A 225103-nucleotide genomic window follows, 5' to 3' on the forward strand; every position below is an offset into this window, starting at 1 on the left:
GAGGTCCGCCGTATCGAGGGTCACGGCATCCCCGGCGGCGCCCTGTTCACGATGCTGTTCCAGGGCACTGGCACGGTGGTCGTCAAGACCCACGGCATTCCGGTGGTCCTCCCGGTGACCCCCACCACGTTCGCCGACTCCAATGCCATCGTGGCGTGGTCGGCCGCGTCCCAGGTGATCCTCTCCAGCCAGGTGCGGCTGCGCCGCAACGCCTACCCGGGCCACAGCGGAGAGACCGTGAACCTCCAGTTCCGGGGTGCCCCCGGCAACTTCATCGTCGTCCAGCCCTACGAGGTCTGAGGGAGCCCGGAGAATGAACCAGCAGCTCGCGGGCTACGCCCCGACCCCCGTCGTGGCCCGGATGGAGAACCACGGCCGCACCATGCTCAAGGTCGCCATGGCCTCGGGCCAGGACCTGTTCGCCCGGGCCGGCTCGATGGTCGCCTACGAGGGCTTCATCCAGTACGAGCCCAATCCGCCCGCCGTCCGCCAGATCGCCGGCCAGTGGATCACCGGCGAGGGCGCGCCCATCATGAAGTGCTCCGGTGACGGCTTGCTCTACCTGGCCGACTACGGCGCCGACGTCGTCGTGATCAATCTCAACAATGACTCTCTCGCGGTCAACGGCACCAACCTCCTCGCGTTCGACGCCCATCTCCAGTGGGGCGTGGAACGCGTCAAGGGCCTCGCCAAGTTCGCCGGCCAGGGGCTGTGGAACGTCACCGTGGCCGGCACCGGCTGGGTCGCCCTGACCTCGCGCGGTACGCCGATCGTGGTGGACTGCGGGCGCGGCGAGGACGAGACCTACGTCGACCCGGACGCCCTCGTGGCCTGGTCGCCGAATCTGAAGGTGAAGGGCAAGCGCAGCTTCAAGGCCTCCTCCCTGATCGGGCGGGGCAGTGGAGAGGCGTACCAGATGGCCTTCTCCGGCCAGGGCATCGTCGTCGTACAGCCGAGTGAGGACAGCACCGACCGCCTGCGGGCCCGGGGCTGAGGGGGAGCGAGAACACATCATGCAGAGCCCGCTTTTCAGCCACACGGAACAGCAGTCCCAGGAGCGGTACGTCGTCCAGAACCCGCAGCTCTTGCGTGTCGCGCTCACCGGACACGACGACGTCCTCGCCCGCAAGGGCGCCATGGTCGCCTACCAGGGGCTGATCGACTTCGACGGCGAATACCAGTCACAGGGCCAGCGGCGCGCCCGGGCGAACACCGGAGAGGGCCTCGACCTGATGCGCTGCTCAGGGCAGGGCACGGTCTACTTCGCCAATCTCGCGCAGTACATCCATGTCGTGGACGTCGACCAGGAGGGCATGACCGTCGACAGCGCCTATGTGCTGGCGCTCGACTCCGGTCTGCACACCGAGGTCATCGCCGTGGACAGTCAGTACGGCATCTCCGGCTCCGGCAAGTACCAGCTCAACATCTCGGGGCGGGGCAAGGTCGCTCTGATGACGTCCGGTCAGCCGCTGATGATGCAGGTCACCCCGGACAAGTACGTCAACGTGGACGCCGACGCCATCGTCGCCTGGTCGTCGTCGCTGCGGGTCCAGATGCAGGCCCAGACCCACTCCACGGGCGTCTGGCGCCGCCGCGGCAACACCGGAGAGGGCTGGGAGCTGAGCTTCCTCGGTCAGGGCTTCGCCCTGGTCCAGCCCAGCGAGCTGCTGCCGCCGCAGAACACCCAGATCGGGCAGGGCGTGCGAGCCCAGTTCGGCATGGGCCAGCAAGGCTCCCACGCCCAGAACCAGAACAACGTCTGGAGCTGACATCCGCGGGAGGGGCGGGCCGCACCAAGCGGTCCGCCCCTCCCGGGCCCACCGCTACAGCCGGGCCCGGGTGCACTCCAGCAGCCGTACGACCGATTCGTCGGCGACGTCGGCGATCTCGTCGTAGGGGAACCAGCGCAGATCCAGCGACTCGTCGCTGATCTGCGCCACCGCGTCCGCCGGCGCGAGCGCGGCGTACTGCACATCGAGATGCCAGTGGCAGGGCGCGGGAATCGGATGCCTGTCCAGCCGCACCGGTCCGCCGGGCAGCAGTCCGAGCCCCGCGATACCGGACTCCTCCGCCGCCTCGCGAAGCGCCGCGTCCGCGAGCGTGGCATCTCCCGGCTCGCAGTGGCCGCCCATCTGCAGCCACATGCCCAGCTTCTTGTGCAGGGTCAGCAGCACCCGGCCGCGCGACGGGTCGACCACCAGCGCGCTGGCCGTCAGATGCCCCGCCCCGCAGGCCTTCCACATTCCGTCCGGGTGCGCCGCCAGATGGTCGAGATAGTCCTGGCGGAGCGGCTCCTGGTCCGCATAGTCCTTCAGCACGCGGACGGCGTCGTCGTACAGGCTCACTTGTCCGTCTCGTCCTTGCCGTCGCTGCCGTCGCTGCCGTGGCTCGTGCCATCACCGTCCGCGGAGCCGTGCCTGCGGCCTTCGGCGGCCTCGCCGAGCATCTTGTCCAGCTCGGAGAAGTCGAGCTGCTCGCGGTGGACGAAGCCGTCCGGGTCGTCCAGGTCGGACGCCGTCGGCAGCATGTCGGGGTGCTCCCACAGTCCGTCGCGGCCGTCGAGCCCGCGCGCGTCGGTCAGCGACGCCCACAGCCGGGAGGCGTCCCGCAGCCGTCGCGGCCGCAGTTGCAGACCGATCAGCGTGGCGAAGGTCTGCTCGGCCGGGCCGCCGGAAGCACGGCGCCGGCGCAGCGTCTCGCGCAGGGCGTCCGCCGACGTCAGCCTGTTCTTGGCGGCGTCGTGCACGACGGCGTCCACCCAGCCCTCGACCAAGGCGAGTGCCGTCTCCAGCCGGGCCAGGGCCGCCTTCTGCTCGGCGGTGTCCTCGGGCTGGAACATGCCCTGCTGGAGCGCCTCCTGCAGCTGCTCCGGATGCGTCGGGTCGAACTGGCCGACCACATCCTCCAGCTTGGTGGTGTCGACCTTGATCCCCCGCGCATAGCCCTCGACCGCGCCGAACAGATGCGAGCGCAGCCACGGCACATGGGCGAAGAGCCGCTGGTGGGCGGCCTCGCGCAGAGCCAGATAGAGCCGGACCTCGTCCTTGGGGACACCCAGGTCCTTGCCGAACGCCTCCACGTTCAACGGGAGGAGCGCGGCCTTGCCGACCGGCCCCAGCGGCAGCCCGATGTCCGTCGAGCCGACGACCTCGCCCGCCAGCACGCCGATGGCCTGACCGATCTGCTGGCCGAACATGGCGCCGCCCATGGAGCGCATCATGCCGATCAGCGGGCCCGCCATCGCCTGCATCTCCTCGGGGAGCACATCACCCATGGCGAGCCCGACCCGCTCGGCGACCGGGTCGACGAGCTGCTGCCACGCGGGAAGGGTCGCCTCGACCCACTCGGCGCGGCTCCACGCCACAGCGCCCGCAGCGCCCGACGGCAGCGACGTCGCACCGTCCAGCCACAGGTCCGCCAGCCGCACCGCCTCCTCGACGGCCGAACGCTCCGCGGGGCCCACACTGGCGTCCTTCGTGCCGTCCTGGGTGCCCTGGGAAACCGTCTGGCGGGCGATCTGCTTGGCCATGTCCCAGTTCACCGGGCCGCCCTCGTAGCTCAGCATCTGGCCGAGCTGCTGGAAGGCCGCGCCGAGGTCGGTGGGGTTCAGCGAGCCGAACATCGCGGCGAACGGGTTCTCGGCGCCGCCGGCACCGGCGCCCGGGAACCCGAACCCGAAGGGGTTCGCCGGACCGCCCTGGCCGCCGCCGGAACCCTGCCCACCTCCGGCAGGGTCCTTCTTCTTGCCCTCGTCGCCGTGCTCCGGCTCCTCCGGCGGAAGGCCGAATCCGAATGGGGTGTCACTCACGGGTTTCCTCGGCTCGTAGGGCCGCCGGCTCCGGCCGGCGGCGAATGCCCGACAACACCACCAGCCTAAGCGGGGCCCGGCCGGCAGCGGTGGCGTCCGTGGCCGACCCACGTCGCATGGCCGCGGTGTCGTCGGGCCGCGGGCTCTCCCCCTACCCGTCGGGGAGGGACGGATGCCCTCTACCGCGCCGACTCTTCCTCTGCCATGCCGGACCGGCCTTCCACCCCTTCTTCCCCGCCCCGGCCGGCCTTGTGTCGGGAGACATCCGGGCCGGACATGGACTGGGTGCTCCGCCGATCCGCAGCCTGCGGCAGGATGGACGCCACCTGTACGTGCGCGGCTTTCGCGTACGTACTGAAGACAACCGCTGGAGACACCTGGTGAGTTCCCCAGATCCGCAGGTTCGCGCAGCGCGAAACCTTCCGGCCCCCGCCGCGGGGCGCGGCCCCGTGGTCGCTGTCACCGGCGCCGCTTCGGGCGTCGGCGAGCTGCTGACCAGGCGTCTCGTCGCATCCGACGAGATCAAGCAGGTCATCGCCATCGACGAGCGGCGCGGTGATCTCCCCGAGGCCCACTGGCACATCCTCGACGTGCGCGACCCGGCGATCGCCGAGAAACTGCGCGGCGCCGATGTCGTCGTGCACCTGGCGCTCGATCTGGACCTGGAGACCGACTCCGCGGCACGCACCGCGTACAACGTTCGCGGAACGCAGACCGTGCTGACCGCTGCGGCGGCCGCAGGCGTGCACCGGGCCGTCCTGTGCACTTCGGCGATGGTCTACGGGGCTCTGCCCGACAACGACATCCCGCTGTCCGAGGACGCCGAGCTGCGGGCAACGGCCGAGGCCACCGGCGTCGGTGATCTGCTGGAGATCGAGCGCCTCGGCCGCCGCGCACCGCGTGCCCACCCCGGTCTCAACGTCACGGTGGTCAGACCCGCCGTCCTGGTGGGGGGTACGGACACGGCCCTCACCCGTTACTTCGAGTCACCAAGGCTGCTCGTCGTCGCGGGATCCCGTCCCACCTGGCAGTTCTGCCATGTCGAGGATCTGGTGAGCGCCCTCGAGTACGCCGCGCTGGAGAAGGTCGACGGCGAGTTCGCGGTCGGCTGCGACGGCTGGCTGGAGCAGGAGGAGGTCGAGGAGCTCAGCGGTATCCGCCGGATGGAGCTGCCGTCCGCGGTCGCGCTCGGCGCGGCGGCGCGTCTGCACCGGATCGGCCTCACCCCCTCGCCCGCGGGCGACCTCGCGTACACGATGCACCCCTGGGTGGTCAGCGTCGGCAGGCTGCACGACGCGGGGTGGCGGCCGCAGTGGACCAACGAGGAAGTACTCGCGGCTCTGCTGCAGGAGGTCGAGGGGCGGCACACGGTCGCGGGCCGGCGCCTGGGCCGCAAGGACGCCACGGCTGCTGCCGGCGCGGCGGGTGCGACCGTCGCGCTGCTGGGTACGGCAGCGCTGGTACGGCGCGCCCGCAGACGGCGGGGTCTGTAGGGCCGCGCTCGGGGCCGGGAGCGCGGCGGCGCTGTAGAAGGCTCCAAGCGGGGCCGGGCGTGCCCGGCGGAAAGGGCAGTTCCGGGATGCCGAGGCGGTGCGGCACGATGGGGCCATGGCACGTACGAGCGATCACCCCGGCGAGCAGGCGGCAGCGGATCCGATCCGGCTGCTGGACATCCGTGACACCCCGCTCTCCGTCGACGAGGTCTTCCGCGCGGTCGGCGACGCCGCGGCGGGCGGCACGGCGCTCTTCGTCGGCACGGTGCGCAATCACGACGACGGTTCGGACGTCGAATCCCTCGGATATTCGTGCCACCCGACGGCAGTGGCGGAAATGCGCCGCATCGCGGAGAAGGTCGCCGCCGACTACCCGGTCCGCGCCCTGGCCGCCGTCCATCGTGTGGGTGATCTCGAGGTCGGCGATCTCGCGGTCGTCGTCGCGGTCTCCTGCCCGCACCGCGGTGAGGCGTTCGAGGCCTGCCGGAAGCTGATCGACGACCTCAAGCGCGAGGTCCCCATCTGGAAGCACCAACGCTTCTCGAACGGGACCGAAGAATGGGTCGGCGCGTAGCGCCGTCGCCTGAGGGGTGGTGGTCGGGTGACGGGTGGGTGGGTCGGCGCGTAGCGCCGTCGCCTGAGGGGTGGTGGTCGGGTGACGGGTGGGTGGGTCGGCGCGTAGCGCCGTCGCCTGAGGGGTGGTGGTCGGGTGACGGGTGGGAGGGTCGGCGCGTACCGCCCTCATCCGCGGGGTGATGGCCAGGCGGGGGAGACGACCGGCGCGTAAGCGCTTTCGTCCATGGGGAGTACGGGAGGCTTGCCGCTTGGCGGCGTCGATCGCGGGTAGCCGCGAAGCGAGGCACGGCGGCGACCCGGTCGGCGGTCGGGAGACACGATTTGCGTAACCGACCCCCTGGCACCAGCGTTGAACCGACGGATGGTTAATCTGCTGATCGGCTAGCTGTAGCAGTGGTTGTTCCAGCGCATGGGTCGGGAGGTAGGGATGGCGGCACTCGCCTGGTTGCTGATTCCGCTCTTCGCCGCTGTTGGTGCGGCGATCTGGGGAAGCTGGGCATCGCGCAATCGGACTACCGGGGACGTCTCCGAGCTGGCCGGCTATGCGCGGTTCCGGGACGCGATGGAGAAGTCCCACTCCGGTTCGGACGCTGCCTGACTCCTGTGCGCCGACGTGCGCCGAGGCTGTCGCCGGCGCGAGCCCCATGGGCTCGCGCCGGCTTCGTGCGCCTCGTACGGACCGGCCCGGCGAGTGCACGGACAGGCCAGTCCCGTACTGTCGTTCCATGCCCCGCCGCACAGCGACGATGCTCGCCTCCACCCTGGTCCTCATCGTGCTGCTCTGCGCCGGCGTGTTCATGGTGCCGCCGTACTCCGAGATGACGCCCGGCCCGACGGTGAACACGCTCGGCGAGGCCGGCGGAGAGCCGGTGCTGCAGATCTCCGGCCGCAAGAGCTACCCGACCTCGGGACACCTCAACATGACCACCGTCAGGGTCACCGGTGCGGACTACCGGATGAACCTCGCCGAGGTCGTCTATGGCTGGCTGGCCCACGACAACGTCGTCGTTCCGCACGAGACGCTCTACCCGGACGGCAAGACGGAAGAGCAGTCCAACCAGGAGAACGCCGAGGAGTTCAGCCAGTCCCAGGAGAGCGCCAAGGTCGCGGCACTGCGTCAGCTGGGCGTCCCGGTGAGCACCCGGGTCGTGGTCGCCTCCGTCCGCAAGGAGAGCCCCGCCGAGGGCAGGCTGCACGCGGGCGATGTGATCAAGGCCGTGGACGGTACGCCGGTCAAGGCACCGGACGAGGTCGGGAAGGCGGTCACCAAGCACCGGCCCGGCCAGAAGACCGTCCTCTCGGTCGTCCCCGCCAAGGAGGCCGCCGCAGCCGAGAAGGCCGGCAAGGAGCCGACGGCCACGCAGGACGTGACGGTGAAGACGGTGAAGTCCACCGATGACGGTCGGGCCATGATCGGCATCACGGCCGGTACGGATCACACGTTCCCGTTCACCATCGACATCAAGCTCGCCGACGTGGGCGGCCCGAGCGCGGGGCTGATGTTCGCGCTCGGCATCGTCGACAAGCTCACTCCGGCCGATCTGACCGGCGGGAAGTTCGTCGCAGGCACCGGCACGATCGACGAGAAGGGCACCGTCGGACCGATCGGCGGGATCGAGATGAAGCTGGTCGGTGCGCGGAAGGCCGGCGCCGAGTACTTCCTGACGCCGGACGACAACTGTGCCGCCGCGGCTTCGGACATTCCCGAGGGGCTCACCCTCGTCAGGGTCAAGACCATCGGCGACGCCGTGAAGTCCCTGGAGAAGATCCGCAGCGGGAACACGGCGGGCCTGCCCAGCTGCGCCAAGGGCTGACGCCCTCGGCCCCGCGCCCTCGGCTCCGCGCCCTCGGCCTCCGCCTTCCCGTGCCCCGGAGCAGCAGCGCCTCGCGCGGACGCGCGGGTTCGGTGCCCGGGCAGAAGGCGCGCCCACTCGGAGCGCGCCCCTGTCGGTCCCGCTTACGCCTCGAACGTCGCGGCCAGGGCGTCGGCCAGCCCCGGAACCAGGTCCGCACCGGTGAGGACCTCCTTCGGGGAGTCCTTCTCACGCAGCCGCAGCGCCGACTCCCGCGCGCCGTCGCGGAGCACCGCGACCGTCATCCGGACCTCCTGGCGGTCCGGATGCGCGGCGACCCACTTCGCCAGTCCTGCTTCGTCGAGTCCCTCCGGTACGGACGCTTCCGCGGACGGCGGCAGCATCAGCCGCTCCACCGTCAGTGCACATCCCGCCACCGCGTCCGGCCAGGCGATGGTGCCGAGGAACTCGTCGAGGGGGGTGCCGGACGGGATCTCGTCCTGTTCGACCGGGGTGAGGGGTGCGATCGCGTCGCTTTCACCGATGCCGAGCTGGTCGGCGAGACCGGGCTCCTGGGCGCGCAGGCGTGCGGTGTCGACGAGGGCGAAGAGCCTCGCGGGCTGGTCCCAGCCGAGGCCGGAGGCGTATTCGTCGATCTCGAGCACCGCCCGGGTCAGCGGGCTCGCGGCCACGGGGGTCGGCTGGTCGTCTGGCGATGAGGGAGAAACGTTGGACATGGTCAATATCCTGCCTCCTCCGGACCCGCCATCGGGAACTAGGTAAAGCGTCGGTAAGTTCCATGAGTGGGCCCTACGATCGCCAGGGCCCGATGTACACCCGCAGCGCGCAGATATGCTTGCACGCTTTACACAACCGCGAACTCGAGGGGCGCACGTTGGCTTTCCAGATGCCGGACCGCGGCGGAGGCCCTGGCGGGCCACGGATCAGAGTCGGTCGGCCGTCCCGGCGCGTCCGCACCCTGCTGATGACACTGGGCGTGTTGGCCGTCCTGGCCATGGCCTTTGTCATGTTCGCGGGGTTCTGGACCGACTGGCTCTGGTACCGCTCGGTGAAGTACTCGTCCGTGTTCACGACCACCCTGTGGACCAAGGTCGGTCTCTTCGTGGTCTTCGGTCTGCTGATGGCCGCCGCGGTCGGAGTGAACATCTGGCTGGCCCACCGCCTCCGGCCGCCGCTCAGCGCGATGTCGATGGAGCAGCAGAGCCTCGACCGGTACCGGATGGGGGTCGCCCCGTACAAGAAGTGGGTGCTTCTCGCGATCACCGCCCTCGTCGGTCTGATCGCCGGAGCCTCCGCCTCCACGCAGTGGCGCACCTGGCTGATGTGGGTCAACGGCGTCCCGTTCGGGCAGAAGGACCCCCAGTTCGGGCTGGACGTGGCCTTCTTCGCCTTCGACCTGCCCTGGTACCGCTTCCTGCTCGGCTTCGGTTTCGCTGCCGCCGTGCTCTCGGTGATCGCCGCCGCGCTCACCCACTATCTGTACGGGGGGCTGCGCATCACCAGCCCGGGCGCGCGAGCGACCGCCGCGGCCACCGGTCACCTCTCCGTGCTGCTCGGCTTCTTCGTCGCGCTGAAGGCCGTCGCCTACTGGCTCGACCGGTACGGTCTGGCGGTCAAGTCCAGTGACTTCAAGGCGACCGGCAACTGGACGGGTCTGCGCTACGTCGACGCCAACGCGTATCTGCCGGCCAAGACGATCCTCTTCTGCATCGCCGTGATCTGCGCCGTGCTGTTCTTCGCGACGCTGTGGAGGCGCACCTGGCAGCTGCCGGTGATCGGCTTCGGGCTGATGGTCCTGTCGGCGATCCTGATCGGCGGCCTCTACCCGGCCATCGTCCAGAAGTTCCAGGTCCAGCCGAACGAGCAGGCCAAGGAAGCCCCGTACATCGAGAAGAACATCGATGCCACGCGCAAGGCATACGGCATCGACAGCACCAAGGCCGAGGACTACGAGGGCAAGGGCGATCCGAAGCGCAAGGCGCAGCAGCGCGAGGAGGCGACGTCGGCCGCCAGCTACCGGCTCGTCGACTCCAACGTCGTCTCGCCCGCCTTCCAGCAGCTCCAGCAGGAGCGCAAGTACTACCAGTTCCCGGCCACCCTCGACGTCGACCGCTACAACGGTCCGGACGGGAAGCCGCAGGACACGGTGATCGGTCTTCGCGAGCTCAACATCAAGGGCATCCCGAAGCACAACTGGATCAACGACCACTTCACCTACACCCATGGTTACGGGGCGATCGCGGCCAAGGGCACCAACACGATCACCAACGAGGACCAGGGCACGATCGGGTCGCCCGACTTCACCGAGTCGGGAATGCCCACGACGGGCCGGCTCGGCAAGTACGAGCAGCGGATCTACTACGGCGAGAAGACCGAGCAGTACTCGATCGTCGGCGGCCCGCAGAAGGAGCTCGACTACGAGAAGAACGGTGAGGAGACCACCAGCTACAAGGGCAAGAGCGGGGTCGACCTCTCCAACGCCTTCAACCGCGCCGCGTACGCGGTGGCGTTCAGCGAGCCGCAGATCCTCTACTCGGGAGCGATCGGCGACGGCTCGCGGATCCTCTACAACCGCACGCCCAAGGAGCGCGTCGAGGCGGTGGCCCCCTGGCTCACCATCGACGGCGACGCCTACCCGGCGGTGGTCGACGGCCGCATCAAGTGGATCGTCGACGCCTACACCACCACGAACGGCTACCCCTACGCCTCGCGTACGACCCTGGGCGACACGACGGCCGACTCGCTGACCGACAGCCAGCGGGCCGTGGTCGCGCAGCAGAACCAGGTCAACTACATCCGCAACTCGGTGAAGGCGACCGTCGACGCGTACGACGGCACCGTCGACCTGTACCAGTGGGACACCGAGGACCCGGTCCTCAAGACGTGGATGAAGGCATTCCCGGACACGGTGAAGCCAAAGAGCGACATCTCGCCCGCTCTCAAGGCCCATCTGCGCTACCCGCAGGACATGTTCAAGGTCCAGCGCGAGCTGCTGACCCGGTACCACGTGACCGACGCGGACCAGTTCTACAGCGGCAGTGACGCCTGGCAGGTGCCGGACGACCCGACCAACAAGGACGGCCGGACGGTCCCGCCGTACTACCTGAGCCTCAAGATGCCCGGGGCCACGGAGCAGAAGTTCTCGCTGACGACGACCTTCACACCGAGCGGACGGCCCAACCTGGGCGCGTTCATGGCGGTCGACGCGGATGCCACCAGCGACAAGTACGGGTCGATAAGACTGTTGAGGGTCACCTCGACCGTGCAGGGCCCGCAGCAGGTCCAGTCCGAGCTGAACGGTGTGCCGGAGGTCGCGACGTTCGTGCGTGACCTGAGAGGTACGGACTCGGACATCGAGTACGGCAACCTGCTCACGGTCCCGCTGGACGGAGGCTTCCTCTACATCGAGCCCGTGTACGCGCGCGGCGGCAGCGCGAACTACCCGCTGCTGAAGAAGGTCGCCGTGTCGTACGGCGGGAAGCCGGTGTTCAAGGACAGCCTCGGGGAGGCACTGAACGCGGTGTTCGGGGTCGACGGCGCCGAGCAGCCGACGACGCCCCCGCCACCCGGCGAGACGACGAAGCCGCCGGCCACCGGTGACGCGGCGCTCAAGCAGGCCATCGCGGACGCCCAGAAGGCGTACGAGGAGGGACAGGCGGCGCTCAAGAAGAACGACTGGACGGCCTACGGCCGTGCCCAGGCGGATCTGCAGGCGGCACTGGAGCGTGCGGCGGCGGCCCAGTCGGCAGCGCAGCCGAAGGCCCAGTCACCGTCCCCGTCGTCACCGCCCTCGTCGGCGCCTCCCGCTTCGGGCGGCTGAGCGGACGTGGTCAACGGGCCCTGCCCGGCCGCCGAGAGGCCGCCGGGCAGGGCAGACCACATGGCGTGGTACGGTAGTTGCACAACGACGCGGGGTGGAGCAGCTCGGTAGCTCGCTGGGCTCATAACCCAGAGGTCGCAGGTTCAAATCCTGTCCCCGCTACTGAAGTTGAGGGCCCGGATCCATCAGGATCCGGGCCTTCTTCATGCGTATACGGAACACATCGGGGGAGAAGCGCGTGCCGAGGGGGCCGAGTGTCGGCGTGACGTGTTTGACTTGTCTCTCTGTGGGCATGTCGACAAAACGCTGAAGTGACCTCACTGGCTGCGGTATACCAGGTGTACGCGGGTTGCAGGTGGTGCGACGATGGAATTTATGGGGGACAAGGCGACTCTGTTGGATACAGGGCGGTTTGCGCAGCGGCATACCGGGACCGCGGTCGGAGCGGTGGGAGTGGATGTCGCGGAAGCGGAGCGCGCTCTGGGGCTTGCCGAGCCTTTGGACGCGCTCGCGTCCGCCGGACCGGCCACGCCCGCTGCACCCGTCGGCTCCACCGAACCTGCCGACTCTGCCGGGCTTTTCGCGTCCGCCGAGTGCGTCGACGGCGGTGACACCCCCGACGAGGGGGACGGCATCGATTCCGCCGAGGCGGAGACCGAGGCCCGGCACCGCCGTGCTGCCGAGGCCGGGGACATAGCCTCCATGAGCGTCCTCGGCGCCATGCTGCTGCGCCGCGGCGACCTCGACGGCGCCGAGTCGTTCCTGCGGGCGGCGACGTCGGAGGGCGACCGTGCCGCCGCGAACAACCTGGGTGTCCTGTTGCACCAGCGCGGCTACGCCGACGACGCCGCGGGCTGGTGGCGCATCGCCGCCGTCGCGGGCTCGGCCGCCGCAGCCCATGCGCTGGGCCGGCACTACCGGGAGCGGGGCGACGAGCCCGCGGCCGAGTACTGGCTGCGCCAGTCCGCCGAGCACGGCCATGCGCTCGGTGCCTACGCGCTCGCCGATCTGCTGGAGCACCGCAGTGAGCCGGGGGCGGAGCGCTGGCTGCGCGCCGCGGCCGAGCAGGGCCACCGCGAGGCGGCGTACCGGCTGGCGCGGCTGCTCGAGCGCCGTGCCCGCGCCGTTGTCCGTGCCGCCCGGCCGTCGTCTGCGGGGCTCGTCCTCGGTGCGGCGGACACCGCTCAGGCCGCCGACGTCGAGGGTTCCGGCGACGGGGCCACCGGCGGACGCTCCGTCACGGAGGCCGCGGCGGAGCCCGGTCGTGGGGCCCGGGGCAGGCGACCTGCTGCGGAGGTCCGCGGCACGAACCGCGGGGCTTCCGGGCGGACCGCCGACGGGCGCCCGGCCGCCGACGGGGACGCTGCCGCAGCAGCCGAATCCGCGGCCGAGGCCGGTGCGGCCGGCGGCATCTGGCGGGAGGCCGAGCAGTGGTACCGGCAGGCCGCCGCACGGGGTCACCGGCGGGCGGCCCTGCAGCTCGGGGCGATCCTCGAGCGGCGCGGTGAGCTGAAGGAGGCCGGTCGCTGGTACCTCACGTCCGCCAAGGACGGCGAGCCCCGTGCCGCCTGTGCCCTCGGGTTCCTGCTCAGGGACGCCGGGGACGAGGAGAGCGCGGCCGTGTGGTGGCTGCGGGCCGCTCAGCACGGTGATGGCAACGCTGCCAATGCGCTGGGTGCGCTGCACGCTGCACGCGGTGAGCAGCAGACGGCCGAGCGCTGGTACCGCGCGGCCATGGACGCGGGCGACGTCAACGGCGCGTACAACCTCGGTCTGCTCTGTGCGGCCCAGGACCGGACGGCCCAGGCGGAGCAGTGGTACCGGCGTGCCGCGTACGCCGGGCACCGCGAGGCGGCCAACGCCCTCGCCGTACTGCTGCTGCAGTCCGGCGACCCGGCCGGAGCGGAGCCCTGGTTCTCCAAGGCCGCGGAAGCCGGCAGCGTGGACGCCGCCTTCAACCTCGGCATCCTGTACGCCGGGCGCGACGACGACCGCGCGGCACTGCGCTGGTACGAGCGCGCAGCCGCGGCCGGGCACACCGACGCCGCGCTCCAGGTCGGTATGGCCTGTCTGCGGGACGGCCGGGAGCGGGAGGCGGAGCGCTATCTGCGCTGTGCGGCGGGCAGCGGCAGCGCCGAGGCGGCGTTCCGGCTCGCGACCGTGCTCGACGCGCGTCAGCCGCCGACCGGGGCGCCGGCGCTCGGAGAGCCGGTGGCGGAGAAGACCGAGTGCGAGGAGTGGTACGAGCGGGCCGCCGAGCAGGGGCACCGGCGCGCACAGGTGCGGGTCGGCATGCTGGCCGCCGCACGGGGCGACCTGATGGAAGCGGTGAACTGGTACCGGGAGGCCGCCGAGTCGGGCAGCCGGAACGGCGCGTTCAACCTCGGGCTGCTGCTCGCGCGCGACGGAAACGAGCGGGAAGCCGCCCTGTGGTGGAAGCGGGCGGCCGACGCGGGCCACGGGCGGGCGGCGCTGCGACTGGCTCTTCTCTGCGCACGGCGCGGTGACCTGGTGGAAGGGCAGCGATGGTGTGGGCGCGCCGAGGCGCTCGGCCCGGTGGAGGTCGCGCAGCGGGCCGCCCGCCTGCGGGAGGCCCTGCGCCAGGAGCTGACAGCCTGAGGGTGGCGCCGGGCCTGCCTTCTCCAGCCCGGCGGCGCGTCACCGGCGCGGACGTCCGGCGGGTGCACGCAGGCCTCGCACCCGCCGGGTCTGCACCCGCGGGCGTACGGGCCGGGCTTGCGGGCGTACGGGGGGTGCGGAGAAGGATTTTGCACTGCTCGTCGGCATCACGTACTGTTGGGTTCACCGACGCGGGGTGGAGCAGCTCGGTAGCTCGCTGGGCTCATAACCCAGAGGTCGCAGGTTCAAATCCTGTCCCCGCTACTGAAGGCCGAAGGCCCGGAGGCATCAGCTTCCGGGCCTTCGGTGTTTCCTCTCGAGCCCCTCTTCGAGGGCTCCCGTGGGAGGGCGTTCCGGCGCGCACGGTGGATGGCCCTGAAACCCGAAGGCCCCTGTGCCCCGCGTGGACGGTCCGGACTTGGCCGGGCGCGTGCGGGACCCAAGGGCCCTGATGTGGATCGTGCGCGTGATCGCCGGACTGGGCGGCTACGCCGGCGCGCAGTTCGGGCAGATGCCCCGGTAGGTGACCTCGACATCGGAGATCGCGAAGCCGAAGCGCTCCGCGTCCGGGAGATCCGCGAGCGGATTGCCCATCGGGTGGACATCGCGGATCGTGCCGCACCGGGCACAGACCAGATGCTGGTGCGGGCGGTGCGCATTCGGGTCGTAGCGCTTGGCGCGCCGATCCGTCGACACCTCCAGCACCTCACCCAGGGAGACCAGCTCACCCAGCGTGTTGTACACGGTGGCCCGCGAGATCTCCGGCAGGCGCTCGACGGCGCGTGCATGTACCTCGTCGGCGGTCAGATGGACGTGCTCACCGTCGAGGACCTCGGCCACGACACGCCGCTGCGCGGTCATACGCCAACCGCGTCCGCGCAGTCGTTCCAACAGGTCACTCATACGTATCAGCCTAACAGCAAGGGGCCACAGATCCCGAACGGGTGTGAGTTTGGATTATTGCTTGACTTGGATCATGTCCAGCAATGGACTCAAGCTGCCGTGTGCTGTCGCCGAGCTTCGGGCTTGCGGACCGGGGGCGTGCCGGGAGGACCGGAGCCCGACAGGCTCCGGCCCTCGCGCGCCTGTCTATCCGGCGAGCGTCGTCGTGTGGTGCCGGGCCGGAGCCCAGCACCGGATGATGTCGCGTACGGAGACGATGCCGACGGGCTCGCCGGCGTCCAGCACGATGAGATGGCGGAAGCCGCCGTGCGTCATGGCTTCTGCGGCCTCCACCAATGTCCAGGAGGGTGCGGCGAAGACCACGTCGGTGGTGGTGTGGGCGCCTGAGGTTTCGTGGTCGGGGTCCTGTCCCGCGCCGAGCGAGTTCAGGATGTCGCGCTCGGTGATGATGCCGAGGCCGCTGGTGTCGGGGTCGAGGACGATGGCCGCCCCGACACGGCGTCCGGCCATCAGCCGGGCGGCCTGTCGGAGGGTGTGTGCGGGGCCGATGGTGAGGACCACCGTGCTCATGGCGTCACGGACGAGCATGGATGGAGCCACCTCCTTGGTGAATCCCCCAAGGGGACGGTGCCCGGCGCCGTAGGGGCGCCTGAGAATTCCTTCACAAATTCACAAGTGGGGGGACTCTCAGAGTCGCAGTGAATCCGGAAGCCAACAAGAGGGGGCGCGTCGTCCGCCGGGGGCGCGTGGGGGGCGTTACGGCCGGCAACCGCCGGTGGCACCGGTGCTGACGGAGCGGGAGAACGGCGAGGCGAGGCCCGAAGGCGTTGGGGACGGCGAACCGCGGGGGCGGTGTGCGGTGGCGGTCGGTCAGCGCCGGTGGAGGTAGTCCAGCAGTTCCTCGTGCAGCAGTCCGTTCGACGCCGCCGCGTTGCCGCTGTGGGGGCCGGGTGTGCCGTCCAGCCCGGTGAAGGTGCCTCCGGCCTCCTGGACGACGATCGCGTTCGCCGCCATGTCCCACAGGGACAGCTCTGGCTCCGCGCAGATGTCCACCGACCCCTCGGCGACCATCATGTACGGCCAGAAGTCGCCGTAGGCGCGGGTGCGCCAGACGGAACGGGTCAGGTCCATGAAGCCGTCCAGCCGGCCCCGTTCCTCCCAGCCGCTCAGGGACGAGTAGGCGAAGGAGGCGTCGGAGAGCCGGGAGACCTTCGACACCCGCAGCCGCGTCGCCGACGACAGGCTGCGGCCGGAGTAGGCGCCCGCGCCCTTCGCCGCCCACCAGCGTCGGCCGAGCGCCGGTGCCGACACCACGCCGACGACCGGCTGGTAGCCGCCCTCGCCGGCCTCCATCAGGGAGATCAGGGTCGCCCAGACCGGCACGCCCCGGACGTAGTTCTTGGTTCCGTCGATGGGGTCGATGACCCAGCGCCGCGGGCCGGTGCCCTGGATGCCGTACTCCTCGCCGAGGACCGCGTCGCGCGGCCTGGCGCGCTGGAGCTGGAAGCGGATCAGCTCTTCGGCCGCCTTGTCGGCCTCGCTCACCGGCGTCATGTCGGGCTTGGTCTCGACCTTGAGGTCGAGCGCCCTGAACCGGTCCATCGTCGCCGCGTCGGCGGCATCCGCGAGGACATGGGCAAGACGCAGATCATCGTGATAGTCGGCCATGGTCGCACTCTACTGCCGGGCGTGACGGGCGAGATCGGGCCGGGGCGGGATCAAGGCCAGGGCTCCGGGCGGCACGGCCGCAGGTCGCCGACGCTGCGCCCAGGTCGGACGCGCTGCCTCTTGGGGACAGCCGAGCGGGAGAACCGGGCAGGCGAGAACCGGGCCATGCCCCGAAAGCGGCAGGCGCTCTTGACAGTGTGTGGCGATGCGTCAACTCTGAGCGCAGAGCCGCAGGCCCGGGAGGCCCGCCAGGGAGGCGACCATGCCCACAGCGCGCGAGGCACTGTTGAACGCCGCTCTCACCGCACTGTCCGAGCTGCCCTGGTCCGGGATCCGCATGGTCGATGTGGCCTCCGCCGCCGGGGTGTCCCGGCAGACGCTCTACAACGAGTTCGGCAGCAAGGACGGCCTCGCCCGTGCCCTCGTGCGGCGTGAGGCCGATGTCTACCTCCACGGGGTGGACCGGCTGCTGATCGCCGACCGGGCCACGAGCTACGGCGAGCGCTTGGTGTCCGTCGCCGAGTGGACCGTGGGCGAGGCCCGCACCCGGCCGCTGCTGCGCGCCCTGCTGACCGGCTGCTGGAGCGAACGTCTGCCGGCGCCCCGTGCCGCCCCGCCCCGGCCCATGGCGCGCTCCGGAGTCCCCGCACAGCGCCGCGCCGACGCCGGGCATCCGGCGCCCGCCGATCTGATCGCCGCCGTACGGGACCGCTCGGTCGCCGCATGGGATCAGGGGACCCGCAGCCGCTCCCGGGACGAGGCCGTGGAACTCGCCCGGCGCTGTGAGCTCACGGTACGGCTCGCGCTCTCCTGCGTCGTCGCACCCGCTCCCGAGGGCGTCGGTCAGCTGGTCCGCCGTGCGGTCAATGGCTCGACCCCGAAAGCTGCAGGCCGATGACCCCGGCGATCACCAGAGAGATCGAGACGATCTTGAGGGTCGACGCGATCTCGTCCAGGAAGACCATGCCGTAGATCGCGGTTCCCGCGGCGCCGATGCCGGTCCACACCGCGTACGCCGGGCCCACGTCGAGCTTGCGGAGGGAGAGGGTGAGCAGCCCGAAGCTGCCCAGCGCGAAGACCGCGAACGCGATCGTCGGCCACAGTCGGGTGAAGCCGTGCGAGAGCTTGAGACAGACCGCGAATCCCGTCTCCAGGAGCCCGGCGACCACTACGAGCAGCCACGCCATCGTGAGTGCCTCCCGCGTCGGTGACTGCTTCGTGTCACTTGGTGCGAGTATGCACTTACCAGCCGCGGTCGCCCGCAAACGTGCAGGGCATGATCATCCGCGCGTCGTCAGCGCGCGGGCCCCCTGCCGCTCAGTCGCCCTCGTGCCGTTCGCGGGTGGCCAGCAGCCGCCGCAGCGAGTACAGACGCGCGGGATCGGCATGGCCCTGCTCCACCCACTCGTCCAGGGCGCAGTCGGGCTCGTCGTGTGAGCACGCCCGGGGACACCCCTCCGTGCCCGGCTCCAGGTCGGGGAAGGCGTGGATGACCCGCGACGGGTCGACGTGGTGGAGACCGAAGGACCGCACGCCGGGGGTGTCGATGACCCAGCCCTTCTCCCCACCCTCCGCACGGGAGTCGGCCACGGCACCCGTGAGCGGCAGCGCCAGCGCCGAGGTCGTGGTGTGCCGGCCGCGGCCCGTGACCGCGTTGACATGGCCGGTCGTACGCCGCCTGTCCTTCGGAACCAGTGCGTTGACGAGCGTGGTCTTGCCGACGCCCGAATGCCCCACGAACGCGGTGATCCGGCCGCCCAGGTGCTCGCGGACCCGCTCGGCGGCGTCCCCTTCGTACAGCTCCTCGCGCGAGGTCACGACATAGGGGATGTCCAGTGCGCCGTACAGCTCCAGCAGCTTCTCGGGCCCGGCGAGATCCGACTTGGTCAGCACCAGCAGAGGCTCGAGACCGCCGTCGTAGGCCGCGACCAGACAGCGGTCGATCAGCCGGGGCCGCGGCTCGGGGTCGGCGAGCGCCGTGACGATGGCCAGCTGGTCGGCGTTGGCGACGACGACACGCTCGTAAGGGTCGTCGTCGTCGGCGGTGCGCCGCAGTACGGACGAGCGAGCCTCGATCCGGACGATCCTGGCGAGGGTGTCCTTGCTCCCGGACAGATCCCCGACAAGGCCGACCCGGTCGCCGACCACGGCCGCCTTGCGGCCCAGTTCGCGGGCCTTCATCGCCATCACGACGCGGTCGTCGACCAGGCAGGTGAGCCGGCCGCGGTCCACGGTCAGGACCATGCCCTCGGCGGCGTCCTCGTGCTTGGGCCGGATGTTCGTACGCGGGCGGTTGCCCTTGCGGTTGGGGCGGACCCGGACGTCGTCCTCGTCGGTGTGCTTGCCGTAGCGGCGCATCGTCGGCCGTCCCCGCTCAGTTGCCCGCGAGCATGTCGGTCCACATCCTGGGAAAGTCGGGGAGGGTCTTGGCGGTCGTCGCCACGTTCTCGATCTCGACACCGGGCACGGCGAGACCGATGATCGCGCCGGCCGTGGCCATCCGGTGGTCGTCGTAGGTGTGGAACACACCGCCGTGCAGCGGCCGCGGCCGGATGTGCAGCCCGTCCTCGGTCTCGGTGACATCGCCGCCGAGCTCGTTGATCTCCTTGGTGAGCGCGGCGAGACGGTCGGTCTCGTGCAGCCGCAGATGAGCGACACCGCGCAGCGTCGAGGGGGAGTCGGCAAGGGTCGCCACCGCGGCGATGCCCGGGGTCAGCTCGCCGACCTCGCCGAGATCGACGTCGATGCCGTGGATCCGGCCTGTGCCGGTGAAGGTCAGCCCGGCGTCGGTGAGCTCGCAGGTACCGCCCATCTCGGTGAAGATCTCCCGCAGTGCGTCACCGGGCTGGGTGGTGCGCTCCGGCCAGTCGGGCACCGTGACCCGGCCGCCGGTCACCAGCGCCGCCGCCAGGAACGGCTGGGCGTTGGACAGATCGGGCTCGACCGTCAGGTCGCGGCCGAGCAGTGCGCCGCTGCGGACCCGCCACACATTGGGCTCACCGCCCGTCTCCGGCTCGTCCACCTGCGCCCCGACCGCACGGAGCATGTCGACGGTCATCCGGATGTGCGGCATCGACGGCAGCGTGGCGCCGGTGTGCCGCACCTCCACGCCCTGGTTGAAGCGCGGCGCCGAGAGCAGCAGCGCCGAGACGAACTGCGAGGACGAGGAGGCGTCGATCTCGACCGGGCCGCCGTCGAGCGCTCCGCCGCCGTGCACGGTCATCGGCAGGGCGCCGCGGCCGTCGTCGTCGATCCGCGCGCCGAGGGCGCGCAGACCGTCGATGACCCCGCCGAGCGGACGCTCGTAGGAGCGGGGGTCGCCGTCGAAGCGGATGGGCCCGTCGGCCAGGGCGGCGACCGGCGGCAGGAAGCGCATCACCGTGCCGGCGTTGCCGACGTCGACCGTGGCGGGGCCGTGCAGCCCGGCCGGGATGATCCGCCAGGCTTCCCCGCTGTCGGGGCCGCCGGTGGAGGTGGAGCTGGAGGAGACCTGCTCCTCGATGCCGACGCCCATGGCCCGCAGGGCCTCGGCCATCAGCAGGGTGTCGCGGGAGCGCAGCGGACGGCGCAGCCAGCCCGGCTCGGCGGCCAGCGCCGCGAGCACCAGCGCGCGGTTGGTGACCGACTTGGATCCGGGCACGGTGACCGTCGCGCGGACGGGCCCGCTCGCATGGGGGGCGGACCAGGGGTCGGGGTGCACGGAGCTGTCGGTCATGGCCATCACTTTAGTGGGCTCGACCGGTGCGAGCCGTTCCCCTGCCGTTCGGGACCGATCAGCCGGTGACGCCGTTCGGGACCGATCAGCCGGTGTCGCCGTTCAGAGACCGAGCAGCCAGCGCCCGCCCCCGATCAGCGAGCACAGCGAAACGGCGTGGAAGAGGAAGAGCCACATCGCCGGCGGTACGTGTGTCAGCCGGGCCAGCTGGTCCGCGTCCGAGTCGGGCGCTCCGCCCGCGCGTCTCCCACCACCGCCCTCGAACGACGCTGCGCGGCTGCTCCAATGCCGCCGCTTCGACTGCAGCTCGAAGGCGGGGCGGACGCCGCCGAGCAGCAGGAACCACACCGCCGTGTAGGCGAACGCCGCCTGCACCGGCGGCTCGGTCAGCCACGACACCAGCAGGAAGGCCGCACCGGTGAGGATCACCGTGAGTGCTCCGTAGGCGTTGCGGATCATCACCAGCATCGCGATCAGCAGGGCCGTCGCCACCCACAGCAGCAGCGTGATCCGGTGCGCGGCGAGCAGCCAGGCCCCGCCGAGGCCGAGCAGCGGTGGGGCGGTGTAGCCGGCGGCGGCGGTGAGGATCATGCCGAGGCCTGTCGGCTTGCCCCGGCTGACGGTGAGGCCGCTGGTGTCGGAGTGCAGCCGGATGCCGTCCAGCCGGCGGCCCGTGACCAGGGCGATCAGTCCGTGTCCGCCCTCGTGGGCGATCGTGATCGCGTTGCGGGACAGCCTCCACAGGGCGTTCGGGACGACCGCGACAAGGGCGAGTGCGGCGGTGCCTATGACGAGCCACTGCTCGGGGGCGGGCTGGGTGCCGAAGATTTCGCTGATGGCCATTCCGGAGTGGCTCCTCGGGACGCTCGGTGTCGTGGCAGTGTGGCACTTATGTGCGGACGGTATGCAGCGAGTCGCAGGCCCGAGGACCTCACGGGACTCTTCCACGTCGAGAAGTGGGAGCCGACGGAGACCCTGGCTCCCGACTGGAACGTGGCTCCCACCAAGGAGGTCTACGCGGTACTCGAACGTCCCCTGAAGGACGCGGACGACCGCCGTGCGGTTCGCCAGCTGCGGAAACTCAAGTGGGGACTGGTCCCGTCCTTCGCCAAGAACCCCGAGGGCGCCGCCCGGATGATCAACGCCAGGGCTGAGACCGTCCACGAGAAGCCCTCGTTCCGGCGTCCCTTCCTCGCACGGCGCTGCATCCTGCCCGCCGACGGCTACTACGAGTGGGTCACCGCGGTCGAGGAGCGGGAGCTGGAGGTCCAGGGCAAGAAGAAACGGCCGCGCAAGCAGCCGTACTTCGTCACGCCCGCCGACGGATCGGTCTTCGCGATGGCGGGTCTGTACGAGTTCTGGCGGGACCGCACCCTGCCGGACGAGCACCCGCAGTCGTGGTGGGTGACCTGCTCGGTGATCACGACGGAGGCGGAGACGGGACCGCTCGGCGTCGCGCCCGCCGACGGGCCGCGCTCGCTTTCCGACATCCATCCGCGGATGCCGCTGATGCTGACGCCGGACCGCTGGGACGCCTGGCTGGACCCCGGGCACACGGACCTGGACGAACTGCGCGAGCTGCTGGCACCGCCGCCCACCGGGCTGATGCGCGCGTATCCGGTGGCGACGGCGGTCAGCAACGTACGGAACAACGGCCCCGAGCTGCTGGAGGAGCTGGAGGCCCCCGAGGTGGGCACGCTCTTCTGAACCGCCCGGGTTCCCGGGCTTTCGGCCGGGCTCCTGGCTTCCGCCGTTACGCGTCTCACCGATGTGAGACTGCCTTCGTGACGAAGAGCGAGATCGTGGAGACACCCGCCGGGGACGCCCGGATCACCTGGCACCCCGCCGTGGGCGACGCCCGCCTCGTGCTGGCCGTCAGCCACGGCGCCGGCGGCGGAATCGGTGCGAGCGACCTGCAGGCGCTCGCCGCCGCGCTGCCGCGCTCCGGTGTAACCGTCGCCCTGGTGGAACAGCCCTGGCGGGTGGCGGGCAAGAAGGTCGCGCCCGCCCCGAAGACCCTCGACACCGGCTGGCGGGGGCTGTGGCCCGCGCTGGAGCGCAAGGGGCTGCCGATCGTCGCGGGCGGGCGCAGCGCCGGGGCGCGCGTGGCCTGCCGCACGGCGCGCGAGCTGGGCGCCGTGGGCGTACTCGCCCTGAGCTTCCCCCTCCACCCGCCCGGCCGTCCGGAGAAGTCCCGCGCCGGTGAGCTGCTCGATGCCGCCGTGCCGGTCCTGGTCGTCCAGGGCGGCAACGACCCCTTCGGGAAGCCGGAGGAGTTCCCGGCGGGGGAGTACGAGCTGATCGAGGTGGACTCCGCCGATCACGGACTGTCCGTGCCCAAGCGGGCGGCGCTCGGCCAGGAGGAGGCGCTGGCCGTGGTGGTCGACGGCGTACGGAAGTGGATCACGGCTCTGGGGTGACGGATGGCCCGCCGGCGGCGGGGCGTTGGGGCGCGGGAATAGGCGGGGGCGGTGCCCCTGTTGAGCCTGACGTCAGCACATGAGCTTGGAGAGGAAGTCCGTCGCATGGGTCCGACCATCTGCCCGAGCCTCCCGCACGCCTCTGACCTGGACTGGACGGTTCTTTCTGCGCCCAGGACCGGTGCTGTTCAGGCGGCGGGCGGAGTGGTTGGTCGTCTATCCTCCGATTCGAGCGGGTCCGGTTTCGGTCCTGCCCCAGCGTTGGAGGAGGTGGGTCCGGTCACTGGGACCGACGACGGCCGCACGGAAGAGACGGCCGCCGAGCGCAACGCACGATTCGAGCGGGACGCCCTCGGCTACCTCGACCAGATGTACTCGGCCGCGCTGCGTATGACGCGCAATCCGGCGGACGCCGAGGATCTCGTGCAGGAGACGTACGCGAAGGCGTACGGCTCGTTCCACCAGTTCCGCGAAGGGACCAACCTCAAGGCCTGGCTGTACCGCATCCTCACGAACACCTTCATCAACTCGTACCGCAAGAAGCAGCGCGAACCCCAGCGCAGTGCGGCCGAGGAGATCGAGGACTGGCAGCTCGCTCGTGCGGAGTCCCATATGTCCACGGGACTGCGTTCCGCCGAGTCCCAGGCGCTCGACCACCTGCCCGACTCCGATGTGAAGGAGGCGCTGCAGGCGATCCCCGAGGAGTTCCGCATCGCGGTCTATCTGGCGGACGTCGAGGGCTTTGCGTACAAGGAGATCGCGGACATCATGGGTACCCCCATCGGCACGGTGATGTCCCGGCTGCACCGGGGTCGCCGCCAGCTGCGCGGAATGCTCGAGGACTACGCCCGTGAGCGCGGGCTGGTGCCCGCGGGCGCCGGGGAGTCGACGAACGATCGGAAAGGCTCGGGCTCATGAGCTGCGGAGAGCCGCATGAGATGGATTGCGCGGAGGTACTCGATCATCTCTACGAGTTCCTCGACCGTGAGATGCCCGATGCGGACTGCACCAAGTTCGAGGTGCACTTCGAGGAGTGCTCCCCCTGTCTGGAGAAGTACGGCCTGGAGCAGGCGGTGAAGAAGCTCGTCAAGCGCTGCTGCGGCCATGACGAGGTGCCGGTCGATCTGCGGGCCAAGGTGATGGGCCGGATCGAGCTGATCAGGGCGGGCGAGACGGTGCCGGAGCAGGACGTGACGGCTGTGACGGACGTGCCCGGAGCGGCCACTCCGTAGTCGCGTGTCCGCCGGGCGCGGGCACGCTGTGACAGACCACCCGCCGAGGGGCGCACCGGACGCGGTGCGCCCCTCGTCCGCTTTTCCGCCGGACCGTGACGTACCATCCGGACGGTCCTGGGCGGCCCTGACCGTCCCGCTTCCTCCGTTCCGACCGCACGCCGACGCGTCGTCCCATGGGCGATACGTGTCACCCGATGGTGCGAACCGTTCCGCTTCCGCAGCTGAGAACCGGCCAACTCGCTAGCCTGACCCTCGATTTGGGGGCAGTCCGAGGAGGGCCGAGGGCGCGTGAGAGGCATTCCGGGCGGGGCGCGCGCACTGATTCTGGGCGCCGTGGTGTGCGCCGTACTCTGCGCGCTGCCCGCCGTGCGCCCCGGCGCACAGATCCCCTGGACCGATGTCCTCCTGCTCGCCGGTGTCTGTGCCGTGTGCGAGATGCCCGTCCGCAGGCTGTTCCCCGGGCGGTTCCCGGGAATGGCCGCGGCGGGAGCCGTTTCGACGGGTGCCGGATCGTTCTTCCCCGTGGTGCTCGCTGCGGCCCTGCTGCTGCCGCCCGCCGGCGCGGCACTGGCGGCGGTGCCGGGCGCGCTCGTCGCACCCGTGGACCGGGGACCGGCAGGCGCGCGTCGGACGTGGCGGGCGGCCGAACTCGCCCTGGCCGCCTGGGCCGCGTCCTGCGCAGCCGGACTGGGCGGCGGGCTCGGCGCCGAGCCGGTCTTCCCACGGGCGCTGCTGCAGGCCGCCGCCGCGGCACTCGCGTTCTGCCTCGTGCTCACGGCGCTCGACGGAGCCATCCTGGCCACCGCCGAACGTGCGCCTCTGACGGCGGCCTGGCACGGGCTGCTGTCCCGGTCGCTGGCACCGCACACGGTGCACGGGCTGGCCGGGGTCATGGCCGCCGTGCTGTGGCACAGTCCGTACGGCCCGGTCTCCGCGCTGTGCGTGCTGCTGCCGGTGTACATCTCCTCCTGGGTCTTCGCGCAGTACCACCAGGAGCAGAACGCCCACCGGTCCACCATCCGCGCGCTGGTGCAGGCCGTCGACATCAAGGACGGGTACACCCGGGGGCACAGCGAGCGCGTGGGACGGGCGTCCGTGCTGATCGCGCGCGAGCTGGGGATGGACGAGGAACGGCTGGAGGTCATCCGCTTCGCCGGGATCCTGCACGACGTCGGCAAGCTGGGTGTGCCGACCCGGGTCCTGCGCAAGGACGGGCCCCTCACGCCGGAGGAACGCCGGGTGATCGAGCTCCACCCCGAGTACGGGCACGAGATGGTCCGCGGTATCGGCTTCCTCGACGAGGCCCGGGCGGCGATCCTGCACCATCACGAACGGATCGACGGCAGTGGCTACCCCTACGGGCTCACCGGCCACCAGATCCCCGAGTCCGCGCGCGTCGTGGCCGTCGCCGACGCCTTCGACGCCATGACCTCGACCCGTTCCTACAGCAGGGCACGGCCGGTCGCCGCGGCCGTCGAGGAGCTGAGACGCTGCGCGGGCACTCATTTCGACCCCCGTATGGTCCGTGCCCTCGTCCGCGCCCTGTCCCGGCACGGCTGGCAGACGGGGGTCACGGCGGACGAGGCCCGTCCGCCGTCCGCCCCGGACCCGCCGTTTCCGCACCCCACGGGCAGCCGGGCCGCGACACGGCGGACCGCGACACGGGCCGTCCGCCCCGCCGCCGACGGGCACGGCGGATGAGCCGCCGTACCCCGCTCGCCGTCGCAGGGGTCTACGGCGGCGCGGCGGCACTCGCCGGTGCCGGACTCGCCTGGAGCCTGTGGAACGGGTTCGAGGACCCGGACGTCGCACTCGCGTTCGGTGTGCTCATCGCCGTCGGTGAGCTCGCCCGTCGCCGCCCGGCTCAGGGAGCGGGAATCCCGCCGGCCCTGTCCGCGGAACCCCCGCCGCTGTACGTGGAACCGTGGGTGAGGGAGCCCGCCCCCGTCGGGGCGGCCGGAGCCCTGGGCTATGCGCTGCTCGGCGAGTGCGCGGGCCGGACCACCGGCCATGGAGTCCTGCAGGTCGTCGCGGTCGTCCTCGCCGGCGCGCTGGCCGGTGCCGTCCCGCAGCTCGCCCGCGGCCGCTGCCCCGCACCCGACCGGATGGCCCGCCGGGTGCTCACCGTGGGCTTCGCCGCGGCGTGCTTCCAACCGCTCTACAACTCCGGCGAGTTGGTCGCCCGCCTTGGCAAGGGCCCGTCCTATGCGCTCTATCTGCTGCTCGTTCTCGTCCTGACCGCGCTCTGCGACGCCGTGCTCGCGTCCCTGCTCCTGCACGCCCGCACGATCCCCCACTGCGGGAAGAGCAGGGAAGGCGCTCCCTACCCGTACGGCCCGCTGCTCCGCGACGAACTGCGCTCGCTGCCCGGCATCGGCTCGGCCGTCTGTGCGACCGGGGCCGTGATGGCCCTCGGGGCCGCCGTGGCCGGGCTGTGGGCACTTCCGGTGTTCTGCGTGCCCCTGCTGTCGGCCCAGCTCTCCTTCCGCCGGTACACGGCGGTGCGGACCACCTACCGGCAGACGATCGCCTCGCTGGCCCGGGCCACCGAGATCGCCGGATACACGCCTCAGGGCCATGCCCGCCGGGTCGCCGCGCTCAGCGCCGCGGTCGGCCGTGAAATGGGTCTCGCCGCCCCCGAGCTGGCCGTTCTCGAGCATGCGGCGCTGATGCACGACATCGGGCAGCTCTCCCTGGTCGATCCCGTACCGGAGGGGGCCACCGCTCTGCTGCCCGCCGCCGAGCAGCGCCGCATCGCCCTGCTGGGCGGCGCAGTGGTGCGCCAGACCGGTGTCCCGGCGGCCGTCGCGGCGGTCGTCGAGCGGCAGGCCGACCCCTACCGGGACCAACCGCTCGCCGCCCGGATCGTCCGTACCGTCAACGCCTACGACGATCTGAGCGGCGGCCGCGCGGAGGGCGCGCTCGGCGCGCTGGAGTGGCTGCGCCTCGGCACCGCCCACGACTATCAGCCGGAAGTCGTGGAATCTCTGGCACGGGTGCTGTGCCGGGGCTGTGGTTCCCTCCCGGTCTGGGTAACCCATGGGTAATGAGCGGGCGTCCGACCGGGCATGGTTGGATGCGATTGAAGGCAGACACAAGAGACACGGCGAGACTGGCAGTAAAGACACAGAACGACACGTGTCCGGGGGAAGTGACCCGAGCGACCGGCAGGCGGGAATCGTGAGGATCTTCGGGAAGGTACGGCATCGGCCGTCCGCCTCGTGGCGGCAGGCCACCGACCGCGCGTTCACGCTGATCGGCGACGGCCGGTACGAGGACGCGGGCGCTCTGCTGACCCGCGCCGCGGACCTGGAGCCGTGGCTCTCGGAGTCCTGGTTCAACCTGGCACTGCTGCACAAGTTCCGGCACGACTGGGAGCAGGCGCGTGCCGCCGGGCTGCGCGCCGTCGCGCTGCTCGACAAGGAGACCGGCGCCCCCGACTGGTGGAACGTCGGTATCGCCGCCACCGCCCTGCAGGACTGGCCTCTGGCCCGCCGCGCCTGGCAGGCCTACGGGCTCAGGGTCCCGGGCGAGGCCACCACCGGCGGGGAGCCGCTCGGCATGGAGCTGGGCAGCGCCGCCGTGCGGCTGTCGCCCGAGGGCGAGGCCGAGGTGGTGTGGGGCAAGCGGCTCGATCCGGCCCGGATAGAGGTGCTCTCCATCCCCCTGCCGTCGTCCGGCCGCCGCTGGGGCGAGGTCGTGCTGCACGACGGTGTCCCGCACGGCGAGCGCACCACCGCCGCGGGGCACAGCTTCCCGGTCTTCGACGAGATCGAGCTCTGGGCCCCCTCGCCCGTTCCCACCTGGGTCGTGCTGCTGGAGGCCGCCACCGAGGAGGACCGGGACTCCCTGGAACAGCTCGCGGCCGACGCCGGCTACGCCGCCGAGGACTGGTCGTCGTCGGTGCGTCTGCTGTGCAGGGCGTGTTCCGAGAGCCAGATGCCGAGCGCCGAGGGCGAGGGCGAGCACCTGGACCCGCACGACCACAGTGAGCCCGGTCACCCCGGGCCGCTCGGCCACCGCACCGCAGGGGACCTGTGGGTGCCGGAGCGCGAATGCGGTATCGCGGCGCCCGCCGGACTGGTGCGCGGGCTGCTGGACGGCTGGGTCGCCGACAGCCCGGACAGCAGGGAATGGCGGGATCTCGAGGAAGTCTGCTGACCACTGCGGCAGGGCCGTAGGCTGTACGGGACACCGAGCAGGGTTTGCAGGAAGGCTTACGGCGGAATGGCGCAGCAGACGGACGAGCAGATCAACGACGGCTTCGTCGTCGACACGGAGGACTGCGAGGAGCGCGAGCGGGCCTACCGCGAGCGCGGCACGGCCCGTCCCATCACCGTCGTCGGCAATCCGGTGCTCCACAAGGAGTGCAAGGACGTCACCGAGTTCGGCGACGAGCTCGCCGCTCTGGTCGACGACATGTTCGCGAGCCAGCGCGCGGCGGAGGGCGTGGGCCTGGCCGCCAACCAGATCGGTGTGGACCTGAAGGTCTTCGTCTACGACTGCCCCGACGACGAGGGCGTGCGCCACACCGGAGTGGTGTGCAACCCGGTGCTGCAGGAGCTGCCGCCGGAGCGCCGGGTGCTCGACGACTCGAACGAGGGCTGCCTGTCCGTGCCGACGGCGTACGCCTCGCTGGCCCGCCCCGACTACGCGGAGGTCCACGGCCACGACCTCCAGGGCAACCCGGTCAAGATCCGCGGCACCGGCTACTTCGCCCGCTGCCTCCAGCACGAGACCGACCACCTGTACGGCCGTCTCTACATCGACCGGCTGTCGAAGCGGGACCGCAAGGACGCGCTGCGGCAGATGGCGGAGGGCACTCCGCGCTACGAGACCGTGCCGAACGACTGACGGTGCCGCACGGCTGACCGCATACCCCGAAAAGGCGTGGGCCCGGACCGCTGTGCGGTCCGGGCCCACGCCCGTGTGCGGTCGCCGTGGCGATCAGAAGTCCTCGTCGAGGTCGACCGAGCCCTCGACGGCGACCTGATAGGCGGACGGACGGCGCTCGAAGAAGTTCGTCAGTTCCTGGACGCCCTGGAGCTCCATGAAAGCGAACGGGTTCTGCGAACCGTAGACCGGGGCGAAGCCGAGCCGGGTGAGCCGCTGGTCGGCGACGCACTCCAGATACTCGCGCATCGACTCGGTGTTCATGCCCGGCAGCCCGTCGCCGCACAGATCGCGCCCGAACTGCAGCTCGGCGGCGACGGCCTCCTTCAGCATCTCGGTGACCTGGTGCTGGAGTTCGTCGTCGAAGAGCTCCGGCTCCTCCTTGCGGACCGTGTCCACGACCTCGAAGGCGAAGTTCATGTGCATGGTCTCGTCACGGAACACCCAGTTGGTGCCGGTGGCGAGGCCGTGCAGCAGCCCGCGCGAGCGGAACCAGTAGACGTACGCGAAGGCCCCGTAGAAGAACAGCCCCTCGATGCACGCCGCGAAGCAGATCAGGTTCAGCAGGAAGCGGCGGCGGTCGGACTTCGTCTCCAGCCGGTCGATCTTTTCGACCGAGTCCATCCACTTGAAGCAGAACTGGGCCTTCTCGCGGATCGAGGGGATGTTCTCGACCGCGGCGAACGCGGCGGTCCGGTCATCCGGGTTCGGCAGGTAGGTGTCCAGCAGGGTCAGATAGAACTGGACGTGCACCGCCTCCTCGAAGAGCTGGCGGGAGAGGTACAGCCGCGCCTCGGGGGAGTTGATGTGCTTGTAGAGGGTGAGCACCAGGTTGTTCGCGACGATCGAGTCGCCGGTCGCGAAGAACGCGACCAGACGGCCGATCAGATGCTGCTCACCGGGGGAGAGCTTGGCCAGGTCCGCGACGTCGGAGTGGAGGTCGACCTCCTCGACCGTCCAGGTGTTCTTGATCGCGTCCCGGTAGCGCTCGTAGAAGTCCGGGTAGCGCATCGGGCGGAGCGTCAGCTCGAAGCCGGGGTCGAGCAGATTCTTCTCGCGCGCCGTCGTGGCGGTGGTGGCTTCGGTGGACATTACTGGCAGGCCTCGCAGGACTCGGGGTTCTCAAGGGAGCAGGCGATGGCGTCCGCGTCGGGAGCGGCCTGCTGGACGGGAATGGTGGGGGCCGCGGTGACCGCCGCCGGCGTGCCGGACGCGGCACGGGCGATCCGGGTCGCCGGGCGCGAACGCAGGTAGTACGTCGTCTTCAGGCCCTGCTTCCAGGCATACGCGTACATCGAGCTGAGCTTGCCGATGGTCGGCGTCTCCATGAACAGGTTCAGCGACTGCGACTGGTCCAGGAACGGGGTGCGCGCCGCGGCCATGTCGATCAGGCCGCGCTGCGGGATCTCCCAGGCCGTGCGGTACAGCTCCCGCACCTCCGCCGGAATCCAGTTGAGGCCCTGCACCGAGCCGCTGGAGTCGCGCAGCGCCTCACGGGTCTGGGCGTCCCACACGCCCAGCTGCTTGAGCTCATCCACCAGGTACGAGTTGACCTGGAGGAACTCGCCCGACAGCGTCTCGCGCTTGAACAGGTTGGAGACCTGCGGCTCGATGCACTCGTACACGCCCGCGATCGACGCGATGGTCGCGGTCGGGGCGATGGCGAGCAGCAGGGAGTTGCGCATCCCCGTGGTGGCGACCCGCTCGCGCAGGGCGGCCCACCGCTCGGGCCAGTTGAGCTCGACGCCGTAGTGGTCCGGGTGCAGCACACCGCGCGCCGTGCGGGTCTGCTCCCAGGCGGGCAGCGGGCCGCCCCGCTCGGCGAGGTCGCAGGACGCCTCGTACGCCGCCAGCATGATCCGCTCGGCGATCCGGGTGGACAGTGCCTTCGCCTCGGCGGAGTCGAAGGGCAGCCGCAGCTTGAAGAAGACGTCCTGGAGACCCATCGCGCCCAGGCCCACCGGGCGCCACTTGGCGTTGGAGCGGCCGGCCTGCTCGGTCGGGTAGAAGTTGATGTCCACGACCCGGTCGAGGAAGGTCACGGCCGTGCGGACGGTCTCGTCCAGCCGCTCCCAGTCGATGGAGCCCCCGGGGGTCACGAACGCGCCCAGGTTGACCGAGCCGAGGTTGCAGACGGCCGTCTCGCCGTCGTTCGTGACCTCGATGATCTCGGTGCAGAGGTTGGAGGAGTGGACGACGGTGCCGGGCTCCGCGGTCTGGTTCGCGGTGCGATTCGACGCGTCCTTGAACGTCATCCAGCCGTTTCCGGTCTGGGCGAGGGTCCGCATCATCCGGCCGTACAGGTCGCGGGCCGGGATCGTCCTGCGGGCGAGGCCCGCCTCCTCCGCCTTGCGGTAGGCGGCGTCGAACTCGTCGCCCCACAGGTCCACCAGCTCGGGGACGTCCGCGGGGGAGAACAGCGACCACTCGGCGTCGGCGTTCACCCGGCGCATGAACTCGTCCGGGATCCAGTGCGCCAGGTTGAGGTTGTGCGTACGCCGCGCCTCCTCGCCCGTGTTGTCGCGGAGCTCCAGGAACTCCTCGATGTCCGCGTGCCAGGTCTCGAGGTAGACGCAGGCCGCGCCCTTGCGCCGGCCGCCCTGGTTGACGGCGGCGACCGACGAGTCCAGCGTGCGCAGGAACGGCACGATGCCGTTGGAGTGCCCGTTGGTGCCGCGGATCAGCGAACCGCGGGAGCGGATGCGGGAGTACGACAGACCGATGCCGCCCGCGTGCTTCGACAGCCGTGCCACCTGGTGGTAGCGGTCGTAGATCGAGTCCAGCTCGTCCAGCGGCGAGTCCAGCAGATAGCAGGAGGACATCTGGGGGTGCCGGGTGCCGGAGTTGAAGAGCGTCGGCGAGGACGGCAGATAGTCCAGCCGGCTCATCAGCCCGTACAGCGCGGCGACTTCGTCGACGGCGTGCGCCGACTCGTCCTCGGCGAGACCGCAGGCCACGCGCAGCATGAACTGCTGCGGGGTCTCGATCACCTTGCGGGTGAGCGGGTGGCGCAGCAGGTAGCGGCTGTAGAGGGTGCGCAGTCCGAAGTAACCGAAGCGGTCGTCGGCGGCCGGGTCGATCAGCCCGTCGAGACGGGCGGTATGGGCCTCGACGAAGGCAGCCGTGCGGTCCGCGATCAGTGCCTCGCGGTGGCCGACCGCGATCGAGCCGGAGAAGCCGGTGGCGCCCTGCGAGGCCGCCTCCTCGGCGATGGTGAGGGTGAGCAGCCGGGCCGCGAGCCGCGAGTACGCCGGGTCCTCCGCGATCAGCCCGGCGGCCGCCTCGGTGGCCAGCTCCCGCAGTTCGGCCTCGTCCGAGCCCGAGTGACGTCCCCGGAGCGCGGCACCCGCGACCCGTCCGGGGTCGGTGTCGGGGAGGTCGGCGGTGAGGTCGGTCAGAAGCCGCAGCAGCGCGGTTCCTGGCCCATCGGCGAGCTGCGCTGAAGCAGGATCTGGCGGCGCGATGGTCACGGGGGTGCTCTCCCTCACTCGGCTCGGGGCCGGCGGGGGAGGCGGAATGCGGGCATGTGTCTGGGCAGCACAACGCACCGCGTCCACCAGCCTGATCCGCGAGGCCCGGACGTCTCGGCACCCGGGCCGGACGGACCGGGTGCGTTGCCGACAGGTCCTCGGACTCGTGGGTGTGCACTCGCGGACGCGTACGCATGGGCACGCCTCATGGGTACGCGAAAGGAACGAATGCAGACCGACTCACCGTTGCGGGACAGTTCCGGATTTCCACCGGATTCCCCTGCTGCGGCAACGGAGTCGAGCATACATGTAGGGGCGGGGCGATGCCGCGCACCCCACATGTTGTGTCGCGGTCGCGTGACTCACCCCGAAGTGTCGGTTCTCAGAGCTCAAGCGCGTACGTCAGCAGGGGATCCAGGCCCGCTATCGGTACCCAGTCACGATCGGGGGTCCGTACGAAGCCCAGCCGCTCGTATATGCGGTGTGCCGCGCGCATCTGCCGATCGGTCGACAGCACCAGTCGGCGGCACCCTTCGAGAGCTCGGGCCCGCTCGACGCACGCCATGACGAGCGCCTCCCCGACGCCACGCCTGCGTGCCTCGGTGGCGACGACCAGCATCCGGAACTCGGCCTCGTCCTTCCGTGCGATGTTGGCGTAGGGCCGTGCGCCGGGCGTGAAAGCCACCCCGCCGAGCAGCCGTCCCGAGCCGTCGGTGGCGACCAGCACCTCGGACTGCGCGGCCCTGCCTGCCGTGTCCCGCAGTACGGGGAGATAGGGGTCCTCGTCCCCGAAGGTCAGCAGTCCGTCCGCCAGATAGGTCTGTGCGGTGAGCTCCCCGAGAGCGTCGTACTCCTCCGTCTCCACCGGCCTGATGGTCACATCCATCCCGGCAGTCTGTCCTACACGAGGAGAACGTGTACACCGGAAAACGGCGCCTGGCCGCCGCCCTTGAGGGGGACGGCGGCCAGGCGCGCAGGCGGGTCAGCGGTGCCGGATGTCTCAGTGCGTCGCGGCGGTCAGCTTCGGGGCCTCCGTCTCGACTCCCGGGTCACCCGCGTCCGCCGTGTAGTCCTCCGGGGACGTCTCGTCGACGCCGTCCGGCGCCTTCACGGCACGCAGCACGAAGGTGAGGACGACCGTCACGAGCACATTGAGCACAAAGGCGGTCAGACCGATGTAACCGATCTCACCGATGCCCGGGATCTCGGCCGAGGATCCGCCGAAGTGCTTCTGCGTCGGGCTCGCGACACCGTAGGCCGCCACCGTGCCGTAGATCATTCCGACGGCCCAGCCGGCGAGCAGCGCCCAGCGGTGGCACCAGCGGGTGAACAGGCCTCCGACCAGTGCGGGGAAGGTCTGGAGGATCCAGATGCCGCCCAGCAGCTGGAAGTTGATGGCGACCGTCTTGTCCATCGTGAGGACGAAGACCAGGGCGCCCACCTTCACCAGCAGCGACACCAGCTTCGACACCCTGGTCTCCTGCTCCGGTGTCGCGTCCGGCTTCAGGAAGTCCTTGTAGATGTTGCGGGTGAACAGATTGGCCGCGGCGATCGACATGATCGCGGCCGGCACCAGCGCGCCGATGCCGATGGCCGCGAAGGCCACGCCCGCGAACCAGTCGGGGAACATGTTCTCGAACAGCTGCGGAATGGCGAGCTGACCGTTGGTCACCTTGACCCCGGCGGCGATCGCCATGAATCCGAGCAGGGCCAGCAGCCCCAGCATCAGCGAATAGAGCGGAAGTATCGTCGTGTTGCGCCGGATCACGTCGCGGCTGCGCGAGGACAGCGTGGCGGTGATCGAGTGGGGGTACATGAACAGCGCCAGGGCGGATCCGAGAGCCAGCGTGGCGTAACCCCACTGGCCCATCTCCCCGGGCACCAGAGCGCCGCGTGGTTTGTCGGTCGCCGGGTTGATCTGGGCGTACGCCTCGCCCGCCTTGGCGAAGACGTCGTCGAAGCCACCCAGTTTGATCGGGATGTAGATGATGGCGACCGTGATCACGAGGTAGATCAGGGTGTCCTTGACGAAGGCGATCAGCGCGGGCGCCCGCAGACCGGACGAGTACGTGTACGCGGCGAGGACACCGAAGGCGATCAGCAGCGGCAGGTCCTTGACGAACCAGTGGGTGTTCTCGCCGCCGCCGACACCCATGACGTCCAGCACGGCCTGGATGCCGACGAGTTGCAGGGCGATGTACGGCATCGTCGCCAGGATGCCCGTGACCGCGACCGCGAGGGACAGCCCCTTGGAGCCGAAGCGCCCGCGGACGAAGTCCGATGTCGTCACATAGCCGTGCCGGTGCGAGACCGACCAGAGCCGCGGCAGGAAGGTGAAGATCAGCGGGTAGACCAGGATGGTGTACGGCACCGCGAAGAAGCCGGCCGCGCCCGCCGCGTAGATCGCCGCGGGTACGGCGACGAAGGTGTACGCCGTATAGAGGTCGCCGCCGAGCAGGAACCAGGTGACCCAGGTGCCGAACGAGCGTCCGCCCAGGCCCCATTCGTCCAGGCTGTGCTCGTTCTCGGCCCTGCGCCAGCGCGAGGCCAGGAAGCCCATGACCGTGACGGCCAGGAAGAAGAAGACGAAGACGGCGAGTGCGACGCCGTTCACACCGTCCTTCACTTCGACGCCCCTTCCCCGCGGGCGCGCTGGTCACGCTGCCACAGCCGGTACGCGACCATCGTCAGCGCGGTCGAGATGACGACCCAGAGCATCTGGTACCAGTAGAAGAACGGGATCCCGGCGACGGCCGGGTCGGTCTTCGCGTACGAGCCGACCCAGAGCATCGCCACGAACGGCGCGACCAGGCAGACGGCCACCACGACCCGTACTGGGGTGACGGTCCGTTTTCTTTCTGCGGATACTTCGGACATGAGCGATTCCGTCCCCTCGCCGATCAGCTTTGCTGATGTGACGAGGTCGCGCGGACAGGCCGGGCGGCGTCGCAGGTCGATGGCTCTCGCCCGGCGCCGTCGTCGTCGCACGCAGCGCCGCTGCGCCCGCCTCCTCCGCCTGCCGGACTCGGCCTTCGTCTCGCTCCTTGCTCCGCCCTGCCTGTCCGCGCGACCTCTGACGCGCAGGCAATCTAGGCGAGCCTTGCGCCCGAGGGAACCCTGGTCCGGATAACGGACGAGGTAATCGCCAAATGGTCCTGATGCCGTTGAGCAGCCGAAATTGACCACTCGTCGGCTGAATCCGACCGCTCGGCTGATCGTTGATGCCGGGGGACTTGACTCGTCCGGAGGTGCGCCCCGCCCCGGGAGCCGGCCCTGGGATCCGGTCCCGGCTTCCAGGGGCGGGCAGACGTCAGTCCGCCTCCGGTCGCCGCAGCCGTGCCACGAACTTGTAGCGGTCGCCGCGGTACACCGAGCGCACCCATTCGACCGGTTCGCCGTTTCTGTCCAGCGAGTGCCGCGACAGCATCAGCATCGGCAGGCCCACGTCCGTTCCGAGCAGCCCGGCTTCGCGTGGTGTGGCCAGCGAGGTCTCGATCGTCTCCTCGGCCTCCGCGAGATGGACGTCGTAGACCTCCGCGAGCGCCGTGTAGAGCGAGGTGTACTTGACGAGTGACCTGCGCAGCGCGGGGAAGCGCTTCGCCGACAGATGCGTCGTCTCGATCGCCATCGGTTCGCCGCTGGCCAGCCGAAGCCGCTCGATCCGCAGTACGCGCCCGCCCGGTGCGATGTCGAGCAGGCCGGCGAGCGTGTCATCGGCGGTGACATAGCCGATGTCCAGCAACTGGGACGTGGGTTCCAGTCCCTGTGCCTTCATGTCCTCGGTGTACGAGGTGAGCTGGAGGGCCTGGGACACCTTGGGCTTGGCGACGAACGTCCCCTTGCCCTGGATGCGTTCCAGCCGGCCCTCGACGACCAGTTCCTGCAGGGCCTGACGCACCGTGGTGCGCGAGGTGTCGAACTCGGCCGCCAGGGTGCGCTCGGGCGGGACGGGTGTGCCGGGCGGCATCGTCTCCGTCATGTCGAGCAAGTGCTTCTTGAGCCGGTAGTACTTGGGCACGCGAGCCGAACGGGTCGCCGTCGCGTTCTCGTTCTCCGTGCCGCCCCCGTCCGTGGCCATGGCCTGCCTTCCCGACTCGTGTGCTGCTGCCGTCACCGGCTCCTCCGTAGGTTGCGGCTCACATGGTGGCACGGTCCGGTCACGGGTCGTCGCCCGCCTCGAGGTGTCGGTCGGGTAACGGACGCGACAGCCCCTCTTATACACCCTTGACACCCCTAAAGGTCTAGGCCAAGCTCCGGGTTACTGGTCTAAACCAATAAGGGCCACGTCCCAGTCCCGCGGGCAGTGATCGGCGTATGCCTCCGTATGTCCTCGCGGTGGGCGGGGGGTTGCAGCACATCCCTGAGGAGGGTGGCGTGAAGCGCAAGCTCATCGCGGCGGTCGGCGTCGCGGGCATGGTGGTCGGCATTGCCGCATGCGGCTCCGGAAGCGACAAGGGCGGGGACAAGGCCGGCGCCGACGTCAAGGAAATCACCGTCTGGCTGACGGTCGACGCCCAGAACAACTGGCCCGAGCTGGTCAAGGCGGCCGACGAAGCGGTCGTCAAGAAGCACCCCGGCCTCACCGTCAAGCACGAGTACTACGGCTGGCCGGACAAGAACACCAAGCTCGATGCCGTCCTCGCCACCGACAAGGTCCCCGACGTGGTCGAGATGGGCAACACCGAGATGCTCGGCTACATGGTCAAGGGTGCCTTCGCCGAGGTCGACCCCAAGAAGTTCGAGCAGTCCGACGCCTGGCTGGACGGCCTCAAGGAGTCCGTCGGCTACGAGGGCAAGACCTACGGCGTGCCGTACTACGCGGGCGGCCGTGTCGGCAACTGGCGCAAGGACGTGGCGGCCGAGGCCGGGGTGAAGGCCCCGCCGAGGACCTACGCCGAGCTGACCGCGGCCCTGGACAAGATCCAGGCGAAGAAGGGCGCCAAGTTCAGCGCCTGGTACCAGCCTTCGCCGGACTGGTACGCCGCGATGTCCTTCGTCTACGACGCGGGCGGCGCCATCGCGAAGAAGGAGGGCGACCAGTGGAAGGCCGGCCTGTCCTCGGCCGAGTCCGTCAAGGGCCTGAACGAGTACAAGAAGGTGCTCGACACCTATATGAAGGCCGACAAGACCAAGGACGAGGCGGACCGCTACATCGTCTACGGCCAGGGCAACGCCGGAATGATCTTCGGTGCGGCCTGGGAGGGCGCCACCGCCGAGGACCCGAAGAACGACAAGACCGGCAAACTCAAGGGCAACCTCGAGAACTTCGTGATGCCCGGCCCGTCCGGCAAGAGCCTCCCCGTCTTCCTCGGCGGCTCCGACCTCGCCATCCCGGTCAAGTCCAGGGCGCAGGACGTCGCCGCCGAGTGGATCAACGCCTTCACCGGAGCCCAGGGACAGAAGGGCCTGGTCGCCAAGGGCAATCTGCCCAACAACAAGACGGACCTCGCACCGCTGAAGGGTGACCCGAAGACCGCCGTCCCGGCCACCGCGGCCGAGTCCAGCTGGTTCGTCCCGATGGCACCGGGCTGGGGCCAGGTAGAGAAGGCCCAGATCCTGAAGACCATGCTCCAGGAGATCGGCACCGGCAAGAAGTCGGTCGAAGAGGCCGCCAAGGCCGCGGACGAGGCGATCGACAAGGTCATCAACACCAAGTGACCTCCCCACAGGGCTCCGTCGGTCGGCGACGGGGCCCTGTTCCCGTACGAGAAGAGGGAACGCCGAGGAGCGCCCGATGAGTGCCGCAGACACAACCACTGCCAAGGTGCCGCCGATGCGGCCGTCGACAGCTCCCGGCGCCGGTGCGGGAGCCCAGGGAGCCGGGAGAGGAGGAAGGCCGGGACCGCGACGGCGGAAGGGCGGTGGGGCCGGGCTGCCGTGGGTACTGCTCGCGCCCTGTCTGCTCGTCCTGCTGCTCGTCCTCGGCTATCCGCTGGTCCGCCTGGTCACCCTCGCGTTCCAGAAGTTCGGGCAGCCGCAGCTGTGGGGCTTCCGGGAACCCGAGCCGGTGGGCTTCGCCAACTTCACCAGGATCCTCGGCGACGGGGAGTTCTGGGCCGTCGTCGTCCGTACGGTCGTCTTCGCCGGGGGAGCGGTCGTCCTCACCATGGTCCTGGGCATGCTGATCGCCCTGCTGCTGCAGCGGGTCTCCGGCTGGGTGAAGACGCTGGTGAACATCGCGCTCGTGGCGAGCTGGGGCATGCCCGTCATCGTCGCCACCGCGATCTTCAAATGGCTCTTCGACACCGACTACGGAATCCTCAACTGGCTGCTCAGCCGGCTGCCCGGGGTCGATATGAGCGGGCACAACTGGTTCGCCAGCGGCCCGCAGGGGCTCGCCGTCATCATGCTGCTGGTCGTCTGGGGCGCCGTGCCGTTCGTCGCCATCACCCTCGGCGCCGGGCTCACCCAGGTGCCCAAGGAGCTCGAAGAGGCGGCCCGCCTCGACGGCGCCGGGGCCTGGGGGGTCTTCCGCTACGTCACGCTGCCGGTTCTCAAGCCGATCATCGTGATGCTGACGACGCTCTCGGTGATCTGGGACATGGGCGTCTTCCCGCAGGTGTTCGTGATGCGGGGCGGCCACCCCGAGGCCGAGTTCCAGCTGCTGACGACGTACTCCTACGACAAGGCCTTCGTCGTCAACGACTACGGCGGCGGCTCGGCGATCGCCCTGGTCACCGTGGTGCTGCTGCTCGGTGTGGTCGCGGTGTACATGCGCCAGATGCTCAAGATCGGAGAAGTCGAATGAGCGCGGTGACCAAGGGCGCCGTCATGCGCTCCACCCGGAGGCCCGGCCGGGGAAGGCTCGGCTGGAACCTGCTCGGTCTGCTCGTGTTCGCCACCGCGGGCTTCCCCGTGTACTGGATGCTCAACACGGCGTTCAAACCCGCCAGGGACGCCATCGATCCGGACCCGCACTTCTTCCCCCGGACCTTCACCCTGGAGAACTTCTCCCGGGCCTTCGACGTGGCGGACTTCTGGGGACCGGTCGGACGCAGTCTCGCCGTGTCGCTGGCCGTGGTCGCCATCGGCATCGTGGTCGGCATGCTCGCCGCGCTGGCCATCTCCCGCTTCGCCTTCCGCGGCCGCAAGATCGTGATCGTGGGCATCCTGGCCGTCCAGATGGTCCCGCTGGTCGCCATGATCATCCCGGTCTTCCTGCTGCTCAACGACCTCGGTCAGTACGACAGGCTCACCGGCTTGATCATCACGTACCTCACCTTCGTCCTCCCCTTCACCGTGTGGACGCTGCGCGGCTTCATCGTCAACATCCCCAGGGAGCTGGAGGAGGCCGCGATGGTCGACGGCTGCACTCGCTCCGGAGCCTTCCTCCGGGTGGTGTTCCCGCTGCTCGCCCCGGGCATCGTGGCGACCTCCGTGTACGGATTCATCCAGGCCTGGAACGAGTACCTGTACGCCCTGATGCTGATGAGCCAGCAGAACCAGACCGCGACCGTGTGGCTCGGCAACTTCACCACCAAGCACGGCACCGAATACGCCCCGATGATGGCCGGCGCCACGATGATGGCCGTCCCCATCGTGATCCTCTTCCTCCTCGTCCAGCGCAAGATGGCCGCGGGTCTGACGGCCGGCGCAGTGAAGGGATGACGACGCCGTATGACGACGCTCGCATACCGCTCCGACACGCTCACGCGGGACGCACTGACCGTCCTCCAGCCGGGATTCCTCGGCACCACCGCCCCCGACTGGCTGCTGCGGCGGATCGGGGAAGGGCTCTCGGCGGTGGGCTTGTTCGGCCGTAACGTCGCCTCGCCCGAGCAGCTGTCCACGCTCACCGCCCAGCTGCGGGCCGAGCGGGACGACGTCCTCGTCGCCATCGACGAGGAGGGCGGGGACGTCACGCGGCTGGAGGTGCGCACCGGCTCCTCCTTTCCCGGCAACTACGCCCTCGGGTCCGTGGACGACACCGATCTGACCCGGGAGGTGGCGGCGGAGCTCGGGCGGCGGCTCGCCGCCTGCGGAGTCGATCTGAACTGGGCCCCTTCGGCCGATGTCAATTCAAACCCGAACAATCCCGTGATCGGGGTGCGTTCCTTCGGGGCCGACCCGGGTCTCGTCGCCCGGCACACCGCGGCGTATGTCGAGGGGCTGCAGTCCGCAGGCGTGGCTGCATGCACCAAGCACTTCCCCGGGCACGGGGACACAGCGGTCGATTCGCACCACGCACTGCCCCGGATCGATGTGGAGTTGGCCACGTTGCGCGCCCGTGAGCTGCTGCCTTTTCACGCGGCGATCGCAACGGGTTCCAAGTCGGTCATGAGCGCGCATATCCTGCTACCCGCGCTCGACCCCGATCATCCGGCAACCCTGAGCCCGCGGATCCTCACCGGTCTGCTGCGACAGGAGCTGGGCTTCGACGGCCTCATCGTCACGGACGGCATGGAGATGCAGGCCATCGCCGCCATCTACGGAATCGAGCGCGGCAGTGTCCTCGCGATCGCCGCCGGTGCCGACGCGATCTGTGTCGGCGGTGGCCTGGCCGACGAGGACACCGTGCTGCGGCTGCGCGACGCGCTCGTCACCGCGGTGCACCAGGGCGAGCTGCCCGAGGAACGACTGGCTGACGCGGCCGCGCGTGTGCGCGCGCTCGCGGACTGGACCCGGGGGGCCAGGGGGGCGGCATCGGAGCCGGGCGCGGCTTCACAGGAGGGGACCGCGCCCGGCACCGAGATCGGCCTCGTCGCGGCCAGGCGCGCGGTCCGCCTGACCCGTGGGGAGTGCCCCCATGAGCCCCTGACCTCCGCGCCGTACGTGGCCGCCTTCACGCCCGCCGCCAACATCGCCGTCGGCGACGAGACCCCCTGGGGTGTCGCCGCGGAACTGGCGAGGCTCCTTCCCGGTACCCGGACAGGCACCTACGGCGCCTCCTCGCCGACCGGCGAGGTGCTGCGCGCCGCGGGTGACCGGCGCATCGTGGCGGTCGTCCGCGACGCCCACCGCCATCCGTGGATGACACGGGCCCTGGACGGGCTGCTGGCCGTCCGCCCCGACACCATCGTGGTCGAGATGGGTCTCGACCAGGCCCCACCGCGTGGCGCCCTGCATGTGGCGACGTTCGGTGCGGCCCGGGTGTGCGGACGGGCGGCGGCGGAGGCGATCACCGGGGCGTAGGAGCCGCGGGCCCGGGCGCATGGCCACCCGGGCCCCAGTACGAGCGACGCCTACAACCCCTGCCAGCCGGGCTTGTTCGCGTAGGTGTGCCGGAAGTAGTCCGTGAGCTTCAGCTTGGCCGCCGCCGCCTCGTCCACGACGACCGTCGCGTGCGGGTGCAGCTGCAGCGCCGACGCCGGGCAGACCGCGGCGACCGGCCCCTCCACGGTCGCCGCCACGGCTTCCGCCTTGGCCTCACCCGTGGCGAGCAGTACCAGGTGCCGTGCCTCCAGGATCGTGCCGATCCCCTGGGTGATCACATGGTGCGGCACCTGCTCGATGTCACCGTCGAAGAAGCGTGCGTTGTCCATGCGCGTCTGCCGGGTCAGCGTCTTGATCCGCGTGCGCGACGCGAGCGACGAGCACGGCTCGTTGAAGCCGATGTGCCCGTCCGTGCCGATCCCGAGCAGCTGAAGATCCACCCCGCCCGCCTCGGCCAGTGCCGCGTCGTACGCCTCGCACGCGGCACGTACGTCCTCCGCCGAACCGTCCGGGCCGATGAAGGCGTCCACGTCGAGCCCGAGCGGCTCGACGACCTCGCGCAGCACGACCGAGCGGTATGACTCGGGGTGTCCCGCGGGCAGGCCCACGTACTCGTCGAGCTGGGCGATCCTCGCCCGTGAGACGTCCGCATCGCCGGCGCGCACCAGCGCCGCGAGGGCCTCGTACACGGGAAGCGGGGTCGATCCGGTGGCCACCCCGAGCAGTGCGCCGGGCTTGCGGCGCAGGAGGTCCGCGATGCCCTGGGCGATGAGCCTCCCGCCGGCCCCGGCGTCCGGGACTATGACGACTTCCACGCTGGCCTGCCGATCGTCGACGATGTGGTATAGACCAATTTAGCAGATGTGGGCGCACGGGGGCAGGGCAGAAAGACCTTGGATGCGGTGATTCGGAGTGGCTGCGAGGTCCCGATCGCGCACGGCCGGGATCCGGACGCGGCCCCGCGTCATCGCCGACCGTGGTCCGGGTGGAAGTGCCCCGGAAACACCCGCGGGCCGCGGCGCCGGGACGGGACCCTCAGCCCGTCCGGCACCGCAGCCCGGAGTTGCTGGCCGACGGGTGTGCGGACCCGCGCGGCCGTTGGGAGGCACTGGCGCAGTCAGGGCAGAGAGCGCCGGGTGCCTCGGTCCACCCTCCTGTGCGGGGAGAGCGGAGGCTTTGTCACGTCATTGTGGATTAGACCATTCGCCTCTGTCCATCCACACGCACGGACAGAGTCATGGGGTCATCCTGCACCACGGAGCCCGGGTCCGTCCGGTTCACACCGAGGGTACGCTCACATCGTGCCCTCCATGAACGACCTCGTACGCCAGCACACCGCCCTCAGTGAATCCGACCTCGAGTGGCTTCATCTGCTGGTCTCGGAGTGGCAGCTGCTCTCCGACCTCTCCTTCGCCGATCTGGTGCTGTGGGTCCCGACCCTCGATGGCACGCGCTATGTCTCGGTCGCCCAGATGCGGCCCAACACCGGGCCCACCTCCTATCAGGACGACATGGTCGGCCATCTGGTTCCGCGCGGCCGCCGTCCGATGCTCGACGCGGCCCTCGACGAAGGCCGGATCGTTCGCGAGGGCGACCCCGAGTGGCGCGAGGAGGTGCCGGTCCGGGTGGAGTCCATCCCCGTCCGGCGCGAGGGGCGTGTCCTCGGCGTCATCGCCAGGAACACCAACCTCCTGACCGTCCGTACACCGAGCCGGCTCGAACTCACCTACCTCCAGTCCGCGTCGGACCTCGCCCAGATGATCGCCGCGGGCGCCTTCCCCTTCCCGGGACAGCAGGTCGACATGGACGCCTCTCCGCGTGCCGGTGACGGGCTGATCCGCCTCGACGCCGACGGCGTCGTACAGTACGCGTCCCCGAACGCCCTCTCCGCGTACCACCGCCTCGGTCTGGCCGCCGACCTCGTCGGACAGCACCTCGGCCAGATCACGGCCGAACTCGCACCGTCCCGGGGTCCGGTCGACGAGGCCCTCGTCAAACTCGCCAGCGGATACGCGCCCCGTGAGACCGAGGTCGAGGGCAACGGCGGCGTCATCCAGCTGCGCGCCATCCCGCTCAAGCCCAAGGGGCCGCGGATCGGGTCCCTGGTGCTGCTGCGCGACGTGACCGAACTGCGGCGCCGCGAGCGTGAGTTGATCACCAAGGACGCCACCATCCGGGAGATCCACCACCGGGTGAAGAACAACCTCCAGACGGTGGCCGCGCTGCTGCGGCTGCAGGCCCGCCGGATGGACTCCGTACAGGGCAGGGAGGCGCTCAACGAGGCGGTCCGCCGGGTCGGCTCCATCGCGATCGTGCACGAGACGCTGTCCCACAACCTCGACGAGCGTGTCGAGTTCGACGAGATCGCCGACCGTGTCCTCGCGATGGTCGCCGAGATCGCCCCGGGCAAGGTGGTGTGCCGTCGCAGCGGGCGCTGCGGAATCCTGGACGCCGAGGTGGCGACCCCGCTCTCCATGGTCCTCACCGAGGTGGTGCAGAACGCTCTCGAGCACGCGTTCGCCCCGGGGGAGCAGGGCACCGTCGATGTCACGGCGGTACGCGGCGGCCCGCGCGGCTCCGAGCGGCTGTTGATCACCGTGCAGGACGACGGCCGGGGACTGCCCGAGGGCTTCGATCCGCAGCGGGCAGGCAATCTCGGCCTGCAGATCGTGAGGACGCTCGTGGAAGGAGAGCTCGGCGGCACCTTCGACATGAAGCCGGCTGCGGGACGCGGTACACGGGTCGTCCTCGACATCCCCGTACAGAGCCAGAAGTAGCAGGCCGCGGAGCCGTGCACAGCAGCGAGCCCCGGACCACTGATGCGGTCCGGGGCTCGAACGCTGTGAATGCTGCGCGCTGCGGCTCGGGGGCGGTGATTGCGTACTCGCCGTACGCGCCGCCGGGCTCAGGCTCGTAGCGGTGGCGATCAGGCGCTGGCGTTGCGCGCCCGGTTACGAGCAGCGCGGCGCTTCATCGCGCGGCGCTCGTCCTCGCTGAGGCCACCCCAGACGCCGGAGTCCTGGCCGGACTCGAGCGCCCACTGCAGGCACTGCTCCATGACGGGGCAGCGGCGGCAGACGGCCTTGGCTTCCTCGATCTGCAGCAGCGCAGGACCGGTGTTGCCGATGGGGAAGAACAGCTCGGGGTCTTCCTCGCGGCAAACGGCGTTGTGACGCCAGTCCATGGCTGCTACCTCTCTTGGTATTACGTGCAGGTGCTTGTGAATGTGAACGCTTTCACGAATCCCCCCGCAAGGGAAGGGCCAACGCCCAGTTGAACCGGTTGCGGTCCTGAGATGAGGAGGGGTTCTGGCTCTCTGGGAGGCCGGTTCTGCGGGCCGTCCCGATCGCCACGTAGAGATTCGCAAACCTCGGCTGCGGATACAACCCCTTCCGGAAAGTTTTTTTTGATTCCTTGGTGTCGACTAGATCACAGCCGTACTTCCATGGGGTGGATCCGCGTCTAAACGTTCGAGTGGAAGGAGTTTGGGCCCTTCCACTCACACAATCACACGCAGTGCACGGCGAACGCCTGTGAACGTCACGCTCGTACGCAGCCCCAGATGGTCTCCGTCCAGCTGGAACGGGAGCGGAACCTTGGAATGCAAGGTGAAGTCCGTGAGGTCGTGAAGCGACACGACATGCTTGCCCTGCGGACCGCGCTCCGGGGTCGAAGTGAGCAGCTGGGCCGCCAAGCGCGTCAGCGCGGGCGCCGAGAGCCGCTGCATCGCCATGACGTCCAGAGCGCTGTCGAACGACGCGTCGGGGGCGGCGTACAGCGGACGATTGCCCAGGTAGGTCCAGGGAGACGTGTTGCAGACTATCGACAGCACCAGATCCCGCACCGGGTCCGCACCGGGACGCTCCAGCGTGATCGCGCCCCGCCTGCGGTGCGGGTCGCGCAGGAACTGGCGGGCCGCCTGGCGTATGTAGAGGGAGTGCGTCGACGTTCGGCCGCGCTCCCGCTGCTGCTCGACCCGGCCGACGACTCCCGCGTCGAAGCCGAATCCGGCGTTGAAGGTGAACCAGCGGGGCGGCGCCGCCTCGTCGTCCGTGTCCGGCGTCCCGGACGCCAGCCCGAGACTGACGGTCCGCTCGCTGCGCAGGCTCAGCGCGTCCAGGATGGCGCCGGTCGCCTCGACGGCGTCGTTGGGAAGGCCGAGCGCACGAGCGAACACATTGGTCGAGCCGCCGGGGACGACCGCGAGGCGGGGGAGCGCGTCGGGGTCGGGGCCGGCGTGCAGCAGCCCGTTGACGACCTCGTTGACGGTGCCGTCACCGCCGAGCGCGACGACCAGGTCGACGTCGTCGGACTCGGCCGCGCGCTTGCCGAGATCGCGGGCGTGGCCGCGGTACTCCGTCGTGACGGCATCCAGCTTCATCTCGCTGGCCAGGGCGTGGATCAGGACATCACGGGTGCGGGCACTGGTGGTGGTTGCTGCCGGGTTGACCACGAGGAGTGCGCGCATGGCGGCCAGCGTACCTACGAGTGGGTATCCGGCCCCAGCCCGGCCCCGGACGGCCGCCGGATACCCTGCAGGGGTGAGCAGTGCTGAGCAGACCCACGAGCCGGACGCAGACCCGGCTGCCGAGCCGGCGTCCGGATCGCGTCCGTCCCGACTGACCGCCGCGGCGGCCGTCTGCGGCCTGGAAGCCCTGGCGCTGATCGCGGGCGGGATCTACATGCTGGTGAGCGGCCTCACCGGAGCACCCGACAGCACCTCGCAGGCGGAGACGGGCGGCGCCACCCTGATCGCGCTCGGCATCATTCCGCTCCTGGCCGCGCGCGGCCTGCTGCTGCGCCGCAGCTGGAGCCGGGGCCCGGCGATCATCACCCAGCTGATGGCGCTCCCGGTCGCCTGGACCCTTCTGCGCTCCTCGGGGGCTCTGATCCCTGCGGGGATCGCCCTCGCGGTGATCTCGGTGACGGGGCTGGTGCTGCTGCTCAACCCGGCGACGACCCGCGCGCTGGGCATCCGCCGCTAGAGTCTTCGTTTGGATCAGGCGGGTCAGCCGGCCCTGTCCGGGCGCGCCCGGGCCGTCTCGAGGAGGCGGGCGCGCCGGCCCGCCGCCCCATCCGGCGCGGCAACGGCGTCCACCGCCCCCACCGCACCGCCGCGGGCGACCCGCGCCGGCTACTCCTCGACCAGCAGCTTCTCGCGGAGCTGCGCCAGCGTCCGCGCCAGCAGACGCGAGACGTGCATCTGGGAGATGCCGACCTCCTGCGCGATCTGCGACTGCGTCATGTTCCCGAAGAACCGCAGCAGCAGGATCCGCTTCTCCCGCGGCGGCAGGTCCTCCAGCAGCGGCTTGAGCGACTCCCGGTACTCGACGCCCTCCAGTGCCTCGTCCTCGGCGCCCAGCGTGTCCGCGACCGCCGGGGACTCGTCGTCCGTGTCGGGAACGTCCAGGGACAGCGTGGAGTAGGCGTTGGCCGACTCCAGACCCTCCAGAACCTCTTCCTCGGAGATCCCGAGCCGCTCGGCGAGCTCGTGCACGGTCGGTGAGCGGCCGTGCTGCTGGGACAGCTCAGCCGTCGCCGTCGTGAGGGCCAGCCGCAGCTCCTGGAGCCGTCGCGGCACCCGCACCGCCCAGCCCTTGTCGCGGAAGTGGCGCTTGATCTCGCCGACGACCGTGGGCGTCGCATACGTCGAGAACTCGACGCCCCGCTCCGGATCGAACCGGTCGACCGACTTGATCAGGCCGATCGTGGCGACCTGGGTCAGGTCGTCCAGCGGCTCGCCGCGGTTGCGGAACCGGCGGGCCAGATGCTCGACCAGCGGCAGGTGCATACGGACCAGCTGGTTGCGCAGCTCGGCCCGCTGGGGCGAACCCTCGGGAAGTGTGCGCAGCTCGACGAACATCGACCGCGCCTCGCTCCGGTCGTTCGGATCGACGCGCGCGTGATCCTTGGAGTGGTGCTCCTGCTGCTCGCTCATGTGGGCCGCCCTCCCCCAGTCCTTCGCCTGGGAGGTACCCCCAGCCTGCACCTGCTCCGCCGCGTGTGCCGGGGCCGACACGCCGTCACGTCCATCCACCGCCGGGTGCGGCCTGGCCTGCTGCTCCGGGATGCCCGCCGGTGCGTACCCCGGGTCGGCCGGGTCCGCATGCCGGTCGTGCGGCGCCTCGGGAAACCGCTCCTCGTCCCGCACCGGACCGTCCCCGTCCCTCACGCCGGCCCGGGTCCCGCGCCGCGCTGTTTGTACAGGCTGATGGCCACCGTGCGGTCCTCCGCCACGGAGGATTCGACCTTGCCCGCGAGTGCCGAGAGCACCGTCCAGGCGAAGGTGTCGCGCTCGGGTGCGCGGCCGTCGGTCGTCGGGGCCGAGACGGTGACTTCCAGGGAATCGTCGACAAGCCGGAAGACACAGCTGAGGACGGAGCCCGGTACTGCCTGCTGCAGCAGGATCGCGCAGGCTTCGTCGACCGCGATGCGCAGATCCTCGATCTCGTCGAGGGTGAAGTCCAAGCGCGCCGCGAGGCCGGCCGTGGCCGTACGCAGCACGGAAAGGTAGGCACCCGCAGCGGGCAGCCGGACTTCCACGAAGTCCTGAGTCCCGGGCTCGCCTGCGATCTGGGACACCCTCACCTCCAAGGTGGCACAAGGTCGATCGAGGCCCCGGGAGAACGGTCCCGGAGCCGCTTGCTGCGCGCCGGTGCGCAGTTGTCTGTCTGGACTGGCGACGCTATCGCGATCCATGGTGCCGTGTCGCCGGGACCCCTGCCCGACGCTGTCACTCATGGTAAGCCTATGGGTACGCACAGTGGCTAGAGGCGTGCGCCGCCCAATTGAGATATTCCGGCGGAGGGTTGACGTACCCAGACGTCACACGATCGAACCGTCCGGAAAGCACCACCGCCAGCTCTCTCCGGGCTCCAGAGTCCGCATCACCGGATGCCCCGCCTTCTCGGCGTGCCCGGAGGCGTGCCGGTGGGGCGAAGAGTCGCAGCAGCCCACGTGCCCGCAGGTCAGGCAGAGACGCAGCTGGATCGGATGTGTTCCGTCGATCAGACATTCCCGACAAGTATCGCTCAACTGTGCGGGCTCGGGGCGCGGCAGGTCGAGAACATGCGGGCACTCGCTCATGATTGCCAGATTACGACGAGCGGGACGGACGTGAGGTCGGGCCGAGATGGATGCTTTGCCTTTGGTGGCGCTGATCGCCGCCAGCGCGGTGATCGCCGCGACAGCCCGCCGGACACCGGTGCCGGCACCTCTGCTTCTGGTGGCCGTAGGGCTCGCCGCCTCGTATGTGCCCGGGGTGCCCTCGTACACGCTCGATCCCCATGTGGTGCTGCCGCTGGTGCTGCCCCCGCTGCTGCACACGGCCGCTCTGGACAGCTCGTATCTCGATCTGCGGGCCAACGTCCGGCCGATCGCCCTGCTGTCCGTCGGCTACGTGCTCTTCGCGACCCTTGTCGTCGGCTATCTCGTGTACCTCATGGTGCCCGCACTGCCACTGACCGCTGCGCTGGTACTGGGCGCCGTGGTGGCACCGCCGGACGCGGTGGCGGCCACCGCGATCGCACGCCGCCTCGGCCTGCCGCACCGCATCACCACCATCCTCCAGGGCGAGTCGCTGGTGAACGACGCGACCGCGATCACCGCCTACCGGGTGGCCCTGGCCGCCGCCGTGGGGGAGGGCGTGACCTGGGCGGGCACCATCGGCGAATTCCTGCTGGCGTCGGTCGGCGGTGTCGTCGTCGGGCTGATCCTCATGGTGCCGATCCACTGGCTGCGCACCCATCTGAAGGAAGCCCTGCTGCAGAACACCCTGTCCCTGCTCATCCCGTTCATCGCGTACGCGGCGGCCGAGCAGGTCCACGCCTCGGGTGTGCTGGCCGTCGTGGTCGTCGCCCTCTTCCTCGGGCACCGCGCCTGGCAGGTCGACTTCGCCACCCGGCTGCAGGAGGAGGCCGTGTGGAAGATGGTCGCCTTCCTCCTGGAGTCCTCCGTCTTCCTGCTGATCGGGCTGCAACTGCCGTACGTCGTCCAGGGGCTCGGCGCCTACGGCATGGCGGAGTCCTGCGCGTACGCCCTCCTGGTGTTCGTCGCGGTGGTCGTGGTCCGCTACGTCTGGGTCTTCCCCGCGACATTCCTGCCCAGGAAACTGTCGAGCCGGATCAGGGAGCGCGAACCGGGGGTGAACTGGAAGGCCCCCGTGGTCGTGGGCTGGGCCGGGATGCGCGGGGTCGTCTCGCTGGCGATCGCCTTCTCCATTCCGGCCGTCCTGGACGACGGGGAGCCCTTCCCGGCGCGCAATCTGGTGCTGTTCCTGACCTTCACCACCGTGATCGGGACGCTGGTCGTGCAGGGCCTGACCCTCCCACCGCTGATCCGCCTTCTGAAATTGCCCGGGCGTGACGCACAGGCCGAGACGCTCGCCGAGGCCCAGGCGCAGAGCGAGGCGTCCCGGAAGGCGGAGGCGCGCCTCGACGAACTGCTCGCCGACGAGCGCAACGCCCTGCCGGGACCGCTGGCCGACCGGCTGCGAGGGGTTCTGGAGCGCCGCAGGAATGCCGTGTGGGAGCGGCTGGGGGCGGGCAATCCGATCACGGGGGAGTCCGCCGACGACACCTACCGGCGGCTGGCGCGCGAGGTGATCGACGCGGAGCGGGAGGTCTTCGTGCAGTTGCGCGACGAGCGGCGGATCGACGACGAGATGATGCGGACGCTGCTGCGGCGGCTCGACCTCGAGGAGGCCGTCGCCTACCGGGAGGGCGCGGACTGAGTGCCGCGCGGCGCCTGCGGCTGCGTGTCGCGGCTCCCCGTGATCACGGCGGTCACGGTGGTCCCGGGTGCGAACGCACCCTCATCGGCGAGGGCGACGAGTCCGTACAGCAATTTGGCGACATACAGACGCTCGACGGGCAGTCCGTGCCGTTTTTCGAAGTCCTCTGCGAAGGCCTCGAGTTCCGGAGTGGTCCTGGCGTAGCCGCCGCAGTGGAAGCGCTCGTCCAGCCACCACTCGCCCACGGGGCCGCCGAACGCCTGCAACTGCAGGGCCCGTACGGCGTCGCCCAGGAAGCCGCCGCGCAGCACGGGGATGCCGAGCGCCCTGCTCCCGGCTTCACCGGGAGGCGCCTGCGGAGCGGGAGCGAGCCCGGCCGCCAGCCCGGCGAGCGTCCCGCCCGTCCCGCAGGCCACGGCGACCACGTCCGAGACGCCGCGCAGCTCACGTCCGAGCTCTCTGCAGCCCTGTGCGGCAAGGGCGTTGCTGCCCCCCTCGGGGACGACGTAGCAGCCCTCGCGCCCACCGCGCCCGAAGCGCTCGACCAGGGACGCCAGCACCTCGGGTTCGTCCTTGCACCGGTAGGTCCCGCGGTCGACGAAGTGCAGCCGCATGCCGTCCGCCGCACACCGGGCGAGCGAGGGATTGAGGGGTCGGGCGGCGAGTTCCTCGCCGCGGACGATCCCGACGGTGGGGAAGCCGAGCAGCCGTCCCGCGGCCGCGGTGGCGCGCAGATGGTTGGAGTACGCCCCGCCGAACGTCAGCACGGGCCGGCTGGCAGCGGTTGCCAGATTCGGTGCCAGCTTGCGCCACTTGTTGCCCGGAAGCGCCGGGTGGATCAGATCGTCGCGCTTGAGCAGCAGCCGTACGCCGTGCCGGGCGAAGCGCTCGTCCTCGACCGGCTCCAGAGGGGACGGGAGCCGGGGCTGCAGTATTCCGAGGTCGAACGCGTTCACCCGGCCATTGTCACGCCCGCGTACCCGCCCGCGTCGTCGACCGGCGCTTCCGGGCGGTGCTCACGTCAGCCGGTCCTGGATGCGAGCGCGCATGGACGCCATGGTGAAGCCCCGTGGATCGATCTTCCCCGGTTGCCACTCCAGATGGCCGATCACGGAGCGTGACGTCCAGCCGTGGCGCCGGCAGACCGCCGCCGCGGCCTTCTCGATGGCCTCCAGCTGCGCCCCGGGCCACGGGTCCGTGCCGTTGCCGAGGTTCTCGCACTCGAAGCCGTAGAAGTGTCTGTTTCCGTCGGTGTTCGCCTCGTTGTCCGGCGGCAGCCCGCGCTCGGCGATGACGGCGCGCAGGACGTCGTCGTCGCCGAGGCCGGCGTGGTTGGCGCGGCCGTAGCCGACCAGATGGACCTTGCCGTCCTTGGCGATGACGCCGTGGCAGAGCGGCCCGGGGAGCGAGGAGTAGCCGTCACGGCAGATGCGGACGGTGGCCGAGGTTCCCTTGGTGGCGGTGTGATGGATCATCACGCCGTGTACGGGGCCCCAGGGGCCCTTGTGGTTGCGGTTGTGGGTGCGCCAGTCGCCGACCTGGACGACCGTCAGCCCCTCGTCGAGCAGGGCGTCGAGGAAGCTGTTCGCGGACATGGGTGGGGCCATGACCGCCTCCTTTTCAACTTCGGCTGGGCGGGGGTGGGGAGGGGTGTCGTTGATGTGCCGTGGGGGAGCGGTGCCGGGCGGAACCTGTCACTCGTACCGCGCCTTCAACAACCTCTTACCCCAACACCGTTGACGCGCCGAAGCGTTCGCACGCCGCTCGAAGAGAACCGGACAGCCGCGGGACGGTCCGAGCCAGCGGGAAGCCGGGGTACCGAACCCGTCAGGCGCTCGCGGCCGCGGGATCCGCGGGCCGGGCTGAGCCGGGCGGGTGGAAAAGTGCGGCATGCCCCCGCTGGTGCGGGACTAGTCCCACTCATTTGTGTAATGGCGCGCCCACTTTCCGTGATGGAAGGCTTCTTCGCGCAGGTCAACCCATGATTGTGAGGACTCGCATGTCGGTTGGTTCGGTTGGTTCGGTTGGCGACGAGGTGCGCGAGGGAGGCCAGGACGCGGCACTGCCGCAGCAGAGTCTCGGTACGGCCGCCGCGCGAAACCTGGCGACCACCACCAAGTCGTCGCCCCAGATGCAGGAGATCACCTCCCGGTGGCTGCTGCGGATGCTGCCGTGGGTCGAGGTCCAGGGCGGCACGTACCGGGTGAACCGCCGTCTGAGCTATTCGGTGGGTGACGGGCGCGTCACCTTCGTCCAGACCGGGGGCCAGGTGCAGGTCATCCCCGCGGAGCTCGGAGAGCTGCCGTCGCTGCGCGGGTTCGCCGACGAGGCGGTGCTGGCCGAGCTGGCCCAGCGGTGCCGGCAGCGGGAGTTCGCCCCCGGCGAGGTGCTGGCCACCAAGGGGGAGGCCGCGGACCGGGTGTTCCTCATCGCGCACGGCCGGGTCGAGCAGATCGGCACCGGACCTTACGGCGACGAGGCGGTACTCGGCGTCCTCGCCGACGGCTCCTACCTCGGAGACCGGTCACTGATCGACGGCGACGCCGTCTGGGACGCCACGGCCCGCGCCGCCACCTCGTGCGTCGTCCTCCAGCTGACCCGTCAGGACGTGCTGACCCTCGCCGACCGGGCCGAGTCGCTCGCGGCCCATCTCGTGGCGACGCTGTCACTGCCCCACCAGCGGACCAACAAGTTCGGTGAGGCCGCCATCGACCTCTCCGCGGGCCATGTCGGCGAGGCGGTCGTCCCGCACACCTACGTCGACTACGAGGGGGCTCCCCGCGAGTACGAACTGAGCGTGGCCCAGACCGTGCTGAAGGTGCACAGCCGGGTGGCCGACCTCTACAACCAGCCGATGAACCAGACCGAGCAGCAGTTGAGGCTCACGGTCGAGGCGCTGCGCGAACGCCAGGAGGACGAGCTCGTCAACAACAAGGAGTTCGGCCTGCTGGCCAACTGCGACTACGGGCAGCGGCTTCAGCCGCACGACGGTGTGCCCGGCCCGGACGACATGGACGAGCTGCTGTCCCGCAGGCGCGGGTCCAAGCTCTTCCTCGCCCACCCGCGCGCCATCGCGGCGTTCGGACGTGAATGCAGCAGGCGGGGTATCTACCCCGACACCGTGGACATCGGAGGCCACCGCATCCCGGCCTGGCGTGGAGTGCCCATCTTCCCCTGCAACAAGATCCCCGTATCGGACGCCAGGACGACGTCCATCATCTGTATGCGTACGGGCGAGGACGACCAGGGTGTCGTCGGGCTGCGGCAGAGCGGCATCCCCGACGAGATCGAGCCGAGCCTTTCGGTCCGCTTCATGGGCATCGACGAGCAGGCGATCATCTCCTACCTCGTCACGGCCTACTACTCGGCGGCCGTGCTGGTGCCCGACGCCCTCGGTGTGCTGGAGAACGTCGAAGTGAGCCGCTGGCGCTGAGCGTTCGGCGTTGCCATCCCGGGGGCGGCGCCTGCGCCCGCCGCCCCCGCCCCACCCCCTGAGCAGAGGGAGACACCGTGACGATGACCAGTACGGACACCGCCACCGATGGCCACGAGGCCGCGGCACTCCTGGAGCGCACCCGGACCGCCGTCACGCCCCGGCTGCGGGACACGGTGGAGTCGCTGCCCGGATCCCTGAGGCGTATCGCGATGTACCACTTCGGCTGGGAGCACGCCGACGGCACCCCGGCCGCCGGCTCGGCGGGCAAGGCGATCCGGCCCGCCCTGGTGCTCGCCGCCGCCCGGGCACTCGGCGGGGATCCGCAGCACGTCGTGCGGGCGGCCGCGGCGGTCGAGCTCGCACACAACTTCACCCTGTTGCACGACGATGTGATCGACGAGGACCGGACCCGCAGACACCGGCCCACCGCCTGGACGGTGTTCGGCACACCCGACGCGATCATCGCGGGCGACGCCATGCTCAGCCTCGCACTGAGACTCCTCGCGGAGGACCGGCACCCGGCGGCTGCCGCGGCATCCGCCCGTCTCGCGGCCTGCGTCATCGAACTGTGCGCGGGACAGCAGGCCGACTGCGCCTTCGAGGAGCTCGAACCCCAGGAAGTGTCGCTCGAGGCATGCCTCGCCATGGCCACGGCGAAGACCGGGGCCCTGCTGGGATGTGCCTGCGCCCTCGGCGCGCTCTACGCCGGTGCGGGCGAGGAGGAGATCGCCGCGATGGATGCCTTCGGGCGGGAGGCAGGGCTGGCGTTCCAGCTCATCGACGATCTGATCGGGATCTGGGGCGACCCGGAGCGCACGGGCAAGCCCGCGGGTGCCGACCTCGCCGCGCACAAGAAATCGCTGCCGGTCGTCGCTGCCCTGAGTTCGGGTACCGCGGCGGGGAGGGAGCTGGCCGAGCTGTACAAGCGTCCCATGGACACGGAAGCCGTCCGTCGTGCGACGGACGCGGTGGACCAGGCGGGTGGCAGGGACTGGGCCCAGCTCGAGGCGGCGGACCGGATGGCTCGGGCGGTGCAGCAACTGTCCCGTGCCGTGCCTGATCTGGAGGCTGCCGGGGATCTGCTGTCCCTGGCGGAGTTCGTCACCCGCCGCACGCGCTGAGCAGGGGTTCGCCAAGACCCGGGCACGAGGCGGCCAGGTGCCCACCGGGCAGCGGTACCGTCCCGGGCCGGAGGCCGCACGGGACCGGTCGGCCGCGCAGCCGACCACGGGACTTCCCGCACCCGTTCCGGACGGTCGTGAACCGGCCATGTCCGCCGACACCGGCCCGACCCCAACTCTAGTATCGCAGCGATCAGTTGACGAGCTCGGAGAGGGACCCGGACATGGGCGTACGGATACGGCAGGCGGGGGTGAGCGATCGCGACACGGTGGTGCGGCTGCTCGACGAGGCTTTCATGCACGACCCGGTGAGCAGCTGGGTCTTCCCCGACGAGAACCACCGCCGCAAGGTGCACGGCACCTTCATGGGGCTCTTCCTCGACACCGCACTGTCCGAGGGATGGGTGGACATGACGGAGGACGGGTCGGCCGCGGCGCTCTGGCTCCATGTGCCCGCCGGGCCGCCGGACCCCGGGGACGACACACCCGCCCGGATGCGGGAGGCGGTGGACCCGGAGAACGCGCGTGCCGAACTCGTCGGGCGGCTGACCGCTGCGGCCCACCCGCACGACAGGGCTCATGATTATCTGCTGCTCATCGCCGTCACCCCGGAGCGGCAGGGCGAGGGGCTGGGCACCGCGCTGATCGCTCCGGTGCTGGAGCGCGGCGACCGCGGTGGGGTCCCCGCCTATCTGGAGGCCAGCAGCGCCCGCAGCAGCAGGCTCTACGAGCGGCTCGGCTTCCGCTTCACGGACCGCGAGGTCGAGCTGCCGGGCGGCCCGCACATGTGGCCCATGTGGCGCGAACCGGTGACCTGACGGGCGAGCGGATGACCGATCGCGGGCCCGGCACCGCAGGTCAACGCGCTGCTCGACAAGGCCGCCGGGCCCCTGATCAGGACGTATCCGCCGGTGTTCGGCGACGGTGGGGCTTGTACGGAGTTCCACCGGTCGGCGGTACGGGTGCGGCCGAGCGCTGTCCGTCCCGGGCATGCCGCCCTATCCTGGGACGCATGGGCAGTGAAGGACGTCGGACCGTCCGCCGCCCGCAGGGTGAGTACACGTGCCCGGCCTGCGGGCAGCCTGTCGGTACCGTCATCAAGCGGCGCAAGATCCTTGGGGCGTTCGTCCCCGAGTGGGTGCCGGGACCTTGTCACAACGCGGCCTGTGCCCTCGGCACCGAGCCGTCCGCGGCCGAAGACACCGCGGAAGTGACCCGCCGGCACGCCGGAGGCCCCGAGGAGGCCTGAGGGCGCGTGGTGTCGTCGGGCAGCGGACCAGGCTGCGGATTCTCTCCGTCTGCGCCTTCTATCCGCTTTCCGGGAGGCCCCATGGTGGGCCGTTCGGGCGTTCGATGCATTCGAAGGGGTGACCGCCTGTACGGCGGAGCCAGTCATACCGCTACAGTCCGCGCCATGTCATCGGAGTCGACGGACGTGTGGACCGGCTGGTACCGGGACCGCCGGGGTGCGGAGGCGATCGCGCTCGCGGTCGCCGCGAACGGGCGGGACGTGCACACCCGCATCAGGGGAACTGCTTACGAAGGTCCGGGCTTCACCGCACTGAGCGCGGCCGGCTCGGGCGAGGCACTCTCCGGCTGCGTACTGGAATGGGATCTCCCGCTGCCCGTCACCCTGGCCGGGGTGCGGCAGCAGGCCACGCTCAGCTGTCTGCTGACGCTCGGCGAGCGCGGTGCCGACGGGCGCCCCGACCGGGCGGACCTGAACCTGACCCTGCACTTCAGCGGTGCGGCGTACGAGTCCGGGATCGCCGGCGGGGACTTCGACGAGGCGCTCGGGCGTATCCGCCGCCAGCTGCCGCAGGGCGCGGACTTCGAACGGAAACTGCTCGAAAGCGCCTGAGCGGTTGAGCGGCTGAACACCCCAACCACTGAACACCCCAACCACTGAACACCCCAGCTGCCGAACATCCCAGCGCCTGAACATCCGAGCGCCTGGGCGCGCCTGAGTGGCACCGCCGGGACGGCCTACGGGCGGGACGAGGAGAGAACTCCCTGTCCCGCCCGCGCCCCGCGCTTCCCGGCAGGGGACACGTGCACCGGTCCGCCCGCGCATTGCCGTGCGGCCGGCCCGGTGTGCCGTGAAGACGCCCCGTGCCCGGGTGCGGCTACCCGGACACGGGACGTCGTCGAACGGGAGAGCCACGGGGGCTCGGCCAGGATGTCGCCCTGGCGCCCTACGAGACCTTCGCGAGGGCCCCGGCCAGGCCGAACGCCCAGAGCTGGTTCACCCGGGAGCGCTCGGACGCGTTGGGGTAGGCGTTCTGGCAGGACGTGCCGGGTCCTCCGCCTGACATCAGCTCGCTGCAGGGACCCGAGTAGTGGTCGGGCAGCCCGAGCACATGGCCGGTCTCATGGGCGGTGACACGGGTCGAGTTGTACTTCTGGTTCTGCCGGTAGTCGAGGAATATGTAGCCGCGACCGTGACCGTCGGTGCTGGCGTACGAACCGCGCGGGTCGTTGCCCTCGTAGTACCGGAAGTCGGGGTTGCTGCCCTCCTGCAGCCGCACATTGGAGACCGAGCCGTTCCAGATCCGTGTGCTGCTGGCTATCTGCGAGCGGAAGCTGGGGGCGCCGCTCGCGCTGTAGACGACGGTGACGGCCTGGGCGCCCGGGTTCTTGGCACGCTTCTCGGCGACCGACTTCACCACGGCGTCGAAGAAGGCCTTCGTCGCCTTCGCGTCCTGTGCGGAGCCTGCGTAGGCGACGGCCGGGGCGGCTTTGCCGGCCGTCGCGGAGGCAGGGCTCGCGGTGGCGGGGACCGCGGCGGTCAGGGCGGCGGCGAGGCCGAGACCGAGGGCTGCGGAGACTAAGGCCTTGGGGTGCCGTACGGGATGTCTCATGGGGGGTGCTCCTCGTCCGAGTGGGGATCGGTACGGGAGAGTGTCGGGGAGCCCGCGGCGGGGCGGATGATGCCAACCACCGATAGCACGACCGCATCACAACTCCGAGCAGCCCCAACTTCCTTATGTATGGGGAAAATTGGCGGGACGTGGGTGTCTGGTGTGACGAAAGGTGCCGCTCTACGCTCGGTGCATGGAGCTGGAGGTGAGGCATCTGCGGGCCCTGTGCGCGATCGCGGATGCGGGCAGCCTGCACAAGGCGGCCCGGCAGCTGGGAATGAGCCAGCCCTCCTTGACGACCCAATTGAGTCGCATCGAAATGGCCCTGGGAGCGGAGCTGTTCATCCGCGAACGCACGGGCTGCCGGCCCACTCCGCTCGGCTATACGGTCCTCAGTCGCGCCCGCCCGCTCGTCGCCGAGATGTCCGCCTTGGTCAGGGAGACCAGGGCGGCGATCGCCCGCGCGGCCGAGCCTCGACTGCGCATCGGCTCCACGGCCAGCCGCGCCCTCGCCGGCTGGCTCCGACGCCTGCGGCAGCGGCTGCCCGAAGGCACGGACCTGTCCCTCCACATGAACGTTTCGGCCGGCGCCCTGCTGCGTATGGTCGCCGCCGGGCGGCTCGACGTCGCGTTCGTCCACGAGGTCGAGGGCTGCCCGCTGATGGTGCCCGACGGCCTGGAGGAACGCGTCCTGATCGAGCGCGAGCCGCAGTTCGTCTCCATGACCCGGGACCACCCCGCCGCAGCGGCGGACGTCGTCGACATCGCGGACCTCGCCGAGGACCGCTGGATGGTCGACCCGACGGTCGACGGCGAATGGGACGGACTGCGCCGCGTCCTGGCCGCGGCCGGCATCGACCCCCCGGTCCTGCACGCGGATTACCACACGACGGCGACCCTCATCGTGGTCGGCGAGGCGATCGCCCCCTGCCAGCCCACCACCGGTCCGCGCGACGACATGGTCATCCGCCCACTGCGCGGCGACCCGCTGGCCGTGCGGCTGCTGCTCTACTCACGACCCGGCGCCTGCCCGGACAAACAGGAACTCCTGTTCGGCGAACTGGCCGCGGCCTACCAGGAGGTGGCCCTGCGCGCACCCGCGTACCGCCGGTGGCTGGTGCGGAACCGGAGCCCGTTGCTCGCACCCCGGTGGCCTGAACCCCACGGCGGCGAGTGCGACGAACCTTCGGTGGCTCGTTCCTGACACGTCGCCGCAGCATCAGGGGGCTCGTCCGGTGCCCCTTGCCTGCCGTTCGGCGAACGGCCGGAGACAACCGCACCCGGCCCGCCGTGGACGCCGTGTTCGGCGGCCTGCGGGCCGGGTGCGGCCGGGGTGGAGTCCGAAGGGGTTCAGGCCTTCTTGGTCTCCCAGAAGATGCGGTCGATCTCCGCGATGAGCTCCAGCGCCTTCTCGCCCGTCTTCGGGTCGGTCGACGCCTTGGCCGCGGACAGTGCCTTCAGGGTCTCGTTGACCAGCTGGTGCAGCTGCGGGTACTTCTCGAAGTGCGGGGGCTTGAAGTAGTCGCTCCACAGCACCGAGACGTGGTGCTTGGCGAGCTCCGCACGCTGCTCCTTGATGTCCGTGGCACGGGCCTGGAAGTGCGGGTCGTCGTTCGCGGCCATCTTCTCCTGGACGGCCTTGACCGACTCGGCCTCGATACGGGCCTGAGCGGGGTCGTAGACGCCGCAGGGGAGGTCGCAGTGGGCGCTGACCTTCACCCGGGGGGCAAACAGGCGGGAGAGCATTGAGCTGTCCTTCCTCGTGATCGTCTTCTCAGGTGGGAGATTACTCCGTGAGAGTCCGGTTTTCGCGAGTGCCCCTGGGGCTTAGGTCAAAAGTCCGGGGTGGGCGGGACGTCCGGGGAAACTACGGTGGGAGCCGGGACGCGGCGCGAGGGGGCCCTCGATCGGTACCGGGAGGCGGACGATGACGGATCTGGGGCGGGAGCCGGGAGCGCCCTTCGGGATCGCGGAGGTGACGGGTCCCTCCATGCATCCCACATTGACGCACGGTGACCGGCTGCTCGTGCACTACGGCGTCGCCGCGTTCCGGGCCGGGGACGTGGCGGTGATGCGGCATCCGCTGCAGCAGGACCTGCTGATCGTGAAACGGCTCGTCGAGCGCCGCGAAGACGGTTGGTGGGTGCTGGGCGACAACCCGTACACCGAGGGCGACAGCCGGCTCTTCGGCGCCGTTCCCGGCGATCTGCTGCTGGGGCGGGTCCGGGTCCGCTACCGGCCGCGCGGGCAGGATCAGCGGTCGCTGCGCTCCTTCGCGGTCTGGCTGCTGTCCGCCGTGCGGCCCGTGCTCTCCGAACGCTCGGTCTCCAGGCGCTTGCGGGCACGGTAGGCCGCGACGTTCGCGCGCGTCGCGCAGCGGTCCGAACAGTAGCGGCGCGAGCGGTTGGTGGAGGTGTCGAGGTAGGCGTTGCGGCAGGGCGCGGCCTGGCAGAGGCCGAGCCGGTCGGCGCCGAACTCGGTGAGGTGGAAGGCGAGCCCCATGGAGGCGATCGCCGCATAGCCGGCCGTCGCGTTGGACGGATGCTCGGCGAGGTGCATGTGCCAGCGGGGCCGGCCCTCCTCGTCGAGGTGCTCGTGGCCCGAGATCTGCGGGCTGACCGGGAACTCCAGCAGCAGCGAGTTGAGCAGGTCGACGGCCTGGGTCTGGTCGCCGGCGTCTGCGGCGCCGAAGACGGCGCGCAGTCTGGCCCGCACGGAGCGGAACCGTGTCACATCGGCGTCCGTGGCGCGGCGTGCGGCCTGGGTGGACGCGCCGAAGAGCTCGCGGACCGCCTCGACCGACGTGAGCGTGTCCTTGTTGCGAGCCGGCTCCTCGGTGTTGACCAGACGCACGGCGTAATCCGAGTAAGAGGCCAGTTCCACTTGTAGTCCTTACGGATGGGGTCTAGTGTCGGCGTCGGAGAGGTAATGGCTGCTTCTTCGTACAGGGTATTACGAACGGGAGGGGTTCCGATGGCGGAGTACGCGGCGGAGACGGCGACCGGGACGGACTGGCAGGCCTGGCAGGAGAGCTGGGACCGCCAGCAGGAGTGGTACCTGCCCGACCGCGAGGAACGGTTCCGGGTGATGCTGGACATGGTCGAAGCCGTGGCCGGTCCCGAGCCGAGGGTCCTTGACCTCGCCTGCGGTACGGGAAGTATCACGGACCGGCTGCTCAAGCGGTTCCCGAACGCGGTGAGCGTCGGGGTGGACCAGGATCCGGCCCTGCTGACCATCGCGGAGGGGTACTTCGCGGGCGACGACCGCGTCAGCTTCGTCACCGCGGACCTCATGGACCCGGACTGGGCCGAGGCTCTCCCGCACGACTCGTACGACGCGGTCCTCACCGCCACCGCCCTGCACTGGCTGCGCCTGGGCCCTCTGGCCACGCTCTACGGCCGGCTCGCAGGGCTCGTCAGGGACGGCGGGGTCTTCATGAACGCCGACCACATGAAGGACGAGACCACCCCGCGCATCAACGCGGCCGAGCGCGCCCACCGGCACGCAGCCATGGACCGGGCCAGGGCCGCCGGAGTGCTCGACTGGTCCGAGTGGTGGGCCCTGGCGGCCAAGGACCCGGTGCTCGCGGGACCGACGGCCCGGCGGTTCGAGATCTACGGCGAGCACGCCGACGGAGGTTTCCCGTCGCTCGACTGGCATGCACGCACCCTGCGCGCGGCGGGCTTCGCCGAGGCGCGCGGCGTCTGGGCTTCCCCGTCCGACTCGATGGTGCTCGCGGTCAAGTAGGTCCCGTCCGGGCCTGGGAGCGGCTGCCGACCCGTCCGGGCGTCATCAATCCACAGCGGTGGCGGTTACGCGGGCTCGGCCACCGGCGCGCTGAGGTCTCGGCCACCGGGGCGCCGAGGTTCCCGGAAACGGTGCCGGGCGGGGCCGTGCCCGGACGTGCGGCGGGCCCCCTCCGTTCGATGTCCGATGCGGAGAGGGCCCGGCAGGCCGTGGCGACGGCGTCGCCCGTCAGGTCACAGGACCTTGGACAGGAATGCCTTCGTCCGCTCGTGCTGCGGGTTCGTCAGCACGTCCCGCGGGTGACCGGACTCGACGACCACGCCGCCGTCCATGAACACCAGGGAGTCGCCGACCTCGCGGGCGAAGCCCATCTCATGGGTGACGACGACCATCGTCATGCCGTCCTCGGCGAGGCCGCGCATGACGTCCAGCACATCGCCCACCAGCTCCGGGTCGAGGGCCGACGTCGGCTCGTCGAAGAGCATCAGCTTCGGCTCCATCGCCAGGGCACGGGCGATGGCGACACGCTGCTGCTGGCCGCCGGAGAGCTGGGAGGGGTAGTTGCCGGCACGGTCGGCGAGGCCGACGCGGTCGAGCAGCTTGGCGGCTCGCTCACGGGCCACCGCCTTGCTCTCGCCCTTCACCTGGATGGGGGCTTCCATGACGTTCTCGAGGGCGGTCATGTGCGGGAACAGGTTGAAGCGCTGGAAGACCATGCCGATGTCCCGGCGCTTGAGGGCGACCTCGCTGTCCTTGAGCTCGTAGAGCTTGTCGCCCTTCTGGCGGTAGCCGACGAGCTCGCCGTCGACGTAGAGCCGGCCCGCGTTGATCTTCTCCAGGTGGTTGATGCACCGCAGGAAGGTGGACTTGCCCGAGCCGGAGGGGCCGATAAGGCAGAACACCTCCCGGGGAGCGACCTCGAGATCGATGCCCTTGAGGACTTCGATGTGGCCGAAGGACTTGTGGACGCCCTCGGCCTTCACCATGGCGGTCATGCCGCGGCTCCCTTCGGGCGGCGCACGGAGAACACACCGGCCTTGATCTTCTGCCAGGGGGTGGGCGGCAGGCTCCGGCTGGAGCCCCGTGCGTAGTAACGCTCCAGGTAGTACTGGCCGACGCTGAGGACGGAGGTCATGATCAGGTACCAGGCCGCGGCGAGGAAGAGCATCTCGACGGGGGCGCCGGACGTCTGACCGATGTCCTGGGCCTGGCGCAACAGCTCGGAGTACTGGACCACCGACACCAGGGAGGTGGTCTTGAGCATGTTGATGACCTCGTTGCCCGTGGGGGGCACGATGACCCGCATCGCCTGGGGGATGACCACACGGCGCAGGGTCTTGGTGTGGCTCATGCCCAGGGCGTGCGAGGCCTCGGTCTGGCCCTCGTCGACCGCGAGCAGACCGGCGCGGCAGATCTCGGCCATGTAGGCGGCCTCGTTCAGACCCAGTCCCAGCAGCGCGGTGAGGAACGGGGTCATGAAGTCGGACCACTCGTCCCGGTAGAACGGTCCGAGGTTGATGTACTCGAAGACCAGGCCGAGGTTGAACCAGACGATGAGCTGGACCAGGACCGGGGTGCCGCGGAAGAACCAGATGTAGAACCAGGCGATCGAGGAGGTCACCGGGTTCTTCGACAGGCGCATCACCGCGAGCAGGATGCCGCCGATGATGCCGATGGCCATCGACAGGATGGTCAGCAGCAGGGTGTTCCCGACGCCTTCGAGGATGCGCTGGTCGAAGAAGTACTCCGGGATCGCATCCCAGTTGATCTTGCCCTGCGAGAAGGCGTAGACGATCGCCGCGAAGAGCGCGATCGCCACGACGGCGGCGACATACCGGCCGTAGTGCCGCACCGGAATGGCCTTGATGGCCTCCGGTCCGGCCTTCGGCGTCGGCGGTGTGTCCTCCGGACCCGTCTTATCGATGTCGACAGTCACGTGGAGCCTTTCAGTGCTTCTGTGCCGAGTCAGGTTCCGACCGGGGTCAGGAACCGCCGTTGACCTTCGCCTCGGTCACAGCGCCGGCCTGCACACCCCACTTGGAGATGATCTTCTGGTACTCGCCGTTCTTGATGATGGCGGCCAGCGCGGCCTGGAGCGCGTCGCGCAGCTCGGTGTTGCTCTTGGCCACCGCGATGCCGTACGGAGCGGCCTCGACCTGCTCGCCGACGATCTGGAAGTCGTTACCGCCGCCGGAGGTCTTCACGGCGTAGGCGGCGACCGGGAAGTCCGAGGAGCCGGCGTCGGCGCCACCGGCGCGCAGACGGGTCTGGGCCTGCTGGTCGTTGTCGAACGCCTCGATCGCGATCTTGCCCTTGCCGGCCTTGGTGCACTTGGTGTTCTCGGCCTTGGCGAGGTCCTCGGAGACCGTGCCGCGCTGGACGACGATCTTCTTGCCGCACAGGTCGGCCCAGGTCTTGATGCCCTTGTCGTCGCCCTTCTTGGTGTAGATCGAGACACCGGCGGTGAAGTAGTCGACGAAGTCGACACCCTCGCCGACCTTCTTGCCGGTCGTGGAGTCCACGCCGTTCTGGCGGTCCTTGCTGTCGGTCATGGCCGACATGGCGATGTCGTAGCGCTTCGAGCGCAGACCCGTGATCAGGGTGTCGAACGTGCCGTTCTCGAACTCGAACTTCACACCGAGCTGCTTGCCCAGCGCATCGGCGACGTCGGGGTCGATACCGACGACCTTGCCGGAGCCGTCCTTGAACTCGACCGGCGGGTACGCGATGTCCGAGCCGACCTTGATGACGCCCTTGGAGCGGACGGACGCGGGCAGCTTGTCCGCGAGCGGAGCGGCGGACGTGGAGTTGTTCTCCTGCTTGGCCCCCTGGGTCTGGTCACCGCAGCCGGTGAGTACCAGGGCACCGGTGACCGCGATCGCGCCGACCGCGGCGATCCGGGACCTGGCGGCGGTCGTACGACGAGTGGTGCTTGCGGTCATGATTGTGGTCCTCCGACAGGTCAGGGAGTAGCCAAAGTCGGTCGCGAACTCACCTTCGAGTGTCACGACCCTGTGTGTTTCCGGCATCTTGCCATTCGGGCTAGCCCATTCAGTGGCCTCCGCATGTCAAAATCGGATAACGGGTGACCCCCGAACCGCGACAGGCCGGTACATCACGACCGGACCGGCCGCATCATCTGCGGCTTTACCTTCCAATGACGGAAAAATCTTCGGAACGTCTCGTGATTCGGACGATTTCGGGGAGTAACGACGAGCGGACAGCTTGTCACTTGTCGACTAATACAGCTTATGCGGCTTATGTCGCTCTCGGTCTCCTGCCGAGGGCCCCGAGCCGGGCTAATGGACTCGTCGCCGGTACCGTCCGTCAGGTAAGAAGGATCCTTACACCCCTCATCCGGGGCTCAGGGCGCGTTGTGCGGCGCGCCCGCGCGTACGTACCTCCCCCTGGCGGGCGGGCCAACCCGCCCAGTGCAGGGAACGGACGCGGTGCCCGCCCACCCCTCCTCAACCAGGAGTGGCCACCCTCAACTGATGAAGACTTAAGGGGTCAACCAAAAATGGCAGCGGAGATCGTCAATCCCCACAGCGAGAGCGGTACGGAAGCGGAGGGCGCCGCCGGAGACTCCGGCGAACCCTTCGATCCCGCCTTCGCCCTGCACCGCGGCGGCAAAATGGCCATCCAGACCACGGTGCCCATCAGGGACAAGGACGACCTGTCCCTCGCATACACGCCCGGCGTCGCCAAGGTGTGCAGTGCCATCGCCGAGCAGCCGGACCTGGTCAACGACTACACCTGGAAGTCGCAGGTCGTGGCGGTCGTCACGGACGGTACGGCCGTGCTCGGCCTCGGTGACATCGGTCCGGAGGCCTCGCTCCCCGTGATGGAGGGGAAGGCGATCCTGTTCAAGCAGTTCGGCGGCGTCGACGCGGTGCCGATCGCGCTCGCGACCACGGACGCCGACGAGATCGTGGAGACCGTCGTCCGCCTCGCTCCCTCCTTCGGCGGAGTGAACCTGGAGGACATCTCGGCGCCGCGGTGCTTCGAGATCGAGCGCAAGCTGCAGGAGCGCCTCGACATCCCGGTGTTCCACGACGACCAGCACGGCACCGCGGTCGTGACGCTCGCCGCCCTGCGGAACGCGGCGAAGCTGACCGGCCGGGGCCTGGGCGATCTGCGCGCGGTCATCTCGGGCGCAGGCGCCGCGGGTGTCGCCATCGCCAAGTTCCTGCTGGAGGCCGGGCTCGGCGATGTCGCCGTCGCCGACCGCAAGGGCATCGTGAGCCGTGACCGCGAGGACCTCACACCGGTCAAGCGGGAGCTCGCCGAGCTCACCAACCGCGCGGGTCTGAGCGGATCGCTGGAGTCGGCACTGGCCGGCGCCGACGTCTTCATCGGCGTTTCCGGCGGTACGGTGCCGGAGACCGCGGTCGCCTCGATGGCGGAGGGGGCCTTCGTCTTCGCGATGGCCAACCCGAACCCGGAGGTCCACCCCGACGTGGCGCACAAGTACGCCGCGGTCGTGGCGACCGGCCGCAGCGACTACCCGAACCAGATCAACAACGTGCTCGCCTTCCCGGGCATCTTCGCGGGCGCGCTGCAGGTGCGCGCGTCCCGGATCACGGAGGGCATGAAGATCGCGGCGGCGAACGCGCTCGCCGACGTGGTGGGCGACGCGCTCGCCGCGGACTATGTGATCCCGTCCCCCTTCGACGAGCGGGTCGCCCCGGCGGTCACGGCCGCCGTGGCCGCGGCCGCCCGCGCGGAGGGCGTGGCGCGGCGCTGACGGCCCCCAGCGGCCTTCGACCGGGCCGTGCCGGGCACCTTGCGGGGTGCCCGGCACGGCCCGTCGCCGTTGCGGGCCACGAGCGGTCCGGAGCAGGTGAACCGGGCGGTGAAAAGAGGGCGTGTGTCACACCGGCGCACAGTTCCCGCCGCGTACCGGACCGCCCTATCGTCAAGGTCATGTTCGCTGCCTACGCCGCCCGCATCGACCGTGACCAGCCACTGACCGGACTTGAACTGGGTGAACGCCCGGCGCCCGAAGCACCCCCCGGCTGGACGGTCGTGAACGTCAAAGCCGCGTCCCTCAACCACCACGACCTGTGGTCGCTGCGGGGCGTCGGCCTGTCCGAGGACAAGCTCCCGATGATCCTCGGCTGCGACGCCGCGGGTGTCGACGCCGACGGCAACGAGGTCGTGATCCACTCCGTCATCGGCCAGACGGGCCACGGCGTCGGCCCGAACGAGCCCCGGTCCATCCTGACCGAGCGCTACCAGGGCACCTTCGCCGAGCAGGTCGCGGTGCCCGCCTGGAACGTGCTGCCCAAGCCGAAGGGGCTCTCCTTCGAGGAGGCGGCCTGTATGCCGACCGCCTGGCTGACGGCGTACCGCATGCTCTTCACCAACGCCGGCGTGCGCCCCGGTGACTCCGTGCTCGTCCAGGGCGCGGGCGGCGGTGTCGCCACCGCGGCGATCGCGCTCGGGAAGGCGGCCGGGCTGCGCGTCTTCGCCACCAGCCGCGACGAGGCCAAGCGCAGGCGGGCCGTCGAACTGGGCGCGGTCGACGCCTTCGAGCCGGGTGCCCGGCTGCCCCAGCGGGTGGACGCGGTCATCGAGACCGTCGGCGCGGCCACCTGGTCGCACTCGGTCAAGTCCCTGCGGCCCGGCGGCACCCTGGTCATCTCCGGAGCGACCAGCGGCGACCGCCCCTCGCACGCCGAGCTCACCCGGATCTTCTTCCTCGAGCTGAAGATCGTCGGCTCCACCATGGGTTCCAAGGACGAGCTGGAGGACCTGCTGTCCTTCTGCGCTGCCACGGGTGTGCGTCCGATGATCGACGAGGTGCTGCCGCTGGACCGGGCACGCGAGGGCTTCGAGAAGCTGGCGTCCGGGGAGCTGTTCGGAAAGATTGTCCTGACCCAGTCTTGATGGTCCGTCAGGTCCACTGATGGGATCTCCGGCACTGCCATACGCGTCGTGCCGGAGGTCGCCGTGCACCACCTTCTCGCCGTTGCCGTCTGCTCCCTCGTCCTGGCCGCGAGCGCACCCGCCACTCCGGCCGGTGCCGCTCCCGCCGTCCCGGCCGGGGGCCCTCCCACTCGCGTGGCGGGCACCGGGCCTTCGGATGTGCCCCGGCTGACCGACGATCAGGGGCGGGTCCTCACGCTGCGCGGCTGGAACATCGAGGACAAGAACCACCGCGGTGACCAGGCCCTGTCCGCGATCACCGAGCGGCATCTGAGGGACATGCGCGCCCAGGGCTTCGACTTCGCCCGGCTGCTGGTGTTCTGGGACGATCTCGAGCCGGTGCGCGGACACTACAGCGAGGCGTATCTCCGCAAGATCGAGCGGATCCTCGGCTGGGCCGAAGAGCACGGCATCCAGGTCGTGATCGATGCGCACCAGGACGTCTTCGGCCCGGCTTTCGGCCACCGGGGTACACCGGAGTGGGCGACCCGTACCGATGGGCTGCCCTTCACCCCGCACCCCGACGACTGGTTCGCGGAGTACTTCGAGCCCGCCGTGCAGCGGGCCTTCACGCACCTGTACGAGGATCCGGATCTGCGGCGCGCGCAGGCCCGGATGTGGCGGGTGCTGGCCGGACGCTTCGCGGACCACCCCGCCGTGCTCGGCTACGACCTGATCAACGAACCGATGGGGGAGATGGCGCAGGGCGAGGACCTGCCGGCCGCCGCCCGGCGCATCGAACGCGAGCAGCTCACGCCGATGTACAACCGGCTGGCGAAGGCGGTCCGTTCGGCCGACCGGAACAACTGGCTCTTCGTCGAGCCGACGCCCATCGTGGGCGAGGGCGTCCCGACCGGACTCGGAAAGATCAAGGACCACAGGGTCGTGTACGCCCCGCACTTCTACAACGGGGCGATGGAGGCGGGCGCGGACTACGACCCCGCGGCCGGCTGGATCGAGGCCTACGAGGCCGCCGTGACCGCGTACCCGAAGGCCTACCGGGTCCCGGTCGTCGTGGGGGAGTGGGGCCCCCTGAACAACTCCCTGCCGAACATGGGCCGCTTCTACCGCGAGGCGCTGGCCTCGCTCGCCCGCTACAGCTCGGGCTGGGCGGGCTATGTCTGGTGCTACGGCGGCGGCTACTGCGCCGTGGACGACGAGGGCCGCTTCCGTACCAACAAGGAGCAGACGGCGGCGCCGTACGCGCCGGCGGTCGCGGGAGCGGTGCGCGGCGAGTCGTGGGACTCCCTGGCGGGCGTGTACAGGCTGTCGTACGAGGCCCGTCCGGGCGTCACCCGGCTGTCACTGCCGCCGAGTGCGCGGGGGTGGAGCATCGAGGTGTCCGGGGGCACGCGGCGCGGCGACCGGGTGTTCGCCCGGCCCGGGGCGCGGGTGCACATCGACGTCCACCGGCGCTGACCCGATCGGGTTCGGGGTCCCGGACCGCCGGGAGCACGGCGGCGCCTTCCGCCGTCGGTACCGCGCGAGTCTCTTCGGGAAGGCCGCTCCGTCTGCGTACCCTCTCCTGACCATGGCGTCACCGGGAAGCGTGAGGAGTCGTGAATGCGGGAGATGAGCGAACAGGAGTGGCGCTCCTTCGTGCTCACCGGCACGAGGACCGGCAAGCTGGCGACCAGCCGTTCCGACGGCAGGCCCCATGTGACGCCCGTCTGGTTCCTGCTCGACGAGGAGTCCGGCGGTGCGGGAGGGCCCGGTCTGGTCTTCACCACGTGGCACGAATCCCTCAAGTACAAGTCCCTGCGCCGTGATCCGCGTTTCTCGCTGTGCGTCGACGATCAGGAACCTCCGTTCTCCTATGTGATGCTGGAGTGCACGGCGAGCTTCACCGACGACCCGCGCGAACTGTCGGACTGGGCGACCCGGATCGCCGCCCGCTACATGGGCGAGGCCCGGTCGCGGAGTTACGGCGAGCGCAACGCGGTCGCCGGGGAGTATCTGGTCCGTGCACGGGTGGACCGGGTGGTCGCACGCCATGGCATCGCCGGGTAGACCCGGGAAGGCTTCCCACGCAGCGGCTGCGGGCGGAACGGGCAGGGGGCCGTTCCACCTTCAGCTCTTGCGCAGGAGCGCGAGGATGTGGGCGGCCGCCGACGACAGGTGGCGGCGGGCCTCTTCGAGCTGAGCCGGCGTCACGCCGTGGTCGCGTGCCGCGTCGCGGACGTCGTCGCGCAGGCGGTCCAGGAGGCGTTCCAGGTCGCGGGCCGGGTCGCCTGAGTCCGCGGCGTCCTTCGCCCAGCCGGGGTCCGCGTCGGCCGGTTCCGGCTTGATGAACGGGGGCCATGCCGTCGTCCCGCGGGCCAGGCTGCCCAGGTGGCCGGTGAGTTCGGACAGGCCCTCGCGGACACCGCTCGGCCAGTCGCCCCGCGCGAAGTGGCCCTGGACCTGCTCCTGGACCTGCCGGGCGATGAACCGGACATCCTCGCGGGCCCGCTCCTGGGCCTCCCGGGCCTGGCGGCGCGCGGTCTGCGCCTCCTCGCGGGCGCGGCGCGACTCGTCCTTCGCCCGGCGGGCCTGCTCCTTCCATTCCTCCTTGGCCCGCCGCATCTCCTCCTTGGCCGTGCGCCAGGCATCGCCGTCACCGAGGCCCGCGTCCCCGCGCCGGCTCTCCGACGCGGCGGCCTGCATCTCCCTGCGGAGCCGGCCCGCCGCGCCGCGTACGTCGTCGCGGATCTCCGCGGCCAGTTCCGAGACGGACTCGCGGATCTCCACTTCCAGGTCGGCGAGTTCCCCGCCGCGGCCCGCGAGCTCCTCCCGGCCGGCGTCGGTGATCGAGTACACCTTGCGGCCGCCCTCGGTGGCATGGGTGACGAGGCCTTCGGCCTCCAGCTTGGCCAGCCGCGGGTACACCGTGCCCGCGGACGGCGCGTACAGCCCCTGGAAGCGTTCCTCCAGCAGGCGGATGATCTCGTAGCCGTGGCGGGGTGCCTCGTCGAGCAGCTTCAGCAGATAGAGGCGGAGCCGTCCGTGGGCGAAGACGGGGGGCATGTCAGAGCACCTTTCCGGTGGGGGCGGCGGCCTCGCCGGTCTCGTCCTCGGTGTGCGGGCGGCGCAGCAGGGCGATGGAGCCGGAGACCGTCGTGGCCTTGAGCGAGCCGTCGCCGGAGCCCAGCGTGCCGGTGATCTTCTTGGTGCCCCATATCCCCGTGACCCGCAGGTCCTCGAAGGCGTTGGACAACGCCCCGCTGGTGGTGTTGGCCTCGATCCGGGCGTCCGCGGGGTGCGGAAGCCGGATCGCGACCTCACCGGAGACGCTGGTGACCCGGACGTCCGTCGGGGTCCCGTCGAGGTCGATCACCATGTCGCCGCTGACGGTCTCCGCCCGTACCGAGGGGCCGGCGCCGTCGATCACGGTGAGATCGCCGGACACGGAGTTGAAGCGCAGCTCGCCGGTCACCGCCTGGGCTTCGAGAGCGCCCGACACCGTCTCGGCATGGATCCTGCCGGACAGCCGTACCAGTGTGGTGTCCCCGTTGACGCCGCGTACGTCCGTACGGCCCTGGATGCCCGAGACGACCGCCCCGGCACCCACGACGCCCACCTCGACGGCGGCGCTCGACGGCACCGCGAGGGACACCACGGCGTGGCGCTGCCAGCGCTTGCGGTCGAACAGCTTGATGAAGTCCTTCCACGGCACGTCCTCGTAGGCCACCGTGAGTGTGGACCCGCTGCGGGTCACGATCAGCGGCGGGCCGTCGAGCTCGGAGACCTCCAGGCGGGCGGTCTCCTCGTCGGTGCCGACCACGTTCACCGCCCCGTTGACGATGCGCACGCTGAGAGATGTCACGGGTTCGTCGAACACGAGCTTCTGGGGCTCGGCAACGGTCCACGTCGACTCTGGCATGGTGCTGACCTCCCGGCGGCCTGACGCAACATATCGCGACTGCTGATGTAGATACGATATATCGCGAGACATTGAAGTCAAGAGGTATCGCAACAGGTGTCAGCCGGCACGACGACGGGCCCCGGTGCGTGGATGAACCGCACAGGGGCCCGGAAAGGGACAGGCTTCGGCAGGCCTACTCGTCGTCCTCGTCGTCGAGCCGCGCCAGCCAGGTGGCAAGCCGCTCGACGGGCACCTCGAAGTCCGGATTGAGGTCGACGAACGTGCGCAGCTGCTCGGCGAGCCACTCGAAGGTGATCTCCTCCTCGCCGCGCCGCTTCTCCAGCTCCTCGATGCCACGGTCGGTGAAGTACATGGGAACAGCCTAATAGGCCCATGGCGAGCCGCCGTCCGCCGCCGCCGGCGCCATCGCGGACGCGGACGCGGACGCGGACACGGACGCGGACGCGGACACGGACGCGGGACGCGGACGCGGGACACGGACACGGGACACGGACACGGAGAACGGGACCGGCCCCCACCACGCCGTCGCGTGAGTGGGGGGCCGGTCCCGTCGATCACGAGTGGATCAGCAGCCGGTCGGCAGCCGATCAGGCCTCGAAGACCTCGCTCACCAGCTGCTGCTGCTCCGCCTGGTGGCGCTTGGCCGAACCGACCGCCGGCGACGAGGAGTGCGGCCGCGAGATACGGCGCAGTCGCTCGCCGTGCGGCACGTCCGCGCCGACGGCCAGGTCCAGGTGGTCGATCAGGTTGAGCGCGATGAACGGCCAGGCACCCTGATTCGCCGGCTCCTCCTGGGCCCACAGGTACTTCTCGGCGTTCGGGAACTTGGCGATCTCGGCCTGCAGTTCGGCACCCGGCAGCGGGTACAGACGCTCGAGGCGGATGATCGCCGTGTCCTTCGCACCGCGCTTCTGACGCTCGGCCTCGAGGTCGTAGTAGACCTTGCCGGCGCAGAAGACGACCCTGCGGACATCGGCCGGGTTCAGCGCGCCGGAGTCAATCGCCGTGTCGCCGATGACCGGACGGAAGCCGCCCGTGGTGAACTCCTCCGCCTTGGACGCCGCGGCCTTCAGACGCAGCATCGACTTCGGCGTGAAGACGATCAGCGGCTTGTGATGCGGGTTGTGGACCTGCCAGCGCAGCAGGTGGAAGTAGTTCGACGGCAGCGTCGGCATGGCGACCGTCATGTTGTTCTGCGCGCACATCTGGAGGAAGCGCTCCGGGCGGGCGGACGAGTGGTCCGGGCCCTGGCCCTCGTAGCCGTGCGGCAGCAGCAGCGTGACGCCGGAGGTCTGGCTCCACTTCTGCTCGGCCGAGGAGATGAACTCGTCGACGACGGTCTGCGCGCCGTTGACGAAGTCGCCGAACTGGGCCTCCCACATGACCAGCGCGTCCGGACGGGCCAGCGAGTAGCCGTACTCGAAGCCCATCGCCGCGTACTCGCTGAGCAGCGAGTCGTAGACGTTGTAGCGGGCCTGGTCGTCGGACAGGTAGAGCAGCGGGGTGTAGTCCTCGTTGGTCTCCTGGTCCACGAGCACCGCGTGGCGCTGGCCGAAGGTGCCGCGGCGGCTGTCCTGGCCGGCCATCCGGACCGGGGTGCCCTCCATCAGCAGCGAGCCGATTGCCAGGGTCTCGCCCATGCCCCAGTCGATCGTGCCGTCCTCGACCGAGGCCGCGCGGCGCTGCAGCTGGGGCATCAGACGCGGGTGGACGGTGACGTGGTCCGGGATGTTGACCTGGGACTCGGCGATCCGCTTGACGATCTCCTGGGAGACCCCGGTGGTAACCGACACCGGGAACTCGGCCTGGGCGTCCGGGACATGGGCCGGGGCCGGGTGGCTGGTGGCCTCGCGGACCTCCGCGAAGACCTTCTCCAGCTGGCCCTGGAAGTCCTGCAGCGCCTGCTCGGCCTCTTCCAGCGTGATGTCCCCGCGACCGATGAGCGACTCGGTGTAGAGCTTGCGCACCGAGCGCTTCTTGTCGATCAGGTTCACCATCTGCGGGTTGGTGAACTGCGGGTTGTCGCCCTCGTTGTGACCGCGGCGGCGGTAGCAGATGAGGTCGATCACGACGTCCTTGTTGAACGTCTGGCGGAACTCGAAGGCGAGCCGCGCCACACGGACGCAGGCCTCCGGGTCGTCGCCGTTCACATGGAAGATCGGCGCCTCGATCATGCGGGCCACGTCGGTCGCGTACATCGACGAACGCGACGACTCCGGGGCGGCGGTGAAGCCGACCTGGTTGTTGATGACGACGTGGACCGTGCCGCCGGTGCGGTAGCCGCGCAGCTGCGACATGTTGAGCGTCTCGGCGACGACACCCTGGCCCGCGAAGGCCGCGTCACCGTGCAGGGCGATCGGCAGGACGGTGAAGTCCGTGCCGCCCTTGTTGATGATGTCCTGCTTGGCGCGCACGACACCTTCGAGGACCGGGTCCACGGCCTCCAGGTGCGAGGGGTTCGCGACCAGGCTGACCTTGATCTGCTCGCCGTCGAGACCGGTGAAGGTGCCCTCGGCGCCCAGGTGGTACTTCACGTCGCCGGAGCCGTGCATCGACTTCGGGTCGAGGTTGCCCTCGAACTCGCGGAAGATCTGCGCGTACGACTTGCCGACGATGTTCGCCAGGACGTTGAGACGGCCGCGGTGGGCCATGCCGATGACGACCTCGTCCAGGCGGGACTCGGCGGCGGAGTCGATGACCGCGTCGAGCAGCGGGATGACGGACTCGCCGCCCTCCAGCGAGAACCGCTTCTGGCCGACGTACTTGGTCTGCAGGAAGGTCTCGAAGGCCTCCGCCGCGTTGAGCCGGCGCAGGATCCGCAGCTGCTCCTCGCGCTCCGGCTTGGCGTGCGCACGCTCCACGCGGTCCTGGATCCACTTGCGCTGCTTCGGGTCCTGGATGTGCATGAACTCGATGCCGGTGGTGCGGCAGTACGAGTCGCGCAGCACGCCGAGGATGTCGCGGAGCTTCATCATCGACTTGCCGCCGAAGCCGCCGACGGCGAACTCGCGCTCCAGGTCCCACAGGGTGAGCCCGTGCTCGGTGATGTCCAGGTCGGGGTGCTTGCGCTGGCGGTACTCCAGCGGGTCGGTGTCGGCCATGACGTGGCCGCGGACCCGGTAGGAGTGGATCAGCTCGAAGACACGGGCGGCCTTGGTGACGTCGTCGTCGTGCGAGGCGTCGATGTCCTTGAGCCAGCGGACCGGCTCGTAGGGGATGCGCAGGGCCTCGAAGATGTCGTCGTAGAAGCCGTTCTCGCCGAGCAGCAGGTTGGCGACGACCCGCAGGAACTCGCCGGAAGCGGCACCCTGGATGACCCGGTGGTCGTACGTCGAGGTCAGGGTCATGACCTTGGAGATGCCCAGCTTGTTCAGGGTGTCCTGGGAGGTGCCCTGGAACTCGGCCGGGTAGTCCATCGAGCCGACGCCCATGATCACGGACTGGCTGGGCATCAGACGTGGCACCGAGTGGACCGTGCCGAGGCCGCCCGGGTTGGTCAGCGAGACGGTGACGCCGGTGAAGTCGTCCATCGTCAGCTTGTTGTTGCGGGCGCGCCGGACGATGTCCTCGTATGCCTGCCAGAACTCGAAGAAGTTCAGCGTCTCGGCCTTCTTGATCGCCGCGACGACGAGCTGGCGGTCGCCGTTGGGCTTCACCAGGTCGATGGCCAGGCCGAGGTTGATATGCGGCGGCTTGACCAGGACCGGCTTGCCGTCCTTGTCGCCGTACGACCAGTTCATCGCCGGCATGGCCTTGATCGCCTGCACCATCGCGTAGCCGATGAGGTGGGTGAAGGAGATCTTCCCGCCCCGGGCGCGCTTGAGGTGGTTGTTGATGACGATCCGGTTGTCGAAGAGCAGCTTCACCGGGACCGCGCGGACGGAGGTGGCCGTCGGCAGCTCCAGCGAGGCGTTCATGTTCTTCGCGACGGCGGCGGAGGGGCCGCGCAGGGGGAGCATCTCGGGGCCCTCGGGCGCCGGAGCGGCCGGCTCGGCGGCCTTGGCAGCGGGCTTCGCCACGGCGGGCTTGGCCGGGGCTGCGGGAGCGGCTGCGGCGGGCTTCGCCGGAGCGGCCGGGGCCGGAGCGGCGGCGGGCTGGGCCGGGGCTGCGGGAGCGGCGGCGGGCTTCGCCGGAGCGGCCGGCGCCGGAGCCTGTGCGGTGCTCGGCGTCTGCTCGGCGGCGGGCGGGGCCGTGGCCTCCGCCGCCCCCGCGGCAGCGGATCCGGTGGTGGCCGAACCGCCGGGCTTGTAGTCGGCGAAGAAGTCCCACCAGGCTCGGTCGACCGAGTTCGGGTCCTGGAGGTACTGCTGGTAGATCTCGTCGACGAGCCACTCATTGGGACCGAACGCGGCAGCGGGGTGCTTCCCCTGCCCGTCAGGGTCGGTCGAAGTGCTCGAGTTACTGGGGGACTGAGACGACACGGCGGCAACCGCCCTCTTCCGCTTCACAAGGTGATGGACAGCGGAAATAAAGGCTACGCCTCCCCGGCCGGGAGGTGCAGGCCGGGCACGTCCTTCGTCGCCTAAGTCACACCGGATGGTCGGTTTCGGCGTAGGAAATGGCGGGAAACAAGCGTGGTTCCCCGTGAAACGGGTGCACGACAGCGGGGCTGCGGCCCCGTGGCCCACACCCCCTGGCCGCACATTCGCCGAATGTGGACCTCCGCTTCGAACCCTACGTCAACCGCGACGCGGGGGTGCTCCCGGAAGAGTGACGAGAATCCGGCAGCCGCGTGTCGATTCGGCCACTCCGATGCGCCCTCCGTGCAGTTCCACGGCCCAGCGGGCGATCGCCAGGCCCAGGCCCGTACCGCCGTCGCTGCCCGGCCCGTGCGGGGACGGGACGCTGCCGCGGTTGAAGCGCTCGAAGACCTTGTGCCACTCCGACCGCGGGATGCCGGGGCCCTCGTCCTGCACCTCGAGGTCCAGCGACTCCGCCTGGGGCCCGCGGCGGGCACGGACCGTGACCCGGCCGTGCGGCGGGGAGTGCTTCACGGCGTTGTCGATGAGATTGGCCACGACCTGGTGCAGCCGCTCGGCGTCCGCGTGCGCGGTCAGCTCCGGCGGCGACACGTCGAGATGCAGATGGACGTCCTTGCGGGTGTGGCTGCCCGACCCGGAAGGGAGCCCGCGCTGCCCGGCGGCCAGATTGGCCTCCTTCAGCACCCCCGACAGATAGGGCCACACCTCGAAGCGCCGTGTCCTCAGCGTGACCACACCGTTGTCGAGCCGGGACAGGTCCAGCAGGGTCTCGACCAGCCGGCTGAGCCGTTCCGTCTGCTTGAGCGCCGTGCGCATGGTCTCGGGGTCGGCGGCCGACACCCCGTCCACGACGTTCTCCAGCACCGCGCGCAGGGCCGCGATGGGAGTGCGCAGCTCGTGGGAGACGTTCGCGACCAGTTCCTTGCGGTGCCTGTCCACGGCCTCGAGGTCGTCCGCCATCAGATTGATGGTCGTCGCGAGGTCGCCGAGCTCGTCACGCCGGTCGGCGCCGCTCACCCGGCGGGTGTAGTCGCCGTGGGATATCGCCTTGGCGACGGTGTTCATCTCGTCCAGCGGGGCGGTCAGACCGTGCGCCACGAACTGGGTGATCAGCAAGGTCGTGATCATCGCGAAGACCGTGATGTACCGCAGCTCGGCGCCGGTCCTGAAGGCGACCAGCGCCAGCCCGGACGTGATCAGCACCGACACCACGACCAGGGCGCCCAGCTTGGTCTTGATCGAGATCTCGACCGAGCCCAGCTCGGACCGCAGCCGGCTGAGCTCGGGCCGGAGCCGGTTCAGCCGTCGGCCCTGCCCGCTCATGGTGCCGGGGTCTCCAGCGCGTAGCCGACGCCGTGGACCGTGCGGATCCGCTCGGCGCCGATCTTGCGGCGCAGTGCCTTGATGTGGCTGTCGACCGTGCGGGTGCCGGAGGCGTCCGCCCAGTCCCAGACCTCGGCGAGCAACTGCTCCCGGGAGAGCACCGCGCGCGGCGTGTTCGCCAGGCAGACCAGCAGATCGAACTCGGTCGGCGTGAGGTGGACGTCCTCGCTCTTGACCCGCACCCGGCGCTGCGCGTGGTCGATCTCCAGCTCGCCGAGGCGCAGGATCCCGCTGCGCGGCGTCACGGCCGCGAGCGCGGCGCGCTCCACCCGGCGCAGCAGGACGTGCACCCGGGCCGCCAGCTCACGCATGGAGAACGGCTTGGTCATGTAGTCGTCGGCACCGACCCCGAGGCCCACCAGCATGTCGGTCTCGTCGTCGCGGGCCGTCAGCATCAGCACCGGCACCGGTCGCTGCGCCTGCACCCGGCGGCACACCTCCAGACCGTCGAAGCCCGGCAGCATCACGTCCAGGACCATCAGGTCCGGCTGCCATGCCTCGGCGGCGTCGACGGCGGCCGGGCCGTCCGTCGCGGTCTGCACCAGGAAGCCCTCGGCGCGCAGCCGCGCGCTGATGGCCTCGACGATGGTGGTGTCGTCCTCGACCACCAGCACCCGGCGCTGGGCGCTGGCCGTCGAGTACGCCGCGGCGCCGTTGTTGCTGGTGTGTGTCTGGTCCATCGCCCCGCCCCTGTCGCGCACTGCGAGCTGCGTGTAGATCGGTGTGTCAGGTCAGTCAGCAGCGTAAAGGCATCGATCGCCTCCCGGCTACGCAGGGCGAACGGCGAGATGGACCACGTCAGGTACGCCTCGGGCAACGCGGATCTCTTCGGTTCTAACCCCGGTGAATCCGGCATTCCGCAGCGACTCCTCGAAAGCGGCGGACGGCCGTGCCGACCATACGGCGAGCACTCCGCCCGGCGTCAATCTGCGTGCGCAGGCGGTCAGTCCGTCCGGTGAGTAGAGGCTCGCGTTGTCCTCGGTGACGGTCCAGTCGGGGCCGTTGTCGATGTCCAGGCACAGCGCGTCGTATGTTTCCGAAGCGTTATGGAGATGACCGACGAGATCCACGGCGAGGATCTCGGTACGCGGATCGGCCAGCGCCTCCGCGGTGATGGCGGACAGCGGGCCGCCGCGATGCCAGTCGATGATCGCCTGCTCCCGCTCGACCACGGCGATTCCGGCCCAGCCGGGGTCGGCGGCGGCGTGGGCGAGTGAGAAGCCGGCGCCCAGGCCGCCGATGAGCAGCCGGGGCTCCCGGCGCCGGCCGAGGGCGCCGCGCGCGGCGTCGATCAGCAGCCGTTCGGAGCGGCCGTCGGAGGTGTCCATGAGGAAGCAGCCGTTGGCGATGATCTCGTACACGGGGCCGTTCCCATGCCCGTTCCCGTGTCCGGCGCCGTCCCGCCGTCGCAGAACGACCTCTCCGTAGGGCCCTTCGCGCCGGTCGAGGGTGACGGGTCCGTCCGGTAGGACAGGCCCGGCAGGCGCGGTGAACGTGGACGGTTCGGGGAACGGCATGGCGAGGACCTCCGGCGGCTGGCGGGACGACACGGATCACGACCATCCTGTCGGCGCCGGGACCGGCGGGACAAACCGATTCCCGCGCGCCACCGGCCGCGCCCTGACCGCGATGGTCCTCCCGGGCGCCGACGGCTCTGGGGTGGCGCCCGGTTCGCGGCCGGCCAAATGCCCTGTGTGGTACAGATCATGGACGGGGTGGGTGGTGATCGCGTTGGCTGGGCAGAGTCCGGGAGCCCGGTCAGGGCCGCCCGGCGGCAACGGCGACCCACGAACGTAAGGAGCCATGCGTGGTGCAGCGGCCCCAGCTACGTGACCGGCCGCGCGCGTTGCCGCGTGAACTGCTGGGCGGCGTGCCCCCAAGGCGCGTGGCACCGGCCGGCGGGCACGACACGACCGTGCCCGTGCTGCCCGCGGTGGACGGACCGCGATGCGCGCCCGCGTCCGCGGGGAGGATCCGCCGGCGAGCGCGGCTTCTGCCCACTCCGATCGGCACGCCTTTCGCCTTCGGCTATGCGCTCGTGCTCATCGCCACCTCCCTCTTCGCCGAGTACGGCGATCCGGCCACCGTCGCCGGGCTGCTCCAGGGGTCCAGCACGGATGTCGCGCATCTCGTCACGGCGCCCGTGATCGTGCTCGGGGCCAGCGCCCTGTGGGTCGCGGGCGGGCTCGTGTCGGCCTATGCGATCGGCTTCGTGTTCGTCGTCCCCGCGCTGGAGAGGCGCATCGGGGGCGTGCGTACCGCCGCGGTGTTCCTGGGCGGCCATGTGGTGGCCACGCTGGCGACGGAAGTCCCGGTCGGACTGTCCGTGCTGGCCGGGCAACTGCCCGACTCGTCGCTGCAGCGGCTCGACTACGGCATCAGCTTCGGCGTGCTGGCCTGCGCGGGAGCGCTGGCGGGGCTGTTCACTCCGGCGACGCGAGCGGCGGTGCTCGGCGGGGTGACGGTCGTTCTGCTGAACGACCTGCTCGGCTACGAGGATCCGGTCAGCAACTGGGGCCATCCGCTGGCACTGCTGGCCGGGATCGCCACCTGGCCCCTCGTGCGCCTCTGGACGCGCCGCCAGGCCGTCGCCCCAGGGTGACCACCCGGTGCCGCGCCGATCGCTCACGGCGAACACCCGTCGGGGAACATCCCGAGCACCTTCTGCATTGAGTCCATACAACTCAACTTGAATGCAGAAGGGGAGATCATGGCTGCTGAGTCCTCGCCGCACAACGCCGCGCTCACTCTGCCTGTGCTGCCGCTCGACGACGAGGTCGTGCTGCCCGGGATGGTGGTGCCGCTCGACCTGTCCGACGCCGATGTGCGGGCGGCGGTGGAGGCTGCCCAGGCAGCGGCCGGCAGCCGGCCCGGCAAGCCGAGAGTGCTGCTCGTGCCGCGCATCGACGGCACGTACGCCGCGACCGGAGTCCTCGGGACCGTCGAACAGGTCGGCCGGCTTTCCGACGGCGATCCCGGCGCCCTGATCCGCGGACGCAGCCGGGTGCGCATCGGCGCCGGCACCACGGGCCCCGGCGCCGCACTCTGGGTCGAGGGAACCGCCGTCGAGGAGACGGTGCCCGCCCCGGTTCCCGGGGCGGTTTCCGAGCTCGTCAAGGAGTACAAGGCGCTCGCCACCAGCTGGCTGAAGAAGCGCGGCGCCTGGCAGATCGTCGACCGCGTGCAGCAGATCGACGACGTGTCCGCCCTCGCCGACAACTCCGGGTACTCGCCCTTCCTCACCACCGCCCAGAAGGTGGAACTGCTGGAGACCAGCGACCCGGTGGCCCGGCTCAGGCTCGCCACCGACCAGCTGCGCGAGCACCTCGCCGAGCAGGACGTCGCGGAGTCCATCGCCAAGGACGTCCAGGAGGGCGTCGACAAGCAGCAGCGCGAGTTCCTGCTGCGCCGTCAGCTGGAGGCGGTCCGCAAGGAGCTGCGCGAGCTGAACGGCGAGTCCGAAGGCGACGAGTCCGACGACTACCGTGCCCGGGTCGAGGCCGCCGACCTGCCAGAGAAGGTGCGCGAGGCCGCCCTCAAGGAGGTCGAGAAGCTCGAGCGGTCGAGTGACCAGAGCCCCGAGGGCTCCTGGATCCGCACCTGGCTCGACACCGTCCTCGAACTGCCGTGGAACGAGCACACCGAGGACGCGTACGACATCCGGGGCGCCAGGGCCGTACTCGACGCCGAACACGCGGGCCTCGACGACGTGAAGGACCGGATCACCGAATACCTGGCGGTGCGCAAGCGGCGCGCCGACCGGGGGCTGGGCGTGGTCGGCGGGCGGCGCGGGGGCGCGGTGCTCGCGCTCGTCGGCCCGCCCGGTGTCGGCAAGACCTCGCTCGGCGAGTCGGTCGCCCATGCGATGGGGCGGAAGTTCGTCCGGGTCGCCCTCGGCGGCGTCCGGGACGAGGCGGAGATCCGCGGCCACCGGCGTACGTACGTGGGCGCGCTGCCCGGCCGTATCGTCCGCGCCATCAAGGAAGCCGGGTCCATGAACCCGGTGGTGCTGCTCGACGAGATCGACAAGGTCGGCTCCGACTTCCGGGGCGACCCGGCGGCGGCCCTGCTCGAGGTCCTCGACCCCGCGCAGAACCACACCTTCCGCGACCACTACCTGGAGGTCGAACTCGACCTGAGCGACGTCGTCTTCCTGGCCACCGCCAATGTGCTGGAGGCCATCCCGGAGGCGCTGCTCGACCGGATGGAGCTGGTCAGGCTCGACGGCTACACCGAGGACGAGAAGGTCGTCATCGCCCGGGACCATCTGCTTCCGCGCCAGCTGGAGCGGGCGGGCCTTGCGGACGGCGAGGTCGGCATCGACGAGTCCGCGCTGCGCAAGCTCGCGGGGGAGTACACCCGTGAGGCGGGCGTACGGAACCTGGAGCGCTCGATCGCCCGGCTCCTGCGCAAGGTCGCCGCCCAGCACGAACTCGGCGACCGGAAGCTGCCGTTCACCGTCACGGACGAGGATCTGCGCGCGCTGATCGGCCGGCCGCACCACGTCCCCGAGTCCGCGCAGGACCCGGCCGAGCGCCGCACCGCGGTGCCGGGCGTGGCCACCGGTCTCGCGGTCACCGGCGCCGGCGGTGACGTCCTCTACGTCGAGGCGTCACTGGCCGACCCCGAGACCGGGGCCGCCGGACTGACCCTGACCGGGCAGCTGGGCGACGTCATGAAGGAGTCCGCGCAGATCGCGCTCAGCTTCCTGCGCTCGCACGGCGCCGAGCTGGAGCTGCCCGTCGCGGATCTCAAGGACCGGGGTGTGCACATCCACTTCCCCGCGGGCGCGGTCCCCAAGGACGGCCCGAGCGCCGGAATCACGATGACGACGGCGCTGGCATCGCTGCTGTCGGGGCGACTGGTCCGCACGGACGTGGCGATGACCGGTGAGGTCTCGCTGACCGGACGGGTGCTCCCGATCGGCGGCCTGAAGCAGAAGCTGCTGGCCGCCCACCGGGCGGGGACCACGACCGTGGTGATCCCCAAGCGCAACGAGGCCGACCTGGACGACGTGCCCGCCGAGGTGCTCGAGAAGCTGGAGGTCCACCCGGTGACGGACGTGCGGCAGGTGCTCGAGATCGCCCTCGCCCCGGCGGAGGTGCCGGTGACCGCGGCAGCGTGATCCGCCGGCGGGGCACCGGCCCCACCGGGTTATCGGGCCGGGCCCCGGCGGAACCCCCGCCGGGGCCGGGCCCGTTCTGCCGTGCTCGGTGCTCGGTGCTCGGTGCTCGGTGCTCGGTGCTCGGTGCTCGGTGCTCGGTGCTCGGCCGGGGCGCCGCGGCGGCCTCAGTGCGCAGGCCGCTTGACCGGTGTGCCCGCCGCCCGGTCGTAGAGGGCGCGGGCATGGTCGTCGAAGAGGGCAGCGGTCGACTCCGTGTCCGTGTCTCCGCCGCTGAGGACGCCGATCATCCGCCCGGGGCTGGACCGGTCCACGTAGTCGGCCAGCCAGGGGCTACCGCTCGTGCCGTCCCAGAAGCCCTGGCAGTCGATGCGGGCCATCCCGGGCGACTGGTCCTCTTCATGGCGGCTGTCCGTGGTGCAGATGATGGGGCGATTGGCCGGATTGTGCTCCGCGTTCGGATATCCGACAACGGTGACCCGGCGGCCCAGCTGTGACGACCAGTCGGGCCCCGCCGCGCCCACGACGTCCTGGACGTTGCGTCCCTTAGCGTCCGGCGCGAGCGTCAGAAAGGCGTAGTCGGCGGTCTCCTCCTCGTCCTCCAGCCAGCGGCTGTCGACGTGGACCGCGGTGACCGGCCAGGTGCCGTAGGGAGTCGTGCCCTTCCCCGCCCCGTGGAAGCCCGGCGCGAACGAGAACCCGGTCGCGTACGTCCCCGACGTGAAGACGCAGTGCGCCGCGGTGGCCACGACGTTGCCGTGCGGGCTGGCCACGACGCTCGCCGTGCACCAGTGCTCCTTGTCGTCCACCAGCACGCCGACCGACGGCAGCCCGCTGGACGGCGCGGCCAGGGACTGGGGTTCGGGCGGCTGGGCACGGGCACGGGCATGGGTCTCGGCCGCCGCCTGTGGCGGGACCACCGCGGCATGGGTCGGCGCCACACACGCGGCGGCCGCCGTCAGCGTGGTGAGGGCGGACCACAGCAGTGACCGCCGCCAGAGCCTGCGTCCCGTGTCATCGTGCATGCATCTCATCCTTGCTCACGAACCTGTCAAACGAATCCTGTTCGTCACACCGGCCCCACACCGGTCCGCAACGGGCCAGGCGCGCTACCTGTCCAGCCAGCCCCGTAAGGTCGCCTGGGCCCCGGCCTGAAAGCGCGTCTCCGCGCCCAGTGACTCCAGCAGACGGCTGATGCGCCTGCGGGCGGTGTGCACATGGACCCCCAGCCTGCGGGCGATCGCCTCGTCCTTCAGCCCCGCCGCGAGCAGGGACAGCAGCTCCTTCTGCGGCGGGGGCAGCGGACCGCCGGAGCGGCCCAGCGGGGTGGCGCGGTCCCATACCGTCTCGAACAGCGGCACCAGCGCATCGCGGAGCAGTGCGTCACCGATCACCAGCGCCGACGCCGTGGGCCCGGCCGACTCGCTCGGCGGCAGCAGGGTGATCCTCCGGTCGACGGCGATCAGCCCGGTCGGCACGGCGGGGGCGACCCGGGCCTTGAGGCCCCGCTCCACCAGCGAGGTCACCGACCGCATCCGCTCCGGCGCCGACAGGCCCTCACGGTCGAGGACCGTGCGTACCGTCACCCCGCGGTCCAGCACTCCTTCGATGTCCAGGCCGGACAGCCGGTCCAGGATGACCACCTCGTGCTCCGCCGAGGCGAGCAGCACCTCGGCCCGGTCCCCGATCTCCCGCCGCCCCGTGACCACCTCGATGCCGCTGCCCGGAAGGAGCCCGTCCGCGAGCTGGTCGGCGGCCATCCGTAATCGCTCCAGTTCGGCCGATTTCAGATGCAGTTCCGCCTGACGCCGGTGGATGAGCGTACGGATCGCGGAGGCCGGTGCCGCCGGACGGGGCAGTGCTCCGCAGGAGTGCGGCGGCAGTGCGAGACCGTGCTCGACGAGTCGGTCGAGAGCAGACTGCAGTTGGTCCCCTGACAGTTCCAGCAGCCGCGCCAACTCCTCGGTCTCGGTGACGCGTTCCTTGAGCAGGGCCTCGTATGTGCGCTCCTCGGCCGTTCCCAGGCCGAGGGTGCGCCATTCCGCCTCGATCATGCCCCGGATTCTCACTCCGCCTTCACGAGACACACAAGTGTGCATGTCCACTTGTCAACGCAGTTGGCTCATTGCCGCGTTGGCGTCCCACATGTTGCATGGCCATGACCACCTGAACCGGCTCTGACCAAGCACGTGGGAGGGGTACGTACTGTGCGCACGTTCAGCAGCAACCATGGGAGACCCGGATCCGGAGTGCCGAGGGGAGCGGGTCTCGCCGCTCTCCTGGCCGCGGCGGGACTCCTTGTCACCGCGGTCCCGGCGCAGGCGGTGGCCGCCTCGCCGCCCCAGGCGCCGCACACCGACGTCATTCCGGGGGACGACACGGCGACACCCGCCCTCGTCGACGGTCTGCGGGAAGCCGTGGACGCCAAGGCCGCACCGGCCGACGCGGCCATCGGGCATCTCGCCGCGAAGGAGAGCCGCTACCGCATCACCGAGCCCCGGCGCGACCTCGTTCCGCTGGGGACGCTCAAGCACGGCGCCGACGAAGTGGTGCGCCTCCAGCAGAAGCACCACGGAGTGCCGGTGCTCGGCGGCCAGTACGTCGTACGCATGGAGCACTCGGGCGGCAAGCGGGTCGTCACCGGTACCTCCGGCAAGTACTTCACGGGGCTGAAGGCCGACACCGAGCCGACGGTCGCCAAGGACGTGGCCCTGAACCGTGCGATCGGCGCCACCGCCCGGCAGCTCGGCGGCGGAAAGCTGACCAAGGCCGACGCCGTCCGCAAGGAGGGCGAGAAGTCCCAGAAGGCGCAGGCGCTCAGCGGCTCCATCGGGGGACTCGTCGTCATTCCGCGCGGCGAGGGCGTGCTCGCCTACCACGTGACCGTGCGGGGGACGAACCCCATGACCGGCGAGCCGGTCCTGCAGCAGGTCTACGTCGACGCGGGATCCGGCTATCCGGTGCTGCAGTACAGCGGGATCAGGACGCTGACCCCGGCGAAGGCCCCCACGGGCACGCCCGCCGACGCGGCGAAGGCCGCCGCGGCGGGCAAGGCGGCGAGCCGCTCGGTGAAGAGCGCCGCCGCCGACGACCCGGCGGTCCACCCGGGCACCACGGGCAGCGGTCTCCGGCTGAACGGCGCCAAGGTGCCGCTGGAGCTCTACCAGGACGCCGCCCGCGGTGAGTACGTCATGACCGACCACGCGCGGATGGCCGACAGCACCAAGAACACCCTCGGCACCTGGGACGCCTCCGGCCGCGACGTCAACGAGGTCGCGGGCACCTGGCCCACCGGCATCAAGGTGTTCGGCTCCCCGACCGCGGAGTTCGGCAAGCCCGCGACCGACGCCGGCGCCGTCGACGCGCACTGGGCGGCGGGCCAGGTCTACGACTACTACAAGAAGAACCACGGCCGTAACGGCCTGGACGCACGCGGCTCCACCGTCAACTCCCTCGTCGGCGTCACGCTGTTCGGCGGCTCGTACGTCAACGCCTTCTGGGACGGCCAGAAGATGGTGTACGGCTCCGGCGACGAGGAGTTCAAGCCGCTCGCGGCCGACCTCGACGTGGTCGGTCACGAGATGACGCACGGCGTCGTGGAGAACACCGCGAACCTCGTCTACGCGGGCCAGTCGGGTGCCCTCAACGAGGCCATCGCCGACTACATGGGCAACGCGATCGACGTCACCGCGGCCGGGCAGTCCATGGACGACCCGGACGCCGGTCTGATCGGCGAGGACCTGTGCCGCACCAAGTCGGCGCGCGACTGCGCCTTCCGGAACCTCGACGACGGCGCGACCACGTCCAAGAACTTCCTCGGCGTGACCTTCGGCACCGACAACGGCGGCGTCCACCTCAACTCCACCATCTTCTCCGGTGCGCTGTGGGACATCCGCCAGGACCTCGGCGGCGAAGTCGCCGACAAGATCGTCTACAAGGCGCTGTCCGAGTACATGACCCCGCTCGACGGCTTCACCGAGGGCCGCAACGCGGTGCTCGCCGCCGCGAAGGACCTGGGCCTGGCGTCGAAGCAGCTGAACGTCGTGAAGCGGTCGTTCAGCGCCCACGGCATCGTGCCCGGCTGGGAGGACGCCATCGGCGTCGACTCCGACAAGCTGCTCGGCAAGCTCAACATCAGCGGCACGGGCGTCCAGGCGGGCGGCGGCTGGTGGGCGGCCTCACAGTCCAACGACGACGGCTCCGAGCCGTACTCGGTCTGGGCCGGCCGCGCGGACGGCAAGGGCGCGCCCAAGCTGATCAGCCCGAACGACGGGCGCTTCCACGTCTACCCGGCGACGGACGGCAAGACCGTCGTGTGGGCCGCGTACGGCACCACCAGCCTGGACATCCTGTCCCGGCCGCTCGCGGGCGGCCCGATCAAGAAGCTGTACACCTCGTACAGCGACATCTCGGGGCTGAGGGTCGAGAACGGCGCGGTCGTCTTCGAGTCCTTCGGGATCTTCGGGGACCGTCACGTGGCCTATCTGCGCCCCGGTGACACCCGGCCCACCTACGTCGACAACGGCAGCTTCTTCATGGGCACCGCGCTGCCGTCCATCGCCAAGGGCAAGCTCGCCTACGCCAAGCTGTACCTGGAAGGCGGGGACTACAAGCTCGGCATCGAGGTCATGGACCTGAAGACCGGGGCCAAGAAGCTGACCGGGCAGCTGGGCGAGCCCCAGGGCATAGGCCAGACCGGCATCAACGGCACCCATGTCTTCTGGCTGACGGACGAGAACCCCGGTGACCAGGGCCAGATGGGCGTGCGCCGCGCGGACCTCGACGGAGGCAACGTCTTCGACATCAACCCCGAGGCCAAGCCGAAGGCGCTGATCGCCTTCGACCTGACGGTCTCCGACGAAGCCGTCACGGTCAGCAGCCAGCTGCCCGACAACCAGTACCGCAACGAGACCCTGTCCAAGCTGTGGCAGATGACCACGGACGGCAGCCGTCTGGAACGGGTCTCCTGCAACCGGGGCGAGCAGCTGTCCCCGGCGGCCCTCCCGGGCAAGCAGGTCGTGTGGCTCGACGGATCGACCGGCTGGACCGACCTGGTCACCCGGACCCGTCCGGCGGGTCTGTGCGGCTGATCTTCCGCAGTGACCGGGACCCCCGGTGCGGCCTCGCCGCGCCGGGGGTCCCCCGTCTGCGTGCCGTGACCGCCGCGGCGGCTCGACCGCCGGGCCGGCCGGGTCGGACCGGCGTGGACATGCAGACGGTCGAGAGCGACGCCCCGGCACGGGGCGGACGGGCTGGTCGGACAGGCGGACGGGACGGCGCGGGAGGTCCCGTTTCGGCCGTCGGCGCCTGCCTGCGAAATACTGGGTGAGCTGCGGCGATGGCCGCCGCAGCGGAGGACGAATCGATCGTCGGGGAAGCGCGTGAGGGGTGCTGACGTGCAGGGAAGCGGTACGGGGAGCGAGCGGGAGTCCGCGGGCAGCAGCGGTGTGGACCACGAGTTCGAGGAATTCCTCGCCCTGGAACGCGAGTTGGCCGTCTTTCTGCGCCGCGCCCGTGCGAACTCCGGCGAGATGGCCCGTGAGGTCCACCCCGAGCTGGAGCCGGCGGCCTACGGACTGCTGGTGCGTCTGGAGGAAGGCGGCCGGCAGCGCGCCACCGACCTCGCGGCCTACTTCGGCGTCGGCAAGGCGACCATGAGCCGCCAGCTGCGGGCGCTGGAACAGCTGGGCCTGGTGGCCCGTGAGCCCGATCCGGCCGACGGGCGGGCCTCGCTGGTACGGCTCACGGACGAGGGCCTCACCCGCTTCCGCAGCGTGCGCAACGCCCGGCGGCAGCGGTACGTACGGAAACTGGCCGACTGGGACCGCGGCGAGGTCGCCGAACTGGCCCGGCTGCTGCACCAGCTCAACGCCCGCGCCGAGGGCTGAGCGGCTCAGGGTCGCGCGTACACCGCGGTCGCGTCGTCGTGGGTCTTCCCGCGCCGGGCCCCCGGACGCGCTCCCTCGCGCGTCGCGTCCGCGTGCTCCAGGACCCGTACCCGCCCGATCAGTCCGTGCGGTCCCTCCTTGCCCAGCAGCTCCATCAGCTCCGGCCAGCCGCCCTGCCCGAACAGATCCGTCCAGCGGGAGGCCCCGTCGGTCAGCGCCGCCATCGCACTCACCGCGGAGCGCGGCGTACGGCCCGTCACGGCACGGCCCGCCACCTCGGGGTCGGCCGCCGCGGTGAAGAAGCCCCCCTCCCGGTTGCGCAGGGCGTCGGTCGCGCTCTGCGAGCGCAGCGTCTCCTCCGGGATCCGGTCCAGCCGGTCGTCGCGCACGGCGGACACCCGCCCCTCCGGCGACTCCAGCAGCAGGGTCGAGTCGGACAGCACGAGATGCTCCACCCAGTGCGCGTCCCAGCGGGCGACGACGACCGTCGCCTGCGGAGTGCGTACGTGAGAAAGGTCACAGGTGTCGCGATGGGTTTCGGCGGTGCGCCGGATGGACACCGAGAGGATCTCGGACAGGGGGATATCCCCTTGCGAACCGGACAGTTCGAGCAGGGCGCCGCCGAGTCGCGCGGTGAACCACGGAACGCCGTGCACACAGCCGTCGTCCCCGCGGGGCGGAGTCACCCCGTCCAGGACGACCAGGCATCCGCCCTGGCCCGGGGCCGGAGCGGCGACGCAAGCCCAGTCCTCGTTGGGGCGTTCGGGATCGCCGGGCTCGGAGGCGAGTGCGCAGTGCATGAACGCCAGTCTGCCCGAGGGTGCACGACACCTTCACCAAGTCCGCCAGAAGGTGCAACCGTCGGTAGCACCACTCCGACCAGGGGCTTTGGCTGAAATGATCAACTTGGGAAAGGTGCGGGCGCGCATCCTGCCAAAGCCGGGGCCGAAGGTCCACCCGACGCTCTGCGAGGCTCCTGGACGGGCCTGCTGACGAGTTGTTGACCAACTCCCGAGTGAGGTTCACTCGTTCGGGTGGCGGACCAGGCGATGCGCATCCCCCTCCCAAAAGCGCTGGAATGGTCGTAAGCCGTATCAGGGGTGGGGGGCGTCGTCGTGCAGTGACCGGCCGTCACCTCTGTCTCATGGGTGGACGAGTCGAGAATGCGAGCACCGGTGCAGAAGAAGCGGCCTCGGGGCACAGGCGCCATGCCCAGCACAGCGTCGTCGGAGCGGGACGCGACGGCTCCCGTGAGCCCTGCCGGGACCCCCTCGGACGTCACGGCGGCTCCCGCCGACCCCGCGGGGACCCTTTCGGTGGCGGCCGCCCCCGAGGGCTCCGCCGATGCCGGACTCGTCCCCAGCGGCCGTCCCGTCCGGGTGCGCCGCAGGCTCGTCGCCGGTGTCGCCGCAGTCTCCCTCACGGTCGTCGCGGCCGGCACCCCGGCCGTCCTCACGGCCTCCGCGGATCTGACGGATTCCCAGGCGCTCGTCACCCTCGCCGAGGTCAACCAGCAGGCCGTCACCCTCGCCCACTCGCTGGCCGACGAGCGGGACGAGGTCACCGCCTACATCGCGGCCGGCCGGGCGGACCAGAAGGGCGACAGGAAGAGCCGCCGGGTGATCTCCGGCAGCCGCGGCGCGCGCGTCGACCGCCAGATCGACGAGATCCGCGACGACGTCGCCACCGAACACGCCGCTCTGAGCCGTGTTCTCGGCACCGTGGCATCCGTGCGGCGCGCCGCCGTCACCGGCAAGGGCTCGGCCCTGGAAGCCCACAAGGCGTACACCGCCATCATCGAAGGGCTCCACGCCCTCGCCGGCGAACTCGCCGAGAAGACCCCGCCCCGTGCCGCCGAGGCCACCCGCGGGCCCGCGGCCCTGGGCCGCGCCGTCGAGCAGGCGTCCGCCGGCCGCGGACTGCTGGTCGCCGCGCTCTCCGTGCCCGTCCCCGAGGACGACGGCGCGTCCTCCGGTCCCGCCGGCGGGCAGAACGCCGACGACGGGGAAGACGGGGGCGACAAGGAGGGCAAGGCCGCGAAGGCCGCGCGGAACGCCCTGAGCAGCGCCGCCCAGCAGGCCAGGATCAGGGAGCTCGCCGCGCTCGCCGACTTCGACCAGTCCGCGAGCAGCGACGCACGGGGACGGCTCTCCGCCACCGTCACGGGCCCCGAGGTCAAGACCGCCGAGGTGTATCTCGCCCGCCTCACCGACCAGCCCGAGCTCTCGGAGAGCGACCTCGAGTCCGACCGTGCGAAGGTCGAGGCCTCGCTGTCGGCGCGGGTCGAGCAGATGCGGGGTGTCCAGTCCGCGCTCGCCTCCGCGCAGGTCGAGCGTCTGGAGCGGCTGCGCGATGACGACGTCACCGCCCTGGAGCTGCGGATCGCGCTGGCCGGCGGCTGTCTGCTGGTCGCCGTCGGCATCAGCGCGGCGGTCGCCCGCACGCTCACCCGCCCCCTCGCCGTGCTGCGTATCGGTGCCGCCCGCCTCGCCTCCTCTCCCGCGGCCGAGACCGAGGAGTCGATCCGCTTCACCGGCCGCAACGATGAGTTCGCCCAGGTCGTACGGTCCCTCAACACCCTCCACGGCAAGCTGGCCGACCTCGCGGCACGGGCCGTACGGCTGGACTCCTCCCACGGCGACCTGACCGCGGTCCGCGCCGAACTGACCGCCCAGCGCTCCGAACTCCAGGCCCGCACCGCCGAGGTGACCGAGGAGCTGGAGCGGCTGCGTGCCATGGTCGGCAACACCTTCGTCAATCTTTCCCTGCGTACGCTCGGCCTCGTCGAGCGGCAACTCGGCGTGATCGAGAAGCTGGAGGAGCGCGAGCAGGACCCGGAGCGTCTCGCCACCCTCTTCAAGCTCGACCACATGGCGACCGTCATGCGCCGCCACAGTGAGAACCTGCTGGTGCTGGCGGGTGCGGAGCACGGGCAGGGCCACCCGGGACCGGTGCCGCTGGTCGACGTCATGCGCGCGGCGGTGAGCGAGATCGAGCGGTACGAGCGCGTCGCCATCCAATCGCTGCCGCCGCATGCGCAGGTCGCCGGGTTCGCGGCGGACGACCTCAGCCATCTGATGGCCGAACTGCTCGAGAACGCCACGTCCTTCTCGCCGCCCGACGCCCAGGTCCAGCTCTCCGGCTGGCTGCTGGAGAGCGGAGAGGTGATGCTCTCCGTCCAGGACGAGGGCATCGGCATGGCCCCGGAGCGGCTCGAGGAACTCAACGCCCGGCTCGCGGCCCCGGAGCCCCGGGCCGACACCGCCGGGGACGGGGAAGGGCTCGGACTGCGCGTGGCCGCGCTGCTGGCCGGCCGCCATGGTGTGCGCGTCGAGCTGCGCGAGCAGAAGCAGGGCGGGATCACCGCGGTCGTCGTCCTCCCGCAGACGATGCTGCCGACCGTGCCGCCCACCGCGGCCCCCCAGACTGCCCCCGTACCGGGCGCCGCCCCCGCGCTGAACCTTCCGGGCTCCGTCGCCGAGGCCAACTCCAACGCCCTGCCGGGCCGTTCCGAAGTTCGCGACCCGATGGTCGTGGCTGCGGAACGGTCGCTCCGCGAGGCGGTGCGCGACACGGAGGAGACGGCTGCGGAACCGGCCACCACCGGGAGCGAGCCGCATTTCGCGGTGGACGCGGTGGACGCGGTGGGGGAGCCGGCACCGGATCCGACACCCGGGGCGACGATCCCGGAGCCCGCGGCGGACGCGGTGTACGGCGCCGGCCCGGACATCGCCGCGGAGCCCGACCCGGACCCCACACCAGAAGCGACGATCCCGGAGCCCGACCCGGACCCGGTGTACGGCGACGGCTCGGACATCACGGCGGAGCCGGACCCGGAGCCCGTGCCCGAGCCGGTGCCGTCCGCCGACCCGGATGCCGTGCCCGAGCCGCACTCCGCCGAGACCACCCTCCAGTTCCGCTTCCCGCACCCGCCGCCCGAGCCGGACGCCCATGAGCGGGCCGACGACGGCGCCGGACCCCACGAGGCGGCGGAGCCGGTCACGGACAAGGGTCTGCCCAAGCGCACACCCAAGGGCGTCCCGCACCCCGTCACGCGCGGGGGACCCGGAGGCTCGGTGGACGCGGACGAACTGCGGCGTCGTCTCGGCGGCTTCCATCAGGGAGCCAAGGACGGCCGCCGTGACGCGGAGGCGGAGCTCGCGGCAGCCGGCCGCCAGGGCACCACGGAACACCAGAACCACAGCGTGGAATCGGGGGGCACCGTCGAGGAGGAGGCACGAAGTTGACCGCGACCGGCACATTCGGGCTGAGCAGCGAAGCCCGCAACCTGCAATGGCTGTTGGGCAACCTCGTGGAGGAGGTGCCGGGAGTGCGATCCGTCGCCGTCGTCTCGTCCGACGGACTCCTCCTGCTGTCCTCCGACCCGGTGCACATGGCCGCGCCCAGCGCCCCGCGAAGCGCGGGTCCGCGCGGCTCCAGCGCGGACCTCGCCACCATCGTGTCCGGCATCGGCAGCCTCACCATCGGCGCCTCCCGGCTGATGGACGGCGGCGGGGTCAAACAGACCGTGGTCGCCATGGAGGAGGGCAGCGTCTTCGTCATGTCCGTGAGTGACGGCTCACTGCTCGGCGTGCACGCGTCCCCCGACTGCGACATGAGCGTCGTCGCGTACCACATGGCCATGTTCGTCGGCCGTGCCGGACACGTGCTCACCCCCGAACTCCGCAGCGAGCTGCGCAAGTCGATGGAGGGTCCCCAGTGATGTCCGCCGCAGGATCCGCTCCCCGGCTCCCCGTGCGCGGTGAGGGCAAACGGCCCGCCCGGGTCCGCCCGTACTCGCTCACCGGCGGCCGTACCCGCTTCGGCCATGTGCTGCTGGTCGAGACCTTCGTCGCCGTGCTCGACGGAGCCGGCGAACGTGTCCTTCCCCCCGGGACCACCGGACGCAGGGAGCTGACGAGCGGCAACCTCGCCACCCGCGTCATGCCCGAGGTGCGGGCCATCGTCGAGCTGTGCCGCCGGATGCGTACGGTCGCGGAGATCTCGGCCCTGCTGAAGATGCCGCTGGGTGTCGTCCGGGTCTTGCTCAGCGACCTCGCGGACCAGGGAAAGATCCGTGTGTACGGGACCGGGCACGGACCCGGACAGCCCGACCGCGCGCTGCTCGAAAGGGTGCTGAGTGGACTCCGCCGTCTCTGACCTCCTTGCCGTGGTGGAGGACGAGAACGTACAGCCCTGGCAGAACGACCGCAGCCGCGCGCCGATCGCCACCAAGATCGTCGTCGCGGGCGGTTTCGGCGTCGGGAAGACCACCTTCGTCGGGTCCGTCTCCGAGATCACGCCGCTGCAGACCGAGGCGCTGATGACCCGGGCCGGCGAGGAGATCGACGATCTCACCGCGACGCCCGACAAGGTCGGCACGACCGTGGCGATGGACTTCGGCCGGATCACCCTCGACGACGACCTGGTGCTGTACGTCTTCGGCACTCCGGGGCAAGAGCGGTTCTGGTTCATGTGGGACGACCTGGTGCGCGGCGCGATCGGGGCCATCGTGATGGCCGACACCCGGCGGTTGAAGGACTGCTTCCCGGCACTCGACTACTTCGAGAGCTGCGGGCTGCCGTATGTCGTGGCCGTCAACCACTTCGAAGGGACCCTGGCGTACGAGGCCGAGGACGTGCGGGAAGCCCTGAGCGTCCCGTCGCACGTCCCGGTCGTGGTCATGGACGCCCGCAAGCGGATCGTGGTGATCGAGTGCCTGCTCGCGCTGGTGCGCCATGCACTCGACTTCACGCCGGAATGAGGCCAACTCCCTCCCGAACCAGCCCCGACAGTCCTGACCACCCCCGAGCCACGCCCCGGATGACTCTCTTACGCTCCTTCGCCCCCGCCCTCCCGCCAGCCCCCGTACCCCTCCTGTCAGGTCCAGGTCCCCCAGCCCGCTCGTGAACGAAAGAGACGGCCATGCGGAAGATCCTCATAGTCGGCGCAGGTCAGTCCGGTCTCCAGCTCGCCCTCGGCCTGCAGGCTCGGAACTACGACGTCACGCTCATGTCCAACCGCACGGCGGAGGAGATCCGTTCGGGCCGGGTCATGTCCACCCAGTGCATGTTCGACACGGCCCTGAGGCACGAGCGCGACCTGCAGATCAACTTCTGGGAGGCACAGGCCCCGAAGATCGAGGGACTGGGCGTCTCCGTCGCGGGCCCGGAGTCCGCCGAATCCCCCGGCGGCCGGGAGAGGGTCATCGACTGGGTGGGCAAGCTCGACGGCTACGCCCAGTCCGTCGACCAGCGGGTGAAGATGGCCGGCTGGATGGAGACCTTCACCCAGCGTGGCGGCCGGCTGGTCATCCATGGCGTCGCCGTCTCCGACCTCGACTACCTCTCGCGTGCGTACGACCTCGTGCTGGTCTCCGCCGGCAAGGGCGAGTTGGTGTCCATGTTCGGCCGTGACGCCTCCCGCTCGCCGCACAGCGAGCCGCAGCGCGCCCTCGCCGTCTCCTATGTCCACGGCCTCGGACCGCGCCCCGAGCACCCCGACCACGAAGCGGTCCGCTGCAACCTCGTCCCGGGCGTCGGCGAACTCTTCGTGATGCCGACCCTCACGACCTCCGGTCGCGCCGACATCCTCTTCTGGGAGGGCGTCCCCGGCGGCCCGCTCGATGTCTTCCGGGGCGTCAAGGACCCGGCTGAGCACGTGGCGCTCACGCTGGAGCTGATGGAGACGTACACGCCGTGGGAGTACGCGCGTGCCACCAAGGTCGAGCTCACGGACGCGGGCGGCACTCTGGTCGGCCGGTACGCGCCGACCGTGCGCAACCCCGTCGGCCGGCTGCCCGGCGGCGGACTCGTCCTCGGCGTCGCCGACGTCGTCGTCGCCAACGACCCGATCACCGGCCAGGGCGCCAACTCGGCGTCCAAGTGTGCCGCCTCGTACCTCGCGTCGATCGTCGAGCGCGGGGACCAGCCCTTCGACGAGACGTGGATGCGGGCCACGTTCGACCGCTACTGGGACACCGCCCGGCACGTCACCAAGTGGACCAACGCGATGCTCGGCGTCCCGCCGGAGCACGTCCTCGACCTGATCGGCGCGGCGGGTGAACTCCCGCCCGTGGCAGACCGGTTCGCGAACGGCTTCGACGACCCGTCGGACTTCGAGGAGTACTTCTACGACCCGCAGAAGGCCGCCGCGTACCTCGGCTCAGTGGCGGGGCCCCAGGCCGCCGACCAGTGACGCGAAAGCCGTAGGTCCCGTCCGGACGCGCGTCCCGGCTCCGTCCCGTGTCCCTCCGGGACAGCGCCACCGCATGCGGGAGCGCTGTCCTGTCGCGGGCCCGTGCGGGTGCCGACCCGGCCCGACCGTCCTCAGGGCGCGGCGGTGTTCCTCTACCGTCCGCCCACCGGACGGTAGATGCACACCTGCGTGCCCGTGCCGCTGGTGACCGCGGAGACCAGCTCGAGCGTGCGCAGCGTTCCCTCCCCGGGGAAGATCGTCTTCCCGCCGCCGAGCAGTACCGGCATGACGACGAGCCGGAGCTCGTCGACCAGGCCCTCCTGAATGAGCGTGCGCACCAGTGTCGGGCTCCCCATCACCAGCAGGTCGCGCCCTTCCTTCTCGCGCAGCTCCCCGATCCTGGCGAGGGCCTCATCGCCGGGGATACGGCGGGTGTTGACCCAGGTCAGCCTGTCCTCGCTCAGTGTTGCGGACACGACGTACTTCGGGATGGCGTTCATCCGGTCGGCGAACGGGTCGCCTGCCCGCTCCGGCCAGGCCGCGGCCATCGTCTGCCAGGTGCGCCGCCCGAACAGCAGCGCGTCGGCGTGCGTCAGCGCTTCGTCGAAGGCACCGCCGACCACCTCGGGGTCGAAGAACGGGTGCGACCAGCCGCCGTGGGCGAAGCCTCCGTCGGTGTCCTCTCCGGGGCCGCCGGGTGCCTGCACCACGCCGTCCAGACTCATGAACTCACTGACCACGATGCGCACGGGACGTGCTCCTCTTCCTCGTTCCTGGGCGTACGGCAAAGGAGACCGCCGCGCCGAACGGAAATCATCGCGCCTTTCCCCGACAACGGCGGGTCATCGCGCGGGGACTCGCACCGGAAGCCGTCGCTCGCGGCGGGCGCTGCCCCCCCGCTCAGGCCCCGGCTGACGACCGACCGCGCCTGCCCGAGGGCGCCGAGGCGGATCCGTAGCCGCTGTCGGAGCCCATGGCCGCGCCCTCCGGAAGCCTCGGCGGGGTGTACGACAGGAGCGGCGGGCCCGCAGGGTCCGGGCGCACGGCTCCCAGGACCGGGTTCGAGGCGATCGGGGAGACCTTGACCCGGGTGCCGGGGCGGGGGGCCTGGACCACCAGGCCGTTGCCCAGGTAGATCGCCACATGCGTGGCCTTCGGGAAGTAGATCACCAGGTCGCCGGGGCGCAGTGAGCGCAGCGGGACCCTCGGGAGCCGCGCCCACTGTTCCTGGCTGGTGCGGGGGATGGGGCGGCCGGCGTCGGCCCACGCCCCGGAGGTGAGCCCGGAGCAGTCGAACCCGTCCGGCCCCTCCGCGCCCCAGACGTACGGCTTGCCGATCTGCCGGACGGCGTACTCCAGCGCCGCACCGCCCTGGCGCGACGGCATCCGGGAGCCACCCAGCAGACCCGCCTCCAGCAGTCTGCGCTGGGCCTCCTCGGCACCGGCCTGCTCCAGCCGCTCCAGCCGGGCGCGTTCGCCGGAGGTGAGGGAGTCGAGCAACGCCTGCACCGACCGCAGCCGGGCCTGGACCGTGTCGCGTTGTCTGCGCTGTGCGGCGGCGAGCGACCGCTGCACGGCGAGGGCCGTGCGGGAGCGGGCGGCCAGCTTGTCCGTGCGCAGCTCGCGGGCTTTCAGACGGGCGATCGTGGCGGCGTTGCCACGAGCCGCGCGCTCCATCAAGTGTCCCTGGTCCAGGGCCTGCTGGGGTGAGCGGGCGAGCAGCACCCGCAGATGCGCGGAGAGTTCGGAGCTCCCCTGGTACTGGCGGCGGGCCAGGCGACCGGCCTCGTCACGGCTGTGGTCCAGGGCGGTGCGAGCTCTGGCGAGCTCGCCGCCGAGCCGTCCGGTCTCGGCGCGCTGGGCCCGCAGTCGCTCCTCGGTCGCGTTGTACGCCTCGCCTGCCTCCTCGGTCTGCCGGTAGAGCTCCTGGAGCACGCCGAGCAGCCTGCGGACGGTCTCGGTCTCCCCCCGGCTCCGGACGGCCGTGCCGGCCGGAGCGGCGGCAGCGACCGTGCGGTCCGCGGTCGGCGCGTCACCCGGTTCGGCGGCCGCGGGCACCGCCGTCGCGAGTGCCGTCGCGGCCACCAGCGCGGTGGTGCAGATCGTACGCAGCAGTGTGTCTGCCACCTCATCACCTCCCGTTGGGCACGGGAGGGATGATGCTTGGACTGCCTGCCGTTGGGTGTGAGGCATGCCGGTGTGGCGCGCTGCCACCACCCGAGCCGGGTGGATCCGAGGGGGACACGGCGTGGCGGCTGGCCATGCTCCGGGACTCCAACGCCCCACCGTGCAGGGTGTTCGAGCCCGCCAGGCGTCAAGTCCTCTTGTCGTACGGGAAGATGATCTATGCGCAGTGTGAGGGCCGGGGAGTCACCGGCCTATCGGCAGGGCGTACAGGGTCCTGTCCCGCCAGACGACGGCCGTACCTCCGGAGACGATGCCGTGGTGACGGCCGGACGTGGCGTCCCCGTTCCCGGCAGTCCCGGCGGAGTGGAACGTCCAGAGCCGGCGGCCGTCCGCCACGGCGAACGCCGTCACCTGGGCATCCTCCAGGGCCAGCGCCAATCGGCCGTCCGCGGAGAGCAGCACCCGCGGCCGTCCGTCACCGCCGGCCTCCGTCGAACGGGACCACCGGACCTTGCCGGTCGATGTGTCCAGGGCGTGCAGCGCATGGTCCGCGGTGCCGATGTAGAGCGTGCTCTTGTCCACGAGCCCCTTGCCGAAAGCACTGCGGCGGCCACCCGGGGCACCGGGGCCGAGTGCCTGCCAGACGAGCTTGCCGGTGCGGGTGTCGAAGGCATGGAGGCCGCCCGCGACCGGCGCGTAGAGCCGGCCCGTCGCATCGCCCACCACGGTCGCGTCCGCGCGCACCCCCGCGAAGTACTTGCCCCACAGCTGCTTTCCGGTCGCCTTGTCGTGCAGCGCGAAGAGCGCGAGGCCCTTTCCCGCCTTGCGCTGCTGCGGGGTCAGCGAATCGCTGTTCTGCCGTACGAGGATGCCGTCGGGGCGCACGGCGACGGCCTGGTACTCGGGCGGGCCGTTGCGGGTGGCGCCGCTCGGGACCGGGCACCGCCACAGTTCCTTGCGGGCCGCGATGTCGTACGCGAAGAGAAAGGTCTGCGCGCCCGCCGTCCCGCTGAACCAGACGACCGGCCCCTCGACACCGGCCACCGCGGTGATGTGCGCCGGAGCGGCCGCACGGTGGCGGACCTCGCCGTCCTGCGGCGAGAGCCAGACGAACTGCGTCCTGCCGATGACGAACACCGTGTCACCCGCCACGACGGGCGTCTGCAGGGCCTGCGCGGCGGACTGCGTCCACAGGCGGCGGCCGCTGCGCAGATCGACCCCGGTGCACTGCCGTGCTTCGCCGAGCACCAGGACCCGGTCACGCCACACGGCGGCCTCGAGTGAAGCGTCGTCCGAGTGCTCGTACGCCCACAGGGGTGTGGGCGGCGCACCGGGGACGGACCGGGGCGACGGTTCCGGAGCCGCGCCGGACGCCGGACTCTCCCACCAGCCGCCGGCGGCGGCGTACCCGATCCCCCCGCCCAGCAGCAGGCCCACCGCCCCGGCGGCACCCGCGGCCACGACTGCCCGCCGGTCGGCCCGGGCCCGGGCGGCCACGACGGAGGCGGTGAAGCCGGACTTGGGCGCGGACTCATGCGGTTCGGCCGGCGCCGGAGCGAAAGCCGGGGCGAGGACCGGGAGGGCGGACGGGGCGGCGGCACCCGGAAGGGCGGCCGGGGCACCGGCCGCAGGCGCGGTGGGCGAGGCGGGAGGAAGGGCCGCGACCGCACCTGACCGCGCCTGCGGGACGCCGAACGGGGCGGAGAAGTGGTCCGCGGGCGGCCGGCCCGGGCGAGCCGGATCGGAGCCGGACGGCGCGCCGAACGCCCCCAGGGCGAGGGTCTTCCCGCCGCCGGTGTGCCCCCGGTCGCCCGCGGACCCCGGCGGGAGCGCCGCGGCGGCCGGCTCGAGGCCGGGCGCGGACGGACGGTCGTCACCCGGCGGCACGGGGCCGGTGAGGCGCGGGTCAGCGGGCATGAGTGTGTCCTGTCGGTGTATGGGGTGAGGGGGCGTCTCTGGCGTCGGGGCGGACGTGCCCGGGGCCGGCGCGCGGTGAACGACGGGCGCCACGGGGCCGGTACGACGCGGACCGTCCTGCTCGAGCGGCTGCACCGCGAGTCCCCTTCCCCCAGGTGGTGCGGTCGCCCGTGATCCTATTCGGCGCGCTTCGGCTTGGACCAGGGCCAGTTGATCGTCCGGCGCTCACGCCCACCGGGCGCGTACTCGTACTTCCAGCCGCGCGGCAGGCCCAGCCGTTTGGTGTGGCCGTAATGGACGCGGCGGTACGCGTACACGGTGGGCGGCCCGCCGGCGTCGTCCGGCACCGGCACCTCGTACCACAGCGGGGGGTTGCCGGTCGGTCCGACCAGGACGGGCAGGACCCGCCCGTCCAGGGGTCCTCCCACGAAGGGGGTGTTCTCGCTTCTCACGCCTCCAGTGTCACAGCAGACGCCCGGCGTCGCCCACGATGGGCAGCAGCCGCCGGCCGAGCGCTCCGACGGGGCCTTCGGGGCGCTCCAGGGCGACCAGCTTCCGCACGACCCCGGCGGTCTCCTCGTCGGAAGCCGCCGTCGCCGCCAGCAGGGCGAGCAGGTGGTCGACGAGCCACTCCCGCAGCTCGACGGCAGGCGGCCGCTTGTCCTCGTCCAGCCAGATCAGCGAGGCCGCCTCCACCGCCGCTATCCAGGTCCGCACCATCATCCGCACCTTCGGACCGGGACGGGGGAGCACTCCGAGATGGACCAGGATCTGCTCTGCGGCGGCGCGCCGTACCTCGTCCACGATCGCACTGGCGCGGGAGGTCGCGGCGACGCTGCCACCGCGCATCAGGGCACTGAATCCGGCGTCGTGCTCGTCGACGAAGTCGAGATAGCGGTCCAGGACCCGGGAAAGCCGTTCGGTGGGCGGGCCGGTGGGCGGCTCGGTGAAGCACAGCACGAGCGCGTCGGCCGAGCTGCGCAGCGCCGCCTCGTACAACTGCTGCTTGCCGCCCGGGAAGTAGCGGTAGACAAGCGGCCGGGACACCCCGGCGGTCTCGGCCACGTCATCGAGCGACACATCCTCGGGCGCCCGGTGTGCGAACAGGGTGAGGGCGGCCCGGAGCAACTGGCTGCGCCGCTCTTCCACGCTCAGGCGCCGGTAGGCGCGATTCTCCGCGGGAGCACTCGCATTCGTACTCGTACGCGCACTCGAGGTCATACGGGCAGCGTAACCGCCGTTCCCGGACCGTGGGGGGAGTCGCCGGGCCACCGCAGCGCGCAGGGGCGGAGTCAGGCCAGCAGTCCGGAACTCTTCCACAGCCTGCGGCCCGCACCCCGCAGCACGCCGATGTCGTCCAGGAAGTCCGTGAGCCGCCCGGCGCCCGTCTGCATCACCTCGCGGCGGTGGCCACTGGCCTTGACCTGGGCCACGGCCTCGCGCCGGTCGAGGCCGACGTTCTCGTACACCTTGGGGTTGACGAAGCAGAGGGAGAAGACCCGGGCCGCCTCGCCGCAGCTGATGCGGGTGAGTTCCTGCTCCCAGCGCGGGGCCGTCACCATCTGGCGGCGCAGCTCCTCCCGCGCGTAGCGCACGTGCCGTGCCTCCTCGACGACATGGATGCGGGTCACTCCGCGCACCAGGGGCTGGATGCGCTCGTCGGGGAACGTGAGCCGCTGCATCCAGTCCAGGATCTCCTCGCCGAGCAGGGTCGCCGCGAAGGAACCCGGTGTGGTCGAGACGGTCTTCAGGACACGTGCGAGATTGTGGTAGACCCGCGGCACCTGGTAGGCGGGGGTCCCGCCCTTTTTGATCATCCTCGCGAACATCATCGAGTGCCGGCACTCGTCGGCGATCTCCGTCAGCGCGTACCGCACATGATTGCTGGTCACGGGCTTGTCGTAGATATGCCGCACCAGCAGCTGCATCAGGATGATCTCGAACCAGATGCCCAGTGAGGCGAGCGACGCCGACTCGTGCCGTGCCAGGTCCATCCGCTGCTCTTCCGGCATCCGCTTCCACAGCGGGGTGCCGTACAGGGACACCAGCTCGGGCGGCCAGAACCACTTGCCTTCCTCGAGCGGGGCGTCCCAGTCGAGCTCCTTGTCGGGGTCGAAGGAGTGCTTGGCGGAGGACTCGAGCAGGCGCGCCGCGACCTGTTCGCGGTCCCTGAGCGGGCCGAGGGCATCGCGGAGGAGCGTGAGATCGCGTGGGGTCACCGTCGTCATGGCACTTATGAGACTGCGCGTCAGTAAAGTCGTCAATCCCTTGCGCGGTACTTGTTGACCCGGCGTCTACCAACGTGTGAGCCTGCGGGGAGACGTCAGACAGACCGTCAGACGGATCCACGGACACGTCAGGCGGTCGACGGACTGCGAAGGAGCCGTTCGTGCCGACTCGTGACTTCTACACCCACGCCCCCGACGACACCATCTGGTCCGTTCCCGCCTCGGGTTCCGCCCGTTTCAACTGGGAGTACGACGACGGGCGCGACCGCCTCCTGGCCCTGTACCAGAAGGGCAAGGACAAGCAGTGGGACGGCGCCAAGCGCATCGACTGGCACCTCGAAGTCGACCCGTACGACCCGCTGGGCACCCCCGACGAAGCCCTCAGCCTCTACGGCACCCGCCACTGGTCGAAGATGACCGAGAAGGACAAGGGCGAGCTGCGGCGGAACTACACGGCCTGGCAGTTCAGCCAGTTCCTGCACGGCGAGCAGGGGGCGATGGTCTGCGCGGCGCGGATCGTCGAGTCCGTGCCCGACCTCGACGCCAAGTTCTACTCCGCCACCCAGACCATGGACGAGGCCCGGCACGCGGAGGTCTACGGGCGATTCCTGCACGAGAAGATCGGGATGCTCTACCCGATCAACGACAATCTGCAGGCCCTGCTCGGCGACACGCTCCGCGACTCCCGCTGGGACATGCCGTATCTGGGCATGCAGGTGCTCATCGAGGGGCTGGCGCTGGCCGCGTTCGGCATGATCCGGGACACCACGGACAAGCCGCTGCCCAAGCAGATCCTGGCGTACGTGATGCAGGACGAGGCCCGGCACGTCGCCTTCGGACGGATGGCGCTGCGTGACTACTACCGGCAGCTGACGGACGCGGAGCTGCGCGAGCGCGAGGAGTTCGTCATCGAGGGCTGCTATCTGATGCGGGATCGCATCAGGGGGCTCGAGGTGCTGGAGGACTTCGGCATCCCGCGCAAGGAGGCGGAGGAGTACACCGAGCAGTCCGAATTCCTGCACCTCTTCAGGAAGCTGCTCTTCAGCAGGATCGTGCCGTGCGTCAAGGACATCGGGCTGTGGGGCGAGCGGCTCCAGCGGGCCTACGTCGACATGGGCGTGTTCGAGCTCGGCGACTCCAGCCTCGATCTGCTGATGAGCCAGGACGAGCAGGTCGCGGAGCAGCTCGACAAGGAGCGCTTCGCGGCGGAGGAGTCGGCGAGGGTCGCGGAAGTGGAGCAGGCGATCGCAGAGGGCGCGGACTGACATCCGGGCGCGGCGCGCAGTTGCAGCTGCGCAGCTGCCGACGTGCAGTCGTCAGTCGCTGGTGCCGGATTGCCGGTGCCGCACCCGGTACGGAATTGCGGTGCGCGCCACCGGACGGGCACGGCAGCATGGCGGCCATGACGCATGCCGCCGACCGTGCCGCCGCCCGCCGCAGCATCGAGGGGCTCGCCCTCGGGGACGCCTTCGGAGAACGGTGGTTCCCGCTGTTCAGGGAGCCGCGGCAGGCATACGACGACATCCGCGCCCGGCGCACGCCCCAGGAGCCCGACTGGCACTGGACCGACGACACGGCGATGGCCCTGGCTCTCCTGCGTGTCCTCGACGCGCAGGGAACGGTCGACCAGGACCGTCTGGCGGCCTGCTTCGCCCTCACCTACGACGCGGACCCCGCGCGCGGCTACGGCCACGGCATGCACATGCTGCTGCCCGCACTGCTCGGCACACCGCAGGACTGGCGCGTTCTCGCCCCGCAGCTGTTCGACGGCGGCAGCCTCGGCAACGGCGCGGCGATGCGCGTGGCGCCGCTGGGGGCGTGGTTCTCCGCGGACCTCGACGAGGTGGTCCGTCAGGCGGAGTTGTCCGCCCGGGTGACACACGCCCACCCCGAGGGTGTCGCGGGCGCGATCGCGGTGGCGGTCGCCGCCGCGCTGTCCGTACGCGGAGAACCGGACATCGCGGCCGTGGCCGACCGGACGCCTGCCGGTGCCGTACGGGACGGGCTGTCACGGGCCGCCGCGCTGCCGTTCACCACCGAACCATGGCGCGCGGCCGACCTCCTCGGGAACGGACAGCACATCCGCGCCGACGACACCGTCCCCTTCGCGGTCTGGACCGCTGCCCGTCACCGGGGAGATCTGGTGGCGGCCCTGTGGGCCACCGCCGAGGGGCTCGGGGACGTGGACACCACCTGCGCGATCACGGGCGGGATCGTGGCCGCGGCGACCGGTGTCGACGGCGTGCCGGAGGAGTGGCTGAGGCGCCGGGAGGACGTCCCGGGCCGGCGGTCCTGAACGAGTCCTGAGCGGCTCTCACTCGTTTGGAGGAAGCTCCCAGGACCCTGCTGGGTACGCTGGACACGCCAGGCAGACTCCACCGTATGGGAGCGATCATGAGTGCCGCGCGCGAGTACGGGTTGGACGAGGAGTACGCCTGGCCGCGGCCGCCTGCCGGCGGCTGGACGGCGGACGACCTGGACCGGCTCCCGAATCTCCCTCCGCATACGGAGCTGATCGACGGGAGTCTCGTCCTCGTGAGTCCGCAGACCCGATTCCATTCACGAGCCATCCACTTCCTCGTGTGGACGCTGATGCAACAGGCACCGGACCACCTGGAGGCGATCGGGGAGATGACGGTCAGGCTTGACGAGCGGAACCGGCCCGAGCCCGACATCCTCGTCGTCCCGCTCGACGCGGACACCGGCTCCCGGCAGACCTGGTTCAAGCCCGAGGACGTCGTCCTCGCGGTCGAGGTGGTATCGGACGACTCGGTGGAGCGCGACCGCGAGGTCAAGCCCCGGAAGTACGCCCGTGCGGGCCTCCCGCACTTCTGGCGGGTCGAGGAGAACGAGGGACTGCCCGTCGTGTACGTCTACGAGCTCGATCCCGCGTCGGCGACGTACGGGCTGACCGGCATCCACCACAAGCAGCTCAGGCTCGATCTCCCGTTCCCGATCGACATCGACCTGACCGCCATCAACAGGTAAGGGCTGTCCCGCATGGGTCGGGGACGCGGCTGCCGGAATCTGCCCGTCAAAGAGCGGGTCCTACGCACCGGTGGCGCCGTGGATCAAGCCACACCAACACCGGCCCACGAGGCGCGCGTCCCCCTCAACCCCCGCCCCCCTTCAGCGCCGCCAGGATCACCGTCCGTGCGATCGGTGCCGCGTCGCCGCCCCCGCTGATCTCGTCCCGCTTCGCCTCCGCGTCCTCGACGACCACCGCGAGCGCCACCGCCGGCCGGATCGCGTCGCGTTTCTGGGCCCAGGCGATGAACCAGGCATATGGCATACCGCTGTTGGCGACGCCGTGCTGCGCCGTGCCGGTCTTGCCGCCCACCCGCACCCCGCGGACCGCGGCGCGCCGGCCGCCTCCCTTCTCGACCGCATCGATCATCATCCGCTGGAGCAGTTGCGCCGTGATCGGGTTCATCGGCCGCCGGTAGGTGCGGGGGAGCGCCGCCCGGACCGTGTCGCCGTCGTGGGTCGTGATGCGGTCCACCAGATACGGGTACGCCAGCTCCCCGCCGTTGGCGACGGCCGCCGCGACCATCGCCATCTGCAGCGGAGTCGCCGCCGTGTCGAACTGGCCGATGGAGGACAGCGCGAGTTGGTCCGCGCTCATGTGCCGGTCGAAGACGGACACGGCGACCCTGGCGGGAATTCTCAGCCGGGCGTCGTTGAAGCCGAACTCCCGCGCCGTCTCCAGCATCCCCCTCAGTCCCACCCTCACCCCGAGGTGCGCCAGCACGGTGTTGCAGGAGAACCGGATCGCGTACGACAGCGATGCCCGGTCACACCGGGGCACCCGGTTCGGGAGCCGGGTGCGCGTGCCCGGCAGGATGTAGGGATCGCGGGCGTCCGTGGGGGCGTCCGGATCGGTGACGACCCGGGCCTCCAGGGCCGCCGCGGCCGTCACGATCTTGAAGGCCGAACCGGGTGGATAGGTCTGCCGGATGGCCCGGTTGAGCATCGGACGGGTGGCCGCGGCATTGAGCCGGGTCCATGCGGCGGTGACCGCGGCGCTGTTGCCGGACAGCAGCCCGGGATCGTAGGAGGGGCTGCTGACCAGCGCGAGAATCCTGCCGGTCGACGGCTCGAGCGCGGCGACCGCCCCGCGCCGTCCGGCAAGTGCCTTGTACGCGGCCTGCTGCAGCGACGCCCTGATGGTGGTGACGACCCTGCCGCCGGGCTGCCGGGAGCGGGTGAGGTCGTTCCACAGGGGGAGCGGGGCGAGCAGGGGGTCCGTCCCGGCCAGGGCGCCGTCCTCGGTGTGCTCCAGCAGGGTGGTGCCGTACAGCTGCGAGGAGTAGCCGGTGACGGGCGCGTACAGCGGGCCGTTGGAGTAGGTGCGTTCGTAGCGCAGCTGCTGCCGGGTGTCCTTGCTGCCGGTGACCGGCCGCGACCCGACGACGATGTCGCCGCGCGGGGCGGCGTAACGGGCGATGAGGGGGCGGCGGTCGGCCGGGTTCCCGCGGAGTTCGCCGGACTGGATCACCTGGACCCGTACGGCGTTCACCAGCAGCGCGGACAGCAGGACCAGGCACAGGACCGCGGCGCGCCGGATGTAGCGGGTCATCGCCCGTCCCCCGGAGCCACGGTCAGCGCGGGCGGTGTGACGGGGCCGGTGTCCTCCGCGTCGGGCAGCGGGGCCCGGGCCGAGTCGCTGACACGGATGAGCAGCGCCACGATGATCCAGTTGGTGACGACGGACGAACCGCCCTGGGCGAGGAACGGCATGGCCATCCCGGTGAGCGGGATCAGCCCGGTCACTCCGCCGGCGATGACGAAGACCTGGACGGCGATGATCGAGGCGAGGCCGATGGCGACGAGCCGGCCGAAGGGGTCGCGCAGGGCGAGGCCCGCGCGGTAGCCGCGGGCCACCAGCAGCCCGTAGAGCAGGATCAGCGCGCTGAAGCCGATCAGCCCGAGTTCCTCGCCCGCGGTCGCCAGGATGAAGTCGGACTTGGCGGCGAAGCCGATCAGGATCGAGTGTCCGGCGCCGAGTCCGGTGCCCTGCATCCCGCCCGCCGCGAAGGAGAACAGCGACTGGGCGAGCTGGCCCGCCCCCAGGCCCACCTCGGCGGAGGCGAACGGCGCCAGCCAGTCCTGGACCCGGCTGTGCACATGTGGCTCGAAGACGCCGACCGCGAAGGCGCCGACACCGGCCAGCAGCAGCCCCACCGCGATCCAGCCGGTGCGTCCGGTGGCGACGTAGAGCATGATCACGAAGAGTCCGAAGAACAGCAGGGAGGTGCCGAGGTCCCGTTCGAGCACCAGCACCAGGACGCTGAGCAGCCAGATGGTGACGATCGGACCCAGTACCCGGCCGGTGGGGAACTGCAGTTTCCAGATACGGCGACCGGTGTAGGCGAGCGCATGGCGGTTGGCGGCCAGATACGCGGCGAAGAAGACCGCGAGCAGGATCTTGGCGAACTCCCCTGGCTGGAAGGAGAGTCCGCCGATCCTGATCCAGATCCGGGCCCCGTTCACGGCGGGGAAGAAGATCGGCACGACCATCAGGACCAGGGCGCAGGCCACCGAGACGTACGCGTAACGCTGCAGCACCCGGTGGTCGCGCAGCACGACGACCGCGGCGATGAACAGGGCGACCCCCAGGGTGGACCAGACGAGCTGGGCGGGCGCGCCGCGGTTGCCGGGGGTCTCCAGATCCAGCCGGTAGATCAGCACCAGCCCGAGACCGTTGAGGAGTACCGCGATCGGGAGCAGCAGCGGGTCCGCGAACGGCGCCCGGAACCGCACGGCGAGATGGGCCAGCAGCGCGAGCAGCCCGAGGCCCGCCCCATAGGCGGCGGCGTCGGGCGGGACGGCTCCGCTGCGGGTGAGGCCGACGGCGACGTAGCCGTAGACGGAGATGAGGACGGCGCTGACGAGGAGCGAGAGCTCGACCCCGCGCCGTTTCGGCAGACGAAGTGCGGGCGGGGGAGCGTCCGCTGCCGTTGCGGTCATGCCCCGCAACGTAGCAAGCAGGGGAGTTATGCCCGCTTATCTGTGGACTCAGGCGTGCCGTCGGCAGTCTCCGGCCGTTCGGTGACGCCGTCCTCCGGATCCGCGAACTCGGGCAGGCCAAGCCGGGCGACCGCGCCGCCGTCCGGAGCGTTGGAGAACTCCAGCGTCGCGCCGATCACCGCGGCCTGCCCGAGGGCGATGGTGAGCCCGAGGCCGTGGCCCTTGCCGCCGGACTCGGTGCGGAACCGCTGGGGGCCGTGCTCCAGCAGGTACTGCGGATATCCGGCGCCGTGGTCCCGCACCGACACCACCGGTCCGTCGACCGACACCACGACCGGCCGGGCGCCGTGGCTGTGGGCGTTGGCGATCAGATTGCCGAGCACCCGCTCGAGCCGTCGCTTGTCGGTCTCCACCCGCACCGGGCTGTGGGTCCTCAGCTCGGTCTCGCAGCCCGTGCTGCGAGCGGCCCGTACGACCCGCTCGGTGAGCGAGGCGAGTTCATGGATGTCGAGGTCGACTGTCTCGTCGCCCGCGTCCAGCCGGGAGATCTCCAGCAGGTCCTCGGTCAGTGCGCGCATGGTCCGCACCCGGTCCTGGACGAGCTCGGACGGACGGCCGGGCGGCAGCAGTTCGGCCGCGGCCGACAGTCCCGTCAGCGGGGTACGCAGTTCGTGGGCCACGTCGGCGGTGAAGCGCTGCTCGTTGAGCAGCTTCTCCTGCAGGGTGGAGGCCATGGTGTCGAGGGCCTCGGAGACCGTGGCGACCTCGTCCTCGGGGTGGGAGCGGTTCCTGGTGCGCGGGTCGTTGACCCGGGCGTCCAGGTCGCCCGCGCTGATCCGCCGCGCGACCTGCGCGGTCAGATGGAGCCGTCGGGTCACCCGGGTCACCGCGAACGCGCCCACGAGCACCGTCGCCCCGATCGCCAGCACCGAGGAGCCGAGGATGGCGCGGTCGAGGTTGCTGATCGTGTCCGCGCTGAGCGAGTAGTCGACACGGACCGCGATCGCCCGTCCGTCGGCCGGGCCGGCGGCCCACATGGTGGGGCGGCCGTCGAAGTCGGAGACGAGCGTGCCGCGCCTGCCGGAGGCCGCGAGTTCGCGCAGCCGGGGCGGCAGACCCGGCGGGTCCACGGCACCGAATCCGCTGAGCGGTTCTCCCGCCTCGTACTCGTGCGTCACTTCCTCGAGCCGGATGAGAGCCTTCTCGCGGGCCTGCTCGACGGTCTCGCGGGTCACGGACACATGCACCAGCGCGCCGAGCAGCGCCGCGAGGGCGCAGCACATCACGGTGATGAACAGCGCGGACTTCCACGCCAGCGTCGCCGTCCAGGCGGGGAGCCGCAGCCGCGGCCCCGGCTGCGGCCGGGCCCGGCGCGGACCGGTGCGGGAGGTCCGCCCGCGGGGGACCTCCGTGCGGGGGGCGGTCATCGGGTGGCCTCCGGCTCCGGGGTTTCCGAGGGGGGCGCGGTGGGCTTGACCCGGATGATCTCGTCACGCGTGGGCAGGACCGCCTGCTGCCGGTCGTCCCAGGACCATGCGGTGCGGTACTCGTACCCGGGGATTCCGGCGGACACGGCCCGGGTGATCAGGTCGCGGCCTGCGACCTGTACGCGGACGATCGCGTCCGAGTAGGTCATGACCCGCGTCAGCGCGCCGTTCTCGTCCGGCTTGTAGACGCGCATGGCGGTCTGCTGCCCCGGCATGCTGATGGCGACGATCAGCTCGTCCTTCCCGTCGCCCGTGAGGTCGCGGTAGTACGGCCGGCGCAGGGGGCAGTGCTCCGGCTGTGTGGTGCACCGGCGGATCTGGTCGGCGGTCTGCTGGTACAGCCCGTCGGCGCCGGTGATCTGATCGGGGTGAGCGGCCACGTCGGCCTGTACGACCTTGACCGGGCTCACGGCCCGGACATCGCCGTTGGGCGCCTTGATGCCGGGGATGCGGGCGGTGTCGCTCTCCCCGTAGTCGACGGGGGGAGCCGAGATGCTGGGGAGCCCGGGCCACAGTTCCACGGGCCCGGCGGCGGTCGGGGTCGCCCCCGCGCTCTCCAGGCCGCCCGCGTCGCCGCAGCCGGTCAGCAGCGCCACGCCGGCCGAGGCCAGGAGGGCTGCACCGGCGAAGGTGCGGGACGGTCTCACGGAAGGGGCTCCTCGCTGATGCTGCGGCGACGCCGTCTTCCGCGTCAGAAGGGGCTCGGGCCGGTCGGTCTTTCCGACAACAGTATGCGGAGGCACGCAGGTGCCGAGAAGATCGAGGTTATCTGTCTGCTATTGCAGTGAATCGTCTGTTATGTAACAGCGTTCCATCCGTGTCACAGGTGTCCCTCGGTCAGGGCACCGGGGAGCCGGCGGACACGCAACGACGACCGGGTGCCGCTGAGCGGCGGGTTCGAGTGAACCGGCGGCAGGCCGGCGGACCGCCGGTCGGCCCGGTGCCGTCGCCCCAGTCCCCGGGCCGGCCCCACTCAGGCGTGGCCCGCCAGAGCCCGCCTGCACAGCGACAGCAGCCGCTCGTCCTGCTCGATGTCATGGGAGCCGGAACCGCCGTCGAGGACGTTGTGGCGGCGCGGCCGGCTGAGCTCGGCGCGCAGCAGGGGCACGGCGGGTGAGGCCGCCGGGCCCATCTCGGTGAGGCACTCGGCGACCTCCACACGCCCGTAGCGGTTCTCCTCCCAGGCGGCGACGAGCAAGGGGAGGGTGTCGCGGGTCTCGCCCGTGACGCGCCACAGGGCGATGGCCGCGTCCATACGGAGCCAGCGTTCCCGTGAGGTGAGCAGTTCGCGCAGCGCGGGTGCCGCCGCTGCGGCGCGCGGGCCGAGGAAGCCCAGTGCGACCGCCGCTGAGCGGCGCTCGTCCGGGCCGTCTGCCGCGAGGAGCTCCCGCAGCAGGGGCAGCACCGCATCGGCGTCGCCCGAGATCGCCCAGAGCGCCCGCGCCGCGGCCGTGGCCACCGACGAGTTCGGGCTGCCCAGCAGTGCGCGCAGCTCCGGCGCGGCCGGCAGCGCCGCAGGTCCGAAGGCCGTCAGCGTCCGCAGGGCGGCCTCCGTCACCCACTCGCCGCCCCCGGCCGGCCCGGCCCGCAGCACCCTGAGCACTTCGGGCAGTGCCTCGGCCGCGCGCAGCGCCCCCAGGGCGGGCAGCAGCGGGCCCGCCCGGTCGAACAGCGTCTCGTCGAGCTCCACCTCGGCGAGACGGCGGCGCAGCAGCGGAGCGAGCGGCGCCGCCGCGGCCCCGAGGTAGGGCACCGCGAAGGCCGCCTCACGCGGCAGCTCGGGCTCCTCCAGTGCCGCGGCCAGTGCCGGCAGCACGCGCGGATCTCCGAGCCGGGCCAGCGCGATCAGCGCGCGGTCGTCCCGTGCCGCCACGTCCGCGCCGGTACGGCCGCCGCCGTGCGCGAGACTCGCGGCGAGGGCGTCCGCAGCGGGCAGCGCCAGCCCGAACAGGCTCTCCAGGAGGCTCGCCGCGGCGGCCCGCAGCCGGGGCTCGGGATCGCCGAGCTGGGCCCCGATGCAGCGCACCAGCTCGTCGTAGGGCCCCCGCCAGGTGCGGATCAGCCCATGGCACATCCATACGGCGTCCGTGCGCTGCGCCGGATCGCCACTGGTCAGCCGCCCCACGAGCAGGGCGATCCGTTCGTCGACCCGGTCGCCCAGGGCCGAATAGAGCGTGCGCAGCAGATCGTCGGCCCCGCTGCCCATCTCGGAGCCCCCGGGCCCGCCCGCCTCCCGTAGCAGGGCGGTCGCCGTGGCTGCGACATCGGGCGGCAGGCTCCCGGGCGCGCACCGGGCCAGCTGGGCCAGCGCGCCGAGTCGCAGGCCCGCCCCACGGGACGGAGCCAGCAGCCCGGTCAGCCATTGCACCGCCTCCGTGCGCAGCTCCGCATGCCGCAGGGCGATCCGCCCCACCGCCTCGACCAGCGCCAGCCGGACCTCCGCATCCGGTTCGGCGTCCAGCCGCTCCCGTAACAGCGTCAGTACGCGCGCGGGCGCATCGTGCAGCAACGCCAGTGCGCACGGCACGGTGAGCCGCACCCCGGGGTCGTCGTCCGCGACCAGCCCGACGAACACCTCCGCCCCCGCGGCCACCGCGGCGGCGGCCATCGCGTAGTTCGCCGCCTCCTCGAACTCCTCGGCGTCCGGATCGGGTTCGTCGTCCCCGTCGAGCTCGATGCCGCCGATGCTCGTCAGCAGTTCCACGACGGCACCGCGGTCCTTTACGTCCGGGCTGGCGGCGAGCTCGAGCAGGAACGGGATGCAGGCCAGAGTCGAGTCGTAGACGTCGCCCTGGTGGTGCACCGCCGAGTACATCCCGTCCAGGGCGGCCTCCCGCTCCACCGGATCCGGCGACGCAAGGCCGCGCAGCAGGCCGGGGACGTCGTCCGCCGGACCGTACGCATGCCCGAGCGACGCCCAGTCGACCTCGTCGATCCCCGTGAACACGCCGTTGCCTCCCGCATACCAGGTGTCTGGGGAGAGTGTGCACCAAGGCACCCGCTACGAGGACTTCGAAAACCGGCACGCTGTCACGGCCGCCGTTCACCCGGCCCGGCCCTCGTCCCGTCACGCTTGACTGCCCAGATCGTCCCTGATGCGCAGGACGGTCACCACGGTGTGCCGGGTCGTCCCCTGCTCCACCTCGGCGGTGAGCCCCGGCGCCACCCCCTCGTACGGCACCTCGCCCACCCCGATCGCCATCGCCACCCCCTCGGCCGCCCCCGTCTCGTGGCCCGCGAGGGCGACGGCCGCGCGGGTGCGCAGCGCGGGTGGCAGCGGGCTGGACACGACGGGGGTGTCGTCGTCCGGCAGGACGAGCACCAGGGCGGCGGGCCGGCCGTGGGGACCGGTGAAACCGACCACGGCCGCGTCCCGGACGTCCGTGTGCCGCAGCTTGCGCCAGTCCCTTGCGCCCGCCCGGTACGGCCCGGTGAGCCGCTTGATCACCAGCCCTTCGATCCCGCTGGCGGTGAGGGTCTCGTACCAGGTCGCCGCGAGTTCCGGGTCGGTGGTCATCGGCACGGGCTGGAGCGGTGGTCCGAGCGGTTCGAGCACGTCGACCAGCCGCCGGCGGCGCTGCGCGTAAGGCGCGGAGCGCAGATCCTCGCCGTCCGCGGCGAGGAGATCGAAGGCGGCGTACGAGGCGGGTAGCCGGCGCGCGAGGAGCCTCGCCCGGGCGGCGGTGGCGGCGGCACGCCGCTGTACGGCCGCGAAGTCGATCCGCCCCCCGGTCCAGATCACCGCCTCACCGTCCAGGACCGTGCCGTCCGGCAGGGCTCGCGCGGCCTCCGCCAGGTCCGGGAAGGCCGCGGTGACGATCCGTCCGGAACGGGACTGGAGTTCTGCTTTCCCGGCGCCCATCGCGAAGACCAGGATGCGATGGCCGTCGAACTTCGGTTCGTAGGCCAGGCCCTCACCGCGCGGCAGCCTCGCCACGGATTCGGCGAGCGCCACCTTCAGCGGCGGGCGCAGAACGCCCGTCATGCGGGTGCTCACGGCAGACTGCCCGTGTGTTCCGGGTCGAAGAGCGGCGCCAGCAGATCCCCGTGCCGTTCGAGCCGTCCCGCGATGTCGGCGAGCCGGAACACCAGTTCCTCGGGGGAGCCGCACTCCTCGATCTCGTCCCAGGTGACGGGCGCGGACACGGTGGGCTCGGGCCTGGCGCGCAGGGTGTAGGGCGTCGCGGTGGTCTTGGCGGCGGCGTTCTGGCTGTGGTCGACGAAGACCTTCCCGGGCCGCAGCGCGCGGGTCATCCGGTGCACCACCAGGCCCCCGAGCTCCGCCTCGGCCTCGACGGCCAGGGCCTTCGCGTAGGCCGACACGTCCGGTGACGGGGTCGGCTCCAGCGGCACCAGCAGATGCAGCCCCTTGGATCCCGAGGTCTTCGCGTATGCGTCCAGGCCGTCCGCGGCGAGCCGCGCGCGCAGCCACAGGGCCACCGCGCAGCACTCCACGACGGTGGCCGGGGCGCCGGGGTCGAGGTCGAAGACCATCCGGTCGGCCCTGGCCGGTTCATCCGCCCGCCACTGCGGAGTGTGGAATTCCACCACCAGGTTCGCCGCCCAGATCAGCGAGGGCAGATCGTCCACGACGACCTGTTCGCCGCTCTCGCGTGAGGAGCGCGGTACTTCGGCGACACGTACCCAGGAAGGGGTGCCGGGGGGCGGGTTCTTGGTGAAGAACAGCTGGCCATCGGGCCCGTCGGGGTAGCGGAGGAACGACAGCGGGCGGCCCCGAAGATGGGCGAGGAGGGGGTCGGCGGTCACGGCGTAGTAGTGCAGCACCTCGCCCTTGGTGGTCCCGGTCGCGGGATAGAGGACCTTCTCCAGGTTGCTGAGCGTCAGGCGCCGCCCCTCCACCTCGGTGATGGGCGTCATACGATGAGAATCCCATGAATCCTCCTCAATATCGGATGAAAGGGATGACACGTGCGATCCATCTGGAACGGCGCGATCTCCTTCGGGCTGGTCAGCATCCCGATCAAGCTCGTGAACGCCACCGAGAGCCGCTCGGTCTCCTTCCGGCAGATCCACACCGCCGACGGGGGCCGGATCCGCTACCGCAAGGTCTGCGAGCTGGACGACGAGGAGATCCCGACCGCGGAGATCGGCAAGGCGTACGAGGACGCGGACGGGACGATGATCCCGATCACGGACGAGGACCTGGCGTCGCTGCCGCTGCCGACCGCTAAGACCATCGAGATCGTCGCCTTCGTGCCGGCGGCGGAGATCGACCCGCTGCAGATGGACACGGCGTACTACCTCTCGGCGAACGGGGTGCCCGCGGCCAAGCCGTACACCCTGCTGCGTGAGGCGCTCAAACGGAGCAAGAAGGTGGCGGTGGCGAAATTCGCCCTCAGGGGGCGGGAGCGGCTCGGGATGCTGCGTGTCGTCGGCGATGTGATCGCCATGCACGGGCTGCTCTGGCCGGACGAGATCCGGCAGCCCGAGGGGGTGGCGCCGGAGACCGAGGTCACGGTCCGCGACGCCGAACTCGATCTCGCCAACGCCCTGATGGACACCCTCGGCGAGGTCGACCTCGACTCGCTGCACGACGACTACCGGGCGGCCGTCGAGGAGCTGATCGCCGCCAAGGCGGAGGGCGTCGAGCTCGAGCCGGAGCGTGAGCCGGCGGCCGGGGGCGGCAAGGTGATCGACCTGATGGCCGCGCTCGAGAGCAGTGTCCGGGCGGCGAAGGAGGCGCGCGGCGACGTGGTGGGGGAGGCGGAGGAGCAGGCCGGGGAGGTCGCCGAGCTGAAGCCCCGAAAGCGCGCGCCGGCATCCGCGTCGAAGTCGGCCAAGGCCGCGCCCAAGGAGACGGGTGCGAAGAAGTCCATGGCGACGACGAAGAAGGCGGCCACGTCCCGGGCCGCGAAGTCGACCGCCGCGAAGTCGGGGACGGGCAAGACCGCCACGGGGAAGACGGCCGCGTCGAAGTCGGCCGCGAAGTCGGCGTCGAAGTCGGCGGAGGGCGGCGCAGCGGCCAAGAAGGCCACGGCCAAGAAGGCGGCGCCCCGCAAGAGGGCCTCCGCCTGAGGCGCCGCGGGTGGCTCCGCGTGACCGGTGGGCCCGTATACACGGGGCGGCACGCCCTTGCCGCGTGCGGCGTAGGGCTCCGCGGACGCGCCCGTCCGCGCGGCGGGTGCCCGCGGCAGCCGCCGGTCAGTCCCTGCGCAGCAGCGTGTCCAGCACCGACGTCAGGTAGTCGGACCGCTCTCCGTCCGCCGGGAGCGTCTGCGGGGCCGCGTGGGCGAGTTGTGTGTGGCCCAGATAGCTCGTGTACGCCAGCAGTCCGCGGCGGCGGGCCTCCGCGGCGGGGAAGCCGAGCTCCTCGAAGAGCGCGGCCACATAGGACACCCGGCGTTCGGTCACCCGGCGCAGCGCCGGAGCGACGTGGGGGTGGTCGGCAGTGGCCAGGAGCGAGACCTCGAGGGGGTCCTCCGCGGCCGCGGCCGTCGCCCCGGCGAACAGCAGCCGCAGCCGCTTCTCCGCGTCCGGCTCGTGTTCGACCGCCGTGATGATCTCGTCCGTGCAGAGCTCTTCCCAGCGTGCCAGCGCAGCCTCGATCAGTGCCTCGCGATTGGCGAAGTGCCAGTAGAAGCTGCCCTTGGTGGTGCCGAGCCGGGCCGCCAGCGGTTCCACCGCGACCGCGGCGAGGCCGCGTTCGCCGATCGCCGTCAGCGCCGCGTCGGCCCAGTCCTGGGCGGTGAGTCGAGCCATGGCAACACCATACGGTATCGTATGGAAAAACATACGCTGCCGTATGGAGGTGTCCCGTGCGCACGGTACGGAACGTCCATGAACGATTCGTCGAAGCCCCCGCAGAGGTGGTGGGCGCCCTGATGGACCGTCTGTCGGCCCACGACGACCCGCTGTTCCCGGTACCCGCCTGGCCCCCGATGCGCTTCGACCGGCCCCTCGGTGTCGGTGCCGACGGCGGGCACGGCTTCGTGCGCTACCGGGTCACCGCGTACGAGCCCGGCCGCAGCGCCCGCTTCGACTTCGCCCCGCCGGGCAACGGCCACCACCGCGTCGACATCGAGGCCATCGGCCCGGACCGCTGCCGTGTCGTCCACGTCCTCGAGCAGCGGCAGAACGTCAGGGACGGACTGCTGTGGTCGCTGGTCATCCGTCCCCTGCACGACGTCGTCCTCGAAGAGCTCCTCGACAACGCCGAGCGCGCCGCCACCGGCTCCCTCGGCCGCCGCCCCGCCCGCTGGTCGCCCTGGGTCCGGCTGATGCACCGTCTCCTCTGGGACCGGCCGAAGCCGGTGGACGTGCCCGACGGCGCCCGTCTCGCCCGCACCGCCTTCGACCGCGCGGACTTCCTCGACGCCTGGCAGCTGCCCCTGGAGCCCGGTATGGAGCGCGATCCGCAGGCCTGGCGGGGCGTACTGCCGTTCCCGCTCAGGGCGGCCGGGATCGACGAACTGCTGCTCGGCGAGGACGCGTCCCACCTCGACTTCCGTGCCTCGCTGCACATCGGCGACAGCCATGTGACGCTCACGACCGTGGTACGGACCCACAATCGCGTGGGGCGGCTCTACTTCGGGCTGGTCCGCCACCTCCACCCCCTCATGGCCAGGACGATGCTGCGCCGCACGCACCGCGCGCTCGCCCTCGCGGCTCCTTCGGCCGCCGAGCGCTGGACCGGGCAGCCGCGTCCGGCGGGCCGGGACGGGGGCGGCTCGATCCGCACGGAGTGACCGGAGGTCTCCGGTCACTCACGAAGGACGGCGCATCGGCCCCCTTCTGCTCCAACGCGCACGGGGCGCCCGGGGAGCCGCTCGCTCGAAGCACCCACTCACCGGCGAACGGCCGCCCCCCGGGGGAACGGCCGCCCCCGGGGGAACGGCCGCACGCACGCTCCGGGGCCGGCGGGGCGGAACCTCCCGGCTCCGCCCACGGCCCCGGGTCACAGCCCGCAGGACGGATCGTCCGCGGGTGTGCTGAAGAGGTCCGCGCCGTAAAGGTCCTCCAGCCAGTTGGCCTGGTAGATGGTGTCGAGGTAGCGCTCGCCGAGGTCGGGGGCGATCGCCACCGCCGTGATGCCGGGCACCTGGTGCTGGTCCAGCCAGCCCATGGCCCCGCTGACCACCGTGCCGGTGGAGCCGCCGAACAGGAACCCGTGTCTGGCCAGGCGATGGCAGGCCCGGATGGTGTCCACCTCCTCGACGCGGATGACCTCGTCCACAAAGGACTCGTCGAGGAGCGGCGGACGCATGCTCATGCCCAGACCGGGGATCATGCGGCGTCCCGGGGGGCCGCCGAAGGCGACCGAGCCGACGCTGTCCAGCGCGACGATGCGCACCGGGCGGTGCCACTCCCGGAAGTAGCGGGCGCAGCCCATCAGGGTGCCGGTCGTTCCCGCCCCGATGAACAGCACGTCCAGCTGCGGGAAGTTCCGGGCGATCTCCGGCGCGGTCGTACGGTAGTGGGCCTTCCAGTTGCTCGGATTGGTGTACTGGCTCAGCCATACGTACCGGGGGTCGGAGGCGCACAGCGCGCGGACGTAGTCGATCCGTGCCCCGAGGAAGCCTCCGTTGGCCTCCTGTCCGGCGATGACGTGAACCTGGCTGCCCAGGGCCTCCATCATCAGCCTGGTGGACAGGTTGCAGCGGGAGTCGGTCACACACAGGAACTGGTAACCCTTGCTCGCCGCGATCATGCTCAGGGCGACACCCAGGTTTCCGGACGACGACTCGACGATGATCGATTCCGAGGTGAGAATTCCGTCCTTTTCTGCGGTCTCCACCATTTCGATGGCGGCTTTCAGCTTGATCGAGCCAGCGAAGTTGAAACCCTCGCACTTCAGGAAGAGCGAATGCCCGAAGATCGACTGGAGGTCGACGTAGAGCTCGTCCTCGTTGAAGGCGTAGGGATCGGATATGACTGGCACGATGGCCTCCTCATCTGCAGCAGAGCACTTGCGGAATGTCCATCCGGCGGTGGGCGGCGGGTCGGGTCTCGTGCGTCTCAGTGAGGCCCTGTGTCCGACCGGGCCGGGCGGGGGAGCCCTGCGTCAGCGGCCGCGGCGTCATAAGCGCCGATCTGCGGCGACTTGACCGGTGATCTCTCCTGGGAGCAGTCCCTGTGTCGACCTCCTCGTCGTCGGGTTGTGCTCATCCGTACCTGCGCCGTTCGTGGAAGAAGTCGTCGATGACGTGGAGCTGCCCGGCGCTGGCGGTCTCGTCGTAGACGTACTTGCCGACGGCGAGGTCGAGGACGCCGAGGCCGAACGGCGAGAAGATCACGGTCCGGTCGGTGGGCATCTGTACGCGGTGGCTGAGGACGTCCTCGAGGGTGCCGGTGAGGAAGTCACGGTTGCCGGTGAGCTGTTCGACCAGATGCGGTGACGTGTCTGCCTTCAGACAGTGCTCGACGTCGTCGACGATGTTGGCGCCCTCCAGCAGGATCTCGGGGGCGAGGTCGCGCAGCGAGACATGGAGGACGAGCGGGTGGTGGCCGAACCAGGCGGGTTCGGTGACATGGGGCGTGGCGGCGATGGTGGCGAAGACGATCAGGTCGCTGCCGCGGATGAGGTCTTCGGCGTTGTCATGGACGGTGATGCGTCCGGGGGTGCCGTTCTGCTCGAGGTAGGTGCGGAAGCCGGCGGCGCTCTCGGCGGACAGGTCGTGGACGCTCGTCTCGTCGAAGGTCCAGCCGGTGGCGCCGAGGTAGGTGTGGATGTAGCGGGCGATCAGCCCGGTGCCGAAGAACCCGATGCGGGTGGGCCGGGTGGTGTGGCGGGTGAGGTGGTCCGCGGCCAGGGCCGCGGATGCGGCGGTGCGGGTGGCGCTGATGATGGAGCTTTCCAGGCAGGCGATGGGGTAGCCGGTGGTGTGGTCGTTGAGGATCAGGACGGCGGAGGCCCGGGGGATTCCGGCAGCGACGTTCTGCGGGAAGCTGGAGATCCACTTGAGACCGTCGACGCCGTCGGACCCGCCGATGGAGGCGGGGAGGGCGATGATCCGGGCGGTGGGCCGGTCGGGGAAGCGCAGGAAGTAGGAGGGCGGGTTGACCGTCCGTCCGGCGCCGTGCAGCCGGTAGGTGGCCTCGACCAGCTCGACGATCTGCTTCTCGTGGCCGGTGAGGATCTGCTGGACCTGTGCGCCGGGGATCACCGCGAACGGCGGTACCTCGGGCACCGGCGCCGCTGCGGCGGCCGGGGTGGCGGATGCGGTGGGGGACGGGGTGGTCATCGGGCGCTTCCCTCCGCGGTGGCGGGGCTGTCGGTGGCGTGGCGGGGCTCGGCCATCGCGACCAGGACGGTGCGGTCGCCTTCGTAGGCTTCCCGGCTGTGGGCCGTGCGGACGTTGTCGACGAGCATCAGGTCACCGTTCTGCCAGGGCTCTCGGCGGGTGTGGGTCTCGTAGACGCTGTTGAGCAGGGCGACGGTGTCCTGGTCGATCGGGTCGCCGTTCCCGTGACAGGTGTTGAACGGCAGGCCCTCGTGTCCGTAGATGTCGATGAGGTACTCGCGGACCTCGGGGACGAGGGTGAACTCGTTGAGGAAGGCGACCTGGTTGAACCAGCAGCGCCGACCGCTGGCGGGGTGGGTGGTGACGGCCTGGCGGTGCTGCCGGGTCCGCAGACCGCCGTCGTCCTGCCAGGCGAACTCGATCGCGTTGGCCCGGCAGTAGTCCTCGATGGCGGCGCGGTCCTCGGTGCCGAAGGCCTCGGCCAGCGTGGCGCCGATCTCGTCGTTGTAGCTGCGGGTGAGCAGCCAGCCTTCTCGGGTGAAGCGGTCCACCAGGCCGGCGGGCAGCGCGTCCAGGACGTGCGCGGCGTCGGCGACGGCGGTCGCTCCGCCGGACGCGGGCGCCTGCAGGCAGGCGAACAGCATCAGCGTCGGGTAGGCGTGGGTGTAGCTGAGCTCGTGGTGCATGCACATCGGCTGGTTCGCCGGCCAGGTCGCGGAGGTGTAGATCCCCTCGCCCGCGACCTCGCGCGCGGCGAAGGCCTCCCTCTCGGTCATCAGCGCCGGCGCCAGGGCCCGGAAGACCGCCTGCGCCTGTGCGGGATCGCGCAGGCCCAGACCGCGCACGAGGACCGAACCGTGCTCGGCGACCACCGCCAGCAGGGCGTCACGGTGTCCGTCCGCCCACGCGGCGGCATCCCCGGCGGGAATCTCGACCCGCAGCAGTGGCGGCTTGCCCGCAGGCACCTCCACCTCGAACAGCGACGCGGGGGGTGAGGACGACATCTCGCATTCCTTTCGGTTCGGTCGCGGCTCAGGAAGCCGGCCATTCGGCGGCGTGCAGAACGGCCTTGGCCGCCTCGGTGGGACGGGTGCGCAGGAAGTAGTGGCCGCCGTCGGGGAGTTCGTGCAGCTCGACGCGCTCGGCCAGCAGTTGCCAGTCGAGATGCGCCTCGGCGGCCCCCGCCGTATGGGGATCGTCGGCGGCGACGATCACCGTGACGGGCGCGGACAGCTTCACGGCCGGCGGGGAGTCCAGGGCATCGGCGAAATAGCGGTGCGCGCCGACACAGTCGTGCCGGTAGGCGGCACCGACCCGCTCGGCGTGCCGTGGACCGAGCTCGCCGAGCTCCGCGAGGCCCGTGTAGCCGCTGTCCGTGCTCAGACCGGCGGCGATCTCGGCATCGCTGCGCGCGCTCAGCTCGTCGGCCGCGGCGCGCCGCCCGGCGGCATCACCGGGCAACTGCGCGCCGAGGAACACCCGCTGGACGTTCACGCCGCGATCCTGAAGCCTCCTGGCCGTCTCCAGCGCCGGGGCGGCGCCCGAGGAGTGGCCCCACAGCAGCACCCTGGTCAGGCCCCGCCGACCGATCTCCTCGACGACCTGCTCGACCAGCTGCGCCAGCGGCGTGAACGGCTCGCTGTCCCCGGCCGGGTCATGCCCGGGCGCCTCGACTGCGTAGACCGCGGGCCCGCTGCCCTGCATCGCCTTCGCCATCGGCTGGAAGTTCACCGCGTTGCCTCCGGCGTACGGGAAGCACACCAGGGCCGCGGACTGCTCGCCTTCCGGCCCGGACAGCTTCTGCAGCAGCTCGGAGCGCGGTGCCGACCTGGTGTCGATGAGGGTGGCGAGGTCGGTGAGGACGGGGTGGGCGGTGATGTCTTTGAGGGTGATGGTGCGGTCGAGGGCGATGGCGAGTTTGACGGCGGTGAGGGAGGTGCCGCCGCGGTCGAAGAAGTGGTCGTGGCGGGTGATGTGGTGGGTGGGGAGGCCGAGGGTTGCGGCGTAGGCGGTGGCGAGGCGTTGTTCGGTGGGGGTGGTGGGGGGTTCGGTGGTGGTGGTCGTGGTGGTCGTGGTGGGGGTGGTTTGGGTGGCTTGTTTGGTGAGGGTTTTCTTGTCGATTTTGCTGTTGGGGGTGAGGGGGAGGTGGTCGCGGTGGTGGTAGGTGGTGGGGACCATGTAGGGGGGGAGGGTGGTGGTGAGGTGGTCGGTGAGTTGGTCGGTGGGGAGGGGGGTGTGGGAGGTGTAGAAGGCGGTGAGTTGGGGGCCGGTGGTGGGGTGTTCGGTGACGATGACGGCGGCGTCGCGGATGCCGGGGAGTTTGAGGAGGGTGTTTTCGATCTCGCCGATTTCGATGCGGAATCCGCGGATTTTGACTTGGGTGTCTTTGCGGCCGAGGAATTCGAGTTTGCCGTTGGGGTGCCAGCGGCCGCGGTCGCCGCTGCGGTAGAGGCGGGCGCCGGGGCGGTGGGGGTCGGTGCCGAAGGCGGCGCGGGTGCGTTCGGGGTCGTTGATGTAGCCGCGTCCGACGCAGGTTCCGGAGAAGGCGATTTCGCCGGGGGCGCCGAGGGGGACGGGGGTGAGGTGTTCGTCGACGACGTAGACGTGGACGTTGGGGATGGGGGGGCCGAGCAGGACGCGCTCGGGTGGGGTGTGCATGAGTTCGTGGTTGGTGTCGTCGCTGGTTTCGGTGAGTCCGTAGGCGTTGAGGAGGCCGATGGCGGGTTGGGTGGTGAACCAGCGTTGGGCGAGTTCGGGTTTGAGGGCTTCGCCGGTGACGGAGACGTAGTGCAGGTCGGGTAGGGGGTGGGGGTGGCGTTCGAGGTGGGTGAGGACGGCTTCGAGGTAGGAGGGGACGAGTTGGGCGACGTTGACGCGGTGGTGGGCGAGGGTGTCGACGAAGCGGGGGACGTCCAGGATGGTTTCCTGGTCGATGAGTTGGGTTTTTCCGCCGGTCAGGAGGGCGGCGAGGAGTTGCCACAGGGAGATGTCGAAGCACTGGGGTGCGGTCTGGGCGACGGTGGTGGCGTTGTCGATGTGGAGGTCGTCGATTTTGGCGTGGAGGTGGTTGAGCATGCCGGCGTGTTCGCACATGGCGCCCTTGGGTTCGCCGGTGGAGCCGGAGGTGAAGTAGATGTAGGCGAGCTGGTTGGGTGCCACCGTGGTGCCCGGGTTGTCACTGGGGTGGTGCTCGGCCAGGGCATCGTCGATCAGCAGCCGCTCAACAGCAGAAGCAGAAGCAGCAGCAGTAGTGCCGGTGTCGGTGGTGGTGAGGGCGTGGTCGAGGTGGGTGGTGGCGCCCGGTTCGGTCAGTACCAGGCGGCAGCCGGCCCGGTTGAGGGTGGTGCGGATCCGTTCGGGCGGGAAGTGCGGTTCGATGGGCAGATACACCCCGCCGGCCTTGAAGATCGCCAGGACCGCCGCCGGCCAGTTCAGGCTGCGTTCGGTGACCACCGCGACGACCTGCTCGGGCCGAAGGCCCCGTTCCAGCAACGCCCCGGCCAGCCGGTTCGCCCGCGCGTTCAGCTCCCCGTAGGTCAGCGACCGTGTGCCACAGGCCACCGCCACCGCGTCCGGGTGCTCGCGCACCCGCTCCTCGAACAACTCGTGTGCGCGTACCTGCGGCAACGCCCGCTCGGGCCCGGCCAGCCCCTCCAGCTGGAACCGCAGCTCCCGCTGCGACAGCAACCCCTGACCGGTGTGCCCGGCATCCACATCCGCACACAACAACCCCAGCGCCGCCACGTGATACCCCGCGACCCGCCCCGCCGCCTCACCATCCATCACCTCGGTGCGATACGCCACCCGCACCACCAACCCCCCACCACGACGGGCGCATCCCACGTACAGGACCGTGTCCCCGTCCGGCGTGCCGTCGGCGCCGTAGGGATCGAGTACCGCCTCGAACAGCGGCCCTGACAGATCCAGTTCGCGCTGGACCGTGTCGAAGGGGACGTCCCGGTGCTCCCGCACCTGCGCGACGGCCCGGTCGGCGCCGTGCACCAGCGCCCGCCAGGACGCCGGCCCCACATCCAGCCGGCACGGCAGCGGCCGGTCGCCCTCCGCCGTGACACAACCGGCCACGACCTCCTGCTCACCGGACAACGCGGCCAGCACCTTCCCGTGCGCCGCCAGCAGCAGCGACTCCACCGGAACCGCCAGCTCCCGCGCCAGACCCGGCAGCACCGCCGCGACATCGTCGGGGACCACGGCCTCGCACTCACCCACGCCCGGCACCGGATCCGGCGCCCACCGCGGGACTGTGGCGAACCCGCCGTCGGCCAGCACACCGCGCCAGAAGTCGTCGGCGCTGTCCATGCGCATTCCCATCGGAGTCTTCCGTCCCTTCACCGGCGCCACAGCGCTGTCCGCCCGGCGGGGCGGTGCGCTGGTTCGGCTGCTGGCTGACACTGGGTGTCCCGCATCGGCGCCGCGGGGTTTCCGCCCCACCGGTCGTACGGGGGCACTTCCTCGCCCTTCATGAGGAAGGAATCCGCCGCGAGCACCGCGCCGTCGCCCATCGCTACGCCGTAGTGGACGTGGGAGCCGACACCGAGCGTGCAACCGCTGCCGAGAGTGCTGTGGTCGGACTTGAACGTGCCGTCCTCCTGGGAGTGGCACTGGATCTTGCTGCCCGCGTTCAGCGTGCAGTCGTCGCCGATCGTGGTGAGCGTCCGCTCCGTCAGATAGCAGCCGTCGTCGAAGACCCGCTTGCCGATCCGGACCCCGAGCATGCGCCAGATCAGGTTCTTGAACGGGGTGCCGTTGAAGACGTTGAGGTATTCGTCCGGCACCTTCCAGAGGCGTTCGTGCCACCAGAAGTACGGCTCGTAGATGGAGCACAGTTTCGGCTGCAACGGGCGGAACTTGCCGATACAGCGCTCGACCAGGACGAGATAGACCGCCGTCACGCCCAGCGCGAGCGCCAGGGAAGTGGCGATCAGCGCCTCCCCGAGGGCGCCGTAGCGGTCGACGGTCGTGAGGCCGAGCAGCGTGATGGCGAAGAACAGCAGCCAGCGCACGAAGAGCATGACGGCCATCGAGCGCAGGTTGTAGTGGTTCTTCGAACGCAGATGCCGGTGCAGCTCCTCGCCGGTCCTCAGGTGGTCGAAGCGGGAGTCACGCTCCACCGACCGCGGAATCTCGAAGCACGGTGATCCGAGGAGTCCCACACCCTCGCGGACCTCACCGTCGAGCGGCACCATCACCTTCGTCGCGAGCAGGCAGTTCTCACCGGTCCTCGCGCCCGACGGAAAGGCGATGTTGTTGCCGAGGAAGTTGTGCGCACCGATGGTCGCCCGGGACACCCGGAACGACGTGCTCGAGAAGTCCGCATTCACGATCGAGAGCCCGTCGGCGATCATCGTTCCGCTTCCGACGGTGCTCAGATACGGGGTTTCGTGCTGCACTTCCGTGCCGAAGTTCGAACCCGTCTGCTCGACCCGCGACAGGTCGTATCCGAGCCCTCGCAGGTAGTAGACGATGTACGAGCTGTCGCCGAAGAGCCATTTGAAGAACTTGATATTGGTCGCCCGGGCGATCGCCCGGTGCACCGAGTAGTGGAAGCCGTAGAGCGGATACACCTTGTCCGGCTTGATGACCACGCTCATCAGCCGCGGCACGGTGAACAGCGAGACCAGTCCGAAGACGACGAACCCCGCGAACAGCACCAGGGAGAGGACCAGCGCGTCGACATAGATCACCGGCGACGCGATCTGCGCCGCCCCCGGCTCCAGCAGCTTGCCCAGCGAGGGGACCTCCGTGACCAGGATGTACGCGCCCCCGATGGTCAGCGGCACGTACAGCAGGAACGTCTGGAGCAGGGTGACCAAGCCGAAGCTCGCCCGGCGCAGCGTGCCGCACTTCGCGGGCGCGACCCGTACGTAGTCGATCTCCGTGCGCTCGGCCGGAGTGCCGTGCCAGTGTTCGCCGTCCGGGATCGTCTGCCCCCTCTGGAGGGCCGACGTATGCCCCAGCTGCGCCCCGTCGCCCATCGACGTGTCGATGTCGAGGACGGTCTTCTCGCCGATGAACACATCCCGGCCGAGTGTGATCGGACCGGTCTGGATACGACCCGCGTGTGCCCGGTAGCAGAGGAAGAACGAGTCCTTGCGGATCACCGTCCCGTCGCCGGCCGTGAACAGATCGGTACAGACCGGGACCGTACGGGAGAGGATCGTGACGTTCTTGCCGATGCGTGCACCCAGTGCCCGCAGATACAGCACATACAGCGGATTCCCGACGAGGAAGATCATCGGGCTGGTGTGCACCAGGGCTTTGACGATCCAGAAGCGCAGATACGTCAGACCCCAGACCGGGAACTCGCGCGGCTTCCACCGGCCCACCAGAATCCATTTGGCCACGATGGGGAAAGTGCACAGAGCCGCGAATCCCGCGCCGCCGAACACCAGGGACCGCAGATAGATGTCGAGCGCACCCGAGGCATCGGAGACCCACTCGTAGCCCGTCGCCGTGATCACCCCGGCGGCGAAGCAGTAGCCGAAGAAGATCAGGAACTGCGCGATCCCGCAGAGGACGTACGGCAGTGAGCCCGCAGGCTTCGGCGCCTCCGCCTGCACCGGTTCCGGGGCGGTGGCGGCGAGCTCGGCAGGATCGGGTACGGCGTCCGCGAACGCCGTCGCCAGGCTCCGGACCGTCGGGTACATGTAGATGTCCTTCATGGACACCGACGGCAGGTCGTCCCGCTTCCGGACCCGGGCGCAGAACTGCGCCATCACCAGCGAGTTGGCACCCAGGTCATCGAAGAAGTGGCTGTCGACCGACACCCGCTCGACGTTCACCACATCGGCCAGCACCTCGGCGAAGCTCTTCTCGGTGCCGGTAGCCGGATCGGCGCCACTGCTGCGCTTGGCGATTTCTGATTCATCCGGCTCGGGTGTCAAGACCTCGACAGATTTTTCCTCCATGCGAGCTCCTTGAGAAATTTCATCACCAGCCGCCGGAGCCGGCCGGTAACCGGCGCTCTTGCGCTGCGGTGATAGCCGTAGCGAGCAATCCGGCAGCCACGAGGTCGTGAACTCTTTTTCGGTCACAAAACCCTTCCACCAGTCTCCGCCGTCACAGGGCGCGTTGCCACTCGAACTCGCTGGTGTTGAGCCGTCAGTGGCGCTCGGTGCCACCGGCGGACCTGGCATCCCCCGTATCCGCAGGTCCTGCGGCCGTAACTGCCGCCGGGACCCTGCCCGCTTGTGTGCCGCACGGCCGTGCGACCGTGAATCCGCCGAACGGGTTAGGGCGCCTCCGGGCACAGTGACCCGGCATGCTCCGAACCCCGATTCGATCGTTGTGCCCCTCCCGACCGGATAATTCTGCTCGGATCTGCGGCGTATTCACATCCGACCTTCCTCGTTATTCAGTTCGGTGGAAGGTTCGATGATTATTCGAAACGGCCGTTCGGCGGTTCGATATTTCGGATGAAATGTTCGTCCGCGCTCTGTGGCGCTACTTCTTACGGTACTCGCGCGTCGAAAGGGAATTGCGAGCCCTTCTGGGAGCCGGAGCCGTGATGCCGGTGCCGCATGTGGCCCGGGTTGCCGCAGAGTGTGGCCGGCGCCGGAGCCGTCACGGGCCTGCTCCAGGGCCGGCCGGGCGATGAGGGGCCGCCTCGACGGGAGAGCCGGCGGAGGCAAATGACGCGGAGTGATGACTTTGAGGTCGTCGGCGCGGGCGGGGGAGTAGCAGGGGGATAGAGCCAGGCGGTGACGTCGCGGTCGCACGGGGGCAGCGCCGATGTCAGTCCCCTTTGCCATCATCCCGGCATGCTCTACGACGCCTTGGTGGCCGAAGCCCGCAGGAACGACCCGTTCGACGAGGTGAGGTACGCCGCGCTCGAGCGTGCCCGCCGGCTCGTCGACCTCGTGGAACGTCAGCGCACCGAGCTCCGGCGGTCCACAGGGCACGAGCACCGGCGGTTCGGGGCGGAGCGCGCGGCGACCCAGGCCGAGATCGACGGGTGGCTCGCGGTCTGCGCGGACGAGGAGGGCAGGGCCGCGGTCCTGTGCCTCATGCTGGCCACCCGCAGCGACGCGACGGGTTCGTGGCGGTACGACGCGGAGATCGGGCGCCTGATCTCGCGGGTGCGCGGCTGGACGCCCGACGAGATCGCGGTGATGCTGCTCCGCGTCACCGAGTACGGCACGGGCTACGGGTTCGCCGACGCGCTGGGACAGGTGCTGAGCGCCGCCGAACAGCTCGACCCCGGCGGCCGCCGTGCGGTCATGCCCTGGCTGCGGCACTCACACACGAAGCTCACGGACTCCAGGGTCGAGGCACGTCTGCGCGCCTCACTCTCCCAGCGCCTGCGCTCCCTGCTGGCGAGTGTGGAGGAGGCGTACATCCCCGAGGGACTGATCCCTGCCGACGCTCCCTGGGCCGCTCCGCTGAGCGACCGTGCGAAGTCGGCGCCGACGCCGGAACTGGCAGGCCTCATACGGCACCTGGCGAGCCTGTCAGGGCCGCGTCCTGCGCAGAAGTGGCGGCGGACGTGCCTCGAACTCGTGGACGCGGCCTCGGCGAAGGCCCTCGTGGCCGACGTCCTGCGCGCGCTGGCCGTGGACGATCCGCTGTGCAGCAGGGGAAACGGCGTGCACACCGACTGGCTCCACGGCGACTACCACTACCACTACGTCGTCCGCCAGAACGACGGGGACCTGGCGCGCGGTGTCGTCTGGGCGGCCGCGCTGACCGGCGGCCCTGCCGCGGTGCAGCATCTCGGCGCGCTCGCGCTGCGGACCGGTGATCTCGGAAACGGCGTGATCCAGGACCTCAAGCTCGCGGGCGCGGCGATCAACGCGCTGGCCGAGACCGGCGACCCGGCGTCTCTGGAGGCCCTGTGGCGGCTGCAGTCCCTGATCAAACACCGGGCTCTGCGCAAGCAGCTCGACACCGCGCTGGTGACGGCAGCCGGTAAGCAGGGCATCACGGCGCAGCAACTCGTGGAGCGCAGCGTGCCGGATCACGGCCTGGCGCCGGACGGCTCGCTGGAACGGGAGTTGGGCGGACACCGGGTGCGGGTGGCGATCGAGGAAACGGCGACCGTGCGGCTCGGCTTCTCACGCTCCGGCGGGATGACGTCCCGCACGGCTCCGGCTGCGGTGAAGGACGGTTTCCCTGACGAGCTCAAGGAGTTGAAGGCCCTGGCCAAGGAGGTGCGGGGGACACTGTCGGGTGAGCGGGCCCGCCTCGAGGCGCTGATGTCGGCCGGACGCGAGTGGCCGTACGACGAGTGGTGCCGCCACTACCGCGACCATCCGGTCACCGGGGTCCTCGTCCGCGGCCTGATATGGGAGTTCCAGGGCGCGGACGGCGAGTGGCGCGCTGTGGCACCGACGGCCGAGCCGACCGGCCGGCCCGTATGCGTCCGGTTGTGGCATCCGATCCGGGCGTCCGCGGAGGAGATCAGGGCGTGGCGGGAGCACCTCGTCACCGGGGGGCTGCGGCAGCCGTTCAAACAGGCCTTCCGGGAGATCTATCTGCTCACCCCGGCGGAGGAGGAGACCGGCGTCTACTCCAACCGGTTCGCCGCCCACATCGTCCACTACCGGCAGCTCTACGCGCTGTTCAAGGAACGCCGCTGGCAGGCCAACTTCCTCGGCCGGCACGACGGCGGCTACGACGGGAAGGCGCGGGCCGAGTTCGGCGACGGCGAGTGGCGTGCCTGCTTCCACCACGAGCCCGCCGCGGACGACGACGGCGGCTACGCACCCGAGCACGCCGCGACGGACCAGGTCCGTTTCGAGCGGCGGGACGGCCGGCGCTGGCGGGAGGTTCCGCTGGCGGAGGTGCCCCCACCGGTGTTCAGCGAGGCGATGCGGGACGTGGACCTCTTCGTCGGCGTGACCTCGATCGCCGCCGATCCCGACTGGACCGACCGGGGCGAGGACCGCCATGCCGCGTACTGGCGGAGGGCCACGTTCGGTGAGCTGACCGCGAGCGCCGAGGTCCGCCGCGAGGCGCTGGAGCGGATCCTGCCGCGCCTGAAGATCGCCGGCCGGTGCTCGCTGGACGGGCGTTTCCTTGTGGTCCATGGGGACTTGGGCACGTACAAGATCCATCTGGGGTCGGCCAACATCCTGATGGAGCCCGACGACGCCTATCTGTGCATCGTCCCGGCGCGGCGGTCGGGAGACGGCAAGGTGTTCCTGCCGTTCGAGGACGACCGGCTCTCTCTGATCCTCAGCAAGGCATTCGCGCTCGCGGCCGACACCAAGATCACCGATGAGACGATCCTCCGTCAGATCAAGCGAGGTGCCTGATGGCCACCGTGACGTTCAGGGACGAGACCGCGACGGGCAAGCCGGTCACCGAGTGGCAGGTCGCCGGGCTGCCGGAGCGGATGACCGTACGGGAGCTGATCAGGCTCCGCGTCCGTGAGGAGGTCGCCCGGCACAACGCCCGCCCGGGCAACCGCTTCAACGGCCTTGTCCGCCCCGACGGCGCCGAGACGGAGCTGAACGGTTACCGTCTCCGCGAGCCACGCCGCATCGACTGGGAGCGTCAGGCCGAAACCGCCGAACGCACCTTCCTGGCCAACGGGTTCTTCGTACTGACCGGCGATCGCCAGGTCGAGGACCTCGACGAGGTCCTGGATCTCACCGCTGATTCCGACCTGGTCTTCATCAAGCTCGTCGCCCTTGTCGGCGGCTGAGGGACCGTCACTTACCTGCCTGGGTGGAGGCCGGCGCGGCCCGCCCGGGCGTCGGCCCTGCCGCGCGGATGCCGGAGGAGAGCGTTCCGGCTGCTTTCGTGAGCCCGCGCCCGGCCAGGGGCAGCACCTCGCCGAGCCGGTGGCACAGGATCCCACTACTTGATCATTTTCAATATAGATTGACTCGGCATCGGACATCCATCCATGATTGATCTCAGCAACTCCCGTGTTGAGTAGGCAAATTCAAGGGAACAGCCGCTCTGTGTGATCTGACCACCCGCTGATCCACTCGAAGGGATTCACTTTATGAGAAAGATGCTGTCCGCTGTGTTCGCTACGGCGACACTCGCCATCGGCGGCTCGCTGGCCGGTGCTGCCCCTGCTTCCGCGGCGACCGCGGCTCCGGATGTCGCGAGTGCGGCGCAGAACGCCACGGCCGCTCGGAACATCTGCTACGCGGCCCATGTGCAGAACCAGGGCTGGCAGGGCACCAAGTGCAACGGAACAGTGGCCGGTACGACCGGCCAGGCCCTCAACCTCGAGGCGCTGACCATCGCTTCGTCCGGCACCGGCGGACTGTGTGCCCGCGCTCACGTGCGTAACGTCGGCTGGCAGCCCTGGTCCTGTGTCGGGGACGGCAACGCCGTGGTCATCGGCACGACCGGCAGGAACCTGCCCATCGAGGCCGTGGAGTTGCAGGTCGGCGCGGGCACGATCGCGGCGCAGGCCCATCTGCGCGACGTCGGCTGGCAGCGAGCGGTCGCGGCCCCGTACATCCAGGTGGGCACGGTGGGCCAGGCGCGTGCCATGGAAGCCATCTCCATCGACGTGTGACGGTCCTCCGAGGCGGGCTGCCGACGGCGGGAAGGGATGGTGGCGCAGTCATCCCTTCCCGCCCCGGCGGTATCGCCGCGGCCGGTCCGTCCGCCTCTGCCGGAAGCACGTCGCCGCGAGTCGCCGCGTCACGGCCACCGGCTGTCTGTCGCCACCGAAGAGCTTCTGGGGGATACTGCACCGCACGAACGCGGGGGTCGCGGGGGCATGGAGAGGCGAACGTACGGTGGGCGACACGGCGAGTGTTTCCGGTGGCGCCGGGAGGCAGGCCACGGACGGTGACGAGGCTCAGCGCCTCGCCGTACGCCTCGAGTACCTCTTCGACCATGTACAGCCTCTGGGCCGGCGTCACACCCTGCAGGAAGTCGTCGACGGCATCAGAACGGCCGGCGAACCCGACGGGGGATCGCTGAGCGTCGGCCGCCTCTCGATGCTCATGAACGGGAAGGCGACCAATCCGACCATCGGGACGCTGCGTGCGCTGAGCACCTTCTTCGGCGTGCCCGTGGCCTACTTCGTCGACGACGCCGTCGCCGAGCAGACGATGGCGCAGCTGGCCCTGATCACCGCGATGCGCACCAACGACGTCCGCGCCGTGGCGCTGCGGGCAGCGGCTGTGGCCACCCTGTCGTCGCAGGGACTCGACGTGGTGCGCGGCCTGGTCGAGAATGCCGGCCGCTCGCAGGAACGCGACCGGCGCGACGGCGGACCAACGGACTGATCTCCGCCCAACTCACCCTCTCTGCCTGCATATACTCCCCCGTGAGCAGCGAGTCGCCTTCGTGCGCGATTCGCCGCGGGTACCCGGGGGGGATGCCATGCGCCATGAGGCGTGGACCGATTTCATCGCACGATGTGCGCGGATTCTGAACAGCCTTGAGGTGACACGACCGCCGACCGTCGAAGAACTGTGCCGGGCCATCGCCAGACAGCGAGGCCGTTCGCTGACCCTCTCACCGCTCCCACGGGGCGCCGGCGACTCGTCAGGCATCTGCGGCCTGTGGGTGGGCCTCAGGGATGCGGACCACATCTTCTACGAGGCAGCCACGAGTGGGCTGCATCAGCGGCACATCATCCTTCATGAGCTCGCACACCTCCTGCTGGATCACGGCACCGCAGACGCCGACGGGTCCCGGGCGGGCGTGGAATACCTGTTTCCAGGGCTGGATCCCGGGATGGTCAGGCGGCTGCTCGCCCGGGGGCGTACGGACTACTCGGAGGCCCAGGAGCGCGAGGCCGAGGTGATGGCCACCCTGATCCACGGCCGGATCTGGGCGGGCGTGACCGGCTCGCCACGTACCCCGGGAGACACCGCCCGCGTCCTCTCGCGGCTCGAGCGGGTCCTCGGTCCGAAGGCGCGCGCGTGACCACGATCCGGCCCTTCGACCTGGTGGTGCTCGGCCCGTTGTGGACCGCCACCCTGTACACGGGACACAGAGCCCGCACGGCCGGCCCTCAGGCCCTCCCGATGAGCGCGATGGTCACGTTGATCACGTTGGCCGTCACCCTCGGGGTGCCGGGAGTACGCAGGATGGTCGACACGGCGACGGGCATGGAGTCCGTCACGAACCTGCTGATCCATCTCCTGACGCTGGCCGCGATCACCTGCCTCATCGCGTTCGTACGCCAGATCACCGAGGGGACTTCGGAGACCGGGCGGGCGGGACGCCGGACGTGCATCCTGCTGTCCGGCGCAGGGATCCTGCTCTGCTGGGCCTTTCTTCTGAGCCCTCGCCCCGACGGTGAGCGCCACCTCGTGACGCAGACGCCGACCGCGGCGGGCATCGCGTACTGGAGCATCTACCTCCTCTACGTCGTCTGGGGAACGACCACCGCGGGACTGATGTGCCGGCGCTACGGACGCCGGGCGGCCCCCGGCCCGCTGCGGACCTCGCTGCGCATCCTCGGAGCCGCATGCGTCTCCAGCCTGATCTACGCCGCTCATCGCGCCGTTCATCTGGCGGCTCACGGATCCGGCAACCGGCTGTTCGAGGACGCGGTCGCGGTGGCCACGACGCAGGCCCTGCTGGCGACCACCCTGCTTCTCTTCGTCGTCGGTATCGCATGGCCGAGCGTGGCCGGACTGAGGGAACGCGCTGCGTGCCGCCGTCGGCTGCGCGGCATCCGTCCGCTGTGGCGGGCAGTGGGGAAGGCGGTTCCCGAGGTGGTGCTGCCGCTGCCCGCGGAGCTGGAGCGCGATCCGAAGATGCTCCTGTACCGGCGGATCATCGAGATCAGTGACGGGATGCTCGCGCTGCAGCCCTGTCGCGGCGAAGCCGCCGGAACCGAGGCGAGCCGGCACCTGGTGGCGGCCGGGTTGTCAGGACCACGGCTGGCCGCGGCAGTGGAAGCGGTGTGCCTGCGGCAGGCCGTCGCACGCAAGGACGCGGGCTTCGAGGGGAAGAACCCGCCGCATGAGCCGACCGGTCACGGTCCCCTCGGTGAGGCCGAGGACGACCTCGAGGCACAGATCGCTTGGCTGGAGCGGGTTTCGCGGCTCTACGGGAGCCGGATCGTGCGCAGGGTGTCCGAGGCAGTGGCGAACGCCTCTGCGGACTCGCCATCGGTGGTAGGGGAGTCGACGCCGTCGGCCTGAGGTCCGTGGGGGCCGGGCCGACGGCGGCGCGGGGGCATGGCGCCGCGGATACCCACGCCTGCCTGAGCCGCGAAGATCCGCTCAACCCGTCCTGAGCCGGCGGGTCTACGCCTCCTGAGCCGCCCGGCGTGCTCCAGCGGCGCGAGTGACCACGGGCCCTGATGCCTTCCCGCACATGCCGGACCGGGGTTTCGGAACGTGTCGGGACGGGGCCGCCGCGAGTGGAGATACCCGCGAAGAAGTGGGTGGCAGGCGAACACGAGCTTGGCAAGAACATGCGGTGCGGGTTCACCCCAGTGGACGGGGGACGGCTACCCGTACGCGTGCGCGCGTGACGCTGCCACGCCGGACAGCGGTTCCCGCTTCAACGATTTTTCGTTATATGAGGTGCCTTTAGTGATGGCTCGGACATAAGCGAGCATTTCGGATGTGAACATCGACGTGTCCGAACCAGGCAGGCGCATCAGGCGCCTGCCGTGAAAGGAGCACGGAATGCGGGTTTCCCGTTTTGCCGCCGCGCTGGGCGTCGCGGCCGCCGTCCTGCTGGGCGGTGCCACTGGCGCCAGTGCCGCCACCTTTGCACCTTCGGTGGCATCTCATGCCACGCACGACGGTCGTCACGATCACGATGACGACGGGCGCGGCGACCGCGGCGACCGACGCGACCGCGGTGACCGCGGTGACCGCGACGATCGCGGCGACCGTGACGGCCGCTGGGGCCACGACCGCGGGGGTCACCGGTACCAGGGCCGCCACTGGGGCCACCGGAACCACGGTCGCCACTGGGGTAACCGGCACCACCGTCACCACTGGGGCTACGGCCACCACCGGGGTCACAACCGCTTCGGCCACCGCTGACGCTGACCGTCTTTGGGGTGCCCTCCCGCTGCGGGGAGGGCACCCCTTCCGCATGCTCGGACGCCGGTCGGTCTTCCCCGGGCGGAATCAGGCGCCGCTCTGAGCCGGCGGACATGCTCCCCAAGGGAAATGACGCCCAGATCGTCGGCTTCCGTCTGTCCCTCTTCAAAGGCATGGGAAGCAGTCGCGGCAGCGCAGAGTCCGGGTTCATCCGCAGCGTCGACGACGCGGTACACCGCTTCTACACCACCGTGGTGGTCCACTTGGACGGTGCGACGCCTCGCCGAGTGCCGTCCAAGTCAGGCGCGGCGACGGACTGAAGCTCAAGGATCACAGCGCCGGCTTCGGGCCCCTCGACCTGTCCAGGGGCCTTCGCGGCACCAAAGGCTGACCTGGGTGGGCGCTTCAAGATCTTGTCCACGAAAGAGTCCACGCACACAGGGCCGCTCAGGGCTGTAGCGGACCACGCCGTTTCCTGTTTCCATCAGGTGCTTTGTCTTTCGTGAACTCCTCGTCGAATCCGGGCATTCCGAGGCCGTACCCACTGGCCGGCTGGCTTCGTCGTGTCTCAGCCAAGTGCCGTCGGGTGCTTGTTGCCCGTTGCACCTGCCGCGTCGTGTCCCGTTTCGGTGATGAACGGCAGACTCAGGCGTCCCGTCTGGTTCGCGCTCTACGCACAAGCCGCCGGGCTGTCGACCCTCATGGTATGGGGGCTTTCACAGAGGAACCGCGGCGGCTGGGGGGCGGGCAGTTCCACTGCCCTTACTGCGGGCTGATGCAGGATCGGGTGGCGACGCTAGAGCAGGATTGGGTGCTGTTGGAGCCGGATATGGCTCCGCCGGCTCATACGGTGCCGGCGGAGCATCGATGGATCGTGCTGTCCGATGGGCGGGTAACCGTCTACGAGGTGTGTCCGCCGGATCCGTTTCAGCGTTGCCGTATCGAGCACCGGCTGGCCTGCCCGGCGCAACTGCTGCCGGATCTTTGGCCGTGGTTGACGACACTGAGAGCGGAGAACGGGCGGCGAGCGGAGCGGCAGGCTGACCCGGAGCCGCCTGAGCCTCCGGAGGAATGGCCGGATGCGGGGTGACGTTCGCTTCAGCAAGTCATGAACCTGGTGGGTATCGACTTCCAGGCGGCCACCGGCTGCTTCGTCATCTGACCACCGGAGTTCAAAAGCGTCGGCGCTTTCCCGTATGAGCTCAGCGAGCGGGGAAGGTGAGCCGCAGAACGATCTCGCCGTCGTCGATCTCCCCGGTGGGCTCGAACCCGAACTTCTGATAGAAGGGCCACGGTTCGCCGTCGCCGGGCTCATAGCTGGTCAACAACTCGGTGGCGCCGTCCGCGCGAACCAGGGCGGCGATCTGCGTGAGCGCCTCTCGGCCGACCCCTCGCCTCTGGTACCGCTTGTCGACGAGGAGGCGCCAAAGGAAGTGCTGCCCTTTGAAAGGACCAGTCGACGGTTTCCAGGACATCATCACGAAGCCGACCGGCTCGTCGCCACGGTACACGGCGCGGTACCAGGGATTGGCTTCCGGCGTCTTTGCCGCCTCCTTGAGCGACTTGGACACGGAGGCGACGAACTGCTTCTGTTCCCGTCGGACGCGCAGGGCACGAACGGCATCCCGGTTTTCGTCGGTGATCTCCCGTAGGTGCACGCTTGGGGACCTCATGCCATACCTCTTCCTGCATCCGGCAGTTGCGCCATCTGGGCCGACGTAAAGAGTCGCCGTGGGGCGGCATTTCCCTGTCCGTGCGCGTTGATAAGAGCGCCGGGTTGGACGACTTCGCAGCCTATTCGCACCAGGCGATTTCGAGCAGGACTGGCACGCGGGACTGTGACCGCGTCCGGTGCAGCTTCAGGCGATGAGCCGATGTGGGCATGCGAACGCGGTTCGTCGTATCTGGAGCCCGGTTCGTGTCAGCGTCCCCTTGGGGGAATACGGCGCAGCAACGGCAGCGTCGTGCCACTGAGCAGCGCGGCGCCGGCCACAGCGGCGCCGAGGTACGGGGCGGTCCCGTCGGGAAGGGCCGACGGGAACCAGGCCACGGCGGTGAGTACGCCGTACGCGCCGACTGACAAGGACGCCCCGCGCGGTCGGCATATGGTGTCGCAGACCACGGCGAACAGCGAGAGGGCCAGGACCGACAGCGCCGCGGTCAGTGCGAGGCCGAGCCCGAGCCCGAGTCCGCCGGTGATCTGGTGCCACCACATCCCGCTGAGCTGCACGGATCGGCCGGAACTGAACGCCTGCACCGGATGGAGCATGGACCCGGCGAACAGCCCCGCCCACAGGCCCCCGGCGAGGAGCACCAGCCGCCGCACCAGCCTGCGGCCACCGCGGTCGCCTCCCCACGCGGCGACCGTCTGCCGGATGCCGAGGCCCAGTACGGCGCCGGCCGGGAGGAGCAGCGGGATCGCGAGCCAGGAGTAGACGGGGCGGATCGTGTCCAGATGGCCGAGCTCCAGGAAGCCTAGGTCAAGCCCGATCATCATGACGTCGAAACTGTTCCCCAGCAGCAGATTGATGGCGAACATGGCCACGCAGCCGATCAATGCGGCTTCCCAGGTGTTGAGTTCGCCTGCCAGGGCGGGGCGCCGCAGGGCAGCCCTGCGGCGCGGCAGGTCGGGATGGGTGGCGAACGGCCAGCGGATGCCGGTGCGTGCCGTCGTTTCCCTTTCACTAGGGGGTGTGCCGTGTACGACGGCGCGCATCGCCCGGACGGTGGGCGGACGCTGCGCGGCCAGGCGTACGAAGAACTCGTCCAGCTTCCGTCGGCGTTCATCCCCTTTGCCCCATCCGGGCCTCACGGCGAACGCGTCGGCGTGCAGTTCCCGCGATTGAAGGAAGGTGTTGCGGGCCGCGTAGAGCGTGCAGGCGAGGAGGGCGAGATGGAAGGAGAGCCGAAGCAGGTACTCACCCTGGCCGGCGTACTCGGACACGGCGAAGCAGACGGTGGCGGCGAGCAGGACGCTGAAGGCACCCCAAAGCGCGGTGATGCCATGGGTGACATCAAGGTCGCGGTTGCTGATGTGGCCGAGTTCATGGCGGATGACGACCTCAAAGGTGCTCGGGTCCTCATCGAACAGCCGCTCCATGCCGCTCGCGAGCTCGATGTGCCGACGCCGCCAGTGCCCGAAAGCCACCGCGTTCGTGGTGTAGTCGGTGGCGTTCAGCCACACCCCGTGGACGGTCACCCCGGCATCGTCCGCCTGCCGGTAGACAGCGTCGGCCAGGTCCGGTCGGTAGCCGCGAGGCTTTCCAGAGCGCGGTGTGGGGTGCAGGCGGCACAGACCACGGAAGAGAATCTGCTGGTAGGGGCTGAGCCAGTACAGGACGAAGCCGCCGCCTCCCAGTAGCCCCAGCGTCAGCCCGGCGCGCGACTCACGCCGGTTCACCGGCGGTGGTGGACACCGCTCCTGGAGGTACCGCTTCAGGGCGGGCGCGTACTCATCCGGCACCGGTCGGGGAGGCCAGACTCCCGCCCCGGCGAGGATCTCGGCTTCCACAGATGTCATCGGCAGGGACAGCTGGAACTCCCTGACCGCTCCCGGCCAGCACAGGCTGTAGGAGTCCGCGGCCTCGTCGTGCCGGCTGGTGGTGGCCGGGAAGGCGATCGAGACGGCCGCGGCGATCAGTGCGACACAGAAGAGGAGAGCCCGCAGGACCACGCTAAGGCCTGGTCGCCGCTGGACCGTCCCCGTCTTCGTGCTCGCCCATGTTGTCTCGGCTCGGGTTCCCCTGGGCTCCGTCCGGGGACTGGGCAGCGTTCCCTTCCGCGTCGTCGGCGTCTTGGCCGCTGGCCCCCGAATCCCCGGGAGACTGGAGCGCGGTGGGAGGCGGTGAGGGATCCTCCGGTGTCGTCGCCAGCATCCGTACGAGTTCCGCCAGTACGGAGTCGGCGACCTGCTCGGCCCGTTGCTCGGACATATGGCGCCGGGCACCCGACAACGCGGCCGTACGCCAACGGGCCAGTTCCACGGCGGTCGGAGTGGGCGCGGACATGGCCTCCGCCGGTCCGGCGGGCTCGGCTTCCGACCCCCGCCAACGGCGCGACACACGACCAACGAGGCGCGAGGTCAACCGGCTCACCAGCTCGGCCGACATCACCCCGATCACACCGGCCGCGGCCGACAATGCGGCAGGAGTCACCACCTCGGCCGCCAACCCGAAGACGTCAACGGACAAGGGCCGACGGCTCCACAACCGGGGGCGGAAGTGGCTCCGGGCTCGCTGATCGAAGAGCGGCAGCTCCTCCAGGGCCGCCTCTGCCACGACCTCCCTGGCCAACGCCCGCGCAAGTCGACGATGCTCCCTGCCAAGCTTCCACGGGGTTCCGGATACGGCTGCGATGGACGGTGTCGGAGTCGTCATGAGTGTGCGTCAGCCCCCCGTTGCCCCGCTGCGGACCCGCCTGGCCCGCCCCCCGAAATCCGCACATCAGCCATGTGCTGTACCACGTGTTTGAGTATGGACCAGTTGCCACGACCTGTCCGGCGATCGCCGAAGAGGCCCCTGCGTCCTGCCGCACGGCACCTGTCTGCCGCCTGCCCAGCGTGAATGTGACTTCTGAGTCGCGTGCCTTGCGGCAAAGTCCCCACACACTGATCAGTACAGCGGCATTGAAGATCGTGTCCGGCTGGACGTGCCGCGCCTGCTGACGGATCTGCTCATCGAGGAGCACGCTGCCGAAGGACGCCAGAGCCTCCGCGCCCCGACGAAGGCAGAGTCCGCCCGCCAGGCGACGCCGCCGCTGCGGCGCCGCTCAACCTGGTCCGTCCCGGCAGCTGTTCCGGCCCGATTCCGGGTTGTGCCCCGATGGTGCTGCGGGACCGTGTAGCGCTCACTCAATGGGTCGCCAGGTCCCTGACGGTGAGTACGCCGCCATCGGGATCACGGACCGCGAGAGAGCAAGCTCGTGAGGTATCTTGAACATGTTCAATTGAACGCGTTCAAGGGAGGTCTGTGATGGCCGGAGGTCAGAGGGTTGCGGCTCTGCAGTGGAAATGGGCTGTGGCCGGAGCAGTGGTGGGGGTGATGACCGCGGGGGCTCTCGGGACCTGGCTCGCATTCGTACTGGAGACCTCGGCCGGCCGTGAACTGGTCGGGGTGTATGCGGCGACCGGGGTCACAGCCGCCATCCCGCTCGCGATGCGCAATCAGCCGAAGGCATGTGCCCGGGCCTGCTACGTCGTGGGAGCGGGACTGCTGGCATGGGCTGTGCTCTTGGCCATGTTTCTCATGCTCTGGTTCCTCCCGGCGGCTTGCTTCCTGCTCGTCGCCGCCTTCGTGGACGCCGGCAACCGCCCGGGCGCACGGTTCGCGGTGCTCACGCCCCTCGTCGCCGTTGCCGCGATCGCGGCGATGACGTATCTCTAACCTCGCCGTTTCACTTGGATACGGCTGACTTTGGGGCGGAAACGCGAAAGTGCCTTCTTGACCTGGGACGACGAACCTTGTCGAGGGGCTCTGTCCGTCCAGGCGGAGGGCACTTTCTACGTGCAGACTATCGGGTTTCGTCCCAGGATCCGGGTCAGTGCCGATGGTGTGGGGGTGCTCGGGCATGCCGGACCATCTGGTCGGCAGTAGCAGTTTGCCGAATGGCGGCCCGCAGCACGTCAGGTTCGCTGAGACTCGTGGAACTCACTCGCGATCAGTGGTGGACAACGACAAAGAGCCGGACCCAGTGGGACTGGGTCCGGCTCTTGAAGTCTGGCACTTCCGCAGGTCAGCGGGATGATCACGCTGCTCCGGCTTCTGTGCCCCCGGCAGGATTCGAACCTGCGCACACGGCTCCGGAGTGAGTATGCCGATCACTCATCGCAGTCCGCTTGACCTGCGGCGGAGTCGGGCTAGGGTACGCGGCGACACGAAATGTGTCGGAGGTGTGTCGCGCGCCCGTGCTCGTCAGCCCTGAGGACGTCGAGCACGTGCTCTCGCGGGGTTTGTGTTAGAAGCCAGGAGAGAGCCCACACTCCTTCGCTGGCCCACATATGGCCCGTCAGCGCTCCGAGGGGCGATCCTCTCGGAGGCAGCCTGGAGGGGCCGACACCGCACTAGGAGTTCGATCGGACGGGCCTGGGAAGCATGTGACAGCCTGAGGCAAGGCCGCTCACGATCGCTCAACGCCGGTTGTGTCCGCTGTCGTTGAAGTCACCTGGCGATGTCAGGTTGTATGGCCGCATGGAGCGAGTTGAGGCTGAGCTGTTTACGGACGGCGGCAACAACGCAGTGGTGCGCCTGCCCGGCCGCCGCTTCCCCGGTGTACTGATCCAGGGTGATTCTCTCTCCATCCTCCGCGACGACGTCGCCGAAGTGGTGGAGGCCTTCGACCGCGGCGACGCGGCTGAGGCACGCGAGACCGCCGGCCTTCTCCGGTCGGACCTCGACGCGTTGCTCGCGCGCTACTCCGCTGCGCTGGAAGTGCATGAGATCCCGCTGCCTTACGGGCCTGAGCTCTGAGCTTGGGAATCACCGCGCTTCTTCAGGCTGTTGACCGTGGTTTACCGAACCGTCGGGCATGGATCGGGCACGGAGACCCTCTGATCCGTAGCTCTAGCCGAGTAGGTCAACGATCAACGCACTGGCCGCTGTGAAGCCCCGCAGGGACGGTAGCGGGCGTAGGAGGATGCTGACGTGGTGGACAGCCATAACTGATCACCAGCGGCCGTGACTTGTGGCCGGCCTATCGAGCGGCGTCCTGACAGCGTTGGTCATCGTTGAGCGCCTTCCACGGCCCGCGGCCGACCCGGGGTGAGGACGCTGGGCATGGTGGGGTGACGCCTTCCATCACCAACGCAGAGAACAACTGACGCGGGTGACCAACGTTCCCTAGGCTATGTGCTGACTCGCCATGGACCGGCTTCCCGGGGGAGAACGATAATGGGCAGTGAACTCGCTTTTGGCGTCGGTTGTTTGGCGCTTGAGGCGCCGGGGGCTGAGAATGTAGATGATTGGAAGAAGGCGGTCTCATTCGCGCTGAATGAAATAGCATCCATTCGGGATCTTGAATTCCATGAGGTCGACAATTCTTGGCAGCGCGCCGAGGAGGTTAAGAATTATTATGGGGATAACCTTGAAGGTCGCCCGGTCTCTGGCAGTATGAGATTCAGAATCTCCATCCCGTCCCGGGTTCAACAGGACGTGATGCGAGGGCGTCAGGTTGGCGACTTTGAGGATTTCTCTGTATTCACCGTATTCGATTGGCGCCATCCGGTTAGCTTCGTTGTTAGTGAAGGGGCCGATCACTCTCTCCGGAAGCCTTCTGTTGCCTTGGCGGTTATCCGCGAATTCCTGCGGCGGGAACTCGGGAAGATCAAGGAGACCAGCGTCAGGCTTCGACGCCTGGGGCCCACGCCGTTTCCTGTCGACTGCTACATCGTCGCCGGAGAAGGGGGTGCCCGGATTTCCGATGGAGTCGCCGTAGAAGTTCAGCCAAGAACAGGGTATGACAAGTTCACTTTCTTCTATTCACCCAAAGGGGGTGGCGCCGCTGACGCCTACGGCAAGGTCGTTGAGTGGATGACGCCCGAATTCGCCCTGTTCTACGACGTGACCGCAGACAGCTCCACTCGCATGCGGCGGTCCGTCGAAACAATCGACTTAGCAGGGGCACTCTCTCACACTTACTCACGCAAGGGTGTAGCTGCATACATTCGCAGAGTGCTCCGAAATAAACGGGACCTGCTGACTCTCCGCCTCGCCGTTCTGCAATGTAAGCTCGACACTGTTCATGAACAAAGAAACGCCGAAAGTAAGGTCGAAAGCATTTATTCGGAGCGCGATGTTCAGGTGGTTCGGCCCTACATCGACAAAACTCTGAATCAAACCTATGGGGAGGAGGTTGATACGGCAGAGAAAATGTTGGAAATCCTAGAATCTCAGCACACCCAGGAAGTGCAAAGAGTCACAACTTTCTGTGCGTCGCTGCTAGGTGTAACGGTTGGGGCACTCCTCACTGCCTGGCTGAGACGTTAGAGAGCCTCTGCGTTCGGCGGAGCGGCTTTGGGCTGGAGTTGCTTTGGGGCGAGTGATCATGGCCCCGTGAGCTTCCGGCGCGTCGGGCAGTCTGTGGACCTGCCCGGTAAAGCACGACGTTGGGGCCATGATCTTAGAGGCTCGCCCCAAAGTGGCTGCCTAAAGCCGCGGAGCCGACCGCCCTAGCCACAGCCGGGTTTGTCCCTCGTCAACCCTTCGCCGTTCAGCGTGCGGCTGGCGGCCGGGCCGGAGCGGGGCGTAGACAGGAGCGTCGGCCCGAGCCGTCGGGCCGCGCTGTGCGCGGTGGGTGCCTTGGTGAGGTAGGGAAATTTCAGCTGCCAGCCAACGTTTTGGCCAGGTGCCCCATACGACCCGAGGCAGCCCGGATCGGGGCAGTAGCCGCCCGCTCGCCTCGGGGCGGGGGATTGCGGTGGAGGCCGTGATCGGATTCGAATCGACGTAACTCGCTTTGCAGGTTTGTCCGGGCTGTTTGGGGCATGATCCGGGGTCGTTCAGCGGCGTTCAATTCCGTGCGCACAGCATGGCCGGTGGGCCGAGCGAACGGCCCTGAACGACCGCGTACGGCTATGAACGAGACGGAGAAGTTGAGGATCCTGCCTGTTCAGGTACCGCGCGAGAGGCGGAAGACGCAGTCATCGGTGCTCTCCGGCCCGACGCTCAGCATGGCACGCTTGACCCTGACGACGGGAGACGGAGAGGGAGGGTGAGTGTCGCAGCAAGCAAGCCCGCGCGGGACCTTTCAGAAGATCGCAGATGCGCTCAAGGCGCAGATCGATGTGGACCCGAAGATGGTGGAACTGCCGTCGGCCGCAGAGGTCATGCGTGATCACGGAGTGTCGCGTGGGGTGGTGCTCCGGGCGTTCGCGGTGCTCCAGAAGGAGGGTGCTGCGGAGCCGGTTCCGGGCGGACGCTGGCGTGTCCTCCGGGAGGGACAGCGGGCCGACCGTCGTCCCCTCGCGGAACGGCTCACTGACGTCTTCACCGATGACGGCCTTGAAGTCGGAGCAACCTTCCCGAGCGCTTCCGCACTGTGCGAGAGGTTTGGTGTCTCGCGCCCGACGGTGACCAAGGCGCTGGAGAGGTTGGAAGCCGCAGGATGGCTGTCTGAGGGGGAACAGGGCAAGCTACGAACCGTGCGAGCCCTGCCGAATCGAGAGGAGCGTTCCTCGCTGTGACGGGACTGACGAAGTGGGCCTATCCGCTCGCCGAATCGCTGCTTTCCGATCCGCTGCCGCGCCGCTGGAAGCACTCGGTGGGGGTCGCCGAGCGCGCGCGTAGCATCGCGCCGATCCTCGGTGCGGATGCGGAACTGTTGGAGGCGGCTGCGGTCCTGCATGACATCGGATACACGCCGGACCTCGCCAAGACGGGCTTTCACCCGCTGGACGGGGCCCGCTATCTCCGCGAAGTCGCCCAGGCCGACGAACGGGTCGTGAGGCTGGTGGCGCACCACTCGTGTTCATGGATGGAGGCAGAGGCCCGGGGGTTGCGCGTGGAACTTGAGGCCGAGTTCCCGCGCGAGGACGCCCACCTCAATGACGCACTGTGCTACTGCGACATGAACACGACCCCGGACGGCACTCCTACGAATCCCGTGGACCGGGTCAACGAGATCGCTGGCCGCTACGGGCCGGACAGCCTGATCGGTATGTTCATCCGTCGGGCCGAACCGGAGATCCTCGCGAGCACTTCGCGTGTGCTCGAACGGGTAGCCGCCGCCAGGCGTCAGCCGATGTAGGGAGTCGGGCGAGTCCGGTCCATCGCGTGTTCGATCCGGAGACGCATGGTGGGGTGGACGTCCAACTGTGACAGGTCCGATGGGTCGACCCATCGGACCTGCGTCGTCTCGTTGCTCGTCCGCACCTCACCGCCGACCGGCCGCGCCCGGAAGCAGATACTGAACTGCTGCCGGACCTCGCCGTCGTCGTACTGCATCACGTGCCCTGGGTCCGTGTAGATCCCGGCCATGTCGATGACTTCCGCCTTGATGCCGGTCTCTTCCCAGACCTCGCGCACCACGGTGTCGCTGATCGACTCACCTACGTCGTGCCCCCCACCGGGCAGCGCCCAGCGCCCGTTGTCGGACCGCTGGATCATGAGCACTTCGCCCGCATCGTTCTGCACGAACGCCACGACGGACGGCACGACCGAGTTGGCCGGCGGAGCGTCAGGATCGTGCAGGTAGTCAACGCGTCCCATGATCAAGCTCCCGTGATGTCTTGGTCCATGACCTGGCGGGCGCCTCCCCAGGTCTGTTCGATGCTATTCGCATACGTGTCGAACAGGCCGCCGCCCGGTAGCCGCCGCAAGTGGAAGACCGGAGCCATGTAGGCGCCGATGCCGTACACGTGGGGGTTCACGAGCATCTCGTCATCGGATCGGTAGATCGAGTTGTAGAGGGTCGTTGCGTGGAGCCGGAAGCCAATCTCAGGATGGCTCTTGAACAGTGATCGATAGTTCACCAGCGCGTTCCGGATTTTGCCGTCCATGATGCGGTGACCTTCGTCTATGCCGCGTTGCCGGACGGCTTCACAGTCCGGATCCCCAAGCAGGATGCGCGCCTGAGTGGTCCCCTTCACCTTCTCCTTCAAGAGATCCAGGAACACGGGATCCTCGGAGAGGAAGAGCCCTGAGTAGACGAGAACGTCGAGGTTCCTCTTGGCTCGTGCGTAGATCTCACGCCACAGGTGGGGCGGTACGGCGTGCCGGTGGGGGTAGACGTTGACGATCTCGGCTTTCGACAGGTCTGCCGCGCTCTCGACAGCGCGATCGTCCTCCCACAGTGTCGTCACGTCGACCTTGAGTGCTGCCGCCGTCGCGTACTGGTGTCGGCGATACGGCACCTTTCCCATGGTGATCCAACGTTCGACCGTCTTCGGGTTGACGTCGATCTCTTCGGCCAGCTGCTGAACCGTCATGCCGGCGGCTAACAGAGCAGACCGCAACCGCTCGTTGGACATCTGCACCCCCGATGGGACGTCTAGGGACCTCTTGAAGGTACCGAGACGTCCTTGAGGTGTCCACATAGGGGGTGACCAAGTCCCCTGACCTGGGGCGATTCTGATGGTGCGCCAAGAAGTGCCGGCGCAAAACCAAAGGAGTTCCGTCGTTGTACTTGACGACCTCCTATGCAGTACCTGTAAAACAGGTACTGCATAGCCCGGAGGAAAGCCCGCAGGGGTGAGTACGAAGGCAGCGTTCGTTCCTTGAAAACTCAACAGAGTGCTTTGAGCTTGACGGGGCTTGTCCCCGTCCCCGCGACGGCCGGGTGATGACCGTCAACGACATCTCAGTCCCTGCCCGGCCACCACGGGCGTACGCAGCAAAGCAGGCAGGGGCACGTGGTCCGCCGCTCCGTTCGGCGCGGACCCATCACTACGACACCTCAGGAGTTCGCATGTTCGGCAAGAAGACGCAGACCTCGTCCGACCTGAGCTCCTCGAAGAACGTGAAGAAGGGTCAGCAGGTCTACGACCGCATCACCTCCGGCAAGTGCCAGGACGCGAAGTCGGAGCTGGATGCGGCCTATGGCCGCAAGCCCAAGCGCGGCTGACCCCACCCCACCGCCCGCCTAACGGCCCGCGCCCCCGGAGCGGCTACTCCGGGGGCGCTGTTCGGGCCGTTTCACCTGCTAGGGAGAACCACGACCCATGAACCATATTGTCACTGTTCAGGACGCTGTCACCGCGTTCGCCGACTGGATCGAACCGACGGACACGGAGCTGGACGCCATCGAGGCGGAGATGCCCGCGATCCTCGCGGACGTCGACCGGCTCGACGCGCACATCATCACCCTCGACCGGATCCCGTCCGAGCTGGACGCGCGCCGTATCCGCCGGGCCCGGAACCGGGTGCTGGCCGCGCGGCGGGCGCTGACCAACCAGGCCGCTGCTCTCGCGCCGGTGGTGGCGTGATGGCGGCCGACGTGTTCACGGCGCAGATGCTCAACACCCTGGTCCACACCGGCGGCTCGTGGCATCTGTGTGTGGTGCGGCGCGGGCTGCCGGTAGAGCGTTGGCCGGAGTACCTGTTCGCCCCGGGCGCTGAGGTGCCGAGTGTTCAGGAGCGTGCACGGGCGCTCGCCGCGCTCGGCTACGTGTTCACGGACGGCGGCTGCTGGGAGTGGGCGGAGTTCAGCCTGAACCCTGACGACCCGTCCTCGCCGGTACGGCTGATCGCCTCGGTCCGGGTGCGGGAGGCCACGCCATGAGCGAGCCTCGCAAGCCCCTCACCAGGATGCAGACCGGGGTGCTGACGGCCGCGTTCGTGCCGATGCTCGGCACGGGCGTGATCGGCGGAATCGGCACGTACAGCAACATCGGGCACGCCTACGGCAAGGGGACCGCCCTCGGTGCCCTCGGTGCCGGTGAGGGCGCCACGGCCGTTCTGGCGCTGGTGCTGCTCGGGCTGACCATGCTGGGCCAGTCCTCACCACGCATCGTGCGGATCGGACTGTGGGCACTGCCCGCCGCCGCGGCTGTCATGGGTGCCATGGCCGCACCGGATCCGGGGCGGACCGTGATCTACGCGCTGACCCCGATGGGCATGTCCGTCTCCGCGGAGGGCATGGCGTTCCTCGCCCGGCGGATCGTCGTCCACACCGACGGCCGCGACGCGGAGAACGAGCGGCGCACCGCCGACATCGTTCAAGCCCTCGCCTACCACCGGGCGCGCGCCGCCCATCACCCGAGCAGCCTGGTCCGGAAGTGGTCGGAGCGGAAGTCGTGGCGCCTGGCCCGCAAGGTCGGCACCGGAGACACAGAGCTGGGATCGAGACTGCTCGACGTCCAGCGCGACCGCGTCACCACCGGCGCCGATGCCGCCCTCGCCGTCATGTTCTCCACCCCGACCGCCCTCACCGCGAATGCGGAGGAATCTACCGAGACCGAGAGGATTCGGTCGACGGCTGACCAGGTCGAATCGGCCCCCACACCCGAACCTGAGCCGGTGGTGCTGACGCGTCTTCCGGTGCCCGATCCGGTACCGGTCACGCTGGGAAAGCCGACCCTGCCCGGCAAGCCGCTCCCCGCCCTGACACCGGTTCCGGTCGTGTCGGGCAAGGCCCGGTCGGTGGCGGCTGAGTCGACCAAGCCGCGCCGGACCACGTACCGGGTACCGGACGCGGCGAAGCGGCCCCGCACCCGCCGCACGCCGGAGCAACTACTGACCGAGGCACGCACTGCTACGGCCGATTGGCCGGACAAGCAGATCACGGGCGAGGGGATCCGCCGGGCCCTGCGCGTCTCTCCGGCCAACGCCCGGATGCTGCGGGACACGCTGATCGCTGAGCGGTCGGCGTGATGGCCGCGCTACCGGTGTTCCGGTGGCGCATGGCCCCGGACGGATACGCCACCCTGCGACAACTCCGCGCCCTGGGGCTGCGGCCCGGTGGCCAGGGCGTGGCTGCACAGCTCGAACGCCCGCGCCGACGGCGGGGCCCGTTGGTCGCCTACCTCTACCGGATCGACCGTGCCTTGCCGGTGCGGCCGATGACGGTGGCGAAGTGGGCGGCCCTGGCCCGCGCCAATGCCACCCGCCGCACGTGCCCCGAGTGCCGCCGTGATGCCGGATACGTCATCCCCACCTCACTCGGCGCCTGTACGCCGTGTGCCTATCCCGAAGGGACCAGCGATGGAATCGCTGCCTGAGATCGCCCGTGTGGTGCAGCTCCCGGACGGCACCAACGTCTATGTCGACCCCGCCCACCTGCCCGCCACTTACTCCGGTCCGCAGGTCGTTCACCAGCACGTGCACCAGGCGCCGCCGGACCGCACGGTGCAGCGCATCGCGCTCGGCTCCGGGGTCGGTGCCGGGGCGGTCGCGGCCGGCGTCTACTTCGGTCCGCTGCTGATCGGTGTACTCACCGCCATGGCCGCCAACCTCGCCCTCCTCGCTCTGCTCGCCGCCGTCTGCGCGTGGGGCGTCGTGACCGTCGTGAAGTCGGTCGGCGGCACCGAGGGCAAGGCCGCCGCGAAGAACGTGCGCAGGGCCCGCCGCCGGCGCTGACGGCTGCCTCTCGCCGCCCGGCCACTACTGGCGGGCGACGGGAGGGAGCCGGACAGTCCGGCCCCGGACGGGAGCCAAGACCGTGACCAGCAACGAGTACCGGGAGCGTGCCGAGCGGCTGCTCACCAGTCGCCACCGCGATGACCTGCCGCAGCGTCTTGTGGAGCAGGCGGCCGTGTGGGCCCAGCTCGCCACCGCTGCCGCCATCTCCGAGCAGGCTCAGGGGGTGCGTGATGGCGCGTGATCCGAAGCTCACCGCGGGCGAGAAGGCGAAGGTCGCCTGGTACGTCGCTCGGATGGCTAAGCGCGGGATCGCCGACGACCGCATGAGCGGCGGGCGCGTCTACCAGCGGGATTTGGAACGCAAGGTCGAGCGGGTCCTCGGGCAGGCCCGTAAGCGCGAAGAACAGCGCAACAGCAAGGGCAACTAGCTGTACCCCGGGGCGGCCGACAGCCGCCAAGCATCCCGACCGCCCCGGGCCCTGACCACCCCTTCGAGCAGCAGGAGAAATCCAGCATGACCGACACATCCATGGGCCCGCACCTGCGGCCCGTGCCCGCCATAGACGACGATCCGCCGGCCGCGCGGGTGCCGGTCGACAATCCTGCCCTGCCGGACCCGAAGGTTCGGATCGAGAAGCGCAAGCCGGTCCTCGCATCGTGGCTGACGAACCGGCGCGACTTCGGCGCCACCGCCCGGCACGCGGCGGCGAACGCCGGCTACGCGACGCTGTATCACGGGGTGCGGCTGCCGGTGTATGCCGGATGCCTCGCCCTCATGTCGCCCCGGGGCGCGTGCCGGTTCGTCGCCACGACGAACCGGTGGGTGTGGGACCGCGAGGCAGCGCCACTGCGGGCCTTCGCGGTGCAGACCGAGGACATCGACGAGTACATGCGCCTCGCCCGGCTCCGCGCCGGCCGCGTCCGCCTGAGGGGCCTGGTCACCCTCGTCGCGGCCGTGTTCGGCGTGGGGTTCGCCCTGTACCTGTACGTGATGGCCCCGGCGTTCTTGTACGCGTTTGCCACCGGTGGCGTGCTGCTCTTGGGGCTCGGGGGTCAGCAGCCGGACGCCCCCGTGGTGGGCCCTGCGGTGTTGAAGACCGAGGTACAGAAGCTCACCGGCTCCATCGTCCTGCGCGGGCTCGACTCGATTGGGAACGCGAAGGTCACGGCCGCCATCAAGAAGGGTGGTGACATGAACGGCCTGCGGTTCGTCTCTGAGATCGTCCGTGATGGGCCCGGCTACCGCGCGGACCTCGACTTGCCCTACGGCGTGACGCCGGAGGACATCATGGAGGCCCGCAAGCCCCTCGCTTCCGGCTTGCGCCGTAAGACCGGCTGCGTGTGGCCCTCCCCGGACCCGGAGCAGCACGAGGGACGGCTCGTGCTGTGGGTGGGGGACAAGCCGATGAACGAGACATCGAAGCCGGCTTGGCCGTTGGCGAAGTCCGGGACGGTGGACCTGTTCCGACCGGTGGTGTTCGGCAACGACCAGCGCATGCGCGACGTGGCCGTGACGCTCATGTTCGCGTCCGTGGTCGTCGGCTCCATCCCGCGCATGGGCAAGACGTTCCTCATGCGGCTGTTCCTGCTGATCGCCGCGCTCGACCCCCGGGCCGAGGTGCATGCCTTCGACTTCAAGGGCACCGGCGACTTCGGCGCCCTCGAGCCCGTCTGCCACCGCTACCGCGCTGGCGAGGAGGACGAGGACATCGCCTACGTCCTCGAGGCACTGAGGGAGCTGAAGGAGGAACTGCGCCGGCGGGCGAAGGTCATCAAGTCCCTGCCCCGCTCGCGCTGTCCGGAGTCGAAAGTCACCCCGGAACTCGCGGGTGACAAGAGCCTCGGTCTGCATCCGATCGTGGTCGGGTTCGACGAATGCCAGGTGCCGTTCGAGCACGAGGAGCACGGCAAGGAGATCGAGGCGATCTGCACCGACCTGGTCAAGCGCGGCCCCGCGCTCGGGATCGTGGCCATGTTCGGCACCCAGCGCCCCGACGCTAAGTCCCTGCCGACCGGCATCTCAGCGAACGCGGTGCTGCGGTTCTGCCTGAAGGTCATGGGGCAGCCCGCCAACGACATGGTCCTCGGTACCTCGATGTACAAGTCCGGCTACCGGGCCACCATGTTCTCCCGGTCCGACCGGGGGATTTGCTGGATGGCCGGTGAGGGCGACGACCCCCGCATCGTCGCGTCCGCGTTCGTGGACGCGGTCGCCGCCGAACGCATCGTTGCCCGTGCCCGCGTCGCACGCGAGGCGTACGGGAACGTCACCGGCCACGCCATCGGCCAGGGCCCGGAGAAGACCGGCGCCGGCTCCGACGTCCTCGCCGACGTCCTCGCCGTCATCGCGGCCGACGAGAAGGCCGTGTGGTGCGAGCGCATCGCGGCCCGTCTCGCCGCCGCCCTGCCCGAGACGTACGGCGGCTGGCAGGGCGAGAACGTCACCGCCGCCCTCAAGCCCTGGGGCATCAAGCCGGGCCAGGTGTGGGGCCAGACCGACGACGGCGAGGGCGCGAACCGGCGCGGCATCAAGCGCGCTGACGTCACCGCCGCCATCACTCGCCGTAACGCCGACCGGACCGCCGCCTGACCCAAGCAGCACCGCTAGACCTAGCACCCCAGCTTGCTAGGTCTAGCGGCCCCACTAGCGACCCAAACCGCCGCTGATCAGCGAACTAGCGTCTAGCTGCCCACCTGCGCAAACCCCCGAAACCCGCCCTGAGAGGGGAGGTGAACCCATCGTGGCTCTCGCTAGCCTCGCCATCCTGCTCACGCTCGCTGGTTACGCAGCGTTGTGCGCGCTCAGCCCGTTCGGGCCCTGCCGCAAGTGCCGTGGGACCGGCATACGCACCGTCCGCCGCCGGACCGTCAAGGTCTGCCGCCGCTGCCGCGGCGCCCGCTACCGGCTCCGCATCGGCCGCCGCCTGCTCAACACATGCCGTCACATCCACCACGCCGGCACCCGACCCGCGGGCCCGCCCCGCTGACTAGCAAACGGGGCCGCCCATGAAGGTCTCGCCGTCGCGGTAGACGAGCGCGATGCCCTCTGCCGCGAGCAGATCGCACAGGTCCTGCTGCGGGCGTTCCGGCAGCAGGACCGCCAAGTGCGGGTCGACGGGGCTGATGTGGCGCCGATAGTCCAAGAGCTGCCCGATGGCCATCCGGATCGCGTCGCGACGAGCGGTTCCCTTGGACTCGTACAGGACGTGCGCCGTTGCGTCGTACAGGTCCGTGAGCAGGGTGGAGGTGGACCCCTTCGGCTTGATCTGGAACCGCCCCACCTCACGACCATGGCCCTTAAGGAAGGCCTCATAGGCTTCGGCCAACTCGGACTCACGACGCTCGACCTGCGTCTTCGGCACCGCGGACCGCTGCGCCGATCCCGTCTTGCGCGCCTCCGGCTCGACCATCGAACTGGTCGTGACATCGGCAGGAACCGGCACCGCGACGGTCTTTTCCGCCTTCGGGATGTCATCGTGCTCATCGTGCTGGACGTCTCCCACCGGGCGCAGACGGAAGACGATGACCTTCCGCAGCGCCTTGTGCTTGTCCAGCGCCTGGCGGATGACGTAGGGCTGGTCGGCATCAAGCTCGAACTCGCCCACGTAGCGCTGCCACTTCGTTCCTGACCCAGGAACCTTGCCAGCCGCCATGAACAGACGCAGCGCGCTCCCGTCCTCGACGTGCTGCAAGATCGCCTTATTGCCGACGCCCTTACGGCCGAGGAAGGTCTGATGCCCTTCCGTGCCGGCGCCGGTGTACTCGAAAACGCGCCCCCGCTCGTCTTCCTCGTCCAACCAGCCGTCCTTGTAACCGAAGACGGCTCCGGCGTCGTGGTCGGTATAGATCAGAACGTTCGGGCTGGTCGTCGTCGTGATGATGCCCCCCTGCGGTCCGCCACCGAAGACTTCCTTCATCGCTGCGCGCGTGGTGATCTCACCCGGCGTCGGCTTCTTCGCGGTCATGCGATGACCGTACCGACCAACACTGACACCCCCATCTGCACCTACCCGCCTATCTGGAAGGGAGGTTGCGGCATGGCCGTGACCGTCTCGCTCGTCCTGCTCTTCGGGCTCGTGCTCTTCTTCCTGCTCCGCTCCCACAGCCTCGGAGCGGGCGCCGCGTTCACCGCCGCCGGATTCGGATTCTTCCTCGACTCCACCGGCGCCGCCGAACCCATCAACAACCTCATCACCGCCGTCATCAGCGCCATCCCGGCCCCGTGACGGAGTCCGGCAGGTTCGAGATTCGGATCATCTGCCACCCGGCGGATGCCGACCACATCACGGCCGCGCTCGCCGGCACATTCACCACCGGCCCCATCCGGCAGTACCCGACCCGCGACCGCACCAGGGTCCGGCTCTACGTCACCGCCACCAACCGCGAACCCGCCCCGGTCCTGCGGCTCATACGCAAGGACCCCTAACCCACACAAGCGAGAGCGGCCCCATCTCACGCCAATGAATCGGAGCCGCTCTCGTCTGCCAGCACTCATCAGAACTGGAGACATCCAGCATGCCTCACGACCGCAAGAGCGCGCTGCTCACCGCGGCGCTCGATGCCGCCGCCCGCGGCTGGCCCGTCCTCCCGCTACGGCCCGGCGCCAAGCCGCCTGCACTGCACGGCGAGAGCGCCTGCACCCGCACCGGCGCATGCACCGCCGGGCACGTGAAATGGGAGCAGCGCGCCACCACCGACCCCGACCGCATCCGCACCGCATGGGCGGCCGGCCCGTTCAACGTCGGCATCGCCACCGGCCCCGCCGGTCTGGTCGTCGTCGACCTCGACATGCCCAAAGGCAGTTCGGACACGCCTTGCGGCGTGACGACCTTTACGGCGCTCTGCGAGCGCGCCGGGCAGGTAGTCCCCACCACACGCACGATCCGGACCGCGCGCGGCGGACGGCACCTGTACTTCACCGCCCCGGCCGGCGTTCGGCTCCACAACACCCAAGAGTTCCTGGCACCGAACATCGACACCCGGGCATGGGGCGGATACGTCGTCGCCCCCGGCAGCACCACCCCCGCCGGAACCTACGCGATCGCGGACGACCGGCCCCCGGAGCCCCTGCCCGTATGGCTGCGCGCCCTTCTGACGCCCCGCCAGTCCTCGCGGAGCCTAACGGTCACGCCGGTCCCTCCCCGGACCTCGCGATGCGCCACAGCCGCCCTCAACGCCGAAACCGCCGCCGTCGCCACCGCATCGGAGGGCGGGCGCAACGCACGGCTGCTCGCCGGCGCACGGGCGATCGGACGGTTCGTCGCATGGGGCGACCTCCCCCGGCACGTGGTCGAGGAGGCTTTTCAGGGGGCGGGGGAGTCGGCGGGACTGCCGCCGGCCGAGTGCCGCGCCACCATCCGCAGCGCCCTCAACTGGTCCATCCGCACCGCCCGGCCCCGGGAGAGCTCATGAGCCTCCCCCCGACCCCTCCCCTGAAAAGCCCCACCACCAGCCCCACCGGACCGAAAGCCGCCGAACCGGCCCCCGCTTCCTCCGGCCGTGGAGCGCTGAAGGGCGCCGCCCGTCAGGGCGTCCTCTCTGCTGTTCGCCCTGACCCACACCCGGACCGCCACGCCCGCCACAGCGCTGAGGATCCGACGCCGGATAGGCCGGGGATCCGCATCTACGCCCCGCCGGTCTACCGCCACCACTACGACGGCGCCCGCTGGTCCAAGCGCTACGGCAGCACCCCCACCGCCGCCTACGCCTGCCCCTGCGGCGAGTCCCGCACCGCCACCGGGCGAGACGCAGTGGCCGACCTGGTCGCCGAGTACGCCGCCCACAAGCACTTCTGCACCGGGACACCTGCCCCCGCCATCGAAACGAGGGACGCCGCATGACCAGCACCCCCCAGCCCGCGCCGTCCATCGACGGAGCCGCGCTGCTCGACGAGGTCGAGCGCTTCCACCGCCGGTTCAACGTCTTCCCCACTCAGGCCGCCTACGTCGCCGTGGCCCTGTGGGACGCGCACGCGCACCTGCTGGACTGCTTCGACTCCACCCCGCGCCTGGCGTTCCTGTCCCCGGAGCCGGGATCCGGCAAGTCCCGCGCGCTGGAGATCGTCGAAACGCTGGTGCCCCAGCCCATGGTCGCGGTGAACGCGTCCGCCGCCGCGCTCTTCCGGGCCGTGTCCGGCACGCAGGGGCGCCCGACGATTCTCTTCGACGAGATCGACACCGTGTTCGGCCCCAAAGCCGGGGACAACGAAGAGCTCCGCGGATTCCTCAACGCCGGGCACCGGCGCTCTGGCGTCACCTACCGGTGCGTGGGTGACGGCTCGAACCAGAGCGTGCAGCCGTTCCCGTCCTACTGCGCCGTGGCCATGGCCGGACTCGGCTCCCTCCCGGACACGATCCTGACCCGCTCTGTCATCGTCCGCATGCGCCGCCGTGCCCGGAATGAACGGGTGGAGCCCTTTCGGCAGCGCATCCACGAGAAGGAAGGCCACAAGCTCCGTGACCGGCTCGCTCGCTGGGCTGACAGCGTGCGGACCAGGGTGGAGGGTTGCTGGCCGGTGATGCCCGAGGGCATCACCGACCGGCCGGCAGACGTGTGGGAACCGCTGCTCGCCGTCGCCGACGCCATCGGCGGCACCTGGCCCGAGCGGGCACGTGCCGCCTGTGTCGAGCTGGTCACCGCAGCCACCGAGGACGACGAAGCCTCCCTGGGCATCCGGCTGCTGACCGACCTGCGGGACACGGTGTTCTGCGGCATCGACCGCATGCCTACCGTCGCCATCCTCGAATGCCTGCTCGCCATGGACGACGCCCCCTGGGTCGACATCGGCGGAAAGCCGCTCACCCCGCGCGGCCTTGCCCGAATCCTGAGCGGCTACGTCACCGCGTCCAACAAGCCCATCAAGGGCCGCCCCATCCGCACACCGGGCGGCACGATCCCGCGCGGCTACTACGCGGAAGATCTCGCCGACGCCTGGGCTCGCTACTGTCCCCCGCCCCTCCCCAGGTCCGCTACATCCGCTACATCCGCTACACCCCAGGTCAATGGGGGTGAATCTGTAGCAGAAGAGCTCCCCGGGATCCGCTACACCACTGCAGAAACCGCTACGGCCGAGCCGTCCGCTCCCGCCCTGTAGCAGCACCAATCTGCTACATCCCGCGCATCCGCTACAGAAAACAGGCCTCTGACCTGCGATGTAGCGGATGTAGCGGATGTAGCGGATCTGGCAGAAGAGGGGCTCCGCCCCAGCACCCGCGATCAGAGCAATAGAGAGGACGGCGGCATGAGCGCCCGTGCGCGGGACGAAAAGCTGACCATCAAGGAGGTCCTTGCCGACCTCAAGGTAGCTCCGGCCACTTTCTACAGGTGGCGCCAACTCGGGAAAGCCCCTCGCTCGATCAAGCTGCCGAACGGGGACGTCCGCATTCGCCGATCCGAGTACGAGCGGTGGCTTGCGGCGCGAGAGGACGCTGCGTGAGCACTCTGAATGAAGACGCGTCGGGCCGCCCTCAGGGGTCGGCCCGACCGGGCTATTCCTTCGACGTCAAACTGTGGAAAGTCTCGAAGACCGGTCGGAAGTCGCGGCCATACCGTCTGCGCTGGGTAGTTGCGGGCCGAGTTCACGGCGACACGTTCACGACGGCCGCACTCGCGGAAAGTCGGCGCTCGGAGCTTTGGCAGGCCATGAACCGCCGCGGTGAGGCATTCGAGATCGAATCGGGATTACCTGAGTCCGAGGTGCGTGCGGCGGCGGAAGCAGCCGAGGCGGCGGAGGCGAAACCACCGCTGCGCTGGTTCGAGTTCTGCCGGAAGTACGTCGCCGGAAAGTGGCGTACGAGTGCTGCCAAGACCAGGGAGGGCATGGCGGATGGCCTTGCGGCCGTGAGCCTCGCCATGGTCAAGCGTGGGGACGGCGTTTCTCCAGATGAGCAACTGCGCTTGGCATTCCGCTGGGGGATCGTGCCTGCGAACGCGGGGGAGGAGCCGCCGGTACCACTCAAGGCCGCGTACGACTGGCTCACGACGGAGGATCGGGCCGTTGCCGACCTGGTTGACGCTGAGGTGTTCGAGGACGTGCTTTACCGCCTCGGATACAAGTTGGATGGTGCCCCGGCGGCGGGCGACACGTTCAAACGGCGCCGTCGGGCCCTGAACACAGCCCTCGAACACGCGGTGGTCTCTGGGGAGCTCGCGGAGAACCCTCTTCAGCGTGCCCGCCGGAAGCTCGTCGGTTCCAACGACGTAGTGGACCGCCGCGTCTTGGTGAACGCTGTTCAGGCACGGCAGTTGCTCACAGCCGTCTCGTACATCGGATCGTGGGATCGCTGTCGCGGGCGACGCTTGGCGGCCTTCTACGCGGTCCTGTACTACGCGGGTCTCCGGCCGGCCGAGGCGGTTGGACTGAGGCGGCGGGACTGTCACCTCCCGGACACGGGTTGGGGAACTCTGACGCTCCGGGAGACGCGCCCCGTCTCCGGCAAGCAGTGGACCGACTCCGGAGAGCGCCACGACCGCCGGGGCCTGAAGGCACGGGAGGCGGCCAGCGACCGCCCGGTCCCCATCCCGCCCATCCTGGTCGCCATTCTGCGGGCACACCTGAAGGAGTTCGGTACGGCCAAGGAGGGGCGCGTGTTCGGGAATGAGCGCGGGGGAGTGGTCGGCTCGTCCACCTACTGGCGGGTGTGGGAGGAGACGCGGAAGTACGCGCTCCCGCCGGAGCGCGTCGACTCGCCCCTGGCCGGCCGCCCCTACGACCTGCGGCACGCGTGCATCACGCGGTGGCTGAACGCGGGGGTACCCATCGCTGAGGTGGCCCGGCGTGTCGGCAACTCACCGGAGGTGATCCACCGCCGGTACCACGGCTGCATCGACGGACACGAGGAAGCGGCGAACGCGAAGATCACAAAGGCGCTGGAAGAGGAGGGCGACACGGCCTGATGAGTGTGTCGGAGGTGTGTCGCGAACACTGAGAGAGAGTGAGAAAGAGCGGGAGTCAGTGAGACTGATTCCCGCTCTCTCATGATGGCATTCGGCCTGGTCAGAGCTCGATTTCCGCTGACTGACTGGCGAGTGCCCCCGGCAGGATTCGAACCTGCGCACACGGCTCCGGAGGCCGTTGCTCTATCCCCTGAGCTACGGGGGCGTCCGCCGCTCTCGGCGGCGACGGGTAGAACCCTACCAGCTCCCCAGGGGTGGCCGTGAACAGGTATTTCCACGGAGTGACCATCGACCGATTCAGGCCACTGAGAGCCCTGCCCTGGGCGTCCGCCGCCGCTGCGAGCCGCCCCGTCCCCGGCCCCCGGGCGGCCCCCGTTCCCGGCTCGCCCTCCCTCACCCGGCCCGCTCCCGCGGTCGCGCCGCGCCTCCCGTCCGCTGCCCCTCCCCGTGACCTCCGCCACGCCCCCGCCCGGGGTGGAAGTCGGGAAAACCCGGACGCAGGACTGCCGCGCGACCTACTCTCGAGTTGTGTCAGGCGCGTCCGGCCGGGTGCTCGTTGTCGATGACAACAGGGTCATTCGGCAGCTGATCAGGGTCAATCTCGAGCTGGAGGGCTTCGAGGTCGTGACCGCTGCCGATGGTGCCGAATGCCTGGAGGTCGTGCACCATGTGCGGCCGGATGTGATCACACTCGATGTGGTGATGCCGCGCCTCGACGGTCTGCGCACCGCCGCGCGGTTGCGGGCCGATCCGCGTACGCGGCATGTGCCCGTAGCGATCATCAGTGCCTGTACGCAGCACGAGGTGGACACCGGTATCGCAGCCGGAGTCGACGCCTTTCTCGCCAAGCCTTTCGAGCCGTCCGAGTTGGTACGGCTGGTGCGGCGGCTGGCGTACCGGGAGCACGGGGAGCGCCGGGAGGGTCCGCCGTCTGTCGACGGCAGGCATGGTGCCGGGCGGGCGGGGAGTGCGCGGGGCTGAGCTGCCCGCATGGCGAAACCGGTTCGCGATCACCCCCCCTTCCTCCCATACGCTGGTCCCGTGACCCCCGCAGATCTCTCCCGTACCGTGCTGGGCGCCGTGCGCCGTGCGGTCGAGGAGGGTGCCCTCGGATTGCGGGTGCCCGTGCCCGACCAGGTCAAGGTGGAGCGGCCGCGTCCCGGCGGCCGGGGCGACTACGCCACCAACGCCGCGCTCCGGCTCGCGCGTGACGCCCGTATGCCGGCCCTGCGTGTCGCCGCCGTCCTTTCCGAGCATCTCGCCCGGCACCCGGGGATCTCCGGGGTCGAGGTCACCGGACCCGGGTTCCTCAACATCACCCTGGCCGGCGGATCCGACGGTTCGCTCGTCCGTACGGTGCTCGAGCAGGGCAGCCGCTACGGGCACGGGCTGAGCATGGCCGGACAACAGCATCTGTACCGCCATGGCCCCGAGGCCAGGGCAGCCGTCATGGCCGACGCTCTCCGACGGCTGTCGCTCGCGCAGGGCGCGCTCGCACGAGCATGCTGCGACAGTGCCGATCCCGACTGGGCCGGGCTGCGGGTCGTCACGAGCGCGGAGGAACCGTCCGCTCCCGGTGAGAGGGAGGTGCGCCCCGTGCCCGCCGGCGCCGCCGGCGGAGAGCTGCTGCGCCGTCTCGGCCCCGATGCCGCCCGCTGGGCGCTGCTGAGGGCCGCCGCGCACGACCGTCCGAAGCAGGACGAGGGTCTGCTCGTACAGGGTGAGGCCAATCCGCTGTTCCGCGTGCGGTACGCACACTCCCGCGCCCGGGCGCTCCTGCGGGCCGCCGACCGGCTCGCCGTACCCGTCTCCCACGAGGAGTCCGTCGACGCGCCCGACCTGCTCGGCGCCCTCGGCGACTACCCCCGTGTGCTCGTCTCCGCGGTCCGCCACCGGGCTCCCGACCGTCTCGCACGGCATCTCGAGACCACCGCCGACGCGTTCCTCGGCTTCCAGCACACCGTGCTGCCCCGTGGCGACGAGAAACCCTCGGCCGCCCACCGGTCCCGGCTCGCCCTCGCCGAAGCCGCCGGGACGGTGCTCGCCGGTGGCCTGTCCCTGCTCGGCATCAGCGCGCCAGAATATCTGTAGGGAATGTGAGAGAGACAGCATGAGCCGTTCCGCGCACCCCGCCGGTCCCCGCCACGCAGACGTCCTGCCCGAGGGGCACTACACCGCCCCGCCCGCCGACCTCAACGCGCTCGACGCCAAGGTGTGGTCCCGTACGGTCACCAGGAATCCGGACGGGGTCGTCAGCGTCGCGGGGATCGAAGTCACCCGCCTGGCCGAGGAGTTCGGCACCCCCGCGTACTTCATGGACGAGAGCGACTTCCGGGCCCGGTGCCGTGCCTGGGCCGAGGCCTTCGGCCACGACGCCGATGTGTTCTACGCCGGCAAGGCGTTCCTGAGCCGCGCCGTGGTGCGCTGGCTCAAGGAGGAGGGACTCAATCTGGATGTGTGCTCGGGCGGGGAGCTCGCCACGGCCCTCGACGCCGGTATGCCCGCCGAGCGCATCGCCTTCCACGGCAACAACAAGTCCCCCGAGGAGATCGAGAAGGCCGTGCGCGCCGGGGTCGGGCGCATCGTCCTCGACTCCTTCCAGGAGATCGTCCGGGTCGCGCACATCGCCCAGTCCCTCGGCAAGCGCCAGCGCGTCCAGATCCGGGTCACCGTCGGCGTCGAGGCCCACACCCACGAGTTCATCGCGACCGCGCACGAGGACCAGAAGTTCGGTGTCGCGCTCGCTGACGGACAGGCGGCCGAAGCCGTCCGCAGGGCGCTGAAGCTCGACGGCCTCGAGCTGACCGGCATCCACTCGCACATCGGCTCGCAGATCTTCGACATGGCGGGCTTCGAGGTCTCCGCCCGTCGTGTGGTGCAGCTGCTGGCCCGGATCCGGGACGAGCACGGCGTGGAGCTGCCCGAAATCGACCTCGGTGGCGGCCTCGGCATCGCGTACACCTCGGAGGACGACCCCCGGGAGCCGCACGAGATCGCCAAGGCCCTCAGTGAGATCGTCACCCGGGAGTGTGAGGCCGCCGGGCTGCGTACGCCACGGATCTCCGTGGAGCCCGGACGGGCCATCGTCGGACCCACCGCCTTCACGCTCTACGAGGTCGGGACGATCAAGCCGCTCGCGGGGCTGCGGACGTACGTCAGCGTCGACGGCGGCATGTCCGACAACATCCGTACGGCTCTCTACGACGCCGAGTACAGCGTCGCGCTGGTCTCGCGCAGTTCTACCGCCGAACCGATGCTCGTCCGGGTCGTCGGCAAGCACTGCGAAAGCGGCGACATCGTCGTACGGGACGCCTTCCTGCCTGCCGATCTGGCCCCGGGGGACCTGATCGCCGTACCGGCCACCGGCGCTTACTGCCGCTCGATGGCCAGCAACTACAACCACGCACTCCGCCCGCCCGTCGTCGCGGTCGGGGACGGCGGGGCGCGCGTGATCGTCCGGCGTGAGACAGAGGAAGATCTCCTGCGTCTCGATGTCGGGTGATGAAATATCTGTCTCAGGATCCGGACGGTGCGCCAGAAAGCCCCGACCGGTGAGTGAGACTGGTTCGCACCCTGAATGAAGAAACGGCTGTGCTCGATGAAAGGCGAAGGTCGGATGATGCGTACGCGTCCGCTGAAGGTGACGCTCCTGGGCTGTGGAGTGGTCGGCTCAGAGGTGGCGCGCCTCATGACGACGCACGCCGACGACCTCGCCGCACGGATCGGGGCCCCGGTGGAGCTCGCCGGGGTCGCCGTCCGCCGCCCCGCCAAGGTCCGTGAGGGCATTCCCCGGGAACTGATCACCACCGACGCCCAGGGGCTGGTCCGCCGCGGGGACATCGACGTCGTGGTCGAGGTCATCGGCGGCATCGAGCCCGCCCGGGGCCTGATCACCGCAGCCTTCGAGCACGGCGCCTCCGTCGTCTCGGCCAACAAGGCGCTGCTCGCCGAGGACGGGGCCACGCTCTACGCCGCCGCCGAGAAACACGGCCGCGACCTCTACTTCGAGGCCGCGGTCGCCGGGGCGATCCCGCTGATCAGGCCGCTGCGCGAGTCGCTGGCCGGTGACAAGGTCAACCGGGTGCTGGGCATCGTCAACGGCACCACGAACTTCATCCTCGACAAGATGGACACCTCCGGCGCCGGCTACTCGGAGGCCCTGGACGAGGCGACCGCACTCGGGTACGCCGAAGCCGACCCGACCGCCGATGTGGAGGGCTTCGACGCCGCGGCCAAGGCCGCGATCCTCGCCGGTATCTCCTTCCACACCCGGGTACGCCTCGACGACGTGTACCGCGAGGGCATGACCGAGGTCACCGCCGCCGACTTCGCCTCCGCCAGGCAGATGGGCTGCACCATCAAACTGCTGGCGATCTGCGAGCGTGCGGCGGACGGGAAGTCGGTCACGGCCCGCGTCCACCCCGCGATGATCCCGCTCAGCCATCCGCTGGCCTCCGTCCGCGAGGCGTACAACGCCGTCTTCGTCGAGGCCGAGGCCGCCGGCAGGCTGATGTTCTACGGCCCCGGCGCCGGCGGCTCCCCGACCGCGTCCGCGGTCCTCGGCGACCTGGTCGCGGTCTGCCGCAACAAGCTCGCCGAGTCCACCGGGCCCGGTGAGTCCGTGTACACCCAGCTGCCCGTGAGTCCCATGGGCGAGGTCGTGACGCGGTACCACATCAGCCTCGACGTGGCCGACAAACCGGGTGTGCTCGCCCAGGTCGCTACGGTCTTCGCCGAGCATGGCGTATCCATCGACACGGTGCGCCAGACGGGCAAGGACGGCGAGGCCTCACTCGTCGTCGTCACCCACCGCGCGCCCGACGCCGCCCTGTCCGGGACGGTCGAGGAGCTGCGCAGACTCGACACCGTGCGTGGTGTCGCCAGCATCATGCGGGTTGAAGGAGAGTAAGCACCCATGAGCACTCGCACCCACCAGTGGCGCGGCATCATCGAGGAGTACCGGGACCGGCTTCCGGTGACGGAGACGACGCCGGTCGTCACGCTCGGCGAGGGTGGCACGCCGCTCGTCTTTGCAGGCACGCTTTCCGAGGCCACCGGATGTGACGTCTATCTCAAGGTCGAGGGTGCGAACCCGACCGGGTCCTTCAAGGACCGCGGGATGACGATGGCGATCACGAAGGCCAAGGAGGAGGGTGCGAAGGCCGTCATCTGCGCCTCCACCGGGAACACCTCCGCGTCCGCCGCCGCCTACGGGGGCCGGGCCGGGATGGTCTCGGCCGTGCTGATCCCCCAGGGCAAGATCGCCATGGGCAAGCTGGGGCAGGCGCTGGTCCACGGCGCGAAGATCCTCCAGGTCGACGGAAACTTCGACGACTGCCTGGTGCTGGCCCGCGGGCTCTCCGAGAACTACCCGGTGGCGCTGGTCAATTCGGTCAACCCGGTGCGCATCGAGGGGCAGAAGACGGCGGCCTTCGAAATCGTCGACGCGCTCGGCGACGCCCCCGACATCCATGTGCTCCCGGTCGGAAACGCCGGCAACATCACGGCCTACTGGAAGGGCTACAAGGAGTACGCCGCGGACGGGCTGTCCACGCACACTCCGCGGATGTGGGGCTTCCAGGCCTCGGGCTCGGCGCCGATCGTGCGCGGCGAGGTCGTCAAGGACCCGTCGACCATCGCCACCGCGATCCGGATCGGCAACCCCGCGTCCTGGCAGTACGCGCTGGCCGCCCGGGACGAGTCGGGCGGCTTCATCGACGAAGTGACCGACCGTCAGATCCTGCGCGCCTACAAGCTGCTGGCCTCGCGTGAGGGCGTCTTCGTGGAGCCCGCGTCCGCGGCTTCGGTGGCCGGACTGCTCAAGGCCGCCGAAGAGGGCAAGGTCGACCCCGGCCAGAAGATCGTCTGCACGGTGACCGGAAACGGCCTCAAGGACCCCGACTGGGCGGTCGCCGGAGCGCCCCAGCCCCTCACGGTGCCGGTGGACGCGGACGCGGCCGCGGAGCGTCTGGGCCTCGCGTAGGTCCTGTCCGGTGCCGGATGCCCAGTCCGGGCCTCTGGCGCCGGGTGTCCGGCCTGCGGCCGGGTGGCGGTCACGGGCCGGACGGCACGGGGAAGTCGCCGTTCGACCCCGGGAGACGGAATGTGAGACTCCAGATCCCGCGTGGCCCCCGGCGTATTTCCGCCCAGGCGGAAATACGCCGCGGCGGGAAGCCGCACCGGCATAGCACTCAGGGCCGGACATAGGCGCACAGGAATCGCAGGGGCGCATGCGGCGCCAAGACGGGAAGTGGCGGAAGACCGATGGGTGTGCGACACGCATCGTGCGCCTCCCCCACGCCCTATGTCGCCGCTGAACCTTCCTTCGATAGGCTGTGCTGACCCGGCCCACCGCATATGCCGCGGTGTTGCTGCCGTTTCGGCCCACGGGTCCTCGTACCTCTCGTCAGAGCCCCGTCATCCCGTAGATCAGCCAGATCACACGGATCCGAACTCATCAGAATCCCTCACATACCTCAGATCCCTCAGAACCAAGGAGTGTCGTCGAGCGATGGCCGGTCCCGCATTCCGCGCCGCCGCCGTCCGGGTGCGCGTCCCCGCCACCAGCGCCAATCTCGGGCCCGGCTTCGATGCCTTCGGCCTGTCGCTGGGGCTGTACGACGACGTCGTCGTCCGGGTGGCGGACTCCGGTCTGCACATCGACATCGCGGGTGAGGGCGCCGAGACGCTGCCCCGCGACGAGAGCCATCTGCTCGTGCGCTCGCTGCGCACCGCCTTCGACCTGCTCGGCGGGCAGCCGCGCGGTCTCGAGGTCGTCTGCGCGAACCGCATTCCGCACGGCCGGGGCCTCGGATCGTCCTCCGCGGCCATCTGCGCCGGCATCGTCGCCGCCCGCGCGGTGACCATAGGCGGCGACGCCCGGCTCGACGACGCGGCGCTGCTGGAGCTCGCCACCGAGATCGAAGGGCACCCGGACAACGTCGCCGCCTGTCTGCTCGGCGGCTTCACCGTCGCCTGGACGGAGGCCGGTGCGGCGCGTGCCATCAGGATGGATCCCTCCGATTCCATCGTTCCGGTGGTTTTCGTGCCGTCGAAGCCGGTGCTCACCGAGACCGCGCGGGGGCTGCTGCCGCGCACGGTCCCGCATGTCGACGCCGCGGTCAACGCGGGACGTGCCGCGCTGCTCGTCGAGGCCCTGACCAGGCGCCCCGAGCTGCTGCTGCCCGCCACCGAGGACCGTCTTCACCAGGAATACCGCGCTCCCGCGATGCCGCAGAGCGTCGACCTGGTCAACAGACTGCGCGCGGACGGCGTCCCCGCGGTCATCTCCGGTGCGGGCCCGACCGTGCTCGCTCTGGTCGAGGACGGTGCGGCCGACAAGGTCGCACGGCTGGCGGGCGAGGGCTGGGCCGCGAACAGGCTGGCCCTCGACGCCGCGGGAGCGAGCGTCCTGCCGCTCGCCTCGTAGCGACACGGGATTGCCGGTGATGGAGAGGGGGAATGTTTGTTGGAGCCGGTAGTGTTAACCTCAAGTACGCAGCCCACATTCTTGTGGCGCGGTGCTTTGTGTCCCCATCCGGGACCACCCATTCTTCCGGGAGCCTCCCCAACTGCCTGAGCAGCCTGCCTGAGCAGTTGCGAGCACGCTCCGGAAACGGCACGACACCCCTCGCTTTTCCCAAAGGAGAGGGCCGAGCAGGGGGAACTCGGGCCGGACTTTGCACGTACATCCTCTTCCGCCGTACCCGGCGGGACTACCGCCCCGGCATCGGACCACGATCCGCAGGATCACGGAACCGGAGTCGGACAGCACAACCGGTCGCCGAGCCATGAGGCCGACGTCCGCTCCAGGGAAGGACCCTTCGTGAGCGACACCACCGATCTGATGGGCGTGACTGCCGACAACAGTGTCGACGCCGCCGCGCCCGCCGCAGGTGCTGCCTCTGGCACCACCGCACGGCGCCGCCGCTCCGGCACCGGCCTCGAGGGCATGGTCCTGGCCGAGCTGCAGCAGGTCGCGTCCGGCCTCGGCATCAGGGGCACCGCGCGGATGCGCAAGAGCCAGCTGATCGAGGTCATCAAGGAGGCGCAGGCCGCGGGCTCCTCCGGGGGCGCTTCCGCGAAGAGCGCGGACGCCGGTGCGGCCGAGGCCAAGCCGAAGCGGCGCGCCACCTCCAAGACCCGCACGGGCGAGGACAGCGCTGCGGCAGCCGAGCCGAGGGCCGAGAAGGCCGTCGCCCAGCAGCAGATCGACATCCCCGGCCAGCCGGCCAGCGATGACGCCCCGGCAGGCGAGCGCCGCCGTCGCCGTGCCACGTCGCCCGCGGGCAGCCCCGAGGGCGAGACCGTCAAGGCCGAGGCGAAGGGCGACGTCAAGACCGAGGTCAAGGGCGAGACGGCGGAGCCGGATGCCAAGGCCGAGGCCGCCACCGACACGGCCGAGGGCCGCCGGGGCGACCGCCAGCGTGACCGCGGTGAGCGCGGTGACCGCCAGCGCGACCGTCAGCGCGACCGCCGCGGCGGCAAGGGCGGCGACGACCAGCAGGGCGGCCAGCGCCAGCAGCAGGGTGGCCAGCGCCAGCAGCAGGGTGGCCAGCGCCAGCAGCAGGGCGGCGGCCCGCAGGACGACTTCGACGACGAGGGTGGCCGGCGCGGACGCCGTGGCCGCTACCGCGACCGCCGTGGCCGCCGTGGCCGCGACGAGTTCGGTGCCGAGCCGCAGGTGGCCGATGACGACGTCCTGATCCCCGTCGCGGGCATCCTGGACATCCTCGACAACTACGCCTTCATCCGGACCTCCGGCTATCTGCCCGGCCCCAACGACGTCTACGTGTCGCTGGCCCAGGTCCGCAAGAACGGGCTGCGCAAGGGTGACCACGTCACCGGTGCGGTGCGCCAGCCCAAGGAAGGCGAGCGCCGCGAGAAGTTCAACGCGCTGGTCCGTCTGGACTCCGTCAACGGCATGGCGCCCGAATCGGGCCGCGGCCGCCCGGAGTTCAACAAGCTGACCCCGCTCTACCCGCAGGACCGGCTCCGCCTGGAGACCGACCCGGGTGTGCTGACCACGCGGATCATCGACCTCGTGTCGCCGATCGGCAAGGGCCAGCGAGGCCTGATCGTGGCCCCGCCGAAGACCGGCAAGACCATGATCATGCAGGCGGTCGCCAACGCGATCACCCACAACAACCCCGAGTGCCACCTGATGGTCGTCCTCGTCGACGAGCGTCCGGAAGAGGTCACCGACATGCAGCGGTCGGTCAAGGGCGAGGTCATCTCCTCGACCTTCGACCGCCCGGCCGAGGACCACACCACGGTCGCCGAGCTGGCCATCGAGCGGGCCAAGCGCCTCGTCGAGCTGGGTCACGACGTGGTCGTCCTGCTGGACTCGATCACCCGTCTGGGCCGTGCGTACAACCTGGCGGCCCCGGCCTCCGGCCGCATCCTGTCCGGTGGTGTCGACTCGACCGCGCTCTACCCGCCGAAGCGCTTCTTCGGTGCCGCGCGCAACATCGAGGACGGCGGCTCGCTGACCATCCTGGCCACCGCGCTGGTCGACACCGGCTCGCGCATGGACGAGGTGATCTTCGAGGAGTTCAAGGGCACCGGCAACATGGAGCTCAAGCTCGACCGCAAGCTCGCCGACAAGCGCATCTTCCCGGCGGTGGACGTGGACGCGTCCGGCACCCGTAAGGAAGAGATCCTGCTCGGCAGCGACGAGCTCTCCATCGTCTGGAAGCTGCGCCGGGTGCTGCACGCGCTCGACTCGCAGCAGGCGATCGAGCTGCTGCTCGACAAGATGAAGCAGACGAAGTCGAACGCCGAGTTCCTGCTGCAGATCCAGAAGACGACGCCGGCGCCGGGCAACGGCGACTGACACCGCCTCAGGACGCGGCCGCGTAAGGAGCGCGAATCTGGTTCGCGGCCGTGTGCGGACGTCGTACGACAGCGAACGGGACCGCCCCGTCACCCAAAGGTGACGGGGCGGTCCCGTTCGCTGTACGGCCCCACCCGTCGCTGGTCAACCGTCTGTTGACACGCGTATGATCGGCCAATCTACGTGGGGGGATTCCACCGCGCAGCACCGTCCGGGGTCGGGGGGCCCCGAGAGATGTGCTGCCCGCAGGCGTGTTGTGACCCACCATCACCGTTCTCTCCGGTGGGGCGGTCGCGCTCCGCCGGTTCAGCCCAAGGGGTTACCGAGTGCAGATACGCACCCGTGGTGGCCGGCACAAGCGCCGTATGAAGCTCGGGCTTCCCGCTGTGGCCGCCGCTGTCGCATTGGCCGGGGCGGGGATCGCGTTCACCGGTCCGGCCTCGGCGGAGGCCGGCGAGACGCCGATGGCCGCCATCGGCTCCCAGCGTCCGGCAGAGCCCTCGAAGGCGGAGCTGGACGAGCGCGTCGCCGAGGCGATCAAGGCCGGCACGCGGAGCACACGCCCGCTCGTCGAGCAGCCGGAGGCCGGAGCCGCCCGCAGCGCTCCGGGCGCGCGGATCATCGGGGGCACGGAAACCACCGTCTCCCAGGCGCCCTGGATGGCCCAGCTCTACTTCGAGGACAGCACCGGTGCGGGCTACTTCTGCGGCGGCGCGGTCATCGCCCCCACGAAGGTCGCCACCGCGGCGCACTGCGTCGACGGCATCAAGTGGGCCGACACCGGTTCGGTCGTCGTCGGTACCGACCATGTGCCGACGCTGAACGCCGACAACACCGTGAACTACCACGGCGGCACGGTGCGCGGCGCCTACCGCCAGTGGAACCACCCGCAGTACGAGGCCGTCACGATCGACAACGACGTGGCCGTGCTCACGCTGACCGCCCCGGTCCCCGTCAAGCCGCTGCCGCTGGCACAGCCCGGCGACAGCGCCCTGTACACGGCGGGCACGGACGGCAAGGTCTACGGCTGGGGCCGTACCAGCTCCACCGTGCCGAACAGTTCCTCGGACGTGCTGAAGGTCGCCGACGCCGACGTCGTATCGGACACCGCCTGCGCAGCCGCCTACCCGAGGGCGACGGCGACCGCCGCCAAGTTCGTCAAGGGCCACATGCTCTGCGCCGGTCCCGCGCCGACCGGCAAGGACGCCACCACCCAGACCACCTGCAACGGTGACTCCGGCGGTCCGCTCGTCGTCGGCGGCAAGCTCGCCGGTGTCGTCTCATGGGGCGACGTCGACTGCGCGGCGCGCGGCAAGTACGGCGTCTACGCGAAGATGTCGGCCTACTCGGCGCAGGTCCAGGCCCGTGTCGACGACGCGAACTGGAGCGGGGACGACCACTTCGCGGACCTGCTGGCGCGCCGGACGTCGGACAACAGGCTGCTCGGCTGGCGCTCGAAGGCAAGCTCGCTGAGCCGCACCTTCGACCTCGGTGCCTTCGCCGGCTACAACGTGGTGCTCCAGGGCGACCTCGACCGCGACGACAAGCAGGACGTGGTGGTCCGCGCCGGCAACGGCTATGTGTACTGGGACCACTACGTGGCCTCGGCCAAGGCGGTCAAGCGCCAGCTGCTGTCCACCGGCTGGACCAAGAACACGCAGTTCGTGCTCCCCGGTGACGTCACCGGGGACGAGCTGCCCGACATCGTCACGGTGGATTCCGGCGGCTATCTCTCCGTCTACCCGGGCAAGGGCAACGGCGGCCTCGGCACGGCCGTCCGGCTCGGCCGGGGCTGGAACCAGTACGGCATGGTCCGCGGACACGGCGACTTCACCAACGACGGCATCCCCGATCTGATCGCCCGCGGCGCGGGCGGCGCCACCTACCTGTACAAGGGCACCGGCAAGGCATCGGCCCCGTTCGCGGCCCGAGTCCAGATCGGCACCTTCGGGCTGAGCAGCTTCAACGCGCTGGTGACCGTCGGCGATGTGAACGGTGACGGCCATGCCGACCTGCTGGCCCGCAGCAGCGCGGGCAAGCTGTGGTTCTACCCCGGCAACGGCAGGTCCTCCGGCAGCATCTTCGGTGCCCCCAAGGACTTCGGCACCGGCTGGCAGAGTTACAACCTCTTCGGCTGACCCACCGGCGCCGACGCCACGAGAACCGTTGTGCCCACCGTGCTCGCGCGGTGGGCACAACACGTGGCCGGGGCGGATCCGCCTCCCTCTCCACGGCGCCGGACACGTGCACGGGGAACGGTCGATTTTCGGCCGTGTTCAACGCCCACCGTGGGATGTTCGCCACACATCGCGGTCCCGTCCCCGCCGCCGCAGTCGGCGCCCCTCTTGCAGATCCGGACCGAAGCCGCAGGTGAAACAGGGTTTGTGTGCGCCATTTCACACGGAGGCCACAGATCCTTTTCGTCGGCTCCCTCCGGTGTACTCACGGCGCTCTTACGTCCCTGTGCAACCCTTCTCGTCCCTTTGCCGTCTCTCAAGTGGCGTAGCAAAACTTGACATGGTGGAAAAACCGTGCCTGATCGCGACGGCCGGGGGCAGCAGGACTACGAGGGCTCGAGGAGATATGGCCGACCAGACCAAGGACAGTCGAATACGCACTACCGGCAGGCGTCGCAAGCCGCCCACGGCCCGGCGACGCGCGGTGAACATCGCTGCCTGGACCGCCGGCGGCCTGGTACTCATCGGCGGGTCCGGTCTCGGCTACCTCTACTTCAAGCTCAACGGCAACATCCAGAGCGTCGACATCAACGCCCAGCTCGGCAACGACCGCCCCGACAACGTCGACAACGGCTCGATGGACATCCTCGTCCTCGGCTCCGACTCACGCTCGGGCGCCAACTCCGAGTACGGCACCGACGAGGGCGGCGCGCGCTCCGACACCGCGATGGTCGTGCACGTCTACGAGGGCCACAAGAAGGCCGCGGTCGTCTCCGTGCCGCGCGACACCCTCATAGACAGGCCGGAGTGCACCTCCGGCGACGGCAAGAAGGTCCGCAGCGAGACCCGCGCCATGTTCAACACGGCGTACGAGGTCGGCGGACCCGCCTGTGCGGTCAAGACCGTCGAGCAGATGTCCGGCATGCGCATGGATCACTACATAGAGGTCGACTTCACCGGCTTCAAGAAGATCATCGACGAGCTCGGCGGCGTCGTGGTCACCACCACCAAGCCGATCAACGACAAGAAGAGCCACCTCGACCTCGAGCCGGGCACCCACACCCTCGACGGCGAGCAGGCCCTCGGCCTCGTCCGCACCCGCAAGAGCGTCGGCGACGGCAGCGACCTCGGACGGATCCAGCTCCAGCAGGCGTTCATCAAGGCACTGATCAAGCAGGTCAAGAACGTCGGGGTGTTCACCAGCCCCAACAAGCTGTACGGCCTCGCCGACAGCGCCACCAAGGCGATCACCCCGGACTCCGAGCTCGACTCGGTCAACGAACTCGTCAGCTTCGCGAACGGACTCAAGGGCCTCGGCGCCGAGGACGTCAACATGATCACGCTGCCGGTCGAGTACGACAAGATCGACCCCAACCGTGTGAGCCCGCTCGAGAAGCAGTCCCAGCAGGTCTGGAGCGCCCTCGCGAAGGATCTGCCGATCCCCGCGTCCGCGACGAAGGACTCTGCCAGCGGCGAGGCCAAGGGTGTCGTGAAGTAGCAAGGATGTCGTGAGGTAACGAGCACGTCGTGAGGTAGCGAGGACGTCGTGAGGCAGCACGCGGCACCTCGCGCGGCCCGCCCGCAGGGAGCGGACGACCTCGCCGGAGGTGCGGACGAACCCCTCCGGGGGTGCGGACGACCCGTCCGGAAAGCCGGGAATACCCGCGGGCCCACCCCGGTTTTGGGAGATACGGCCAGTCCTGGCAGACTGGTACGTCGGCTCCGGTTCACGTCCGTGCATCCCGCGCGTGCGACCCGGCGCCCTCCCGAATCTAGGAGACACCTTGAAGCGCGACATCCACCCCGAGTACGTCGAGACCCAGGTGAGCTGCACCTGCGGCGCGTCGTTCACCACCCGCAGCACGATCAACGGCGGCACCATCCGTGCCGAGGTCTGCTCCGAGTGCCACCCGTTCTACACGGGCAAGCAGAAGATCCTCGACACCGGTGGCCGTGTGGCCCGCTTCGAGGCCCGCTTCGGCAAGGCTGCCGGCTCCGCCAAGAAGTAGCGAGCCCCTGCGCCGGTTCTCGGCCGTCCCTGCGCGGGGCGGCCGGGACCGGCGCTTTGCCGTCCCTGCCTCCTCGGGGATCCGGGAACATCCCCGGACTGGCACAGGTCGTCCCCGCAGCCCTTTCGTACGCACACCAGGAGCCCCCGATGTTCGAGGCGGTCGAGGAACTGATCGGTGAGCAGGCCGATCTCGAGAAGAAGCTCGCCGACCCTTCGGTGCACGCCGACCAGGCGAACGCGCGCAAGCTCAACAAGCGCTATGCCGAGCTGACCCCGATCGTCGGCACGTACCGCGCCTGGAAGCAGACCGGGGACGACATCGAGACGGCCCGCGAGCTCGCCCACGACGACCCCGACTTCGCCGCCGAGGTCAAGGTGCTGGACAAGCAGCGCGAGGAGCTCACCGAGAAGCTGCGCCTGCTGCTCGTCCCGCGCGACCCCAGCGACGACAAGGACGTCATCCTCGAGATCAAGGCCGGCGCGGGCGGCGACGAGTCGGCCCTGTTCGCGGGCGACCTGCTGCGGATGTACCTGCGCTACGCCGAGCGCGTCGGCTGGAAGACCGAGATCATCGACTCCACCGAGTCCGAGCTCGGCGGCTACAAGGACGTCCAGGTCGCGGTCAAGCTCAAGGGCAACGTCACGCCCGAGCCGGGCCAGGGCGTCTGGGCACGGCTGAAGTACGAGGGCGGCGTGCACCGAGTGCAGCGGGTCCCGGCGACCGAGTCCCAGGGCCGCATCCACACCTCGGCGGCGGGTGTGCTCGTCACGCCCGAGGCCGAGGAGGTCGAGGTGGAGATCAACCCCAACGATCTGCGCATCGACGTCTACCGTTCCTCCGGACCCGGCGGGCAGTCCGTCAACACGACGGACTCCGCCGTGCGCATCACCCACCTCCCGACCGGCGTGGTCGCCTCCTGCCAGAACGAGAAGAGCCAGCTCCAGAACAAGGAGCAGGCCCTGCGCATCCTGCGCTCCCGGCTGCTCGCCGCCGCGCAGGAGGAGGCCGAGCGGGAGGCGGCGGACGCCCGTCGCAGCCAGGTCCGCACCGTGGACCGCTCCGAGAAGATCCGTACGTACAACTTCCCGGAGAACCGGATCTCCGACCACCGCGTCGGATTCAAGGCGTACAACCTCGACCAGGTGCTCGACGGGGAACTGGACGCGATGATCCAGGCCTGTGTGGACGCCGACGCCGCCGCGAAGCTCGCCTCCGCGTGAGCCTGCCGGGCGTGCGAGCCGAGTAAGACCGAACCGACCGGCCCGGAGGATCAGCGTGCAGTCGCTCCCGGGGGGACGACCCCCGTACCCCCGCTCCCTGCTGCTTGCCGAGGTGGCCCAGGCCACCCAGCGGCTGGCTGATGCCGGCGTGCCCTCGCCCCGCTTCGACGCGGAGGAACTCGCCGCGTTCGTGCACGGCGTCAAGCGCGGCGAGCTGCACCTGGTCAAGGACGCGGACTTCGACGCCCGCTACTGGGAGGCCGTCGCCCGCCGTGAAGCACGGGAGCCGCTGCAGCACATCACCGGGCGGGCCTTCTTCCGCTATCTGGAGCTGCAGGTCGGACCGGGCGTCTTCGTGCCCCGCCCCGAGACGGAGTCGGTCGTCGGCTGGGCCATAGACGCCGTGCGCGCGATGGACGTCGTCGAACCGCTCGTCGTCGACCTGTGCTCCGGCTCCGGAGCCATCGCGCTCGCCATCGCCCAGGAGGTGCCTCGCTCGCGGGTGCACGCCGTGGAGCTGTCCGACGACGCGATCGGCTGGACGCGCAAGAACGCGGAGGGCTCCCGCGTCACCGTCCACCAAGGCGACGCGCTGCGTGCGCTGCCCGAGCTCGACGGCCAGGTCGACCTGGTCATCTCCAATCCGCCGTACATCCCGCTCACGGAGTGGGAGTATGTCGCCCCCGAGGCACGTGACCACGATCCGGAGATGGCCCTCTTCTCCGGTGAGGACGGCCTCGACACCATCCGCGGCATCGAACGCACCGCGCACCGGCTGCTGCGGCCCGGCGGCCTCGTCGTCGTCGAGCATGCCGACACCCAGGGCGGCCAAGTGCCGTGGATCTTCAACGAGGAGGCCGGCTGGGCGGACGCGGCCGACCACCCCGACCTGAACAACCGCCCCCGGTTCGCGACCGCGCGCAAGGCCATGCCATGAGCCCCCGGCAGCCGCTGAAGTACGGCGCCCCGTCCCGGTGGGCCCCGGGCCGCAGGCGAGGCGGGGGTCCCCCCAGCAGCAGGCGAGGGGGAGCACGAGTGACCAACAAAGAGGAGGCCCGCTGATGGCTCGGCGATACGACTGCAACGACGCAACGGATCGCATCACCGGTCTGCGTGAAGCGGCATCGGCCGTCCGCCGCGGCGAGCTGGTCGTGCTGCCCACCGACACGGTGTACGGCATCGGTGCGGACGCGTTCAGCGGTGAGGCCGTCGCCGATCTGCTCGACGCCAAGGGGCGCGGCCGCAATATGCCCACCCCCGTCCTCATCGGGTCGCCGAACACGCTGCACGGTCTGGTCACGGACTTCTCGGAGAAGGCCTGGGAGCTCGTCGACGCGTTCTGGCCGGGCGCGCTGACGCTCGTGGCCAGGCACCAGCCGTCGCTGCAGTGGGACCTGGGCGACACCCGTGGCACGGTCGCCATCCGGATGCCGCTCCACCCGGTCGCGATCGAGCTGCTCACCGAGGTCGGCCCGATGGCGGTCTCCTCCGCCAACCTGACCGGGCACCCGGCGCCCGAGGACTGCGACGCCGCGCAGGACATGCTCGGCGACTCCGTCTCCGTCTACCTCGACGGCGGCCCGACGCCCGGCATCGTGCCCTCCTCGATCGTCGACGTCACCGGCAAGGTCCCGGTCCTGCTGCGCGCCGGCGCGCTCGAGGCGGACGAGCTCCGGAAGGTGGTACCCGACCTCGAGGTGGCGCCGTGAGCGCTGCGTACGACCGGGGACCGGCCCGGTGACCGCCCTTGAGGGACGTGGCATAGATGCGGCCGCCACCGGCGACACCTTCAGGATCCTCCACGTCAGCACCGGCAACGTCTGCCGCTCGCCGATCACCGAGCGGCTGACCCGCCATGCGCTCAGCCACCGTCTGGGGCATCTTCCCCCCGGTTACGCCGGGGGGAGCCCCATCGGCGGTCTGATCGTGGAGAGCGCGGGCACCTGGGGCCACGAGGGTGCCCCCATGGAGCCCAACGCCGAGACGGTCCTCGGCGACTTCGGCGCGGACGCGAGCGGCTTCGTCGGCCGGGAACTGCTCGACGAGCACGTCATCCGGGCCGATCTGGTGCTGACCGCGACCCGCGACCACCGGGCGCAGGTCATCTCGATGGGGCACTCCGCGGGGCTGCGCACGTTCACGCTCAAGGAGTTCACCCGGCTCGTACGTGCCATAGATCCGGCGACCCTGCCGGATCCCTGCAACGACGGTGTCGTCGAGCGCGCCCGTGCGCTGGTGCGGGCCGCCGCCGCACTGCGCGGATGGCTGTTGGCGCCGAGCGCGGAGGCGGACGAGGTCCACGACCCGTACGGTGCGCCGATCACGTTCTTCCGGTCGATCGGCGACGAGATCAACCAGGCCATCGACCCGGTGGTCACGGCACTGACGGGTGTTGCCGCACACCGCTGACGGTCCGTTCGGGTGTCCTCGTGTTGCGGCTGAGGGGCCCCGTCCCACCCGCGTGCGGTTTCCTCCACCCCCGCCCTGTGTTCGCCCCCGTTTACCCCCGCCCACCGCCCTGTGCCCCTCACGGCGCCCCTCAGCGCCCCGGTCGCACGCCCGGGGTCCCGATGTGGGCGATCGATGGGCAGACGGGTCCACGGCGGCCTACATTGGATCGCACGAACCCTTGTCCATGTCCGGAGCACAAGATGCCGGTCAGCAGCACGGAAGCATCAGCCGCATCACCCGCGTCGGCCGCCGCCGCCCGCACCCCGGAGTTCCTGGCCCTGCGCCGGCAGGATCCTGAGATCGCCGAGGTCATCCTGGGCGAGGTGGCGAGACAGTCCGACGGTCTGCAGCTCATCGCGGCCGAGAACTTCACCTCGACCGCCGTCCTCGCCGCCCTCGGCTCCCGGCTCGCCAACAAGTACGCCGAGGGCTATCCGGGTGCCCGCTACCACGGCGGCTGCGAGCTCGTCGACGCCGCCGAGCGCATCGCCGTCGACCGGGCGAAGAGCCTCTTCGGCGCCGAGCATGCCAATGTGCAGCCGCACTCCGGCTCGTCCGCGGTGCTCGCGGCGTACGCCGCGCTGCTGCGCCCCGGCGACACCGTCCTCGCGATGGGTCTGGCCTTCGGCGGACACCTCACCCACGGTTCCCCGGCGAACTTCTCCGGCCGCTGGTTCGAGTTCGTCCCCTACGGCGTCGACGCGGAGACCGGTCTCCTCGACTACGACCAGGTGCGCAGGCTGGCCGGGGAGCACCGGCCGAAGGCGATCGTCTGCGGTTCGATCTCCTATCCGCGCCACCCCGACTACGCCGCGTTCCGCGAGATCGCCGACGAAGTGGGCGCGTATCTGATCGCCGACGCGGCCCATCCGATGGGACTGATCGCCGGGGGAGTGGCACCGAACCCCGTCCCGTACGCCGATGTCGTCTGTGCCACGACGCACAAGGTGCTCCGTGGCCCCCGCGGTGGGATGGTCCTGTCCGGAAGCCACCTCGGCGAGCGCATCGACCGGGCCGTCTTCCCGTTCACCCAGGGCGGTGCCCAGATGCACACCATCGCGGCCAAGGCCGTGGCCTTCGGCGAGGCGTCCACCCCCGCCTTCGCGCAGTACGCCCGGCAGGTCGTGGCCAACGCCAGGGCCCTCGCCCGGGCCCTGGCCGAAGAAGGCTTCGCCATCACCACCGGGGGCACCGACACCCACCTCATCACGGCGGACCCGGCCCCGCTGGGCCTGGACGGGCGCACGGCCCGCGGCCGGCTGGCCGCCGCCGGGATGGTTCTCGACACCTGCGCGTTGCCCTACGGCGACGGGCGCGGGATCCGGCTCGGTACCGCGGCCGTCACCACCCAGGGGATGGGCGAGGCGGAGATGGCCCGGATCGCGTCGCTGTTCGGGCTGGCGCTGCGCGCGCAGGGGGACGAGACCCGGCGCGTACGCGAAGAGGTGCGGGAACTGGCAGAGAGATTTCCACCATATTGAGCCGGGATCGAGCCAGTACAGAGCGGGGTGCAACCGTCCGGGACGGCCGGATGTCCTCATCTGGGAGGGCAACAAAGCTAGGGTGTGGGGCTGAGATGGCCAGCGATACCTGTGGGGCAGCCCGTGCGTGATTACCTGCTGACGCTCTGTGTCACGGCCGCGGTGACGTATCTGCTGACCGGTCCGGTGCGGAAGTTCGCCATCGCGACCGGCGCGATGCCGGAGATCCGTGCCCGTGACGTCCACCGAGAACCGACGCCGCGGCTCGGTGGCATCGCCATGTTCTTCGGCCTGTGCGCGGGGCTGCTCGTCGCCGACCACCTGACCAATCTCAACAGCGTCTTCGAGCGTTCCAACGAGCCCCGTGCACTGCTCTCGGGAGCGGCGCTCATCTGGCTGATCGGTGTCCTCGACGACAAGTTCGAGATCGACGCGCTGATCAAGCTGGGCGCGCAGATGATCGCCGCGAGCGTGATGGTCGTCCAGGGTCTGACGATCCTGTGGCTGCCGATCCCGGGTGTCGGCACGGTCGCGCTGACCCAGTGGCAGGGCACCCTGCTCACCGTCGCCCTGGTGGTCATCACCATCAACGCCGTGAACTTCGTCGACGGACTCGACGGACTCGCCGCGGGCATGGTCTGCATCGCCGCCGCCGCGTTCTTCCTGTACGCGTACCGCATCTGGTACGGCTACACGATCGAGGCCGCCGCCCCCGCGACCCTGTTCGCCGCCATACTGATGGGCATGTGCCTGGGGTTCCTCCCGCACAACATGCACCCCGCCCGGATCTTCATGGGCGACTCCGGCTCGATGCTGATCGGCCTGGTGCTGGCCGCGTCCGCGATCTCGGTGACCGGCCAGGTGGACCCCGACGCGCTGAAGCTCTTCGAGGGCGGCACCCGCGAGGCCACGCACGCGGCACTGCCGGTCTTCATCCCCCTGCTGCTGCCGCTGACCATCATCGCGATCCCGGTCGCCGATCTGCTGCTGGCGATCGTCCGCCGCACCTGGAACGGGAAGTCGCCGTTCGCCGCCGACCGCGGCCACCTCCACCACCGGCTCCTCGAGATCGGGCACTCGCACAGCCGTGCCGTGCTCATCATGTACTTCTGGTCGGCGCTGATCGCCTTCGGCGTGGTGTTGTACTCGGTGCACAGTGCGTCGATGTGGATCGTCTTCGCGATCGTGGTCCTCAGCGCCGTCGGCCTGGTCCTGCTGCTGCTTCCGCGGTTCACCCCGCGCGCACCGCGCTGGGCGGAGGCCTTCGTGCCGCCGCGCTACCGCCGTCGCCGGCTGCCGCCGACCGGTTCGTCGTACGACGGCGGGACGGACCCGGGCACGGCCGGTGACGCCGAAGAGGCCCCCCAGGAGCGGGTCCCGGTGGGCGTCGGCGGGCGCACACGGGGCGAGGCCGGTGAAGCCGGGGACGAACGGGTTCCGGTGCCCGCGGGGATCAACGGAGCGACGGCGATCGGCGGCCGCTCGAGGTTCACGGACCGGCGTAAGACCGGAACGCCTAGTTGACGGCACAGACGAGTGAGCCGGCTTACTGCGGCGCATTCGTGGCCAATACCAGACAAAAGCCTTTGGCGCGATGCACACACGCGCAGGGTCACTCTCATGTGTGAGAGTTGGCACACCTCCGGGTAAAGACCTATTCAAATAGTTTGTGATACGGTTCACGAGGACCGGATGCAGAGCCGAGAGACCGTAGTGCGACGGTCCCTTCGGCCCCGAGACTCGCCTCGGACCGGCTCTACGCTCGTCCATGACGACACCACTGCCCCCACCACTCAGCGGAGCTGCCGCCATGCCGTCCAACGACGCCCGCACCGTCCTCCAAGCCGCCGTACCCACTGCCGCCGTCGGTGCTATCGCCGCCGTCGTGAGCGGGGTGGTCGCCGGGGGAAAGGGTGCTGTCGGAGCCGTGGTCGGCACCCTGGTGGTCCTCACCTTCATGGGCGCCGGCATGGTGGTGCTGCAGCGCACGGCCAAGAACTTCCCGCACCTGTTCCAGGCGATGGGCCTGATGCTCTACACCGCCCAGTTGCTGCTGCTGTTCGTGTTCATGGCCGCGTTCCGTGACACCACGCTGTTCCACCCGAAGGCCATGGCCTTCACCCTGCTCGCGGCGACCGTCGTCTGGGTCACCGCGCAGGCGCGCGCCTACATGAAGGCGAAGATCCTTTACGTCGACCCCGAGTCCTCGACGGCCACAAGGCCCGAGAAGACGGGGTCGACGGCATGAGGGGTAGGGCCGGGATAAATGCCCGTTCGCGATCCTGCTATCGTCCGGTGCCAACTGCGGCACTGCGGGCGCGGGCATCCGAGCTGACGCCTGTCCCAGCGCGAGGCACGATGCCGAACTGCCGCCCCCTTACCTGCAAGACCAGTCCAGTGCCGACCCGCGGCTGCGCGCCGCGCCGACACAACGAGGTTGCCGTACCTATGCGCCACGCTGAAGGAGCCCGCGGTGAGTGCTGACCAGACGCTCGCCTTCGACGCGAGCTGCCACATCTTCACCGGATGCGGGTTCCCAGCTCCGGGCCTGCACACGTTCCTCTACGAGCCCATCTTCACCGTGGGCAGCTTCGAGTTCACCAAGCCGATGCTGCTCGCGCTGGTGAGCTCGGTCGTGGTCATCGGTTTCTTCTGGGCCGCCTTCGCCAGGCCCAAGGTGGTCCCCGGCAAGCTCCAGATGGTCGGCGAGGCCGGTTACGACTTCGTGCGCCGCGGCATCGTGTACGAGATCATCGGCAAGAAGGACGGCGAGAAGTACGTCCCGCTGATGGTGTCGCTGTTCTTCTTCGTGTGGATCATGAACCTCTGGTCCATCATCCCTCTCGCACAGTTCCCGGTGACGTCGCTGATCGCCTTCCCGGCGGGTCTCGCGCTGCTGGTGTACGTGCTCTGGGTCTCCCTGACGTTCAAGAAGCACGGCTTCGTCGGCGGCTGGAAGAACATCCTGGGCTACGACAAGTCGCTCGGCCCGATCCTTCCGCTGATCATGGTCCTCGAGTTCTTCTCGAACCTGCTGATCCGCCCCTTCACGCACGCGGTGCGACTGTTCGCGAACATGTTCGCCGGGCACCTGCTGATCGTGATGTTCTCTCTGGCCACCTGGTACCTGATGAACGGCCTCGGCTTCGTCTACGCCGGCGCCTCGTTCGTCATGGTCGTCGTGATGACCGCCTTCGAGCTCTTCATCCAGGCCGTCCAGGCGTACGTCTTCGTGCTCCTGGCCTCCAGCTACGTCCAGGGCGCGCTCGCCGAGCACCACTGAGCCAGCCCGCTCCCCGATACCAGCAAAAGTCGGTGGCCAACCCCCACCGGTTCGTGAAAGAGAAGGAAGTAACGGCATGTCCGCTGCTCTCGAGATGGTCAACCTCGCCGCCGAAGGCTCCGCCCGGACGAACGTCGTCGGCAACGTCGCCTCCATCGGTTACGGCCTCGCCGCGATCGGCCCCGGCGTCGGCGTCGGCATCATCTTCGGTAACGGCACCCAGGCCCTCGCCCGCCAGCCCGAGGCGGCCGGCCTGATCCGTACCAACCAGATCATGGGTTTCGCCTTCTGTGAGGCGCTCGCCCTCATCGGCATCGTCATGGGCTTCGTCTACCAGTAAGCCGGAAAGACAGCCCAACCCCCTTCACGGAAGGCACTGATGTGAAAGCTCTGCTTCTTGCGCAGGCTGAGGAACCGCAGAATCCTCTCCTCCCGCATCTCGACGAGCTCGTCATCGGCCTGATCGCCTTCGTCATCGTCTTCGGCTTCCTCGCGAAGAAGCTCCTCCCGAACATCAACAAGGTTCTGGAGCAGCGTCGCGAGGCCATTGAGGGCGGCATCGAGAAGGCCGAGTCGGCCCAGATCGAGGCCCAGAGTGTCCTCGAGCAGTACAAGGCACAGCTGGCGGAGGCCCGCCACGAGGCCGCGCGTCTGCGCCAGGAAGCGACGGAGCAGGGCGCCGCGATCATCGCCGAGATGCGCGCGGAAGGCCAGCGGCAGCGCGAGGAGATCGTCGCGGCCGGCCACGCCCAGATCGAGGCCGACCGCAAGTCCGCGGCCACCGCACTGCGCCAGGACGTCGGCAAGCTCGCCACCGACCTGGCCGGCAAGCTGGTCGGTGAGTCCCTCGAGGACCACGCCCGCCAGAGCCGCACGATCGACCGCTTCCTCGACGAGCTCGAGACCAAGGCGGAGTCGACCGGGGCCGCCCGATGAACGGAGCGAGCCGCGAGGCACTGGCTGCCGCACGTGAGCGTCTCGACGCGCTGACCGACAACACCTCGGTCGACGCTGCGAAGCTCGCCGAGGAGCTGGCCGCCGTCACCGCGCTGCTCGACCGCGAGGTGTCGCTGCGTCGGGTCCTGACCGACCCGGCGCAGGCCGGAGAGGCCAAGGCCGAGCTGGCCACGCGACTGCTGAGCGGTCAGGTGGACGGCGAGACCGTCGACCTCGTCTCCGGCATGGTCCGCTCCCGCTGGTCCCAGTCCCGGGACCTGGTGGACGCGACCGAGGCGCTGGCGAACACCGCCGACCTCATCGCGGCCCAGCGGACCGGCGCACTCGACGACGTCGAGGACGAGCTGTTCCGGTTCGGCCGGATCGTCGCCTCCAGCACCGAGCTGCGGGCCGCGCTGACCGACCGCTCCGCCACGGCGGCGGCCAAGGGCGACCTGCTGCGCAGGCTGCTCGGCGGCAAGGCCAACCCGGTCACCGCGCGCCTGGTGATCCGTCTGGTGACCGCGCCGCGCGGACGTAGCCTGGAACAGGGACTCGAGTCCCTCTCCAAGCTCGCTGCGGCGCGCCGCGACCGTGTGGTCGCCGTCGTCACCTCCGCGGTGCCACTGAGCGACCAGCAGAAGCAGCGCCTCGGAGCCGTACTGTCGAAGCTGTACGGCCACGGGATGCACCTGAACCTGGACGTGGACCCCGAGGTCCTCGGCGGGATCTCGGTGCGGGTCGGCGACGAGGTCATCGACGGCACGATGGCGGACCGGATCGCCGAGGCGAACCGCCGCATCGCCGGCTGACAGGCCACAACAGAAACACGTATTGCCAGGCGCGGCCCGGTTGGGCCGCAGAGGATTCCTGGGGGTCCCGCGGCGTCGCCGCTCAGGGATACAGCCCCAGACCCCCAAAGAAACTTCGGGCCCAACAAGGAGAGCAGGGAACCCAGATGGCGGAGCTCACGATCCGGCCGGAGGAGATCCGGGACGCGCTGGAGAACTTTGTCCAGTCGTACAAGCCGGACGCGGCCTCGCGCGAGGAGGTCGGTACGGTCAGCCTTGCCGGCGACGGCATCGCGAAGGTCGAGGGTCTTCCCTCGACCATGGCCAACGAACTGCTGAAGTTCGAGGACGGCACCCTCGGCCTCGCCCTCAACCTCGAGGAGCGCGAGATCGGTGCCATCGTCCTCGGCGAGTTCAGCGGTATCGAGGAGGGCCAGCCGGTCCAGCGCACCGGCGAGGTGCTGTCCGTCGCCGTCGGCGAGGGCTACCTCGGCCGTGTCGTCGACCCGCTCGGCAACCCGATCGACGGCCTCGGCGAGATCGCGACCTCGGGCCGCCGCGCCCTTGAGCTGCAGGCCCCCACGGTCATGCAGCGCAAGTCGGTGCACGAGCCCATGGAGACCGGCTACAAGGCCGTCGACGCGATGACCCCGATCGGCCGCGGTCAGCGTCAGCTGATCATCGGTGACCGTCAGACCGGCAAGACCGCTCTGGCCATCGACACGATCATCAACCAGCGCGACAACTGGCGCTCGGGCGACGTGAACAAGCAGGTCCGCTGCATCTACGTCGCCATCGGCCAGAAGGGCTCCACCATCGCCTCCGTGCGCGGTGCCCTGGAGGAGGCCGGCGCCCTCGAGTACACGACGATCGTCGCCGCTCCGGCGTCCGACCCGGCCGGCTTCAAGTACCTGGCGCCGTACACCGGTTCGGCCATCGGCCAGCAGTGGATGTACGAGGGCAAGCACGTCCTCATCATCTTCGACGACCTGTCGAAGCAGGCCGACGCCTACCGCGCCGTGTCGCTGCTGCTGCGCCGCCCGCCGGGCCGTGAGGCCTACCCGGGTGACGTCTTCTACCTGCACTCCCGTCTGCTGGAGCGCTGCGCCAAGCTCTCCGACGACATGGGCAAGGGCTCGATGACCGGTCTGCCGATCGTCGAGACCAAGGCGAACGACGTCTCGGCGTTCATCCCGACCAACGTCATCTCCATCACCGACGGCCAGTGCTTCCTGGAGTCCGACCTGTTCAACGCCGGTCAGCGTCCGGCCCTGAACGTCGGTATCTCGGTCTCCCGAGTCGGTGGCTCCGCCCAGCACAAGGCCATGCGCCAGGTGTCCGGCCGCCTCCGCGTCGACCTCGCCCAGTACCGCGAGCTGGAGGCGTTCGCCGCCTTCGGTTCCGACCTGGACGCCGCGTCGAAGTCCGCCCTGGAGCGCGGTAAGCGCATGGTCGAGCTGCTGAAGCAGGCGCAGTACGCCCCGTACTCCACCGAGGACCAGGTCGTCTCGATCTGGGCCGGCACCACGGGCAAGATGGACGACGTCCCGGTCGAGGACATCCGCCGCTTCGAGCGCGAGCTGCTGGACTACCTGCACCGTGAGCACGGTTCGCTGATGACCAGCATCCGTGAGGGCGCGAAGATGTCCGACGACACTCTCGAGAAGGTCGCCGAGGAGATCGCCACCTTCAAGAAGCAGTTCGAGACCTCGGACGGCAAGCTGCTCGGCGAGGAAGCCCCGGCCGCCGTCAACGTCTCGAAGTGACGACGGAAGGGACCTGACTCATGGGAGCCCAGCTCCGGGTCTACAAGCGTCGCATCAAGTCGGTCACCGCGACGAAGAAGATCACCAAGGCAATGGAGATGATCTCCGCCTCGCGCATCGTCAAGGCGCAGCGCAAGGTGGCGGCGTCCACGCCGTACGCGTCCGAGCTGACCCGCGCGGTCACCGCGGTGGCGACCGGGTCGAACACCAAGCACCCGCTCACCACCGAGGCCGAGTCCCCGGTCCGTTCCGCGGTGCTGCTGATCACGAGCGACCGCGGTCTGGCCGGCGGCTACTCGTCCAACGCCATCAAGGCGGCGGCCCGGCTCACCGGGCGGCTGCGCGCGGAGGGCAAGGAGGTCGACACGTACATCGTCGGCCGCAAGGGCGTGGCCTACTACGGGTTCCGTGACCTCAAGGTCTCGGACTCGTGGACCGGTTTCACCGACAACCCGTCGTACGCGAACGCCAAGGCGATCGCTGCGCCCCTCATCGAGGCGATCGAGAAGGACGCGGCCGATGGCGGTGTGGACGAGCTCCACATCGTCTTCACCGAGTTCGTCTCGATGCTGACGCAGACCCCGGTGGACAACCGGCTGCTGCCGCTCAGCCTCGACGAGACGGGGAAGGGCGAGCAGGCGGAGAACGCGAAGAGCGAGATCCTCCCGCTGTTCGACTTCGAGCCGTCGGCGGAGGACGTCCTCGACGCCCTGCTGCCGCGCTACGTCGAGAGCCGCATCTACAACGCCCTGCTCCAGGCGGCAGCCTCGGAGCACGCGTCCCGGCGCAAGGCGATGAAGTCGGCCACCGACAACGCGGGTGATCTGATCAACACCTACACCCGACTTGCCAACGCGGCCCGCCAGGCCGACATCACCCAGGAAATCAGCGAGATCGTCGGTGGCGCGAGCGCCCTGGCCGACGCGACCGCGGGGAGTGACTACTAATGACCACCACTGTTGAGCCGACCGCCGTGGCCACCGGCCGCGTCGCCCGGGTCATCGGCCCGGTCGTCGACGTGGAGTTCCCCGTCGACGCGATGCCGGAGATCTACAACGCCCTGAACGTGGACGTGCCGGACCCGGCCAACCCGGGTACGACCAAGACGCTGACGCTCGAGGTCGCCCAGCACCTCGGCGAGGGTGTCGTCCGCACCATCTCGATGCAGCCCACCGACGGTCTGGTCCGCCAGGCCGCGGTGACCAACACGGGTGCGGGCATCACCGTCCCGGTCGGCGACTTCACCAAGGGCAAGGTGTTCAACACCCTCGGTGAGGTGCTGAACGAGCCCGAGGCCAACGGCCAGGAGACCGAGCGCTGGGCGATCCACCGCAGGGCCCCGAAGTTCGAGGACCTCGAGTCGAAGACCGAGATGTTCGAGACCGGCCTCAAGGTCGTCGACCTTCTCACCCCGTACGTCAAGGGTGGAAAGATCGGTCTGTTCGGTGGCGCGGGTGTGGGCAAGACCGTCCTCATCCAGGAAATGATCATGCGTGTGGCCAAGCTGCACGAGGGCGTTTCCGTGTTCGCCGGTGTCGGTGAGCGCACCCGTGAGGGCAACGACCTCATCGCGGAGATGGAGGAGTCCGGCGTTCTCGACAAGACCGCGCTGGTCTTCGGTCAGATGGACGAGCCCCCGGGCACCCGTCTGCGCGTCGCCCTGGCCGGTCTGACCATGGCGGAGTACTTCCGCGATGTGCAGAAGCAGGACGTGCTGTTCTTCATCGACAACATCTTCCGCTTCACCCAGGCCGGATCCGAGGTGTCCACCCTGCTCGGCCGTATGCCGTCCGCGGTGGGTTACCAGCCGAACCTCGCCGACGAGATGGGCCTCCTCCAGGAGCGCATCACCTCGACCCGCGGTCACTCGATCACCTCGATGCAGGCGATCTACGTCCCCGCCGACGACCTGACCGACCCGGCGCCGGCCACCACCTTCGCCCACCTCGACGCGACGACGGTGCTCTCCCGTCCGATCTCCGAGAAGGGCATCTACCCCGCGGTGGACCCGCTGGACTCCACGTCCCGCATCCTGGACCCGCGCTACATCTCGCAGGACCACTACGCCGCCGCCATGCGCGTCAAGGGCATCCTGCAGAAGTACAAGGACCTCCAGGACATCATCGCGATCCTCGGTATCGACGAGCTCGGCGAAGAGGACAAGCTCGTCGTCCACCGCGCCCGTCGTGTCGAGCGCTTCCTGTCCCAGAACACCCACGCGGCGAAGCAGTTCACCGGCGTGGACGGTTCGGACGTGCCGCTGGACGAGTCGATCGCCGCGTTCAACGCGATCTGCGACGGCGAGTTCGACCACTTCCCGGAGCAGGCGTTCTTCATGTGTGGTGGCCTCGAGGACCTCAAGGCCAACGCGAAGGACCTCGGCGTCTCCTGAGTCCTGTGACTCGTGAAGGGGGGCGGGTACCGTCCCGCCCCCCTTCCCACACCCTCTCCGGAGCCGTCCCGTGTCGCTGACGCGGGCGGGCACCGGACAGGCCCGGGCGTTCTCCTCGTCCGAGCCCTACTAGACTTATGACCCAACACCCGGCAGAACCGCCGGGTGGTGACCCGAGGAGCCACCCTTGGCTGCTGAGCTGCACGTCGAGCTGGTCGCCGCCGACCGCCAGGTCTGGTCCGGCGAGGCCACCCTGGTCGTCGCGCGCACCACGTCCGGCGACATCGGCGTCATGCCCGGTCACCAGCCGCTGCTCGGTGTGCTGGAGTCGGGCCCGGTGACCATCCGTACGAGCGAGGGAACGGTCGTCGCCGCTGTGCACGGCGGTTTCCTCTCGTTCGCCGACAACAAGCTGTCGCTGCTCGCGGAAATCGCCGAGCTGGCGGACGAGATCGACCAGCAGCGCGCGGAGCGTGCGCTGGAGCGTGCGAAGTCGGACGACGACGCTGCTGCAGAGCGGCGCGCCGAGGTCCGGTTGCGCGCGGTCGCGGTGCACTAGCGCTCCGAGACCATGGACCACCCTCAGCCGCGGCCAGGCTGGACTTCTCCAGACCGGGTCGCGGCTGAGGCGATGCAGGTGCAGGTGCAGGTTGTATTCCGCTACGGGACGAAGCGAGGAGGTCGGTGGAGATGTTCCACGCTCTGCTCGTGAGCGGCCTGGTCGTCGCACTGGTGTTGATCGGGCTCTTCGTCTTCGGTCTGCGCCGCAGGCTGATCCAGCGCTCCGGCGGCACCTTCGACTGCAGCCTGCGCTGGAACGTACCGGAGCAGGACGATCACTCCGGTAAGGGATGGGTATACGGGGTCGCGCGCTACAGCGGTGACCGGATCGAGTGGTTCCGCGTCTTCTCGTACGCGCCCCGCCCGCGCCGGGTCCTGGAGCGCGCGGCGATCGAGGTGCTGGCGCGCCGGATGCCGGAGGGCGAGGAAGAGCTGGCGCTGCTCTCCGACGCGGTGATCCTGGGCTGTCTCCACCGGGGGACCCGTCTGGAGCTGGCGATGAGCGAGGACGCTCTCACCGGTTTCCTCGCCTGGCTGGAGGCGGCGCCTCCCGGCCAGAGAGTCAATGTGGCCTAAGGAACGGCGTCCCGTTGGGTGGGGGCACGGGGAGAGCCGTGGCGGCCTTGATGCGGGATCGATGCGACGTGAGGCTTCTCGTATGACGCATGACATCGCACTGGTCGGGCCGGGGGAGTGCCATGTCTGGTCCGCCGAGGCCCGCTGGATGCCCGAACTGCTCGAACTGCTCGACGACAACGAGCGGGAGCAGTGCGCCCGGTTCCGCGTCGAGTCGGCCCGCGCGCTCTATGTGACCGCCCATGTACTGGCCCGCCAGGTGGTCGCCGCGCAGCTGTCCGCCGACCCGCGTGACATCGTCGTCATGCCCGTGTGCAAGCACTGCGCGGAGCAGGACCGGCCGCACGGGAAGCCGACCCTGCCGGGGACTCCGCTGGAGCTCTCGCTGTCCCACTCGGGCCGTCGGGTGATGGTGGCACTGACCACCGCGGGGCCCGTCGGTGTCGACATCGAGGAGATCGCCGCACACCGGGACCTTCCCCTGGACGTGCTCTCCGCGCCCGAGCGGGCCGAGCTCGACCTGGTGGCCCCCGAGGAGCGGACGAGGGCGTTCACCCGCTACTGGGCGCGCAAGGAGGCCGTGCTCAAGGCCACCGGCGACGGACTGATGGTGGAGCCCGCGACTCTGACCGTGACCGGCCCCGGCGAGCCCGCCCGGCTGGTGGCATGGCGGGAACGCCCCGAGCCGCACCTTCCGGTGCGGCTCGAGGACCTCGACGCGGGTGCGGACTACCGGGCGGCGGTCGCCGTCGTGGGGGACGACGACCGCGTCCAGGTGGTGCATCACAAGCTGGTGCGGGTCGGCTGAGTCCGCGGGTCAGCCGAGTCCGGGGGCCCTCACGGCCGTCATCCGAGGCCGCTGTTGATGGCGCCGACCAGTTCACCGTTCGCCGTGTCGCCGGAGAACTCCCAGAAGAACGCTCCTCCCAGGCTCTGATTCTTCGCCCAGCTCATCTTTCCGCCGATCGTCGACGGGGTGTCGTAGCTCCACCACTGTGAACCGCAGTGGGCGTACGCCGTCCCCGCGATCGTGCCGTTCGCCGGGCAGGAGCTCTTGAGGACCTTGTAGTCCTCGATGCCCTGCTCATAGGTGCCGGGGGCCGGTCCGGTCGCCGTGCCGCCCGGTGCCGCCTGGGAGACGCCCGTCCAGCCGCGGCCGTAGAAGCCGATGCCGAGCAGCAGCTTCCCCGCCGGTACACCCTTCGCCTTGAGCTTGGCGATGGCTTCGGCCGAGTTGAACCCGGCCTGGGGGATACCGCTGTACGAGGTGAGCGGGGAGTGCGGGGCCGTCGGTCCCTGGGCCGCCCAGGCGCCGAAGAAGTCGTACGTCATCACGTTGTACCAGTTGGTGTACTGCGAGGCGCCCGCGTAGTCGGCGGCGTCGATCTTGCCCCCGCTGCTGGCGTCCGCCGTGATGGCGGCCGTGACCAGGTTGTTCGCGCCGAACTTGGCGCGCATGGCCTGCATCATGTTCTTGAACGCGGCGGGCCCGCTGGTGTCGCAGGACAGCCCGCAGGCGTTGGGGTACTCCCAGTCCAGGTCGATACCGTCGAAGACGTCCGCCCAGCGCGGGTCCTCGACCAGCTGGTAGCAGGACTCGGCGAACGCCGCAGGGTTCGCCGCGGCCTGCGGGAATCCACCGGACCAGGTCCAGCCGCCGAAGGACCAGAGGACCTTGATGTGCGGATAGGCCTTCTTCAGCTTGCGCAGCTGGTTGAAGTTGCCGCGCAGCGGCTGGTCCCAGGTGTCGGCGACGCCGTCGACCGACTGTCCGGCGGTGTAGGCCTTGTCGTAGTCCGCATACGAGTCACCGATGGTGCAGCGGCCGTTCTGGACGTTGCCGAAGGCGTAGTTGATATGGGTGATCTTCGCTGCGCTGCCGGATGTCACCAGGTTCTTCACATGGTAATTGCGCTGGTAGACGCCCCAGTTCGTGAAGTAGCCCAGCTTCACCTTGCCGCCCGGACCGGGGCCGGGGCCCGGATCCGTGCCGCCGCCGGTGGTGCGCACGGCGCGGGCGCCGCTGACGGGCCCGGTCTGGTCGGCGGTGTCACGGGCGCGGACGGTGTAGGAGTAGTCCGTGCCGGCGGTGAGCCCGGTGTTGGTGTACGTGAGTCCGGTGACCGTGGCGATCCTGGTGCCGTCACGCAGGACGTCGTAGTTCTTGATGCCCTTGTCGTCGGTGGCCGCGGTCCAGCTGAGCGTCACCGAGGTGTTGGTGATGGCACCGGCCGATGGGGCACCGGGTGCGGAGGGCGGATTGTCACCCGGGACGCTGCCGCCGTCGCAGGAGCCGCCGTTGACACGGCAGTTGGACGGGGAGCCGGGCCCGGCTCCGTTGAAGCCGAAGGAGACCGAGGCGCCGGGTGCGAGGCTGCCGTTCCAGCTCTTGTTCCTGGCGGTCCAGTGGCTGCCGGAGCTGGTGACGTCGGCGTCCCAGGCGGAGGTGACGGAGGTGCCGGAAGGGTAGTCCCATTCGACGGTCCAGGAGGTGATCGAGGTGGTGCCGGTGTTCTTCACCGTCCACCTGCCCTCGAAGCCGCTGCCCCAGTCCAGGGTCCTGGCGTAGGTGGCGGTGGTGGACGTGGCTGCCTCGGCGGGGGTGGCGAGGCCGATCATCGCGGCGAAGGGGAGTAGCAGGGCGGTGAGTCCCGCCGTGGCTTTCGACCGGAATCTGCTGCGGATGCGGGGGGAACACGTGCTCAAGGGATGCTCCTCGAGTGTGCGGACGGACAAGAAGGGGGGTCGGTCCGTGCGAGGCACTCCGCGGGGCTCACCGCGGTAGGCCGTGCGGTGAGAGTAGGAAGGTCTGGACCAATCGTCAATAGGTCCAGACCAAAGCTGAACGAGGGTGCGCCCGTCGGGCGATCAGATACCCAACTCCTGTGCCAGGACCGCGGCTTGGACCCTGCTGCGCAGTTCCAGCTTTCCCAGCAGCCGGCTCACATGCGTCTTCGCGGTCGCCTCCGCCATCTCCAGGCGCTCCGCGATCTCGGCGTTCGACAGCCCTTTGCCCAGACACGACAGCACCTCGCGCTCCCGCCGGGTCAGCGCGTCGAGCACCGCGGGGTCGGGTGCGTCCGGCGAGCGCACGGGAGTGGGGGCCGCGAACTCCGCGATCAGCCGCCTGGTGACGGCCGGGGCGATCAGCCCCTCCCCGTGCGCCACGGTCCGGACCGCCGTGAGCAGATCCTCGGCGTCGGTGTTCTTCAGCAGAAAGCCCGCGGCTCCTGCCCGCAGTGCGCCGAAGACGTACTCGTCCAGATCGAACGTCGTCAGCACCAGCACATCGGCGAGGCCCTCGGAGACCACCTGCCGGGTCGCCGACACCCCGTCGAGCCGGGGCATCTGCACATCCATCAGCACGAGGTCCGGGCGCAGCTCCCGGGCGAGACGCACGGCCTCCTCCCCGTCCCGGGCCTCGCCGGCCACCTCGATGTCGGGGGCGCTGCCGAGGATCAGGACCAGCCCGGCCCGCACGGCGCTCTGGTCCTCGGCGACCAGTACCCGGATCATTCCACTCACGCGGACGGCTCCTTGTCCTTGTCCATGGGCAGCAGCGCCCTTACCCGCCAGACCTTCGCCGGGCCCTCGACAGGCCCGGTCACCTGCCCCGCCTCGAACTCCCCGCCCAGCAGTGCCACCCGCTCGCGCATCCCCACGAGACCGGCGCCGGAGCCGGGTGCGCGGGGCCCCGGACGGCTGCCGAAGGGGCTGGTCACCGTCACCGTCAGAGCGTCCCCCGGCGCTCCGGCCAGTCGCACCGTGACCTCGCCCGCGTCGGCGTGCTTCAGCGCATTGGTCAGCGACTCCTGCACGATCCGGTACGCCGCGAGCTCCACCGGCGCGGGCAGCGCCTCGCTCCCGTCCCGCTCGTCGTACAGCGTGAACCGCAGTCCGTTCCCCTCGCCGTTCTTCCCCGCCTGGGCGATGAGCGTGTCCACGGCGTCGAGCGTGGGAGCGGCGGCGGGTTCCTCGTCGCCGCCGCTGTCGCGCAGCAGGCCGATCAGCCGGCGCATCTCGGAGAGGCCGGCCACGCTGTTCTCACGGATGACGGTGAGGGCCTGCCTGGTGGTCTCCGGCCTGTCCAGGGAGAGCGCAGCGGTGGAGTGGATGGCGATCGCCGAGAGATGGTTGGCGACCATGTCGTGCAACTCGCGCGCCATACGGGCCCGCTCGGCGATCACCGCCTGCGTACGGTCCATCTCGGCGAGCAGTGCGGTCTGCTCGGCGCGCAGCCGGGCGGCGTCGGCCGCCTCACGGTGGTTGCGGACCAGGGCGCCGGTGGCGGCGGGCCCGAACGACACCAGACCGATGACCAGCCCGAGCAGCAGGGCGTACGGCTCCCGGTACCAGGCGAGCAGCCCGATGGTCGACGCGACCGTCACCAGCGCGGTCGAGTAGGGCAGTCGCCTGGCCATCTCGGGAGTGCCGTAGACGACGGCCGCGTACACGAGGTCCGTGTACATCAGCAGGGTCACCAGGTTGCCGGGCGTGAGCAGTTCCAGCACCAGTGCGAGCGTGCCCACCACGAGCGCCGTACGCGGCCTGGTCCGGCGCAGCAGCTCCATGGCGGCCATGACCACGAGCGGGACCAGTGAGATCCAGGATGCGTTGAGTGGGCGGACGCCGGTGGAGTTGCGCAGCCCGAATGCCCACAGCAGCAGTCCGCCCGCGAGGCCGGTGACGGCGATCAGGACGTCATCGCGATGGGGTCGGGGGAGTGCGGGCAGGGACATGGACCAATCTCAGCACGTAGGGCGCGGGGTGCGCGCAGGCCGCGTCGTCGACGCCGGAATCATGCTCTCCAGCTTAGGAACGCGCCGGGACCGCATCCTCCGCCCGGCGGACGAAGACCGCGGCCGCTGCGGTACATCGAACGGTGCAGTGAGGGTTCCTTCACGGCGCCGACGTGACGGGCGGCCCCGGCCCCGACGATGGAAAGGAGCCGAGGAAAGGAAGCACCACCGTGGTCGTCACGCTGATCGTGATCTGTGAGATCGGATTCTGGGTACTGCTGGCAGCGGGACTGTCAGCGCGCTATCTGCTGAAGATGCCGAACACCGGTCTCGCGATCCTCCTGTGCGAGCCGGTCCTGGAACTCGTGCTCTTCGTCGTCGCCGCACTCGACCTCAAGAACGGCGCCGATCCCAGCCTGAAGCACGGTCTGGCCGCGCTCTACATCGGCTACACCGTCGGCCATGGTCACCGCACGATCAAGTGGCTCGACGGGCACGCGGCACACCGCTTCGCCGGAGGCCCGCCGCCGGTGAAGCCGCCCCGCGACGGGATGGCGCGAGCCCGGCACGAGGGCCGGGTGTGGCTGGGCACGCTCACCGCCGCCGCCATCGCCACCGTTCTGCTGCTCCTCGCCATCTGGTACGTGGGCGACACGGCCAGGACCGGCTCCCTGCAGCAGTGCATATACGCTGCCTGGCGGGCGGCGGGCATCCACGGTCTGGTCGCTCTCAGTTACGCGCTCTGGCCGAAGAAGTCCGCGGACACGGAGAAGAAGTCCGCGGACACGGAGCAGGCCGGGCGGGAGCCCGCCCGGGACACCGTGAAGCCGTAAGGTCCTCCTGCTAGCGCTCTCCGCCCGGGACCCAGAGGATGTCGCCGACCGCCTTGTTCGCCGTACGGGCGAGGATGAACAGCAGATCCGACAGCCGGTTGAGATAGGTCGCCGTGAGCACGTTCATCGTCTCCCCGTGGACTTCCATCGCCGCCCAGGTCGAACGCTCGGCCCGGCGCACCACGGTGCACGCCTGGTGCAGCAGCGCCGCGCCGGCCGTGCCCCCCGGCAGGATGAACGAGCGCAGCTTCTCCAGGTCGGCCAGGAAGCGGTCGCAGTCCGCCTCCAGCTTGTCGATGTACGTCTGCTCCACGCGCAGCGGCGGGTACTCGGGGTTCTCCACGACCGGCGTGGACAGGTCGGCGCCGACGTCGAAGAGGTCGTTCTGGACCCGGACGAGGACCTTCACGAGGTCCTCCGGCAGCTGCCCGAGCGCGATCGCCGTGCCGATGACCGCGTTTGCCTCGTTGGCATCGGCGTACGCCGCGATCCGCAGATCGGTCTTGGCGGTGCGGCTCATGTCACCGAGTGCCGTCGTGCCCTTGTCGCCGGTGCGGGTGTAGATGCGCGTCAGATTGACCATGGGGCCAGACTAACGAGATCTCCGGCCGGCGCGGCGGGTCTCCCGGGGCGGGCCTGTGAACAGCAGCCTTCTGAATGTGGGGGGGCTCGCCCTGCCCCACCCCCGTGGAGGCGGGGCGAGCCCGGTCAGTGGAGCCGTACGCCGCTGGAAGGCGACGGCTCGGCGGTGCTCGCCGGTCGGTCCGGCGTACTCGTCACCAGGTGACGGGCAGCCGTTGCAGGCCGCGTTTGTGGAACGAGCGGACCCATCGCAGTCCGCCGACGGGTACGGCGAGCGTGAGGGTGGGGAATCGCCGCAGCATCCGGGACAGTGCGATCTCCCCTTCCAGCCGGGCCAGCGGCGCGCCGAGGCAGTAGTGGATGCCGTGGCCGAAGCCGAGGTGCGCCGGAGTGCGCGCGGGGTCGAAGGCGTCGGGCTCCGTGAACCGGGCGCCGTCCCGGTTGGCCGAGACCAGGGACACCCAGACCCGTGCGCCGGCCGGGATGGCGACGCCCCCGATCGTCAGTTCCTCGAGGGCGAACCGGCGGACACCGAGGGTGAACGGAGACTCCCAGCGCAGGGTTTCCTCGATCACGTCACGCACGGGTGTGGTGCCGTCGAGCACGGCCTGCCGGTGCCGTGGGTGGAGGAGGAGCGCCAGCGCCGCGTTGCCTATCAGGTTCACCGCGTTGTCGTAGCCCGCGAAGAGGATCAGGAACGCCATCGCGAGCAACTCCCGCTCGCTGAGACCGCCGTCCACGTCCCTCGCCTCGATCATCGCCGAGAGAAGGTCGTCGGTCGGCTCGGCCCGCTTCGCGGCGATGACACCGGTCAGGAACGCGTGCATCTGCCCCATGGCCGCCCGGGACTCCCGCGCGGCATCCGGCGCTGGTGCCAGCAGCGTGTTCGTCCACGTCCTGAAGTCCCGGCGGGCGGCGGGCGGGACGCCGAGCAGCTCGCAGACGACCATCATGGGGAGCGGATTCGCCAGGGCGTCCATCACGTCGACCGGCGGTCCGGTGAAGGCGTCCAGCAGGTCGTCGGTGTGCTCCTCGATACGGTCCCGGAGTCCGTCGAGCCTGCGCGGGGTGAACGCCTTCGCCACGAGCCGGCGCAGCCGTGTGTGGTCGGGCGGGTCCGTGTTGAGCAGGTGGGCGTCCAGCTCGGGCGGCATCGAGGACCGGTAGCGGCCCTCCGTCCGGGCGTTCGCCTTGTCCACCGACAGGCGAGGGTCGTTCAGGGCCTCGCGTACGTCCTGGAAGCGGGTGACCACCCAGACGGGGGCACCGTCCGGTGTGCTCGTCCGGTGCACGGGCCCGGCCTGTCTGAGGCGGGCGTATCCGTGGTGGGGTTCCGCCATGAGGGCGTCGTCGAAGAGACCCGGGGGAGCCGCGGTGGGGTTCATGCCTGTGCCACCCCCGAGGCGAACGCGTCAGCGACCCGGATCAGCCACGCGCGCTCGCCGGACATGTCGCCGGCTGCCGGGTCGTGCGGGACGGAGGCGGCGTGCTGAGCGGTCGCACCGTTCTCCACGGCCCGCAGGGCGGCCTTGATCTGTGCGGCTTCCACGACGGCCTCGGTCTGGTCGCCGGAGAGAGCCTGCGCCTCGCTCCGCTCGCGTGCGGCCTGGGCGACGGCCGGGTCGAAGTAGGGACGGAGCGCGAGCTGGCCGTCCCTGATCTCGATGATCTGGCGGCTGACGAGGAAGGCCAGATCCTCGTCCCGGAACGCGCGACGCGGGTCCTGCGGATAGAGGTCGGGGAAGAGGACGACCTCGGGGAAGGCACGCGTCACGTCGGACCACAGGGGATGCAGCTTCCGGTACGCCCGGTACTGCGTCACCCGTTCCCGCAGGTTGTCCAGGCCGACGCCCCACGCGGGCATGGTGAATCCGACGGCGAACAGCCAGGCCGCGACGCTCGCGCACATCGGCGCCACGTTCACGCTCACGAAGTGCAGCGGGGAGGTGCCCACCAGATCCCAGGTCAGAGAGGCGACCTTCGGAACGCCGTAGCCGAGGCCGAACAGCGCGCCGGTCATGACGACCTTCAGCCCCCGGCGCAGCCAGGGGCGGTCGACGGCCTGGGCGTAGCGGCGGCACATCCAGGCGAGACCGCTCATGCCGACGACGAACAGCACCGCGTAGATCAGCAGGAACTGGGTGATGTACGGCGCTTCGGCGTAGTGGACGTCGAAGTCGACATGGTGCTCGCCGTCGCTGACGTCGCCCAGGCTGAAGAAGGTCACCATGGACGCCACCGAGACGACGGCGTAGGCCACGAGCACCCGGTGCCAGAGCTTGACCCGGTCCTGAGCGGACGACCAGCTCACGAGCAGGGCGAGGAACGACGCCAGACAGACGGCGACCGAGGTGTAGGTGATCAGCGTGGCGATGTTGGTGACACCCAGCAGCCCGTCGATCCGGACGTAGATCCAGGGAGAGGCCACCACGAACGGCGTGGCGAAGGCGGCGATGGCGAGGCACAGCAGCCGCAGTTCGCGGTTGCCGGGATCGCGCAGCAGATCACGCAGCTTGTAGGCGAAGGCGCTCCAGGAGATCACCGCCAGGACGCCGTACACGAGGTTGAAGAGGAGCACCGCGCCGGCCCTACCGGGGGCTTCCGCGCTCGAGTGAGCGCTCGATGTGAGTGACGACGTTCCGCATGCCCGGCGGGAGGTTCGCGGGAGTCCGGTCGTGGGCGGCGCCGATCTGGATCGGAATGAGGGAGGCGACGTACTCCGCCGCTCGCTCCTCCTCGGTCGAGTACTGCGTCCGACCGAGCACACTGCGCACGAGCTCCGGCGAGAGAGCGGGCATCAGGAGTTTGATCACTTCTTCCGGCATCGCGGGTGCGGCCTCGTGCCCGCACACCATGTGTCCGAGTTCATGACGGATGATGTGCTGCTGGTGGGCCTGGGTGGTGAAGCGCTGGTAGGCGATGTAGTCGGCGTCGTCGGTCGCCAGCCACAGACCGCACGGCTTCCCGGGGCCCGTGGGCATGGGCAGTTCGATGAGGGAGATGCGACGTCCGCGGCGCTCTTCCAGACGGTCGCAGAGGGCGTTGACATCGGTCCCTGACGGGAGGTCAAGTGTCTTGACCACGTCGACGCAGTATCGACGGAGTTCGGTGCTGTTCATCCCCTCACCACCCTGGGTGGCCGCCGGCCACCGCCACGTCGCGTACTTCACTGGTCCCTTGGCACCCAAGCGGTTCTCATGACTTGGCGGACGGCGGCGGCCCCTCCGGACGAGAACCGGACCGGGGCCGCATCCTTCCCTGCGCCCCGTCGACCTTGCCCAGGTGCTCCAGCACCGGGACGAGCGCTCCGAGCGCCTCTTCGGTCAGGGAGGCGACCGTACGCAGGGCGACCTGGCGGACACCTGCGTCCTTCAGCGCCCCGAGGAGGTGGAGGTTGCGCCTGACCTCCTCGCCCTCCTCCCCGTCGAAGAAGGACGCCACCGGCACCTGGAAGAACTCGGCGAGCGCCTTGATCAGCTCGTATCCGGGATTGGTGCTCCTGCCCTCGCGGAGATTCCCGATGTAGGTCTTCGACACGTTGACCGCGCGGGCCACTTCGGCGTTGGTGAAGGGGTGACCGCGTTCCGCCGGGAACACCGTCTCGAAGAGGTAATTGAGCCTGTCGGCGAAGGTGTCGCCCGCGCGTGTGGTGGAGCTGTCGGCCCGAGCCGCTTCGGCGTCCGTCATGTCACCCCCTCATTCCGGATCGACTCGCCGGCAGCTGCACTGCCCTCTCGGCCGAAGCCGCAGGTCAGGAGGGTTGCGCTGGGCATGGCGAGGTCAACTCGTTTGCAGCGTAGCAGGATTGACGGTCCATCTCAGTTGACTTTCATCGCGGGTGGCAGTGGTGCGGGGATGGGGGTGCGCACGTTCCTCCCGGTGAGCGGGGCGCTCCGCGTCCTGGACGCGTACAGCCCACTCTGCCAAGGGAGTTGGATAAATGCGGGCGTCAACGGCTAAGCTGATCACCAGGCCCGGATACTGTCACCCCCGTCGGTGTCCGGGCCGTTGAAGCATCGCCACCTCTGAGCGTGCGCCGCACAGGGAAGACCCGGGGAAGACCGAGGGTCAGGGCCCGGCGGCTCGGACTGGTTCCCGATCCCTTCACGGCTCACACGCGCGCAGACGCAATGGCTCACACGCGACGCACGCGCGGGGCCGGTCCCGCGAGCGGGCCCACGCCCCGTCGGGGGCGGAGGCGGTCGCCGGCGGCGGACCGCCGTGGTCGTCCCGTCCCGTGCCCCCCGCGACGAGCACCCGTCCCGCCATGCGCCGACCGCTTTGCCCCCCGGCTCGGGGGAGCGGCAGCCTTCTGCTCGGCGCCGTGAATGTCCGCGACATGGAGCAACTCCTGGTGCGTGAGGTGCGGGAGAACGCCATGCGGCCGATGGAGTGACGCAGTCCGATGTGATGTCCGTCATCTGAGACGTGACGCGCATCTCTTCGCGTCCTCATGGCCCCTCACGGGCGATAACCTCCGCCGGAGAGCCGAAAAATAAAACGTGTGTTAAGGGGTGTGGCAGTGGCCAGGAAGCTCGCCGTCATCGGGGCCGGACTCATGGGGTCCGGAATCGCTCAGGTCTCCGCCCAGGCGGGCTGGGACGTCGTGCTGCGCGATGTCACCGACGAGGCCCTGACCCGTGGCACCGACGGCATCAAGGCCTCGTTCGACCGGTTCGTCTCCAAGGGCAAGCTCGCCGCCGAGGACGCCGAGGCGGCACTGGCGCGCATCACCACGACCACCGACCTCGACGCGGTCTCCGACGTGGACATCGTCGTCGAGGCGGTCTTCGAGAAGCTCGAGGTCAAGCACGAGATCTTCCGGACGCTGGACAAGCTCGTACGGGACGACGCGGTGCTGGCCTCGAACACCTCCGCGATTCCGATCACGAAGATCGCGGCCGTGACGGAGCGCCCGGAGCGTGTCGTCGGCGCCCACTTCTTCTCGCCGGTGCCGATGATGCAGCTCTGTGAGCTCGTCCGCGGCTACAAGACGAGCGACGAGACCCTCGCCACCGCCCGTGAGTTCGCCGAGTCCGTCGGCAAGACCTGCATCGTCGTCAACCGCGACGTCGCCGGTTTCGTCACGACCCGGCTGATCTCGGCACTCATCGTCGAGGCCGCGAAGCTGTACGAGTCGGGCGTCGCGACCGCCGAGGACATCGACATCGCCTGCAAGCTCGGCTTCGGTCACGCCATGGGCCCGCTGGCCACGGCCGACCTCACGGGCGTCGACATCCTGCTGCACGCGACCAGCAACATCTACACCGAGTCCCAGGACGAGAAGTTCGCACCGCCGGAGCAGATGCGCCGGATGGTGGACGCGGGTGACATCGGGCGCAAGAGCGGGCAGGGCTTTTACAGGTACTGACCGACCAACGACCGCACGGTCCTGTGCACCATCACCCCCACGGGTGAATTCGGTATCGGTTCGCTTACAGACGGCAACTTCTCTGCCTGTAGGGCAGTCAGTTGTTGCAAAAGAAATTCGTGGACGGTCGCACGGCGGTCACACGGACAGCGGAACACTGCAGGACAGCACAGAGATCTGACGGACCAACGCACTCTCGGGGAGCGCATATGCACATCAGGGGCGACCATGCCGAGCTGGTCGTCGGGGGCCGCCTCGACGTCCGCAGCGCGGCGGACGCCCGTACGGTCCTGCATGCGGCCGTCGACCGCGGAGTCGGCGACCTGGTGCTCGACCTGAGCGATCTCGACTCGTGGGACGCCACCGGTCTCGGGGTCATCATGGGTGCGCACAGGCGGGCGGGCCGCTGCGGCCGGCGGCTCGTGCTGCGCGGCGTGCCGCCGCAGATGCAGCGTCTCCTCGTCGCCACCCGGCTGCACCGGATCCTGGCCATCGAGGGCGGCATCGCCGCGGAGTCCCTGCCCCGGGTCTGAGGCGTTCGACACCCCGTCACGGGGCCCCGCTCCGCAACCGGGCCGGGCCTCGTGACGGGTACCGGCGGCCCCCCGCCGCACCACGGCGAGGACGCACAATCCTCACGAGACCGTGACCTCCTGGGCGTCCCGGGACCCCGGCTGTTCCTGGATACTGCTCGAAGGTCTAGGGTTCGGTCGCCTGTCGGTGGAAGAACCCCTGCGACAGGCACCGGACCGGAAGCGAGCGGAGCGTGCAGACAGGCCGGGAGGGATATCCGCACGAGACGCCATCTGGGGGGCTTGGACCATGGACCCGATGAACCAGGGGCCGCACGGCCACGACGACGACCGCCCCGACGGCGACCGTCCTGCCGCACAGCGCCCGCCGAGGGACGCGATCGCTCCCGAACTCGCCCAGAAGACACCCGCGCCCGTGCGGACGGTCCAGATCGTCGCCGGCGATCTCCAGCTCACGGTCAACCCCGTCGACGGCAGTGAGATCGAACCCTGCCCGCCCGCGGAGCAGCGCTCGTTCGCCGCCGGCGGCAGCTCGGACGCCGTCCGGCTCGGTGCCACCGCACGCGAGGAGCTGCGGCGCGCGGTACGACCGCCGGTCCCGGCCGGTCCCAGCGCTCCCGACAATCCGCTGCTCGAGCGCGATGAGGTGCACGAGCGGCTGGTGCGCCTGCTGGGCCGCGGCCGCTCGGTCCGGCTCACCGGGCCCGCGGGCTCCGGCCGGAGCACCCTGCTCGACCTCGTCGCCGACGACTGCGCCCGTCTCGCACCCGACGGTGTCGTCCGGCTCTCCGGCTACCGCCGTACGCCCACCGAACTCCTCCACGAACTCTTCGCCGCGGTCCATGACGCGCCGCTCCGGCGGCCCGACCGGGCACAGCTGCTCGAACTGGTCCGCGGCATCGGCGCCGTCGTCGTCCTCGACGACCTCGAGTTCGGCGGCAGCGCGCTGGACGAGCTGCTCGACGCCACACCCGAGTGCGCCTTCCTGCTCGCCGCCACGCCCGACGCGCCCGCGCCTTCGCCCGACTCGCACCTCGAAGAGGTCTTCCTCCAGGGGCTCGGCCGCAGCACGGCGCTGCAGCTGCTGGAGCGCGTGGTGGAACGGCCGCTCACGGACGACGAGGCCAACTGGGCCGGCGACCTCTGGTTCGAGTCCGAGGGCCGGCCGCTGCGGTTCATCCAGGCCGGTGCGCTGCTGCGCCAGCGGGACGCCCTGCGCGTCCCCGACCCGGATCCGGAGGACGACGACGGCGACAACGTCTTCACCGACGGGCACGCCGCCCCGCTGCCGAGCGTGGGCGACGCCGCGGCCCCCGCCCCGCTGCTCGCCTCCCGGCTCAGCGAATCGGCGCGGGAGACGCTGCGGTTCGCCGTCGCGCTCGGCGCGGAGGTACCGCACCAGGCACATCTGCCGGCGCTCGTCGGTGACACCCACGCGGACGCCGCCGTCGGCGAACTGATGAGCTGTGGACTGCTCACCCCCGTCGGCCCGCGCTACCGGCTCGCCTCGGGCGTCGCCGCCCAGCTGGAGGCGGCGGGATACGGCAAGGACGCGGCGCAGCGCGCCCGTACCGCGGCACAGCACTACGCCTGGTGGGCCACTCATCCCTCGGTGAGTCCCGAGCGGGTCGTGGCCGAGGCCGACGCCGTCATCGCGGCGATGATCCTTCTGGTGCAGGAAGGGACAGCGGAGAACGCCGCGGCGGCGGTGCTCACCGCGCGCAGCGCCGCACCCGCCTTCGCGGCCGGACTGCACTGGGGAGCCTGGGAGCGTGCGCTGCGGGCGGGCCAGGAAGCGGCCCGTATCGCAGGCGAAGTCGCCGAAGAGGCGTACTTCCTCCATGAACTCGGTGTCCTCGCCCTGTGCACGGGCAATCCGGACCGGGCACGTGCCGAGCTCGAGGCGTCCATCGCGATGCGCGGCGCCCTCGCCGACAAGAGCGGCACGGTGGCCGGCCGGCGGGCGCTGGCCCTGGTCGCGGACCGTGCCCGGAACGCGGCGGTAGCCGCCGCGGGCCAGGCCGGAGCGCTCATGCCCGGCTCGTCCACACCGGCGGGTGGGGGCGGCCCTGACGTGCGCGACGAGCAGTCGCCGTCCGCAGGGCGGGGAGTCCCGCACTCGCTGCTGCCCGGCGCGACCGTGGTCAGCCGCGCGGACTCCGCGCCGTCCGCAGCCGCGGGCGTGCGCCACACGATCCTGTCCGGTGCCCGCCGCAACATGGTCGCCGCCGGTGCTGGCGCGCTGCTGGTGGCCGTGCTCGGCACGGTCGTGACCCTGGGTGCGACCTCCGACGGCGACCAGCCGGCGAACCGGGTGCGCAACGAGCAGTCGGCGAACGAGGACGACAGCGGTGAGGGCCTGATCGCGGACGAGCCCGCCGACGGCTCGACGCCCCGCCCCGGGGGCACCGACGGGGCCTCGGAGCCTGCGGATCCGGACGCGTCGGAGGCGGCCGGCCCGGGGGAGAGCCGTTCACCCGGCCGTACGTCCTCACCGGGGCGGAAGCCGTCGTCCTCCGGCGGCGGTGGTGGCTCGGGTGCCGGTGGATCGGCCACGAGCGGTCCCACGGGCGGCGGGCACTCGTCGGGCGGCGGCTCGACCCCGTCGACCGGTGGCAGTGGTTCGCCTTCCCCGTCGACGGGTGGCAGTGGTTCGCCCTCGCCGTCGACCGGTGGCAGTGGTTCGCCTTCCCCGTCGACGGGTGGCAGTGGTTCGCCCTCGCCGTCGGCCGGTGGCACGACGACCGGTTCGTCCTCCTCGGGTGGCACGACGGCGAACGGTGCGGCATCCGGCACCCCGGGCGACGGTTCCCGTACGGGTACGGCCTCGTAGTACCTGACGGCCGGCCCCGGTCGGGACGCTCTTCCCACGAGCGACAACAGCCCCTGCAGTCATCCGCCGCCTTCTCGGGCCGGCAGGGACGCAGGGGCTGTTCTTCCTACGGATCCTACGGAACGTCAGAAAAGGCGGAGCTTGTCGTCCTCGATGCCCCGCAGGGCGTCGTAGTCCAGGACCAGGCATCCGATACCCCGGTCGGTGGCGAGGACACGGGCCTGCGGCTTGATCTCCTGGGCCGCGAAGACGCCGCGGACCGGGGCCAGATGGGGATCGCGGTTCAGCAGATCCAGATAGCGCGTCAGCTGCTCGACGCCGTCGATCTCGCCGCGCCGCTTGATCTCGACCGCCACGGTCGCCCCGTCCGCGTCGCGGCACAGGATGTCCACCGGGCCGATCGCCGTCGGGTACTCGCGGCGGATCAGGCTGTAGCCGTCGCCGAGTGTCTCGATGCGATCGGCCAGGAGCTCCTGGAGGTGCGCCTCCACGCCGTCCTTGATGAGGCCCGGGTCCACACCGAGTTCATGGGACGAGTCATGGAGGATCTCCTCCATCGTGATGATCAGTTTCTCGCCCGCTTTGTTGATCACGGTCCAGACGTTCTCCGCCTCGTCGCCGCCTTCCTTCAAGGTGCACGGAGGGGACATCCAGTTCAGTGGTTTGTACGCCCGGTCGTCGGCGTGGATGGAGACACTGCCGTCGGCCTTGATCAGGATCAGCCGGGGCGCTGAGGGCAGATGGGCCGTGAGACGGCCCGCGTAGTCCACGGAACAACGGGCGATGACGAGACGCATGGTCGGCAACGCTACTCGACGTACCGGCCCGCGCGCGATTCTCCCCAGTGATTCCCGTGGTCACCCTGGTACGGGACCTACGGGTCGCCCCTCTTGTCCCCTTACGTTATTGGCCGGTTGTGTTCCCATTCTCCTGGTGCGGACCAGACGGCACCCCTAACGTGGAAGCAGGAGGTCGTCAGTCGTGCACTCTGCGTCGCCATGATCGGCCACGCATGGTCACGTCCGGTCGTCCTCCTTCCCTGCCCGTAAGACCTCGGTCACCCCGGGGTCGCGAGAGGAGAACCCATGTCGCTCGACGTCTCACCGGCGCTGTTGGAACAGGCCGAGCGAGGCGAGGTCGACGAAGCTGCATTCGTCGACTGCGTCCGGACCTCCCTGCCCTATGCATGGGAGATGATCAGCTCTCTGGTGGCTCAGCTGAAGGTGGACGGCGGCGACTTCGCCGACAACCAGACGCCGCCGCCGGACGAGCAGGCACGTGGTCAGCTGTTGCGCGCGCTCGCGAGCGACGCCATCCGGGGGGCCCTGCAGCGGCACTTCGGTGTGCGGCTCGCCTTCCAGAACTGCCACCGCGTCGCGGTGTTCCCGCTGGACCCCTCGGTGGATGAGCGGCATACCCGCTTCACTTCCGTAAGGGCCCAGCTGCTCAATCAGTCGCCTGACCTGCGCGACTGCTGATGCTTGTGGCTGCCGCTCCGCACCACCGGACACATCTCGGGAACCATGGATGCCGGGGCGGCAGCATTCGCCGGAACGACCTGTTGCCCGGCCGGCCCCCGGGCCGCTTTCCGCGTGCGCCGACGGCCGATCGTGCTTTCCCCCCGACGTTTCGGCGGGGGGACCCTCACCTCGTCCCTCGGGCGGGAAGGCGCGCGGTCTCCCTCTGGGTGGCCGCGCGCCCCTTCGACCCGGCGTGGGGAGTGCGGGCCGTACCGGACGTACGGCCCGCACACTCAGACGAGCAACGGCAGCACCTCTGCCCCCAGCCGGCGGACGTTCTCCTCGGTCGCGGCCAGATCGCCGGATCCCTCGACGAGGAGCGCGAAGCGGGTGATACCCGTGCGCTCCGCGGTCGCCGCGAGACGGTCGGCGGCCAGCTTCGGCGTGCCCACGGGGTGCAGTCCGCAGAGCAGCTCGGTGTACGCCACCGGATCACGCATCGAGCGCTGCCGTCCGTCGACCGTGACATGGGCGCCGAGGCCCTTTCTCAGCCACCCCGGCATCGCCTTCATCAGGGTCTCCTCCGCCTCCGCACGCCCGTCGGCGAGCTGCGCGACCCCGGCCGACACATGCCCGGCGCGTGCGACGTACTCCGGCGCATGGCCGGCGGCGCGCGCCAGCCTGCGCCACAGTGCGACCATCTCCGCCTTGTCCTCGTCGCCGCAGTGCATGCCGAGGAGCATCGGCAGTCCGCGCTCGGCCGCCAGCCGGACGCTGGCCGGCGAGGTACAGGCGACGACGACCTCGGGGCCGTCGATGCCACATCCACTGCTGTCCAGCAGCTCGTCCGGCCGGGGCACGACGGGGACCTCACGGAACGCGAACCGCTCCCCGTCGGCGGCCACCCGGGGCTCGCGCAGCCAGCGCAGGAGCAGATCCAGGGACTCCGGGAAGCCCTTCTCGTAGGACGCCAGACCGGCGCCGAACACCTCGAGGTCGACCCAGGGCCCGCCACGGCCCACGCCCAGCGAGAAGCGTCCCCCCGAGGTGAGATGCAGCAGCGCCGCCTGCTCGCCGAGCGCCACCGGATGGACGGTGGGCAGCACCGTCACCGCCGTGCCCACCCGGATCCGCTCGGTGCGGCCGAGCAGCAGCGCGGCCAGGGTCACGGCCGACGGGCACACCCCGTACGGCACGAAGTGGTGTTCGGCGAGCCAGACCGAATCAAGACCGGCCGCCTCGGCGGCCTCCGCCGACCGCACCGCCCGGTGCAGTGCCTCCCCATGTCCCTGGCCCGGAAACTGGGCCGCCAGTACAAAAGCTCCAACGCGCATCGCCTCATGCCTCCTTGCGGCCGACGCGGCATTCCCCCCACACGGGCACTAACGTCTGACACGTGCCAAAGGCACGGCCACGCGCGAAGTTGTTGCGATTTTCCGGTAACTGGCCCCTGTGGGTGCCTGAGCACCGCTCCGTACGGGGCGCCTACCCCTCCCCGTGGACCGTAGGCTGGGGGGACAACCGTCCGGTCTGTCCCATGAGGTGTTACGTGTCTCCGCGCCGCAACCGCCCCCGTGGCGGTGAGAAGCCGACCGACCGCGCAGACCAGGGGGAGGGCGCCCGCTACGGCGGGATTCAGCAGACCGAGAGCTGGCAGGGCGAGGACTGGTGGGTCCGTCATGTCGCCGGGGCGAGCGCGGTCGGCAAGCGCTACCGCTGCCCGGGGTGTGACCAGGAGATCCCGTCGGGGACACCGCATGTGGTGGCCTGGCCGGAGCACGGCGGCGTGGACGACCGGCGCCACTGGCACAAGGCGTGCTGGAACGCGAAGGACCGCCGCACCTCACGGGTGCAGCGGTCCCGTAACGCGCCGCGGTACTGAGCCGGGCGCCCCCACGCCCGTAGGCGCCCGCCCTACGGGCGCGAGGCCCGTCCGGACGCCGGGGACAGGACTGCGGGCCCCGGCCGGGCTCAGGCGTCCCGGTTGTGCAGGCTGGCGTAGGCGCCACCGAGGGCCACGGCGGAGAGCCCGAGCATGATCCAGAGTGCGTCACAGCCTTCGGGCCCCGGGGAGTCGATCTGGCCGAAGAGCGTGACGATCTGGCTCGGGATCGAGTAGACCAGCAGCCATTCCTGCAGGGCCGACAGGCGGTCGGAGACCATGAACATGGCCGCCGCCAGCGGCATGAGCATCGCCCCGATCGTGACCGTGATCGCACCGGCCGAGTGGCGGATGATCGTTCCGATGGCCAGGGCGACCAGTCCGAGCAGCGCGACATAGGCCGCGGCCCCGACGGTCGCGCGCAGCCACTCGGACGTGCTGGGCGGACGGGCGTCGACGAAGCCGCTCAGGATCGCCCCGGCGAGCGTGGTCGCCAGCGTCGTGATGACGAAGACGAGCCCGAAGAACACGATGGCTTTGGCGGTCAGTACGCGCGACCTGCTGGGGCACGCCGTCAGGGTCGTACGGATCATGCCGGTGCCGAACTCGGACGCGACGGTGAGCACGCCCAGGGTGATGACGCAGATCGATCCGAACAGCACACCGAGGAAGCCGAGACTCAGGGAGGGCGGCTGCGATGCCTGCACCGCTTCCGGGACCTCCTCGCTGCCGGCCGGATCGCTGAGGGCACTGATGGCGAGCGCCGCGCCGACGATGAGCAGCACCATGATGCCGAGGGTCCACACGGTGGACCGCACCGACCGGATCTTGGTCCACTCGGAGACGATCGCGTCACCGAGGTGGGCTCTGCGGACCGGGATCGGGGACGCGTAGCCGGCGCCCGGCTGCTGCTCGTGGGGGGCGGGGGCGTTCATCGGGAGTCCTCGGGCTCGTTCGGAGCGGGCTGACCGCCGGCGGGCGCCGCGGACGCGGGCCCGCTGAGGTGCGGGTTCTGTCCGGGCGGCGGTGGGGCGTACCAGCCCTGCGTCGGCACCTCGGGGATCACGGTCTGCTCCGGGGCGGGGTCGTATCCGGGCGGTGGCAGCTCCATCAGCCCGGCCTTGCGGTCGTCCGTCGAGCGGTAGTCCACGGTGTTCTGCGTCATCCGCATGTACGCCTCCTCGAGGGAGGCCTGGTGCGGCGACAGCTCCCACAACCGGACGTCCGCGCCATGAGCGAGGTCACTGATCGCGGGCAGGGGGAGCCCCATCACCCGCAGCGCTCCGTCCCGCTCCGGCATGACCTGTCCACCCGCCTCGGTGAGGGCGGCGGTCAGCTTCTCCCGCTGCTGGGTCTCGCCCTCCGGAGTACGCACCCGGGCGAAGCCGGCCGAGTTGACCGCGATGAAGTCCCTGACGCTCATGTCGGCGAGCAGCCGGCCCCGCCCGATCACGATCAGATGGCCGGCGGTGAGTGCCATCTCGCTCATCAGATGCGAGGAGACGAACACCGTACGTCCCTCGGCCGCCAGCGCCTTCATCAGATTGCGGACCCACAGGATGCCCTCCGGGTCGAGCCCGTTGACGGGCTCGTCGAAGAGCAGCACCTGAGGGTCGCCCAGCAGCGCCGCTGCGATGCCGAGGCGTTGTCCCATGCCCAGCGAGAAGCCGCTGGAGCGCCGCTTGGCGACGTCCTGCAGGCCGACGACCCCGAGCACCTCGTCGACCCGGCGGGCCGGGATCCCGGACAGCTGGGCCAGCGACAGCAGATGGTTCCGGGCGCTCCGCCCGCCGTGCACCGCCTTGGCTTCGAGCAGCGCCCCGACTTGGCGCGGGGCGTTGGGCAACTGCCGGAACGGGTGGCCGCCCACCGTGACCTGGCCGGAAGTCGGCCTGTCCAGGCCGACGATCATGCGCATGGTCGTCGACTTGCCCGAGCCGTTGGGTCCGAGGAATCCGGTCACGGCGCCCGGTCGCACCTGGAAGGACAGGTCGTCAACGGCTGTCTTCGCGCCGTAGCGCTTCGTCAGGCCGATCGCCTCGATCATTCTCCAGCCCCATCGACAGGTCAGGTCGTCGGGGCACGGGCCGTAGCAGGCCGCACGCCCCCGTAAGAGTTAGGAGGATATCCAGCCCTTGACGGTTCCGGCCAAGGCGTGTCGTTCCGTTACCCGTGCCCGACGTGGCCCAATGTGGCCCGACGCGGCAGGGGACGTGGCAGGGGACGTGGACTAAGCGTCGCGTGTCTTGAGCACCGCGTAGCCTCCGAGCAGCGCGGCCACCACCCAGAGCACCATGATGCCCAGGCCGCCCCACGGTCCGTACGGCGCCGGATCGCTGTTCATCGCCTCCGGGACCACCTGCATGATCTTGGAGCCGGCCTGGTCCGGGAAGTACCGGGCGACGTCCTTCGCATGGGGCACGGCCGACAGGATCTGGGACACCAGGAAGAAGAACGGCATCAGGATGCCGAGCGACAGCATCGAACTGCGCAGCATGGTCGCCACGCCCATCGAGAAGATCGCGATCAGTGCCATGTACAGCCCGGCGCCGACGACGGCCCGCAGGACGTTCTCCTCCCCGATCGTCGTGCCGTGGTCGCCGAGCAGCGCCTGCCCGATGAAGAAGCTGAGGAAGCTCGTCGCCATGCCCACCACCAGCGCCAGCACCCCCGCCACGGCGATCTTGCTGAACAGGAAGGCGGCGCGCTGCGGCACGGCCGCGAGCGAGGTGCGGATCATGCCGGAGCTGTACTCGGTGCCGACGACCAGCACACCGAAGACGACCATCGCGAGCTGGCCGAGGACCATCCCGGAGAAGCTGATCAGCGTCGGGTCGAAGGTGATCCGCTCGGCATCGGGCAGATCGTCGAAGGTCGAGGCCATCAGCGCGCACAGCCCGGCGCCCAGGGCGACCGTCACCGCGAACGCGCTCGCCAGGGTCCAGATGGTGGAGGCCACCGTACGGATCTTGGTCCATTCGGACTGGAGGACGGCGGATGCCGCTGCCATGGGTCAGGCTCCCTTGTCGCGCGGGGCCCACTGCGGGGCGCTGGTTCCGGTCGCGGTCGGCTGCGCGTGGTACTCCACCGCGCCCGCCGTCATCCGCATGAACGCTTCCTCCAGCGAGGCACGCTGGGCGCTCAGCTCATGGAGCACGATGCGGTGCTCCGCCGCCAGCTCGCCGATCTTCTCGGTGGTGGCGCCGTCGATCTCCAGCGTCCCGTTGCCCGCCTCGATGGGGGTGAGGCCCTGGTCGTGGAGCACATCGCGCAGCCGCTCCTGCTGGGGGGAGCGCAGCCGCACAAAACTGCGGGAGTTCTGATGGATGAAATCGGCCATCGACATATCGGCCAGGAGCTTGCCCTGGCCGATCACGATCAAGTGTTCCGCGGTGAGGGCCATTTCGCTCATCAGATGGGACGAGACGAAGATCGTCCGCCCCTCGGACGCGAGCAGCTTCATCAGATTGCGGATCCAGTGAATTCCCTCGGGGTCCAGCCCGTTGACCGGCTCGTCGAAGAGTAGTACCCGGGGGTCGCCGAGCAGTGCCGAGGCGATTCCCAGCCGCTGGCCCATACCCAGTGAGAATCCCTTGGACTTCTTCTTGGCGACGGCGGTCAGACCGACCAGGTCGAGGACTTCGGAGACCCGGCTGCTCGGAATCCGGTTCGCCTGGGCGAGGCAGAGCAGATTGTTGTACGCGGTGCGTCCGCCGTGCATCGCCTTGGCGTCGAGCAGCGCACCGATGTACGTGAGCGGTTCCTGAAGGTCCCGGTAGTGCTTGCCGTCGATCCGGACCGTCCCGCTGGTGGGATTGTCCAGATCCAGCATCATGCGCATCGTCGTCGACTTGCCGGCACCGTTGGGCCCCAGGAAGCCGGTGACGACCCCCGGGCGCACCTGGAACGAGAGGTGGTCGACGGCGACCTTGGGGCCGAAGCGCTTCGTGAGACCCTCGAGCTCGATCATGCGTTCACGCTAAAGGTGCGGGATGGCGTGCGCCACCGGATTTGGCTAACGGGGCGCGACGATTCCCCGCCGTGAGAATGGCTGGAAATTACCCCTTGGGGTGGCTGTTGTTCGGTCCGCCGCGGTCATGATCCGAGGTGCGGTCATGATCCGTGGTGCGGCCGTGGTCCGTGGTCCGTGGTGCGGCCGTGATCCACGATGTGAACCGCCCACCACCCACCGCCCCCAGCCCTACCGGCCCACCCGCTCCCGCGGACGCCTGCACGCGAGCGGGACACGAACGCCCGTGCCCGGCACCTCCCAGAGAGGTGCCGGGCACGGGCGGGAGGTGCAGCGGGCGTCAGCGGGTCTGCTGGGCCGGGACGCCGCGGGAGATCGGCTCGTCGTCCGGCGCGCCCGTCGCCGCGACGGCCGCACCGGTCAGCGTGGCCAGCATCTCGCGGACGTTGGTCAGCTGGGCGTTGATGGAGTCACGACGGTTCGTCAGCGCCGCCAGCTCACGCTCCGATTCGCTGCGGATACGGTCGGCCTTCGCGTTCGCGTCCGCCACGATGTCCTCGGCCTGCCGCTGAGCGGTCTCCACCGTCTGACGGGCGCGGCGCTCCGCGTCCGTGCGCAGCTTCTCGGCCTCCAGGCGCAGCTGCTCGGCGCGGTGCTCGATCTCCGCGAGGCGCTTCTCCGCCTTCGCCTGACGCGATGCCAGGTCCCGCTCGGACTGCTCACGGCGCTTGGCGAGGTTCGTCTCGAAGTCCGCGGCGGCCTGGGCGGCCTTCGCACGGGTCTCCTCGAAGAGCGCGTCCGCCTCCTCGCGCTTGGACTGCGCGTCCTTCTGCGCGTCGGAGCGCAGCGAGTTCGCCTCTCCCTGGGCCTTCTCGACGATCCGGACGCCCTCGTCCTCGGCCTTCTGCTTACGCTCGGCGGCGAACGACTCCGCGTCGTTGCGCACCTGCTGGGCGGCCGACTCGGCGAGCTCACGGTGCTGCTCGGCGGCGCGACGGGCCTCCTCGCGCAGGTCCTTCGCCTCCTCCTCGGCGAGCCGGAGGATCTTCTCGACGCGTGCGCCGAGGCCCGCGTACGACGGCTCCGCGTCGTTGACCTGGGCCTGGGCATTCTGCGTCTCGAGATGCAGCTCCTCGATGCGCTTTTCCAGAGAGGTGATCCGTGAGAGAGCGCTGTCACGATCGGCGACGAGTTTGGTAATGCGGTCGTCCACCTGACCGCGGTCGTACCCACGCCGCACGAGCTCGAAGCCGAAGGGGGAGGAAGTGTCGCTCATGGGGTTCCTGTCGAAAGAGACCGGTGAGGTGTTAGAGGGAATCCTAGGCGCCCGAGCGGCGTGTCATCGAGCTGATGCCCGTTTGATATGGAGAATGTCCAGCCTTTTGAGTGGCTAGCTCTCGGAGGACTTGCCACCCGAACGTGTGCCCCCGGCTGACGCACCCGCCTTGACCCCGCCCGCGGCGGAGCCGCTGTTGGAGGAGGACTTGGCTCCGGACGGTGTCTCGAACGACTCCAGTGCCTCGAGCACGTCCTGCACCCGGGTGATCTCGGCCTGGATGTCCTCCCGCCGGCGCACCAGCACATCCAGCTCCCGCTTGCCGTCCGCGATCATGCGGTCGGCCTCCTGATCCGCCTCCGCCTTGACCGCCTCGGCCTCGCGGACGAGCTCGGCCTTCTTCTGCTCCGCCTCCTTGAGCAGCGCCTCGGCCTTCTTGACCGCGGCGATCCGCACCTTGCCGGCCTCCGAATTGGCCTCGGACACCAGCTCCTTGGCCCTCGCCGCGGCCTCGTCCTGCTGCTCGGTCGCCGTCCTGACCAGCTGGTCGGCCCGCTCGCCCGCGGCCTTCAGCTGCTCGGCGGCCTCCCGGCGGGCCCGCTCGTGCAGTTCCTCGACCTCGCCATCGACACGGGTGCGCAGCTCCTCCGCGCGCTCCCGGATCGCGGTCGAGTCCCGGCGGGCGCCCACGAGCAGCTCGTCGGCGTCCGTACGCGCCTTCTCCACCAGCCCGTTGCCCTCGACCCTGGACGCCGCGACCAGCCGCTCGGCCTCCTTGCGGGCGGCACCCACCATGGTGTCGGCCTGCTCCTCGGCCTCGGTGGTGGCGCGCAGCGCCTCCTCCTGGGCCTTGCCCATGAGCTGGTCGGCCTGCTCGGCGGCGTCCGAACGCCGCTTCGCCGCGTCGCTCCGCGCCTCGTCGAGCGTCCGGTCCGCGTCCTCCTGGGCCTTCGTGCGCATCTGCTCGGCCGCGCGTTCGGCGTCCTCGCGCACCCGCTCCGCCTCGGCCCGGATACGGTCCGCGGCCTGCTGGGCCGAGCCCACCGTCTCCGCTGCCTCGGCCCGGATCCGCTCCGCCTCGGTCGTCGCCTCGGTGATCAACTGGTCGGCCTGCTCGGCCGCGTCCGCCCGGCGCTTGTCCGCGGCCTTGCGTGCCTCGTCCAGCACCTGCTCGCCGTCCGCGCGGGCTCCCGCGCGCAGCTCCTCGGCCTGTGCCTCGCTCTCGGCCTTGACCTGCTCCGCCTCGGTGCGCAGCCGTACCGCGTCCTCCTCGGCGAGCGACAGCAGCTCCGCGGCCTCGGTGGTGACCCGGTCGGCCTCGCTCGTGGCCTCGCCCACCAGCCGGTCGGCCTGGGCCGCCGCCTCGGAGCGGATGCGGTTGGCGTCCTCGCGGGCATCGGCCCGGGTCCTCGACGCGTCCTGCTCGGCCGAGGCCAGCGCGTCCGACGCCTCCGTGCGCATCCGCTGGGCGTACTCCGAGGTGTCCGAGCGGAGCCGGTCGCTCTCCGTGATCGCGTCCGCCATGGTGCGCTCGGCGAGCGCCTTCGCGGCCTCCGCCTCCTCGTCGGCGCGGGCCCGGACGCGGGCCGCGTCCTCGCCGGCCCGCTCGCGCTCCGCGTAGGCGTCGGCGCGGACCCGGTCCGCCTCCTCCTGGGCCTCGGTCCGCGTGCGCTCCGCCGCGTGCTCGGCGGCGCTGCGCAGCCCGGAGACCTCCTGCTCGGCCTGCTCCTGGAGTCCGGACACGGAGTCGCGCACCTGCTGGGCGGTCTGCTCGGCGGCCGACACCATCTCGGTGGCCCGCCGGTCCGCGTCCTCGACGAGGTGCTGTGCCTCGGCCTGGGCCTCCTCGACCCGCTTGCGGGCGGCGGCGAGCAATTCCTCGCTCTGCTCGCGGGCCAGCTCGCGCTCCCGGTCCGCCTCCGAACGGGCCGCCGTGAGGATCTCCTCGGCCTCCCTGCGGCGCCGGGACGCCTCCTCCTGCGCGGCGGCCAGCGCTTCGGTGGCCTCCTGGCCGACTCGCTCGGCCGCGGCTGCCGCCTCCGTCCGCATCCGGTCCGCGGTCTCCTGCGCCTCCACCTTCAGCCGCTCCGCCTCGGTGATGGCCTCGGTGCGCAGTCGCACCGCCACGGACTCGCCCTCGGCACGCGACGCGGACGCGTCGGACGCGGCCTCGGTGCGCAGCCGCTCGGCCTCCTGCTCGGCCTGCTCCTGGAGCGTACGGATCCGCTCGGCGGCCTCGCCGCGCAGCCGCTCGGCCTCCGCCTCGGTCTCCCGGCGCAGCCGCTCGGCCTCGGCACGGGCCTCGGACAGTGCCTGCTCGGCGGCCTCGCTGCGGCTCTGCGCCTCCGAGTGCAGCCGTGTGAGGTCCTCGTCGGCCTCCCGGCGGCGGGCGACGGCGGCGCGCGCCGCCTCCTCGCGGACCTCGGCGGCGGACCGCTCGGCGGCCGCCTTGGTCTCGTCCGCCTGTTCCTCGGCCTCGGTACGCAGCCGGTCCGCCTCGGCGCGGGTGCGCTCCAGGGTCTCCTCGGCCTGCCGGCGCAGCGTCGTGGCCCGCTCGATGGCCTCCGTACGGACCCGCTCGCTGTCCGTCGTGGCACTGGACCGCGCCTCGTCCGCGTCGGCCTTCGCCTTCGTCAGCAGCTCCTCGGCGGACCTGGCCGCTTCCTCGATCTGCTGGACGGCCTCACGGCGGGCCTCACTGCGGATGCGCTCGCCCTCGTCGACGGCCTCGGCCCGCAGCTGCTCGGCCTCGCCGCGCAGCCGCCGCGCCTCCTCCTGCAGCTCGACCGTCTTGGCGCGGTACTCCTTGGTGTCGTCCTTCGCGGCGCCCTTGAGTTCCTCGGCCGTGTCATAGGCCTCGGCGCGCAGCCGGTCCGCCTCCGCCTCGGCCTCCCGGCGGATCCGCTCGGCCTCCTCGGTGGCCTTGCGCTTGGTCGCCTTGGCGTCATCGGACGCCTTGTCGAGGACGTCCTCGGCGGTACGCGCGGCCTTCGCGAGCTGCGCGGCCGAGTCCTCGGCCGCGATGGTGCGGGCCTTCTCGGAGGCCTCCCCGACCAGCTTCTGCGCCTCGGCGCGTGCGTCGGCGAGCGCCTGCTCGGCCTCGGCCTTGACGGCCTCGGCCTCCTTGGTGGCCTCCGCGACCAGCCGGGCGACCTCCGACTTGGCCGTACGGGCACGCTGCTCGTTCGACGACTCGGCGCTCGCCAGGGCCTTGGCCGCGGCCTCCTTGGCCTCGGTGACGAGCTTCTCCGACTCGGCGCGCGCCTCGCGGAGCTTCTCCTCCGCCTCCTGCAGCCGCTGCCCGGCGGTCCGGCTCAGCTCGGAGGCCTGCTGGCGGGCCTGGTCGGACTCGGCTGTGGTGGAGGACCGCAGCCGCTCGGCGTGGCTGGTGGCCTCCTGGGCCTGGTTGGAGGCCGCGTTCAGCAGCCGCTCGGCGTCCTTGCGGGCGCGCAGCAGAATCGCCTCGGCCTCGGTACGGGCCGTCTCGGACTGCGAGCCGATGCGCTGCCGGGTCTCCTCGGCGACCCGGGTGGCCTCGGCGCGGGCGGCCGCGAGGTTCTGCTCGGCCTCGGCGCGGGACTCGTCGAGGAGCCGGCGGGCCTGTGTCTCGCTGCGGGCGCGCAGCTGCTCGGCCCAGGCCACGTTCTCGTTGACGTGCGCCTCGACGGTCTGGCGGCGCTCGGCCAGCTCCTGGTCGAGCCGCTGGCGGCGCTGGTTGGCCTCGGCATGCAGCTCGGCCTGGAGCCGTGCCTGGTGCTCGGCGTGCTCCTGGAGGATGCGCTGCGTCTGTGCCCGCGCCTCCCTGAGCTCCCGCTCGGCGTCCGAGCGCAGCTGGTCGGCCTGGATCTGGGCGTTACGGAGGAGCTGCTCGGCCTGGTAGCCCATGTCCGCGCTGTCGTACGCGGGACGGGTCGCCAGCGTACGGCGTGCCTCGTGGAGCTTGACCCGCAGCACCTCGACCTGGTACCCGAGGTCCGCGGCGTGCTGGACGGCCTTCTCCCGCTCCGTCCGCAGCCGCTCCATCTCGGCTTCGAACCGCGAGAGATGGTCGTCGTCAGCTCGGTGGCTCTCCTGGCGTTCGTAGCCCCGCACTGCGCCGTCCCATCCGTCCCCTGGTCGCAACTCTGTACAGACGAGCACCGTTCATGAACGGCCCCCCGGGGAAATGGTGGCAGATCGAACGTCACCCGCGGACAGCGCCGTGGCGCGACTCCGCTTCCGGCCCCGGCCCGGAGTCGCCTACTCTACCGGGCCGGGAATCCGGAGGTCAGTGCTCCGCCGAGGACGGGTCGGCCGAGGTGACGAGTTCGGTCAGGACGCCGTGGCAGTCCTTGGGGTGCAGGAAGGTGATCCGGGACCCCATCGAGCCGATGCGCGGCTCGTCGTACAGCACGCGTACGCCCTTGTCGCGGATGGACTGCGCGTCACCATCCACGTCAGCGGTGCCGAAGGCGATGTGGTGCACGCCCTCGCCGTTCTTGGCCAGCCACTTCCCGACCGCGGAGTCCTCCCGGGTGGGCTCCAGCAGCTGGAGGTACGAGGCGCCGCCGTCCGAGGTCTCGTTGATCTTGAGCATGGCCTCGCGGACCCCCTGCTCCTCGTTGACCTCGGTGTGGAACACCTCGAAACCGTAGGTGGCCTTGTAGAACTCGACGGTCTTGTCGAGGTCGAAACAGGCGATCCCGATGTGGTCGATTCGCGTCAGCATGGCTCCAGTGGAGCGCCCGGGTGATGGTTACGCAACGTGCGCGCCGTCACACCGGCTGCCCGGTGACCTGGAAGCGAACGGCTCAGTACAGTTCAAGTAAACCCTCGTTCACTCCTCAGCCGCCGCGCTGGAAGGGGATTCCCATCTCATGTCTGGAACGAACACCACCACTTCCGTGATCGTCGCCGGCGCCCGTACCCCCATGGGGCGGCTGCTCGGTTCCCTCAAGTCCTTCTCCGGCGCCGATCTGGGCGGTGTCGCGATCAAGGCGGCACTGGACCGGGCGGGTATCGGCGGCGACCAGGTGCAGTACGTGATCATGGGCCAGGTGCTCCAGGCCGGCGCCGGCCAGATTCCCGCTCGTCAGGCGGCCGTGAAGGCCGGTATCCCCATGAGCGTGCCCGCGCTGACCATCAACAAGGTCTGCCTCTCCGGCCTCGACGCGATCGCCCTCGCCGACCAGCTGATCCGCGCGGGTGAGTTCGACGTGATCGTCGCGGGCGGCCAGGAGTCCATGACCAACGCGCCGCACGTGCTGCCGAAGTCCCGCGAGGGCTTCAAGTACGGCGCGATCGAGATGCTCGACTCGATGGCGTACGACGGCCTCACCGACTCCCTCGAGGGCATCGCCATGGGCGAGTCGACGGAGAAGCACAACACCCGTCTCGGCATCGCCCGGCCCGAGCAGGACGAGATCGCCGCGCTGTCGCACCAGCGTGCCGCGGCCGCCCAGAAGAACGGTCTCTTCGAGGCCGAGATCACCCCCGTGGAGATCCCGCAGCGCAAGGGCGAGCCCGTCCTCTTCAGCAAGGACGAGGGCATCCGCGCCGAGACGACGGCCGAGTCCCTCTCCAAGCTGCGTCCCGCGTTCACCAAGGACGGCACGATCACCGCCGGCACGGCCTCCCAGATCTCCGACGGCGCCGCCGCCGTCGTGGTCATGAGCAAGGCGAAGGCGCAGGAGCTCGGCCTGGAGTGGATCGCCGAGATCGGCGCCCACGGCAATGTGGCGGGACCGGACAACTCGCTGCAGTCCCAGCCGTCCAACGCGATCGCGCACGCCCTGAAGAAGGAGGGCCTGGAGGTTTCCGACCTGGACCTCATCGAGATCAACGAGGCGTTCGCCGCGGTCTCCGTGCAGTCGATGAAGGACCTCGGGGTATCCCCGGAAAAGGTGAACGTCAACGGCGGCGCCATCGCCCTCGGCCACCCGATCGGCATGTCCGGTGCGCGGATCGTCCTGCACCTGGCCCTGGAGCTGAAGCGGCGCGGCGGCGGCGTCGGTGCGGCGGCGCTGTGCGGCGGTGGCGGTCAGGGCGACGCGCTGATCGTCCGCGTGCCGGGCAAGTAACCACCGCGGTTTCCCCGGTACTGGTCACAACTGGTCACAACTGGTCGAACGGAGCAGCGTGATGGTGGACGTCCCCGAGCTGGTCGCCCAGGCACGGGAAGGCCGGCCGCGGGCCGTGGCCCGGCTGATCTCACTGGTCGAAGGGGCGGCTCCCCAGCTCCGCGAGGTGATGGCGGAGCTCGCACCGCTGACCGGCGGTGCGTATGTGGTGGGGCTGACCGGCTCGCCGGGCGTCGGCAAGTCGACGTCCACCTCCGCGCTGGTGACGGCGTACCGGAAGGCGGGGAAGCGGGTCGGCGTCCTGGCCGTCGACCCGTCATCGCCGTTCAGTGGCGGAGCGCTGCTGGGCGACCGGGTCCGGATGTCGGATCACGCGTCGGACCCGGGCGTCTACATCCGCTCGATGGCCACCCGCGGTCATCTGGGCGGCCTCGCCTGGGCCGCGCCGCAGGCGATCCGGGTGCTGGACGCCGCCGGCTGCGACGTGATCCTGGTCGAGACCGTGGGCGTCGGCCAGTCGGAGGTCGAGATCGCCTCCCAGGCCGATACCTCGGTGGTGCTGCTCGCACCCGGAATGGGGGACGGGATCCAGGCCGCGAAGGCGGGCATCCTGGAGATCGGCGACGTCTACGTGGTCAACAAGGCGGACCGCGACGGCGCCGACGCCACCGCACGCGAGCTCAACCACATGCTCGGTCTGGGCGAGTCCCGGGCCCCGGGCGACTGGCGGCCGCCGATCGTGAAGACCGTCGCCGCGCGGTCCGTGGGGATCGACGAGGTCGTCGAGGCCCTCGAGAAGCACCGCGCGTGGATGGAGGAGCACGGCGTCCTCACGGAGCGCCGTACGCGTCGCGCGGCCCACGAGGTCGAGACCATCGCGGTCACCCGGCTGCGGGAACGCATCGGCGATCTGCACGGGGACCGTCGTCTCGATGCGCTGGCCGCCCGCATCGTGGCGGGCGAGACCGATCCGTACGCGGCGGCGGACGAGCTGGTGGCGGGGCTGACGGGGGAGTAGGGGCCGCCTTCCGGGGCCCGTCGTCCCGAGGCGATACGGGATGCCGGGCCCGTGCCACGGGCCCGGGCTCGGACGGCTTCCGTCAGACCTTTCCGCGGCGGCCGCGCAGATGCTCGGCGACCGGCGTCAGCGACGCACGGAGGTCGGCCAGTGCCTCGGACGACAGCAGGTCGATGAAGTGCTGGCGTACGGACTCGACATGGTGCGGGGCGACCTTCCGCATGGTCTCCATGCCCTGGTCGGTGAGGACGGCGAACAGCCCGCGGCGGTCGGACTCGCAGTTCTCCCTGCGGACCAGGCCCGCGTTCTCCATGCGGGTGATCTGGTGGGAGAGCCGGCTCTTGGACTGGAGCGTGGCCGCGGCCAGATCGCTCATCCGCATGCGCAGGTCCGCCGACTCCGAGAGGTTGACGAGGATCTCGTAGTCGTTGTTGGTCAGGCCGAACGGCTGCAGGTCCCTCTCCATCTGGTAGGTCAACAGCCTGTTGACATCCAGATAGGTGCGCCAGGCGCACTGCTCCGCGTCGGTCAGCCAGCGGGTGGCAGTTTCGGTCTCCATATATGGATACTACCCTAAGAAGTTGAATTTCGGACGAAGCCTGCGGGTGTGACCTCGGGCATCCGAGCCCCCCGGATACGGGTGCAGACGTTCGACGTCACACTCCGCAGACTACCGTTCACAGCCCGAAGCGACGCTGGAGGTCCCCAAGCTGGCCGGGAAGGCGCGGGCTCGACCCATGCTGACCAGGTGCCCCATGGCCACCATGGCCCCCGCCGGGTACGCCGTCGCCATGCGGGACCACGCCGGTGGCCTGTTCCGGCATCAGCGCCTCGGTCGACTGGAGCAGCACCGTGCCCGCGCCGACGAACTCGAACTGGTGCTCCTCGCCCGACGCCCCGCCGATCCCGGCCAGTTGACGCAGCCCGCCCATGACTCCGCTCATATAGCCGTGGTCGTAGTGGTGGCACGGTGACGGGCAGTCGGCCCAGCCCACCAGCGCCTGCGGATCAACGCGGATGGGCGGCTCCATGAACACCACCGGGCCGTTCGACGCGGCCACGAACTTGCCGGTGCCGATCAGCGTCAGAAAGCCCGGGACGATCGACTGCTTGAGCGCGAGCGACGGCTGGTACGCGAGCAGGTTCCCGGACCGGATCGTCAGATTGCCCTCGTCGAGGTCGAAGGAGTTCACATCGAACGCCCGGTCCGCGAGCAGCATCTTGCCGCTGCCCTCGGCCACCACCCAGTCGCTCGCGTGCAGCGGCGAATGGAAGCTCGTCCGCATCAGCCGGTCCAGCCGGCCATGGCCGATCCCGTTGAACTCGATCTGCCCGTAGTAGGCGATCATCTTGCCCTTCTGCAGGAACCACTGGGAGCCCTTGAGTTCCACACAGAAGGTGTACGCGTTGACGTTGTCGTCACTCGGCAGGGTCATCGGGTCGAAGATCGCCGGGGATCCAGGGGCGGGGGTGCCCCACGCAGGTGCGCTCACAGCTTCTCCTCCGACGCCTGGACGTACACCGCACCACTGCCGCTCAGCTCCAGCTGGAACGCCTCGCCCGAGCCGCGGCCCACCATGTCGCGCCAGCTCAGCGCGGTGGAGAGCTTGTTGCGCACATCGCCGTGGTGGGCGACGTACGCCTGCGGGTCGACATGGACGGGACGGCCGGGGGAGATCGGCAGCTCGATCACACCGCCGTGCGCCATCACCGCGACCGCGCCATGGCCCTTCAGGGTCGTGGTGAACAGCCCCTGGCCGGTGATCTGGCCCCGCACCATGCCCATGACCCCGCCCTGCGAGCCCATGAACATCGTCCCCTGCTGCAGCGTCCCGTCGAACGCGAGCAGCCGGTCGGCCTCGACGCAGAGGGTCTCCCCGGTCAGGTTGATCACCTGGACATGGTGCCCGCCGTGGCCGAACATCACGGTGCCCGACCCCTCGACCGTCATCAGCGGGGTCGCCTCGTCGGCCACCCGCCGACCGATCATCGACATCAGGCCGCCCTGGCCGCCTGCCATATTCGGGGTGAAGGACACCTGGCCCTTGTACGCCAGCATCGCGCCGCGCTGGCTGTACATCTTCTGGCCCGGGACGACGGTCGCCTCGACCATCTTCGAGTTGATCTCACGGAACGGCATCAGACGTCACCCCCGATGGTGTTCCGCTCGCTCGGCTGCACGTACACCAGCCCGTCGCCCTCGAACCGGATCTGGAATGCCTCACCGCCGCCTTCGCCGAGGAGCGTGCGGAAGGTCACCCCCGACTGGAAGCTCTGCTGCACATTGCCCTGGTGGGCGATGTACGCGCCGGGGTCAACGGAGAGCGGGTACTGCGGCGTCACCCTCAGGACGACCGCGGGGCCGTCCGACATGATCGCGGCCTGGCCGGTGCCCTCGACGGTGGTCGTGAACAGTCCGTTGCCCGTCGCGCCGCCGCGCAGCCCGGTGAAGCTGGTGCCGGTGCGCAGCCCGCCGTCCGCGCACAGCAGATTGCTCGACTCGACGTACAGCTTGTCGCCGTGCAGCGAAACGAGGTTGATCTCGGATGCGCGGTCGGCGAAGTAGCAGGTGCCCTGGCCCTTCACCTCCATCATCGTCATCTGCTCGCCGGTGAGACGGCGGGTCACCATGCCGCGGATGCCCTCACCGCCGCCGGACAGTTTCTTGAAGGCCATCTGGCCGTCGTACGCGACCATCGACCCGTTCTTCGCCTTGACGGCGTCCCCGGTCATGTCGACGGCGAGCACTTTGCTGCCTTGAAGTCGGAACATTGCCACGGGGTGAAGGTACTGGGCGCGGTACGTTCCAGGACAGGCCCCCCGGAATGATCCCGACCCTGACCCTCCCCTGAGACCACCCGGGTAAAGGGCGGGAAAAGAGCGGTGCCACAATGGACGAGCTTGTGCGTCCGTTCACAAGACCGTCGACCCCTCCACCGAAGGTGCCTCACGTGGACATCAAGACCGCCTCCTCCCTCCACCGCCTCCGGCTCGTCTCCGCTCCGGAGGCCGTGTCGTTCCTGCTGCTGCTCGTCTGCTCGGTGCTCAAGCGCACGACGGAGTTCAACGCGGTCCCGGTCATGGGCGCGATCCACGGAGTGCTGTTCATCCTGTACGTGCTCTTCTGGCTGGACGCCTGGAACCGCACCAAGTGGAGCATCGGGACGGCCGCTTTCTACTTCGTCCTTTCCGTGCTGCCCTTCGGCGGCTTCTTCGCCGAGCGCAAGTTGAAGCGCGCCGCCGCGGACGCCGTGATCGCCTCCCGCGCACGCCGGGAAGGCGTGGTCAACGCATGATCGTCGCCTTCTCCGTGACCCCGCTGGGTGTCGGCGAGGACGTCGGGGAGTACGTGGCCGACGCGGTGCGCGTGGTCCGTGAGTCCGGGCTGCCCCACCGCACCGACGCGATGTTCACCTCGGTCGAGGGGGAGGACTGGGACGAGGTGATGGACGTCGTCAAGCGGGCGGTGGCCGCCGTCGAGGCGCGCGCGCCGCGGGTGTCGCTGGTTCTCAAAGCGGACATCCGTCCGGGTGTGACCGACGGTCTGACCTCCAAGGTCGAGACCGTGGAGCGGCACCTGGCGGACTGACCCCGTACGGACCGCCGACGGCGGCGGAGGTGCGGAAGGGCCGGTGCGCGTACCGAAGACCGAGACAGGGCTGACCAGCATGTGACCAGTGGGTATGGTCGATGCCGTGCCGAAGCCCCTCAGCCTCCCCTTCGACCCCATCGCCCGAGCCGACGAGCTCTGGCAGCAGCGCTGGGGTTCTGTGCCCTCGATGGCCGCGATCACCTCGATCATGCGTGCCCACCAGATCCTGCTCGCCGAGGTCGACTCCGTCGTCAAGCCGTACGGGCTGACCTTCGCCCGCTACGAGGCGCTGGTGCTGCTCACCTTCTCCAAATCCGGTGAGCTGCCGATGTCCAAGATCGGTGAGCGGCTGATGGTGCACCCCACGTCCGTCACCAACACCGTCGACCGTCTGGTGAGGTCCGGTCTGGTCGCCAAGCGTCCCAATCCCAACGACGGGCGGGGCACCCTCGCCTCCATCACCGAGAAGGGCCGCGAGGTGGTGGAGGCGGCCACCCGGGACCTGATGGCGATGGACTTCGGGCTCGGGGCGTACGACGGGGAGGAATGCGCGGAGATCTTCGCTCTGCTGCGGCCCCTGAGGGTGGCTGCGCACGACTTCGACGCGAAGTGAGCAGGTGCGGCCGTCCGTGCCGCACCCGTACGCGGGCGCGGCCGCGTGGCCCCGTATCCGGAGCGCCGTGACGCATGTCTCCCGACCCGCCGGAAGATCCCCCAAAGCGGACGGATACCCTCGGCGCCATGAAGAAGAGCGTGCTGACCCGCTACCGGGTGATGGCCTACGTCACCGCCGTCATGCTGCTCGTGCTGTGCACCTGCATGGTGTTCAAGTACGGCTTCAAGATGGGTGAGGACATCACTTTCGCGGTCTCCCAGGCCCACGGCATCCTCTACATCATCTATCTGATCTTCGCCTTCGACCTGGGCTCCAAGGCCAGGTGGCCCTTCGGGAAGCTCCTGTGGGTGCTGGTGTCGGGCACGATCCCGACCGCCGCCTTCTTCGTCGAACGCCAGGTCGTCCGCGAGGTCGAGCCGCTGATCACGGACGGCGCTCCGGCCCCGGTCAAGGCGTAGTCCAGGCCCGGTCAAGGCGTAGCCGAGCGAGCCGCCACCACCGCCGTACGCACATACGGCGGTCTGCCATCGACATTTACTAGGACGTCCTAGTAAATTCGAAGGTATGGACGCTGACGCCATCGACGAGGGCCGCCGCCGCTGGCAGGCCCGATACGACACCGCAAAGAAGCGGAACGCCGACTTCACCACGCTCTCCGGTGACCCGGTCGAGCCGGCATACGGGCCACGGCCCGGCGACACCTACGAGGGTTTCGAGCGGATCGGGTGGCCGGGTGAGTACCCCTTCACGCGCGGTCTGTACCCGACCGGCTACCGCGGCCGCACCTGGACCATCCGCCAGTTCGCGGGCTTCGGCAACGCCGAGCAGACGAACGAGCGCTACAAGATGATCCTGGCCGCCGGCGGCGGCGGGCTCAGTGTCGCCTTCGACATGCCCACGCTGATGGGCCGCGACTCCGACGACCCCCGCTCGCTCGGCGAGGTCGGCCACTGCGGAGTCGCCATCGACTCCGCCGCCGACATGGAGGTCCTCTTCAAGGACATCCCGCTCGGCGACGTCACGACCTCGATGACGATCAGCGGCCCCGCCGTCCCGGCCTTCTGTATGTACCTCGTCGCGGCCGAGCGGCAGGGTGTCGACCCGGGTGTGCTCAACGGCACGCTCCAGACCGACATCTTCAAGGAGTACATCGCCCAGAAGGAATGGCTGTTCGAGCCCGAGCCCCATCTGCGCCTGATCGGCGACCTGATGGAGTACTGCGCCCGCGGCATCCCGGCGTACAAGCCGCTCTCCGTCTCCGGCTACCACATCCGCGAGGCGGGCGCGACGGCCGCGCAGGAGCTGGCGTACACCCTCGCGGACGGTTTCGGATACGTCGAGCTCGGCCTCAGCCGGGGCCTGGACGTCGACGTCTTCGCACCCGGGCTCTCCTTCTTCTTCGACGCGCACGTCGACTTCTTCGAGGAGATCGCCAAGTTCCGCGCCGCCCGCCGCATCTGGGCCCGCTGGATGAAGGAGGTCTACGGCGCGAAGACCGACAAGGCCCAGTGGCTGCGCTTCCACACCCAGACCGCCGGTGTCTCGCTGACCGCCCAGCAGCCGTACAACAACGTGGTCCGTACCGCGGTCGAGGCCCTCGCGGCCGTGCTCGGCGGTACGAACTCGCTGCACACCAACGCACTCGACGAGACCCTCGCCCTGCCGTCCGAGCAGGCCGCCGAGATCGCCCTGCGCACCCAGCAGGTGCTGATGGAGGAGACCGGCGTCGCCAATGTCGCCGACCCGCTGGGCGGTTCCTGGTACGTGGAGCAGCTCACCGACCGCATCGAGGCCGACGCCGAGAAGATCTTCGACCAGATCAGGGAGCGCGGGCTGCGCGCCCACCCGGACGGCAAGCACCCCATCGGGCCCATCACCTCCGGCATCCTGCGCGGTATCGAGGACGGCTGGTTCACCGGCGAGATCGCCGAATCCGCCTTCCGCTACCAGCAGGCCCTGGAGAAGGGCGACAAGCGCGTCGTCGGCGTCAACGTCCACCACGGCTCGGTCACCGGTGACCTGGAGATCCTCCGCGTCAGCCACGAGGTCGAGTGGGAGCAGGTCCGCATCCTCGGCGAGCGCAAGGCCAAGCGCGACGACGCACGCGTCAAGACCTCGATCGAGGCCATGCTGACCGCCGCACGCGACGGCTCCAACATGATCGAGCCCATGCTCGACGCGGTCCGCGCCGAGGCCACGCTCGGCGAGATCTGCAACGCGCTGCGGGACGAGTGGGGCACGTACACGGAGCCCCCCGGCTTCTGACCCCGATCCGGCCCCCTCGCGCCGGAAACCCGCTGGAGAGACCGGTCATCGTGCCCCTACCGTGGCGCGATGGCCGGTCTTCCCGTTCCCGTGCGCGGTATACGCGTCTTCTTCCACTACGTCGGCGGCTGCGGTCCCTTCGCGGACATCACCGCCACCTTCGAGCCGCCGTACGACAGCGGTGAGCCGGACTTCATGAATCTCGTGCCCGACGAGGACGTCCCGGAGGAGTACGTCGCCGCGTTCCGCGCGGGCGTGGCCGAAAGACTCGGGAGGGACGCCGGCGTCGAAGCGTTCGTACTGGTCACCGCCGGACGGCACCACATCGTGGACTCATCCGAGTACGGCTTCAAGATCGCTGGGCAGATGGCGGCCCGCGCCGCACTGATCACGGCAGGGCTTCTGCCGCCCGAGGAAGCCCACAAGCTCACCAAGGTGACCTGGCCGGACAAGTCCCGGTTCATCGGGGAGCGCGGCCCGCGGCATCCGTGAAAACGGCTGGAGCGACCGGTCGGCACGCACCTACCGTGGCGCGATGGCTGGTCTTCCCGTTCCCGTGCGCGACATCCGGGTGCACTTCCACCGTGTCAGCTGCGCCCCCAAGTTCGCGCACTTCACCGCCGACTTCGAGCCGCCCGCGGAGGGCGGTACGGCGGAGTTCCGCAGCACGGCGCCGCAGGACGAGCTGCCCGACGAGTTCACCGGTCCGCTGTGGAAGGGCATCCAGCAAGGGCTTGACGGGATCGGCGCCCGGGTCACGGTCACCGGGGGCCGCCTGCACCCGACGGACCGCTCCGGCCACAGCTACTACGTCGCCGGGTATCTGGCGGGCCGGGCAGCGCTGGTCGCCGCCGGGCTGCTGCCGCCCGACGAGGCCCCACCCCGGCGGGACGTGACCTGGCCAGGGAGACCGTAGGTCCTCTCCGGGCCTTTGGACACCTTCGGTCCCGAACCCGCCGCCGGACCGCGGCTCATCGGGGAGCGATGCCGGCGGCGTCCGCGAACGTCAGACGGAACAGCGCGCCGCCGCCCGGGGCGTGCTCCGCCGTCAGCTCGGCGTTGTGCGCCCGCGCGATCTGCCGTGCCATCGCCAGACCCAGCCCGGAACCGGGCAGTGCTCGCGCGGACTCCGCCCGGTAGAAACGGTCGAAGACATACGGCAGGTCCTCCGGCGCGATGCCCCGGCCGTGGTCGCGGACCGTCAGATCGGCGGCGGTCAGCGCGACCTCGACCGCCGCCCCTGGCGGGCTGAACTTGGCGGCGTTGTCGAGCAGATTCGTCAGCAGCCGGGACAGCCGCGCCGGCACGCCCGGCAGCGTCAGGTCCGCCGTGGCGTCGTCCGCCCACAGGGTGAACTCGTTCTCCGGCCAGTGGGCGCGTGCCGTGTCCACCGCGTGCTCGGTGAGCTGCCGCAGCCCCACGGACTCCAGCAGCGGATGCGGCTCCTCGTCCCT

210 protein-coding genes, 3 tRNA genes, 1 pseudogene and 1 riboswitch (2 of these 215 cut by a window edge) are annotated in these 225103 nt (G+C 70.1%); of the genes and pseudogenes, 126 read left to right on the forward strand and 88 right to left on the reverse strand.

The window, feature by feature from the left end; all coding sequences use genetic code 11:
* The 3 genes in view from ACTWOL_RS24785 to ACTWOL_RS24795 are tightly spaced (at most 19 nt apart) and all read left to right on the forward strand, a layout consistent with a single transcriptional unit that may run on beyond the window.
* Positions 1-300, forward strand: the 3' end of a protein-coding gene (locus tag ACTWOL_RS24785; RefSeq protein ID WP_474298982.1) for a TerD family protein. The gene continues 1344 nt to the left of window position 1, outside the view; 300 of the gene's 1644 nt are visible here — the last part of the coding sequence; its start codon lies off the left edge, out of view; its stop codon occupies positions 298-300.
* A 13-nt stretch (positions 301-313) separates the two neighbouring features.
* Positions 314-994 (forward strand): AIM24 family protein, encoded by a 681-nt coding sequence (locus ACTWOL_RS24790; RefSeq protein ID WP_474298983.1) that lies wholly within the window; start codon positions 314-316, stop codon positions 992-994.
* 19 nt (positions 995-1013) lie between these two features.
* The gene (locus ACTWOL_RS24795) at positions 1014-1769 is read left to right on the forward strand and encodes an AIM24 family protein (RefSeq protein WP_474298984.1); all 756 of its coding nucleotides are present in this window, start codon (positions 1014-1016) and stop codon (positions 1767-1769) included.
* Positions 1770-1823: 54 nt separating this feature from the next.
* Here the strand turns inward: ACTWOL_RS24795 and ACTWOL_RS24800 are convergent, their stop codons facing one another.
* Together ACTWOL_RS24800 and ACTWOL_RS24805 are read right to left on the reverse strand one after the other, a co-directional pair.
* Positions 1824-2345, reverse strand: coding sequence for an NUDIX hydrolase (locus tag ACTWOL_RS24800; RefSeq protein WP_474298985.1), 522 nt, complete (start codon positions 2343-2345; stop codon positions 1824-1826).
* A complete protein-coding gene (locus tag ACTWOL_RS24805; protein ID WP_474298986.1) occupies positions 2342-3808 on the reverse strand; it encodes a zinc-dependent metalloprotease in 1467 nt (488 codons plus the stop codon). Before ACTWOL_RS24805 ends, ACTWOL_RS24800 begins: the two co-directional genes overlap by 4 nt.
* Positions 3809-4257: 449 nt before the next feature.
* Here ACTWOL_RS24805 and ACTWOL_RS24810 point away from each other — a divergent pair, with 449 nt between their 5' ends.
* From ACTWOL_RS24810 to ACTWOL_RS24825, 4 genes are all read left to right on the forward strand, one after another.
* Positions 4258-5301 (forward strand): SDR family oxidoreductase, encoded by a 1044-nt coding sequence (locus ACTWOL_RS24810; protein ID WP_474298987.1) that lies wholly within the window; start codon positions 4258-4260, stop codon positions 5299-5301.
* A 115-nt stretch (positions 5302-5416) separates the two neighbouring features.
* Positions 5417-5875, forward strand: coding sequence for a molybdenum cofactor biosynthesis protein MoaE (locus ACTWOL_RS24815; protein WP_474298988.1), 459 nt, complete (start codon positions 5417-5419; stop codon positions 5873-5875).
* Between the two features lie 429 nt (positions 5876-6304).
* A complete protein-coding gene (locus ACTWOL_RS24820; RefSeq protein WP_474298989.1) occupies positions 6305-6475 on the forward strand; it encodes a hypothetical protein in 171 nt (56 codons plus the stop codon).
* A gap of 127 nt (positions 6476-6602) precedes the next feature.
* A complete protein-coding gene (locus ACTWOL_RS24825) occupies positions 6603-7691 on the forward strand; it encodes a YlbL family protein (protein WP_474298990.1) in 1089 nt (362 codons plus the stop codon).
* A gap of 143 nt (positions 7692-7834) precedes the next feature.
* Here the strand turns inward: ACTWOL_RS24825 and ACTWOL_RS24830 are convergent, their stop codons facing one another.
* Positions 7835-8407, reverse strand: coding sequence for a PPA1309 family protein (locus ACTWOL_RS24830; RefSeq protein ID WP_474298991.1), 573 nt, complete (start codon positions 8405-8407; stop codon positions 7835-7837).
* Between the two features lie 248 nt (positions 8408-8655).
* Between ACTWOL_RS24830 and ACTWOL_RS24835 the strand changes: the two genes are divergently transcribed.
* From ACTWOL_RS24835 to ACTWOL_RS24850, 4 genes are all read left to right on the forward strand, one after another.
* On the forward strand, positions 8656-11511 hold the full coding sequence (locus ACTWOL_RS24835) for a UPF0182 family membrane protein (protein ID WP_474298992.1): 2856 nt from the start codon (positions 8656-8658) through the stop codon (positions 11509-11511).
* An 88-nt stretch (positions 11512-11599) separates the two neighbouring features.
* Positions 11600-11673, forward strand: a tRNA-Met gene (locus tag ACTWOL_RS24840).
* Positions 11674-11964: 291 nt separating this feature from the next.
* Entirely contained in the window at positions 11965-14130 is a 2166-nt protein-coding gene (locus ACTWOL_RS24845) for a tetratricopeptide repeat protein (RefSeq protein WP_474298993.1), read from the forward strand.
* 190 nt (positions 14131-14320) lie between these two features.
* A tRNA-Met gene (locus ACTWOL_RS24850) sits at positions 14321-14394 on the forward strand.
* 222 nt (positions 14395-14616) lie between these two features.
* On the opposite strand, the gene ACTWOL_RS24855 is transcribed toward ACTWOL_RS24850, so the two are convergent.
* The 3 genes from ACTWOL_RS24855 to hisN all read right to left on the reverse strand — a co-directional run bounded on the left by ACTWOL_RS24855 (position 14617) and on the right by hisN (position 16701).
* Positions 14617-15033, reverse strand: a complete 417-nt coding sequence (locus ACTWOL_RS24855; RefSeq protein WP_474298994.1) for a Fur family transcriptional regulator — start codon at positions 15031-15033, stop codon at positions 14617-14619.
* Between the two features lie 186 nt (positions 15034-15219).
* A complete protein-coding gene (locus ACTWOL_RS24860) occupies positions 15220-15621 on the reverse strand; it encodes a CBS domain-containing protein (protein ID WP_474298995.1) in 402 nt (133 codons plus the stop codon).
* Positions 15622-15903: 282 nt separating this feature from the next.
* Positions 15904-16701, reverse strand: a complete 798-nt coding sequence (gene hisN, locus ACTWOL_RS24865) for a histidinol-phosphatase (protein ID WP_474298996.1) — start codon at positions 16699-16701, stop codon at positions 15904-15906.
* Between the two features lie 262 nt (positions 16702-16963).
* On the opposite strand from hisN, the gene ACTWOL_RS24870 reads away from it, so the two are divergent.
* Positions 16964-17599, forward strand: a complete 636-nt coding sequence (locus tag ACTWOL_RS24870) for a TetR/AcrR family transcriptional regulator (RefSeq protein ID WP_474298997.1) — start codon at positions 16964-16966, stop codon at positions 17597-17599.
* On the opposite strand, the gene ACTWOL_RS24875 is transcribed toward ACTWOL_RS24870, so the two are convergent.
* From ACTWOL_RS24875 to ACTWOL_RS24890, 4 genes are all read right to left on the reverse strand, one after another.
* A complete protein-coding gene (locus ACTWOL_RS24875) occupies positions 17565-17888 on the reverse strand; it encodes a DMT family transporter (protein ID WP_474298998.1) in 324 nt (107 codons plus the stop codon). The genes ACTWOL_RS24870 and ACTWOL_RS24875 overlap by 35 nt on opposite strands.
* Before the next feature lie 130 nt (positions 17889-18018).
* Positions 18019-19059 (reverse strand): ribosome small subunit-dependent GTPase A, encoded by a 1041-nt coding sequence (gene rsgA / locus ACTWOL_RS24880; protein WP_474298999.1) that lies wholly within the window; start codon positions 19057-19059, stop codon positions 18019-18021.
* A 16-nt stretch (positions 19060-19075) separates the two neighbouring features.
* Positions 19076-20416, reverse strand: coding sequence for a 3-phosphoshikimate 1-carboxyvinyltransferase (aroA, locus tag ACTWOL_RS24885; protein ID WP_474299000.1), 1341 nt, complete (start codon positions 20414-20416; stop codon positions 19076-19078).
* Between the two features lie 102 nt (positions 20417-20518).
* Entirely contained in the window at positions 20519-21259 is a 741-nt protein-coding gene (locus ACTWOL_RS24890) for a M50 family metallopeptidase (RefSeq protein WP_474299001.1), read from the reverse strand.
* Positions 21260-21307: 48 nt separating this feature from the next.
* Between ACTWOL_RS24890 and ACTWOL_RS24895 the strand changes: the two genes are divergently transcribed.
* From ACTWOL_RS24895 to def, 8 genes are all read left to right on the forward strand, one after another.
* Positions 21308-22123, forward strand: a complete 816-nt coding sequence (locus ACTWOL_RS24895) for an SOS response-associated peptidase (protein ID WP_474299002.1) — start codon at positions 21308-21310, stop codon at positions 22121-22123.
* Between the two features lie 77 nt (positions 22124-22200).
* Entirely contained in the window at positions 22201-22836 is a 636-nt protein-coding gene (locus ACTWOL_RS24900) for an alpha/beta hydrolase family protein (RefSeq protein WP_474299003.1), read from the forward strand.
* Between the two features lie 270 nt (positions 22837-23106).
* A complete protein-coding gene (locus tag ACTWOL_RS24905) occupies positions 23107-23754 on the forward strand; it encodes a sigma-70 family RNA polymerase sigma factor (RefSeq protein ID WP_407077417.1) in 648 nt (215 codons plus the stop codon).
* Positions 23751-24068 carry a mycothiol system anti-sigma-R factor gene (rsrA, locus tag ACTWOL_RS24910; protein ID WP_474299004.1) on the forward strand — a complete coding sequence of 106 codons (318 nt, stop codon included), beginning with the start codon at positions 23751-23753 and terminating at the stop codon, positions 24066-24068. Before ACTWOL_RS24905 ends, rsrA begins: the two co-directional genes overlap by 4 nt.
* Positions 24069-24359: 291 nt before the next feature.
* Positions 24360-25772 carry an HD-GYP domain-containing protein gene (locus ACTWOL_RS24915; protein WP_474299005.1) on the forward strand — a complete coding sequence of 471 codons (1413 nt, stop codon included), beginning with the start codon at positions 24360-24362 and terminating at the stop codon, positions 25770-25772.
* Positions 25769-27118, forward strand: coding sequence for an HD-GYP domain-containing protein (locus ACTWOL_RS24920; RefSeq protein ID WP_474299006.1), 1350 nt, complete (start codon positions 25769-25771; stop codon positions 27116-27118). Before ACTWOL_RS24915 ends, ACTWOL_RS24920 begins: the two co-directional genes overlap by 4 nt.
* A 91-nt stretch (positions 27119-27209) precedes the next feature.
* The gene (locus tag ACTWOL_RS24925) at positions 27210-28232 is read left to right on the forward strand and encodes a tetratricopeptide repeat protein (protein WP_474299007.1); all 1023 of its coding nucleotides are present in this window, start codon (positions 27210-27212) and stop codon (positions 28230-28232) included.
* A gap of 66 nt (positions 28233-28298) precedes the next feature.
* On the forward strand, positions 28299-28925 hold the full coding sequence (def, locus tag ACTWOL_RS24930) for a peptide deformylase (protein WP_474299008.1): 627 nt from the start codon (positions 28299-28301) through the stop codon (positions 28923-28925).
* A 93-nt stretch (positions 28926-29018) separates the two neighbouring features.
* Here def and ACTWOL_RS24935 read toward each other — a convergent pair whose 3' ends face one another.
* The 6 genes from ACTWOL_RS24935 to ACTWOL_RS24960 form a co-directional block, all read right to left on the reverse strand.
* Positions 29019-30056, reverse strand: a complete 1038-nt coding sequence (locus ACTWOL_RS24935) for a ribonucleotide-diphosphate reductase subunit beta (RefSeq protein WP_474299009.1) — start codon at positions 30054-30056, stop codon at positions 29019-29021.
* A complete protein-coding gene (locus ACTWOL_RS24940) occupies positions 30056-32434 on the reverse strand; it encodes a ribonucleoside-diphosphate reductase subunit alpha (RefSeq protein ID WP_474299010.1) in 2379 nt (792 codons plus the stop codon). The genes ACTWOL_RS24935 and ACTWOL_RS24940 overlap by 1 nt, the downstream gene beginning before the upstream one ends.
* Positions 32435-32566: 132 nt before the next feature.
* Positions 32567-32751, reverse strand: a riboswitch (cobalamin riboswitch).
* Between the two features lie 65 nt (positions 32752-32816).
* The gene (locus ACTWOL_RS24945) at positions 32817-33320 is read right to left on the reverse strand and encodes a GNAT family N-acetyltransferase (RefSeq protein ID WP_474299011.1); all 504 of its coding nucleotides are present in this window, start codon (positions 33318-33320) and stop codon (positions 32817-32819) included.
* 114 nt (positions 33321-33434) lie between these two features.
* Complete coding sequence (mctP, locus tag ACTWOL_RS24950) at positions 33435-34994, reverse strand: monocarboxylate uptake permease MctP (RefSeq protein ID WP_474301252.1); 1560 nt, start codon at positions 34992-34994, stop codon at positions 33435-33437.
* A gap of 62 nt (positions 34995-35056) precedes the next feature.
* Positions 35057-35311, reverse strand: coding sequence for a DUF3311 domain-containing protein (locus tag ACTWOL_RS24955; protein WP_474299012.1), 255 nt, complete (start codon positions 35309-35311; stop codon positions 35057-35059).
* A gap of 433 nt (positions 35312-35744) precedes the next feature.
* A complete protein-coding gene (locus ACTWOL_RS24960) occupies positions 35745-36548 on the reverse strand; it encodes a GntR family transcriptional regulator (RefSeq protein WP_474299013.1) in 804 nt (267 codons plus the stop codon).
* 260 nt (positions 36549-36808) lie between these two features.
* Between ACTWOL_RS24960 and ACTWOL_RS24965 the strand changes: the two genes are divergently transcribed.
* From ACTWOL_RS24965 to ACTWOL_RS24980, 4 genes are all read left to right on the forward strand, one after another.
* Positions 36809-38092: an extracellular solute-binding protein gene (locus ACTWOL_RS24965; protein ID WP_474299014.1), complete on the forward strand. Its 1284-nt coding sequence runs from the start codon at positions 36809-36811 to the stop codon at positions 38090-38092.
* Between the two features lie 76 nt (positions 38093-38168).
* Positions 38169-39182: a carbohydrate ABC transporter permease gene (locus tag ACTWOL_RS24970; RefSeq protein ID WP_474299015.1), complete on the forward strand. Its 1014-nt coding sequence runs from the start codon at positions 38169-38171 to the stop codon at positions 39180-39182.
* The gene (locus ACTWOL_RS24975) at positions 39179-40042 is read left to right on the forward strand and encodes a carbohydrate ABC transporter permease (RefSeq protein ID WP_474299016.1); all 864 of its coding nucleotides are present in this window, start codon (positions 39179-39181) and stop codon (positions 40040-40042) included. Before ACTWOL_RS24970 ends, ACTWOL_RS24975 begins: the two co-directional genes overlap by 4 nt.
* Positions 40043-40051: 9 nt before the next feature.
* Positions 40052-41566 (forward strand): glycoside hydrolase family 3 protein, encoded by a 1515-nt coding sequence (locus ACTWOL_RS24980; protein WP_474299017.1) that lies wholly within the window; start codon positions 40052-40054, stop codon positions 41564-41566.
* A 50-nt stretch (positions 41567-41616) separates the two neighbouring features.
* On the opposite strand, the gene nagB is transcribed toward ACTWOL_RS24980, so the two are convergent.
* Positions 41617-42402, reverse strand: a complete 786-nt coding sequence (gene nagB, locus ACTWOL_RS24985) for a glucosamine-6-phosphate deaminase (protein ID WP_474299018.1) — start codon at positions 42400-42402, stop codon at positions 41617-41619.
* 486 nt (positions 42403-42888) lie between these two features.
* Between nagB and ACTWOL_RS24990 the strand changes: the two genes are divergently transcribed.
* On the forward strand, positions 42889-44364 hold the full coding sequence (locus ACTWOL_RS24990) for a sensor histidine kinase (protein ID WP_474299019.1): 1476 nt from the start codon (positions 42889-42891) through the stop codon (positions 44362-44364).
* Positions 44365-44513: 149 nt separating this feature from the next.
* Here the strand turns inward: ACTWOL_RS24990 and ACTWOL_RS24995 are convergent, their stop codons facing one another.
* Both ACTWOL_RS24995 and ACTWOL_RS25000 read right to left on the reverse strand, forming a co-directional pair.
* Positions 44514-44771: a WhiB family transcriptional regulator gene (locus tag ACTWOL_RS24995; RefSeq protein ID WP_003953983.1), complete on the reverse strand. Its 258-nt coding sequence runs from the start codon at positions 44769-44771 to the stop codon at positions 44514-44516.
* Between the two features lie 315 nt (positions 44772-45086).
* Positions 45087-46055, reverse strand: a complete 969-nt coding sequence (locus tag ACTWOL_RS25000; RefSeq protein WP_474299021.1) for a diacylglycerol/lipid kinase family protein — start codon at positions 46053-46055, stop codon at positions 45087-45089.
* A gap of 73 nt (positions 46056-46128) precedes the next feature.
* Here ACTWOL_RS25000 and ACTWOL_RS25005 point away from each other — a divergent pair, with 73 nt between their 5' ends.
* The gene (locus tag ACTWOL_RS25005; protein ID WP_474299022.1) at positions 46129-46572 is read left to right on the forward strand and encodes a hypothetical protein; all 444 of its coding nucleotides are present in this window, start codon (positions 46129-46131) and stop codon (positions 46570-46572) included.
* A 149-nt stretch (positions 46573-46721) separates the two neighbouring features.
* Here the strand turns inward: ACTWOL_RS25005 and ACTWOL_RS25010 are convergent, their stop codons facing one another.
* The 3 genes from ACTWOL_RS25010 to ACTWOL_RS25020 all read right to left on the reverse strand — a co-directional run bounded on the left by ACTWOL_RS25010 (position 46722) and on the right by ACTWOL_RS25020 (position 48673).
* Positions 46722-47759 (reverse strand): RNA polymerase sigma factor SigF, encoded by a 1038-nt coding sequence (locus ACTWOL_RS25010; protein WP_474299023.1) that lies wholly within the window; start codon positions 47757-47759, stop codon positions 46722-46724.
* Complete coding sequence (locus ACTWOL_RS25015; RefSeq protein ID WP_474299024.1) at positions 47756-48169, reverse strand: ATP-binding protein; 414 nt, start codon at positions 48167-48169, stop codon at positions 47756-47758. The genes ACTWOL_RS25010 and ACTWOL_RS25015 overlap by 4 nt, the downstream gene beginning before the upstream one ends.
* Positions 48170-48412: 243 nt before the next feature.
* Positions 48413-48673: a UBP-type zinc finger domain-containing protein gene (locus tag ACTWOL_RS25020; protein ID WP_474299025.1), complete on the reverse strand. Its 261-nt coding sequence runs from the start codon at positions 48671-48673 to the stop codon at positions 48413-48415.
* A 46-nt stretch (positions 48674-48719) separates the two neighbouring features.
* On the opposite strand from ACTWOL_RS25020, the gene ACTWOL_RS25025 reads away from it, so the two are divergent.
* Complete coding sequence (locus ACTWOL_RS25025) at positions 48720-50318, forward strand: Na+/H+ antiporter (protein ID WP_474299026.1); 1599 nt, start codon at positions 48720-48722, stop codon at positions 50316-50318.
* Here ACTWOL_RS25025 and ACTWOL_RS25030 read toward each other — a convergent pair.
* A complete protein-coding gene (locus ACTWOL_RS25030) occupies positions 50297-51274 on the reverse strand; it encodes a 1-aminocyclopropane-1-carboxylate deaminase/D-cysteine desulfhydrase (protein ID WP_474299027.1) in 978 nt (325 codons plus the stop codon). The genes ACTWOL_RS25025 and ACTWOL_RS25030 overlap by 22 nt on opposite strands.
* 60 nt (positions 51275-51334) lie before the next feature.
* Positions 51335-51925, reverse strand: coding sequence for an N-acetylmuramoyl-L-alanine amidase (locus tag ACTWOL_RS25035; protein WP_474299028.1), 591 nt, complete (start codon positions 51923-51925; stop codon positions 51335-51337).
* Between the two features lie 392 nt (positions 51926-52317).
* Between ACTWOL_RS25035 and ACTWOL_RS25040 the strand changes: the two genes are divergently transcribed.
* The 5 genes from ACTWOL_RS25040 (at position 52318) to ACTWOL_RS25060 (ending at position 56736) form a co-directional block, all read left to right on the forward strand.
* Positions 52318-53751 (forward strand): family 2B encapsulin nanocompartment shell protein, encoded by a 1434-nt coding sequence (locus ACTWOL_RS25040; RefSeq protein ID WP_474299029.1) that lies wholly within the window; start codon positions 52318-52320, stop codon positions 53749-53751.
* An 83-nt stretch (positions 53752-53834) separates the two neighbouring features.
* Complete coding sequence (locus ACTWOL_RS25045; protein ID WP_474301253.1) at positions 53835-54875, forward strand: family 2 encapsulin nanocompartment cargo protein polyprenyl transferase; 1041 nt, start codon at positions 53835-53837, stop codon at positions 54873-54875.
* A gap of 224 nt (positions 54876-55099) precedes the next feature.
* Positions 55100-55693, forward strand: coding sequence for a GNAT family N-acetyltransferase (locus ACTWOL_RS25050; RefSeq protein WP_474299030.1), 594 nt, complete (start codon positions 55100-55102; stop codon positions 55691-55693).
* A gap of 194 nt (positions 55694-55887) precedes the next feature.
* Positions 55888-56124: a hypothetical protein gene (locus tag ACTWOL_RS25055; RefSeq protein WP_474299031.1), complete on the forward strand. Its 237-nt coding sequence runs from the start codon at positions 55888-55890 to the stop codon at positions 56122-56124.
* A gap of 165 nt (positions 56125-56289) precedes the next feature.
* Complete coding sequence (locus ACTWOL_RS25060) at positions 56290-56736, forward strand: DUF6304 family protein (RefSeq protein ID WP_474299032.1); 447 nt, start codon at positions 56290-56292, stop codon at positions 56734-56736.
* A gap of 334 nt (positions 56737-57070) precedes the next feature.
* Here the strand turns inward: ACTWOL_RS25060 and snpA are convergent, their stop codons facing one another.
* Entirely contained in the window at positions 57071-57736 is a 666-nt protein-coding gene (gene snpA / locus ACTWOL_RS25065; RefSeq protein WP_474299033.1) for a snapalysin, read from the reverse strand.
* A 193-nt stretch (positions 57737-57929) separates the two neighbouring features.
* On the opposite strand from snpA, the gene ACTWOL_RS25070 reads away from it, so the two are divergent.
* Positions 57930-58940, forward strand: a complete 1011-nt coding sequence (locus ACTWOL_RS25070) for a LysR family transcriptional regulator (protein WP_474299034.1) — start codon at positions 57930-57932, stop codon at positions 58938-58940.
* 146 nt (positions 58941-59086) lie between these two features.
* On the opposite strand, the gene sodN is transcribed toward ACTWOL_RS25070, so the two are convergent.
* The gene (gene sodN, locus ACTWOL_RS25075) at positions 59087-59482 is read right to left on the reverse strand and encodes a superoxide dismutase, Ni (protein WP_474299035.1); all 396 of its coding nucleotides are present in this window, start codon (positions 59480-59482) and stop codon (positions 59087-59089) included.
* A gap of 181 nt (positions 59483-59663) precedes the next feature.
* Between sodN and sodX the strand changes: the two genes are divergently transcribed.
* On the forward strand, positions 59664-60086 hold the full coding sequence (gene sodX / locus ACTWOL_RS25080; RefSeq protein WP_474299036.1) for a nickel-type superoxide dismutase maturation protease: 423 nt from the start codon (positions 59664-59666) through the stop codon (positions 60084-60086).
* Here the strand turns inward: sodX and ACTWOL_RS25085 are convergent.
* The gene (locus ACTWOL_RS25085) at positions 59990-60619 is read right to left on the reverse strand and encodes a CGNR zinc finger domain-containing protein (protein WP_474299037.1); all 630 of its coding nucleotides are present in this window, start codon (positions 60617-60619) and stop codon (positions 59990-59992) included. The two genes, sodX and ACTWOL_RS25085, sit on opposite strands and share 97 nt — an antisense overlap.
* 90 nt (positions 60620-60709) lie before the next feature.
* On the opposite strand from ACTWOL_RS25085, the gene ACTWOL_RS25090 reads away from it, so the two are divergent.
* Positions 60710-61483 (forward strand): class I SAM-dependent methyltransferase, encoded by a 774-nt coding sequence (locus ACTWOL_RS25090; RefSeq protein WP_474299038.1) that lies wholly within the window; start codon positions 60710-60712, stop codon positions 61481-61483.
* 233 nt (positions 61484-61716) lie between these two features.
* On the opposite strand, the gene ACTWOL_RS25095 is transcribed toward ACTWOL_RS25090, so the two are convergent.
* The 3 genes from ACTWOL_RS25095 to ACTWOL_RS25105 are packed head-to-tail and all read right to left on the reverse strand — an operon-like array spanning position 61717 to position 64425.
* Positions 61717-62478, reverse strand: coding sequence for an amino acid ABC transporter ATP-binding protein (locus ACTWOL_RS25095; RefSeq protein ID WP_474299039.1), 762 nt, complete (start codon positions 62476-62478; stop codon positions 61717-61719).
* Positions 62475-63419 (reverse strand): amino acid ABC transporter permease, encoded by a 945-nt coding sequence (locus ACTWOL_RS25100; protein WP_474299040.1) that lies wholly within the window; start codon positions 63417-63419, stop codon positions 62475-62477. Before ACTWOL_RS25100 ends, ACTWOL_RS25095 begins: the two co-directional genes overlap by 4 nt.
* 46 nt (positions 63420-63465) lie before the next feature.
* Entirely contained in the window at positions 63466-64425 is a 960-nt protein-coding gene (locus ACTWOL_RS25105; protein WP_474299041.1) for an ABC transporter substrate-binding protein, read from the reverse strand.
* 692 nt (positions 64426-65117) lie between these two features.
* Here ACTWOL_RS25105 and ACTWOL_RS25110 point away from each other — a divergent pair.
* The 4 genes from ACTWOL_RS25110 (at position 65118) to ACTWOL_RS25125 (ending at position 69424) form a co-directional block, all read left to right on the forward strand.
* A complete protein-coding gene (locus ACTWOL_RS25110) occupies positions 65118-66230 on the forward strand; it encodes an NAD(P)-dependent malic enzyme (protein ID WP_474301254.1) in 1113 nt (370 codons plus the stop codon).
* A gap of 179 nt (positions 66231-66409) precedes the next feature.
* On the forward strand, positions 66410-67375 hold the full coding sequence (locus ACTWOL_RS25115) for a zinc-binding dehydrogenase (protein WP_474299042.1): 966 nt from the start codon (positions 66410-66412) through the stop codon (positions 67373-67375).
* 48 nt (positions 67376-67423) lie between these two features.
* On the forward strand, positions 67424-68833 hold the full coding sequence (locus ACTWOL_RS25120; protein ID WP_474299043.1) for a glycoside hydrolase family 5 protein: 1410 nt from the start codon (positions 67424-67426) through the stop codon (positions 68831-68833).
* Positions 68834-68977: 144 nt separating this feature from the next.
* Entirely contained in the window at positions 68978-69424 is a 447-nt protein-coding gene (locus ACTWOL_RS25125) for a PPOX class F420-dependent oxidoreductase (protein ID WP_474299044.1), read from the forward strand.
* Positions 69425-69484: 60 nt separating this feature from the next.
* On the opposite strand, the gene ACTWOL_RS25130 is transcribed toward ACTWOL_RS25125, so the two are convergent.
* The 7 genes from ACTWOL_RS25130 to ACTWOL_RS25160 form a co-directional block, all read right to left on the reverse strand.
* On the reverse strand, positions 69485-70420 hold the full coding sequence (locus tag ACTWOL_RS25130) for a PadR family transcriptional regulator (RefSeq protein WP_474299045.1): 936 nt from the start codon (positions 70418-70420) through the stop codon (positions 69485-69487).
* A 1-nt stretch (position 70421) separates the two neighbouring features.
* Positions 70422-71276, reverse strand: a complete 855-nt coding sequence (locus tag ACTWOL_RS25135) for a DUF4097 family beta strand repeat-containing protein (protein WP_474299046.1) — start codon at positions 71274-71276, stop codon at positions 70422-70424.
* A gap of 175 nt (positions 71277-71451) precedes the next feature.
* On the reverse strand, positions 71452-71631 hold the full coding sequence (locus tag ACTWOL_RS25140) for a DUF6104 family protein (RefSeq protein ID WP_028420339.1): 180 nt from the start codon (positions 71629-71631) through the stop codon (positions 71452-71454).
* A 235-nt stretch (positions 71632-71866) separates the two neighbouring features.
* Positions 71867-75700 carry a multifunctional oxoglutarate decarboxylase/oxoglutarate dehydrogenase thiamine pyrophosphate-binding subunit/dihydrolipoyllysine-residue succinyltransferase subunit gene (locus tag ACTWOL_RS25145; RefSeq protein WP_474299047.1) on the reverse strand — a complete coding sequence of 1278 codons (3834 nt, stop codon included), beginning with the start codon at positions 75698-75700 and terminating at the stop codon, positions 71867-71869.
* Positions 75701-75958: 258 nt separating this feature from the next.
* Positions 75959-77083 carry a sensor histidine kinase gene (locus ACTWOL_RS25150; protein ID WP_474299048.1) on the reverse strand — a complete coding sequence of 375 codons (1125 nt, stop codon included), beginning with the start codon at positions 77081-77083 and terminating at the stop codon, positions 75959-75961.
* Positions 77080-77823: a response regulator transcription factor gene (locus ACTWOL_RS25155; RefSeq protein ID WP_474299050.1), complete on the reverse strand. Its 744-nt coding sequence runs from the start codon at positions 77821-77823 to the stop codon at positions 77080-77082. The genes ACTWOL_RS25150 and ACTWOL_RS25155 overlap by 4 nt, the downstream gene beginning before the upstream one ends.
* A gap of 87 nt (positions 77824-77910) precedes the next feature.
* Complete coding sequence (locus ACTWOL_RS25160; RefSeq protein ID WP_474301255.1) at positions 77911-78660, reverse strand: spermidine synthase family protein; 750 nt, start codon at positions 78658-78660, stop codon at positions 77911-77913.
* A 290-nt stretch (positions 78661-78950) separates the two neighbouring features.
* On the opposite strand from ACTWOL_RS25160, the gene ACTWOL_RS25165 reads away from it, so the two are divergent.
* The gene (locus ACTWOL_RS25165; RefSeq protein ID WP_474299051.1) at positions 78951-79745 is read left to right on the forward strand and encodes a rhomboid-like protein; all 795 of its coding nucleotides are present in this window, start codon (positions 78951-78953) and stop codon (positions 79743-79745) included.
* Between the two features lie 108 nt (positions 79746-79853).
* Positions 79854-82268, forward strand: coding sequence for an endopeptidase La (gene lon / locus ACTWOL_RS25170; protein WP_474299052.1), 2415 nt, complete (start codon positions 79854-79856; stop codon positions 82266-82268).
* A gap of 164 nt (positions 82269-82432) precedes the next feature.
* Here lon and ACTWOL_RS25175 read toward each other — a convergent pair whose 3' ends face one another.
* Both ACTWOL_RS25175 and ACTWOL_RS25180 read right to left on the reverse strand, forming a co-directional pair.
* A complete protein-coding gene (locus ACTWOL_RS25175) occupies positions 82433-83290 on the reverse strand; it encodes a trypsin-like serine peptidase (protein WP_474299053.1) in 858 nt (285 codons plus the stop codon).
* Positions 83291-83374: 84 nt separating this feature from the next.
* Positions 83375-84319, reverse strand: coding sequence for a hypothetical protein (locus tag ACTWOL_RS25180; RefSeq protein WP_474299054.1), 945 nt, complete (start codon positions 84317-84319; stop codon positions 83375-83377).
* A 153-nt stretch (positions 84320-84472) separates the two neighbouring features.
* On the opposite strand from ACTWOL_RS25180, the gene ACTWOL_RS25185 reads away from it, so the two are divergent.
* On the forward strand, positions 84473-87355 hold the full coding sequence (locus ACTWOL_RS25185) for a M4 family metallopeptidase (RefSeq protein WP_474299055.1): 2883 nt from the start codon (positions 84473-84475) through the stop codon (positions 87353-87355).
* A gap of 306 nt (positions 87356-87661) precedes the next feature.
* The gene (locus tag ACTWOL_RS25190; RefSeq protein ID WP_474299056.1) at positions 87662-88153 is read left to right on the forward strand and encodes a MarR family winged helix-turn-helix transcriptional regulator; all 492 of its coding nucleotides are present in this window, start codon (positions 87662-87664) and stop codon (positions 88151-88153) included.
* Between the two features lie 5 nt (positions 88154-88158).
* Here the strand turns inward: ACTWOL_RS25190 and ACTWOL_RS25195 are convergent, their stop codons facing one another.
* The gene (locus ACTWOL_RS25195) at positions 88159-88953 is read right to left on the reverse strand and encodes a hypothetical protein (protein WP_474299057.1); all 795 of its coding nucleotides are present in this window, start codon (positions 88951-88953) and stop codon (positions 88159-88161) included.
* Between the two features lie 408 nt (positions 88954-89361).
* Between ACTWOL_RS25195 and ACTWOL_RS25200 the strand changes: the two genes are divergently transcribed.
* The 5 genes from ACTWOL_RS25200 (at position 89362) to ACTWOL_RS25220 (ending at position 95350) form a co-directional block, all read left to right on the forward strand.
* The gene (locus tag ACTWOL_RS25200) at positions 89362-92400 is read left to right on the forward strand and encodes a sensor histidine kinase (RefSeq protein ID WP_474299058.1); all 3039 of its coding nucleotides are present in this window, start codon (positions 89362-89364) and stop codon (positions 92398-92400) included.
* On the forward strand, positions 92397-92876 hold the full coding sequence (locus ACTWOL_RS25205) for a roadblock/LC7 domain-containing protein (RefSeq protein ID WP_474299059.1): 480 nt from the start codon (positions 92397-92399) through the stop codon (positions 92874-92876). The genes ACTWOL_RS25200 and ACTWOL_RS25205 overlap by 4 nt, the downstream gene beginning before the upstream one ends.
* Positions 92876-93313 carry a DUF742 domain-containing protein gene (locus tag ACTWOL_RS25210; protein ID WP_474299060.1) on the forward strand — a complete coding sequence of 146 codons (438 nt, stop codon included), beginning with the start codon at positions 92876-92878 and terminating at the stop codon, positions 93311-93313. Before ACTWOL_RS25205 ends, ACTWOL_RS25210 begins: the two co-directional genes overlap by 1 nt.
* 13 nt (positions 93314-93326) lie before the next feature.
* Positions 93327-93917: a GTP-binding protein gene (locus ACTWOL_RS25215; protein ID WP_474301256.1), complete on the forward strand. Its 591-nt coding sequence runs from the start codon at positions 93327-93329 to the stop codon at positions 93915-93917.
* Between the two features lie 161 nt (positions 93918-94078).
* Positions 94079-95350, forward strand: a complete 1272-nt coding sequence (locus tag ACTWOL_RS25220) for a styrene monooxygenase/indole monooxygenase family protein (protein ID WP_474299061.1) — start codon at positions 94079-94081, stop codon at positions 95348-95350.
* A gap of 152 nt (positions 95351-95502) precedes the next feature.
* Here ACTWOL_RS25220 and ACTWOL_RS25225 read toward each other — a convergent pair whose 3' ends face one another.
* The 6 genes from ACTWOL_RS25225 to ACTWOL_RS25250 form a co-directional block, all read right to left on the reverse strand.
* Complete coding sequence (locus ACTWOL_RS25225) at positions 95503-96099, reverse strand: dihydrofolate reductase family protein (protein ID WP_474299062.1); 597 nt, start codon at positions 96097-96099, stop codon at positions 95503-95505.
* A gap of 151 nt (positions 96100-96250) precedes the next feature.
* On the reverse strand, positions 96251-97477 hold the full coding sequence (locus tag ACTWOL_RS25230) for a C40 family peptidase (RefSeq protein ID WP_474299063.1): 1227 nt from the start codon (positions 97475-97477) through the stop codon (positions 96251-96253).
* A 243-nt stretch (positions 97478-97720) separates the two neighbouring features.
* The gene (locus ACTWOL_RS25235) at positions 97721-99394 is read right to left on the reverse strand and encodes an outer membrane protein assembly factor BamB family protein (RefSeq protein WP_474299064.1); all 1674 of its coding nucleotides are present in this window, start codon (positions 99392-99394) and stop codon (positions 97721-97723) included.
* Positions 99395-99570: 176 nt separating this feature from the next.
* Positions 99571-99846 (reverse strand): hypothetical protein, encoded by a 276-nt coding sequence (locus tag ACTWOL_RS25240; protein ID WP_474299065.1) that lies wholly within the window; start codon positions 99844-99846, stop codon positions 99571-99573.
* Positions 99847-99856: 10 nt separating this feature from the next.
* Entirely contained in the window at positions 99857-100615 is a 759-nt protein-coding gene (locus tag ACTWOL_RS25245; RefSeq protein WP_474299066.1) for a TetR/AcrR family transcriptional regulator, read from the reverse strand.
* Positions 100616-100686: 71 nt separating this feature from the next.
* Positions 100687-101622 (reverse strand): AurF N-oxygenase family protein, encoded by a 936-nt coding sequence (locus ACTWOL_RS25250; RefSeq protein ID WP_474299067.1) that lies wholly within the window; start codon positions 101620-101622, stop codon positions 100687-100689.
* 161 nt (positions 101623-101783) lie between these two features.
* On the opposite strand from ACTWOL_RS25250, the gene ACTWOL_RS25255 reads away from it, so the two are divergent.
* The 3 genes from ACTWOL_RS25255 to ACTWOL_RS25265 all read left to right on the forward strand — a co-directional run bounded on the left by ACTWOL_RS25255 (position 101784) and on the right by ACTWOL_RS25265 (position 104610).
* Complete coding sequence (locus tag ACTWOL_RS25255) at positions 101784-102887, forward strand: ferritin-like domain-containing protein (protein ID WP_474299068.1); 1104 nt, start codon at positions 101784-101786, stop codon at positions 102885-102887.
* A gap of 137 nt (positions 102888-103024) precedes the next feature.
* Positions 103025-103918: an ADP-ribosylglycohydrolase family protein gene (locus tag ACTWOL_RS25260; RefSeq protein ID WP_474299069.1), complete on the forward strand. Its 894-nt coding sequence runs from the start codon at positions 103025-103027 to the stop codon at positions 103916-103918.
* An 86-nt stretch (positions 103919-104004) separates the two neighbouring features.
* Positions 104005-104610, forward strand: a complete 606-nt coding sequence (locus ACTWOL_RS25265; protein WP_474299070.1) for a Uma2 family endonuclease — start codon at positions 104005-104007, stop codon at positions 104608-104610.
* A gap of 124 nt (positions 104611-104734) precedes the next feature.
* Here the strand turns inward: ACTWOL_RS25265 and ACTWOL_RS25270 are convergent, their stop codons facing one another.
* The 7 genes from ACTWOL_RS25270 to ligD form a co-directional block, all read right to left on the reverse strand.
* Positions 104735-106201 carry a penicillin-binding transpeptidase domain-containing protein gene (locus ACTWOL_RS25270; RefSeq protein ID WP_474299071.1) on the reverse strand — a complete coding sequence of 489 codons (1467 nt, stop codon included), beginning with the start codon at positions 106199-106201 and terminating at the stop codon, positions 104735-104737.
* Complete coding sequence (locus tag ACTWOL_RS25275) at positions 106198-107592, reverse strand: FtsW/RodA/SpoVE family cell cycle protein (RefSeq protein ID WP_474299072.1); 1395 nt, start codon at positions 107590-107592, stop codon at positions 106198-106200. The genes ACTWOL_RS25270 and ACTWOL_RS25275 overlap by 4 nt, the downstream gene beginning before the upstream one ends.
* Before the next feature lie 26 nt (positions 107593-107618).
* The gene (locus ACTWOL_RS25280; protein WP_474299073.1) at positions 107619-109019 is read right to left on the reverse strand and encodes a histidine kinase dimerization/phospho-acceptor domain-containing protein; all 1401 of its coding nucleotides are present in this window, start codon (positions 109017-109019) and stop codon (positions 107619-107621) included.
* Positions 109016-109726 (reverse strand): hypothetical protein, encoded by a 711-nt coding sequence (locus ACTWOL_RS25285; protein ID WP_474299074.1) that lies wholly within the window; start codon positions 109724-109726, stop codon positions 109016-109018. The genes ACTWOL_RS25280 and ACTWOL_RS25285 overlap by 4 nt, the downstream gene beginning before the upstream one ends.
* 326 nt (positions 109727-110052) lie before the next feature.
* On the reverse strand, positions 110053-112026 hold the full coding sequence (locus ACTWOL_RS25290) for a HEAT repeat domain-containing protein (RefSeq protein WP_474299075.1): 1974 nt from the start codon (positions 112024-112026) through the stop codon (positions 110053-110055).
* Between the two features lie 120 nt (positions 112027-112146).
* Positions 112147-113076 carry an ATP-dependent DNA ligase gene (locus tag ACTWOL_RS25295; protein WP_474299076.1) on the reverse strand — a complete coding sequence of 310 codons (930 nt, stop codon included), beginning with the start codon at positions 113074-113076 and terminating at the stop codon, positions 112147-112149.
* Positions 113073-113957 carry a non-homologous end-joining DNA ligase gene (gene ligD / locus ACTWOL_RS25300; protein WP_474299077.1) on the reverse strand — a complete coding sequence of 295 codons (885 nt, stop codon included), beginning with the start codon at positions 113955-113957 and terminating at the stop codon, positions 113073-113075. Before ligD ends, ACTWOL_RS25295 begins: the two co-directional genes overlap by 4 nt.
* 51 nt (positions 113958-114008) lie before the next feature.
* On the opposite strand from ligD, the gene ku reads away from it, so the two are divergent.
* The gene (ku, locus tag ACTWOL_RS25305; protein ID WP_474299078.1) at positions 114009-115115 is read left to right on the forward strand and encodes a non-homologous end joining protein Ku; all 1107 of its coding nucleotides are present in this window, start codon (positions 114009-114011) and stop codon (positions 115113-115115) included.
* A 126-nt stretch (positions 115116-115241) separates the two neighbouring features.
* On the opposite strand, the gene ACTWOL_RS25310 is transcribed toward ku, so the two are convergent.
* On the reverse strand, positions 115242-115799 hold the full coding sequence (locus ACTWOL_RS25310) for a TetR/AcrR family transcriptional regulator (protein WP_474299079.1): 558 nt from the start codon (positions 115797-115799) through the stop codon (positions 115242-115244).
* Positions 115800-115855: 56 nt separating this feature from the next.
* On the opposite strand from ACTWOL_RS25310, the gene ACTWOL_RS25315 reads away from it, so the two are divergent.
* Complete coding sequence (locus ACTWOL_RS25315) at positions 115856-116785, forward strand: DUF2867 domain-containing protein (protein WP_474299080.1); 930 nt, start codon at positions 115856-115858, stop codon at positions 116783-116785.
* Positions 116786-116994: 209 nt separating this feature from the next.
* Here the strand turns inward: ACTWOL_RS25315 and sbnA are convergent, their stop codons facing one another.
* The 5 genes from sbnA to ACTWOL_RS25340 all read right to left on the reverse strand — a co-directional run bounded on the left by sbnA (position 116995) and on the right by ACTWOL_RS25340 (position 126207).
* The gene (gene sbnA / locus ACTWOL_RS25320; RefSeq protein ID WP_474299081.1) at positions 116995-117978 is read right to left on the reverse strand and encodes a 2,3-diaminopropionate biosynthesis protein SbnA; all 984 of its coding nucleotides are present in this window, start codon (positions 117976-117978) and stop codon (positions 116995-116997) included.
* A 223-nt stretch (positions 117979-118201) separates the two neighbouring features.
* On the reverse strand, positions 118202-119281 hold the full coding sequence (gene sbnB / locus ACTWOL_RS25325) for a 2,3-diaminopropionate biosynthesis protein SbnB (RefSeq protein ID WP_474299082.1): 1080 nt from the start codon (positions 119279-119281) through the stop codon (positions 118202-118204).
* Positions 119278-120285: a TauD/TfdA family dioxygenase gene (locus tag ACTWOL_RS25330; RefSeq protein WP_474299083.1), complete on the reverse strand. Its 1008-nt coding sequence runs from the start codon at positions 120283-120285 to the stop codon at positions 119278-119280. The genes sbnB and ACTWOL_RS25330 overlap by 4 nt, the downstream gene beginning before the upstream one ends.
* Before the next feature lie 28 nt (positions 120286-120313).
* Positions 120314-123598, reverse strand: coding sequence for a non-ribosomal peptide synthetase (locus ACTWOL_RS25335; RefSeq protein WP_474299084.1), 3285 nt, complete (start codon positions 123596-123598; stop codon positions 120314-120316).
* Positions 123599-123627: 29 nt separating this feature from the next.
* On the reverse strand, positions 123628-126207 hold the full coding sequence (locus ACTWOL_RS25340) for a Pls/PosA family non-ribosomal peptide synthetase (RefSeq protein ID WP_474299085.1): 2580 nt from the start codon (positions 126205-126207) through the stop codon (positions 123628-123630).
* 852 nt (positions 126208-127059) lie between these two features.
* Between ACTWOL_RS25340 and ACTWOL_RS25345 the strand changes: the two genes are divergently transcribed.
* The 9 genes from ACTWOL_RS25345 to ACTWOL_RS25385 all read left to right on the forward strand — a co-directional run bounded on the left by ACTWOL_RS25345 (position 127060) and on the right by ACTWOL_RS25385 (position 135325).
* The gene (locus ACTWOL_RS25345; protein ID WP_474299086.1) at positions 127060-129555 is read left to right on the forward strand and encodes a DUF4132 domain-containing protein; all 2496 of its coding nucleotides are present in this window, start codon (positions 127060-127062) and stop codon (positions 129553-129555) included.
* On the forward strand, positions 129555-129947 hold the full coding sequence (locus ACTWOL_RS25350; RefSeq protein WP_474299087.1) for a hypothetical protein: 393 nt from the start codon (positions 129555-129557) through the stop codon (positions 129945-129947). Before ACTWOL_RS25345 ends, ACTWOL_RS25350 begins: the two co-directional genes overlap by 1 nt.
* Before the next feature lie 306 nt (positions 129948-130253).
* Positions 130254-130781: a hypothetical protein gene (locus tag ACTWOL_RS25355; protein WP_474299088.1), complete on the forward strand. Its 528-nt coding sequence runs from the start codon at positions 130254-130256 to the stop codon at positions 130779-130781.
* 226 nt (positions 130782-131007) lie between these two features.
* Positions 131008-131502: an XRE family transcriptional regulator gene (locus ACTWOL_RS25360; RefSeq protein ID WP_474299089.1), complete on the forward strand. Its 495-nt coding sequence runs from the start codon at positions 131008-131010 to the stop codon at positions 131500-131502.
* Positions 131503-131662: 160 nt separating this feature from the next.
* The gene (locus ACTWOL_RS25365; RefSeq protein ID WP_474299090.1) at positions 131663-132148 is read left to right on the forward strand and encodes an ImmA/IrrE family metallo-endopeptidase; all 486 of its coding nucleotides are present in this window, start codon (positions 131663-131665) and stop codon (positions 132146-132148) included.
* Positions 132145-133377, forward strand: a complete 1233-nt coding sequence (locus ACTWOL_RS25370; protein WP_474299091.1) for an MAB_1171c family putative transporter — start codon at positions 132145-132147, stop codon at positions 133375-133377. The genes ACTWOL_RS25365 and ACTWOL_RS25370 overlap by 4 nt, the downstream gene beginning before the upstream one ends.
* A 598-nt stretch (positions 133378-133975) precedes the next feature.
* Complete coding sequence (locus ACTWOL_RS25375; RefSeq protein ID WP_474299092.1) at positions 133976-134338, forward strand: hypothetical protein; 363 nt, start codon at positions 133976-133978, stop codon at positions 134336-134338.
* A 10-nt stretch (positions 134339-134348) separates the two neighbouring features.
* Complete coding sequence (locus tag ACTWOL_RS25380; RefSeq protein WP_474299093.1) at positions 134349-134555, forward strand: hypothetical protein; 207 nt, start codon at positions 134349-134351, stop codon at positions 134553-134555.
* Positions 134556-134941: 386 nt separating this feature from the next.
* Complete coding sequence (locus ACTWOL_RS25385) at positions 134942-135325, forward strand: DUF6083 domain-containing protein (RefSeq protein ID WP_474299094.1); 384 nt, start codon at positions 134942-134944, stop codon at positions 135323-135325.
* 112 nt (positions 135326-135437) lie between these two features.
* On the opposite strand, the gene ACTWOL_RS25390 is transcribed toward ACTWOL_RS25385, so the two are convergent.
* From ACTWOL_RS25390 to ACTWOL_RS25400, 3 genes are all read right to left on the reverse strand, one after another.
* On the reverse strand, positions 135438-135908 hold the full coding sequence (locus ACTWOL_RS25390) for a GNAT family N-acetyltransferase (protein WP_474299095.1): 471 nt from the start codon (positions 135906-135908) through the stop codon (positions 135438-135440).
* Between the two features lie 248 nt (positions 135909-136156).
* On the reverse strand, positions 136157-137908 hold the full coding sequence (locus tag ACTWOL_RS25395; RefSeq protein WP_474299096.1) for a M48 family metalloprotease: 1752 nt from the start codon (positions 137906-137908) through the stop codon (positions 136157-136159).
* Position 137909: 1 nt separating this feature from the next.
* Positions 137910-138512, reverse strand: a complete 603-nt coding sequence (locus ACTWOL_RS25400; RefSeq protein ID WP_474299097.1) for a hypothetical protein — start codon at positions 138510-138512, stop codon at positions 137910-137912.
* 693 nt (positions 138513-139205) lie between these two features.
* On the opposite strand from ACTWOL_RS25400, the gene ACTWOL_RS25405 reads away from it, so the two are divergent.
* The 5 genes from ACTWOL_RS25405 (at position 139206) to ACTWOL_RS25425 (ending at position 143973) form a co-directional block, all read left to right on the forward strand.
* Positions 139206-139616: a hypothetical protein gene (locus tag ACTWOL_RS25405; RefSeq protein ID WP_474299098.1), complete on the forward strand. Its 411-nt coding sequence runs from the start codon at positions 139206-139208 to the stop codon at positions 139614-139616.
* A gap of 804 nt (positions 139617-140420) precedes the next feature.
* Positions 140421-140699 carry a DUF6959 family protein gene (locus ACTWOL_RS25410; RefSeq protein ID WP_474299099.1) on the forward strand — a complete coding sequence of 93 codons (279 nt, stop codon included), beginning with the start codon at positions 140421-140423 and terminating at the stop codon, positions 140697-140699.
* A gap of 420 nt (positions 140700-141119) precedes the next feature.
* Entirely contained in the window at positions 141120-142214 is a 1095-nt protein-coding gene (locus ACTWOL_RS25415) for a hypothetical protein (RefSeq protein ID WP_474299100.1), read from the forward strand.
* A 728-nt stretch (positions 142215-142942) separates the two neighbouring features.
* Positions 142943-143410 carry a GntR family transcriptional regulator gene (locus tag ACTWOL_RS25420; RefSeq protein ID WP_474299101.1) on the forward strand — a complete coding sequence of 156 codons (468 nt, stop codon included), beginning with the start codon at positions 142943-142945 and terminating at the stop codon, positions 143408-143410.
* The gene (locus ACTWOL_RS25425; RefSeq protein WP_474299102.1) at positions 143407-143973 is read left to right on the forward strand and encodes an HD domain-containing protein; all 567 of its coding nucleotides are present in this window, start codon (positions 143407-143409) and stop codon (positions 143971-143973) included. Before ACTWOL_RS25420 ends, ACTWOL_RS25425 begins: the two co-directional genes overlap by 4 nt.
* On the opposite strand, the gene ACTWOL_RS25430 is transcribed toward ACTWOL_RS25425, so the two are convergent.
* Both ACTWOL_RS25430 and ACTWOL_RS25435 read right to left on the reverse strand, forming a co-directional pair.
* Complete coding sequence (locus ACTWOL_RS25430) at positions 143961-144434, reverse strand: NUDIX domain-containing protein (protein ID WP_474299103.1); 474 nt, start codon at positions 144432-144434, stop codon at positions 143961-143963. The two genes, ACTWOL_RS25425 and ACTWOL_RS25430, sit on opposite strands and share 13 nt — an antisense overlap.
* 2 nt (positions 144435-144436) lie before the next feature.
* Positions 144437-145195: a helix-turn-helix domain-containing protein gene (locus ACTWOL_RS25435; RefSeq protein ID WP_474299104.1), complete on the reverse strand. Its 759-nt coding sequence runs from the start codon at positions 145193-145195 to the stop codon at positions 144437-144439.
* Between the two features lie 437 nt (positions 145196-145632).
* Here ACTWOL_RS25435 and ACTWOL_RS25440 point away from each other — a divergent pair, with 437 nt between their 5' ends.
* The 10 genes from ACTWOL_RS25440 to ACTWOL_RS25485 all read left to right on the forward strand — a co-directional run bounded on the left by ACTWOL_RS25440 (position 145633) and on the right by ACTWOL_RS25485 (position 151231).
* Complete coding sequence (locus ACTWOL_RS25440; RefSeq protein WP_474299105.1) at positions 145633-145788, forward strand: hypothetical protein; 156 nt, start codon at positions 145633-145635, stop codon at positions 145786-145788.
* A 97-nt stretch (positions 145789-145885) separates the two neighbouring features.
* Complete coding sequence (locus ACTWOL_RS25445; protein ID WP_474299106.1) at positions 145886-146149, forward strand: DUF6284 family protein; 264 nt, start codon at positions 145886-145888, stop codon at positions 146147-146149.
* The gene (locus ACTWOL_RS25450) at positions 146149-146445 is read left to right on the forward strand and encodes a DUF6303 family protein (RefSeq protein WP_474299107.1); all 297 of its coding nucleotides are present in this window, start codon (positions 146149-146151) and stop codon (positions 146443-146445) included. Before ACTWOL_RS25445 ends, ACTWOL_RS25450 begins: the two co-directional genes overlap by 1 nt.
* Entirely contained in the window at positions 146442-147536 is a 1095-nt protein-coding gene (locus tag ACTWOL_RS25455; RefSeq protein ID WP_474299108.1) for a hypothetical protein, read from the forward strand. The genes ACTWOL_RS25450 and ACTWOL_RS25455 overlap by 4 nt, the downstream gene beginning before the upstream one ends.
* Entirely contained in the window at positions 147536-147883 is a 348-nt protein-coding gene (locus ACTWOL_RS25460; RefSeq protein ID WP_474299109.1) for an RRQRL motif-containing zinc-binding protein, read from the forward strand. The genes ACTWOL_RS25455 and ACTWOL_RS25460 overlap by 1 nt, the downstream gene beginning before the upstream one ends.
* Positions 147867-148241, forward strand: a complete 375-nt coding sequence (locus ACTWOL_RS25465) for a DUF6251 family protein (protein WP_474299110.1) — start codon at positions 147867-147869, stop codon at positions 148239-148241. The genes ACTWOL_RS25460 and ACTWOL_RS25465 overlap by 17 nt, the downstream gene beginning before the upstream one ends.
* Positions 148242-148323: 82 nt before the next feature.
* The gene (locus tag ACTWOL_RS25470) at positions 148324-148485 is read left to right on the forward strand and encodes a hypothetical protein (protein WP_474299111.1); all 162 of its coding nucleotides are present in this window, start codon (positions 148324-148326) and stop codon (positions 148483-148485) included.
* Positions 148475-148672 carry a DUF6257 family protein gene (locus ACTWOL_RS25475; RefSeq protein WP_474301257.1) on the forward strand — a complete coding sequence of 66 codons (198 nt, stop codon included), beginning with the start codon at positions 148475-148477 and terminating at the stop codon, positions 148670-148672. The genes ACTWOL_RS25470 and ACTWOL_RS25475 overlap by 11 nt, the downstream gene beginning before the upstream one ends.
* 86 nt (positions 148673-148758) lie before the next feature.
* The gene (locus ACTWOL_RS25480) at positions 148759-150834 is read left to right on the forward strand and encodes a cell division protein FtsK (RefSeq protein ID WP_474299112.1); all 2076 of its coding nucleotides are present in this window, start codon (positions 148759-148761) and stop codon (positions 150832-150834) included.
* Between the two features lie 151 nt (positions 150835-150985).
* Positions 150986-151231 carry a hypothetical protein gene (locus ACTWOL_RS25485; RefSeq protein ID WP_474299113.1) on the forward strand — a complete coding sequence of 82 codons (246 nt, stop codon included), beginning with the start codon at positions 150986-150988 and terminating at the stop codon, positions 151229-151231.
* Here the strand turns inward: ACTWOL_RS25485 and ACTWOL_RS25490 are convergent, their stop codons facing one another.
* Entirely contained in the window at positions 151232-152209 is a 978-nt protein-coding gene (locus ACTWOL_RS25490) for an SRA domain-containing endonuclease (protein ID WP_474299115.1), read from the reverse strand.
* A 72-nt stretch (positions 152210-152281) separates the two neighbouring features.
* Between ACTWOL_RS25490 and ACTWOL_RS25495 the strand changes: the two genes are divergently transcribed.
* The 7 genes from ACTWOL_RS25495 to ACTWOL_RS25525 all read left to right on the forward strand — a co-directional run bounded on the left by ACTWOL_RS25495 (position 152282) and on the right by ACTWOL_RS25525 (position 157139).
* On the forward strand, positions 152282-152470 hold the full coding sequence (locus tag ACTWOL_RS25495) for a hypothetical protein (RefSeq protein ID WP_474299116.1): 189 nt from the start codon (positions 152282-152284) through the stop codon (positions 152468-152470).
* Complete coding sequence (locus ACTWOL_RS25500) at positions 152467-152670, forward strand: hypothetical protein (protein ID WP_474299117.1); 204 nt, start codon at positions 152467-152469, stop codon at positions 152668-152670. The genes ACTWOL_RS25495 and ACTWOL_RS25500 overlap by 4 nt, the downstream gene beginning before the upstream one ends.
* An 89-nt stretch (positions 152671-152759) precedes the next feature.
* Complete coding sequence (locus tag ACTWOL_RS25505; RefSeq protein ID WP_474299118.1) at positions 152760-153656, forward strand: bifunctional DNA primase/polymerase; 897 nt, start codon at positions 152760-152762, stop codon at positions 153654-153656.
* On the forward strand, positions 153653-154084 hold the full coding sequence (locus ACTWOL_RS25510; RefSeq protein ID WP_474299119.1) for a hypothetical protein: 432 nt from the start codon (positions 153653-153655) through the stop codon (positions 154082-154084). The genes ACTWOL_RS25505 and ACTWOL_RS25510 overlap by 4 nt, the downstream gene beginning before the upstream one ends.
* Positions 154081-155337 (forward strand): DUF3631 domain-containing protein, encoded by a 1257-nt coding sequence (locus ACTWOL_RS25515; RefSeq protein ID WP_474299120.1) that lies wholly within the window; start codon positions 154081-154083, stop codon positions 155335-155337. Before ACTWOL_RS25510 ends, ACTWOL_RS25515 begins: the two co-directional genes overlap by 4 nt.
* Positions 155338-155484: 147 nt before the next feature.
* Positions 155485-155679, forward strand: coding sequence for a helix-turn-helix transcriptional regulator (locus tag ACTWOL_RS25520; RefSeq protein WP_474299121.1), 195 nt, complete (start codon positions 155485-155487; stop codon positions 155677-155679).
* Positions 155676-157139 (forward strand): tyrosine-type recombinase/integrase, encoded by a 1464-nt coding sequence (locus ACTWOL_RS25525; protein WP_474299122.1) that lies wholly within the window; start codon positions 155676-155678, stop codon positions 157137-157139. Before ACTWOL_RS25520 ends, ACTWOL_RS25525 begins: the two co-directional genes overlap by 4 nt.
* Before the next feature lie 133 nt (positions 157140-157272).
* On the opposite strand, the gene ACTWOL_RS25530 is transcribed toward ACTWOL_RS25525, so the two are convergent.
* A tRNA-Arg gene (locus ACTWOL_RS25530) sits at positions 157273-157344 on the reverse strand.
* Positions 157345-157667: 323 nt separating this feature from the next.
* Between ACTWOL_RS25530 and ACTWOL_RS25535 the strand changes: the two genes are divergently transcribed.
* The 27 genes from ACTWOL_RS25535 to ACTWOL_RS25665 all read left to right on the forward strand — a co-directional run bounded on the left by ACTWOL_RS25535 (position 157668) and on the right by ACTWOL_RS25665 (position 187428).
* Positions 157668-158120, forward strand: coding sequence for a response regulator (locus tag ACTWOL_RS25535; protein ID WP_474299123.1), 453 nt, complete (start codon positions 157668-157670; stop codon positions 158118-158120).
* A 60-nt stretch (positions 158121-158180) separates the two neighbouring features.
* Positions 158181-159230: an ArgS-related anticodon-binding protein NrtL gene (gene nrtL / locus ACTWOL_RS25540; protein ID WP_474299124.1), complete on the forward strand. Its 1050-nt coding sequence runs from the start codon at positions 158181-158183 to the stop codon at positions 159228-159230.
* A gap of 19 nt (positions 159231-159249) precedes the next feature.
* Positions 159250-160641 carry a diaminopimelate decarboxylase gene (lysA, locus tag ACTWOL_RS25545; RefSeq protein ID WP_474299125.1) on the forward strand — a complete coding sequence of 464 codons (1392 nt, stop codon included), beginning with the start codon at positions 159250-159252 and terminating at the stop codon, positions 160639-160641.
* 117 nt (positions 160642-160758) lie between these two features.
* Positions 160759-162048 carry a homoserine dehydrogenase gene (locus ACTWOL_RS25550; protein ID WP_474301258.1) on the forward strand — a complete coding sequence of 430 codons (1290 nt, stop codon included), beginning with the start codon at positions 160759-160761 and terminating at the stop codon, positions 162046-162048.
* A gap of 6 nt (positions 162049-162054) precedes the next feature.
* On the forward strand, positions 162055-163122 hold the full coding sequence (gene thrC / locus ACTWOL_RS25555) for a threonine synthase (RefSeq protein ID WP_474299126.1): 1068 nt from the start codon (positions 162055-162057) through the stop codon (positions 163120-163122).
* Between the two features lie 528 nt (positions 163123-163650).
* Positions 163651-164568, forward strand: coding sequence for a homoserine kinase (thrB, locus tag ACTWOL_RS25560; RefSeq protein ID WP_474299127.1), 918 nt, complete (start codon positions 163651-163653; stop codon positions 164566-164568).
* A 417-nt stretch (positions 164569-164985) separates the two neighbouring features.
* Entirely contained in the window at positions 164986-166974 is a 1989-nt protein-coding gene (rho, locus tag ACTWOL_RS25565; RefSeq protein ID WP_474301259.1) for a transcription termination factor Rho, read from the forward strand.
* 326 nt (positions 166975-167300) lie between these two features.
* Positions 167301-169112: a trypsin-like serine protease gene (locus tag ACTWOL_RS25570; protein ID WP_474299128.1), complete on the forward strand. Its 1812-nt coding sequence runs from the start codon at positions 167301-167303 to the stop codon at positions 169110-169112.
* A gap of 445 nt (positions 169113-169557) precedes the next feature.
* Positions 169558-170649, forward strand: a complete 1092-nt coding sequence (locus ACTWOL_RS25575) for an LCP family protein (RefSeq protein ID WP_474299129.1) — start codon at positions 169558-169560, stop codon at positions 170647-170649.
* A 286-nt stretch (positions 170650-170935) separates the two neighbouring features.
* A complete protein-coding gene (gene rpmE / locus ACTWOL_RS25580) occupies positions 170936-171160 on the forward strand; it encodes a 50S ribosomal protein L31 (RefSeq protein ID WP_474299130.1) in 225 nt (74 codons plus the stop codon).
* 149 nt (positions 171161-171309) lie between these two features.
* Positions 171310-172383, forward strand: coding sequence for a peptide chain release factor 1 (gene prfA / locus ACTWOL_RS25585; RefSeq protein ID WP_474299131.1), 1074 nt, complete (start codon positions 171310-171312; stop codon positions 172381-172383).
* 55 nt (positions 172384-172438) lie between these two features.
* The gene (prmC, locus tag ACTWOL_RS25590) at positions 172439-173320 is read left to right on the forward strand and encodes a peptide chain release factor N(5)-glutamine methyltransferase (protein WP_474299132.1); all 882 of its coding nucleotides are present in this window, start codon (positions 172439-172441) and stop codon (positions 173318-173320) included.
* A gap of 124 nt (positions 173321-173444) precedes the next feature.
* The gene (locus ACTWOL_RS25595; RefSeq protein ID WP_474299133.1) at positions 173445-174092 is read left to right on the forward strand and encodes an L-threonylcarbamoyladenylate synthase; all 648 of its coding nucleotides are present in this window, start codon (positions 173445-173447) and stop codon (positions 174090-174092) included.
* Between the two features lie 28 nt (positions 174093-174120).
* Positions 174121-174792 carry an arsenate reductase/protein-tyrosine-phosphatase family protein gene (locus tag ACTWOL_RS25600; protein WP_474299134.1) on the forward strand — a complete coding sequence of 224 codons (672 nt, stop codon included), beginning with the start codon at positions 174121-174123 and terminating at the stop codon, positions 174790-174792.
* Positions 174793-175034: 242 nt separating this feature from the next.
* On the forward strand, positions 175035-176315 hold the full coding sequence (locus ACTWOL_RS25605) for a serine hydroxymethyltransferase (protein WP_474299135.1): 1281 nt from the start codon (positions 175035-175037) through the stop codon (positions 176313-176315).
* Between the two features lie 123 nt (positions 176316-176438).
* Positions 176439-177839, forward strand: coding sequence for an MraY family glycosyltransferase (locus ACTWOL_RS25610; protein ID WP_474299136.1), 1401 nt, complete (start codon positions 176439-176441; stop codon positions 177837-177839).
* Between the two features lie 244 nt (positions 177840-178083).
* Entirely contained in the window at positions 178084-178563 is a 480-nt protein-coding gene (locus tag ACTWOL_RS25615; protein WP_474299137.1) for a hypothetical protein, read from the forward strand.
* A 225-nt stretch (positions 178564-178788) separates the two neighbouring features.
* Positions 178789-179598, forward strand: coding sequence for a F0F1 ATP synthase subunit A (gene atpB, locus ACTWOL_RS25620; protein ID WP_474299138.1), 810 nt, complete (start codon positions 178789-178791; stop codon positions 179596-179598).
* 94 nt (positions 179599-179692) lie between these two features.
* A complete protein-coding gene (gene atpE, locus ACTWOL_RS25625) occupies positions 179693-179938 on the forward strand; it encodes an ATP synthase F0 subunit C (RefSeq protein WP_474301260.1) in 246 nt (81 codons plus the stop codon).
* A gap of 41 nt (positions 179939-179979) precedes the next feature.
* Entirely contained in the window at positions 179980-180534 is a 555-nt protein-coding gene (locus tag ACTWOL_RS25630) for a F0F1 ATP synthase subunit B (RefSeq protein ID WP_474299139.1), read from the forward strand.
* Positions 180531-181346, forward strand: a complete 816-nt coding sequence (locus ACTWOL_RS25635; protein WP_474299140.1) for a F0F1 ATP synthase subunit delta — start codon at positions 180531-180533, stop codon at positions 181344-181346. The genes ACTWOL_RS25630 and ACTWOL_RS25635 overlap by 4 nt, the downstream gene beginning before the upstream one ends.
* A 146-nt stretch (positions 181347-181492) precedes the next feature.
* Positions 181493-183091 carry a F0F1 ATP synthase subunit alpha gene (atpA, locus tag ACTWOL_RS25640; protein WP_474299141.1) on the forward strand — a complete coding sequence of 533 codons (1599 nt, stop codon included), beginning with the start codon at positions 181493-181495 and terminating at the stop codon, positions 183089-183091.
* A 20-nt stretch (positions 183092-183111) separates the two neighbouring features.
* Positions 183112-184038 carry a F0F1 ATP synthase subunit gamma gene (locus ACTWOL_RS25645; protein ID WP_474299142.1) on the forward strand — a complete coding sequence of 309 codons (927 nt, stop codon included), beginning with the start codon at positions 183112-183114 and terminating at the stop codon, positions 184036-184038.
* Positions 184038-185483 carry a F0F1 ATP synthase subunit beta gene (gene atpD, locus ACTWOL_RS25650; RefSeq protein ID WP_474299143.1) on the forward strand — a complete coding sequence of 482 codons (1446 nt, stop codon included), beginning with the start codon at positions 184038-184040 and terminating at the stop codon, positions 185481-185483. Before ACTWOL_RS25645 ends, atpD begins: the two co-directional genes overlap by 1 nt.
* Before the next feature lie 187 nt (positions 185484-185670).
* Entirely contained in the window at positions 185671-186042 is a 372-nt protein-coding gene (locus ACTWOL_RS25655; protein WP_474299144.1) for a F0F1 ATP synthase subunit epsilon, read from the forward strand.
* 131 nt (positions 186043-186173) lie between these two features.
* Positions 186174-186620: a DUF2550 domain-containing protein gene (locus ACTWOL_RS25660; protein ID WP_474299145.1), complete on the forward strand. Its 447-nt coding sequence runs from the start codon at positions 186174-186176 to the stop codon at positions 186618-186620.
* Positions 186621-186702: 82 nt separating this feature from the next.
* Entirely contained in the window at positions 186703-187428 is a 726-nt protein-coding gene (locus ACTWOL_RS25665) for a 4'-phosphopantetheinyl transferase family protein (RefSeq protein ID WP_474299146.1), read from the forward strand.
* Between the two features lie 38 nt (positions 187429-187466).
* Here ACTWOL_RS25665 and ACTWOL_RS25670 read toward each other — a convergent pair whose 3' ends face one another.
* From ACTWOL_RS25670 to ACTWOL_RS25680, 3 genes are all read right to left on the reverse strand, one after another.
* The gene (locus ACTWOL_RS25670; RefSeq protein WP_474299147.1) at positions 187467-189326 is read right to left on the reverse strand and encodes a glycosyl hydrolase family 18 protein; all 1860 of its coding nucleotides are present in this window, start codon (positions 189324-189326) and stop codon (positions 187467-187469) included.
* A 162-nt stretch (positions 189327-189488) separates the two neighbouring features.
* The gene (locus ACTWOL_RS25675; protein ID WP_474301261.1) at positions 189489-190136 is read right to left on the reverse strand and encodes a response regulator; all 648 of its coding nucleotides are present in this window, start codon (positions 190134-190136) and stop codon (positions 189489-189491) included.
* 5 nt (positions 190137-190141) lie between these two features.
* A complete protein-coding gene (locus ACTWOL_RS25680; protein ID WP_474299148.1) occupies positions 190142-191359 on the reverse strand; it encodes a sensor histidine kinase in 1218 nt (405 codons plus the stop codon).
* A 230-nt stretch (positions 191360-191589) separates the two neighbouring features.
* On the opposite strand from ACTWOL_RS25680, the gene ACTWOL_RS25685 reads away from it, so the two are divergent.
* Positions 191590-192192: a hypothetical protein gene (locus ACTWOL_RS25685; protein WP_474299149.1), complete on the forward strand. Its 603-nt coding sequence runs from the start codon at positions 191590-191592 to the stop codon at positions 192190-192192.
* Positions 192193-192202: 10 nt separating this feature from the next.
* Here ACTWOL_RS25685 and ACTWOL_RS25690 read toward each other — a convergent pair whose 3' ends face one another.
* From ACTWOL_RS25690 to ACTWOL_RS25710, 5 genes are all read right to left on the reverse strand, one after another.
* Positions 192203-192775, reverse strand: coding sequence for a cob(I)yrinic acid a,c-diamide adenosyltransferase (locus tag ACTWOL_RS25690; protein ID WP_474299150.1), 573 nt, complete (start codon positions 192773-192775; stop codon positions 192203-192205).
* 193 nt (positions 192776-192968) lie between these two features.
* Positions 192969-194159, reverse strand: a complete 1191-nt coding sequence (locus ACTWOL_RS25695) for a cytochrome P450 family protein (RefSeq protein WP_474299151.1) — start codon at positions 194157-194159, stop codon at positions 192969-192971.
* A complete protein-coding gene (locus tag ACTWOL_RS25700; protein ID WP_474299152.1) occupies positions 194156-195352 on the reverse strand; it encodes an MAB_1171c family putative transporter in 1197 nt (398 codons plus the stop codon). The genes ACTWOL_RS25695 and ACTWOL_RS25700 overlap by 4 nt, the downstream gene beginning before the upstream one ends.
* A 10-nt stretch (positions 195353-195362) precedes the next feature.
* A complete protein-coding gene (locus ACTWOL_RS25705) occupies positions 195363-195893 on the reverse strand; it encodes a hypothetical protein (protein WP_474299153.1) in 531 nt (176 codons plus the stop codon).
* A 76-nt stretch (positions 195894-195969) separates the two neighbouring features.
* The gene (locus ACTWOL_RS25710; protein WP_474299154.1) at positions 195970-196461 is read right to left on the reverse strand and encodes a helix-turn-helix domain-containing protein; all 492 of its coding nucleotides are present in this window, start codon (positions 196459-196461) and stop codon (positions 195970-195972) included.
* An 835-nt stretch (positions 196462-197296) separates the two neighbouring features.
* Between ACTWOL_RS25710 and ACTWOL_RS25715 the strand changes: the two genes are divergently transcribed.
* The 3 genes from ACTWOL_RS25715 (at position 197297) to ACTWOL_RS25725 (ending at position 201511) form a co-directional block, all read left to right on the forward strand.
* The gene (locus ACTWOL_RS25715) at positions 197297-198145 is read left to right on the forward strand and encodes a 3-hydroxyacyl-CoA dehydrogenase family protein (RefSeq protein ID WP_474299155.1); all 849 of its coding nucleotides are present in this window, start codon (positions 197297-197299) and stop codon (positions 198143-198145) included.
* 209 nt (positions 198146-198354) lie between these two features.
* Positions 198355-198678 (forward strand): STAS domain-containing protein, encoded by a 324-nt coding sequence (locus tag ACTWOL_RS25720; RefSeq protein ID WP_338673002.1) that lies wholly within the window; start codon positions 198355-198357, stop codon positions 198676-198678.
* Positions 198679-198976: 298 nt separating this feature from the next.
* Complete coding sequence (locus ACTWOL_RS25725; protein WP_474299156.1) at positions 198977-201511, forward strand: ATP-binding protein; 2535 nt, start codon at positions 198977-198979, stop codon at positions 201509-201511.
* 125 nt (positions 201512-201636) lie between these two features.
* On the opposite strand, the gene nucS is transcribed toward ACTWOL_RS25725, so the two are convergent.
* On the reverse strand, positions 201637-202308 hold the full coding sequence (gene nucS, locus ACTWOL_RS25730) for an endonuclease NucS (RefSeq protein ID WP_474299157.1): 672 nt from the start codon (positions 202306-202308) through the stop codon (positions 201637-201639).
* 288 nt (positions 202309-202596) lie between these two features.
* Between nucS and ACTWOL_RS25735 the strand changes: the two genes are divergently transcribed.
* Complete coding sequence (locus ACTWOL_RS25735; protein ID WP_474299158.1) at positions 202597-202989, forward strand: SCO5389 family protein; 393 nt, start codon at positions 202597-202599, stop codon at positions 202987-202989.
* A 275-nt stretch (positions 202990-203264) separates the two neighbouring features.
* Here the strand turns inward: ACTWOL_RS25735 and ACTWOL_RS25740 are convergent, their stop codons facing one another.
* Positions 203265-204305 carry an LLM class flavin-dependent oxidoreductase gene (locus ACTWOL_RS25740; protein WP_474299159.1) on the reverse strand — a complete coding sequence of 347 codons (1041 nt, stop codon included), beginning with the start codon at positions 204303-204305 and terminating at the stop codon, positions 203265-203267.
* Between the two features lie 215 nt (positions 204306-204520).
* Here ACTWOL_RS25740 and ACTWOL_RS25745 point away from each other — a divergent pair, with 215 nt between their 5' ends.
* The gene (locus tag ACTWOL_RS25745) at positions 204521-204853 is read left to right on the forward strand and encodes a hypothetical protein (RefSeq protein ID WP_474299160.1); all 333 of its coding nucleotides are present in this window, start codon (positions 204521-204523) and stop codon (positions 204851-204853) included.
* 89 nt (positions 204854-204942) lie between these two features.
* Here ACTWOL_RS25745 and ACTWOL_RS25750 read toward each other — a convergent pair whose 3' ends face one another.
* From ACTWOL_RS25750 to mce, 7 genes and pseudogenes are all read right to left on the reverse strand, one after another.
* Complete coding sequence (locus ACTWOL_RS25750) at positions 204943-205788, reverse strand: ABC transporter permease (RefSeq protein WP_474299161.1); 846 nt, start codon at positions 205786-205788, stop codon at positions 204943-204945.
* Positions 205789-205985: 197 nt separating this feature from the next.
* Positions 205986-206900: pseudogene (locus ACTWOL_RS25755) on the reverse strand (ABC transporter ATP-binding protein); the annotation flags it as partial.
* A 183-nt stretch (positions 206901-207083) separates the two neighbouring features.
* On the reverse strand, positions 207084-207863 hold the full coding sequence (locus ACTWOL_RS25760) for an ABC transporter permease (RefSeq protein WP_474299162.1): 780 nt from the start codon (positions 207861-207863) through the stop codon (positions 207084-207086).
* 3 nt (positions 207864-207866) lie between these two features.
* Positions 207867-208823, reverse strand: a complete 957-nt coding sequence (locus ACTWOL_RS25765; protein ID WP_474299163.1) for an ABC transporter ATP-binding protein — start codon at positions 208821-208823, stop codon at positions 207867-207869.
* A gap of 340 nt (positions 208824-209163) precedes the next feature.
* On the reverse strand, positions 209164-210099 hold the full coding sequence (locus ACTWOL_RS25770) for a hypothetical protein (RefSeq protein WP_474299164.1): 936 nt from the start codon (positions 210097-210099) through the stop codon (positions 209164-209166).
* Positions 210100-210213: 114 nt separating this feature from the next.
* The gene (scy, locus tag ACTWOL_RS25775; RefSeq protein WP_474299165.1) at positions 210214-214191 is read right to left on the reverse strand and encodes a polarized growth protein Scy; all 3978 of its coding nucleotides are present in this window, start codon (positions 214189-214191) and stop codon (positions 210214-210216) included.
* A gap of 175 nt (positions 214192-214366) precedes the next feature.
* Complete coding sequence (mce, locus tag ACTWOL_RS25780; RefSeq protein WP_474299166.1) at positions 214367-214807, reverse strand: methylmalonyl-CoA epimerase; 441 nt, start codon at positions 214805-214807, stop codon at positions 214367-214369.
* A 148-nt stretch (positions 214808-214955) separates the two neighbouring features.
* On the opposite strand from mce, the gene ACTWOL_RS25785 reads away from it, so the two are divergent.
* Together ACTWOL_RS25785 and meaB are read left to right on the forward strand one after the other, a co-directional pair.
* Entirely contained in the window at positions 214956-216158 is a 1203-nt protein-coding gene (locus ACTWOL_RS25785; protein WP_474299167.1) for an acetyl-CoA C-acetyltransferase, read from the forward strand.
* A 61-nt stretch (positions 216159-216219) separates the two neighbouring features.
* On the forward strand, positions 216220-217176 hold the full coding sequence (meaB, locus tag ACTWOL_RS25790) for a methylmalonyl Co-A mutase-associated GTPase MeaB (protein WP_474299168.1): 957 nt from the start codon (positions 216220-216222) through the stop codon (positions 217174-217176).
* A gap of 82 nt (positions 217177-217258) precedes the next feature.
* Here meaB and ACTWOL_RS25795 read toward each other — a convergent pair whose 3' ends face one another.
* The 4 genes from ACTWOL_RS25795 to ACTWOL_RS25810 form a co-directional block, all read right to left on the reverse strand.
* Positions 217259-217735 (reverse strand): MarR family winged helix-turn-helix transcriptional regulator, encoded by a 477-nt coding sequence (locus ACTWOL_RS25795; RefSeq protein WP_474299169.1) that lies wholly within the window; start codon positions 217733-217735, stop codon positions 217259-217261.
* Between the two features lie 118 nt (positions 217736-217853).
* Positions 217854-218669, reverse strand: a complete 816-nt coding sequence (locus ACTWOL_RS25800; protein WP_474299170.1) for an AIM24 family protein — start codon at positions 218667-218669, stop codon at positions 217854-217856.
* Entirely contained in the window at positions 218666-219316 is a 651-nt protein-coding gene (locus ACTWOL_RS25805) for an AIM24 family protein (RefSeq protein WP_474299171.1), read from the reverse strand. Before ACTWOL_RS25805 ends, ACTWOL_RS25800 begins: the two co-directional genes overlap by 4 nt.
* Positions 219316-219948 carry an AIM24 family protein gene (locus ACTWOL_RS25810; protein ID WP_474301262.1) on the reverse strand — a complete coding sequence of 211 codons (633 nt, stop codon included), beginning with the start codon at positions 219946-219948 and terminating at the stop codon, positions 219316-219318. Before ACTWOL_RS25810 ends, ACTWOL_RS25805 begins: the two co-directional genes overlap by 1 nt.
* A gap of 179 nt (positions 219949-220127) precedes the next feature.
* Between ACTWOL_RS25810 and ACTWOL_RS25815 the strand changes: the two genes are divergently transcribed.
* The 7 genes from ACTWOL_RS25815 (at position 220128) to ACTWOL_RS25845 (ending at position 224565) form a co-directional block, all read left to right on the forward strand.
* Positions 220128-220472, forward strand: a complete 345-nt coding sequence (locus ACTWOL_RS25815; RefSeq protein ID WP_474299172.1) for a DUF3817 domain-containing protein — start codon at positions 220128-220130, stop codon at positions 220470-220472.
* A complete protein-coding gene (locus tag ACTWOL_RS25820; RefSeq protein ID WP_474299173.1) occupies positions 220469-220765 on the forward strand; it encodes an MTH1187 family thiamine-binding protein in 297 nt (98 codons plus the stop codon). The genes ACTWOL_RS25815 and ACTWOL_RS25820 overlap by 4 nt, the downstream gene beginning before the upstream one ends.
* Before the next feature lie 106 nt (positions 220766-220871).
* Entirely contained in the window at positions 220872-221381 is a 510-nt protein-coding gene (locus ACTWOL_RS25825) for a MarR family winged helix-turn-helix transcriptional regulator (protein ID WP_474299174.1), read from the forward strand.
* 128 nt (positions 221382-221509) lie between these two features.
* Entirely contained in the window at positions 221510-221842 is a 333-nt protein-coding gene (locus ACTWOL_RS25830) for a DUF3817 domain-containing protein (RefSeq protein WP_474299175.1), read from the forward strand.
* 106 nt (positions 221843-221948) lie between these two features.
* Positions 221949-223649, forward strand: coding sequence for an acyl-CoA mutase large subunit family protein (locus ACTWOL_RS25835; RefSeq protein ID WP_474299176.1), 1701 nt, complete (start codon positions 221949-221951; stop codon positions 223647-223649).
* Between the two features lie 69 nt (positions 223650-223718).
* Complete coding sequence (locus ACTWOL_RS25840) at positions 223719-224141, forward strand: hypothetical protein (RefSeq protein ID WP_474299177.1); 423 nt, start codon at positions 223719-223721, stop codon at positions 224139-224141.
* 43 nt (positions 224142-224184) lie between these two features.
* Positions 224185-224565, forward strand: a complete 381-nt coding sequence (locus ACTWOL_RS25845) for a hypothetical protein (protein ID WP_474299178.1) — start codon at positions 224185-224187, stop codon at positions 224563-224565.
* A gap of 55 nt (positions 224566-224620) precedes the next feature.
* On the opposite strand, the gene ACTWOL_RS25850 is transcribed toward ACTWOL_RS25845, so the two are convergent.
* Positions 224621-225103: the final stretch of a sensor histidine kinase gene (locus ACTWOL_RS25850; RefSeq protein ID WP_474299179.1), read on the reverse strand. It continues 924 nt past the right edge of the window; 483 of the gene's 1407 nt are visible here — the last part of the coding sequence; its start codon lies beyond the right edge, outside the window; the stop codon is at positions 224621-224623.

Source organism: Micromonospora sp. IBHARD003, assembly GCF_056106285.1.

Excerpts from the sequence above, each read along its gene's own strand:
- ACTWOL_RS24790 (WP_474298983.1), top strand. The coding sequence starts at position 314 with ATGAACCAGCAGCTCGCGGGCTACGCCCCGACCCCCGTCGTGGCCCGG.
- ACTWOL_RS24795 (WP_474298984.1), top strand. The coding sequence starts at position 1,014 with ATGCAGAGCCCGCTTTTCAGCCACACGGAACAGCAGTCCCAGGAGCGG.
- ACTWOL_RS24815 (WP_474298988.1), top strand. The coding sequence starts at position 5,417 with ATGGCACGTACGAGCGATCACCCCGGCGAGCAGGCGGCAGCGGATCCG.
- ACTWOL_RS24820 (WP_474298989.1), top strand. The coding sequence starts at position 6,305 with ATGGCGGCACTCGCCTGGTTGCTGATTCCGCTCTTCGCCGCTGTTGGT.
- ACTWOL_RS24825 (WP_474298990.1), top strand. The coding sequence starts at position 6,603 with ATGCCCCGCCGCACAGCGACGATGCTCGCCTCCACCCTGGTCCTCATC.
- ACTWOL_RS24830 (WP_474298991.1), bottom strand. The coding sequence starts at position 8,407 with ATGTCCAACGTTTCTCCCTCATCGCCAGACGACCAGCCGACCCCCGTG.
- ACTWOL_RS24835 (WP_474298992.1), top strand. The coding sequence starts at position 8,656 with ATGACACTGGGCGTGTTGGCCGTCCTGGCCATGGCCTTTGTCATGTTC.
- ACTWOL_RS24855 (WP_474298994.1), bottom strand. The coding sequence starts at position 15,033 with ATGAGTGACCTGTTGGAACGACTGCGCGGACGCGGTTGGCGTATGACC.
- ACTWOL_RS24860 (WP_474298995.1), bottom strand. The coding sequence starts at position 15,621 with ATGCTCGTCCGTGACGCCATGAGCACGGTGGTCCTCACCATCGGCCCC.
- hisN (WP_474298996.1), bottom strand. The coding sequence starts at position 16,701 with ATGGCCGACTATCACGATGATCTGCGTCTTGCCCATGTCCTCGCGGAT.
- ACTWOL_RS24870 (WP_474298997.1), top strand. The coding sequence starts at position 16,964 with ATGCCCACAGCGCGCGAGGCACTGTTGAACGCCGCTCTCACCGCACTG.
- ACTWOL_RS24875 (WP_474298998.1), bottom strand. The coding sequence starts at position 17,888 with ATGGCGTGGCTGCTCGTAGTGGTCGCCGGGCTCCTGGAGACGGGATTC.
- rsgA (WP_474298999.1), bottom strand. The coding sequence starts at position 19,059 with ATGCGCCGCTACGGCAAGCACACCGACGAGGACGACGTCCGGGTCCGC.
- aroA (WP_474299000.1), bottom strand. The coding sequence starts at position 20,416 with ATGACCGACAGCTCCGTGCACCCCGACCCCTGGTCCGCCCCCCATGCG.
- ACTWOL_RS24890 (WP_474299001.1), bottom strand. The coding sequence starts at position 21,259 with ATGGCCATCAGCGAAATCTTCGGCACCCAGCCCGCCCCCGAGCAGTGG.
- ACTWOL_RS24895 (WP_474299002.1), top strand. The coding sequence starts at position 21,308 with ATGTGCGGACGGTATGCAGCGAGTCGCAGGCCCGAGGACCTCACGGGA.
- rsrA (WP_474299004.1), top strand. The coding sequence starts at position 23,751 with ATGAGCTGCGGAGAGCCGCATGAGATGGATTGCGCGGAGGTACTCGAT.
- ACTWOL_RS24920 (WP_474299006.1), top strand. The coding sequence starts at position 25,769 with ATGAGCCGCCGTACCCCGCTCGCCGTCGCAGGGGTCTACGGCGGCGCG.
- def (WP_474299008.1), top strand. The coding sequence starts at position 28,299 with ATGGCGCAGCAGACGGACGAGCAGATCAACGACGGCTTCGTCGTCGAC.
- ACTWOL_RS24935 (WP_474299009.1), bottom strand. The coding sequence starts at position 30,056 with ATGTCCACCGAAGCCACCACCGCCACGACGGCGCGCGAGAAGAATCTG.
- ACTWOL_RS24945 (WP_474299011.1), bottom strand. The coding sequence starts at position 33,320 with ATGGATGTGACCATCAGGCCGGTGGAGACGGAGGAGTACGACGCTCTC.
- mctP (WP_474301252.1), bottom strand. The coding sequence starts at position 34,994 with ATGGGCTTCCTGGCCTCGCGCTGGCGCAGGGCCGAGAACGAGCACAGC.
- ACTWOL_RS24955 (WP_474299012.1), bottom strand. The coding sequence starts at position 35,311 with ATGTCCGAAGTATCCGCAGAAAGAAAACGGACCGTCACCCCAGTACGG.
- ACTWOL_RS24970 (WP_474299015.1), top strand. The coding sequence starts at position 38,169 with ATGAGTGCCGCAGACACAACCACTGCCAAGGTGCCGCCGATGCGGCCG.
- ACTWOL_RS24975 (WP_474299016.1), top strand. The coding sequence starts at position 39,179 with ATGAGCGCGGTGACCAAGGGCGCCGTCATGCGCTCCACCCGGAGGCCC.
- ACTWOL_RS24980 (WP_474299017.1), top strand. The coding sequence starts at position 40,052 with ATGACGACGCTCGCATACCGCTCCGACACGCTCACGCGGGACGCACTG.
- ACTWOL_RS24995 (WP_003953983.1), bottom strand. The coding sequence starts at position 44,771 with ATGGACTGGCGTCACAACGCCGTTTGCCGCGAGGAAGACCCCGAGCTG.
- ACTWOL_RS25000 (WP_474299021.1), bottom strand. The coding sequence starts at position 46,055 with ATGCGCGCACTCCTCGTGGTCAACCCGGCAGCAACCACCACCAGTGCC.
- ACTWOL_RS25020 (WP_474299025.1), bottom strand. The coding sequence starts at position 48,673 with ATGAGCGAGTGCCCGCATGTTCTCGACCTGCCGCGCCCCGAGCCCGCA.
- ACTWOL_RS25025 (WP_474299026.1), top strand. The coding sequence starts at position 48,720 with ATGGATGCTTTGCCTTTGGTGGCGCTGATCGCCGCCAGCGCGGTGATC.
- ACTWOL_RS25035 (WP_474299028.1), bottom strand. The coding sequence starts at position 51,925 with ATGGCCCCACCCATGTCCGCGAACAGCTTCCTCGACGCCCTGCTCGAC.
- ACTWOL_RS25040 (WP_474299029.1), top strand. The coding sequence starts at position 52,318 with ATGTCGGTTGGTTCGGTTGGTTCGGTTGGCGACGAGGTGCGCGAGGGA.
- ACTWOL_RS25045 (WP_474301253.1), top strand. The coding sequence starts at position 53,835 with ATGACCAGTACGGACACCGCCACCGATGGCCACGAGGCCGCGGCACTC.
- ACTWOL_RS25050 (WP_474299030.1), top strand. The coding sequence starts at position 55,100 with ATGGGCGTACGGATACGGCAGGCGGGGGTGAGCGATCGCGACACGGTG.
- ACTWOL_RS25055 (WP_474299031.1), top strand. The coding sequence starts at position 55,888 with ATGGGCAGTGAAGGACGTCGGACCGTCCGCCGCCCGCAGGGTGAGTAC.
- ACTWOL_RS25060 (WP_474299032.1), top strand. The coding sequence starts at position 56,290 with ATGTCATCGGAGTCGACGGACGTGTGGACCGGCTGGTACCGGGACCGC.
- snpA (WP_474299033.1), bottom strand. The coding sequence starts at position 57,736 with ATGAGACATCCCGTACGGCACCCCAAGGCCTTAGTCTCCGCAGCCCTC.
- ACTWOL_RS25070 (WP_474299034.1), top strand. The coding sequence starts at position 57,930 with ATGGAGCTGGAGGTGAGGCATCTGCGGGCCCTGTGCGCGATCGCGGAT.
- sodN (WP_474299035.1), bottom strand. The coding sequence starts at position 59,482 with ATGCTCTCCCGCCTGTTTGCCCCCCGGGTGAAGGTCAGCGCCCACTGC.
- sodX (WP_474299036.1), top strand. The coding sequence starts at position 59,664 with ATGACGGATCTGGGGCGGGAGCCGGGAGCGCCCTTCGGGATCGCGGAG.
- ACTWOL_RS25090 (WP_474299038.1), top strand. The coding sequence starts at position 60,710 with ATGGCGGAGTACGCGGCGGAGACGGCGACCGGGACGGACTGGCAGGCC.
- ACTWOL_RS25095 (WP_474299039.1), bottom strand. The coding sequence starts at position 62,478 with ATGACCGCCATGGTGAAGGCCGAGGGCGTCCACAAGTCCTTCGGCCAC.
- ACTWOL_RS25105 (WP_474299041.1), bottom strand. The coding sequence starts at position 64,425 with ATGACCGCAAGCACCACTCGTCGTACGACCGCCGCCAGGTCCCGGATC.
- ACTWOL_RS25110 (WP_474301254.1), top strand. The coding sequence starts at position 65,118 with ATGGCCATCCAGACCACGGTGCCCATCAGGGACAAGGACGACCTGTCC.
- ACTWOL_RS25115 (WP_474299042.1), top strand. The coding sequence starts at position 66,410 with ATGTTCGCTGCCTACGCCGCCCGCATCGACCGTGACCAGCCACTGACC.
- ACTWOL_RS25125 (WP_474299044.1), top strand. The coding sequence starts at position 68,978 with ATGCGGGAGATGAGCGAACAGGAGTGGCGCTCCTTCGTGCTCACCGGC.
- ACTWOL_RS25130 (WP_474299045.1), bottom strand. The coding sequence starts at position 70,420 with ATGCCCCCCGTCTTCGCCCACGGACGGCTCCGCCTCTATCTGCTGAAG.
- ACTWOL_RS25135 (WP_474299046.1), bottom strand. The coding sequence starts at position 71,276 with ATGCCAGAGTCGACGTGGACCGTTGCCGAGCCCCAGAAGCTCGTGTTC.
- ACTWOL_RS25140 (WP_028420339.1), bottom strand. The coding sequence starts at position 71,631 with ATGTACTTCACCGACCGTGGCATCGAGGAGCTGGAGAAGCGGCGCGGC.
- ACTWOL_RS25150 (WP_474299048.1), bottom strand. The coding sequence starts at position 77,083 with ATGAGCGGGCAGGGCCGACGGCTGAACCGGCTCCGGCCCGAGCTCAGC.
- ACTWOL_RS25155 (WP_474299050.1), bottom strand. The coding sequence starts at position 77,823 with ATGGACCAGACACACACCAGCAACAACGGCGCCGCGGCGTACTCGACG.
- ACTWOL_RS25160 (WP_474301255.1), bottom strand. The coding sequence starts at position 78,660 with ATGCCGTTCCCCGAACCGTCCACGTTCACCGCGCCTGCCGGGCCTGTC.
- lon (WP_474299052.1), top strand. The coding sequence starts at position 79,854 with ATGGCTGCTGAGTCCTCGCCGCACAACGCCGCGCTCACTCTGCCTGTG.
- ACTWOL_RS25175 (WP_474299053.1), bottom strand. The coding sequence starts at position 83,290 with ATGCACGATGACACGGGACGCAGGCTCTGGCGGCGGTCACTGCTGTGG.
- ACTWOL_RS25180 (WP_474299054.1), bottom strand. The coding sequence starts at position 84,319 with ATGATCGAGGCGGAATGGCGCACCCTCGGCCTGGGAACGGCCGAGGAG.
- ACTWOL_RS25195 (WP_474299057.1), bottom strand. The coding sequence starts at position 88,953 with ATGCACTGCGCACTCGCCTCCGAGCCCGGCGATCCCGAACGCCCCAAC.
- ACTWOL_RS25200 (WP_474299058.1), top strand. The coding sequence starts at position 89,362 with ATGCCCAGCACAGCGTCGTCGGAGCGGGACGCGACGGCTCCCGTGAGC.
- ACTWOL_RS25210 (WP_474299060.1), top strand. The coding sequence starts at position 92,876 with ATGTCCGCCGCAGGATCCGCTCCCCGGCTCCCCGTGCGCGGTGAGGGC.
- ACTWOL_RS25220 (WP_474299061.1), top strand. The coding sequence starts at position 94,079 with ATGCGGAAGATCCTCATAGTCGGCGCAGGTCAGTCCGGTCTCCAGCTC.
- ACTWOL_RS25235 (WP_474299064.1), bottom strand. The coding sequence starts at position 99,394 with ATGCCCGCTGACCCGCGCCTCACCGGCCCCGTGCCGCCGGGTGACGAC.
- ACTWOL_RS25245 (WP_474299066.1), bottom strand. The coding sequence starts at position 100,615 with ATGACCTCGAGTGCGCGTACGAGTACGAATGCGAGTGCTCCCGCGGAG.
- ACTWOL_RS25250 (WP_474299067.1), bottom strand. The coding sequence starts at position 101,622 with ATGACGACGGTGACCCCACGCGATCTCACGCTCCTCCGCGATGCCCTC.
- ACTWOL_RS25260 (WP_474299069.1), top strand. The coding sequence starts at position 103,025 with ATGACGCATGCCGCCGACCGTGCCGCCGCCCGCCGCAGCATCGAGGGG.
- ACTWOL_RS25265 (WP_474299070.1), top strand. The coding sequence starts at position 104,005 with ATGGGAGCGATCATGAGTGCCGCGCGCGAGTACGGGTTGGACGAGGAG.
- ACTWOL_RS25270 (WP_474299071.1), bottom strand. The coding sequence starts at position 106,201 with ATGACCCGCTACATCCGGCGCGCCGCGGTCCTGTGCCTGGTCCTGCTG.
- ACTWOL_RS25275 (WP_474299072.1), bottom strand. The coding sequence starts at position 107,592 with ATGACCGCAACGGCAGCGGACGCTCCCCCGCCCGCACTTCGTCTGCCG.
- ACTWOL_RS25280 (WP_474299073.1), bottom strand. The coding sequence starts at position 109,019 with ATGACCGCCCCCCGCACGGAGGTCCCCCGCGGGCGGACCTCCCGCACC.
- ligD (WP_474299077.1), bottom strand. The coding sequence starts at position 113,957 with ATGACGCCCATCACCGAGGTGGAGGGGCGGCGCCTGACGCTCAGCAAC.
- ACTWOL_RS25310 (WP_474299079.1), bottom strand. The coding sequence starts at position 115,799 with ATGGCTCGACTCACCGCCCAGGACTGGGCCGACGCGGCGCTGACGGCG.
- sbnB (WP_474299082.1), bottom strand. The coding sequence starts at position 119,281 with ATGACCACCCCGTCCCCCACCGCATCCGCCACCCCGGCCGCCGCAGCG.
- ACTWOL_RS25330 (WP_474299083.1), bottom strand. The coding sequence starts at position 120,285 with ATGTCGTCCTCACCCCCCGCGTCGCTGTTCGAGGTGGAGGTGCCTGCG.
- ACTWOL_RS25335 (WP_474299084.1), bottom strand. The coding sequence starts at position 123,598 with ATGGACAGCGCCGACGACTTCTGGCGCGGTGTGCTGGCCGACGGCGGG.
- ACTWOL_RS25340 (WP_474299085.1), bottom strand. The coding sequence starts at position 126,207 with ATGGAGGAAAAATCTGTCGAGGTCTTGACACCCGAGCCGGATGAATCA.
- ACTWOL_RS25345 (WP_474299086.1), top strand. The coding sequence starts at position 127,060 with ATGCTCTACGACGCCTTGGTGGCCGAAGCCCGCAGGAACGACCCGTTC.
- ACTWOL_RS25350 (WP_474299087.1), top strand. The coding sequence starts at position 129,555 with ATGGCCACCGTGACGTTCAGGGACGAGACCGCGACGGGCAAGCCGGTC.
- ACTWOL_RS25355 (WP_474299088.1), top strand. The coding sequence starts at position 130,254 with ATGAGAAAGATGCTGTCCGCTGTGTTCGCTACGGCGACACTCGCCATC.
- ACTWOL_RS25375 (WP_474299092.1), top strand. The coding sequence starts at position 133,976 with ATGCCACGCACGACGGTCGTCACGATCACGATGACGACGGGCGCGGCG.
- ACTWOL_RS25380 (WP_474299093.1), top strand. The coding sequence starts at position 134,349 with ATGCTCCCCAAGGGAAATGACGCCCAGATCGTCGGCTTCCGTCTGTCC.
- ACTWOL_RS25385 (WP_474299094.1), top strand. The coding sequence starts at position 134,942 with ATGGGGGCTTTCACAGAGGAACCGCGGCGGCTGGGGGGCGGGCAGTTC.
- ACTWOL_RS25390 (WP_474299095.1), bottom strand. The coding sequence starts at position 135,908 with ATGAGGTCCCCAAGCGTGCACCTACGGGAGATCACCGACGAAAACCGG.
- ACTWOL_RS25405 (WP_474299098.1), top strand. The coding sequence starts at position 139,206 with ATGGCCGGAGGTCAGAGGGTTGCGGCTCTGCAGTGGAAATGGGCTGTG.
- ACTWOL_RS25410 (WP_474299099.1), top strand. The coding sequence starts at position 140,421 with ATGGAGCGAGTTGAGGCTGAGCTGTTTACGGACGGCGGCAACAACGCA.
- ACTWOL_RS25415 (WP_474299100.1), top strand. The coding sequence starts at position 141,120 with ATGGGCAGTGAACTCGCTTTTGGCGTCGGTTGTTTGGCGCTTGAGGCG.
- ACTWOL_RS25430 (WP_474299103.1), bottom strand. The coding sequence starts at position 144,434 with ATGGGACGCGTTGACTACCTGCACGATCCTGACGCTCCGCCGGCCAAC.
- ACTWOL_RS25435 (WP_474299104.1), bottom strand. The coding sequence starts at position 145,195 with ATGTCCAACGAGCGGTTGCGGTCTGCTCTGTTAGCCGCCGGCATGACG.
- ACTWOL_RS25440 (WP_474299105.1), top strand. The coding sequence starts at position 145,633 with ATGTTCGGCAAGAAGACGCAGACCTCGTCCGACCTGAGCTCCTCGAAG.
- ACTWOL_RS25445 (WP_474299106.1), top strand. The coding sequence starts at position 145,886 with ATGAACCATATTGTCACTGTTCAGGACGCTGTCACCGCGTTCGCCGAC.
- ACTWOL_RS25450 (WP_474299107.1), top strand. The coding sequence starts at position 146,149 with ATGGCGGCCGACGTGTTCACGGCGCAGATGCTCAACACCCTGGTCCAC.
- ACTWOL_RS25455 (WP_474299108.1), top strand. The coding sequence starts at position 146,442 with ATGAGCGAGCCTCGCAAGCCCCTCACCAGGATGCAGACCGGGGTGCTG.
- ACTWOL_RS25460 (WP_474299109.1), top strand. The coding sequence starts at position 147,536 with ATGGCCGCGCTACCGGTGTTCCGGTGGCGCATGGCCCCGGACGGATAC.
- ACTWOL_RS25465 (WP_474299110.1), top strand. The coding sequence starts at position 147,867 with ATGGAATCGCTGCCTGAGATCGCCCGTGTGGTGCAGCTCCCGGACGGC.
- ACTWOL_RS25475 (WP_474301257.1), top strand. The coding sequence starts at position 148,475 with ATGGCGCGTGATCCGAAGCTCACCGCGGGCGAGAAGGCGAAGGTCGCC.
- ACTWOL_RS25480 (WP_474299112.1), top strand. The coding sequence starts at position 148,759 with ATGACCGACACATCCATGGGCCCGCACCTGCGGCCCGTGCCCGCCATA.
- ACTWOL_RS25490 (WP_474299115.1), bottom strand. The coding sequence starts at position 152,209 with ATGACCGCGAAGAAGCCGACGCCGGGTGAGATCACCACGCGCGCAGCG.
- ACTWOL_RS25495 (WP_474299116.1), top strand. The coding sequence starts at position 152,282 with ATGGCCGTGACCGTCTCGCTCGTCCTGCTCTTCGGGCTCGTGCTCTTC.
- ACTWOL_RS25505 (WP_474299118.1), top strand. The coding sequence starts at position 152,760 with ATGCCTCACGACCGCAAGAGCGCGCTGCTCACCGCGGCGCTCGATGCC.
- ACTWOL_RS25510 (WP_474299119.1), top strand. The coding sequence starts at position 153,653 with ATGAGCCTCCCCCCGACCCCTCCCCTGAAAAGCCCCACCACCAGCCCC.
- ACTWOL_RS25515 (WP_474299120.1), top strand. The coding sequence starts at position 154,081 with ATGACCAGCACCCCCCAGCCCGCGCCGTCCATCGACGGAGCCGCGCTG.
- ACTWOL_RS25520 (WP_474299121.1), top strand. The coding sequence starts at position 155,485 with ATGAGCGCCCGTGCGCGGGACGAAAAGCTGACCATCAAGGAGGTCCTT.
- lysA (WP_474299125.1), top strand. The coding sequence starts at position 159,250 with ATGAGCCGTTCCGCGCACCCCGCCGGTCCCCGCCACGCAGACGTCCTG.
- ACTWOL_RS25550 (WP_474301258.1), top strand. The coding sequence starts at position 160,759 with ATGCGTACGCGTCCGCTGAAGGTGACGCTCCTGGGCTGTGGAGTGGTC.
- thrC (WP_474299126.1), top strand. The coding sequence starts at position 162,055 with ATGAGCACTCGCACCCACCAGTGGCGCGGCATCATCGAGGAGTACCGG.
- thrB (WP_474299127.1), top strand. The coding sequence starts at position 163,651 with ATGGCCGGTCCCGCATTCCGCGCCGCCGCCGTCCGGGTGCGCGTCCCC.
- rho (WP_474301259.1), top strand. The coding sequence starts at position 164,986 with ATGGGCGTGACTGCCGACAACAGTGTCGACGCCGCCGCGCCCGCCGCA.
- ACTWOL_RS25575 (WP_474299129.1), top strand. The coding sequence starts at position 169,558 with ATGGCCGACCAGACCAAGGACAGTCGAATACGCACTACCGGCAGGCGT.
- prfA (WP_474299131.1), top strand. The coding sequence starts at position 171,310 with ATGTTCGAGGCGGTCGAGGAACTGATCGGTGAGCAGGCCGATCTCGAG.
- ACTWOL_RS25595 (WP_474299133.1), top strand. The coding sequence starts at position 173,445 with ATGGCTCGGCGATACGACTGCAACGACGCAACGGATCGCATCACCGGT.
- ACTWOL_RS25605 (WP_474299135.1), top strand. The coding sequence starts at position 175,035 with ATGCCGGTCAGCAGCACGGAAGCATCAGCCGCATCACCCGCGTCGGCC.
- ACTWOL_RS25615 (WP_474299137.1), top strand. The coding sequence starts at position 178,084 with ATGACGACACCACTGCCCCCACCACTCAGCGGAGCTGCCGCCATGCCG.
- atpE (WP_474301260.1), top strand. The coding sequence starts at position 179,693 with ATGGTCAACCTCGCCGCCGAAGGCTCCGCCCGGACGAACGTCGTCGGC.
- ACTWOL_RS25635 (WP_474299140.1), top strand. The coding sequence starts at position 180,531 with ATGAACGGAGCGAGCCGCGAGGCACTGGCTGCCGCACGTGAGCGTCTC.
- atpA (WP_474299141.1), top strand. The coding sequence starts at position 181,493 with ATGGCGGAGCTCACGATCCGGCCGGAGGAGATCCGGGACGCGCTGGAG.
- ACTWOL_RS25645 (WP_474299142.1), top strand. The coding sequence starts at position 183,112 with ATGGGAGCCCAGCTCCGGGTCTACAAGCGTCGCATCAAGTCGGTCACC.
- atpD (WP_474299143.1), top strand. The coding sequence starts at position 184,038 with ATGACCACCACTGTTGAGCCGACCGCCGTGGCCACCGGCCGCGTCGCC.
- ACTWOL_RS25660 (WP_474299145.1), top strand. The coding sequence starts at position 186,174 with ATGTTCCACGCTCTGCTCGTGAGCGGCCTGGTCGTCGCACTGGTGTTG.
- ACTWOL_RS25665 (WP_474299146.1), top strand. The coding sequence starts at position 186,703 with ATGACGCATGACATCGCACTGGTCGGGCCGGGGGAGTGCCATGTCTGG.
- ACTWOL_RS25675 (WP_474301261.1), bottom strand. The coding sequence starts at position 190,136 with ATGATCCGGGTACTGGTCGCCGAGGACCAGAGCGCCGTGCGGGCCGGG.
- ACTWOL_RS25680 (WP_474299148.1), bottom strand. The coding sequence starts at position 191,359 with ATGTCCCTGCCCGCACTCCCCCGACCCCATCGCGATGACGTCCTGATC.
- ACTWOL_RS25690 (WP_474299150.1), bottom strand. The coding sequence starts at position 192,775 with ATGGTCAATCTGACGCGCATCTACACCCGCACCGGCGACAAGGGCACG.
- ACTWOL_RS25695 (WP_474299151.1), bottom strand. The coding sequence starts at position 194,159 with ATGAACCCCACCGCGGCTCCCCCGGGTCTCTTCGACGACGCCCTCATG.
- ACTWOL_RS25705 (WP_474299153.1), bottom strand. The coding sequence starts at position 195,893 with ATGAACAGCACCGAACTCCGTCGATACTGCGTCGACGTGGTCAAGACA.
- ACTWOL_RS25710 (WP_474299154.1), bottom strand. The coding sequence starts at position 196,461 with ATGACGGACGCCGAAGCGGCTCGGGCCGACAGCTCCACCACACGCGCG.
- ACTWOL_RS25720 (WP_338673002.1), top strand. The coding sequence starts at position 198,355 with ATGCACATCAGGGGCGACCATGCCGAGCTGGTCGTCGGGGGCCGCCTC.
- ACTWOL_RS25725 (WP_474299156.1), top strand. The coding sequence starts at position 198,977 with ATGAACCAGGGGCCGCACGGCCACGACGACGACCGCCCCGACGGCGAC.
- nucS (WP_474299157.1), bottom strand. The coding sequence starts at position 202,308 with ATGCGTCTCGTCATCGCCCGTTGTTCCGTGGACTACGCGGGCCGTCTC.
- ACTWOL_RS25735 (WP_474299158.1), top strand. The coding sequence starts at position 202,597 with ATGTCGCTCGACGTCTCACCGGCGCTGTTGGAACAGGCCGAGCGAGGC.
- ACTWOL_RS25740 (WP_474299159.1), bottom strand. The coding sequence starts at position 204,305 with ATGCGCGTTGGAGCTTTTGTACTGGCGGCCCAGTTTCCGGGCCAGGGA.
- ACTWOL_RS25750 (WP_474299161.1), bottom strand. The coding sequence starts at position 205,788 with ATGAACGCCCCCGCCCCCCACGAGCAGCAGCCGGGCGCCGGCTACGCG.
- ACTWOL_RS25760 (WP_474299162.1), bottom strand. The coding sequence starts at position 207,863 with ATGGCAGCGGCATCCGCCGTCCTCCAGTCCGAATGGACCAAGATCCGT.
- ACTWOL_RS25765 (WP_474299163.1), bottom strand. The coding sequence starts at position 208,823 with ATGATCGAGCTCGAGGGTCTCACGAAGCGCTTCGGCCCCAAGGTCGCC.
- ACTWOL_RS25770 (WP_474299164.1), bottom strand. The coding sequence starts at position 210,099 with ATGAGCGACACTTCCTCCCCCTTCGGCTTCGAGCTCGTGCGGCGTGGG.
- mce (WP_474299166.1), bottom strand. The coding sequence starts at position 214,807 with ATGCTGACGCGAATCGACCACATCGGGATCGCCTGTTTCGACCTCGAC.
- ACTWOL_RS25785 (WP_474299167.1), top strand. The coding sequence starts at position 214,956 with ATGTCTGGAACGAACACCACCACTTCCGTGATCGTCGCCGGCGCCCGT.
- meaB (WP_474299168.1), top strand. The coding sequence starts at position 216,220 with ATGGTGGACGTCCCCGAGCTGGTCGCCCAGGCACGGGAAGGCCGGCCG.
- ACTWOL_RS25795 (WP_474299169.1), bottom strand. The coding sequence starts at position 217,735 with ATGGAGACCGAAACTGCCACCCGCTGGCTGACCGACGCGGAGCAGTGC.
- ACTWOL_RS25805 (WP_474299171.1), bottom strand. The coding sequence starts at position 219,316 with ATGCCGTTCCGTGAGATCAACTCGAAGATGGTCGAGGCGACCGTCGTC.
- ACTWOL_RS25810 (WP_474301262.1), bottom strand. The coding sequence starts at position 219,948 with ATGTTCCGACTTCAAGGCAGCAAAGTGCTCGCCGTCGACATGACCGGG.
- ACTWOL_RS25820 (WP_474299173.1), top strand. The coding sequence starts at position 220,469 with ATGATCGTCGCCTTCTCCGTGACCCCGCTGGGTGTCGGCGAGGACGTC.
- ACTWOL_RS25830 (WP_474299175.1), top strand. The coding sequence starts at position 221,510 with ATGAAGAAGAGCGTGCTGACCCGCTACCGGGTGATGGCCTACGTCACC.
- ACTWOL_RS25835 (WP_474299176.1), top strand. The coding sequence starts at position 221,949 with ATGGACGCTGACGCCATCGACGAGGGCCGCCGCCGCTGGCAGGCCCGA.
- ACTWOL_RS25840 (WP_474299177.1), top strand. The coding sequence starts at position 223,719 with ATGGCCGGTCTTCCCGTTCCCGTGCGCGGTATACGCGTCTTCTTCCAC.
- ACTWOL_RS25845 (WP_474299178.1), top strand. The coding sequence starts at position 224,185 with ATGGCTGGTCTTCCCGTTCCCGTGCGCGACATCCGGGTGCACTTCCAC.